We start from the raw sequence: 177,544 nt of genomic DNA on the forward strand, positions 1-177,544 counted from the left end.
GGAATTGGTAGACGCGCTAGCTTCAGGTGCTAGTATCCTCACGGGTGTGGAAGTTCGAGTCTTCTCCTGGGCACCACTGATAAATCAATCAGTTAAGTTTTCACATTATTCTGAATAAGAAGTCAGGATAATAGTCCACAGAGAGGTGGATGAGTGGTTTAAGTCGCACGCCTGGAAAGCGTGTATACGTGAATAGCGTATCGAGGGTTCGAATCCCTTCCTCTCTGCCAGATACTAAAGACACCAACTAACGGTGTTTTTTTTCATATCCGCCCTTCTTAAAAATATTACACCATACTTTTATTTCTATTACCCTCTAATCATAAACCTGCCACTCATTCTTATCTTATACTAAATTGTAATGATTAAAGGCCGTCTGAAAATTTTCAGACGGCCTCTTTCTTAAAACTTACCAAATCCCAAACCATTGTTTATCAGATTGCTTTTTATTGCCGTTCTGCTGCTCGTGGTTTTGATGGCGAAATTGCCAAGGTACTTGCGGATTGTCTTTTTTCCATAAACCTTTACGTTTTTCCTTGGCTTGTTTTTGTGCGGCCGAATAGTCGGTGTAAGCGGTTTTACTTTGTTGTTTTTTGGCATAACTTTCATAATACCATGCGGCGCCATCCCGTATTTGCATCAAATTCAAGTCAATCGTGCCGACTGATACTTGTGCAACTTCGCGCTGGTAACGGTCGGCTTCAAACACGCGAACTTTGGCTTTTTTATTCAATGCAGCATCAATCAGATTGTCTCGTGATTGCGTACCATAAGCCTGATTGATTTCCGGCGCATCGATATAGGCCATACGGATTTTGTGTTTCCTGCCGTCGCTATCGATAATGTGCATGGTATCGCCATCATGGATTTTGATGATTTTTCCGTTGTATGTGTAGGATTGTCGCGATGACTTCTGTTTTTGTTCCGGTTTGGGTTTATCTTCGGCTTTGGTGTCAGATGTCGCTTTGACGACATTTTCCCCCAGCCATTCATTGACCTTTTCCAAACCGATATTATCACCTTGTGCCAATGTTGCGGCAACGCTTACCCCTGTACGAATCAACTCGGTATCGCGTGAGCTGTAACCAAGCGCGCCCAACACGGATAAAACAACGGGCAACCATTTTATAATTTTACTGATTTGCATATTTTGCCAAATTGAAGGCCGTCTGAAAGACCTGATGCACTTTCAGACGGCCTTTAAGATTGATTAATCTCCATTAATCCTGACAAGGCAGGATGACTTTTGCACCTTCTGCCGTACCCAAAACCAACACATCGGCGGCATCGCGGGCAAAAATACCGTTTTCGAGTACGCCGGTGATTTTATTGATTTCGTCTTCCATTTTCAGGGCTTGGTCGATATTGAGGCCGTGAACATCAACAATTTGATTGCCATAGAAAGTAGTATAACCGACACGCAACTCAGGCTGTCCGCCCATCGCAAGCAGTTTGCGCGACACCAGCGAACGGGCATTTTCAACCACTTCTACCGGCAATGGGAATTTACCCAAACGGGAAACGTATTTGCTTTCATCGGCGATACAGACAAATTTATCGGATGCGCTGGCCACGATTTTTTCGTTCAAATGCGCACCGCCGCCGCCTTTAATCATTTGCAGCGCGTGGTTGACTTCGTCTGCGCCGTCAACATAAACCGCCAAACCCATCACTTCATTCAGTGAAACTTCAGGAATCTCGTATTTTGCCAAAAGCTCGCTGGATTTTTTAGAAGTAGACACGGCACCCTTGATTTTCTTACCGCTTTTACCCAAAGCTTCGATAAAAAAGTTGATGGTAGAGCCGGTACCGATACCGATGTATTCGTTTTCAGGAACAAATTCCACCGCTTTTTCGGCGGCAATACGTTTAAGTTCGTCTTGAGTTGCCATGTTGTCAGTCTTTCAGTTTGAATAATAAAGTAATTTTAAGCTCTTAGGCTTTAATCAGCAATACTGCCGCTTGCGCTTCAATGGCTTCCATACGCCCCAGATAGCCAAGTTTTTCGTTGGTTTTACCCTTGATGTTCACGCAGTTTGCAGGCAAACCCAAATCTGCGGCAATATTGGCGCGCATTGCCGGAATATGTGGCGCAAGTTTTGGCTTTTGCACAATCACGGTCGTATCGACATTAACCACCTTCCAACCCAATGCCTGCACGCTTTGATAAGCCTCACGCAACAGCACACGGCTATCAGCATCTTTGAATTCGGCGGCAGTATCAGGAAAATGACTGCCGATATCGCCCAAACCGGCCGCACCCAATAGGGCATCGGTAATCGCATGCAAGAGCGCATCGGCATCTGAATGACCCAACAAGCCTTTTTCAAACGGAATGTTGACGCCGCCGAGTATCAAATCTCGCCCTTCGACCAACTGATGGACATCGTAGCCCTGTCCGATACGGATATTCATGTTTGCTTCCTTAAATAATGGGTTTTGATTGTTCAGACGGCCTTGAGCAACAATCTGACAATGTATTCGTCTTGCGGCAGCGTCAATTTTAAATTACGCGTATCGCCCTGCACCAAGCGCGGCCGGATACCCAGTTTTTCAACTGCTGACGCTTCATCCGTAATCTCACTCAAATCATCAACCGATAAGGCGCGATTTAATAAGGCCGTCTGAAAAAGCTGCGGCGTTTGCGCCTGCCATAATCCTGCGCGCGCAACGGTTTCATCAATATGATGATTGCCATCTGCCCGCTTGAGCGTATCGGCTACCGGTATGGCCAAAATACCGCCTTCATCATTCTCACCCGCCTCATCAAGCAAACGCGTTAACGCTTCAGCCGGCAGGCAACAGCGCGCGGCATCATGAACCAAAATATTATCTTTCGCCTCGGCCAAACCTTGCTTTAATAAAGTGGACACACCATTGCGTACCGTTTCAGCACGACTTGCGCCGCCTACTCGAAAGACGCGTACTTTCTCAGACAGGGCCGTCTGAAAAACCGAATCTTCCGGAGAAAGAATAACGGCAATTAAATCTATGCGGGGGTGTTTCTCAAAGATTTCTATGGTATGTTGCAATACAGTTTTACCATTGATTTCAAGATATTGTTTAGGTTTTCCTGCGCCAAATCGCGCTCCCACACCGGCAGCAGGAATCAAAGCGATATTGCGGCGCATCATGCTGACGCTCCGGCATTGGCCTCATCAGGCGTTTCGTCCTTTCGCCATACACACGCTTCGCCTAAATCGTCCAAATATTTCTCATGCGCGCCCAGCTCGTCCGCATTGGCTTTGATAACTTTCAACTGCGATGTACGTTTGGTTTCCGCAATAACGGTTTGTTTGACCTCGCCCTCTTCTTCCGCCTCGCCGCCCATCAGGTCGAACTGCTGACGCGTCATGGCAAGATAGACTTCACCCAAAAGCTCGCAGTCGATTAACGCGCCGTGCAAGACCCGTTTGCTGCGGTCAACGGAAAAGCGGTTACACAACGCATCCAAGCTTGCCTTTTGCCCCGGAAACATTTCACGCGCCATGGCCAGCGTATCGGTCACTTTGCAACCAAGTTCTTCAATAGAAGGCAAACCCATGCGGCGGAATTCCATATTCAGAAAGCCGACGTCAAACTTGGCATTATGGATAATCAGCTCTGCGCCACGTATAAAGTCGGCAATCTGTTTACCCACTTGAGCAAACGGCGGCGCATTCTTCGCTTCCAATACTTCAATCGTCAAACCATGCACCTTCGCCGCTTCCTCCGGCATATCGCGCTCAGGGTGGACATATAAATGAAGGTTGGAGTCGGTCATTTGGCGGTTGATCATTTCCAAGCCGGCAAATTCGACCAGACGGTCGCCGTTTTCAGGATAAAGACCCGTGGTCTCCGTATCGAGGATAATCTGACGTTGGCTCATGGTTAGTGGTTTCTGCAATTATCAAAACGTCCTGAATCATACTGAAGGCCGTCTGAAATGTATAGTCAGCAAAACTTTAGCTGCTTTTGCAATACCCTTTTATTGCTGGATTTTTTCAGACGGCCTTTATTCTTTTTTCATCTAATGACCATCTATTACGACATTTTTGAGTAGAAAACCCAATTTCTAAAAAATTTTTTAAATTTAATTTCTTTAATAATTAATATCTTACGTATAAATTAAATAATAGGAACAATTATCATTTGCAAATTTAAAAAATCGCCGTATAATACAACCCATCGAAACAAAACAACCGCACAACAGAATGAAAGGAGAAGAAAATGCCCGAAAGTATTTTTAAGCAAGTCTCCCTTGATATTCTGAGACTGCACCAACAAGCCATCCGCTCTTTGATCGCCACCAAGTGTTGCGATGAATGCGAAGTACATGACGCAGTATTCATTACTTTAGATGGCCGATATTATGTTTGGCTCCCTTGTATGGGCAAATCGCCCCAATCAGAAACCGGTATCCTGCTGATTGAAGATGAAGACGGCAATACACGCTTGAGCTGGGTTGCCGATACACGCGAAGTCAAGCAAAAAGACAGTCTGTACAACCGCGTTGTTTCCGCCCTGCAAAGAAAAATGCAGCGCACGAAAAACAAATTTATCCAGTCGGCAAACGCCCGATTGCTTGAGCTGACGCCTCAGCAAGGCCGTCTGACGACAAACAGCAAAGATTTCTCGCTTTCACCACATGACTTGATGAAAGCACTTTATCCGGCAACACATCAAATAGGAGAATTTGCCCTGTAACAGTTTTTGGTAGTGGTTTGTGTTCCTTTTGCGCCCCTTAACATTTTAAAGGGGCGATTTTTTTACCCCTACTTTTCAGACGGCCTAAACACCGGTTTTCCAGTACAATAAAGGCCGTCTGAACATTTCCTACTTTTCAACCATGCAACTGCTCAAATACATCCAATCGCAAGGCCTCGGCAGCCGCAAGCAATGCCAATGGCTGATAGACAATGACTGCATTGCCATCAACGGCGAAATCCATAATCGTGCCAAAGACGATATTGATCCGTCTCAAGTGCACACCCTGTCTGTTGACGGCGAAGAAATTGCCGCCGTCCCCATGCCCTATTTTTATATCCTGCTTCATAAGCCTGCAGATTACGAGACTTCGCACAAACCTCAGCAATATCCAAGCATCTTCAGCCTTTTTCCCGACCACATGCGCAATATCGATATGCAGGCAGTCGGCCGCTTGGATGCAGACACAACCGGAATTATTCTGATTACCAACGACGGCCAATTTAACCACCGCGTTACCTCGCCCAAACACAAAGTTCCGAAGCTCTACCGCGTCACTTTGAAACATCCTGCCGACGATACCCTTTGCACTGCGCTGAAAAACGGCGTCCTCCTGCATGACGATAATGAAACCGTCGCCGCGGCCGAAGCAGTATTGACCGACCCAACCACATTGATGATGACCATTACCGAGGGTAAATACCATCAGGTCAAACGCATGGTTGCAGCCGCAGGCAACCGTGTCGAGCAGCTCCACCGTGAGAAATTCGGCAACTGGAATGTCGATGATTTAGCCGCCGGAGAATGGAAATTTATCCAAATCTAAAAAAATTCCAAATTTTTTCGATAAATTTTTAAACAATATGGATTTTTTATTTATTTAAAATCAAACATCTAAACCTTATTATTTTTATTTAACAGAATTTAACACTGTGAAGGCTGAACTATTGTATAATTCGCCTGTCTGAGTAACACTTGCTTCGAAAGAAGTGAGTAAGTGAGTAAGACGTTTTCCCCGTAATGTGTTTGGCCATCTATACTTTCCCCTTAGTATAGATGGTTTTTTTTATCTAAAATTTGGCAACCAAACGAATGTACTTTCAGACGGCCTTTCTCATCTAAAGAAGCCATCATTGCTAGACCTCATCTCCCACTCATTAACTTGCCATTACTCCTTTTCTCTTTCTCGTCTCTTCCGCATCAATCTGTGCCATTCCCATTTCAGGCAAATCGTTTTATAGAAAGAAAACCTATCGGCGACTATCCAAGCTAAGGTTACAGGATGTTATTAGACAGCCTTAGATAAATACCATCTTTGTTGCCGACATACTCTTGAAAGCACACTTTGGTGCTATCCAATATCCTCACAACAACCCTTTCCCATATCCCACTTTTCAGACGGCCTTTATCGTTACGGCTCTTTCAATCATTCATATCGCTTCAGCCAAATTCTCTGTTTTCAGGTTTCAATACCAATCAAACCAGATAAATCCACTAAAAATTCTTCATTACATGGTTTTTTTAACCAATTTTCTTTTCAGACTTTAGTCAAGATTCGTTAAATCTTTGCGGTAAAATGTTGTCTTTGTTTTTATGCATCTGAGTATTTATGTCTTCCAATCAACCCCGTCAAACCTGGTCCAACCGTTTGACTTACATCCTTACCGTTGCCGGCGCGACTGTCGGCTTTGGCGCAACATGGCGTTTCCCGTATTTGGTTGGTGAAAACGGCGGCGGCGCGTATGTGTTTTTGTTCTGTATCGCCATGCTGGTCATCGGTATTCCAATGATTTTGGTGGAAAATGTCATCGGTCGCCGCAAAGGCGTGAACGCGCTGGATGCGTTTGGCGGCACAATGAATGGCAAACCCGTTGCCAAAGTTTGGAAATTGGTCGGTTGGATGGGCCTGCTCGGCGCATTCGGCATCATGGCCTATTACATGGTGCTCGGCGGCTGGGTTATCAGCTACATCGTCAATATCATCGGCGGTAATTTGGACATTTCCAGCCCTGTTTCCGGCGAAGTCACCAAAAGCTTCTTTACCGAACACATCGAAAACAGCCCTTGGGAAATTGCTTTCTACACCTTCCTATTTGTGGTTGTGAACCAATGGATCTTGGTCAAAGGCGTGATCGGCGGTATTGAAAAAGCGGCAAAATACCTGATGCCTTTGCTGTTTTTATTCCTGATTGCCATGGTTGTGCGCAACGTTACCCTACCGGGCGCAATGGAAGGCATTACCTTCTATCTGAAACCTGACTTCAGCAAAATTACTGCCGAACTGTTCGTCTTCGTTTTAGGACAAGTGTTCTTCGCCTTGAGCTTGGGTTTCGGCGTGATGATTACATTATCCAGCTATCTGGATAAAAATGAAGATCTGGTTCAGACGGCCGTAATTACCGCGATTACCAACACTTTGATTGCCGTGTTGGCCGGCTTTATGATTTTCCCTTCCCTCTTCAGCTTTGGCGTTGCCCCTAACTCCGGCCCGACGTTGGTGTTCCAAAGCCTGCCGATCGTGTTCTCCAATATGTGGGCAGGCCCCGTGTTTGCAGTAATTTTCTTCTCACTGCTTCTGATTGCCGCGCTGACCACTTCTCTGACCATTTATGAAGTGTTGATTACAACTATTCAGGAGAAAACCAAAATCCGCCGCGCAGCCGCGATTACCATCGTACTGGCAGGGATTTTTATCTTCGGCAATATCCCGTCCATCTTGAGCTACGGCCCATGGAAAGATATTTCCGTGTTTGGTAAAAACATTTTTGACGCCTTTGACTATATCAGCGGCAACATCCTGTTTATGCTGACCGCACTTGGCTCTGCCTTATTTGTTGGCTTCGTGATGAAAGATGAAGCGAAGGACGAATTGCTCTACAAAGGCAACCATACCACCGTCAATATCTGGTTTGCCTATGTGAAATACCTCGTGCCGTTGGTGATTCTGCTGATTTTCATCAGCAACCTGTTCTGATAAACAAACATATAAAAAGGCCGTCTGAAATGTTCAGACGGCCTTTGTTTTGACTATGCTTTATTCAGCCCAGTTTTTCTTCTTACTGGTTTTACCGATACCAGGGTTGAAGCTGTTGGTCGGATCAAGTTTTTTATAGAACTGTTTCAGCGCAGGCTTGGCTTCATACAGATGACCGACGTTGTGCTCGGCAGGATATTGCGCACCACGTTGGTCAAGCAGATGGAGCATTTCATGTTCCAAGGCCATGCAGTCGTTGCCTTTTTTAATGATGTAGTCCTGATGGAACACATGACACATAAAATGTCCGTAATACAATTTATGGATGATTTTATTGTCGATTTCCGGCGGCAGTGTTTCAAACCAATCACGGTCATCACGGCGCAAGGCAATATCGAGCGCAACTAAATCTTCTACCTCATCATCATGCACGGCACGATAGCGGATCGCGGCAGAAGCCACGGCGAAACGATGCAACATGGCCGCCTGCGTTTCTTCGGCATTACATTCAAAGAATGCGCCACCATGAGTTGCAAAATATTCTTTCAAGAACGTGCGCGCTTCTGCTACGCCTTCGCCACCCATTTTCAAGATCAAATGGTGTTCGTATTTGTCGCGATAATTTCGCATAGATTTAGGCAAATGATCCGGCAGAATTTTGCTGACCAGCTGCATGAATTTATCGGAAAAATGCTTAGGCAGGAAGCTGACTTTTTTACCGAATCTATCGACGCGCGCTTTAAAATCAAACAATTTCGGCAATTGATGCGTACCGAATTTCTTAATCACATAGAATGTGTCTTTGCCATATACATCGGCAATATCGAAAGCCTCACGGTGGATATACTCGCCGGAAACAGGCAGGCTTTTAAATTCACCCAAAGCGGCGCGACGGATATCGGTCAATTCATTGATGTCATTGGTGCCGATATAGAACACGGCAGTTTGTTTTTCTTGCGGGAAAGTATCCAGACGCACGGCAAATACCATCAGCTTGCCCGCGCAGCCTGAAGCCTCGTAATGGCGTGCTGGGTCGGCATTAAAGCGTGCGGCCGTCGGCTCATCCACTTTGCGTACATGGTCGCAATAAGCATGGTCATGGCCCTTGCCGGCATCTTGCGTAATGTCTTTTCGCTGATAATGAAAACCTTGCAAGTTGGTCAAAATCTCTTCAGGGGTTTCGCCCAAATCAATGCCCAAATGGTTGACCAGCTCCAGTTTGCCCTCTTCGTTGATTTGTGCAAACAGAGCCATTTCCGTATAAGCCGGGCCACGCTGTACCAATGCACCGCCTGAGTTATTACATACGCCACCCAATACAGATGCGCCGATACAGGACGAACCGATTACAGAGTGCGGCTCACGGCCTAAAGGTTTCAGCAGCAGCTCCAATTGATTCAGGGTAGAACCGGGCAGGCAGACAACTTGTTCGTTATTGTTAATCGGCTGAATGATGTTCAGACGCATGGTATTCACAATCACGATATCGCGGTCGTAATCATTGCCGTCAGGAGTCGAGCCGCCGGTCAGACCGGTATTGGCAGCCTGCGTAATCACGATAACATCAGCCTCAACACACGCCTGCAAAATTTGCCACATTTCCAACACCGTACCCGGACGGACAACTGCCAGCGCCTTACCTTCGCCAAAACGGTAGCCTTGACGGTATTGTTCAGTTTTTGCCGGGTCTGTGATGATGTATTTTTCGCCGACGGTTTGCGTCAGCCGACTGATTAATTGTGTAGCATTCATTGCATACTCCTTGAGAGATTAATATATTTATTAGATTGCAAGCATTGTAGTAATCCGTTCAATCAAAGTAAAGGCAAAACCCGTTTTTTAAACTCATCTTTTAAATAAACAAAAGGCCGTCTGAAATTTTCAGACGGCCTTTTGTTTCAAGCTTGAACAATCAAATTATTCAGCTGCTTTCTCTTCGCGAGCAGGAGCTTCAAGCAAAGCTTTGATAGACAGGCGTACGCGGCCTCGATCGTCTACTTCCAATGCTTTCACGTTCACAACCTGACCTACTTGCAGGTAGTCGCTGACATTGCGTACGCGCTCGTGGGCGATTTGACTGATGTGTACCAAACCGTCTTTACCCGGCATCACACTGACAATCGCACCAACGTTGTTGTCGAGGATTTTAACCACAGTACCTTCGTACACTTTGCCCACTTCCACTTCGGCAGTGATTTCTTCGATACGTTTTTTCGCTGCATCGCCTGCTTCTTGAGTAGTCGCAGCGATAGTGATGGTACCGTCTTCAGCGATATTGATTTCAGTACCGGTTTCAGCAGTAATCGAACGAATGGTTTCGCCGCCTTTACCAATTACATCACGAATTTTATCTTGGTTGATTTTCATGGTGAACAAGCGTGGCGCGTGTGCAGACAACTCTTGTGGGCCTGCAACGGCGGCTTTCATCTGATCCAAGATGTGCAAACGCGCTTCTTTGGCTTGAGCCAAAGCGATTTGCATGATTTCTTTGGTAATACCTTGGATTTTGATGTCCATTTGCAGCGCGGTTACACCTTCTGTTGTACCGGCTACTTTAAAGTCCATATCGCCCAAATGGTCTTCATCGCCCAAGATGTCGGTCAGAACGGCAAATTTGTTGTTGTCCAAAATCAGACCCATGGCGATACCGGCAACGTGTGCTTTCAAAGGCACACCGGCAGACAACAGGCTCAAGCAGCCGCCGCAGACGGAAGCCATAGAGGAAGAGCCGTTGGATTCGGTAATTTCAGAAACCACGCGCATGGTGTAGCTGAAATCTTCAGGTTCTGGCAATACGGCCAACAATGCACGTTTAGCCAAACGGCCGTGACCGATTTCACGACGTTTTGGCGCACCTACGCGACCCACTTCGCCGGTAGAGTATGGAGGGAAGTTGTAGTGCAGCATGAAGCGGTCGGTGTATTCGCCGGACAGCGCATCAATGATCTGCTCGTCGCGTGAAGTGCCCAAAGTTGCAACAGCCAAAGCTTGGGTTTCGCCACGGGTAAACAGTGCAGAACCGTGAGTGCGCGGCAATACGCCGGTTTGAATGTTCAGCGGACGAACAGTGCGGGTATCGCGACCGTCGATACGCGGTTGGCCGTCCAAAATTTGGCTGCGGACAACATCGGCTTCCAAGTGTTTGAAAATGCCTTTGATTTCGTTGGCTGCCAAAGTGTCGGTTTCTTCGGTAATCAACGCTTCTTTTACAGCACTCCAAGCTTCGTCCAATTTGGCAGAACGTGCTTGTTTTTGACGGATTTTGAACGCTTCTTTAATGGTTTCACCGGCAATTTCGCGTACTTTTGCAACCAATTCTTCATTGGTTTCAGGTGCTTTCCAATCCCAAACTTCCGGGTTGACTTCATCGGCAAACTCATTGATGGCATTAATGGCCACTTGCATTTGATCGTGACCGTAAACAACCGCACCCAGCATCACTTCTTCAGACAAGATGTCGGCTTCGGACTCCACCATCAACACGGCTTTAGAAGTACCGGCAACAACCAAGTCCAATTGTGATTTGGCCAATTCGGCTTTAGTCGGGTTCAAAACGTACACGCCGTTTACATAACCAACGCGTGCCGCACCAATCGGACCAGCAAACGGTACGCCGCTCAACACCAGCGCGGCAGATGCACCCAACATTGCAGGAATGTCAGAATCAATTTCAGGGTCAACAGACACCACCATCGCTACGATTTGGATGTCGTGGTAGAAACCTTCAGGGAACAGAGGACGAATCGGACGGTCGATCAGACGGCTGGTCAGGATTTCTTTTTCGCTTTGTTTGCCTTCGCGTTTGAAGAAACCGCCGGGGATTTTACCTGCGGCATAAGTACGCTCGAGGTAATCGACAGTCAGAGGGAAGAAGTCTTGGCCTTCTTTCACTTCTTTATTGGTAGTAACGGCAACCAAAACAACAGTGTCGCCCATGGATACTTTAACGGCAGCAGCGGCTTGGCGAGCGATTTCGCCGGTTTCCAAAGTAACGGTTTGATTACCGTATTGGAAGGTCTTAACGTGTTTATTGAACATTATTGTTCCTTTCAAAATACCGCACTGCTAAAACACTAATAATGCACACTAAAATCCGAATGTGCATAGTTAGGGTTTCAGACCGTGCGGCAGGTTATAAACAAGCTTTCAGACGGCCTTTAAGGCGCTGAAAACAACTCTCGATTATAAAGGCAACCATCCTTAAAATCCAGTATTTATACAATAAAAAGGCCGTCTGAAATATATCCTTTTCAGACGGCCTTCAAACTTAAAAATCAATCCTGAGTCAGCAAAGTCAATGCTTCTTGATATTTTTCGACTGTTTTTTGAATTACATCGGCAGGCACTTTAGGCGCAGGCGCTTTTTTATTCCAACCGCTTTGCTCCAGCCAGTCGCGGACAAATTGTTTGTCAAAAGACGGCGGATTGGTGCCGACTTTGTATTGGTCTGCAGGCCAAAAACGACTGGAGTCAGGCGTTAATACTTCGTCCATCAAAGTCAGCGTACCTTCTTCATCCAAACCAAATTCAAACTTGGTATCGCAAATGATAATACCGCGAGATTTCGCATATTCGGCCGCTTCTGTATAAAGCTGAATCGCTTTGGCGCGCACCTCCGCCGCCAATTCTTTTCCGATGATGCGTTCGCATTCTTCAAAGCTGATGTTTTCATCATGATCGCCAACTGCGGCTTTGGTCGATGGCGTAAAAATCACTTCGGGCAACTGTTGCGCTTCCTGCATACCTTCAGGCAGTTGAATACCGCAAACAGAGCCTGTCTTTTGATAATCTTTCCAACCGCTGCCTGCCAGATAACCGCGCACAATAGCCTCCACTTTCACCGGAGTGAGTTTTTTAGCTACAACAGCGCGTTTTTCTAAAACTTTGGCTTCGTTTTCTGGCAAAACATCGTAAACCGTATGGCCGGTAAAATGGTTAGGCATGATATGAGCCAGTTTTTTAAACCAAAAATTGGAAATCTGCGTCAGAATCTCCCCTTTACCCGGAATCGGATCATCCAAAATCACATCGAATGCAGACAGACGGTCGGAAGCAACCATCAGCATACGTTTATCGTCAATTTCGTACAAATCGCGGACTTTGCCGGAGTAGATTTTTTTCAAGCTGATTTCAGACATTTCGGGTATCTCTTAGGTAGACAGAAGAATACGGTATTTTAGCCCAATTTGGAATTTTTCGTCAGATTGTTTACAAAATAAAGGCCGTCTGAAACCTTATATTTTGGTTTCAGACGGCCTTATCCGTTGATTTTAGAGAAGAACCCTGAAAATCACCATCCTATCAGATTACAGAAGCTTGAGTCTGATCTTGGATATGGTTCACAGCAGACAGAGAGTAGTAGTCGCCGTGGCCGGTTACTTGGTAAGTGCTACCATCAGCAAACTTGAAGTTTTCAACTTTGTGATTGTTACCGGTAAACCAGTCGTCGATGGTAATGCTGTCGTTAGTACCGACAGAAACAGTCAGGTTAGCACCTGATTTGCTCAGCAATACGTCAGAAGCTGCAACGCCTTTACCGAACAACAGGGTGTCATTACCGCTTTCCTCACGGATAGTGTCGTGACCGTAACCTTTGTCGAAGAAGTAAGTATCGTTACCGGTACCGCCGATCAGGATGTCGTTGCCGACACCACCGTCGAGGTAGTCGTTACCGTCTTTACCAACCAGGCAGTCGTCGCCGGACAAACCGTACAGATGGTTGTTGCCGCCGTTACCTTCGATGTTGTTGTTCAAAGAGTTACCGGTACCGTTCAGGTTTTGCATACCTTGCAAGAACAGGTTTTCAACGTGATCGGTCAAGGTGTAGTCAATAACGGTACGAACAGTATCGATACCGGCTTGTGCATTGCCGTACTCGATAACTTGGTCGTTGGCATTGTCAACGAAATAAACATCGTTACCGTCGCCACCGCGCATGATGTCAGCACCTGAACCACCGTTCAGGTAGTCGTTACCGGCACCACCTTGCAGGTAGTCTTTACCTTCTTCACCGTACAGAGAGTCACCGTCGGCATCACCGTAAATGGTGTCGTTACCAGCACCGGCATAAATTACGTCTGTGCCGTTGCCACCGTAGATGATGTCTTCGCAAGCAGTACCATAAATGGTATCTTTAGCATCAGTACCGCGGATAACGTTGCCGTCTTTGCAGTCTTCAGCTCGAATGACATTACCTGGGTTTTTGTCTTCCTGACCGTATGAGTTGTTTTGGTTATGGTCGTCAACACAGTCTTTGCAGTCTGGCTCAGGTTTCGGTTCTGGTTTAGGCTGAGGTTTTGGCTCTGGCTTAGGTTCTGGTTTAGGCTCAGGTTTTGGTTCTGGCTTAGGCTCAGGTTTTGGTTGAGGTTTTGGTTCTGGTTGCGGTTCTGGTTGTGGCTCAGGTTTAGGCTCAGGTTTTGGTTGAGGCTTAGGCTGAGGTTTAGGTTGTGGTTTTGGACATGGGATCGGTTTGATTGGATCGCAGTTGTAAGGTGGGCAAACCGGAACACATTTGTAGTTAGGCGTTTTTGCCGGTGGGCAGAAAGCCGCAATAGCAGAAACCAAACCGGTTACCGCGTTAACTACTGACACGCCGATGCTGGCAATGCTAGCAATGCTGCCGATAGAAACAGAAGATTTTGCTGCAGGAGCGCAGTAGTAAGAAGAGTAGGAAGCCTTAGGCGCAGGAGCGCAGTAAGAACTAACCAGGGGTCTAGTATAATACCCCCCGTAACAGTATGCCATAATAATTACTCCCAAAATAGTTAATAAAGATATTGAGCTGACGGAACGAGCAAATTCCGCCCTTGCTCAATTATTATTTTAGTAATATTTTTCAAAATATTTACTCAAAAATATCAAACGGTAGAATTTGCCGATAAAAGGATGGAGTTTCGCCTGTTTTTAAATTCCATTATCCTAGAAACAATAAAAACATTAACATTGATTCACAATCTATCAAACAGCATAGATCCTTTATCTATCTTGTTAAGAGCTGAACTTTAACTCTAGTTATAGTAAACAAACATAATACCAATAAGTGGTTATTATTATGGATAGATAATATCGACAATTTGCCCAAATACAGCCGCCTCTGCATTTTGTTCTACGCCAATAATGTGAATTTGTCTTATTTACATTATAATGACACGAATACCTATTCAACAGCTATCAGAGGAGATACTCAACCATGCGTACTTTATTGACCGGAGCCAAAGGCCAGCTTGCACGTTGTCTGCGCGACCGCCTGCCCGAAGATTGGGAACTGATTGCTACCGACTCTACTTCGCTGGACATTACCGATACCGAAGCCGTGCATCATATGATCAAAAACTTCCAACCAGATGCCATCGTTAATGCCGCGGCTTACACTGCCGTCGATAAAGCGGAAGAAAACGCAGAGGCCGCTTTTGCCGTCAACGCAACCGCTGTTCACAACCTGGCCGCAGCCGCCCGCGCCGCACACGCCCGCTTTATCCATATTTCCACTGATTATGTATTCGACGGCGAAGGCAAACGCCCTTACCGCGAAACCGACTACACCAATCCGCGCAGCACTTACGGTCAATCCAAAGTAGCGGGCGAGCTTTTGGCTTTAGCCGCGCATCCGGAAAGTACAATCGTCCGTACCTCATGGCTGTTTAGCGAATACGGCAGCAATTTCGTCAAAACCATGTTGCGCCTTGCCAAAGAACGTGATTCTCTCTCCATCGTTCATGACCAAACCGGTTGCCCTACTTATGCAGGCGACTTGGCTCATGCCATCATCAGTTTATTGCAACAGCCTACTTCCCCACGCGGCATCTTCCATTACTGTGGCAACAAATCGGCAACATGGTACGAATTTACCAAAGCCATCTTTCAGACGGCCCATCAATTAGACGACAGCTTCCGCATTCCGGAACTGAACGCAATCACCACCGAACAATACCCCCTGCCCGCTCCGCGTCCGGCATACAGCATTATGGATTGCTCACGCCTCGAAACCGAGTTTGGTATCAAACCGTCCGACTGGCAAAAAGCCCTGCGCGAAATTCTCCGCACAATCGACTGATAAGCTGATCCATCTATATCAAGGCCGTCTGAAAACATATTTTCAGACGGCCTCTTTGTTTCTTTTATATCAAATGCTTTATCTATCCAGTCTGTCATTTGAAAAGTGCTACAATAGCCGTTTATTTTATTTTTCAGACGGCCTGACACCATGTGCAACCATCATCCCAAACATTCACACGATAATGACACCATCCGCATCCGCGGCGCGCGTACACATAATTTGAAAAATGTCGATTTGGACATTCCGCGCCACAAGCTCGTAGTGGTAACAGGATTGTCAGGCAGCGGCAAATCGTCTCTGGCGTTTGATACTTTATATGCCGAAGGCCAACGCCGTTATGTCGAGAGCCTTTCAGCCTATGCCCGTCAATTTTTGCAGATGATGGACAAACCAGATGTCGATTTGATCGAAGGCCTGTCGCCTGCAATTTCCATCGAGCAGAAATCCACCAGCCACAACCCGCGTTCCACCGTCGGTACAGTAACAGAAATCCACGATTACCTGCGCCTTTTGTACGCACGCGTCGGTATGCCGTATTGCCCCGAACACAATCTGCCATTATCGAGCCAAACCGTGTCGCAGATGGTCGATGCTGTGTTGAAGCTGCCGGAAGACACACGCGTGATGATTCTTGCGCCGGCTGTGCGCGAACGTAAGGGTGAGTTTGTCGATTTCTTTGCCGACTTACAGGCTCAGGGCTTTGCGCGTGTACGCGTGGACGGCGAGGTCTATCAGTTGGATGAAGTGCCGAAGCTGGAAAAAAACATCAAGCACAATATCGACGTCGTCATCGACCGCGTGAAAGTGAAGGCGGACATCAAGCAGCGGCTGGCAGAAAGTTTTGAAACCGCGCTGCGCCACGGCAACGAGCGTGCGCTGGCAATGGAAATGGACAGCGGCGAAGAACATTGGTTTTCCGCGCGTTTCGCCTGCCCTGTATGTTCATACAGCCTGCCCGAATTAGAGCCGCGCCTCTTTTCGTTCAACAACCCGATGGGCTCCTGCCCGACTTGCGACGGCTTGGGCAACACCAACTTTTTCGACCCCGAAAAAGTGGTCGCCCATCCCGAATTATCCTTAGCAGCAGGCGCGATTGACGGCTGGGATAAGCGCAACCAATTCTATTTCCAAATGATTCAATCACTGGCGCATCATTACAAATTTGATGTCAATGCCGCTTGGGAAAGCCTACCGGAAAAAGTGAAAAAAGTCGTGTTGCACGGCTCGGGCAAAGAAGTCATCAACTTCACCTACCTGTCCGAACGTGGTACCACCTTCAACCGCAGCCACGCCTTCGAAGGCATCATCCCTAATCTCGAACGCCGCTACCGCGAAACCGACAGCGAAACCGTGCGCGAAAAACTGCGCGAATACCAAAACCACCGCGCCTGCCCGAGCTGCGGCGGCGCACGTTTGCGCAAAGAAGCCCGCTACGTTTACGTCAGCGGCGAACCTTTACACGAAGTCTCCGCCTGGCCGCTGACCAAAACCCACCAATTCTTCGAAACGCTGGATTTGGACGGCAACAAAAAACAAATCGCCGAAAAAATCCTCAAAGAAATCACCGAGCGGCTCGGCTTCCTGATTAACGTCGGGCTGGATTACCTGAATCTTTCCCGCTCCGCCGAAACCCTCTCCGGCGGCGAAGCCCAGCGCATCCGCCTCGCCAGCCAAATCGGCAGCGGCCTGACCGGCGTGATGTACGTGTTGGACGAACCCTCCATCGGCCTGCACCAGCGCGACAACGACCGCCTACTCGCCACCCTCAAACGCCTGCGCGACTTGGGCAACAGCGTAATTGTGGTCGAACATGACGAAGACGCCATCCGCGAAGCCGATTTCGTCGTCGATATGGGCCCCGGCGCGGGCGAACACGGCGGCAACGTACTGATTGCCGACACCCCCGAAAACGTCGCCCAATGCGAAAACTCCGTTACCGGACAATACCTCAGCGGCAAAAAATCCATTGCCGTGCCGTCTGAACGCACGCCCGTCAATCCCGACCGAATGCTCGTCCTCAAAGGCGCGCGTGGCAACAACCTCAAAAACGTAACCCTCGAACTGCCGCTCGGTTTGATTACCTGCATCACCGGCGTATCCGGCAGCGGCAAATCCACACTGATTAACGACACCCTCGCCAAAATCACCGCCCGCGAACTCAACCGCGCCCAAGAAGAACCCGCCCCATACGACGACATCCACGGCCTCGAACACCTCGACAAAGTCATCAACGTCGACCAATCCCCTATCGGCCGCACCCCGCGCTCCAACCCCGCCACCTACACCGGCCTATTCACCCCCATCCGCGAACTCTTCGCCGGTGTGCCCCTCTCGCGCGAACGCGGCTACAACGTCGGCAGATTCTCCTTCAACGTCAAAGGCGGCCGCTGTGAAGCCTGCCAAGGCGACGGCGTCATCAAAGTCGAAATGCACTTCCTGCCCGACGTGTACGTCCCCTGCGAAGTCTGCCACGGCAAACGCTACAACCGTGAAACGCTCGAAATCCAATACAAAGGCAAAAACATCAGCCAAGTCCTCGACATGACCGTCGAAGAAGCCCGCGAATTTTTCGACGCAGTCCCCACCGTATCGCGCAAACTGCAAACCCTGATGGACGTAGGCCTGGGCTACATCCGCCTCGGCCAGTCCGCCACCACCCTCTCCGGCGGCGAAGCCCAGCGCGTCAAACTCGCCCTCGAACTCTCCAAACGCGACACCGGCAGAACGCTCTATATCCTCGACGAACCCACCACCGGCCTGCACTTCGCCGACATCGCCCTGCTGCTGGAAGTCATAGGTCGTCTGAAAGGCAAAGGCAACTCGATAGTGATTATCGAGCATAATCTGGACGTGATTAAAACCGCGGATTGGATTGTGGATTTAGGGCCGGAAGGGGGAGACGGAGGTGGTAAGATTATTGCTTCAGGTAGCCCCGAGCAGGTGGCGAAGGTTAAGGGGAGTTATACTGGGAAGTATTTGAAGATGGTTTTAAGATAAACCTTAATATTATTAATTGAACGAGGTAAATATGTTTGGTATTGAAATTAAGGAAAGCATTAATAAGCTAAGAGTATGTTCGTCTGAGTTTATTAAATTTTATAAAAATAATTCACGGGATGACGCTACGAGAGTTAGCGAGGAGGCAGTCAAGTGCTTTGATTTTATAGTTAATGAAATTCTACGTATCAGAGATGTCCATAGAAAAAATGGAAATTTTAGAAATTCAGATTTTCAAAGAAGTCTAGGTGAGGATTGTGGGAAAGTGTATCAACCAGCAAATGCAACTGAAAGACAATCAATTATCACGACACCAATTTTACCTAATCCAAATAGTGATATTTGTTTTGAGGAACTAATAACAAAATTTAAACATCGTGAAAACGCGAAATTTCGTATTGAAGCAGATAATTCGCATATTATTATTTTTTCAGTTAGTGATTTTCATCGTATACCTGCAAGTATAGTTGAATTCGATGTGCAAGACTTTTGTCAAAAAGCTGAAAATGTAGCTAATTATATCTAGTTAATGCTAATCACATTACAACTAAATAATATCTATTTTATTAAAAAGGCTCTAACAATGACATATCGTCCGTATTGGAAATCTGAGTTTCAAAAATGTTTAAGTGATATTGCAAATACAGGTAATTTACTTTATTGGGAGGAGGTTTCTGAAGAATTAAGTAACTCTCCAAACATAATCTGGGAGTATGTATATAAATTTAATTTAAGAAATAAAGCAGCCTGGATTTTAATCTATTCTTCTGTTTACAAAGGAACTGATCGTTCCAGAGAGATAAGTAGCGATGCAGTAAGAATTGTTATTGTATGGAATACAAAATCGGGGTTGAAATACTATCCTGCTGCCACTAAATATAGGGTAGAAAACTTATTTAATAATGTTCAGTATGAAATTCAACAAATTGCAAAAAATTGTTTTAATCTTAATACATATGCCAGGTGGGTGGAACATATGCCTTAGCAAGCCGTAGCCCGCATACCCAACCAACCGCGTGCGTGGCTGCGCCACACACCCTACCTTTGAATCACTTGGAACTTAAAAACCAATGCGTAGGGTGTGTGCGGTACGCACGCACGCGGTTAGTTTGATTAACTGTTTGCTGCTGTAAATTTTAACTTAATCGAAATTAACGCCTTCAGACGGCATGAGAAATGGCCGTCTGAAAACTGAAAAAGCAAGCCGTAGCCTGCACACCCAACCGACCGCGTGCGTGGCTGCGCCACACACGCTACCTGTGAATCACTCGGAACTTAAAACCAACGCGTAGGGTGTGTGCGGTACGCACGCGGTTGCTTGATTAACGGGTTGCCGTTTCAACTTTTAACTTCGTTGAAGCGAACGCTTTCAGACGGCCTCCAATGTCGTCTGAAAACCTCAACTTCAACAAAGCAAGCCGTAGCCTGCATACCCAACTGACCGCGTGCGTGGCTACGCCACACACCCTACCTATGAATTACTCGGAACTTAAAAACCAACGCGTAGGGTGTGTGCGGTACGCACGCACGCGGTTGCTTGATTGACGGTTTGCCGTTTCAACTTTTAACTTCGTTGAAGCTAGCGCTTTCAGACGGCCTCAAAGGTCGTCTGAAAGTGTCAAATTGAACGAAGTTAAAACCTCAAAAAACAAATCATTCCTTCTCCAACACCCAAACCACAAGCAAAAATCCTATGGCGCGTTATCGCAGAAACTTCATTGCCGGCGGCACATTCTTTTTCACCGTCAAACTCGCCGACCCAAAATCGCGCCTGCTTGTCGAACATATCGGCTTCGCGTGCGGCCTATATGGATGTGCAAAAACAATATCCCTTTGAAACCGTCGCCGTATGCGTACTGCCGAACCATATCCACGCCATTTGGACGCTGCCGCCCGACGATACGGATTATTCCCTGCGCTGGCGGCTGATTAAAACCAAATTCTCCGCCCATTTCCCTCATGCTGAAAACCTGTCTGCCAGCAAACAGCGGCGGAACGAACGCGGTATTTGGCAACGGCGTTTTTATGAACACACCGTGCGCGACGAAACGGATTTGCAACGTTGCGCGGACTACATCCATTTCAATCCCGTCAAACATGGATTGTGCGGCAATGTTCGCGATTGGGCGTTTTCGTCATTCCACCGTTATGTTCGGGATGGATGGTTGCCGTTGGATTGGGGCGGAACAAAAGAAACAGCGGTAATGAGTTTTGGAGAGTGAATACTATAAAAAATTACCGATCGCGTGCGTGGCTGCGCCACACCCCCTACCTGCGAGTCACACGGAACTTCAAAATATTAAAGTATCAAGCATTGTTGTTTAATTTAATTAAAATCATACAGCTGAAAGAGTCAGTCTATCTAAATATCCTAAAGGCCGTCTGAAATTTTAGACGGCCTTTGCTTTTGTAAGTAACCTTTTTTCAACGATTACGCCGCTTTACGGTGATAATGTCTGAGCGCGTGTTCTTTACGCCGTCCGCTTGAGAAGGCGGATACGCGTTTCAGGTAGCCGATGACACGGGTGCCGTAGTCGATGTCGTGCGAACCGCAGGCGGAACAGGCAGGCAGGGTGCGTTTGTCGATGTGACCGCATTCGTTGCAGATGGTGATACGTACGTTCACGCAGAAGTAGTTGCAGCCGGTTTGCGCGGCGATGTCCAGCAGCGAGCGGTAGCCGGATTCGGGCAGGGCTTCGTCAAGGTTCAGGTGCAGCGCGGAGCCGCCGTCAAGCCAGTCCACCAGTTCTTTACCGTGCAGCAGGAATTTGTCGAGCGCGTTGATTTCTTCGTCTTCGACGACGTAGAAATAGGAGTTATAGCAGTCGCGGCTGACTTTGTAGCCGTCGGCTTTGTCCCATTTGGCGTTTTTCACGCCGAGGTTTTCGGCAGGGACAAACTCGGTGTTGAACTTCACGCCGTAGTGTTTGCTGGCGGCTTGGTTGGCTTCGAATATGGTTTTCAGACGGCCTTGGACAAAGTTGATGTAATCGTCGTTGTAGCCAACCTTGATGCCTTGCGATTCGGCGGCTTCCGCCATGCCGTTGATGCCGATGGTGAGGAACTGTTTGTCCAACGTAATAAAGCCTGCATCGTAAACGGGCAGCATCCCGGCGGCTTGGTATTCTTCCATCAGTTTGCGGTAGGCGTATTGGTATTTGTGGATTTTGGCGACTTCAGCGGCAAGGTCGCGCCCGTCTTGCTCCAACCGGTTCATGTTGATGGTGATGACGTTGATGGAACCGGTCGCCACGCCGCCCGCGCCGAGGGTGTAGCTGAAAGTGCGGTCTTCAATGGCATTGCGCAGGCGGCAGCAGGAAGCCAACGAGTCAGGGTTGTCGGAAAGATAGACGAAGAAGGAATTGCCTTCCGCCAACTCTTTCGCCATTTCGTCTGCAAACACGGTGTCTTTGCATTTGCCGCCGTTGGTCAGCATCGCAGCGGTTACAACAGGGAAGGTCAAAATGGCTTTGGTGCGCTCTTGGTTAAACCATTTGAGGAAGAAGTTTTGCAACTTCGCCACGCTTGGCCACACTGGTTTGCTGAAATCGGGGAAGACGAAATCGCCGAACATCGCGTCGAAATAGTATTGATCGTAAACGGAAATATTCCAAAACACGCTCTGATAGCCGCGCGCGGCGGCAGGCTGGTTGATGCTATACACCACCTGCTGCATATGGTTGGCGATTTCTTTGGCATGGGTTTCCAAATAATTATCACCGTAGTCTTTGCGGGCGAAGTAGTCGAAATAGGTCAGAAATTCCACCGTCGCCACCGCACCGGCAAACTGCGCACTGATGGCAAACACAAGATTGATAAATGAGCCGCAAAACGATGCCAGATGCTGCGGCGCCTTAGATTCTCCGCCAAGTTTGCTTAAGCCGTCGAGCAGGAAGGGATACAGCGTAACCGACACACAATAAGGCTTGAGGCTGGTTTCGTCGTGCACATAAATCTCATGCGCCTCAATCTGGCGGATGTATTCGTCGGCGACGGATTGGTCGAAAATTTCAGCGATTTTGCGCGACACTTGGGCGCGGTTAATCTGCACGAAAAAGTCTTTCATGATCTCCGCTTCCATCGTAGCGATGTTTTTCTGGGTAACGTTGGCGTTGGCGTCCATTTTCGAGCCGTCCGCCGCGTTTTGCGCGCTGATGTAGTCACGCATGAATTGTAGTTTTCCGTTTAACTGTTCGGGATGCAGCCGAATCATGTTAATTCTCCTGTATGGTTTGGTTGATTTATTAAACAATGACGGTTGGGCCGTCTGAAACATCGCTGTCAGCGAATACAATAAATTCAATTTAAATCAGTGCAATACAGCACCGGGCTAAATTGAAGCCACTGGAAAAACTTTAGGCGCAGGTTTGTCTTTGATAAACAAGCGGTTCAACACTTCGCCCGTGCGCAGATCGATAAACTTCTGATTGGTGGTCGGGCTGTCCAAGCCGCCCAGCTCCATCTGCCAGCGGCCGGTTTTCAGATACGTCAGATAAGTCAGGATGCCATCTGAAACCGCCTCCAACTCCTCACGCTCCAGGCCTGTGTACAAACAGGCTTTCAAACCTTCCTGCGTAACAATAGCCAGCATTTTCTGTAAGGCTTTCGGTTGCCACTCCCCGCCCATAAACAACACGCAGCTAATTAGCCCGCGATAGCGTTTCAGACGGCCTTTTAAATACTCCTCGGTCAATTCCGTGCCGATACCCTCTTTCCATGTATCGGCACTGTGGCAACCTTTGCAACGCAGCGGACAACCTGAAAACAGAAATGCCAGCGACACTTCGCCGGGCACTTCCTGCCAAACAATTTGCTCAACTGTAAATTTCAAGCTACTCATTGCAATACCATAAACACAAGATATGGTGCGAATTAAAACACAAGACTACTAGATATGGTATTTTTATTTAACAATGTATTTTACTCATATAATAGATTTTTATTATTTATCTAATTGTCTATTACTATAAAATAGCAGTTTTAAACAAATAAAAAGGCCGTCTGAACACGATTCAGACAGCCTGTAATTAAAAAAAGAAAAGCAAACTCCGTTATAACAAAGACAGTTTTAACAAATCAAAAAAGGCCGTCTGAAATCATCTTTCAGACGACCTCAATTTCAGGTTTTAGCCCCGATTCGAGCCTTTAACCATATCCATCAAAAACAATCGGCAATCCAAGTTACCATTAAACAGCGGAATTTTACGCTTCGGAGAAAGGCGCATAAATTTCGGCATATCGCGATCGCCGGTAAACATCCCAGCCAGCCAGCCTGCGTAGTGCTGTTTCAACCATGTGCCCAGTTGCGGATAAAGCGCCTGTAAAGCCTGAATTTCGGCAAGGCGCACGCCATAAGGCGGATTGGAAATCATAATGCCGTGTTCGCCGTTCGGTCGCGCGGCCTGCGCATCTTGCACGTCAAAGCGGATGAAATTATACACTTCGGCGGCTTGGGCATTCGCCAATGCGGCACGAATCATATAACGGTCGTTGTCGCTGCCGGAAATGGGCGCGGCTGCCGGTTTGATTTGTTTTTCAGCTTCACGGCGCAGGGCTTGCCATTTTTCTTTGTCGAAGTTTTGCAGTTTTTCAAAACCGAAACGGCGCATCAAACCCGGCGCACGGTGTGTTGCAATCCATGCAGCCTCAATGGCAATCGTGCCGCTGCCGCAAAACGGGTCTTGGAAAGGCTGCGTACCATCGTAACCTGCCAAAAGCAGCAAACCTGCCGCCAAATTTTCCCTCAATGGCGCTTCGCCGGTATCCTGACGATAGCCGCGTTTGAAGAGTGCTTCGCCGGAAGTATCGATAAAGATTTCCACGTTGCGCTCATCGATAAAGGCATGAATGCGGATATCGGGGTTGATTTTGCCCACGCTCGGACGCGCATCATAAATATCGCGGAAGGCATCGCAGACGGCATCTTTGATTTTCAAACCGACAAAATCCAAGCTTTTCACATTGGCGCGCTTGCCTTCAACTTTGACCTTGAAGGTCTGCTCCAGCTTAAACCAACCTGTCCAATGCAGATTTCGTGCCAATTTGTAGATATCGTGTTCATTACGATAACCGCCTTTGGTCAAGCGCAGCAAAACGCGGCTGGCAACGCGCGAATACAGGTTGATACGATACACCTGCTCCATCGTGCCTTTACATGCCACACCGCCGTCAACAGCGCGGATATCCTGACATGCCATGCTTTCAAGTTCCTGCGTCAAAGGCGCTTCCAAACCGCGAGGACAAGTGATAAAAAGTGAATAAACCGTCATATAAAACCTTTCCGGGTAGGGCTATCCGAACCACTCGGATAACAAATAAAAACAATATTATAGCCGAAAAACCAAAAGGCCGTCTGAAACTTCAGACGGCCTTTGAATAAAGCTTGCTTAGTGATCCAAACTATCGGTTTCCACTTTAACCGCTTTATCGGTTTTATCTTCCGGCAAAACCAAGTTCAACAATACCGCCATAATACCGCCTGCGGAAATTGAGTTTTGGAACAATACCGGCAGGTTTTTGAACACTTCCGGCTCAAATGCCACGCCCAAACCCAAACCGACAGAAGTAGCCGCGATAACTGCTTCACGACGGCGAATACCGTGGCTGACCAGAATCCGCACGCCGGCAATCGCAATCAGGCCAAACATCAATACCATCGCGCCACCCAAAACCGGACTCGGAATCGTGGTAAACGCACGGCCGATAACAGGGAACAAACCCAACAATACCAAAATAGCCGCGATATATTTGCCCACATGGCGCGAAGCCACGCCGGTCATTTGAATCACGCCGTTATTTTGCGCAAAAGTAGTCAAAGGCAAAGAGCCCAACGCAGTCGCAATCACAGACACCAAACCATCTGCCAATACGCCGCCGCGTAGACGTTTGGTGTATTCCTCACCCTCAATCGGCTGCTCGGAGACCATTGCTGTCGCCGTCAAATCGCCCACTGCCTCAAATACGCTCAACAAGAAAATCGCACCGGCGACAATAAACGCGTGCCAATCAAATGCGAAACCATATTTAAACGGAACAGGCAGGGTAATCAGCGGCAGGTTTTGCAGGGCGGAAAAATCTACTTTACCCAAAAACAGCGCAACAATATAACCAACAATCAAACCCACCGCGATGCCGCTCATACGCAGCAATGGATTTTTCAAGCAGTTGAAAACCAATACAATCAGCAACACCAGCGATGCCAAACCCAAGTTTTCCATCGAGCCGAACGTACCGTCTGCTTTCGCACCGAAGCCGCCGCCGAAATCGGTAATGCCGACATGTACCAAGCTCAGGCCAATCAGCATGACGACCACACCGCTTACAGTCGGCGTAATCACTTTTTTCAGATAAGGCAAAAGCCAAGCGGAGAAGCACACCAAAAACGCGCCGACAAAGGACACGCCCAAAAGCGTTGAAATCATCGCATCTTCAGTCAAGCCTCCCTCTTTCATGCCGGTACCAAGTGCAATCATCACGGTAACAAAAGAGAAGTTGACCGACTGAATCGACAACATGCCCGAACCGACCGGCCCGAAACGGTTGACCTGCAAATAAGTGCCGACACCGGAAGCCACCATTGCCATCGACACCAAATAAGCCGTCATTTCAACCGGCAGCTCCAACGCCCCGCCGACAATCAGTGCCGGAGTAATCATCGGGACAAAAATCGCCAGAAGGTGCGTAACCGCACTCAACAACGCATTCCCAAACGGCGGCTTATCTTCCAAACCATAAACCAAATCAAGCGGTTCCGCTTGTTTTTCAGTCATTCCGGCCATGTTGAACCTTCTCTCAAGAATCGTTAAAAAATATTAAGATGCGTATTTTAACCAATTTGAAATGTATCAGCAAATTCAAAACCATCAGGCCGTCTGAAAGTTCCGCCCAACCGTTTTCAGACGGCCTTAAACCGCCTTAACACATTTTAATTCTTGACATCATTTTTCCATCTCAAAACAAACAAACCAATGATTTAAAAATGTATTATTCATTAAGATAATGACAAGTCACCATTAAACGGCAAAGCCGCTTAGCGGATATGTTTCACACAAACAACAAAGTAAGCTACAATCCGATGAATAATTCACCCACACCATAAAATTAAAGGTTTCCGTATGTTAAAAGGCAGTCTGGTTGCCCTGATTACTCCGATGAATCAAGACGGCAGCATCAACTACGAACAACTTCATGACTTAATCGACTGGCACATTGAAAACGGCACTGACGGCATCGTCGCAGTCGGCACCACCGGCGAGTCTGCCACCCTGCCTGTCGAAGAACATTTGGCCGTTATTGAAGCCACTGTCAAACACGTCAACAAGCGCGTTCCCGTTATCGCCGGTACAGGCGCCAACAATACTGTAGAAGCCATCGCCCTTTCCAAAGCAGCCGAGCAAGCCGGTGCGGACTACACCTTATCTGTTGTTCCCTACTACAACAAACCTTCGCAAGAAGGCATTTACCAACATTTTAAAGCCATCGCCGAAGCCACTTCGATTCCGATGATTATCTATAATGTTCCCGGCCGTACCGTCGTGAGCATGAGCAACGACACTATTTTGCGTTTGGCCGAGATTCCGAATATCGTCGGCGTGAAAGAAGCCAGCGGCAATATCGGCAACAACATCGAATTGATCAACAGCGTTCCTGAAGGTTTTGCCGTGTTCTCCGGTGACGATCCTACCGGCCTGCCTTTCATGCTGTGTGGCGGTCATGGCGTGGTAACCGTCGCAGCCAACGTTGCACCGAAACTCTTTGCCGATATGTGCCGAGCCGCCCTTGAGGGCGATATTGCGACCGCCCGTCGTCTAAACGAGCAACTTATCCCAATTTATAACACCATGTTCTGCGAGCCCAGCCCGGCCGCGCCCAAATGGGGCCTGAGCTTATTGGGCAAATGCGAACCCCATGTTCGTCTGCCTTTGGTAGCACTGACCGAAGCCGGTCAAGCCAAAGTCCGAGCCGCTCTGGAAAAATCAGGACAAATCTGATCCGGAAATAAGGCCGTCTGAATCCCAAACACCCTTTTCAGACGACCTCCCTGTTAAGAACTCCATCCACAGGAAAACAAGATGACCTATATCAAACCCATCGTAGTAGCCCTCGCCCTGATTAGCATGACTGCCTGTTCCGGCAGCAAAAAAGAACAACCCAAACTCGACTATCAAAGTCAATCACACCGCTTGGTCAAACTGGAAGTACCACCTGATTTGAACAACCCAGACCAAGGCAACCTCTATCAATTACCGGCAGGCAGCGGTGCCGTCCGCGCCAGCGACTTCAACAAACGCCGCACTCAAGCTGTACAACAACCTGCCAATGCAGAAGTCTTGAAATCCGTTAAAGGCGTACGCCTTGAGCGTGACGGCAACCAACGCTGGTTGGTTGTCGATGGCAAATCGCCTCGCGAAATTTGGCCTTTGCTGAAAGTGTTCTGGCAAGAAAACGGTTTCGACATCAAATCTGAAGAACCTGCCATCGGCCAAATGGAAACCGAGTGGGCAGAAAACCGAGCCAAAATCCCTCAAGACAGCCTGCGCCGTCTGTTGGACAAAGTCGGCTTGGGCGGTATCTACTCTACCAGCGAACGCGACAAGTTCATCATCCGCATCGAACAAGGTAAAAACGGTTCGACCGACATCTTCTTCGCCCACAAAGGCATGAAAGAAGTTTATGCCGACCGTAAAAAAGACACTACGATGTGGCAACCGGGTGAAAACGACCCTAACCTCGAAGCCGCATTCCTCGCCCGCTTTATGCAATATTTGGGCGTTGACGGTCAGCAAGCCGAACAGGCTCTGACCCAAAGCGTTGCCGCCCGCAGCAATGCTTCTGAATTGGCGCGTGTGGACAACGGCACTTTGTTGCTGGCAGGTGATTACGGCCGCAACTGGCGCCGTACCGCCCTTGCGCTTGACCGCATCGGCCTGACTGTTATCGGTCAAAATGCCGAACGCCGTGCTTTCTTGGTTCAACAAGCACCAACCGAAGGCGAAGCAGTTGCCAATAAAAAACCGGGCCTGTTCAAACGCGTATTTGGCAAAGGCAAAGCAGAAGCGCCAAAGACTTATCCTGAAATCATTGTTTATGTTGAGCCTATCAACAATGGCGCACGCCTCCATCTGTTGAACAAAGACGGCAGCCCATACAAAGGCAGCGATGCCTCCACATTGCTGAGCCGCCTGCACACAGAATTGCGTTAATCCGTTATTCGACTTAAGGCCGTCTGAAATATTCAGACGGCCTTTTTAACGAATCCAGCATGGTTTCAAATTCCCAATCTGACGTTATAATCAGAACATTTCCCCCCTCCCCCAAGCTGCCATGACCCGACAAAAAGCCTATCTGCTCCTGACCGCCCTGTTTACCCTGATGTTTATCGTACTGATTCTGTTGGGCGCTTATCTTCTGAGCATTCACAGCAAACAATTTGCCGTTGCCGCCTTTCTGTTTGCCTTTGCCGCCGTTTTTGCCCAAATCGGCAGCCTTGCCCTTTACATCCGCCACAAAGCACGCGCACAAATGGCTCGTATGCAGCAAACCGAAAACCATTAAGGAAAAACCATGTTTGAAAAAATCGTCCTTGCCAGTGGCAACGCAGGCAAACTCAAAGAATTTTCCCGCCTCTTCGCCGACTTAAACATCGAAGTCCTGCCACAATCACAGTTCAATACGCCCGAATGTCCCGAGCCGTACCATACCTTTGTTGAAAATGCCCTGGCTAAAGCACGCCATGCCGCCAAATACAGCGGCTTACCGGCACTTGCCGACGATTCCGGCATCTGCACCAACGCCTTAAACGGCGCACCCGGCATTTTCTCCGCCCGTTATGCAGGCGAAAACCCCAAATCCGATGCCGCAAACAACGCCAAACTGTCTGCAGATCTTGCCGATAAAGACGACAAAAGCTGCTACTACGTCTGCGTACTCGTACTCGTCCGCCACGAAAACGACCCGCAGCCCATCATCGCCGAAGGCATCTGGCGCGGCCAATGGCAGGCAGAAGCAGCCGGCAAGAACGGCTTCGGCTACGACCCGCATTTCTATCTGGCCGAACACAGTTGCACCGCCGCCGAGCTTGATCCCGAAATCAAAAACGCCGAAAGCCACCGCGCCCAAGCATTGCGTGAATTGTTAAGAAAAATCGAATCCTTATAGACCAAAGGCCGTCTGAAACCTTCAGACGGCCTACCTCACATTCATTCCCATGCCCAAGCCCACACCTGAAGAATTGGCAGCCTTTGCAAAACACGTTGCTGCCTTCATCCCAACCACACCTGACGAACTTCTTCAACTCATTGACAGTCAAAAAACTGCTACCGTCTTTTTAGGCAAACCAAGCTGTTCATACTGTCGCCGTTTTGTTGCAAAACTGCTTACCGTTTCCTTAAACAAGCAGCTTACCATCCGCTTTACAGACAGCAGCAACAAAGCGGCTTTGAAAGATTTTCGTGAACAACACGGCATCAAAACTGTTCCCGCATTACTCAACATCTCACAAGGCAAAATAAAATTTGTCTGCAATTCCAAATTATCAGAAGAAGAAATTGAAGCTTTTTTGAGCGCTTAGACTGCGCAAATTTCCTACTGATTACTTTCCCGGCCGACATTTCAGTTAAAATAAAGCCCTAAAAATTTCAGACGGCCTCGAGCCTCAACACATATCATGACCCAAATCACCTTCCAACGCCCCGGCCAGCTAACCGCCCTGCCCCCTTTATCACTCTATATCCACATTCCGTGGTGCATCAAAAAATGTCCGTATTGCGACTTCAATTCCCACAGCCTGAAAAACGGCCTGCCGGAAGAAGCCTATATCGATGCCCTATTAACCGACCTGCAGCTTGAGTTGCCGAATATTTGGGGCAGACCGGTGGAAACCATATTCTTCGGCGGCGGTACGCCCAGCCTGTTTCAAGCAGAATCGATTGACCGTTTGTTAAGCGGCGTGCGCTCACTGTTGCGCTTGCAACCCGAAGCGGAAATTACTTTGGAAGCGAACCCCGGCACATTTGAAATTGAGAAGTTTCAAGGATTTAAAGACGCAGGTATTACGCGCCTGTCTATCGGCGTACAAAGTTTTAACGACGATATGCTTGCTCGATTGGGACGCGTTCACAACGGCAAAGAAGCCCTGACAGCCATTGACACTGCCTTGAAATTATTTGAAAAAGTCAATATCGACTTGATGTATGCCCTGCCAAACCAGACGGTTCAGACGGCCTTAAACGATGTGCAAACCGCTATCGCAACAGGCGTATCGCATATCAGCGCATATCATCTGACCATGGAGCCGAACACGCCTTTTGGTCATACGCCGCCAAAAGGTTTGCCGCAAGATGAAGCAGCATTGGATATTGAAGATGCCGTACACGGCGCATTGGAAAACGCAGGCTTTATCCACTACGAAACATCGGCTTTTGCAAAACCTAGTATGCAGTGTCGCCATAATTTGAACTACTGGCAGTTTGGCGATTACTTGGGCATAGGCGCGGGCGCGCACGGCAAAATTTCCTATCCCGACCGCATTGAGCGCACCGTCCGCCGCCGCCATCCCAACGACTATCTTGCCGCCATGCAGAGCAATCCGCATGAAGCAGTTGAACGCAAAACCGTTGCTGCCGAAGACCTTCCATTTGAATTCATGATGAACGCCCTGCGCCTGACCGACGGCGTACCTGCTGCAACGCTGCAAGAACGTACCGGTGTCCCCACTGCAAAAATTATGGCTCAAATCGAAACCGCCAGACAAAAAGGCCTGCTTGAATCAGACCCGACCGTGTTCCGCCCGACCGAGCAAGGCCGTTTGTTCTTAAACGACTTGTTACAGTGTTTTTTATAAATGCGGTTTTACAACAGCTAAAACATTTTTAGATTTGCTTAATTTACAACAAGAAAATACAATCAGAATAATTGTTGGGGTAGGTGCTCGTGTGGCTGTGAATCATGCTTCAACAAAAGTTGAGACAGCTAATTCATATCATGAACGTAAAGAAACTAAAACCGGCGTAGGTGCAATGGCTGGTATAAGTTACGATGTAACTGTAGCATTGGATGCAGGCTATCGCTATAACCATTGGAGCAAGATCAATAACGTTAAGCTCCATACTCACGAAGTATCTGCCGGTGTACGCGTAAAATTCTAATTTTTAAATACTTGGCATGAAGTAATCATTGCTTCATACATCAAGTAACAAAAGGCCGTCTGAAACCTGTTTCTCAGGATTTCAGACGGCCTTTTAACTTCTTTAAATATATCTAACTTTTTGCTGCTTTTACTTTTGCTGCAAACCATAGCGCGGCAGCCGTACCTGCCATATCGGCAATGCCGTCCGCGATCGAACCTTGGCGCGTAGCAGTCAGAAATGCCTGAGCCAGCTCGCTTCCTACTGCAAACAATAAAGCGGCAAACAGAATGCCTTTATAGGGAATATTCCTATTGTCTTGAATAAATATTTTTGCGCACAGCCATGCCTGACCAAAAAACAGTCCGAAATGGCCGACTTTATCAAAATGGGGGAATGGCGGCGGGCTATTGCCGCCCTCTTTGAAAAGTAAGGCATAAATGGCGGCCACAAACCAGATTAAGGCAGCGACAGTAAATTTGTTTAATGGTACGGCTTTCATTTGTCAGCCTCTTCATCCAGCCATGTTTGGCAAATACCTGCCAAGCGGACAAATTTCCCACCCCGCGCCTCCAAAATATTACGCCATTGTGCCACTTCTTCTGCATCCGGGGCATCTTCAATACTGCATTCGTAAAGGCAAAAGTCTAATGTTTCGCCAACAACGCCGGGGGCTTCGGTCTGCATCAGGCTGGTCAGTTCGTTCATATTTACTGTTTCTTTAATTGGTTTATCGCTAGCCAGACTGCGCCGTCTGTTTTCAGGCCGTCTGAACATGATGTACAAGGTTGCCCGTTTGATTCGGGTACGCTTACTTACTGTGTAAAAAACGCGTTACCTCTTCCCATTCGCCATTTAACACGGCCGGCAATCCTTGCAGGGATTTGGCGATGGAATCATCAATTTGCTGTCTATGTTCCGCCGACGGTTTATTCAACACATAACCAACAACCAGATTACGGTCGCCCGGATGATCAATACCCAAGCGCAGGCGGTAGAAATTAGGCGTACCCAAACGAGCCTGAATGTCTTTGAGACCGTTGTGTCCGCCGTTGCCGCCACCAAGTTTGAATTTGATACGGCCGCATGGAATATCCAGCTCGTCATGAACCACCAAGATTTCCTCCGGCTTGATTTTGTAAAACTGAGCCAAAGCGGCAACTGCCTGACCGGAGCGGTTCATAAAAGTCATGGGTTTGAGCAGCCAAACATCGCCATCAGGCGTAGCAGCGCGCGCTACTTCGCCGTAAAATTTCTTTTCGTCTTTAAAATTGACTTTCCATTTCCACGCCAGTTCGTCCAACAGCCAAAAGCCGACATTGTGGCGCGTTTGTTCGTATTCTTGGCCTGGATTGCCCAAACCGACGATTAATTTAATTTTCAAGCTCATTACTGTTCTTTCAGTTTGACAGGCCGTCTGAAAAGTTTCAGACGGCCTTGGATTTATTCTTGCCCGGCGCGTTTACGTCGCGCTTCTTTCGGATCGATCAACAATGGACGATAAACCTCAATCCGATCGCCATCGCGCAACACCGTCTCGTCTTTCACGGCCTTGCCGAAAATACCCAAAGGCGCTTGTTGCAAATCCAACTCTGGAAACTCTACCTCCAAACCGCTTTTCAATGCGGCTTCGCGTACGGTTGTCCCTTCGGCAACGGTCATACCCTTCAACACTTGCCTATCAGCCAGTCCGTAAACAATTTCAATCTCAAGCATAGCGGCGGTCAGCCTCTTTAATAAAAGCATCCACCAGCGTGCCGGCGAGGTGGCCGAATACGGGGGAAATCATGGCAGAGAGTACGGCATTGGAGAAATCGTATTCTAATCTGAATTCGACTTTACACATATCATCGCCCAAGTCGATAAATTTCCAAGTGCCGCGCAGGGTTTTAAACGGCCCTTCGAGCAAATCCATGCGGATTTCCTGCCCCGGGATATTGTGGTTGTGCGTTGCAAACGACTGCTTGACACGCATATAGTCCATAAACAGGCGCGCTTTGAGCTCGTTGCCTTTGCGTTCGATGACTTCGGTCTTGCTGTACCACGGCAAAAATTTTGGATAGTCCTCGACCTTGTCCACCAGCTCAAACATTTCCTCAGCGCTATGCAGTACCAATACGTTTTTCTCGACTTTTTTCATGTGGTTGTAGACCTTGTTTTTGAATATTCGGGGTTCAGACGGCATGATTTAGAAAAATATCCGCCCTACTTTGGGACAAAATTCCCAATTTAAACCGCTTCTCCATTTTGTTTCGCTTCCAGCCATTCCCAGCGTTCCAGCTTTTCCAAAAGCGACATCTCGATTTCTTCAGCCCTGCTTTGCAATGCACCTGCTTTCTCATAATCTTTGAAGATTTCAGGATCGGAAAGCTGGGTATTGATTTCAGCCTGCTCGGTTTCCAAAGCGGCGATTTCGTCAGGCAGGGCGTCGAGTTCACGCTGTTCTTTATAGGAAAGTTTGACTGTGCGGTTGTCTTTGGGTTTGACTTTCTCAGGCTCGGCAACCGCTTTGGGCGCGGAGGCCGTCTGAATTTTCTCTTCGCGTGATTTTGCGTCGATATAGTCCTGATAGCCGCCGATGTATTCTTTCAGACGGCCTTGTCCTTCGAAAACAATGCTTTGGGTAATCACATTATCCAAGAACATACGGTCATGCGAGACGAGGAATACCGTGCCTTGGTAATCGCGCAGCAAATCTTCAAGCAGCTCTTGGGTATCGATGTCCAAGTCATTGGTCGGTTCGTCCAAAACCAAAATATTAGCAGGACGGGTAAAGAGTTTCGCCAGCAGGAGGCGGTTGCGTTCGCCGCCGGAGAGCGATGAAACAGGGCTTTGCGCGCGGGCGGGGTGGAACAAGAAATCTTCCAGATAGCTCATCACATGTTTTTTCTTGCCGCCGACTTCAACGTAATCGTTGCCTTGACCGAGCGTGTAAAACACGGTGTCGTTTTCGTTCAACGCGCTGCGGAATTGATCGAAATAGGCAACTTCCTGCTTACTGCCGATGCGGATTCTGCCGTAAGTCGGCTGCAATTCACCCAAAATCAGCTTGAGGAAGGTGGTTTTGCCGATACCGTTTGGACCGATTAAGCCGATTTTGTCGCCGCGCTGCAAGATGGCGGAGAATTTGTCCATGATGACTTTGTCGCCATAGGCAAACGAGGCATGTTCCAGTTCGGCAATGATTTTGCCGCTTTTCTCGCCGCTGTCGAGCTTGAAGTTGACCTGCCCTTGTACATTGCGGCGTTCGGCGCGTTGGCGGCGCAGTTCTTCCAAACGACGCACGCGGCCTTCGTTACGGGTACGGCGCGCTTCGATGCCTTTGCGTATCCATGCCTCTTCCTGAGCATGGAATTTGTCGAAGAGGCGGTTGTGTTCCGCTTCAACCGCCAATTCCTGCGCTTTTTTCTCGCTGTATTTGGAGAACGAGCCGGGATAGGATCGTAGAATGCCGCGGTCAAGTTCGACAATGCGCGTGGCGATGTTGTCCAGAAAACGGCGGTCGTGGGTAATCACGACCAGGCTGCCTTCAAATGCTTTGAGCAGGTTTTCCAGCCAGATAATCGCGTCGATGTCCAAATGGTTGGTCGGTTCGTCCAGCAGCAATACGTCGGGCTTCTGCACCCAAGCCTGCGCCAAGGCGACGCGCTTTTTCTGCCCGCCGGAGAGGTTGCCGATTTTTTCGTTTTCCGGCAAACCGAGTTCGCCCAAAGTCTGCTTTACTGCCGCATCCAGCTTCCAACCGTCCTTTGCTTCGATTTCAAGCTGCAATTCGTTGAGTTCTTTCAATAAGGTTTCACTTGAACCATTTTCCAACTCATGGCTGACGCGGTGGTAACGGCCCAGCAAATCGCGGATTTCGCCCAAGCCTTCGGCAACGGTGTCGAATACGGTTGCTTCCTTATCAAAAAAGGATTCCTGCGGTACATAAACGATTTTGAGGTTATTTTGAACAATAATCTGCCCGTCATCGAGCTTTTGTACGCCTGCAAGGATTTTTAAAAACGAAGACTTACCCGCGCCGTTGCGGCCGATTAAACCGATTTTCTCGCCGCTGTCGAGTTGAAAAGAAGTTTTGTCGAGCAAGGCGACATGGCCGACGGCAAAAGAAGCATTTTCTACGGATAAGATATTCATGGGGAAACTTCAAAAAAGAAAAGGGGGACATTTTAACCGATTATCGGCAGATATTTACCGATAATCATATGAAATTGAAAGTATCAGACCGTCTGAAAGCAGTTTTCAGACGGCCTTCATTATTATTCTTGAACCTTCAAACCAAAATGCAGATAGGCTCGTTCGGTTGCCACGCGTCCGCGCGGTGTACGCTGTAAAAAGCCCTGCTGAATCAGATAAGGTTCAATCACATCTTCGATGGTATCGGTCGATTCGCCAATCGCAGCAGCCACGTTTTCCAAACCGACAGGGCCGCCGCTGAATTTGTGCAGAATCGCCTCAAGGAATTTCCTGTCCATCACATCCAAACCCTGCCCATCCACATCCAGCATACTCAAGGCAGCATCGGCAATTTCCGCATCAATGACGCCGTTGTTTTTCACATCGGCATAATCACGAACTCGTCGCAAAAGGCGGTTGGCAATACGCGGCGTACCGCGGCTGCGCTTGGCTACTTCCATCGCACCCTCCTCACCCATTTCCAACTGCAATAGTTGAGCAGAACGGGCAACAATAGTCGCTAAATCTTTATTCTGATAAAACTCCAATCGGGATACGATACCGAAACGGTCACGCAACGGATTGGTTAGCATGCCGGCGCGGGTAGTCGCCCCCACCAATGTAAACGGCGGCAAATCGATTTTGACCGAGCGCGCGGCCGGTCCCTCGCCTATCATGATGTCCAACTGATAATCCTCAAGCGCAGGATAAAGGATTTCTTCAACCACAGGGCTTAAGCGGTGGATTTCATCAATAAACAGCACATCATGCGGCTCGAGGTTGGTCAATAAAGCAGCAAGGTCGCCGGCGCGCTCTAAAACCGGGCCGCTGGTTTGGCGCAAATTAACGCCTAATTCTTTGGCAATAATGTGCGCCAAAGTAGTTTTTCCCAAACCCGGTGGGCCAAACAACAAAGTATGGTCAAGCGCTTCGCCACGTTTTTTCGCCGCTTGAATAAAAATAGCCAGCTGCTCTTTGGCCTTATCCTGCCCGATATAGTCGTCTAAAGTTTTCGGACGTAAAGCGCGTTCAAGCAATTCTTCCTGAGCTGAAATATTTTGAGCAGTGATAATGCGCTGAGGTTGTGCAGAAGTAAGATTATCGGTTTGTAACATAATGTTTCTAAATTTGAAGATCATTCCCGGCCCGTTATTTCAGACGGCCCGAACAATCAGATAAAGCGGTTAAATTATGATTTTGGCCATTATACCCGATAAGGCCGAGCCGCTTTTCCCTCAAATCTAAATCACACAAAAATTTTCGTTTTCAGACGGCAAAAGCAACGTATAATAAACGGTTAATTCAAATACCTATCGCATTCAGGAGAACACATGAGCCTCAAGCAAAAAGTCATCGCCATCGACGGCCCCAGCGCATCCGGCAAAGGGACGGTTGCCTCACGCGTAGCCGAAGCCTTGGGTTTTCTTTACCTCGATTCCGGTGCGCTTTACCGCCTGACCGCGCTTTACGCACAAAAACAAAATGTCGCCTGGACAGATGAAGATGCCGTCAGCACACTGGCAGAAACTTTGCCCGCACAATTTGAAGGCGGCGTCGTATTATTAAACAGCGAAGATGTATCCGAGCAAATCCGTACCGAAGCGATCGGCATGGGCGCATCTGCCGTCGCGCAGTTGCCTAAAGTGCGCACAGCCCTTTTGCAGCGCCAACGCGATTTCCTGACCGAGAAAGGTTTGGTCGCCGACGGCCGCGATATCGGCTCGGTTATTTTCCCTGATGCCGCATTAAAAATTTTCCTGACCGCAAGTGCCAATGTCCGCGCTCAACGTCGTGCCAAACAACTCGGTATCCCATACGAAGGGGTTGCATTCGAGCGTATCTTGTCAGACATTGAAGCGCGCGACGAAGCAGACCGCCGCCGCCCTGTTGCCCCATTGAAACAGCTGCCCGACGCCCTGCTTTTAGATACCGACAACCTTTCTATCGAAGAAGCTGTAAAAAAAGTGCTTGATTGGTATCATAAAGTTTAAAATTTGGAGTATAATCGCGAAGTTTTCATTTCAGACGGCCTGTTAACCCTAATAACAAGGCCGTCTGAAAACATTTCCCAACCTGCCGCGCCAAGGGCGGCAGGTCATTTCAAACCTAACCCGCACCCCTTGGCGGTGTACCGAAAAGAGTATATATGACTATGGAAAATTTTGCCCAGCTGCTGGAAGAAAGCTTTACCCTGCAAGAGATGAACCCAGGTGAAGTGATTACTGCCGAAGTAGTCGGCATCGATCAAAACTTCGTTACCGTTAACGCAGGTCTGAAATCAGAATCTCTGATTGATGTTGCTGAATTCAAAAACGCTCAGGGCGAGATTGAAGTTAAAGTTGGCGATTTCGTTACCGTTACCATCGAATCTGTTGAAAACGGCTTCGGCGAAACCAAACTGTCCCGCGAAAAAGCCAAACGCGCTGCCGACTGGATCGCTTTGGAAGAAGCTATGGAAAACGGCGACATCCTGTCCGGCGTTATCAATGGCAAAGTCAAAGGCGGCCTGACTGTTATGATCAACAGCATCCGCGCATTCCTGCCGGGTTCTTTGGTTGACGTACGTCCTGTAAAAGACACTTCTCACTTCGAAGGCAAAGAAATTGAATTCAAAGTGATCAAACTGGACAAAAAACGCAACAACGTCGTTGTGTCTCGCCGCGCTGTTCTGGAAGCTACTTTGGGCGAAGAACGCAAAGCCTTGCTGGAAAACCTGCAAGAAGGTTCAGTTATCAAAGGTATCGTTAAAAACATCACCGATTACGGTGCATTCGTTGACTTGGGCGGCATCGACGGTCTGTTGCACATCACCGACTTGGCATGGCGCCGTGTGAAACACCCAAGCGAAGTTTTGGAAGTTGGTCAAGAAGTAGAAGCCAAAGTTCTGAAATTCGACCAAGACAAACAACGCGTTTCCCTGGGTATGAAACAACTGGGTGAAGATCCTTGGAGCGGCCTGACCCGTCGTTACCCACAAGGTACCCGCCTGTTCGGTAAAGTATCCAACCTGACCGACTACGGTGCGTTCGTTGAAATCGAACAAGGCATCGAAGGTTTGGTACACGTTTCCGAAATGGATTGGACCAACAAAAACGTACACCCAAGCAAAGTTGTTCAACTGGGTGACGAAGTTGAAGTCATGATCCTGGAAATCGACGAAGACCGCCGCCGTATCTCTTTGGGCATGAAACAATGTCAAGCTAACCCTTGGGAAGAGTTTGCCGCCAACCACAACAAAGGCGACAAAATCTCCGGCGCAGTTAAATCTATCACCGACTTCGGCGTATTCGTAGGTCTGCCTGGCGGCATCGACGGCCTGGTTCACTTGTCCGACCTGTCTTGGACTGAAGCCGGCGAAGAAGCTGTACGCAAATACAAAAAAGGCGAAGAAGTTGAAGCCGTTGTATTGGCCATCGACGTTGAAAAAGAACGCATCTCTTTGGGTATCAAACAACTGGAAGGTGATCCGTTCGGCAACTTCATCAGCGTAAACGACAAAGGTTCTTTGGTTAAAGGTTCTGTGAAATCTGTTGACGCCAAAGGTGCCGTAGTTGCTCTGTCTGAAGAAGTTGAAGGCTACCTGCCTGCTTCTGAATTCGCCGCTGACCGCGTTGAAGACCTGACTACCAAACTGAAAGAAGGCGACGAAGTTGAAGCCGTTATCGTTACCGTTGACCGCAAAAACCGCAGCATCCGTCTGTCTGTTAAAGCGAAAGACGCTAAAGAAAACCGCGAAGCGCTGAATTCAGTTAACGCCGCTGCAACTGCCAATGCCGGTACTACCAGCCTGGGCGACTTGCTGAAAGCCAAACTGTCCGGCGACCAAGAATAAGGTTGCAGACATGACGAAGTCTGAATTGATGGTTCGCCTCGCAGAAGTGTTTGCCGAGAAAAATGGCAACCAACTGCTGGCTAAAGATGTCGAATACAGTGTAAAAGTCTTGGTTGATACCATGACCCGCTCACTGGCTCGTGGACAACGTATCGAAATCCGCGGCTTCGGCAGCTTCGACTTGAACCACCGCCCTGCCCGTATCGGGCGCAACCCGAAAACCGGCGAACGCGTGGAAGTGCCTGAAAAGCATGTTCCTCACTTCAAACCGGGTAAAGAGTTGCGTGAGCGTGTAGACTTGGCATTGCAAGAAAGTGCTCATTAATACTTAGTAGCAAAACGCCGCAGAAATGCGGCGTTTTTTTTTGTTTTCACAAGAAATACCAAAGCCGGCTCTTTTCACGCATACCTTAATCGCACACTATTTCAACTATATTTACTACAATGCTTGTGCAAAAAACGCAGGCCGTCTGAAATCATTTATAATAGACCGACTATTCTGTAATGAAAACATCATTCCAACTACTGTCCAAACTATTGCGGATGATGTTTCAACTATCGCCAGTAAAGCATAATAAAGGTTACACATGAGCAATAGAGACCAACTATTCACACCACCTCCATTTGAAAACCACAGCCCATTGACTTGGTATCAAGCTGCAGCCGAGCAGCCCAACTTTATCCGCGACGAAGCCCAAGCGCGAGCCATTGAATATTTGGATCGTTTATGGACCGAGCTGATGATGTTCAAACGCAAACGCAACCGTTTTCTTGGCCGTAGCTTGCGTTCCCCCCAAGTTCCTAAAGGGCTCTATTTTTATGGCGGCGTAGGACGCGGTAAAAGCTTTTTGATGGATGCTTTTTTCGGCTGCCTCCCTTATCGTCGTAAACGTCGCGTGCATTTCCATGCCTTCATGGCCGAAATCCATCAACGCCTTAAAGTATTGAAAAGCGAAGCCAATCCCTTAAAAGCCGTTGCAACAGAAATTGCCAAAGAAACACGCGTATTATGCTTTGACGAGTTTCACGTCAGTGATATTGCCGATGCCATGATTTTGGGCCGTTTGCTGGAAAACCTGTTGAGTGAAGGTGTAGTCTTGGTAGCCACTTCCAACTACGCCCCATCCGAACTCTATCCTCAAGGCCAAAACCGCAGCAGCTTTCTGCCAACCATCGCCCTTATCGAGTCCAACCTGACCGTTTTAAATGTGGATGGCGGCGAAGATTACCGCTTGCGTACGCTGCGTCCTGCCGAAATTTTCTTTGTCCCCAATAATGAAGAAAACGAGCAAAAACTCGCTGCTTTATTTAAGGAAATGAGCGGAATCTCTGAATTAAACCCAGGCATCAGCATTATTCATGGACGGGAAATTCCCCATAAAGCCCAGTCAGAGCGCGCCATCTGGTTTGATTTCCGCGCATTATGTTTTGGCCCGCGCTCACAAGCTGACTATCTGTACTTGGCCGAACATTACGAGATGGTTTTCCTTTCAGGATTAGAGCGCCTAACCCCTCAAGAAAAAGCAGAAGCACGCCGTCTGACATGGCTAATTGACGTTTTATACGATTTCCGCGTGAAATTGTGCGCCACCAGTGCAGTTGGCGTAAACGATATTTATGTCGAAGGCGATTTCGCCGAAGAATTTACCCGCACAGCCAGCCGTATGATCGAAATGCAATCCGAAGTCTATTTGGAACAACCACACCTGACTTTAAGCAAATAATGCCTTTCCCCAAAAGGGGCGAAATTTGGTAGAATACACTTCCCTTGCCTCTTGGCTGCGACAACTTACCTATCAATAAAAACAAGGACATAACATGGCCATCGAACGTACGATTTCCATCATCAAACCCGATGCAGTAGAAAAAAACGTCATCGGCAAGATTTACAGCCGCTTTGAAGAAAACGGCTTGCGCATTATTGCGGCGAAAATGAAACATCTCTCTGAGCGTGAAGCAAAAGAGTTTTATGCCGTACATAAAGATCGCCCTTTTTATGAAGACTTGGTTAAATTCATGACTCGCAATCCTGTCATGATTCAAGTATTGGAAGGTGAAAATGCCGTTGCCAAAAATCGCGAATTGATGGGCGCAACCAACCCAGCCGATGCAGCTCCTGGCACAATCCGTGCCGACTTTGCAGAATCTGTCAGTGTTAATGCCGTACATGGTTCTGACAGCGTTGAAAATGCTGCGATTGAAATTGCTTACTTCTTCAGCCAAAGCGAAATCTGCCCGCGCTAAGAGTAAAAGCCTGTAGCCGCTTTACGGCCGTCCGATTTATATCGGACGGCAAAACTGCTTTGTATGTCCTACAAATTAAAGGCCGTCTGAAAACCCAAAGGCTTTTAAAGCAAAGCTGCCCAATAAGCCTCTTTGCTTTAAAAGCTTTACTGAGAAACATAAAAATACATGAAAACCAATCTACTGAACTACGATTTAAACGGACTGACACAACACTTTGCCGAAATGGGTGAAAAGCCTTTTCGTGCCAAGCAGGTAATGCGTTGGATGCATCAAGCGGGTGCACAAAACTTTGAAGAAATGACTGACTTGGCCAAATCATTGCGCGCCAAGTTAAATGAACAAGCCACAATCGAAGTGCCTAAATTAATGATGGCACAAGAATCTACTGATGGCACACGCAAATGGTTGCTGGATGTAGGCACGGGCAACGGTGTAGAAACCGTCTTTATTCCCGAAGCCGAACGCGGTACTTTGTGCATCTCTTCCCAAGTAGGTTGCGCATTGGAATGCACTTTCTGCTCTACCGGACGACAAGGTTTCAACCGCAACCTGACTGCCGCTGAAATTATCGGTCAGCTTTGGTGGGCCAATAAAGCCATGGGCGTTACCCCTAAAAATGAACGCGTTATCTCCAATGTTGTGATGATGGGCATGGGCGAACCCATGGCAAACTTTGACAATGTTATTACCGCTTTGAGCATTATGCTGGATGATCACGGCTACGGCTTGAGCCGCCGCCGCGTGACTGTTTCCACTTCGGGCATGGTTCCACAAATGGACAGACTGCGTGATGCAATGCCTGTTGCTTTGGCTGTATCTTTACACGCATCCAACGATGAAGTGCGCGATCAAATTGTTCCCCTCAACAAAAAATACCCGCTCAAAGAATTGATGGCGGCCTGTCAACGTTATCTGGTCAAAGCCCCCCGTGACTTTATTACCTTTGAATACGTTATGCTCGACGGTATCAACGATAAAGCGCAACATGCGCGCGAATTGATTGAATTGGTTAAAGACGTACCGTGCAAATTCAATCTGATTCCGTTCAATCCTTTCCCAAATTCCGGCTACGAACGTTCTACCAATGAAAATATCCGTGTCTTCCGCGATATTCTGCAACAAGCCGGCTTTGTCGTTACTGTCCGTAAAACCCGAGGTGACGATATCGATGCCGCTTGCGGACAACTGGCCGGACAAGTACAAGATAAAACACGCCGCCAACAAAAATGGCAACAGATTTTGGTCGAACAATAAGGTTAATTATGAAAATCAAGTTCGGATTCGCATTACTTACCGCACTGACTCTTTCTGCCTGCGCTTCCTCTTCCGGCCCAAGCCCTAAAGAACGTGCCATTCAAGTTTCTAATATCAAAACCCAACTGGCTGTGGAATATATGCGTGGCCAAAACTACCGCCAAGCTACTGAAAGTATCGAAGAGGCGCTTAAGTCCAATTCAAAAAATGACCTTGCTTGGTTGGTACGCGCCGAGATTTATCAGTATTTGAAAGTCAAAGACAAAGCTCAAGAAAGCTTTCTTAAAGCATTGTCTTTAAAACCGGATAGTGCTGAAGTTAACAACAATTACGGTTGGTTCTTATGCAATCAAATGAATGCACCTGCCGAATCTATGGCTTATTTTGATAAAGCACTGGCCGACCCAACCTATCCAAGCCCCTTTATTGCCAATATGAATAAAGGCATTTGCAGTGCAAGGTTAGGCCAATACTCTTTGGCCCAAGCCTATTTGGAAAGGTCTTTAGCAGCGAATCCGCAATTCTTCCCTGCTTTCAAAGAACTTGCCCGAACCAAAATGATGGCAGGCAATCTGAACGATGCCGACTATTATTTCCGCCAATACCAAAGCAAAGTTGATGTCCTGCAGGCTGATGATTTGCTTTTAGGCTGGCGTTTGGCTACCGCCTTGGGCAATAAACACGCCGCATACGAATACGAAGCCCAACTTAGGGCAAACTTCCCTTATTCAGACGAACTACAAACCGTCACAACAGGCCACTAAATGGAAAATAACGATAAAATCAACTACGACACACAAGCCGCCAAAACATTGGGGGATGAATTACGCAAACACAGAACTGATGCCAAAATCGATATTCAAGATGTTGCCTCACGTTTGAAACTGTCTGCCGAACAAATTGATGCTTTGGAAAAAGGAGAATATTCAGGCTTTCCCGGTTTAGTCTTTGTTTCAGGCTATTTGCGTTCATATGCACGATTTCTGAAAATCGACGAACAAACCATCGCCAAACATTTGCTCTCCATTACTCCGCAACTTGAAGACCATGTATACGCGGTAACACGCAGTGCCAACACCGGCTTAAGCTACACAGACACTGAAAAACAAGGCTTCCCAAAATGGATATTGGGGATAGCCGCACTGGCTTTGGCTGTAGGCGGCGTTTACTTTTGGCAAAGCAAATCCAGTTTTGAAAACGAACAGGCAAATATTCAAAACAGCAAAGATGTTGCTGATACGATGAAAACGCCTGCCTTAAAAACGGATAATGTTGCCGTTAGCGAAATGACGGAAGACGGCAAAAAAGAAATTACCAATAAGCCTGAAGTGGCTAATGATCAAGCAGCTTCTGAAGCTTCTGCCATAGCACAAGAAGAGAAGCCTGCCGTCAAAGTTGAGAAAGACGAACTTTGGATTAAAGTCCAATACCGAAGCAATCTGATTATTACAGACAAAGATGGAAAAGTTGTATTCAGCCGTATCGTTCCAGCCGGAAGCGAACAACGTCTGAGAGGCGGCGCACCTTACAATGTTTGGATCGGTATTGCAGCCGGCTCGGAAGCCAATTACGGCGGCACACCTATCGAACCTTTGAAATACCGTGTTGCCGGTGAAAAATCCGCCTCTTTTGTTGCAGGAAAAAACTAAAATGACCACACCTAAACGCCGTCTGACACATCAAGTACAAATCGATCATCTCATCGTCGGTTCGGATGCGCCCGTTGTTGTGCAATCTATGACCAATACCGACACCGCAGATGCAGAAGCAACCGCCCGACAGGTCAAAGAGTTGAGCGATGCCGGCTCAGAAATGGTCCGTATCACGGTCAATACTCCGGAAGCGGCTTCCAAAGTCGCTGAAATCCGCAGCCGCTTAGACGATATGGGTTATACCACGCCCCTGATCGGCGACTTCCATTTCAATGGCGAACGCTTATTGGCTGAATTTCCCGAGTGCGGCAAAGCCCTGTCTAAATACCGCATCAACCCAGGCAATGTTGGCAAAGGCGCAAAAGGCGATGAGAAATTTGCCTTTATGATTCGTACAGCGGCAGAAAACAATAAAGCCGTACGCATCGGTGTGAACTGGGGTTCGCTTGATCAAAGCCTTGCCAAGCGCATGATGGATGCCAACTTGGCCTCCGCTGCACCAAAGCCGCCTGAAGAAATCATGAAAGAGGCTTTGATTGTTTCGGCGCTGGAATCGGCAGAAAAAGCCGTGGCTTTGGGCTTGCCTGAAGACAAAATCATTTTGTCGTGCAAGGTCAGCGCCGTACAAGACTTGATTCAGGTTTACCGCGAATTAGGCAGCCGTTGCCGTTACCCGCTCCATCTCGGTCTGACCGAGGCTGGCATGGGCAGCAAAGGTATTGTAGCATCTACCGCGGCCTTGGCCGTATTGCTGCAAGAAGGTATCGGCGACACCATTCGAATCTCCCTAACCCCCGAGCCCGGCAGTTCTCGCACTCAAGAAGTCATTGTCGGTCAAGAAATCCTGCAGACTATGGGCTTGCGCTCCTTTACGCCGATGGTCACAGCCTGCCCGGGTTGCGGCCGCACCACCAGTACCGTATTCCAAGAGTTGGCTCAAGACGTACAAAACTATTTACGCCAAAAAATGGCTGTTTGGCGCACTGAATATCCAGGCGTTGAATCATTGAACGTCGCCGTAATGGGTTGCGTGGTAAATGGTCCGGGCGAAAGCAAGCTTGCCGATATCGGTATCAGCCTGCCCGGTACAGGCGAAACTCCGGTTGCGCCGGTTTATGTAGACGGAGAACGGAAAGTCACCCTTAAAGGCGACAATATCGCTGCCGAGTTTTTACAAATCGTTGAAGATTATGTCAAAACCAACTACTGCGAAGGTGGCGCAAAACGTAAGCAAAACCGCGTTATTCCCATTCAATCTGCCTAAAACATTTTCAAGATAAAGAGGCCGTCTGAAAATATGTTGGGCAAACTGGATACTTGGCTGACTGAACATCCCAAACGCAAGGATTTGCATGGTTGGCGACGCTTTATCGTTGAATTTTGGTTTTTCGGTTTAAAAGAAGCACGAGCCTGCTTATTTGCAGGCTTGTTTTTCATTGCCATGTTCCTCGTTCCGAAAACAGGCTGGTTGGGTATTTCACGCTACGACCTACTGCTGATTTTTGCCATCTCCGTACAAGCAGCCATGCTGTATTTCAAGTTGGAAACTTGGGATGAAGTGAAATCGATTACGCTGTTTTACTTGGTGGGCTTTGCTTTAGAGTGGTTTAAAACATCAGGCGATATCCAGTCTTGGAGCTATCCTGATGAGGCATACACCAAAATCGGCGGCGTACCGCTGTTTGCAGGCTTTATGTATGCTGCGGTCGGCAGCTATATCATTCAAGCATGGCGGCTGTTTGACTTAAAAATCAAAAGTCATCCGCCGTATTGGTTGGGCACTTTGTGCGCACTGGCGATTTATATCAATTTCTTTACCCATCACTATATTGGCGACTATCGCTGGTATCTTGCCGCTTTCGCTCTCGGCCTATATGCCCGGACAACGGTCTTATACACGCCCTATGACACCACTCGCAAAATGCCGCTCCTGCTCGCTTTCGTCCTGATCGGATTTTTTATTTGGCTGGCGGAAAATTTGGGAACCCTATTCGGCGTTTGGCGCTATCCCAACCAAATCGGCGCGTGGGCATCGGTACACATCAGTAAATGGAGTTCATGGGCGTTACTGGTGATGATGACTTTTACCATCGTTGCGAATTTAAAACACATCAAACATACCATCAGCGTATCGAAAGATTAGTTGCTTAATATTTTAAAAGGCCGTCTGAAACTTTCAGACGGCCTTTCATTTTCAACAATCAATTAAACAAACTTAATGCTTTAACAAACACCATAATGACACCATAGCCTAAAGGAACGCAGACCAAAGCCCAGCGCCACCATACTCCGATACCGCCCGCTGATACTTTTTTGCTGATCAGATAGGCATCGGATACAGCGGTTTCATCATCGGGGTTACCACTATGTGCCGCGACCTTAATGTCTTTTTCGTGATGCTTTTCATGAACCGAACGGACACTCAAATTACACAGTAAACCGACAATCAACAAACCTGCCATGATGTACATGGTGATGCTATAAGCCTCGGCAGCCGGAACGCCGCTTTCAATTTGGCTTTGGCGGATATAGTTGACCAACACCGGACCAATAACGGCCGCAGTTGACCATGCCAGCAAAATCCTACCGTGGATTGCACCGACTTGATAAGTACCGAACAAATCCTTCAGATACGCCGGAATCGCTGCAAAACCACCGCCATACATGGAAATGATGACGCAGAACCCAATAACAAACAAAGCCTTGTTACCGCTCCCGCCAATAGACGGAATGGCAAAATACAACAGCGAGCCGAGCACGAAGAAAATAGTATAAGTATTTTTACGCCCGATTTTATCGGACACGCTGGACCACAAAAAGCGGCCGCCCATATTAAACAGGCTCAACAGGCTCACAAAACCTGCCGCCGCACCTGCGCCAATGGCAGCCTGTTTACCGACAGAAGTTTCAGAAAACAGCTCCTGAATCATGACAGAAGCCTGACCTAAAACGCCGATACCCGCTGTCACGTTCAGACACAATACCCAAAACAAGAGCCAGAATTGCGGCGTTTTCATGGCTTGTGAGACATTGACATGATTGCTGCTGACCAATTTGTTTTTGATTTTCGGTGCAACATAACCTTTAGGTTTCCAGCCATCGGCAGGTATGCGGATGGTAAACGCGCCGAACATCATCAACACCAGATAAAACAATCCTAAAACAACAAAAGCCTGCGCTACGCCAACCGAAGTTTCACTGGAGAAAAAACTCATCAGCGACACGGATAAAGGCGAGGCCAACATTGCGCCACCACCAAAGCCCATAATCGCCAAACCTGTCGCCATACCCGGTTTATCAGGAAACCATTTCATCAGTGTCGATACAGGCCCAATATAGCCCAAGCCCAAGCCAACACCGCCAATCACACCGTTACCCAAATAAAGCAAAAACAGATTGTGCGTATGGACGCCGATCGCCGACACAAAAAAGCCCAAGCTAAAGCAGCAGGCAGCAACAAACATTGCTTTACGCGGCCCAACGCGCTCCATCCATGTACCGAACATGGCTGCTGACGCGCCCAACATCGCCAAGGCAATACTGAAAATCCAGCCAACCGTGGTCAGCTTCCAATCTCCTGCAGCCGACTCAGTAATACCGATAAGCTTGGTCAGCGGCGCATTGAACACGGAATAAGCGTATATCTGCCCAATGGCAAGATGCACGGCCAAAGCGGCAGGCGGTACCAGCCAACGATTAAAGCCGGGTTTGGCAATGGTCGCCTCACGGTCTAGAAATTTCATAAAATCCTCTTGTGTGATATGTGTCAAACGCTGATTCCATATCATGTGGAATCGAAAAATTGTTGACAATATTTTAGCATAATCTCCCGTTTATCCTTTTTTCTGCTCCATGATAATTTTGCGCATCAAACAGAAAAAACATTCATCTAAACTATTTCATCACGCCCATATCGACAAAAAGGCCATCTGAAAATTCTTCAGACGGCCTTTTCATTCATATCGTTTTATGCGGCAAAGCGTTTGGCAACTTCATCCCAGTTAACGATTTCCCAGAAACCTTTCAGGTAGTTAGGACGGCTGTTGCGGTAGTCGATATAGTAGGCGTGTTCCCATACGTCGCAAGTCAACAGCGGAGTGTTTTCAGTAGTTAGCGGAGTACCTGCATTGGAAGTAGAAACCAGATCCAATTCACCGGCAGGCGTTTTCACCAACCATGCCCAACCTGAGCCGAAAGTACCGGCCGCGCAAGCATCGAACGCTTCTTGGAATTTCTCGAAGCTGCCCCATTTGGCATCGATGGCTGCAGCCAATTCGCCGGCAGGTTTGCCTTGGCCTTTAGGGGTAAAGCCCAGCCAGTAGAAAGTATGGTTCCACGTTTGAGCAGCGTTGTTGAACATACCGCCGGAAGATTTTTTCAGGATTTCTTCCAAAGGCATTTCTTCAAACTCAGTGCCTTTGATTTGATTGTTCAAATTGGTGATGTAAGTTTGATGGTGTTTGCCGTAGTGAAACTCCAAAGTTTCTTTGGTCAGATGTGGGGACAATGCATCCAGCTCATAAGGCAATTGTGGCAGCTTGTGTTCCATTTTTATGCTCCTGATTATTGATATTTATATTTTGGTAGTGTACGTCGTCATATTGACAACATAGCTATTTTACCTGCTTTAGCCTAAACAAACCAATTGAACTTACACTGCGTTATAATAGCGGATTACAATTTTCCAGCCAGAGATGCCCGTCATGAGCAATTATCCCGATATGCCGTCTGAAGACCGTGAAATCAGCGCATTATCACTGCCGCCGCATTCCACAGAAGCGGAGCAATCCGTTTTGGGCGGCCTGATGCTGGAAAATTCTGCTTGGGACCGTATTGCCGATGTCGTTTCCGGCGAGGATTTTTACCGCCACGAACACCGCCTGATTTTTCGTGCGATTGCCAACCTGATTAATGAAAGCCGTCCTGCCGACGTCATTACCGTCCAAGAAAATTTGGAACGCAATGAAGAATTGGAAGCGGCAGGCGGATTCAACTATCTGATTACACTGGCGCAAAACACGCCGTCTGCTGCCAATATCCGCCGCTACGCCGAAATCGTGCGCGAGCGCTCCATCATGCGCCAGCTTGCCGAAGTCGGCACGGAAATTGCACGCAGCGCATACAATCCGCAAGGGCGCGATGCAGGCCAGCTTTTGGACGAGGCAGAAAACAAAGTATTCCAAATCGCCGAAAGTACCGCCAAATCCAAACAAGGCTTCCTTGAGATGCCCGACCTTTTGAAAGAAGTGGTCGAGCGCATCGATATGCTTTATTCGCGCGACAATCCTGATGAGGTAACCGGCATATCGACAGGTTTTATCGACCTCGACAAAAAAACATCAGGCCTTCAACCGGGCGATTTGATCATCGTCGCAGGCCGTCCGTCTATGGGTAAAACTGCCTTTTCGATCAATATTGCGGAACACGTTGCCGTAGAGGGCAAGCTGCCTGTCGCCGTATTTTCGATGGAGATGGGCGGTGCGCAGCTGGTTATGCGTATGCTGAGTTCAGTCGGACGTTTAGACCAAAGCGTTTTAAAAACCGGCAGATTGCAAGACGAACACTGGGGCCGTCTGAACGAAGCAGTTGTTAAACTCTCCGATGCACCAATGTATATCGATGAAACTCCAGGCTTGACCGCGCTCGAACTCCGCGCCCGCGCCCGTCGTCTTGCTCGCCAGTTCAACGGTAAATTGGGCTTGATCGTCATCGACTACCTGCAATTAATGTCAGGCTCCGGCCGTTCTGACAACCGTGCTTCTGAGCTTGGCGAAATTTCGCGCTCCCTCAAAGCATTGGCTAAAGAGTTGCAAGTTCCCATCATTGCCCTGTCGCAGTTGAGCCGTACCGTTGAACAGCGTACCGACAAACGCCCAATGATGTCCGATTTACGTGAATCCGGCGCAATCGAACAAGATGCCGACTTGATTATGTTCATGTATCGTGATGAATACTACAACTCAGAATCACCCGCAAAAGGCTTGGCGGAATGTATTATCGGCAAACACCGTAACGGTCCAGTCGGGAAAGTATTCCTCACTTGGATGGGTCAATTTACCAAATTTGATAATGCCGCCTATGTTCCAGAATCCATGTTGATGGAAGATTGAGACAGATTGTCTGAAAAACTAACCGAATTTCATATTTCATTAGTCACGCATTACAAAATCGTTTAAAATAAATCTAATAAAAGCAAAAACATTGCCACAGGCAAGTACAAAAGAGAAAACGTCAGTTACCCAACACATTACCACCAAAAAATCACTCATGTATCAGACACAAAAAGGCTTCACCCTAATTGAGTTGCTGATCGTCATTACTATTGCAGCAGTAATGGCCGTCATCGCACTTCCCAATATGAATCAATGGATTGCCTCCAGACGTACGGCATCGCAAGCAGAGCAAATTGCCAATCTGCTGCGCTTCGCGCGTAATGAGGCCGTCCGTCTCAATCTTCCCGTTTACATCTGCCCGGTCAAAATTAAATCCGATGGCTCGCCCAATAATGGTTGCGATTCCAAATATGCCGGTAATGGTATGTTGGCCTACGCTGATAAAAACGAAGATTCAAACTATAAAAATGATGGTGTCGATTTATCCATCCGCTCCATTATTCTCAATGGCGACACTGAAAAAGTGAAATACAGCTTCAACTATATCCCTAGCAGCAATGACCGTTCTGCCCTCTCCTCTTCGGCTCCAAAAGAAGTCTGGTGGAAATTCCTGCCCAATGGTACATTTGAACATTCAACCGATGGCAAGAATTATCAATTTTCAGACGGCCACATCAAAATCAGCCTGACAGATAAATCAGCTGACGATGCTGAAACCAAAAAAGCCCGTGCTACCGTACTTTTAATCAATGGCAATGGGCATGTCGAAATCTGTGCTAAAAACGATGATCGCAAAATGTGCGAATACACTTCCAAATAATAACAACGGTATCTTATGAACATTACTAATCCTACTCATCTCAGATCATTTAAAGGCCGTCTGAAAACGAGCTCAACAAGCTTTACTCCAAAACTTCAATCAGGCATGACCCTGATTGAAGTTTTGATTGCCATGTTTGTCCTTGCTATCGGTGTGCTGGCCCTTCTGGCTGTCCAACTACGTACCGTATCCAATGTGCGCGAGTCTGAAAATCAAACCGCCGTCGCCCAAATTACGCAAAATCTGATTGAAGGTATGCTCATTAATCCAACGCTCTCTGAAAAAAAAGAAGTCGATAAAATAACAGGTGAAGAAACCTCCCGTTATAAAAAATCCTATGATGATGCTTATTACATCACATCAAGCTCTGAACAGCTGAAAGACTCAAAGCAAACTGCAAAATTTGAAGCCAAAATGAACAAAACCCAACTTGCACAGGCTCAAATTGCCCAGTTTAAAGCCGACTTAGCCAAAGCCCTTCCCGAAGCCCAATTCTTCTTCACTATCTGTAAAGATTCTTCCGGTGCAGAGCCGACTTACGAAAATGGCTTCCAAGCAAACTGCGATGGCAAAGGCGACACAACCATCGTTAAAGTTTTATGGTTGCAAGATGTCGAAGAAGAAAATACCGCAAAAAATCTCAACACATCGGGGCATCACGTTGTCTATACCTACCAATCACGCGTAAGAGACTAACAATGAACAATAAACGCTTACTCAACCATATTCCCAATAAAACCGCCATTCGCGGTTTTAGCATCCTTGAATTTTTGGTTGCCAGCCTGCTTAGCATGATTGTCTTAATGGCTGTCAGCTCCACTTACTTTACTGCACGCGGATTAAACAAATCTGCCAACGCCCGCATCGGTATCCAACAAGATTTGCGCAACACCGCCAACATGATCGTCCGCGATGCGCGTATGGCAGGCAATTTCGGCTGCTTCAATATGGCGAATTTTCCTGCCTCTGCAGTAATAGAAGACAAAAGCTCAGATGAATACACATTGAAAACAGCTGGTGTGAATAATCTGTTGCCGGTTAAAGAAATCAATAAATTAAGCTATAGCAGCTTTGCTCAAACCGGTAAAGACCCAATCCTGCTGTTTCAATACGGTATCGACAAAGCAGACTCAACTGAAAAAACTGCCATTGCCAGCAGCTGCTCCGGCATTGCCAAACCTCACACAGAAATTAAAGATTTGGCTGCGGCAAAATTGGCTTTAAAAATTACCGACTCTGATCAAGACGGCAGTATCGCCATCATGAAACATGAAATAATTGCCTACGCTGTCGGTAAACTTGGCGAAGAGAGCGGTTTGTTCCGTTTCCAATTATCAAATGATGGCTCATGGAGCAACCCGCAGCTGTTGATTAAAGGCATCACTGCTATGGATATCCATTATATCTATGCAGAATGTTCTGATTCTGAAAATGCATCAGCAAGTGGAGCAAATGCGGAAACCTTTAAGTATGCAGATCAATTGGATACCTCAATTGAGGCCAAGTCTCCGGCTTCTATCCAAATCGTACTGAATAACGGCAGTATTGACCTATCAAAAGAACAAGACAATAAAGTCGATATCTATAATATTAATGCCACCATCCGCGGAGGAAACGTATGCGCCGACCGATCACTCTAATCAAGCCCGACCAGCAACAAGGCTATGCTTTGTTTATCGTCTTAATGATGATGGTCGTCATCGCCCTGCTCGTGGTTACAGCCACCCAGTCCTACAATACCGAACAGCGTATCAGTACAAACGATGCTGACCATAAATTTGCAACTACACTCGCCGAAGCAGCATTGCGTGAAGGGGAGAATCGCATTTACGAAATTGAGGATGGGGACTTTCCTTTCACTGATGATTGTATTTCGACCTCGAAAACCAAACCTAAAGATAAAGATAAAGATAATAAACAGAAAGGTTTATGCAAAGCAGCACACGTTAATGCCGGCTCTTATCTTACTGCAGAAGGTACGATTACTGTGACTGGTACTTCAAAAGATGAGGCCTGGGTGCGTAAATGTGGCACGGATAAATGTATTGAAAAAAACGGTAAAGAATACAAAATCAGTGGTATTAAGGTAAAACCTCCTCTCCACATCATCGAATATTTAGGCACTAACTCTGCCGACAACCGTACTATTTACCGCGTTACCGCCAAGGCATGGGGTAAGAATGTCAATACCCAAGTTGTTCTTCAATCTTACGTTGCCAGCGAATAATAAAATGAATACCACCTCTACCCAACAACTAGGCTTTACGCTGGTTGAGATGATGATTGCCGTCGCCATCTTAGCCATCCTGAGCGTGATTGCCATTCCCTCTTACAATCGCTACATTGAACGCGGCTACCAATCACAAGCGCATGCCGAGTTAGTCGCCATCAATTCTGCTTTTAAAAACCAGATGGTTAAAAATCCAAAGTGGAAAACTAATGAGATTAAAATCGAGTTGGATGACTTTATTTCCAAATACAAAGGCCATAAAGATTTGGCAGACAAATACAAATACTCTGCCGAAATGAAATACTCTGCCGAAGATATCAATAAAAGCCGGGCCTATCGTTTGAAAGCCATTCCCACAAAAACAGGCTATACCCTTTCCGTTTGGATGGATAGTTTGGGCAATGCTTACAAATGTACTGATATTGATTCTGCCGATAAGTCCAAAACTACAATGACCAATGGCAAAGGTTGCGAATCGGTTTCCAAAAAGAAATCTTCTTAGTCTGATAAACATAAAAAAGCAGTGTCATTTTATCGACACTGCTTTTTATATTTTACTGTTTCCAATCATCGTCTCGGCGTTGACGCTTCAACAAAATCCTGACTGCGCCATCATTGCCTTGTCGGGGCTCGACATAAGCCAATACATCAGGATGCTGCATCAACCAGCGGCGCGTCATATTTTTCAAAACCGGTTTATAGCCTGAGGAACCTAAGCCGCTACCGTGGACAATCTCACCGCAAACGCCGCGTTTTTTCGTAAACTCAATAAATTCGTTCAATACCTGCTGCGCTTCCTCCTGCGTATAGCCGTGCAAATCTACATCCGCTACAACAGGATAATGACCGTTTCGCAAACGCATCAAATCATTTTTACCCTGCCCGTTTTTACTGAACGAAGCCGGCGGTTCTTCCCAGCCGCCGCTGCCTACATAAAAATAATCTTCCTGCTCCAAAGTCGCCATTTCTTTAGGTCGCGGCTTGATAGGCGATTTATCACGAGGCTGTTCATAATAGTTACCAGGATTTTTTAACGGCGTAACCTTGCCAACCGCCTTACTGAAATCCACATCCTCTACCTGCTTTTTAGCCTTCGCTTCGGCTTCCCGCTCCGCGGCTTCCTTTTTCGCCTGTTTACCCAAAGCCTTCAGCGTTTCTTGAAAGTTTGCCTTCATGGTTTGTCCTTTCCAAAAAATTGATTGCGCCCATTATAGCAAACCCGACTACAAGGCCGTCTGAAAGACTCTTATCATCGCTTCTTGTTTAGGGTATAGTATTAACGCATTGCCAGTATTACAAAAGAGAGAAATCATGTTTAAACGCCCGGAAGAAATCATCGTCTTGATACTTGCCCTATTATGGGTCGTACTCAGCTACTACATTGCCGCCATCCTGATTTCAGATGCCTACACCATTCTCCTGATTACCGTACTGACTTTCGTTTGGGCGGCCATCTGTTTCCTTTTATGGCAACGCAACTTAAGCCGTCATATTTGGCCGCTGTTCCTCGGCAGCCTGGTTGCCTGCTGGTGGCCGTACTTCACTTGGCTTGCAAGCGACGTTCCCGAAGGCACATGGTATTCAGGCTGGACATTCAAATCCATTATCGCCCTGATTCCCGTTGTTGCCGCTTATCTCTTCAAGTGGAAACGAAGCCGGAAAAACAAAATCTCCAATACCCTTGCCTGATACCTCCCGCCGTCTTTTTCAGACGGCGTTTTCCATATCTGACATAACGCTCAGACTGTCAACAATCCCAATTAAATGCTATACTCTTCACACGATTTAACACCCTAAAACAGGCCGTCTGAAAGACTTATCAAGATGATCAGCAAACAAGAATACCAAGCCCAAGCCTCACAAGGTTACAACCGCATTCCACTCGTTCAAGAGCTGCTTGCCGACTTGGACACACCGCTCTCAATCTACCTCAAACTTGCCAACAAGCCTTTCACCTACCTGCTCGAATCCGTTGTCGGTGGAGAACGCTTCGGCCGCTATTCCTTTATCGGCCTGCCTTGCAGCCACTATCTCAAAACCAGCGGCAAACATGTCAATGTGTATCAAAACGGCGAAATCGTCGAACAACACGACGGCAATCCCCTGCCCTTTATCGAAGCCTTCCACAACCGCTTCAAAACGCCTGAAATCCCAAGCCTGCCACGCTTTACCGGCGGCCTGGTCGGCTACTTCGGTTATGAAACCATCTACAATTTCGAACATTTTGCCCACCGCCTGAAACATACGGCCAAAGCTGATCCGCTCGGTACGCCCGACATCCTCCTGATGCTCTCGCAAGAGCTTGCCGTAGTGGATAACCTAAGCGGCAAAATCTACCTGATTGTTTATGCCGATCCGTCTCAAGCCAACGGCTACGAACGCGCGCGCGAACGACTTGAAGACATCCGTACCCAGCTACGCCAAAGTTGCGCCATCCCGCTTTCCCTCGGCAGCAAGCAGACGCAAGCAGTCAGCGAATTTGGAGAAGAACCTTTCAAAGCCTGCGTCAACAAAATCAAAGACTACATCTTTGCAGGCGACTGCATGCAGGTTGTCCCCAGCCAACGCATGAGCATGGAATTTACCGACAATCCACTTGCCCTCTACCGCGCCCTGCGTACGCTAAACCCATCGCCGTATATGTTCTACTACGATTTCGGCGATTTTCATATTGTCGGCTCTTCGCCCGAAATCCTCGTCCGCCGCGAACGCGATGATGTCATCGTCCGCCCTATCGCCGGCACACGCCTGCGCGGCAAAACACCAGCCGAAGACCTCGCCAACGAGCAAGACCTGCTGAGCGATGCCAAAGAAATTGCCGAGCACGTCATGTTGATTGACTTAGGACGCAACGATGTCGGCCGCATCAGTAAAACCGGCGAAGTCAAAGTCACCGACAAAATGGTGATTGAAAAATACTCCCACGTGATGCACATCGTCTCCAACGTCGAAGGCCGTCTGAAAGACGGCATGACCAACATGGATATCCTCGCCGCCACCTTCCCTGCAGGCACACTTTCCGGCGCCCCAAAAGTCCGCGCCATGGAAATCATCGAAGAAGTCGAACCGAGCAAACGTGGCATCTACGGCGGCGCAGTCGGCGTATGGAGTTTCAACAACGACATGGACTTGGCCATTGCCATCCGCACTGCCGTGATTAAAAACAATACCCTCTTCGTCCAAAGCGGCGCAGGCGTAGTTGCCGACTCCGACCCAACCTCCGAATGGCAGGAAACGCAGAACAAAGCCCGCGCAGTAATCCGCGCAGCGCAAATGGTGCAAGAAGGGTTGGATAAATAATTTTCAGACGGCCTGCACTCTGAAATAAATAAACAACAAGATTATGATACTCAACGAAAAACAATTAAAATCCGTCAGCAAATTCCTCAGCTTTATCTTACGCCACCATCCTGAGCAAATCGGCATTACTTTGGATAAAGACGGCTGGGTGGATATTGATACCCTACTGACGCAGGTAAACCATCCCGAGCGCGGCTTTACGGGCAGTCCGCTGACCTACGAAGTATTGCTGGAAGTGGTCGAAAACAACGATAAAAAACGATTTACGATTTCCGAAGACGGCAAACGTATTCGCGCGGCGCAAGGTCATTCGACGGCACAAGTTCAGGTCGAACACAAAGTGGCAATGCCTCCTCAGATTTTGTATCACGGTACGGCTGAGCGCTCTGTTCCGTCTATTTTGGAACAAGGCCTGCATTCTGCCTCGCGCCATTTTGTCCATCTGTCTGCCGATGCCGCAACAGCCGTCAACGTCGGCTCCCGACACGGCAAGCCGCTTGTATTAACCATCGACACTGTCGCCATGCTTGCGGCAGGACATCAATTTTATCTGGCGGACAACGGCGTATGGTTAACTGAAAACGTTCCGCCGCAATTTATCGGCAAACTTTAAAACATCAGGCCGTCTGAAGCCGTAACATCATGTTCAGACGGCCTACAAACACCCTACCCAATTTCTTCATAAAGCGATTATCCATGAACACATCCCCCATCCTCCCTCCTGCTATGCTCGGCATTCTTGGCGGCGGACAATTAGGCAGAATGTTTACTGTTGCTGCCAAAACCATGGGCTACAAAGTAACCGTACTCGATCCCGACCCGAATGCGCCGGCGGCGGAATTTGCCGACCACCATTTGTGCGCGCCGTTTGATGATGAAGCAGCTTTGGAAGAATTAGCAAAATGTGCGGCGGTTACGACCGAGTTTGAAAACGTCAATGCCGACGCGATGCGTTTTCTCGCCAAACATACCAACGTTTCCCCCAGCGGAGACTGCGTTGCCATCGCGCAAAACCGCATTCAGGAAAAGGCATGGATACGCAAAGCAGGCCTGCAAACCGCGCCGTATCAAGCAGTTTGCAAAGCCGAAGACATCACTGAAGAAAGCGTACAATTTCTGCCCGGCATCCTGAAAACTGCCACTTTGGGCTACGACGGCAAAGGCCAAATCCGCGTCAAAACAGTGGACGAACTCAAAGCTGCGTTTGCCGAACACGGCAGCGTGGATTGCGTTTTGGAAAAAATGGTGGACTTGCGCGGCGAAATTTCCGTTATCGTATGCCGTCTGAACAATGACAACGTGCAAACTTTCGACCCTGCCGAAAATATTCACGAAAACGGTATCCTCGCCTACTCCATCGTCCCGGCCCGACTGAGTGCCGACATTCAGCAACAGGCGCGACAAATGGCGCAGCGATTGGCCGATGAATTGAACTACGTCGGCGTATTGGCGGTAGAAATGTTTGTTGTCGGCGACACACATGAATTGGTCGTCAACGAAATCGCGCCGCGTCCGCACAATTCCGGCCACCATACCATCGACGCCTGCGCGGCAGACCAATTCCAGCAACAGGTCCGCCTGATGTGCAACCTGCCTCCGGCTGACACCAAATTACTGACTTCTTGCTGTATGGCGAATATTTTGGGCGACGTTTGGAAGGAAGACGGCGGCGAACCCGAATGGCTGCCGCTGCAAAGCAACCCGAATGCACATCTGCATCTTTACGGCAAAAAAGCCGCGCGCAAAGGCCGAAAAATGGGCCACTTTACCGTCTTGGCCAACGATGCGGACAACGCGTTCCAAACCGCACAAACCTTACATCAAAGCCTGTAACCTTACCCACTTTTTCAGACCATCCGCCATGAGCCTTCTGACCATCCTCCGTCCGGCAACCGAAAAAGACTGCCAAGCCATACACAACGCCCATCTGCACGCCGTTCAATACGCCTGCATCCGCAGTTACGATGAAACCATTATGCACACATGGGAAAGTCTGCTCGACATCAACAGCTATTTGGAAACCATCTCCGATAAAAACAAAGCCTTGTGGGTGGTCGAATACAAAGGGCTGATTCAAGGCTTCTTCCAAGTCGATTTCAAAGAAGCGCAACTGGACGCCTTATACGTCCATCCACTCTTCCACAATCTCGGCTTAGGCACGGCCCTCCTCAGCCGCGCCGAAGAAATGGCACGAAATGCAGGCCTCAGCTTTCTCAAACTGTATGCCTCGCTCAATTCCGTGCCTTTTTATCGCCTCAATCGTTATGAATCGCTCGGTACTGCCGTGTTGCAGCTGAACAAAACCGTCCGCGTCGAATGCGAATTGATGCGCAAATACCTGTAATTTCCCCTTCCTCCGTTGCTTTTTTGAAAGAAACCGATGTCCCGAATTGCCGCCCTGCCCGACCATCTTGTCAACCAAATCGCTGCCGGCGAAGTGGTCGAACGCCCTGCCAACGCCTTAAAAGAAATCGTTGAAAACAGTATCGATGCAGGCGCAACAGCGATTGATGTCGAGCTGGCCGGCGGCGGCATCCGTCTCATCCGCGTCAGCGACAACGGCAACGGTATCCACCCAGACGATATCGAGCTTGCGCTCCACCGCCACGCCACCAGTAAAATCAAAACCCTAAACGATTTGGAACACGTTGCCAGCATGGGCTTTCGCGGCGAAGGTTTGGCCAGCATCGCCTCCGTCAGCCGCCTGACCCTGACCAGCCGTCAAGAAGACAGTTCGCACGCGACACAAGTCAAAGCCGAAGACGGCAAACTCAGCAACCCTACGGCAGCCGCCCACCCCGTCGGCACCACCATCGAAGCCGCCGAACTCTTCTTCAATACCCCTGCGCGGCGCAAGTTCCTCAAATCCGAAAACACCGAATACGCCCACTGCGCCACCATGCTCGAACGCCTCGCGCTGGCGCATCCGCACATTGCCTTCTCACTCAAACGCGACGGCAAACAAGTGTTCAAGCTTCCTGCACAAAGCCTGCATGAACGTATTGCCGCCATTGTCGGCGATGATTTTCAGACGGCCTCATTGGAAATTGACAGCGGCAATGGCGCATTACGACTCTATGGCTCGATTGCCAAGCCAACCTTTGCCAAAGGTAAAACCGACAAACAATACTGCTTCGTCAACCATCGTTTTGTCCGCGACAAAGTCATGCTCCATGCCGTCAAGCAAGCATACCGCGACGTATTGCACAACGCGCTGACGCCTGCTTTCGTCCTCTTTCTCGACCTGCCGCCCGAAGCCGTGGATGTCAACGTCCACCCAACCAAAACCGAAATCCGCTTCCGCGACAGCCAACAAGTACACCAACTCGTGTTCCACACGCTCAACAAAGCCCTTGCCGACACGCGCGCCGACCTGACCGAAAGCGTCAGCAACGCAGGCGAAGTGTTGCATGACATTACCGGCGTTACTCCTGCCCCAATGCCGTCTGAAAACGACAGCGAAAATCTGTTTGATAGCGCATCCAACTACCCAACAGACAACAAACCCGATACACGCAATGCCTTTGGTTCATCAGGCAAAACTGCACCCATGCCTTACCAAGCAGCGCGCGTGCCGCAACAACGCAGCCTGTCTCTGCGCGAAAGCCGCGTGGCCATGAATACTTATGCCGAGCTCTACAAAAAAACCGACGACATCGACCTTGAGCTGAGCCAATTCGAGCAGGCACGTTTCGGCAATATGCCGTCTGAAACGCCTAATCCCAAAACAGATACGCCGCTTTCAGACGGCCTTCCCTCTCAATCTGAACTGCCGCCGCTCGGCTTTGCCATTGCCCAATTACTAGGCATCTACATCCTTGCCCAAGCCGAAGACAGCCTGTTGCTCATCGATATGCACGCTGCCGCCGAACGCGTCAACTACGAGAAAATGAAACGCCAACGTCAGGAAAACGGCAACCTGCAAAGCCAGCGACTGCTTATTCCCGTAACCTTTGCCGCGTCCCACGAAGAATGCGCCGCCCTTGCCGATCATGCCGAAACGCTGGCAGGCTTCGGGCTGGAACTGTCCGATATGGGCGGCAATACCCTTGCCGTCCGTGCAGTTCCCGCCATGCTCGGTAAAGCCGACGTTGTTTCACTGGCCAAAGACGTATTGGGCGAACTCGCCCAAGTCGGCAGCAGCCAAACCATCGAAGAACACGAAAACCACATCCTCGCCACCATGTCCTGCCACGGCTCTGTCCGCGCCGGCCGCCAGCTTACTCTGCCGGAAATGAATGCGCTCCTGCGCGATATGGAAAACACGCCGCGCAGCAACCAGTGCAACCACGGCCGTCCGACTTGGGTCAAACTGACTTTAAAAGAATTGGATGCGTTGTTTTTACGCGGACAGTAATGCCAATAAAAAGGCCGTCTGAAAATGCTTTCAGACGGCCTTTTAACTTATTTTCCCTTAACGAATATCCATAGGCGCAAACGATTTCACGGTTTCATCGATTGCTTTAACACGGGTCAGGAAGTCTTCTAATTGCACAAGTGGCAATGCGCTTGGGCCATCGCATTTGGCTTGGTCGGGATTGGCATGGGATTCGAGGAACAAACCAGCCAATCGGGTTGCCATACCGGCAAGCGCCAAGTCCAATACTTGGGCGCGACGTCCGCCTGACGCAGCGGCACCGGATTCGCGCGTTTGCAGGGAATGGGTTACGTCAAAAATAACGGGCAGGTTGTTACACGTTTTTTTCATCACGCCAAAGCCGAGCATATCGACCACCAAGTTGTCGTAGCCGAAGTTTGCGCCGCGTTCGCACAAAATAATTTGTTCGTTGCCTGCTTCTTGGAATTTCTCAACAATATTCTTCATTTGAGACGGGCTGAGGAATTGCGGCTTTTTGATGTTGATGACATTGCCGGTTTTCGCCATTGCCACCACCAAATCGGTTTGGCGCGCCAAGAAGGCAGGCAGCTGGATGACATCGCAGACTTCTGCAACCGGCTGGCATTGGTAAGGCTCGTGAACGTCGGTAATCACGGGAACGTTAAACTCACGTTTTACCGCTTGAAAAATCTTCATGCCTTCGTCCAAACCCACACCGCGGAAAGAGTGGATGGAAGAGCGGTTTGCCTTGTCGAAAGAGGCTTTGAACACGTAAGGGATGCCGAGTTTATCGGTTACTTTAACGTATTTCTCACAGGCTTTCAGCGTAGAATCGAGGTCTTCAAGGACATTGATGCCGCCGAAAAGGGTAAAGGGCGCATCGTTGCTGACGGTGATGTTGTTGATTTGGATATTCACGGCAAAGCCTTTCAGATAAGTTGAATTTGGGAAACAGGCCGTCTGAAACGTTTCAGACGGCCTTTGTTTGAATATTACAACACGGTGTGCGGCGGCTCATAAGAAATCACGTCGCGGATTTTATTGTTCTCATCGACGAGGACGACTTTCGGCTCATGCGCTGCAATTTCGGGTTCGGACAACATGACGTAAGACATGATAATCACGATGTCTCCTTTTTGAACCAAACGCGCGGCCGCGCCATTGAGACAAACGACACCGCTGCCGCGTTCGCCGGGGATGGTGTAGGTTTCAAGGCGTTCGCCGTTATTATTGTTGACGATGGCGACTTTTTCGTTAACGCAAATACCTGCCGCATCCAGCAGGTCTTGGTCAACAGTAATGCTACCGACGTAGTTGAGGTCGGCTTCGGTAACGGTGGCACGGTGGATTTTGCCGCCGAGCATGGTACGGAACATGGGTTTCCTTTTTGATTGTGGGTTGATCTGCGGTTTTAACTTCAGTGAAGCTAAAACCGCTGTTTGTGTGATTGAGGATTAGTTATTGGGAAAGTCTGATTCGTCGAACTCGGGTTCCGGGTCGCTTTGAAGGACTTTTCCGTTTAATTTCAACTCGCTGTTTTGCAGAGTCAGATGGGTTTTGACATTATCGTCTTCTAAGGTCAAATATTTTTCTCTTGCCATACTTTTGATGGTGCTGTCTACCATCAGGCGCAAGGTCTCGTTGATATCGTCGATGCTGGCACGGCCTGTGGCTTCATCTTCGGCATTGACGCTAAACAGGCTGCTTGCTTGGTTGACGGCGAGTTGTTCCAACAATTTTTGCGGTACGCTCATGTTGAAGTCAGCTTCGGTTTTTTTCAGCATATCGCCCAAGCTGTTGAGATCTTTGGCCGTCAAACCTTTAAAGGCAAGCTTGCCGCTGACATCGACATCACCATTAGGCATGGTAAATTTGAAAGTTTTGACGTTTAAAACCGGATTGTTGGTAAACAGGCCCGAAGCCTCGTTTTTGGCCGTCTGAATCAAGGAAGCCTGAATTTCTTCTTCGCTCATTTTCTTCACGGACACTTCGGCAATTTTGTTTTTCAATGCTAGAAGTGATGCGGCATCCAAATGTTCGGCAGCGACATTGATATCCAGAGGGCCGTATTTGTCTTCGCCATAGGTCAGGCTTTCAAATTGGAAGCGGCCTTCACTGTTGATGAATTTATCGACTTCGCTGGTCTGGGTATCGAAACGCAGTTTGTTGACTTCGATTTTAGACGGAGCAATCGTGCCGGTCGGATTGATAAACGCACCGATTTGCAGGTTGGTCACAAGGTTGACCAATTCGTTCAACTTAACGTTGTAATCGATATTTTCTTTCCATTGCAGCAGGAATTTATCCAACGTAATGCTGCTCTTACCCAAAGCAAGTTTGGTCAGGCCGTCTTCCGTTTCGGATTGGAAGCGCAGGTTTTCCAAAGACACATCACCTTTGTCGGCCAATTTGACTTGCAAAGACGGCGCAAGATAATCGTGACGATAGCTTTTGAAGCCTTGGCTGTAATCGGTATTGCCGCTAAAGCCTTTCCAGTTGAGCTTGATACCGGAAAGCTCTTCATAATCGAAGGCGGGAATATTGAGGCTGAGTTTGCCGTCGCCGGAAAGGTAAACCGTATTGGTCATGGTCAACGGCGTTTGCTGGCCGAAGAAGCGGTCTAAAACTTTTTTGGTTTCCGGATGGTATTGGAACTCGGTTTCCACGTGGGCGCGCGTGCCGAAGCCGCCGGCAAACGGGCCGTGTGTTACGTGGTTGATGACCGTAATCGGCTCTTGCAGGACGGTTTTCAAATTGTCCGGCAGGTATTTTTGCGTATTTTGAAGTAGGGTCGGCTTGAGGCGGATGACGGTCGTCTCGGTTGAACTAAACCAGCCGCGATCGTATTGGTGGGACTCAACGGTCAGGAAACCGGATTCCTGCAACAGCTTTTGTTGCTCGGTCAGGCTTTCTTCCGCTTTGACACCAAGATAATAAGGCGTGCCGAGCGCAGCGGCGACAACAACGGCGGCAGTCGGGATAAGATACTTTTTCATCACTTCAAACAGATTAGGTTCAAAGCGTAAAGCATAGCATTTTTTAGCTGTTTTGTCTTATCCGCCGTTTCAGACGGCCTTTAGGTAAAGATTGTGATATTATGCAAACATAAACGATTTTTACACTTTTGGCAGGCCTTACCCTGTCTGCCAAGATGTCATTAAAGGTTTGCAAATGCTTTTATTTATCGACAATTACGACAGCTTCACCTACAACATCGTTCAATACTTTGCCGAATTGGGGCAGGAAGTTTTGGTACGCTGCAACGATGAAATTACCATCGAAGAAATCGAAGCCCTAAAACCGCAATATCTGGTCATCGGCCCCGGCCCTTGCTCACCGAAAGAAGCAGGCATTTCTGTTGCGGCCATGCAGCACTTTGCCGGCAGGCTGCCCGTCATGGGCGTGTGTCTCGGCCATCAAACCATGGGCGAAGCGTTCGGCGGCAATGTCGTGCGCGCGCAAACAATGATGCACGGCAAAGTCTCCCCCGTTTTCCATCACGGCACAGGCATGTTTAAAGACCTGCCCAATCCGGTCAACTGCACGCGCTACCACAGCCTGGCCATCGACCGCGCCACCCTGCCCGACTGCCTCGAAATTACCGCTTGGACGGAAGATGGCGAAATCATGGGCGTACGCCACAAAGAATATGCCGTCGAAGGCGTACAGTTCCACCCCGAAGCCCTGCTGACCGAACACGGCCACGATATGCTGAAAAACTTCTTGGAAGAATTCAAAGACTATCGTCCGCAAAAATCTTAATGAAAGGCCGTCTGAAAGGTGTTTGACAATGTTCAAACCGCATTTTCAGACGGCCTGAATCACATCGGACACGAACAAAGGAAAAATCATGATTACCCCTCAACAAGCGATTGAACGCCTCATCAGCAACAACGAACTTTTCTACGATGAAATGACCGACCTCATGCGCCAAATCATGAGCGGCCAAGTTCCGCCCGAGCAAATCGCCGCCATCCTGACCGGCCTGCGGATTAAAGTTGAAACCGTTTCCGAGATTACCGCCGCAGCCAGCGTGATGCGTGAATTTGCCACCAAAGTGCCGCTGGAAAACGCCGATGACTTGGTCGATATTGTCGGCACGGGCGGCGATGGTGCCAAAACCTTCAATATTTCCACGACTTCCATGTTTGTCGCGGCTGCGGCAGGCGCAAAAGTCGCCAAACACGGCGGACGCTCTGTTTCTTCATCCAGCGGCGCTGCTGATGCCATGGAACAAATGGGCGCCAACCTCAACCTCAACCCCGAACAGGTTGCCCAAAGCATCCAGCAAACCGGCATCGGCTTTATGTTCGCGCCCAACCATCACAGCGCCATGCGCTATGTTGCCCCTGTCCGCCGTTCGCTCGGTTTCCGTAGCATCTTCAATATTTTGGGGCCGCTGACCAATCCTGCCGGCGCAGCAAACCAACTCTTGGGTGTGTTCCACATCGACTTGTGCGGCATTCTTTCCCGCGTATTGCAACAGCTTGGTTCCAAACATGTTTTGGTCGTGTGCGGCGAAGGCGGTTTGGATGAAATCACGCTGACCGGCAAAACCCGCGTTGCCGAACTGAAAGACGGAAAAATTACCGAATACGACATCAGCCCGGCCGATTTCGGCATGGAAGTCCGCCGCAATTTAGACGAAATCAAAGTCGAAAATGCGCAAGAATCCCTGCAAAAAATGAACGAAGTGCTGGACGGCAAAGCCGGTGCCGCACGCGATATCGTCGTCCTCAATGCCGCCGCCGCGCTCTACGCAGGAAATGTGGTCGCTTCGCTGGCAGACGGTGTCAAAGCTGCTCAAGAAGCCATCGACTCCGGCAAGGCCAAAGCCAAAAAAGACGAATTTATCGAATTTGGCAAACAGTTTGCCTAAACTGTAAAACCATAAACAAAGGCCGTCTGAAAAATCTTTCAGACGGCCTTTTATTCTTTAAATATTAAAATTTGCTTTTAATATCATTAATCAAGCCTTCAGCTTTTTCTTTGGCTTCATCAACCAAATGCTCAGCTTCTTCTTTGCCTTTTTGCAAAACATCGCCTGCTTTTTCTTCAATGTCGCCGACCACTTCTTTTACTTTGCCAACGCCTTGTTGAACCAAGCCCTCAGCTTCAAGTTTAGCATTGCCGGATACATCGCCAGCCACTTCTTTTACTTTACCGCTGATTTTATCTAATTCGCCGCTCATGGTCATACTCCTGGATTAAATGTTGATAGGATGAGTGCTGCATTACCTTATATCGGGGGCTTCGTTTCAACTTTAAAGGCCGTCTGAAAGCCAAAACATGACAAAACGAGTTAAATTAGGTCAATCCATCTGTTTCAATATCGCTTCGGCTACTGCCTTGCCTATCATCTTACTGCCAAACTCATTGAAATGAAGCCCGTCGCACAGCATCACATCGGTCAAATCCTGCTCAAACATCAAACCGTATAAATCATTGACGGCAAAGCCATATTGCCTTGCCAAATCCTCTGCCACACGGTTATAGGCCTTCAAATCAGCCAGATAACGGCGCGAGGGTTTGACGATATTGTGTACGCTTTCCAAAAACGGCGTACTGCTCGCCCAAATAATTTTTGCACCTGTCTGTTTCAGATAATCGAAAATTTGGGTCAGGTTATTGCGGTAGGTTTCTATATCGGCCACCGGCTCATTACAGCCTTGATTGTGGCGGATATCGTGCAAACCGCAGTTGATGTGAATAATGTCTCCCACAATCGCGTCCTCTGTCCATTGCCTGATATGCTCTAACACATCATGCGACGAACGGCAGTTTTCCGATGGAGAAACAATATCCGCCTCAGGCAAAGCGGTGCGCATGTAAGGCTCCGATGCAAGCCGAACGGAATCGCCGATTAAGTAAACGGTCATTTTTGTTCTCCTCCCTTTATTTAAACAAACAGCAAGGCCGTCTGAAATATCACTTATATTATTATAAGAGTGCTATTTCAGACGGCCTTAACTTCAGTCAAGTTTTATTGTTAAATCATAAATTAACGCTGACTGTTTTTATAAAAATCAATTAATTGCTTGGCCTGCAACATGGGCAGGCCAAAATGGTCGCTTACGGCTTTCAAATCCTTCCATTCCTGACCGGTCAGATTTTGCCCAACCCACTTGAGGTTTTCCGGATTGCTCTTGATTTTCTCAAAATACGCCTGCTTGCGTTTCCAGTTGCGCGACCACACCAACAACATGGTAAAAATACATAAAACAATCAATACAATATTGGTAAACAACATCATGTCCATACAACATACTCCCGCTTGGGTCTCGAAATCAGAAAATATGGATTAAAGGCCGCCTGAAAAAACAGTCTTCAGACGGCCTTTATATTATCACTCAATATTCACCCGTTTCAGGCGCAAGGCATTACCCAATACCGAAACCGAGCTTGCCGCCATTGCCGCGCCTGCGATGACGGGATTTAAAAAGCCAAGCGCAGCGAGCGGAATGCCCAAGATATTGTAGAAGAAGGCGAAAAACAGGTTTTGCTTGATGTTTTTCAAAGTCGCCTGCGATACCAACAGGGCATCGGCGAGTTGGTTGACCGAATGCTGCATCAGCGTGGCGGATGCGGTATGTTCGGCAACGTCCGCTCCGCCTTTCATGGCGAAGCTGACGTTGGCGGCGGCGAGCGCGGGTGCGTCGTTGATACCGTCGCCGACCATCGCCACGGTTTTGCCGGCGGCTTTGAGTTTCTGTACTTCGGCGGCTTTGTCGCGCGGACTCATATTGCCGAAGGCGTGTGCGATGCCCAGTTGTTTGGCGACGTATTCGACCGTGCCTTGGTTGTCGCCGCTCATGATGTAAACATCGATATTGTGTTTTTTCAGACGGCCTATGGCTTCGGCGGTATCGGCTTTCAATGCGTCGGCGAGTGCGAATGCGCCGATAGGTTTGTTGTCAACTGAGACTGCAACAATGCTTGCAATATCCCAAACGCCGTCTGAAAACTTCGGCAAGGTCAGTTCGGCAAATTCGGCTTTTCCTGCTTTCACCAAACCCACGCCTTCCACTTCGGCGGTAATGCCTGCGCCGACAACGGTTTGGGCGCTTTGTGCGGCAGGAATGTCCAAACCGCGCGCTTGGGCAGCGGAGACGATGGCGCGGGCGAGCGGGTGGGCGGTGTTTTGTTCGACGGCGGCGGCGATGCGGTACAAAGCGTCTTCGTCAAAGCCGCTGTCGGGTACGCAATAAACGGCGGCAACCTGCGGTCTGCCTTCGGTCAGCGTGCCGGTTTTGTCCAACACGACGGCATCGACGTGGGCGGCTTCTTCCATTGCCGCCGCATCTTTAAACCAAATACCGTGTTTCACTGCTTTGCCCATGCCGACCATAATCGCGGCGGGCGTCGCCAGACCGAGCGCGCACGGACAAGCAATTACCAAAACGGCAACGGCGTGCATCAGCGCAACCGTCCAATCGCCTTTTACCAGCCAAGTGGCGATAAAAGTCAGAAGCGCGATGCCCACAACAGTTGGCACAAACACCGCCGCCGCCTTATCGGCTACGCGCGCAATCGGCGCCTTGCTGCCCTGCGCTTCGGAGAGCGCGTTCATCATGTCGCCGAGCAGGGTTTGGCTGCCGAGCTGCGTGGCACGGTACACCACGCTGCCTTCGGTCATCAGCGCGCCCGCCAACACTTTGCCGCCCGCCTTTTTCTCTTCGGGGTTGGATTCGCCGGTAAGATGGCTCTCGTCCGCCCAACCGCTGCCGCTTTCAATGATGCCGTCGGCGGCAATGCGTTCGCCATGGTTGGCGCGGATAAGGTCGCCGATTTGCACTTGGTCGATGGGAAGCTGTTTCCATTCGCCATTGCGTTGCACGTTGACTTGAGTAGGCGTGAGTTTGAGCAGCAAGCCCAAGCTGTTGAGGCTGGATTTTTTGGTGCGGTGTTCCAAAAATTTGCCCAGCGACACAAAACCGATCACCATCACGCCTGCTTCAAAATACACATGCGCCATGCCGTGCGCCGCATGCGGACTGAAAAACAGCATATAAACGGAATACAGGTAAATCGACACCGTGCCGATGGTAACGAGCACGTCCATATTCGCCAGTCCGCCTTTAATGCTTGCCCACGCGCTTTTGTAAAACGGGATGGCCAGCCAAAGCTGCACCACGCTTGCCAGCACAAACTGCCATACAGGCGGAATCATCCAATCGTGCCGCCCGATCATCATGCCTGCCATGCCGATTAAAAACGGAATATTAATGGCCAGCAAAAGCCACAGCCTCCAGCCGATATGGTGTTCTGCTTCAGGTTGCGGCAATGTATCTTCCGTTTTTTCCTTTGCGCCGTAACCGGTTTTCTCAATGATTTTGGCGATGTCGGCAGCGGAAGTTTTGCTGTCGTCAAACGTAACCTGCGCCTCCTCGCTGGCAAAGTTTACCCCTGCCGATTCGACAAAATCTTTTTTGTTCAACACTTTTTCAATGCGCGAAGCGCAGGCCTGACAGGTCATGCCTTCGATTTGGAAACGGACTTTTTGTTGCATGGTTTCTTCCTTCTGAATGTGGTTGGGCTACCTGAAAAAAGCGGAGCAGGGTTTTCAGGTAGCCTTTGGGGTGTTGCAGTCGATTTGTTGCGATTCGATTTACAAAGCCGCATCAAAGCCGCCGTCTTCCACCGCTTCTATCAGCGCGGCGGGGTTGGTTTGGGCGGGGTCGAATTCCACGACGGCGTTCTTGTTTTCCAGGCTCACTTCGGCCTTGTCCACGCCGTTTACGCCTTCGAGGATGCTGGTAACGCTTTTCACGCAGCCGCCGCAGGTCATGCCTTCGATGTTTAATGTGATGGTTTGCATAGGGTTTCCTTTCTGTTGGAATGAGGCTGAGGTTTTAAAGCCCGTTGCAGCCAAAGCTTTCAGGTAGCCTGAAATGATGGGTCTGCTCTTGCTTTCCTGCTAAGTGCCGCCACTATAAAGCTTCACCCGAAGTAAAGGTCAAGCATCATGATGAACATCAGCCAGGCCGCGGCCGAGAGCGGCCTTTCCGCCAAACAAATCCGCGACTACGAAAAGCACGGCCTAATCGCCCCGGCCGCGCGCAGCGAAGCGGGCTACCGCCGCTACGGACAGGCCGACCTTGTCCGGCTGCGCTTTATCCGCCATGCGCGGGAAGTGGGCTTTTCGCTGCCGCAGATCGGGCAGCTTTTGAGCCTGCAACACAACCCGCAGCGTACCAGCCGCGAAGTGAAAACGCTCACTGCGCGGCACATCGCCGAGCTGGAAGCCAAAATCGAACGCTTGCAGGGCATGGTGGCCGAGCTGCAACGTTGGCACGATGCCTGCACGGGAGACGACTTCCCGGATTGTGCGATTTTGGCCGGGCTGGAGGAGCGTTAGGCGGCTTTGGCAGAATAGAAACAGGCTACCTGAAAAGTTTCAGGTAGCCTTAGTCGGCCGCTAACGGTTTGGTACAGGCCTCGTCGTAATACGGCAGCCACTTGCCGCCGCTTTGCTTCAGATATGCGCGAAAACTTTTGTTTACCCGTGTGGCGGTGTAATCCAAATAATGGCAAAAAGTAAGTTATCAAGAGACAGAGGCCGTCTGAAGCGTTTCAGACGGCCTTTTCAAAATACGCTTATCGGTTACAAAGCCACATCGTAGCCGCCGTCTTCTACGGCATCAATCAGCGCATCGGTATCTGTCTTGCTTTCATCAAAAGTAATCACTGCATTTTTGTTTTCCAAGCTGACTTCTGCTTTTTCCACGCCTTCTACGCCTTCCAAAAGATGGGTTACGCTTTTCACGCAGCCGCCGCAGGTCATGCCGTCGATATTGAGGGTAACAGTTTGCATTTGTATTTCCTTTCATTCAAACAAATATAGTTGCCAAATACTTTACTCCTTACACAAACAGCTTGCAAATTCTTCATTAAGGCCGTCTGAAAAATGCAGATAGGCGTACAATAACGACCTTTGCTTCATCAAACGGACATAATAATGACTTCAACATTCAAACAATGGGTTAGCGTATGCGCGCTGGCGGTGGGTGCATTTATTTTCAATACCACCGAATACATTCCGATTGCGCTTTTGAGCGACATCGGTCAGAGCTTTGGCAAACCGGCAACGGAAGTGGGCATGATGATTACGGTGTATGCATGGATTGTTGCGCTCCTATCGCTGCCGCTGATGCTGATGACGAAAAACATCGAACGGCGCAAATTATTGCTGATGCTGTTTGCACTGTTTGCGCTGTTTCACGCGCTGTCGTTCTTTTCTTGGAACTTCAACATCCTTTTGGTCAGCCGTATCGGAATTGCGCTGACACACGCGGTCTTTTGGTCAATTACGGCTTCTTTGGCGGTACGGCTTGCCCCCGCCGGCAAAACCAATCAGGCTTTGGGCTTGCTCAGTACGGGTACGGTTTTAGCGATGGTTTTGGGCATTCCGCTGGGGCGCGTGGTCGGGCAATACTTCGGCTGGCAGCTCAGCTTCCTGCTGATCGGGGGCTGTGCTGCCGGCGTAATGCTGGTGTTGGCCAAAAACCTGCCTGCTTTACCCAGCCAAAATACCGGCTCTTTAAGCAGCCTGCCGAGTTTGTTCAAACGCCGCAACCTGATGTTGCTTTATGCCATGACGGTGTTGATTATTACGGCACACTTCACGGCATACAGCTATATCGAGCCTTTTGTGTTGCAAGTTGGCGGATTTAAGGCAGAACAAGTTACCATCGTTTTGAGCCTGTACGGTTTGGCAGGCTTTGCCGCTTCTTATTTGTTTGGCAAATGGTTTGCCAAATCGCAACGCCTGTTTATGCTTGGCGCGGTGGCGGTCATCCTGCTCTCTGCCCTGCTTCTTCTGCCGTTTGCCTCTTTCCCTTATGCGGTGTACGCGCTGGTGTTTATTTGGGGAGTGGCCATCGTCATTGTCAGCTTGGGCATGGTGTCGAAAGTCTTGGCATTTGCCTCAGATGCAACAGATGTGGCCAACTCGATTTATTCAGGTTTGTACAACGTCGGTATCGGCGGCGGTGCGCTTTTGGGACATTATGTGACCGTCTGGTTCGGCCTTTCCAATATCGGCATTGCCGGAGCCTTGCTGGCAGCGGCAGGTCTGGCCGTTTGCGGCTTGTTGTTTAAGGAACAAGACAATCTGACGCAAAACGTTTAAATCCATATAAATCAGGATGGTATTACTGACCTGGCCGTAATTTTGGTAGTTTTACCGGTTTGTCCCGATTCTTATTAACCCACGATGGGTCTTCATTCGCCGGATAAGCAGTTTTCTTGCTGCTTATCCGGTTTTCATTTCATTTTTAAAAAACAATTTACAATTTGTTTACACTACATCAAATTACAAATATACTGTCGCCTATTAGGCCGTCTGAACGTACGGCTGAAAAGAAAAACCAATCATGTTTCAGAGGAATACATCATGGACTTAAACGCCAAGGATAAGACTCAGCATCCTGAGAACGTCGAGCTTCTCAGTGCGCAGAAGCCGATTACCGACTTTAAAGGACTGCTGACGACCATTATCTCTGCTGTTGTCTGCTTCGGCATTTATTACATCCTTCCCTACAGCCCCGATGCCAATAAAGGTATCGCGCTGTTGCTTTTTGTTGCGGCACTTTGGTTTACCGAAGCCGTACACATTACCGTTACCGCGCTGATGATCCCTATCCTTGCCGTTGTACTCGGCTTCCCAGATATGGACATCAAAAAAGCGATGGCTGGTTTCTCCGACCCGACGATTTATATCTTCTTCGGCGGCTTCGCGCTTGCAACCGCCCTGCACATGCAACGTCTCGACCGTAAAATCGCCGTCAGCCTGTTGCGCTTGTCCCGCGGCAATATGAAAGTTGCCGTGTTGATGCTGTTTGCCGTTACCGCTTTCCTGTCTATGTGGATCAGTAACACTGCGACTGCCGCGATGATGTTGCCTTTGGCAATGGGCATGATGAGCCACCTCGACCAAGAAAAAGAACGCAAAACCTACGTCTTCGTCCTGCTTGGCATCGCCTACTGCGCCAGTATCGGCGGCTTGGGCACCGTGGTTGGCTCTCCGCCGAACATGATTGCCGCCAAAGCGCTGAACTTGGACTTCGTCGGCTGGATGAAGCTCGGCCTGCCGATGATGCTGTTGATTCTGCCGCTGATGCTGTTCTCCATGTACGTCATCCTCAAACCTAATTTGAACGAGCGCGTGGAAGTTAAAGCCGAATCTATCCCTTGGACTTTGCACCGCGTTATCGCGTTGTTGATTTTCTTGGCCGCAGCCATCGCTTGGGTATTCAGCTCCAAAATCAAAGCTGCATTCGGCATTTCCAACCCCGATACCGTTATCGCGCTGATTGCCGCCGTTGCCGTCGTCGTATTCGGCGTGGCGCAATGGAAAGAAGTTGCCCGCAATACCGACTGGGGTGTATTGATGCTCTTCGGTGGCGGTATCAGCTTGAGCGCATTGCTGCAATCTTCCGGCGCATCTGAAGCTCTGGGTCAGCAAGTTGCTTCCACGTTCTCCCATTCTCCTGCATTGCTGGTGATTTTCGTGGTTGCCGCCTTCATCATCTTCCTGACCGAGTTCACCAGTAACACGGCTTCCGCCGCCTTGCTTGTACCTATTTTCGCCAGCATCGCCGCACAAATGGGTCTGCCCGAACAAGTCTTGGTATTCGTCATCGGCATTGGCGCATCTTGTGCCTTCATGCTGCCGGTTGCCACGCCGCCTAACGCGATTGTGTTCGGTACAGGCTTGATTAAGCAACGCGAAATGATGAACGTTGGCTTATTGCTGAACGTCCTCTGTATCGTATTGGTTGCGCTGTGGGCTTATTTCGTCCTGATGCCGTAAACCCGTAAAACCATATCCCAGGCCGTCTGAAAGAATATTTTTCAGACGGCCTTGAAGTTTGTCGTTCAGACACAATTTAACGAATGATTCAAAACCGGATTCTAACGAAAGGAAACCCATGATTATCCTGCACACCAACAAAGGCGATATCAAAATCGAACTCGATTTCGACAAAGCCCCCGTTACAGCTAAAAACTTCGAGCAATACGTTAAAGACGGCTTCTACGACGGCGTAATCTTCCACCGCGTCATCAAAGGCTTCATGATTCAAGGCGGCGGCATGGATGAAAACATGAACGAAAAAGAAACCCGCGATCCGATTCAAAACGAAGCGTCCAACGGTTTGCCTAACGAAAAATACACCATCGCCATGGCGCGTACTTCCGATCCTCATTCTGCCAGCGCGCAATTCTTCATCAACACTGCCGACAACGCTTTCCTGAACTTCCGTTCTAAAGAGCTGTACGGCAAAACCGTAGTCCAAGACTGGGGCTATGCCGTATTCGGTAAAGTCGTTGACGGTTTTGACGTTGTCGATGCCATCGAAGGCGTTTCTACCAAACGTCACGGCTACCACGACGACGTACCGAGCGAACCAGTCATCATCACTAAAGCCGAAGTGGTTTAATTGATTTGATTTCCCATAAAAACAGCCTGTCCGAATTAAAACCGGATAGGCTGTTTTTCAATAATGACGCATACCGTCACACATCATAAGTACCGACCACGCATGCCGAATCCAAGACATGACCCTGCATGGCAAAATGCAGCTCATTAAAGCGGAAACCGCGCGGTAAATCCAAAACAGTATCCAGCGCGTACACAATCAGTTCATAACGATGGCGGTTGTTCGGTGGTGCCATACCGCCGTAAAAAGAAGCCTCTTCAATTTCAAATTTACCCAACGCACTCGCCCAAGTGTTCGCGCCCTGTGTGAAATCTGTTGCAGAAATACTTTCATTTTCTGCCACGGAAGTGCGTTTCAAATCCGAAATCAACCAATGCGTCCATACGAAGCCGGATGCTGAAATGGCATCTTTGTCTTCCAGCACCACGGCAAACGATTTTGTTCCTTCAGGCGCATCTTCAATCTCAAAAGGAATCGAATAAGAAGGCATACCGCTCGGGCTGAACTGGCTGCCGCGCTTGCCGTATTTGTCTTCAAATTCGCCGTTGACAATAGCTTTACTGCTGACTTTCATCTTATATCTCCCAATAGTAGGTTTGTTCATTCTAACAAACACCAAGGCCGTCTGAAAGATACTGCCGTTTTCACTTTCCCGATGCCGCATTTTCAGACGGCCTCAAGCAATATTCACAATTCGATCAAACACATTTGACATTCCATAGTATAATCCGCCGCATGAAAATTACACAGGATACGCATTATGGATTGGAAAGGTCGTGAACAAAGCCAAAACGTCGAAGATCGCCGCGGAAGCCGTGGCGGCGGCAGCGGTAAAACGCCGGGCATACTCGGCATTATCGTGGTTTTGATCGGCGCATATTACGGCGTGGATTTGAGCGGTTTGGTTGGCGGCTCATCTTCGATGGGCATTCCTACCCAGCAAGCTTCCCGACTCGACAGCCAACAAGAAGCCGAGTTGAAAGAACTGTCCCGTGTCGTCCTTGCTAATACCGAAAAAACATGGAGTAAATATTTCCAGCAACACGGCCAACACTACACACCGACAACCATGGTGTTGTATGAAGGCAGTACGTCCACCGCCTGCGGTACGGGCCAATCTGCCATGGGCCCGTTTTACTGTCCGGGCGACCAAAGAGTTTATTTGGATTTGAGTTTCTACGAAGACATGCGCACCAAGCTCGAATCCGCCAGCGATGCCGCGTTTGCCTACGTTATTGCCCATGAAGTCGGCCATCACGTTCAAAACCTGCTCGGCATTCTGCCTAAAATCCACAAAATGCAACAGCAAGTCGGCAAAAAAGAGGCCAATGCCCTTTCCGTCAAACTCGAATTGCAGGCCGACTGCTTCGCCGGTATTTGGGGACACTACGCCATCAACAACAATATCTTCAAAACAGAAGACATTCAAAAAGCGATGCTTGCCGCCGAATCCGTCGGCGACGACCGCTTGCAGAAACAGGCGCAGGGCTATGTCGTTCCCGACAGCTTTACCCATGGCTCGTCCGAAGAACGCATGACTTGGCTCAAGCGCGGTTTGGAAAGCGGCGACATCAACCAGTGCAACACTTTCAACAATTGATTCGTCCAAACAACACTGTTCTTTGATGTAACGACAAAAGGCCGTCTGATTTTTTCAGACGGCCTTTTAGCCGTGTTAGAATAAACCCCATTATTTCCACTTAAATTTAAAGGAAATCCACATGGCAAATATCGCCCGCGACATTTTCAAAGCCTACGATATCCGAGGCATCGTCGGCAAAACCCTGACCGACGAAGCTGCCTACTTAATCGGTAAAGCTATTGCTACCAAAGCCTCCGAAAAAGGCATTACCCGCATCGCACTCGGTCGCGACGGCCGTTTGAGCGGTCCCGGCCTGATGGCGCAGATTCAACGCGGTTTTACAGACAGCGGCATCGACGTCCTCAATGTCGGCATGGTTGCCACCCCTATGCTCTACTTCGCAGCCATCAACGAATGCGGCGGCAGCGGCGTAATGATTACCGGCAGCCACAATCCGCCCGATTACAACGGTTTCAAAATGATGCTCGGCGGCGACACGCTCGCAGGCGAAGCCATTCAAGAACTTTTAGCCATTATTGAGAAAGACGGTTTTGTTGCCGCCGATAAACAAGGCAGCGTAACCGAAAAAGACATCTCCGGCGAATACCACAACAACATCGTCGGCCACATCAAGCTCAAACGCCCGATGAAAATCGTGATTGACGCGGGCAACGGTGTCGGTGGCGCATTTGCAGGCAAGCTCTACAAAGGCTTGGGCAACGAAGTGACCGAACTTTTCTGCGAAGTGGATGGCAATTTCCCTAATCACCACCCTGATCCTTCCAAACCGAAAAACCTGCAAGACCTCACCGTCGAGCTTAAAAACAGCGATGCCGAAATCGGCTTGGCATTTGACGGCGATGCCGACCGCTTGGGCGTAGTCACCAAAGACGGCAACATCATCTATCCAGACCGCCAACTGATGCTTTTCGCTCAAGACGTGTTGAGCCGCAATCCTAAAGCCAAAGTGATTTTCGACGTCAAATCCACCCGTCTGCTTGCGCCTTGGATTAAAGAACACGGCGGTGATCCTGTCATGGAGAAAACCGGCCACAGCTTCATCAAATCCACCATGAAAAAAACCGGTGCACTGGTTGCCGGAGAAATGAGCGGCCACGTTTTCTTTAAAGAACGCTGGTACGGCTTCGACGACGGTATGTATGCCGGCGCACGCCTCTTGGAAATCCTGTCTGCCTTCGACAATCCGTCCGAAGTGTTGAACAAGCTGCCGCAAAGCATTTCCACTCCGGAACTCAACATCGACCTGCCCGAAGGCAGCAACGGCCACAAAGTGATTGAAGAGCTGGCTGCCAATGCCAAGTTTGAAGGTGTGACCGAAATCATCACCATCGACGGCTTGCGCGTTGAATTCCCTGACGGCTTCGGCCTGATGCGTGCTTCCAATACCACGCCGATTTTGGTATTGCGTTTTGAAGCGGATACGCAAGAAGCGATTGAGCGTATTCAAAACCAATTCAAAGCAGTCATTGAAAGCAATCCTGCATTGAAATGGCCGCTATAAGGGTTTAGGCTAAAACAAAAGGCCGTCTGAAAATCATTTCAGACGGCCTTTAATATTAAACATTGATTATTTAAAGTTTGGAAACCAAGAATATCCCGGCTTAGTTATCCGACTTGCGCCAACTGTTGACGCATTTCATCAATAACGGCTTTGTAATCCGGTTTGCCAAAAATCGCCGAGCCGGCAACAAACGTATCCGCACCTGCCGCCGCAATTTCAGCAATATTGTCTGTCTTCACGCCGCCATCGACTTCCAATGCGATATGGCGGCCGCTTTGCCGTTCATACTCATCCAACATCTCGCGCACTTTGCGGATTTTCCCCAGCGTATTCGGAATAAAACTTTGTCCGCCAAAGCCCGGGTTGACCGACATCAGCAACACCATATCCAGTTTATCCAAAACGTTTTCCAGAATATTGACCGGCGTAGCAGGATTCAATACCAAACCAGCCTGACAGCCGTATTCTTTAATCAAACCCAAGCTGCGGTCGACATGGCGGCTGGCTTCGGGATGGAAAGTAATGATATTGGCACCGGCTTTGGCAAACGCATGAATCAAATCGTCCACCGGCTCAACCATCAAATGCACATCGACCGGCATGGTTGCATACGGTTTCAAAGCCGCGCAAACCATAGGGCCGAAAGTCAGATTCGGTACATAATGGTTGTCCATCACGTCAAAATGAATCAAATCCGCACCGGCGCGGATAACTTCGCCAACCTCTTCGCCCAAGCGGGCAAAATCGGCAGACAAAATACTGGGGGCAATACGGTAGTCGGTCATGTTTATTCTCCTAAAGTGTGTTCCTTTGTCATTATCGCATTTTTAACCCTATGTTGTATGCTGCCGACAACATCTCTGCCGTCATTTTTATGAATTTACATTTCATATACATTAATGAAACTTATAATCACATAGTAAGGCTTTGAAAATAAATTATTAGATTACATACATGTGCAAAAAAATCTAACATCATTAACAAAAGTTAACTGCATTGATACTGCCTTTCACACGCTTATCGGTTATATTTCCAAACCTGATGAAACATTAGGAAAACACCGTGTCTGTTGCACTTTCCCGCTATCCGACTTTTATTTTCTTAGCACTTGCCCTACTCTGTTCCAGTCTGCCTGCACACGCCAGTCCGTTTCTGGCCACTTTGGACGACTTCCACCCGAATTGCGACATCCGACAGCTTAATTTATCCGCCGATCAACACGCCGCCCTGCGCCGCCTGCGTACCGACTTCAAACAAATCAACGATAAAGCCTACCGCAAAACCGTACGCTCCGACCGCAACCGCCGTCAAACCATTATCAAAATCCTCTCCGGCGACTCATTCGACTCAAACGCCGCCCGCGACTATGTTGAAAGCCGCTACCTCTCCAGCATGGACTATGCAGTGGATGAAATGGAAATCCAATACCGCCTCTATCATCTGCTCAATCCGCGCCAACGCCAGCAGTGGTTGTCTTCATGTTTACGCTGATGGATAAATAAAAATACAAAAAGGCCGTCTGAAACCATATTCAGACGGCCTTTACTTTTTCAGCCTTAATCCAGCACTCTTTCTTCCGGCAAGCGTCCTGCCCAGTCGCAGGCAAACTGCCATGCCGAGCGGCCCGAACGGCTGCCGCGCATTTGCGCCCATTGCAACGCGGCTTGGCGCGCCGTATCGTCAAAAGGCACATTGAAATCTTCCAACCAGTTGGCTACGGCGGTCAAATAATCGTTTTGGTCGAAAGGATAAAAACTCAGCCATAAGCCAAAGCGGTCGGAAAGAGAGATTTTCTCCTCGACGGCCTCTTTCTGATGGATTTCACCGCGAGTGCCCGTAGTACCGCCGTTTTCATCCATGTATTCAGGAATTAAATGACGACGGTTGGAAGTGGCATAAACCAAAACATTGGTGCAACGTTGCGACAGTCCGCCGTCTAAAGCAGTTTTCAAGGCTTTATAGGTTTCATCGCCGGTTTCAAACGACAAATCATCGCAGAAAACGATAAATTTCTCAGGACGATCGGACAACAGCGTCAATAAAGCCGGCAAGCTAATCAAATCGCTCTTATCCACTTCAATCAAACGCAAACCGCGCTCGGCGTATTCGTGCAACAACGCTTTAACTAAGGAGGATTTGCCTGTACCGCGTGCGCCGGTCATCAAGACATTATTTGCCGGACGGCCTGCCAAAAATTGATCGGTATTGCGTTTCAGCCTGTCGGTTTGCGAACCGACTGCCGCCAATCTGCTCAAAGGAAACGTATGCGGACGCGGCAGGCTTTCCAAAATGCCTTTTTTGCCCACGCTGTGCCAACGGTAGGCCAAAGCGCGCCAGTCGGTTTTACCGGCTTCGTCAGGCAGGATTAAATCCAGACGGTTTAAAACGGAATTCGCTTTTTTCAAAAAATTGGATAATTTCATTTCGGCTTTCTTTTTTTCAGACGGCCTTTTGTGCCAATACACGCATCACGGTATCGACAACGGCTTGGGTTTGCGGATCGATTTCAATATTGATGAGATCGCCTTCTTTGCGGCTGCCAAACAGGGTACGCTCCAAAGTCTCCGGAATCAGGTGTACGCAAAATTCGCTGTCGCTGACTTCGCCTATGGTCAGGCTGCAACCGTCCAAACCGACAAAGCCTTTGGTCAGGATGTAGGGCTTGAGGTTTTCCGGCAGCTCAAACCAAACTGTGCGGTTGAACTCGCTTGATTCAATTCGGGAAATTCGGGTAACCGCCATCACATGGCCGCTCATCACATGACCGCCGATTTCATCGCCAAATCGTGCCGCGCGTTCCAAATTGACACTGTCGCCGACTTTCAAGCTGCCGAGATTGGTTTTGCGTAAGGTTTCGTCCATCAAATCAAAGCTGACTTTGTTGCCGTCGATTCGGGTAATGGTCAGGCAGCAGCCATTGTTGGCGACAGAGGCGCCGGTTTGCAGATTGTCGGCGATTTCGGGGGGCAGCTCGACTGTGTGGGTACGAAAGTCGGGAGAAGGTTGGGCGATGTCTGTAATTTTGCCCATGCCTTGTACGATGCCTGTAAACATGATGTCTTCTTTCCGATGGTACGATAAGGCGGATATTGTAGCATTTTCCAGGCACAAAGGCCGTCTGAAAGCGGTGATGGCGATGGTTTGGGGTATAATCGGATTTTTATTTCCGCAGCCCGATCATGCTCAGCTACCGCCACGCCTTCCATGCCGGCAACCATGCCGATATGCTCAAGCACTTTACCCTCTTCCTCATCCTCGAATATTTCAACCGCAAAGACAAGCCTTATTGGTATATCGATACGCACAGCGGTGCCGGTTTGTATGATTTGAGCGGCGATGAAGCGCAAAAAGTCGGTGAATACAAACAAGGCATTGCGCTCTTGGAACAAGCTGACAAGCTGCCTTCCGAATTGGCTGAATTTGTAGGCCGTCTGAAACAAATACTGCCGCAAGACAACCTTTACTGCGGCTCGCCTTGGCTGGCACAGGCGCTCACGCGCGACAGCGACAAAATGCGCCTCTTTGAGCTGCATCCTGCCGATTTTGTCCATTTGCAAAACAATATGCGCGAAGTCCGTCCTGCGCGTAAAGTGCAGGTCAGCCAAGCGGACGGTTATCAAGGCCTGATTTCACTCTTGCCTCCTCCGCCCCGCCGTGCCGCCGTCTTGATTGATCCGCCCTACGAAGAAAAACAAGACTACCGCCGTGTCGTCCAAGTCTTGAAAGATGCCTTGAAACGCTTTGAAACCGGCTGCTACATGGTTTGGTATCCTTGCTTGAGCCGCGAAGAAAGCCGCAAACTGCCGGACGAACTCAAAAAAATCGCTCCCGACAATTATCTGCACGCCGAGCTTCATGTCCATACGCCGCGCAGCGACGGCTTCGGTATGCACGGCAGCGGCATGTTCGTCATCAATCCGCCCTACATGCTTGCCGAACAGTTGCAAAACAATCTGCCCGAACTTTCCAAAATTTTGGCGCAAGATGCAGGCGCGCATTATGTATTGGAAAGTAAAACGAAATAAACGCCGTCGTCTGAACGCATACCCAAGCGCTTCGATTTTGCCACCATACCTGTTCAGACGGCCTTAACCCTTTATACTTAAGCCTTTTTCCACTACAATTCACAACATAACAATTAACGGCCGTCCACTCATGAATATACGCACACCCCTAGCCTGCACGCTCCTGCTTTGCGCGTGCAGCGAATCCGCAAAAAACGAATTTAAAGAAGAATTTACCCAAAGTTTCCGCACCGAATTTGTCCGCTCGGCAACCGAAGCCTGCGTAGAAAAAGCTTCCGGAAAAAGCCCGTTTGATTCCGCGACCACTGAAAAAATCTGCCGCTGTATCGGTGAAAAAACAGTTGATAAAATCAGCCCCGAAGAAGCAACCTCACTTTTGGGCGGCAGCAACACCATGAGCGACGAGCTAAAAAAACGCATCAAAGACACCAGCATCGCCTGCACTAAAGAAGTTTTAGGCATGGCCGACAGCAAAACCAAATGAACACGCCGTTTTCAGACGGTCTGAAATTGAAAAATACCCGATTCAAACTTAGGAAAAGAGTGAAACCATGAAGACACTGAACCAATTCTTAGCCCAACACCTGCCCGAACACAAACTGCCGCAAGAGCTGGCCAGCATACTGGAATCCGTAGCCGCCGCCTGTTTGGACATCAACGCCAAAGTCCGCCTCGGCGCGCTTTCCGGCGTTTTGGGTATGGCAGGTACTGGCAACATCCAAGGCGAAGACCAAAAGAAACTTGACGTTATCGCCAACAACATCATGATTGATGTTTTAAAAGCCAATGCCAACATCGCAGGCCTTGCCAGCGAAGAAGAAGACACCTACGTCGCCACACAAGAAAACGGCGGCTATTTGGTATTGTTTGACCCGTTAGACGGCTCTTCCAATATCGACGTCAACATCTCCGTCGGCACCATCTTCTCCATTTTGGCGAAACCTGAAGGCGCATTGACTACCGAATCCTTCCTACAAAAAGGCCGCGACCAAGTAGCCGCTGGTTATGTTTTATACGGTCCGCAAACCCAACTGGTACTGACTGTCGGTCACGGCGTATTCGTCTTCACTCTGGACGATGCCAACCAATTCCTGCTGACCAAAGAAAATCCGCGTGTTCCAGAATCCACTAAAGAATTCGCCATCAATATGTCTAACCAAAGACATTGGTTCACCCCTGTTCAACAATACATTGACGAATTGCTGGCAGGCGAAACCGGCGTACGCGGCAAAAACTACAATATGCGCTGGGTTGCCAGCATGGTTGCCGAAATTCACCGCATCCTGATGCGCGGCGGCGTATTTATGTATCCGCAAGACAAACGCGACCCATCCAAACCGGGCAAACTGCGCCTGATGTACGAAGCCAACCCGATGAGCCTGCTTATGGAACAAGCCGGCGGCGCATCAAACGACGCCATCGAAGCCATGCTCGACATCCAACCTACCGGCCTGCACCAACGTGTTGCCGTATTCATGGGCAGCCGAGAAGAAGTAGAATACGTTTATAATCTGCATCAAAAATAATCAGATGTATTGATTTCAAACTAAAAAAGGCCGTCTGTAATATGATTTTCAGACGGCCTTTTGTTAAAAAATAAAAGAAACGAAAAATCAAAAGGGCAGATTCAAATCCGCCCTTTGTTGTTTTCCATCTAATTTTTATTGGATTACGCCGAACGAGCCAGCTCTTCCGCCGCTTGTTGCACCCTATCCGGTGTCAGCTTGTTCAAACAATCCGTATGCCCTAATGGACATTCGCGTTTGAAACAAGGCGAGCAATCCAAATTCAAACTGACGATTTTTGCCTTTTGGCTTAGAGGCGGCGTATGGTCAGGGCTGGATGAGCCGTAAACCGCAACCAATTTTCGATCAAGCGCGGCCGCAAGGTGCATCAGACCGCTGTCGTTGCACACAACCGTATCGGCGCAAGACAACAAATCAATCGCCTCCGAAAGATTGGTTTTGCCGCAAAGATTGGTACACAGGCCGTCTGAAAGCCGGTTGATTTCATCTGCAATATCAAAATCTTTTTGCGAACCAAACAGCCAAACCTGCCAACCTTCAGCCAAATATCGGTGGCCGAGTTCGGCAAAATGACGCGCAGGCCAACGCTTGGCCGGGCCATATTCCGCACCGGGACAAAATGCCAAAATCGGTTTATCCGTCGCTAAACCATGTTTTGCCAAAGCGGCTTGACGGTTTTCGGAATCAATCTTAAAACACGGATTATCGGAATGCCCGTTAAAATCCGCTTGGGTCGGATGCGCCAGCGCAGTATAGCGGTCGACCATCAGAGGCAACGCAGCCTTATCCAACTTGCGGATATCGTTCAACAAAAAATAGCGCGACTCACCGACGTAGCCCGTACGCTGCTTAATGCCCGTAGCCAAGGCAATGATGGCGGATTTGAGCGAACCGGGCAAAACAATTACTTGATCATAGCCTTCTTTTCCCAATTCACGCCCGATACGCCAGCGTTTTTTCAATTCCAACGCACCATGTCCAAACGGATTTTCCATCACACGGTTGATTTCAGGCATACGCTCAAATACGGCCATCGACCATTTGGGTGCAAAAGCATCAATGGTGCAGCCGGGATGCAGCTCATGCAAACGACGATAAAGCGGTTGGGTCATGACACAGTCGCCAATCCAGCTTGGGGTAATAATCAGGATTTTTTTGGACATAATGGAATGTGTTTTTAATTTTAGCTTATTGTAATACGATTTTTAAAAGGCCATCTGAAACTCGGTTTAATCGCTCAGTTCAAAACGTACTAGTTGATACATGTCATTTCAACAGATGCACTCTGGTTTGAGCGCGTGAAACGTTTGTCTCCCCAATTATTCTGCAAATACCACGCCCCAAATACTAAGCATAACGGCGGCAAGCAATATTTGCTTCATTTTTAAAACCTTATAAAAACAGAAAGGCCGTCTGAAATATTTTCAGACGACCTTTTTATACTCGTTTAACGATGGTAGTTAGGCGCTTCTTTAGTGATTTGTACGTCGTGAACGTGGGATTCGCTCATACCGGCAGAAGTGATTTCCACAAATTCTGCTTTCTCGTGCATTTCAGCAATATTGGCGCAACCCAAATAACCCATGCTGGAGCGCAGGCCGCCGGTCAGCTGGTGGATGATGTTCACAATCGGGCCTTTATAAGGAACGCGGCCTTCGATGCCTTCAGGAACATATTTGTCTGTGCTGTCGGTTTTGTCTTGGAAGTAGCGGTCGGCAGAACCTTGGCTCATCGCACCCAACGAACCCATGCCGCGGTAAGACTTGTAAGAGCGGCCTTGGTAGAGTTCGATTTCGCCCGGTGCTTCTTCCGTACCGGCAAACATACCGCCGAGCATGACGCTATATGCACCTGCTGCCAGAGCTTTGGCAATATCGCCGGAGAAGCGGATACCGCCGTCGGCAATCAGGGGAACGCCTGTACCTTTCAGGGCTTCGGAAACATTGTGAATCGCAGTCAGTTGAGGCACGCCCACGCCTGCCACGATACGGGTCGTACAAATCGAACCCGGGCCGATACCGACTTTAACAGCATCCGCACCGGCAGCCACCAAATCCAAAGCGGCTTTAGCAGTAGCAATGTTACCGCCGATGACTTGGATGTGCGGATAGGTTTCTTTTACCCAGCGCACGCGATCGATAACGCCTTGACTATGACCGTGGGCAGTATCGACCACAATTACGTCCACGCCTGCTTCCACCAATGCTTTAACGCGCTCCTCGGTATCTCCGCCGGTACCCACCGCGGCACCGACGCGCAGACGGCCTTCGGCATCTTTGTTGGCATTAGGGAATTCGGTTGTTTTCAGAATATCTTTAACTGTAATCAGACCTTTGAGTTCGTCTTGGTCGTTCAACACCAAAACGCGCTCAACTTTGTGCGCATGCATGATTTCGCGGGCTTCATCAATGCTGGTACCTTCAGGTACGGTAACCAAACGGTCGCGGGGAGTCATGATGGCAGAAACCGGCAGATCGACACGGTTTTCAAAACGCAGGTCGCGGTTGGTCACGATACCGACCACTTTGCCGTTTTCAACAACAGGCAGACCGGACATTTTGCGTTTGCGTTGTGCGCGCATTTCCAAAACTTCGCGGATCAATGCGGTCGGTGCAACGGTAACGGGATCTTTCACCACGCCGCTCTCATGGCGCTTCACTTTGGAAACGGCACGCGCTTGCAACTCCGGCGTCATGTTTTTATGGATAATGCCGATGCCGCCTTCTTGAGCCATAGAGATGGCTAGACGCGCTTCAGTAACGGTATCCATTGCAGCAGAAAGTAGAGGGAGGTTGAGCGTGATATCGCGGGTGAGTTTGGTTTGAAGTTTGACATCTCGAGGCAGCACGTTTGAGTGCGCTGGAACCAACAAAACGTCGTCGAAAGTATAGGCTTTTTCTACAATACGCATGATGCTCGGTCTTTCAGTTTGTGCAAGATGCACGGCATTATATCACACCGGCTTGATGCTAACATTGGCAATACACGTTTTAACGTTATTTTTTTACATGATTTGATCTGCAGTACAAAAATATGCCAACGCATTGCAGTTTCAAGTAAAATAGGTTGGATGAGAACATCATTTACATAAGGGAAACCCATGAAATCTTCCGTACTCAAAACCTGTCTGACAGCAGCCCTTCTCTCTTCCGCCGCCCTGACCGGCGCGGCCGAGGTTTACACTTGGAAAGGCGCATCGGGCAACAGCTACTCCGATACGCCAAACCGTCTGCAACCGAAGCGTTCCGGCGTGGTCAACATCCGCACGCACAACGTCAAACCTGCCGTTGCGCCTGCTGTTGCGGCATCTGAGCCGGTTGCCGAGCAGCCCAACGAACAGGTTGCGGAACAAAACAAACAAATCGAAGAACGCAATAAAAAAATCGAAGAGCAAAACCGCCAAAACAAGCTGGAAAACTGCAAAATCGCCAAAATCAACCGCCAAGTCGCCGAAAGCGCACGCTTGGCCAATCGCGACAGCCTGATTAAGCAATACCAAAACGACGTCAATAAATACTGCAATTAAGCTCACGAATAACAATATCAAAAAGGCCGTCTGAAATTTAATTTCAGACGGCCTTATTTTTTTAGCCTATCAATAATACACCTGAACCAACAACAAACCGATGGCTAAACTGAATGCCATGCTCAACAGGCCCGGAATCATGAAGCTGTGGTTGAAGATAAATTTGCCGATTTTGGTCGAGCCGGTTGTATCGAAGTCGATAGCGGCAATAATCGGGCCGTAGTTCGGAATGAAGAAATAGCCGTTTACCGCAACGAATGTGCCGATAATGATGGGCGCAGGAATACCCAGTTTGATGGCGATTGGAAATAGCGTTGCCACTGTCGCGCCTTGGCTGTTGACCAATACCGACAAGACAAACAGGGCAAAGGCAAAGGTCCATGGTGCAGACTCAACCAAATGACTGACGGTCGATTCTACTTCTGTTAAGTGGCCGTTCATCAAGGTATCGCCCAACCAAGCCACGCCAAATACCGCAATCACGGCACGCATACCGGCATGGAATACCGAACCTCGGGTAATCGCATCGCCATTGGGTTTACACGTCAAAATAATCAGCGCAGAAGCAGACAACATCACGATTTCAATCGTATGCGCCATGCCCATAGGCTTGATCGCGCCATCGTGTTCAAAAGCCGGACGCAGCTCAGGCAGCGCACCCATTACCACCACCAGCAATGCCGCAGTCAAGAAAATACCGACCGACAATTTGGCTTTCGGCGAAATGGCAACATCGGTTTTTTGCTCTTCCACATCGATGTATTCTTTCACATAGTTCGGGTCTTTCAGCAAAGCCTGATAATGCGGATCGTCTTTCAACTCTTTGCCCAGTTTGTTTACGAGCACGCAAGCCAAACCGATACCCAAAATTGTGGACGGAACGGTCACTTTCAACACATCCGCCATTGTAATGTGTTGCGGCTCAAGCATAGTAACGCAGGCAACAACCGCGGCGGCAATCGGGCTGGCGACAATCGCAAATTGGGAAGCGATAACAGCCATCGTCAGCGGACGGGAAGGACGGATGCCATTGCGACGGCTGACTTCGGCAATCACGGGTAAAACCGAGTAAGCCACATGGCCCGTACCTGCCAACACGGTAAAGGTATAAGTCACCGCCGGCGCGATAAAGGTGATGTATTTCGGATTGCGGTGCAACACGCGCGTGGCAATCTTAATCATATAGTCCAAACCGCCACTGGCCTGCATGGCCGCCGCGGCAGAAACTACTGCCATAATCATCAGCATCACATCAATCGGCGGGCTGGTCGGTTGAAGATGGAAACCAAAAGACAATACGGCCAAGCCGATACCGCCAAGCACGCCCAAACCAATACCACCAACCTGCGCACCAATCAGGATACACAGCAGCACAACGGCAAACTGGATAAAAAACATAGTTGACATAACAACTCCCAAAATCCGGCTTTGACCGAAATAAAATTACAAACGGTTGGATTATAGAGTAAACCCTCTTCCATAACCATACTTTACCTAATTATACATACTGATCTATATTAAATAAATAATATTCTCATTTAACCGCTAGGTTTTTAAAAACACAAAAAAGGCCGTCTGAAGATTTTCAGACGGCCTCTATGATTTAAAAAGATGATAAGGCTATTTTCCGGCTACTTCTTCATCTTTTACAAAATCCGATACGCCATGAACACAGCGGATTTTACGTTCTGACAAAGTCGCCTCCAACAAGGCATCGTTTTGCGGCAATGAATCGCGTTCTGCCTCATTGTGCCAGAGGTGGTACGCAATGCCGGCAAATTTCAAATTATGGCGCTTCATTCCGTTATGATAGCAACGGGCGACAAATTCGCTGTCCTCCCTGCCCCAGCCGACAAAGCTATTGTCAAACCCGTTGACGGCAAGCGCATCGCTGCGGAAAAATCCCATATTACAGGTTTTGATGCCTTTGTGTTTGCGGTTGCCTTTTCGGCCTGCCAATTTGGCCAAACAACGGCAGCGCAGGGCGGAAAGCCGTTTTTCTATCCCCGAGCTGAACATGGACAAGGCAGGCAAATCGCCTTCGTTCAAAATATCCTGCGTTTTATCCTCAGTCAAAATCACGCGGGAACCCTGTATCAGACGTCCTTTGCGGGCAATCTTCAAATGATCGGCGATAAAAGACGGATCCAAGACCATATCGCCGTCAATCAACACAATATAATCGCTTTTCGCCTGCGCCAGCGCACGGTTGCGCGATTCGGCAGCACGAAAGCCTCTATCCGGCTGCCATGAATGCTTAACGGGAATACTTGTCCTGCAGCGGATAAAATCAACCACTTCGGCGGTTTCCTGCCTTGAGCCGTCATCCGCGACAATAATCTCATCCGGCAGACGGGTTTGCGATAAAGCCGATTTCAACACCAGCTCCAAAGCATCGGGGCGATTGTAAGTGGTGATGATGAGGGAGACGGTTATCGTGCGGTTGCGCTCGTAGAGTTTGACATATTTGTAATACGAACCTTGTGCATTGGAAACTGAAATCGTCAGGCCGTCTGCACCATAGGCAAAACCGCGCTTGAGCAGGTAATTCTTCACAAACGATACGCCGCCATGCAGCAAAGCCTTAAACGGCGAACTGTCTTTCTTAAAACGATTTTCTTCCGCATACAGCGAGCTGTACTGCTGCATTTTCTGAATCAGCCCTTCGGCGTTTTCAAAAGAATAATGTTTCAGACGGCCATCAAGTTGTTTAACCTTAGCTTCCTGCGGCAACACCAAAGACTCATGCACCTGACGGTCGGAAAAACGGGTAAATCTGCGATGATAAAGGCGTGGAATAATATCCGGATACCAGCCGCAGCCTTTAATCAGTCTGCCGTGGTAATGGTTCAGACGGGAAAGCGAAAAAATATGTTCCTTCTCATTTTCCAAAACGGCCGCACGAATGGATTCGATTAAAGCCTCATCCGCCACTTCATCGCTGTCTATGCTGAAAATCCAATCGTTTTGCGCCAGTCTGGCCGCCAGATTTTTCATCGGGCCAAACCCGATAAAGTCATGCTTGTAATAGCTGACATTGGGAAAGCCCTTGGCAATTTCAAAAGTACGGTCGGTCGAGCCGTTGTCCAACAGCAGGACTTCGTCAAAGTCTTTCAGCGCACTCAAAACTTCTGAAAGATAACGTTCTGAATTTTTTACCAACATGGCGGCGGTTGCCGGAATTGTGTGCATCATAAAAAGGCCGTCTGAAAAAGGAAGCTGTATTTTAACCGATATACCGCTACAATATGTCCTCCTTTTTTCAGACGGCCTGACTCATGCAGCTTATTCTTGCCCCCATGCAGGGGCTGGTGGACGATGTGATGCGTGACCTGTTGACGCGTATTGGCGGATTTGACGAATGCGTCAGCGAATTTGTCCGCATTACGCACACGGTCCACTCACGCGCCACTTGGCTTAAATATGTTCCCGAAATCGCCCATGCCAACCGCACGCCGGCCGGCACACCCTGTACTGTCCAACTTTTGGGCAGCGATGCGGAAAACATGGCCGTCAATGCTTTGGAAGCCGTGCGTTTCGGCGCGGACAAAATCGACCTCAACTTCGGCTGCCCCGCGCCGACGGTCAACAAACACAAAGGCGGCGCGGTCTTACTCAAAGAGCCCGACTTGATTTACCACATCGTCCACACCCTGCGCCAACGCCTGCCGCAACACATTCCGCTGACTGCCAAGATGCGGCTCGGTTATGAAGACAAAAGTCTGGCATTGGAATGCGCTTCCGCGATTGAAAACGGCGGCGCATGCGCGTTGACCGTCCACGCGCGCACCAAAGTCGAAGGCTACGAGCCGCCGGCACATTGGGAATGGGTGCGCAAAATCCGCGATGCAGTCAGTATTCCCGTTACCGCCAACGGCGATGTGTTCAGCCTTCAAGACTATCTCGACATTAAAACCGTCAGCGGCTGCGACAGCGTGATGCTCGGGCGCGGCGCGGTTATCCGTCCAGACTTGGCGCGGCAAATCAAGCAATATGAAAACGGCGAAACAGTGAAAGACACCGACTTTGCCGAAGTCTCCTCATGGATAGTCCAATTCTTCGACTTATGCCTTGCCAAAGAGGCCAACAACAAATATCCGGTTGCCCGTTTGAAACAGTGGCTGGGCATGATGAAAAAAGAGTTTGAACAGGCACAGATATTGTTCGACCGTATCCGTGCCGTCAAAGAAGCGGATGAAGTAAAACAGATTCTGCTGTCGTTTGAACAAGAGATGCATTCATGATTCAAAAAGGCCGTCTGAATTTCAGACGGCCTTTAATATGATTACTGACAGATATAATCAGCCAACAGTCTGCCTTTTTCCGCACTGGCTGCATTGGCCATATTCACATGCCTGGTCTCAGGGCCATTCTTGGATTTCAGGGCTTCGCCATATTTTTTGGCAAACTCTTTATTGGCACTGGTCACTCTTGACTCAGTGGCATCCAATATAAACCCGTCTTGCTCATATTTGCCTTGCGCAGTGATAATCAAGATATTTTCAGGCGAAGGATAATCCGGAAAATTAACATAGTTGGTAACCAGCTTGTAGGAAACGCCTTTGCCGTGTTTCATATCCTGACAGATACCGTTAGGCGCGGTAAAGACTGCATGGCCGATACGGCCGTGACCGAAATCGTAAAAATCGATTCTCTTCGCAGAAGCCAATTGTTTTTTATCGTTGCCGTCATTTACATTTAATGACTTGCCGTTTACCAGAAACAGGGTTGGCAACAAGGAGCTGCCATGAGAGGCTTCCAAATTATATGCTTCGCCCAACAGCTTGCCCTGGCGATACACCGTCAAGACAGGCTTTTTCAGACCATTTTCCGGATTACCGGTTTTCTTAAAAGAAATCTTCTGAACCACATTGCCAAATTCATAATAAGGTCGCGACTGCACACCTGTTTTCGTATCCTGCAGGGCACTCCAGCTACCGTCCGTCGCTTGGGCGCATGCAGTCACAGCAGCAAACAGAATACCCGATAGTAAAACTTTAGAATGTTTCATTCATAAACTCCTTCTCAAGTAAACAAAAAAACGGATGTGTGCCTTTACTGCTTATTTTTGTTTCTTTATTAAAATTTTAGAACTATTGTACTAACTTAGCAAGGGATTAAAGAACAGGCCGTCTGAACATTCAGACGGCCTTGATTAACATCAATTCTTAAGAAGCTAAAACGCGGGGGAACAAAATCTCATTTTCCAAGTGGATGTGGTCTTTCAAATCGTCCACCATCTCTTTGGCCAATGCGTACAAACGGGTCCAGCTGCCGCAAGCACCTTCGGGAAGCTCAAAATTATTGGTCAATTCTTCCAAACGCGCGATGGCTTGGTCGTGTTCTTCATGCTCGTGCATCATCACGCTGATGGGCATGGCCGCACCACGGCCCACGCCCTGATTAATCATCGGGAACAACATGCGCTCCTCTTTCATCATGTGCATCAACAGCTCGTTTTGCATATAGGCCAACAAATCGGCCACTTCGGCAGGGAAAGTATCGGCATGAACCTGCGCTACTTTTTGCGCCAGCGGAACCAACTCTTCAAACTGGGCGCGGTGAACGTTGTGATACCGTTGCAGGATATGGTCAATCGTAGAATTGAAAGGCGCGGTTTCCCAAAGGGTAAAGTCGGTCATGGCTGTGTTCCTTTAAAGATTGATATTGGATGAATGTTAGACATAAGGATACACGCTGCAAACGGCTTTGTATAGTTTTTTAATTGCGTAATTAATTGATAATAAAAGTTATTTTCAAAATTAAAATACCAAACAGGCCATCTGAAACATAAAGTCAAAGTTTCAGACGGCCTGCCCTTTTCTTAAATAATCCAACGATATAACGCAATCATTACCGGCATGGTTACCACACAAAGCAAGGTCGTCAGCCCATAAATCGCGCTGGCTTTTTGGGCATTTTTGCCGTAAACAACCGCCATTTGGGTAACTGTCGAAGCGGCAGGCGAAGTCGTTGCCAAAAAGCTGATTAACACAACCGTATCCGCATGCGCATCATGATGGGCAAAACCGCAGGCTTTAACGGCGAAAAGCAATAATACCGGAATCAAAATCAGCCTTAAAAAAGCAACGAGATAAAGCCTCGGCGTCCACACAATCGAACGCAGCGGCAAAGAAGCCAAAAGCATGCCTGCCACCAACATGGCAACCGGCCCAATCATGCCGCCCACCGTCGCCAAAGTATTATCGACAATATGCGGCAGCTTGATTTGAAAGGCAAACATCAGTAGCCCGACCAACATGGATAAAATGTTGATATTGGTGAAAATGGTTTTCCAAGCCACATTGCCGCGGCCGCAAATCAACAGGCGCAGATGCGTCCAAAATAAAAACGTCTGCACCATGATAAAACCGCTGGTGTAAATCACCCATTCCGCACCAAAGACCGACATTACCAAAGGGATAATCAAGTTGCCCGAATTGCTGTACACCGTCGCCGCGTGTTCGAGCGCATCGAGTTTGAACAAGTGTTTAAACAACCTGCCCAAAACAATCAAAACCACATGAAAAAACACCGCCAGCATGACGGAAAGCTTCAACCCTTCGATAATCTGCGGCGTATTGTCCATCTGAAAGGCATGAATCATGACGGACGGGCTAATCAAATAAAGCGCAATGACGGAGAGCGTGTAGCTGTTTTCCGATTTCAACAGCCCTGCCTTCACCAAGACCACGCCCATCAAAACAATCAACGTCAGCTCGGTAATTTTTCCGGCAAGCAGGAAAGAGGTTTCCATAATAAAAAAAGCGGCAAAAACGTTGATTTTACGCTTCTACCGCTTCGCATGCCAAATTCAGACGGCCTCAACATTCAAGGCCATCTGAAATTTTCTACCACAGATAGGTTACGCTGGCTCCACCGCCTGCACCACCCTTAGATGCGCCGACAGCCGAACCTTTCACCAGCCATTTGCCGCTGGCGGATACTTTCGAGACTCCGACAGCAAAACCGGCCTTTCCGCGCCAAACGCCGCTGCCAATGGATACCGCACCCTGTCCCGGCTGATAAGCTTGTCCCAGATTACCCACCGCAATCGCAGCGGCAGAGCCGGCATCCGCACGGTCTTCCAGTTTTTTCATTTCTACTCGTGTTTCAACTCGTATCTGATTGATTTGAGCGGCCACTGCCGACTCTTTTTGCTGACTGTCGGCCTGCCATCTTTCCGCAAGCCTTTTGACCTGAGCCACATTTACTGCATCCGTATCCTGAGTACCGGCAGCCACATGGGTAATTTGACGGCTGTCCTTTTCATTGCCAACTGAAACCGCGCCCAATGTCGATTTCCATGTCTTGTCTTCAGATTGACTTTCCGACTGTGTCGCAAAATCATAGCCTGCCTGACCTGCAGCCAAATCTGCGATGCTTTGCGCACCCAGAGCCACCGCTTTCTCGGCTTTACCTTTGGCTTGGAAACCGAGTGCCAAAGATTTCTCTTCCAAAGCCGATGCACCGCCGCCGACTGCCGTACCACCTTCTTTACGCACGCTGGAGCTGGTGCCGACAGCCAGACCGTTCAAGGCTGTAGCGGAAGACTCGACACCCAAAGCTACACTGTTTACGGCATTCGATACCGCACGCGTACCGACCGCCACTGCTTGATAACCTTCTGCTTCAGCAGCCGATGCCAGCGCAAGTGATTGAGTTCCACGTGCTTTAGCTCGATCACCTAAGGCCGTCGCGCTGAGCGCATCCGCCTCACTATCTCTGCCGATAGCTACTGCATCAATATTACTTGCCTGAGCGCCATTACCTACTGCAACGGCACGCAAAGCCGAAGCCTTGGACAGCAGACCGACTGCAACGGATTGACCGCCAGAAGCAGCCGCTGCGCCACCGACTGCTACATCATTTGTTCCCTTGGCATGGGCCCGAAAGCCAACCGCCACCGACCGCAATGCCTCAGCTTTGGATTCGCCACCCAAAGCAGTTGCGCTCAAACCGGAAGCGGCAGAATCATAACCCAAAGCAGCCGCCTTATAGCCACCTGCTTTAGCCTTGTCGCCAACTGCAGCGGCATTTTCGCCCGATACGGATTCTTTACCGACAGCCAAAGAACCCGTCTTGTGCATGGTTCCGGCAACAATAACTCCATCCGCATACGCAGTACCGGAAAAAAGCGCTAAAGCCAAACACAAAGGACTGAGCGATACATTCAGTTTCATCTTTATATTCTCCATTTTTGAATATTAAAAATATCTCGTTCAATCGTATTAATACTTTTGAACTAGTTATATTGTATATATTTTTATTCTCATATTAAATAGTTTGGATAGATATTTTGATTTGTGTCATAAATTTCAAACATCCTGGCAAATGTTCCTGGCCATCTTTCTAAACAACCATCAGTTTCAGACGGCCTGAAGCCTTTTTCCAACAACCCGACATAATTTGCCCTACCGCAAAGCAAATCAATATAAATCTGTCCGTATATCCGCTATAATCAGCCATTTTCTTCAAACAGGAAACATCATGTCCCCCAGCCGTTTCAATCAAACGGGCCCCAAAATCGGCCTGAGCGTACGCCTTGCAGAAACCCAAGCTGAAATCGAAGCCGCCCAAAGATTGCGCTATCAGGTTTTTGCCCAAGAACTGGGGGCGGAAATCGAAAGCGATGACGGCCGCGATGTCGATCCTTATGATGAACATTGCCACCATCTGCTCGCGTTTGACGATGCAACCGGCGAAGTTATCGGTTGCTACCGCCTGATTACCGAAGAAACCGCAAAAAAAGTCGGCGGCTGGTACAGCGAGCATGAATTCGACCTTGAGCCTTTGAAACACATTCTGCCGCAAACCGTAGAACTCGGCCGCGCCTGTACCCACCCGGACTACCGCAACGGCGGCTTGGTCATGCTGTTGTGGACCGGTTTGGTCAAATTCATGAAAGACGAAAACCTGCGCTTTATGATTGGTTGCGGCAGTATCGAAATGCGTGACGGCGGCAACGATGCGGCCGGCCTGTATCATGCTTTGAAAGACAAATACCTTGCCCCGGCACAATGGTGTGTCAAACCGCTCAACCCGCTCAAATGGGACAGCATCACGCCGTCTGAAAATCCGCCTGTACCCGCCCTGATCAAAGGCTATCTCAAAGCAGGCGCGTGGTTCTGCGGCGAGCCTTGCGTCGATGAAGCATTCAACTGCGCGGATGTGCTGATCATGATGGACATCAACCACCTTTCCGACCGCTACTTGCAGCGTTTTGCCCCTAAAACCGATTCATAATAAAAGGCCGTCTGAAACTTCAGACGGCCTACCTAATCTTTATAAAAACACACACAATGACCGCCAAAATCCGTTTTATCTTCCGTCTTTTCTGTATTGCCGGCTGCCTTTTGTACGGCATGGCCGAAATGTTTTTTCTGTTTCCCTTTTACAGCAGCAAACGCAAACTGCGCGCGATCCAATTATGGTCGCTGCGCGTGCTCGCTTCCTGCGGCATGAAACTGCAAACTTTCGGCACGCCGCCGCAAGAAGGCCGCGGCCAGATGCTTATCAGCAACCATATTTCATGGTTGGACATTATGGCGGTCAACGGTGCTTTCCCCGGCCGTTTTGTGGCTAAAGACGATGTGGCCAAATGGCCTGTGGTCGGTTATCTCGCCACACAGGCGCAAACGGTTTACGTTTCGCGCAACCGCGGCATCAAAGGCAATTCCGCCAAAATCGCCGGCGTAACCGAAGCACTGAAAAACGGCGATACCGTCACTATTTTTCCCGAAGGTACCAGTACCGAAGGCCGTGAAATCCTGCCGTTCAAACCCAGCTTTTTTCAGACGGCCTATGATGCAGGCGTACCGATTATTCCGGCACTCTGCCGCTATCCGAATCCGGACGGCAGCAGCCCCAATCCGCACACTGCCTACTACGGCGACATCAGCCTCTGGCAATCCATCTGCATGGTCATCAGCCAACCTTCCAGCATGGTCGAGCTGCATTTCCTCGATCCGATTGAAGCGGGAGAAGACCGCTATGCTACCGCGCTTCACGTACACGCCCTGTTGAGCGAAAAGCAAAAACAGTTGGGCTGATCAAAAAAAGGCCGTCTGAATGTTCAGACGGCCTTTTCCATTATCTTATGTCTTAAGATGAATATTGTACCGAATCGCTACCACTTTTCTTTTGAATAAATTCAATTTTGTAGCCGTCCGGATCTTCGACAAACGCAATCACAGTCGTGCCGTGTTTCATCGGACCGGCTTCGCGTACCACTTTGCCACCCATTTCTTTGACACGTTCGCACGCGGCGTAAGCATCATCGACTTCAATCGCGATGTGGCCGTAAGCATCGCCCAAGTTGTAAGACTCGGTATCCCAGTTGTGGGTCAGTTCCAAAACAGTATGATCCGCTTCATCGCCATAACCGACAAAAGCCAAAGTAAAACGGCCTTCAGGATAATCGCGGCGGCGCAGCAGTTGCATATTCAATACGTTTTGATAGAAATCCAAAGAGCGTTCGAGATTGCCGACACGCAGCATAGTATGAAGCAAGCGCATGATTTTGTTCCTTTCTGAATTATGTTTGGTCATGGATTATAACACATCGGGCACCATCCTCTTCAGCCTCAAAATACCGACACTGAAACTGCATAAAAATGAAGCACACACCCTGCCGTCATTTGAATTTCATGTATTAACAAGCACACCGACTGACTAAATTGCTATAATCGCCACACTTACAACACAACACTTCAAACCGTCATGAAAACCTTTGTTCTTCCAGATACCCGCCCTTATCCGCAGAGCCCTATCAAAAACTACCTTCTGCTCAATGCCTATCAGCTGGCGCACAACTCCTCCTCCGCATCACGCAAGCTTTCGGCCGGCCAACTTCAAACCGAAATCCGCACCATGCTCAGCCAAAACCATTACATCAACCTTTCATTGGCGATGACCATGGCGCCCGATGTCGGCACTTACACCAGCCTGATTCAAAGCGTGGGCGAAGTCCTGAAGGCAGAAAACGATAACGAAGCCCAATGGTTTGCCCTGCCTGTCGTTTTGGTCGCCGGTTGCAAAAAAGAACAAACCCTGCCGCTTACGCTGCCTACCGAAGCCCTCTTCGCCTGCCTGCAAAACTACCCCAACCTGCGTGCCCTCACGCAAAACACGCAATGGCTGCCTTACCTCGTCCAATCGACCGATTTGAGCAGCGTTACCCCGGGCGAATGGTTCCAAGCCAAGCAAAACGATGAAGTGGCAGGCGCATTCCTGCAAAAATTCGAATACAAACCATTGACGCTGCCCGAAGGTCAATCCGTCCATGTTGTTTACGCGCTGGGCTACGGCAATAAAGACATTCAGACGGCCTTGGGTCTAAACCTGCAACAGGCAGGCCTGCCATTGATGCAGGTTTGGCAAGAGCATCTCGCCCTCGACGGCGTTACCCTCTTTACTAACCCGCTCTCGCCCAATACGCCGCTTGACGCGCTGACCGATGGCAACCACACCCGCCAACGCATGGCCATGGACGTTTTTGCCACCAACGCCATCCGCGCCATCCGTATGCAAAGCCCGCGTGTCGGCGTTGTTGCCGCAGCCAAGGCGGACGGCAAGCTCCAGTTCAGCTTCAACGCGACAGACAGCGCGTTTGAAATCGTTCCACAGACCTTCACTTGGGAGCTGGCTTCAACCGACAATATCGCCATCGTTCAGCAAAACTTCCTCGACCTGATGGCCGAATGCCGAATCGAGCACCTCTACCTGCTGCACAACCCATTGGGCGAAAACGAGAACATCCCGACTTATGCCCAAGCGTTGAAACTGGAAGGCCATAATCCTTTCTTCAGCAATGTAAACTAAATTGAAAATGCAACACGCCAAGGCCGTCTGAAAACGGTTTAACGTGTTGCATTGATTTTCAAACCTTACCGCTCATTTTCACGCATATGAAAACCCACAAAATCCTTTTCGTCTGCCTCGGCAACATCTGCCGCTCCCCCATGGCCGAATACGTCCTGCGCCATCGCGCCCGCGAAGCAGGCATGGGCAATGCTGTCATTACTGCCAGCGTAGGCACATCAGGTTGGCACGACGGAGAAGACATGCACGAAGGCACGCGCCGCGCACTCAAGCAACACGGCATCGACCCGTCAGGCTTTACCAGCAGCAAAATCAAACCCAGCGATGCCGAGCATTTCGACTACATCATCGTGATGGACGACAACAACCTCAGAGAAACTGAAAAGCAGCTCGGTTTCCACCCTGGCAAAATCTTCAAACTGACCGACCTTATCCCCGATTCAGGGTACAACCACGTTCCCGATCCGTGGTACACGGGCGACTTTGACGAAACCTACCGTCTGGTCGATGCCGGCAGTTTGGCCTTGTTGGAAAAATTGAAACAGGCTTAAACCGACTTTAACAATAAAAGGCCGTCTGAACAGCTATCCGCAAAAGCCATGCTTTCGTGATTACCTGTTCAGACGGCCTTTATTGATAACCGCAATCAACCTACGCGATAAAACGCCAGGCTGCCCAATAAATTCGGCAGATGTTTGACCTGTCGGTTGCCCGTCATGACCGCACGCTCAAGCACGCGGATTTTGTTTTTTGCGCACAATAAATCGAAGTCTTTGAGGGTACACCAATGGATATTGGGCGTATCGTACCAATGATACGGCATCCGCTCGGAAACCGGCATATGGCCGCCAACGGCGATTTGAAAACGGTTGCGCCAGTAGCCGAAATTAGGGAAGCTGACAATAGCCTGCTTGGCCACGCGCATTAGGCAGCGCAGGATTTTTTCCGTGTTCTGCATCGCCTGAATGGTTTGGCTCAAGACAATCACATCAAAACTTTGATCACCAAAAGCCACCAAACCTTCTTCTAAATCGGCTTGAATGACGTTCACACCGCGGGATATAGCAGCAATCACGCTGTCGGTATCGATTTCAACGCCGTAGCCGGTGCAATTTTTATGTTCCACCAACGCGGCCAACAGTTCGCCGTCGCCGCAGCCTAAATCGAGTACGCGGCTGCCTTCGGGTATCCAATCGTAAATGAGTTGCAAATCGTCGCGCAGATTCATTTTTGGCAGTCCTTGTAAACGTTGTTCATATAAGCGGCAACAGCGCGGATATAGGCTTCGTCCTCCATCAAGAAGGCATCGTGTCCATGATTGGATTTGACTTCAATGTACTGCACAGATTTTTGTGCGGCGATTAATGCCTTGACCAATTCATGCGAACGTTGCGGCGAGAAGCGCCAGTCAGTGCTAAAGCTGGCAACAAAAAATTTGGCCTGCACATTCTCCACGGCGCGCGTGAGGTTGTGGCCGTAATCGGCGGCCGGGTCGAAGTAGTCGAGTGCCTTGGTCATCAGCAGATAAGTATTGGCATCAAAACGGCCGACAAACTTGTCGCCTTGATAGCGCAGATAAGATTCCACTTCAAATTCAACGCCGTAACCATACTGATAGCCGTCTGATTTTAAATCGCGGCCAAATTTTTGACCCAAGCCGTCTTCGGCAAGATAGGTGATGTGCCCCATCATGCGCGCAATACGCAAACCGCGTGAAGGAACGGTATGATGGCTGCGGTAATTGCCTTCATGGAAATCGGGATCGGTCAAAATGGCCTGACGGGCAACATCGTTAAACGCGATGTTTTGAGTGGAAAGTTTAGGTGCAGAAGCGATAACGAGCGCATGAGCAACGCGTTCAGGCAAAGAAATCGTCCATTGCAATGCCTGCATACCGCCCAAGCTGCCGCCAACAATGGCCGCCCATTTTTGAATGCCGAGATAATCGGCAAGCATGGATTGCGACTTCACCCAGTCTTTGACGGTTACAACCGGAAAATCCGCGCCATATTCGCGGCCGGTTTCAGGATTTTCGGATAAAGGGCCGGTACTGCCGTCGCAGCCGCCCAAGTTGTTCAAACCGATAACGAAAAAGCGGTCGGTATCAATAGGTTTGCCGGGGCCGACCATATTGTCCCACCAACCGGCGTATTTATCCTCCGCACTGTGCTTGCCGGCAACGTGATGATTGCCTGACAGGGCGTGGCAGATAAGAACGGCGTTGCTTTTGTCGGCATTGAGTGTGCCATAGGTTTCAATCATTAGGTCGAAACGGGGTAAGGTTTTGCCGTTTTCCAGAGCAAGCGGTGTGTCAAACGGGATTTTCTGGGGCGTTACAATGCCCACTGAGGCATTTGTTGTCATTTGTAATTTCCAAGTGAAGCGGCAAAAGGGGTATTATAACGTTTCGTTTTTGTTTTGTGCATGAGGCTTCAGACGGCCTGCCCTGATTAAAGGCAATATTTTTAGGAGAATGTGGAATGATAGGCAGGCTTTTACGATTTTTTTTCTTTTGCGCCATAGCGGCATTGATTGTGAACCGTTTGTTCAGCCGCAAACAAAAGCGCACCATTCGGGAAATCGCCAAAATCAGCGCGTGGGTATTGCTGGGCGCGGCGGCCGCTACGCTGTTTTGGTATCTGATGATGCTGTTTTTCAAGCATATTCCTAATTCTTATTGAAATAAAATATAAAAGGCCGTCTGAAAACCTTAATCCAGCGTTTTCAGACGGCCTTTTGATGTTCAAATTTAAAACAGCTCTTCCGGAATCTTGCAAACCGGAATCGGATTGACTTTGTGCTGCATGGCTTTGTGCAATCGGGTATAGATTGCCAAAACTTCGCGCTGTCTGCCTTCAAAATCTTCAGGCTTGTGGCTGTCGTACACACTCATCGCCCATTCGAGTTCGGGATAAGATGCGCCCATTTGTTCTTCATCGGTACGCTCGGTATCCCAAAGTCCGTCCGTCGGTACGGCTTTTTGAATATCCTCCGATACATCCAACTCGGCTGCCAACGCGTACACCTGAGTTTTGGTCAAATCGGCAATCGGGCTGATGTCCACGCCGCCGTCGCCGTATTTGGTGAAGAAACCGACGCCGAAATCTTCAATTTTGTTGCCCGTCCCCGCCACCAACAAACCATGCAACTGGCCGTAATAATACAGCGTCGTCATGCGAAGGCGGCTGCGTGCATTGGCCAGTGCCAGCTGTTTATTGGAAAATTCGGTTTCGCTGACGTCAACGGTATCGGCAAACGTATCGAACGCCGGAGTCAAATCAACGCTTTGCGCTTTTACATTCGGATAACGCTGTTTCAGACGGCCCATGTGTTCTTGCGCGCGGTTTACTTGGTCGGATTTCTGACGAATCGGCATTTCCAACAACAAAACCGACAAACCGGTTTGCGCGGCAAGTGTGGAAACCACGGCAGAATCGATGCCGCCGGATACGCCGACGACAAAACCTTTAGCACGCGCCTGCTCGGCGTAATCTTTGAGCCATTGAACGATATGGCGGATGATGGCTTGGGTTTGCATAGGGATAAATGTTCGCTTCAAATAAAACGAATGATAGCCTGATTTGCACTTGTCTGAAAGACGACAGGGTATAATGCCCTTTTTATTTCTTGCACGCACACCATGTCCAAACCCATCCTTCTGCGCTGGCTCGTCGTCTGCCTGATTCCGCTCGCCACCCTTTTGTGGTTTGCCCTCAACCCGCCCGAAGACAAAACGCAACACCTCATCAACGGCATCATCCTTGCCTGCGAAGCCACGTTCCTATTTAAATTCGTCCTCTTTGACGTCATCAAACACCACCTCAAACAAGAGCCCGAATTGAAACGGCAAAGCATTTGGATGTTTATCCCGATTGTTTTGCTGATTGTTTATTTATTCCACTATTTCGGCGCATTCTGATGTTTTCAGACGGCCTTGGGCATATTTTTCCATGAACACCACCTCACCTTATACCTGCTGGATTTTCTGCAATGTCATCGACAACTTCGGCGACATCGGCGTTTCATGGCGGCTAGCGCGTGTTTTGCAACGGGAACTCGGCTGGCAAGTGCATTTATGGACAGACGATTTCCCGTCCCTTCAGGCAATCTGCCCTGATTTGGCCTCGATTCCCAATATCCATCAAGGCATCGGCATTCACGCCTGGCAAGCCGACCATGCCGAAGATACCGATACAGCCCCTACCCCAGACATCGTCATCGAAACCTTCGCCTGCGAACTGCCCGACAACGTTCAAACCATCATTCGCCAACATCAACCGCTTTGGCTCAACTGGGAATACCTCAGCGCAGAAGACAGCAACGAGAGGCTGCACTTAATGCCCTCGCTCCAAGCCGGCGGCATACAGAAATACTTTTGGTTTATGGGTTTCAGCGAAAAAAGCGGCGGCCTGCTGCGCGAACGTGATTACGCCGAATTTGCCCGCTTTGATACGGAAACCTTACGCCGACAACTCAAACTTCCCGCAAAAAACGCGCCCGAATGGCTGCTTTTCGGCTATCAAAGCGATATTTGGGCAAAATGGCTGACCATGTGGCAACAGGCCGGCCAACCCATTACCTTGCTGCTTGCAGGTACACAAATCATCGCCAGCCTGAAAAACAGCGGCCTAGTACCGCAAAACGCCCTGCTTGAAGACGGCGATGTGTATCAGAGCGAACACATTACCCTGATCAAAATCCCTTTCGTTGCCCAACAGGATTTTGACAAACTGCTCAACCTTGCCGACGGCGCCGTCATACGCGGCGAAGACAGCTTTGTTCGCGCCCAGCTCGCCGGAAAACCTTTCTTTTGGCACATCTATCTGCAAGAAGAAAATATCCATCTCGACAAGCTGCACGCTTTTTGGGACAAAGCGCATCAAGTTTATCCGGATGTTGTCGCCACGGCACACCGCCTCCTTTCCGACGAACTCAACAACGGTAAAGCACTCAGCGACAACCAACGCCTGCAGGCATGGCAAACCCTGACGGCACATCAAAACGAATGGCGCCAAAGCGCGGCAAAATGGCGGGACGGACTTTTTGCCCAAAAAAGTGCCGTCGAAAAACTTGCCGCCTTTATTTCAAAGCACAAAAAAATACGCTAAAATAGCGCGTTTTATTACAACCGATTTGATTGGAAAACCACAATGAAAACAGCACAAGAACTGCGCGCCGGCAACGTATTCATGGTCGGCAACGATCCTATGGTCGTTCAAAAAACCGAATACATCAAAGGCGGCCGCTCTTCCGCCAAAGTCAGCATGAAACTGAAAAACCTGCTGACCGGTGCCGCTACTGAAACCATTTACAAAGCCGACGACAAATTCGACGTCGTAATCCTGTCCCGCAAAAACTGTACTTACAGCTACTTTGCCGACCCAATGTACGTCTTCATGGACGAAGAGTTCAACCAATACGAAATCGAAGCCGACAACATCGGCGACGCGTTGAAATTCATCGTTGACGGCATGGAAGACCAATGCGAAGTCACTTTCTACGAAGGCAACCCAATCTCCGTAGAATTGCCTACCATCATCGTTCGCGAAGTTGAATACACCGAGCCTGCCGTTAAAGGCGATACTTCCGGCAAAGTGATGAAAACCGCACGTCTGGTCGGCGGCACTGAAATCCAAGTGATGTCTTACATCGAAAACGGCGACAAAATCGAAATCGATACCCGTACCGGCGAATTCCGCAAACGCGCCTAATCAGCCCGTAATACAAAAAGGCCGTCTGAAACAAGTTTCAGACGGCCTTTTATCAATCTGCCTTATTGTTTCTTCAAGCCCTTGGCTTCGACAGTGGCAATCGTACCGTCAATGCCTTTGCTCTTAATCAGCTCGCCAAATTGGTTGCGGTATACCGTTACCAAGCTGGTACCGTCCACGCGGATGTTGTAAATCTTATACACACCGCCGCTTTGGTAAAGTTGGTAAGCCACCTCATACTTCGTGCCTTTTTTGGTTTGAATTTCTGAGAAAACGTCAAACTTATTGCCGTTTGCCGTCATCTTCGGCAACAGGCGCACATTTGCATCCGCCGCGCCAATTAACGCGGAATGCGAGTACATCGCAATGACCATGTCTTTGAATGCACGGATAAAATCGGTTTTCTGTTTGGCAGAAAATTCACGCCATGGCGCGCCGACCGCTAAAGCCGAAATACGCTCATAATCCAGATAACGGTTGGCATACTGCTCAACCTGTTTCACGCGTTGCGCCTCTGTCAAAGACGTATTGCGTGCGATTTTCAACACAGAATCAATGTTCTGCTGCATCTGCTTTTGCGCCGGATGCGTTTCCGCCGCCACATAAGGTGCGGCAATCACCATCGGAGCGGCCACAATCAAAGTTTGGAGAAAACGGTTCATGATGATATCCATCCAAAATAAAACCGCATTGTAAAAACAATCCATTCCAAAAAACTTAATTCTTTGTAAAAGCAGGCATGGGCAATGAAAAATCCTGCAATTAAATTTCAGACGGCCTGATAAAAATAAGATAACATATAAACATTATTTTCAAAGGAGGAAACCATGCCCTACGTCAACATTAAAGTAACCGGCGGCAGCGAAGCCCCGAGCGCGGAGCAAAAAGCCGAATTGATCCGCGGCGTTACCGAATTACTCTCACGCGTTCTCAATAAAAACCCTGAGACGACCGTTGTCGTCATCGACGAAATCGATATGGACAACTGGGGCATAGGCGGTAAAAGCGTGACGGTTCGCCGTGCCGAAGCGCGCAATAAGTAAGCCTTGGCCGTCTGAAGCCCTTTTAATTTACCCGCAAAAAGAGTACATTTATCCCATTGTTAACAATTTTACGGAACACACATCATGGAGAAATTCCCCAAATCATCCAAACTGGATCACGTTTGCTACGACATCCGCGGCCCGGTTCACAAAAAAGCCCTGCAACTGGAAGAAGAAGGCAACAAAATTCTCAAGCTCAATATCGGCAATCCGGCTCCGTTCGGCTTTGAAGCGCCTGACGAAATCTTGGTTGACGTCATCCGTAACCTGCCCACTTCTCAAGGCTATTGCGACTCCAAAGGCCTTTACTCCGCACGCAAAGCCATCGTCCACTACTACCAAACCAAAGGGCTGCTCGATGTTACCGTCAACGACGTTTACATTGGCAACGGCGTCTCCGAATTGATTACCATGTCCATGCAGGCGCTGCTCAACGACGGCGACGAAATCCTGATTCCCGCACCGGACTATCCTTTGTGGACCGCCGCCGCAACACTGGCAGGCGGCACCGTCCGCCATTATCTATGCGACGAAGAAAACAACTGGTTTCCCAACCTGGCCGACATGGAAGCCAAAATTACGCCTAAAACCAAAGCCATCGTCGTCATCAACCCCAACAACCCGACAGGCGCGGTGTACAGCAAAGAAATCCTGCTCGAAATCGCCGAATTGGCACGCAAACACGGCCTGATTATTTTTGCCGACGAAATTTACGACAAAATCCTCTACGACGACGCAGTACACTACCATATCGCCGCGCTCGCCCCCGACCTCCTGACCGTGACATTTAACGGCCTCTCAAAAGCCTACCGCGTTGCCGGGTTCCGTCAAGGCTGGATGATACTCAACGGCCCGAAACATCATGCAAAAGGCTATATCGAAGGCTTGGACATGCTCTCGTCTATGCGCCTTTGTGCCACCACGCCCATGCAACATGCCATTCAGACGGCCTTGGGCGGATACCAAAGCATCAACGAATTCCTCCTCCCCGGCGGCCGCCTGCTCGAGCAACGCAACAAAGCATGGGAACTGGTCAACCAGATTCCCGGCGTATCCTGCGTCAAACCCATGGGCGCATTGTATATGTTCCCCAAAATCGATACCGAAATGTACAGCATCCACGACGACATGAAATTCATCTACGATTTGCTCGTACGTGAAAAAGTCCTGTTCGTCCAAGGCACAGGCTTCAACTGGATACGCCCCGACCACTTCCGTATCGTTACCCTGCCGCCCGTTCATCAAATTGAAGAGGCCATGGGCAAACTCGAACGCTTCTTGCAAAACTACCGTCAATAAACCTAAACAAAGAGGCCATCTGAAAAAGCAAACCGCTGTTCAGACGGCCTTTTTAATCAAACAGCAACTTGGCAAAGCCCGCCGACATGCGTATAATCAACCCTTCCTATCTGGGGGCGATCTTGGTTTCGACGGGGGTTGCAAAGCAGATGCGGGCATACCGGGGTCTCAGATTTCCCGTTAAACACTGAATCAAAATAGTCGCAAACGACGAAACTTACGCACTGGCCGCTTAAGGCCTGCCGTTGCAGCAGTTGGTCAATGGGCTGTGTAGCGCAAGCTACCGCAACGTCATTCTACATTGACTGGTTTTCTGTCGGGTTACTTGGCAGGAAACGAGATTTAAGGTAACTGGTTCTCTGAAGGCCTGTTGGTCGGCATGATGGGGACGAGATTCTAAATAGACACAACTAAGTATGTAGAACGCTCTGTAGAGGACTTTCGGACGGGGGTTCGATTCCCCCCGCCTCCACCAGATTTGAAGCACAAACTTTTGATATAAAAAGGTTTGCGCTTTTTTATAAACTTAAACAGGCCGTCTGAAACTTTTCAGACGGCCTGTTTTTGTCTCAAATATCTGAGTGAAAAAACTTTTTCTTTCAATCTATTGCCAATAGTGCTTTAAAAAAGATTGCAGCCTTACATTTTTCTATCTGATTTCATATTCATTTTACGATGAGGTCTAACCGTTACACTCAAGGGCAGATGATCTGACAAATGCTGCCAGTCTTTACTGTTGTGGATTTCAGAATCGATGACATCAAGATTACGCGTGTAAATGCGGTCAAGGCTGAGGATTGGCAGGCGCGAAGGGAAGGTTTTGGGGCGTTTGCCTGTATTATCGACAAATACTTCGTTCAAATCTAATGCACTGCCCAGCTCACGCGCTGATTTCTGCCGCCAGTCATTGAAATCGCCGGCGATAATCAAAGGGCTTTCCGGACGAATGTACCGGCCAACGTAGTCGCTGATGGCTCGGTATTGTTTGAGGCGGTCCGGCTCGCGCAAGTTGAGGTGGACGCACAAACACACCAGCGGATCTTCCCAACCTTCGGGTACGACCTCACAATGCAACAGGCCGCGTTGTTCGAGTTTATTGACGCTGATGTTGAGGTTGTTTTCCGTTTTCAGCGGCAGGCGGCTGAGAATGGCGTTGCCGTGGTGTCGTTTGGGATAGACGGCATTTTTGCCGTAGCTGCGATGATAATCGAGGCTGTCGCCGATGATGTCGTAATGCGGTGCATCGGGAAAGTCGGTACGGCGGCTTCTGTTGAGATGTTGTCCTTGGACTTCTTGTAAAAACAAAACATCCGAACCCAATGCACCCAGCGCGTCAGCCATGCGGTTGACTTGCACTTTGCGGTTGAGTGCGGACATGCCTTTGTGCATATTGTAGGAAGTAATGGTAACTGGACGGGGAGACATGATGTATGATTAAGCGGTTTATTTGTTTCAGTATAGCACCGGAGCGTGTGGTTTTACGGCAATTTTGGTTATACTTGTTTAAAGAATAAAACAGCGTTTTGACAGGGAATTTCCCAATCAAAACGCCTTCTGTTTTTCAGACGGCCTTGCGTCCGAATCAGTTATTGATTACTTCAACATTGGTTTCAAAAGTAACAGTGTGCTGATATTTAGATGCGGTTTTGCGTTTTGGATAAGGATATTTGGAAACGCTTTTCACTGCACGTTCGTCCATTTCAGGATTGCCGCTGGATTGAATGATATTCACGCGGTCAACGTTGCCGGCAGGAGTTGTGAAGACATCCATCAAAACGGTTTTAACGCTGCCGTTTTGCGCTTTCATGGCTTCCAGAGTTTCGGTATCGGCTGCTTGTGCAGTACCGAATACAGCGGCAAACAACAGGGCTGAGGCGAGGAGTTTAGTCGTTTTCATGTTTTATCCTTATTAGGGTTGTGGTTAGGTTAAATATTTCAGACGGCCTGATTGATCGTTATTTGAAATTCAAAATCGGCCAACCTTTTGCTTTGGCTTCTTTTTCCAGCTCGGCATCCGGATTGACGGCAACAGGTTCGTCCACAATACGCAACAAAGGCAAATCGTTTTTGGAGTCGCTGTAAAAATAAACTTTACCGTAGCTTTCAAATGTCTCGCCACGCTCGGCAAGCCATTGGTTCAATCGGGTAATTTTGCCTTCTTTCAGGCTGGGCGTACCGATATAGTTGCCGGTATATCGGCCGTCTTCGCCGGTTTCAAGCTGTGTGCCGATAACATTGTGAATACCGAAAAGCTGGCAGATAGGGGTAATGATAAATTCGTTGGTCGAAGAAATAACCAACATTTCGTCGCCCGCCATTTGATGGCTTTGCACCAACATACGCTGCATCGGAGAAATGTGCGGAACAATATATTCGGCCATAAACTCGCGATGAAACTCAGCCAATTCCTTCTTGCTGAAACGGGCTAAAGGCGCGAGATGAAATTTGAGGAAAGCATCAATATCAAGACAACCGTTTTGATAGTCTTGGTAGAACTTTTCATTTTGCGCCTCGGTTTCAGCCGCATCGACTATGCCTTTTTTAATCAGGTATTGCGGCCAGGAGTGATCCGAATCGGTATTGATCAAGGTATTGTCGAGGTCGAAAATGGCAAGGTTTTTCATTGGGTTTCCTGTTGTTTTAAAAGCTGACGCAAAAGCGGCAAAGTAATGCGCTTGCCCATCATAACGGCGTAGTTGTCGAGGGTATCGAGCATTTGCATCAGGCTGTCCATATCGCGCCGCCAATGGTTCATCAGGTATTCAAAGATTTCCGGATCGATGGTTACCTGACGGGCGGCCGCCATGCTGACGAGCGCATCGATTTTTTCCCGGTCGGTCAGCGGTTTGACTTCGTAAACCAAGCAATACGCCATGCGTGTACGCAGGTCTTCACGGATAACGAGCTGCTGCGGCGTATATTCGGAACTCAAAAGCAAAAAGCCTTTGCCGCTGTTGCGGAAGCGGTTGAAGATGGCAAACAGTAAAGCCTGTTCTTCATTATTAAGCTTTTCGATTTGGTCAATGGCAAGATATTCCGCATCCAGCGCGGCTTCTGTCAGCGGCGTGGCGGCGGCATCAATATAGAGGGCATTTCGTCCGGCATCGAGCGCCTGTGCGACCCATGCCTGCAAAAGATGGCTTTTGCCTGCACCCTCTTCGCCCCAAACATAGATAAATTGCCCATGTTTGTGCTGCAACACATACACCAGCTCGGCATTTTCTGTTCCCAGAAATTTGTCGAAGCCGGGATAATCATGGCTGGCAAAATCGAAGATGAGCTGGTTCACAAAGGCGCACCGGTTAGGTTGAAATCGGTTTTATTTTACGTTGTTTTGCGGTTCACCATCAAGGATAAAGGCCGTCTGAAGCCTATACCTGCAACATATCTGCACTTCTAAACATATCTTGACGCGCTTACGGCATTGGTTTTATTCCGCTTTGGTTTTACAATGTCGAACTTCTGGCCGAAACATTTGTCTGTTCTTTTTCAGACGACCTTTTTATTTGGGAACCCTAGTGATTTCTACCCTTATTGATTTCATCCTCCATATCGACCAACACCTTGTCCACCTCTCCGCCCAATACGGCCCGTGGATTTACGCGATTTTGTTTGTTGTGATTTTCTGCGAAACCGGTTTGGTCGTGACTCCATTTTTACCCGGCGACTCGCTGCTGTTTGCTGCCGGCGGTATTGCGGCCATCGGCGGCATGAACATCCATGTCATGGTATTGCTGCTCTTAGCGGCCGCCATTTTAGGCGATGCGGCCAACTTTATGATTGGCAAGTATTTTGGACAAAAACTGTTTGCCAATCCTGATTCCAAAATTTTCCGCCGTTCGTATTTGGAAAAAACCCATGCGTTTTATGAAAAACACGGCGGGAAAACCATCATCATTGCCCGCTTTGTGCCGATTGTGCGGACGTTTGCGCCATTTGTCGCCGGTATGGGCGATATGCACTACGCGACGTTTATCCGTTACAACATTATCGGCGCAGTGTTGTGGGTATTGTCGTTTTCCTATGCAGGCTACTTCTTCGCCAATATCCCCATCGTCAAAAACAATCTGGGCTTAGTCATGGCGGCAATCATCGTAATTTCGATTTTACCTGCAGTAGTTGAAGTCATTCGTGCCAAACTTAACGCCCAAAAATAACAATCAATCGAAAAGTTTGAAAGTTTAAACACATCAAGGAATTGTCATGCCGTTGTTGTCTATTGAGTTTGCGGTATTCTTTATCGTATTTTTGCCGCTGTACTGGGCATTTGCACGTTTGCCGAAAGTTCAAAACGTTTTACTTTTGGTTGCCGGACTGGGCTGGCTTTACCGTATCGACCCCATCTTTGCCGCGCTGATTTTGGTTTACTCGTCTGTGGTTTACCTGGTCAGCGTGCTGATGTTTTCTGAAAACGAGCATATCCGCAAATTTTGGCTGGGTTGCGGTATTTTGGCGGCATTGACTGTTTTGTGTTTCTTCAAATACTTCGACTTTTTCCGCCCGATTATTCAGCAATATACAGGACAAAGCGCCATCATCGACATCCTTTTGCCTCTGGGCTTGTCTTATTACACTTTCCAATCGCTGGCTTACTTGGTGTATTGCTACCGTGAGCCTAAGGGAGAGCGTTTTGAATGGCACGAGCTCCTACTGCATCTGAGCTTCTTCCCCACCATCACATCCGGCCCGATTATCCGTGCAGCCGCTTTTAAAAGCATAGATGGCGAACAAGCAGGCGCATTGGTGCAAATCCGCACCAAACAGGCACGCCAGCTGATTTATCCGGCTTTGGCGGTTGGCCTGATTATGTTGGGCATTGCCAAAAAGTGGTGGCTTGCCGGCGTATTGGCGGAAGGCTGGGTATCGCCTGTTTTTGAAAATCCGGCCCAGTTCGACGGCTGGGGCGTGTTGTCTGCGATTTATGGCTACACCTTCCAACTCTTTTTCGACTTTTCCGGCTACTCAGATTTGGTCATCGGCTTGGCCATGCTGCTCGGCTTCCAGCTGCCGAAAAACTTTGCCGCGCCGCTTCGCGCCATCAACATCCGTGACTTCTGGGACAGATGGCACATCAGCCTGTCCACTTGGATTCGCGACTATATCTATATCCCTTTGGGCGGCAGCAAAAAAGGCTTCGGCCGCACCCAGCTCAACCTAATGATTGCCATGTTGCTTTCTGGCATTTGGCATGGCTACGGCTGGAGCTTTTTGATTTGGGGCGCGTTGCACGGTGCGGCTTTAGTATTTCTTAATTGTGGCGATAAAATCGTTGGCCGCAATGCCTTAGGCCGTCTGAAAATCGGCAAACCGCTCGCCTGGCTGTTTACCTTCCATTTCGTTTGTTTCGCTTTTGTCGTATTCAACAGCGCAACGCTTGCCGATACGGAAATGCTGTTCAGCGCCTTATTTGCCAATGATAAAGGTTGGAACGCACCTCTGCCGACCGACCTTATGTTGCTGGGTGCATTTGCGATGATGCTTTTGCTGTACCCGTATTTGCTTCGCTTATTTGAAGCATCGGTAAAAGGCTTGGACAAACTGCCTGCATGGCTGTGGTTTATCCCCATCACGCTTATCCTCGCCCTGATTATCGTCTTCGCCCCATCCGGCATTCCCGGCTTTATTTATGCCAACTTCTAAGGAGCAGAACATGAAACGCTTTATCTCCCTGTTTGTTTCTATTCTGCTCAGTGCGGTTGCGCTGACGTGGTTTGCCCAAAACTCCATCAATGCCTATTGGCAGCAGACCTATCATGAAAACAGTCCGCTTGAGCCTTTATCCGAATATGCTTGGTGGCGTATCGGTGCGGATTGGCAACAAAAAGCCTACGAATTTTCAGACGGCCTGAAAGCTTCACTGGAAACAGAAGACGCTTTGGCTTCGGAAGACTCTGGCATTGAAACAGCAAGGCCGTCTGAAAATACGGAAAACATTGAAGTATCGGACAATCAAAAAGACCCTGCTGCTTCCGATGCGGCTAACAATACAGATACCGCAGCCAGCGAGCCAAGCAATCAGGCTGATCAGTCGGCAACGCAGGTTGTATTGAAAAAAGGCAACAAAGTTTTCTTTGCCGGCGACTCGCTGATGCAGGGCGTTGCACCTTTCGTACAAAAGCACCTCAAGCAAGAATATGGCGTACAATCGGTCAACCTCAGCAAACAAAGCACCGGTTTATCCTACCCCAATTTCTTCGACTGGCCGAAAACCATCGAACAAACTTTGCAAAAAGAACCCGACATCCGCGTTTTGGTTGTATTCTTAGGCCCTAACGACCCTTGGGATTTCCCGATGGGTAAAAAATACCTGAAGTTCGCCTCCCCCGAATGGGAGGCAGAATACCTCAACCGCGTCCGCCGTATTCTTGATGCAGCCTCTACACATGATGTCCAAGTCATTTGGCTGGGCATTCCTTACATGAAAAAAGCCAAGCTCAACGAACAGATGCGCTACCTCGACAAAATCCTGTCAGGTACGGTGTCGCCTCAAGCCATTTGGCTGCCGACCGACAAACTGTTGAGCAATGGCGCAGAAGAATATGCCGACTCTGTCAAAGTAGATGGAAAAATCATCCGTTACCGCAGTAAGGACGGCATTCACTTTTCCGCAGAAGGCCAAAAGCTATTGGCCGGAAAAATTATGGAAAAAATTAATTTTACACACGATACACAACCATGAAATTTAATAAAACCTTACTCCTCACGCTTCTCGCACTCCCTATTACCGCCTGCGCCTCCAATGACGGCCTGTTAAGCAACTACGACTCCAACCGCCCTGCCTGGCTGAACAAACTCCAACAGCTCAACAATGCTTCAGACGGCAAGTTTCGTATTATCCAAGTCGGCGACTCCCACACCGCCGGCGACTATTTCACCGACCGCCTTCGTCGCCGTTTGCAACAACAATGGGGCAACGGCGGCATCGGTTGGGTTTATCCCAACACCGTCAAGGGCCAACGTATGGCAACCGTCCGCTACAACGGCAGCGGTTGGAACACCATCAGCAGCCGCAAATCACACAGCGATTTTTCTTTCGGCGGTATTGAAGCACGCGCCGATGGCGGCAGCGTTACCTTAAGCGCAGCCGACGGCAACATGGATATGCAACAAATCTCCATTTTCGGCAAACCGGTTTGGTCCGAGCAAACCCTGACCGTCAACGGCCACGAAATCCCTGCCACACAAAACGGTTGGCAACTGATGCATACCAATGCCTCCCTACCGATGACCCTCAGCAGCAGCATGCCTTGGCAAATCGGTTTCATTAATATCGAACGCCCCGGACGCGGCGTAACTGTTTCCGCCATGGGCATCAACGGCGCGCAGTTATCCCAATGGTCAAAATGGCGGCCGGGCATGTGGGAAGATTTGGCACAAACCAAAGCCGATTTAATCATCCTTGCCTACGGTACCAATGAAGCCTTTTCCGGCAATCTCGATATTTCCTCTACCGAACGGACATGGCGCAATTACATCCGCCAAATCAAAAATACCCTGCCCAACGCAGGTATCCTGATCCTCGGCGCTCCGGAATCTTTGAAAACCGCCTACGGCAGCTGCGGCAACCGTCCGGTCTTGCTCAGCGAAGTACAACAAATGCAGCAACGCGTTGCCCGTGACGAAAAAATCATGTTCTGGTCTTGGCAAGATGCAATGGGGGGCGCATGCAGCATGAAAAGCTGGATGGCTCAAGGCTTGGCAACCAAAGACGGCGTTCACTTCTCTGCACAAGGTTACGAAACTGCAGCCGATAAGCTTGCCGACAGCCTGATCCGCTTTGCTCAATAAATTAGCCAAAGCCTAAGTACTTTTCATTAACAGTACACAAAAGGCCGTCTGAAATTAATATTTCAGACGGCCTTTTATTTATCGCTTATTCAGCAAACTGCTTAATTTTTAAGCCAACATATTGCTGCTCATGCGTTGCGTTTGATTTTCCGTAAAACGAACCAATCCTGCCTGCTTGTCAAAGCCTAATGGCTTGGCGACAAGACGGTTGGGCAGCTTGTTTAAATGATGGTTGTAACTTCCGGCTCTGCGGTTGTAAGTGCGGCGTGCCGATGCGACTTCCGCTTCTGCTGCATTCAGCATTTCCATCAAACCGGCCAATTTCTTATCAGGATACTGTTTCAAAAGACCGTTGACGGCAGTTTGCAATTTTTTCAGGGCATAATTCAATGCTGTTTCGGCTTCACACAGATGTTTGATTTTGGATTCGGAAAATGTTTTGACAGTTTGCGCCAATGCGGTTTCGACTTCGGCACACATCTGCTGAACGTTTTGATCCGATGCAATGCCCTGCTCTTGCAGGTGTTTGCTGTATGCATCCAATACATGACGGACAGCCTGATGGCGGCAGTCGAGCGCAATGCGCAAAGAGACAAAAGATTCGCGACAGTCTTTTTTGCGGTCTTTCAACTGTTGTTTGAAATACAATAAGACGGCGGTGATTGATACGAAGATAAGTGCAAGACTAATAATACCCATAGTAAGTTCCCTAGTTATGATGCCACTCATATCGGTGGCTGATTTTTTACATTGATTATAATCCAATTTCAATATTTTTCCCAATTTTCATAAAAAAGGCCGTCTGAAATTCAGACGGCCTGAAGTTTATATTTCTATTTCAATGCTTTGACTTGATGTCGATAATCCACACTTCTGATTGCGAACCCAAACGAAGGGGAATGCCCCAGAAGCCATAGCCCGAAGTGGTGAAGAAATGGCCGTTGCCGATTGCTTCATAACCATAAGCGAGACGATAAAGCGTATGGACGATAAGGTTGGCAGGTGCAACTTGGCCGTTGTGGACATGGCCGGAGACCTGCACATCAATCGGCAGCCGGGCATGGGTTTCGATTGAAGTAGGACGGTGATCCATCAATAAAACCGGTAATTGGGTATTTTGACCTTCCAAAAGCTGCTCCGCACTGGGACGCTTGCGATCCAAATCATCGCTCCGCCCTACCAGCAACACACCATTCACTTCCAGAACCTGATTGGCCAAAACCGTCAAACCTGCCGCTTCCAATTCATGTTTGATACGCTTCTGATCGCGGAACCAGTCATGATTGCCCAAAGTGGCATAAACGCCCATCGGCGCAGTCAGCTTCTGCAAATGCGGTTTCATGTTTTCTTTAAGGTAGGCATCAACGGTATCGTCCATCAAATCCCCCGGCAGCAACACCATGTCGACTTTTTCCCGCTTCATGATGTCCGTTAGCTTGTCCAATTGACGCGCGCCAAACAAAATCCCCAAGTGCAAATCGCTGGCCACGCCGATACGCAGCGGCTTATCCATTTTCTTATTGATGAATACAGTCTGATGGCGAACAACAGGCGTATAGGCGTTATACATCCCAAAACCGAGCAAACCGGCCACAAACAAAGGCGCAAACAGCCGCAGGCTTCGTGACAGCAGTTGGCGTGCCATAAAACGGCGCAGCAAAAGATACAGGATAAATGTCGCCAGCGCGGCATACATCACAAACAGCAAGATCACCATCCAAAACGCCATCGCGCGGAATATTATATGTCCCAACTCCAGCAGCAAACCGACCAACAAGCCGTTTGTAATGAAATAGGAAATACCCATCAGCCAACGTCTGCCGACTTTGCCAATCCAAGGCGCAAACAACCATTGCAGCGAACGCCCGAGCCCGAATGTAAACACTTGCAACAGAATGACGCTCACAAAAAACATCTTGCCAAACATGCCTTTCCGCCCTAAAAAATCAAAAGGCAGATTTTAGGCCGTCTGAAACTTTCAGTGTATAATCCCCCGCGTAAAAACCCATAATATTTTGAAAGGAATCATCATGAGCCATCCCCAATCAGCCATTATTCCTGATCACGCACAAGCCGGTATTTTTATCGAAGCAGACATTTCAGACGGCCGCAATGAAGACATCAAATCTGCCTGCCGTCTTTCTTTGGAGGCTCTGGCTAAACTGAAAACCCGTTTTCCGAATGATATTTTGGGTTTGACCATTGCCTTTGGCAGCCGCGCATGGCAATCGTTCGGCCATACTGACGAAGGCAGCGAAATCAAACCTTTCCCAGAATTGGGCAACGGCCTCGCACCCTCCACCCAACACGACCTCTATATCCACATTCAAGCCACCGAGCAAAAAGCCGCCTACGCCTTGGCCCAATCTGTTTTCAGCGCATTCGGTGATAGCATCCGAGTAGCCACTGAAGAACACGGCCTGCGCCTGTATGAAGACCGCGGCTTGGACGGTTTTGTCGATGGTACGGAAAATCCGCAGGGCGATGACAATGTGCGCAATGTTGCCATCATTCCCGAAGGCAAGCCGGATGCCGGCGGCAGCTATGTTTTGCTTCAAAAATATCTGCACGATTTGAAAAAATGGGATGCTGTTTCTACTGCCGAACAAGAAGCCAGCGTTGGCCGCAGCAAAGAAACCAATGACGAATTCGGCAAAGACGTGCGCCTGCCCGACTCTCATCTCGGTCGCGTCAATGTCAAAGAAAACGGCGTTGGCCTGAAAATCGTTCGCCGCAGCCTGCCCTTCGGCAAACTCAGTGGCGAACATGGTCTGATGTTCACTTCCTATTGCAACACGCTGCACAATATTGAAGTTCAACTGCTCAATATGTTCGGCGAATCTGACGGCAAAACCGACTTGCTGTTGAAACATTTGTCTAAAGCCGTATCAGGTGCTTACTACTACGCACCTTCTGTCGAGCGTTTGCAAAATCTTTAACGGCTCAAAGGCCGTCTGAAAAAAACCTGCCTTTGAAAAGGCAGGTTTTTGTTATTTAAATTCCCTTAATACTTTTATGGTATTATCATAGAAATTTATCCACTTGTTGCTTAATAAACCCTGATTACAGACAACGATAAAAACTGATACGCCCAAGCAGCTATTTTCGATAAAATAAACCCAATCATTATCCCTATAAAATTACGACACCATGTATAAATCCCGCCTTCTTCCCTTGCCTGTATTGATTCTCTCCGCGCTAAACGCCTATGCGGCCAATACGCCGAATCCGCTTGATCAAATCGATAAAAACGTACCCAACCAATTCGACAAAGACTTCCGCGACAATCTCGACCAAATTCATTCCGTCGAAATCCAAAAACGCGAGCAGTCGGCATGGGATTTGCAGAAAAAGCAAGATAATGACGCGGTTGCACAAGAAATGCCGTCTGAAAACAATACCGAATGCTTGGATTACACCGGTATCGAGCTTTCCGGTATTACCCTCATCGATTCCAAAAAGATTGAAGCCAAGTTACCCAAATGCATCAATCAAAACAGTATCAACCAACTGAACCGGGATATCGTTGCCGAATATATCGCTCAAGGCTATCCGCATACGCAAATCAAATTTGAAACCACGCCTGAACGCGTCCTGAAATTGGCAGTCATCGAAGGCAAAATCCGTGAAATTACCGGCGGCTCCCGTACGGTCAATGTCAATACCCTCTTCCCCGATCATCAAGGCAAACCGCTGAACATCCAATACCTCGACCAAGGTATTGAACAGGCAAACCATGTTGCCGGCAACAACGTCAGCATCGATGTTTATCCGCATGATGACGGCACCGCCTCCATCCAACTCAACAACGATGCCCAAAAACATTGGGGCGGTAGCGTGACTATCGACAATAAAGGCAGCAAACCCAATACCACGACACTTCGCGGCAGCCTGAATGTCGGCAGCCCGTTGGGATTGAGCGACTCCCTTTATCTAAACGGCTATACCAATCTAAACAATCACGACAGCCATTACAGTCGCGGCGGCAGTATGTTCTACCAAGTACCTTATGGCGCATGGACATTCAGCACTTACGCCGCCGCGTCGCAATCGCAAAGCATCTTAACGCCCAGCGTAACGCGCTATGCCTACCGCTCCAAATCCAAAGCGGCAGGAATCAAAGCGGACCGCGTATTTTCACGCAGTCAAAAACACATTACCTCCGCCTATGCCGGCATCGATTATGTGAAACAGACTGCAAAATTTGCCGACAGCAAACTGGAACTGCAAAGCCCGGAAATCTATTCGGCACAAGTCGGCCTGTCGCATACAACCATCCTGCCAAACGGTATTTGGCTCAACAATATCGGTGTGGAACAAGGGTTTGCGAAAAATACCGAACATACGCCGTTCGACAAGCGCTATACCTCTGTATCCTTGCAAAGCAATTTGATTCAAAACCGCCCATTGGGTAAATGGATCGTGCGCAACCATCACCAAATCGATGCCCAATATAGCCCTCATGATTTGTTTGCCACCAAAGAAATGGACGTCGTCGGTCATCAAAATGTACGCGGTTTCCGTTCAACTTCTTTGAGCGCAAACAGCGCAGTCCTGTTAAGCAATACCGTTTATTTCCGCCGCAATACGCCTCACGGCATCTATATCGAGCCTTATCTGGGTGCAGACATCGGCGTTGCCAAAAACAATAACGAAGGTTCGCAACGCGCCATGGGTGTGGTTGCAGGTTTGAATTTGGGCAAGGCGGATAAATGGCAACTTTCTGCCGACTATGGCAAAGGTTTTGCGCGCATGCCCAACCAATCAAACAGTGAAATACAGGATCATGTGACCGTTTCTTTGCGCATTCCATTTTAAAGTTATGTAAATATATATCCTTTTATCCAATATATAAACCGCCCATCTTAACATTATTAATTTTTCATTAATATCAATAAGATGGGCGGTTTATATTTGCATTTGAAATAGTGCACACAAGGCCGTACTGGTGGTATTATTGTAAAAAATTTTATAACAATGTTAATACATTCAAAATTTCCTCAACAGAAATCTCATACCCGATATGGGATTTCTGATTCAATCTCCATCACGATAAATAAGGATTAAAATCCATGAAAATCGACACTTTATATCAGCCTAAGCTCTCAGCTTCTGGCAAAGTAACTGTCGCCGTGTGCTTTGCATTCCTGGGAAATGCAGCGGTAGCGGCCAATATCGAAGCCATCGGCCAAACTTCGGTACAGCAGCAACACAATGTTGACATCGTCAACATTGCCGCACCGACGGCCCAAGGTCTTTCTCACAACCAATATAACAAGTACAACGTTTCCCAACACGGTGCCGTTTTGAATAACGCCCTGTCTGCCGGTAAATCCCAACTGGCCGGAAACCTGTCTGCCAACAAAAACTTCCAAGGTCAGGCCGCATCTGTGATCTTGAACGAAGTGGTCAGCAAAAACCCTTCTCTGATCTTGGGTCAGCAAGAGATCTTCGGTATTGCCGCAGACTATGTTTTGGCAAACCCTAACGGCATTACCCACAACGGCGGCAGCATCCTGAATGCCAACCGCACATCCTTGGTTGTCGGTACGCCAACCGTTTCAGACGGCACGTTGAAATCTTTTAATATCAGCGACAATGGCAAACAACTGCAAGTAAACGGCAATTTGAGCGGCAACCGCGTAGTTGACCTGCTCGCGCCGCAAGTTGTTGTCGGTAAATCAGCCAATGTTAATGCCGCCGACGCCATCAACGTTTCTTCAGGCAAAAGCAACTTCGACTACAAAACCGCGCAAATCGAAGCATTGGACGCTGCTTCAAATGCGCCGGTGCTTGACGGTCATATCTTCGGCAGTATGCGTGCCGGTACCATCCGCATCCACGCGACCGACAAACGCGCCAAACAAAACATTCAAAATGCGGCGATTACCGGCACCCGCTACCTGAATATCGACAGCAAAGGCAACCTGAGCATCCAGTCTGCCAATCTGACCGGCGCACAAATGGAATTGTTTGCCCGCGATACCGACATCAAAGGCACGGTTAACAGCCATTCTGCTAACAAGTCTTCCAGCGGCAAAGAGGCGAAAAATGTTCAGCACTTCCGTTCAGACCGCAACAAAACGGAAACCTTTACCGCCAGCAATATCAATGCATCCGAGTCATTGACTTTGAACAATAGCGGCAGCCTCAACCTGAGCGCAGCCAACATCAATGCCGGCGCGCTGACCGCATCTGCCACAGGCAACTTCAATTCTAACGCGGTAAAAACCACCAACCGCATAGAATCCGACCATACTCAAAGCAAAGGCCTTTGGTACAACAACAACCTGAGCTCTTCTGCTGACGAAAGCCTGCATCAAACCAAAATCAATGCCGGCTCTGTCAATATTGCCACCACAGGCAAAGTTCAATTGGATGCGACCGAACTAAACTCGGCTGCTGATGCTCGCATTGCCGCCCAACAAGGAATCGTATTGAGCAGCAACAGCGAAACCGACAGCAGCTCGACTTATGTCAGCTTCAAAAATGAAACTGCCGCCCTGAAAACCGGTATCGCTACAAAATCTTCCAAAAACTCTACCGCCCATCAAACCAAAATCTCCGCAGCCGGTGATATCGGTTTGATTTCCGAAGGCGATTTGAGCACTTACGGCGCAAGCATCGCGGCAAACGGCAATGTCGTTACCGATGTCAACAAGATCAACTTGGGCACTCAAACCACCACTAATACCAACAGCCTCGATGACCAGAAAAAATACTGGGGCGGCCTGTTCGGCGGTGAAAGCCAAGTTCAAAACAACCGTACAGAAAACCTGCACGGCAGCAGCATTACTGCCAACTCAAACGTAGTCTTGGGTGCAAAAAACGGCGTCAACGTTTACGGCAGTACCGTTGAAGGCCAAGCCGGTACATTCGTCAGCTCCAAAGCAGGCAATGTTGATATTAAAAACGCCACCAGCACCGATACTTCCGCACAAAGCGCGCGTAAAGGTACGATTTTCAATATCACTACCTCTAAAACCAGCAGCAACAGCAGCATTGAAAAAGTAACCGGTTCTACCCTGGTTTCCAATGCCGACCTGACCGTTGTTTCCAACAAAGACATCAATGTGATCGGTTCTGCATTGTTTGCGGCACAAAAACTGCAACTGTCTTCCGCAGGCGATTTGACCATTGATGCAGCCAAAGCAGTAGAAAACAAGCAGGTCAACGAGTATTCCATCAAAGGCTACTCTGGTATCGAAACCAATAAAGAAAACGGCAGCGTGACTGCCAAAGCCGGTATCAAATTTACCGATACCCACACCGACACCCATTCTGTCGGCCTGAACGGCAGCATTTTGACCGGTAAAAACACCCAGTTGTCTTCCAACTCAAACGTTACCGTCAGCGGCAGCCAAGTCAACGGCGAAGAATCTGTCAACATTTCCGCAGCCAATGACGTCAATGTTGTTGCATCCAAAGGCAGCAGCACTGTGACCGAATCCGGCCGCGTAACCGATTTGGGCGTATCTGCTACTGCATACGAAAAAAATAACGTTGCAGGCGTCGGCGTATCTGTCGGCATTACCAGCACCAAAACAGATGCAACTACCGTAACGAATACATCCCATGTATCCAACATCAACACCGGCGGCAACGCTACCATCACTGCAAACGGCAATATTAATCAAGAAGGTACCGTGATTAACGCGACCGGCAATGTGGTTGAATCTGCCAAAAACGTTACCCATGCAGCGGCACACAGCGGTGCAAAATCCGATGTGAAACAAAACGGCGGCGGTTTGGTCGTTTCTGTTGGCATCAGCACCAACAAAGGCATCGGCGGTGAAATCACTGCACAAGGTCAAGGCAACTCTTCGACCCACAATGAATCCACTGCAACCGTAACCACCATCAACGCAGGCAATGCCATCGTTTTGGCAAATGACAAAGTGTCTGATGAAGGTACAAAATATGATGTTACCGGTGCGATCAACATTGATGCAGGTTCATACCACAACACTGCCGCCCACAACACCAGCAACAGCAGCAGTAAACAAGGAGGCGCTTCTTTGACTGTCGGCGCATACACCAAAGACGGTTCAAACGTTGATGTGAATGCCAACCTGAACGTCAACTACGCTGATGAAAACAAAAAAGAATCTACCGCCGTCAAAGGCGATATGAATGCGACCAATGTTGTCATCAACGCCAAAGACTCTGCTGAAATCGCATCCAACATTACTGCCAACAACAACGTCAACATTACCGCAGGCAACGGCGTAACCTTCACCGAGTCAGCCAATACTGCCTCCAACCAAGGTACAGCCGTTAATGTCGGTATCGGCGCTGGCGCGACAATCAATGTTGAAACCGGTGTTGCCGTTCCTCACGTCAACGGCTCTGTCGGCGTCAACAAAACCGATAACGCGTCTTCTACCGCCGCAGGCGCAAATGTAGTGGCCGGCAACGATATTAAAATCAATGCCAACAACGGCGACGTCAACCTGCACGGTACCAACCTGGTATCCAATAACTCCGTTGAAGTAGAAGGCAACAAAGTCAATACTTCCGGCGCGATCAGCAGCGTTAACGAAAAAAATCTGACCGTCAATGTCAACGGCAGCTACGCTTCAGGCAAACCAAACGGCGGCATCAACGCCAAAGGTAAAAACGACGCCACCGTAACCAATACGGCAAACACCATCCAAAGCGACAATGTTGTTATCACTACCGGCTCTCCAACCGGTTTGAGCGTCAACAATACGACCATCAACGGTAATAATGTTGCGTACTACTATGACGACAGTAAAGCTCCTGCGGCGAACCGTTATACCTACCATCCTCGCCAACCAAGCTACGCCAGACGCCGTTTGCGCTACTAAAATGCACTATTGAAGTCATTTAATAGCCATTAAGACATGCCGTCTGAAAACAGAAAGTTTTCAGACGGCATTTTTATCATCAATGCAAAACAACACACTATCTCTGTTATGATAATGCCTCGCTAATATTATTCCGTTCCAACCATGTCTTCCGCCCTTCCTTTTGACGCGCTCACACTTTCCATCGACGGTACCAACCTCATCGAAGCTTCTGCCGGTACGGGTAAAACCTACGGCATTGCCGCGCTTTTTACCCGACTGATTGTTTTAGAAAAAAAAGACATCGAGAAAATTCTGGTCGTTACCTTTACCAAAGCGGCGACGGCAGAACTGAAAACCCGTTTGCGCGCGCGTTTGGACGAAGTGTTGCAGGTTTTGAACGAAATCCAAACCTTGGGCGGCGAGCCGGAACATATTTCAGACGGCCTGAACAAATATTACGAAAAAGAGAAAAAATCCCCCGATGACTTTCTCAATCGCTTGATTCCTTTGGCTTTAGGCGAGCAAGACGGACAGGAAAGCTGCCATCGCCTGACTCTCCGCCTCAAAGCCGCGCTGAGCCAGTTTGACAACGCATCGATTTACACCATCCACGGCTTCTGTCAGCGCGTCTTGCGCGATTACGCGTTTTTGTGCGGCGCACCTTTGGATGTCGAGCTGTCGGACGACTCGCGCGAGAGGCTGCTGATTCCTGCGCAAGACTTTTGGCGGCAAAAAGTGGCAACCGATGCCACATTGGCACAATTGGTTTTTGATCGGAAATGCACGCCTGAAGAAATGCTTGCCGAAATCAAAAGCTATACCGGCCGCCCCTATCTGAAATTCAGACGGCCCGAAGGCGATTTGAAAGAAGCCCAAGCTAACCTTCAAGAAACATGGCAAAAAGTTTGCAGCCAGTTGGAAGACTTGGAAAAAGCGTTTTGGGTAATCTTGCCCAAACTTAACGGCCAGATCTACAGAAGAAATACCTTTGAAAATGTTTTTACCGATTTAAAAACAAACTCCGAATCCAACCGTCTGCCCCGCCTAAGCAAACAAACACTAGGAAAACTAAACCATTTCAGTGTCGATACACTCAACAGCAAACTGAAAAAAGAATATAAAGCCGATGCCGATGCGCCGGAAATTATTCAGCTGCAAGCCTTGGCCAATCTCGGTCGTGATTTGCAGGCAATGGAAAGCGCAGAAGAAGCAGTCTTCATCTGCCTGCAACTCGACCTACTTTCCTACATCAACCAATCCATTGCCGAACAAAAAAAATCACGCCGCGAGCGTGTGTTTGACGATTTGCTACTGGATGTCCATCAGGCATTGACCACCAATGAACACGGCAACGCATTGGCAAAAGCGGCGGCAGCAAACTGGGAAATCGCGCTGATTGACGAATTCCAAGATACCGACCCGCTGCAATACGAAATTTTCCGCCAAATTTTTATCGAACAAGGCTGCCCGCTGTTTCTCGTTGGCGACCCCAAACAGGCGATTTACAGCTTTCGCGGTGCGGACATTTACGCCTATCTGCAAGCCGCGCAAGATGCGGACAGGCATTACACCCTCGCTGTCAACTATCGCAGCCATGCCAAACTGATTAACGGCATCAGCGCCTTGTTCAAACAAAAAAAACACCCCTTCGTATTGGAAAACATCGATTACAGCGATGTCTCCGCTAGCCGCGCCGAAAGCCGGCTGTCGCCACACCGCCCCGCCATCCAAGTGCGCTGGCTCAATACGGACGACCAAACCGACAAAGAGATTTTGCGCGGCTGTGCCGCCGAATATTGCGCCGATGAAATTGCCTTTGCGCTCAATGAAGCAGCCGAAGGCCGTCTGAACTTCAAAGGCCGCGCGTTGGAATCCGGCGATATTGCCGTCTTGGTGCGCACCAACAACGAAGCGGCGATGATTGCAGGGAAACTGAAACAGCGCCGTATCCAAAGCGTGTTGCTGTCGCGCCAGTCCGTTTTCGATTCCGCCGAGGCAGACTCTCTGTCCGCGCTGATCGGCTTTTGGCTCAACCCAAGGCAAACCGACTGGCTGCGCTTTGTCTTGACCGGCGTTTTGTTCGGCTATACCGCCAAAGAGATTTACGAACTCAACCACAACGAACACCAGCTGCTGAAATGGCTGGAGTCGTCTGCCCAAGCCATGGAAAAATGGCGGAAAGGCGGCATTTTTGCCGCCGTGCAGCAGTTTGCCGCCCTACATGACATCGAAACACGCCTGCTCAAAGGCGGCAACGAGCGTAGCCTGACCAACTACTATCAAATTCTGGAGCTTTTGGCCGAAGAAGACAGCCAAAGCCGCAACCCTGCCGCCCTGCATAAATGGCTGAACGAACAAATCAGCCGTGCGCGCAGCGGCCATTTCCCATCAGACGCGCAAACCATCCGTCTTGAAAGCGACGAAAAACTGGTCAAAATCGTTACCATGCACGCGTCGAAAGGTTTGCAATATCCTTTGGTTTACTGCCCCTTCGCATGGGATACCAAAGACAATTCCAAAGAAAACTGGAAAATCCTGCATACTGACAACCACGAAACCGAGCTGCTGGCCAAATCGCAAACCTCAGAAGCAGAACTAAGCCACCTTGCCGACGAAAAGACGGCCGAAGATTTACGCCTACTTTATGTCGCCCTTACCCGCGCCGAAGAACAGCTCAATATCTACGCCGCCGCCAACAAAAACTGTACGCCAAACAATCCTTTTGCCTATCTGCTCGAAGGTTTGCCGGATGCCGGCCGCGAAAGCGTCAGCCAAAGCTATAAAAGCGCGACAGACGTTGTGGAAATGCTCAAAACCAACTGGCAACGCTTTATCACAAACACGCCTGAAAATACGGAGTTTGCATTCACGGAAGAAGCCCCGCCGGAAACCGTCTACCAATACAGCCGCCAGCAAGACCAAGCTTTTAGCGCACATAGCATCAAACGCCGCGATTTTGACTTTATCCGCCACACCAGCTTTACCGGTTTGAGCCGGCATACCAAGTCAACCGACGAACAACACGAGCCTTTGCAACCTGCCATCGATCCGGCAGAAAGCGCAGACCGTGCCATGCCGTCTGAAAACCTGCCGCCCCCACTTTCAGACGGCCTCGATATCCACCATTTCCCCCACGGCACCAATGCCGGCGTATGTTTGCATGAAATGCTGGAAAAACTCGACTTCGCCGCCTCTGCCGAGAGCCAATCCGAAATGATTGCCGAAGTTTTGCAACGCCACAGCTTTGAAGACAAATGGCTGCCGACGGTAATCACCATGCTCGATACCTGCCGCCTTACGCCTTTAATCAACGAGAGCCTGTCGCAGATTCCGCCGACCCGACGCCTGCCCGAAATGGGGTTTACCCTGTACATGGACGATTTCAAACTGGACGACTTGCGCCGTTGGTTTGCCTCAAGCGAAGCAAACCTGCCGCCCGAATGCGTTCAAGCCGCGCAACTGCTTGACTTCCATGATTTACAAGGCTATTTGAACGGCTTTATTGATATGGTTTGCCAAGATTCAGACGGCAATGTCGTTTTAATCGACTACAAATCCAACCATTTGGGCAACGATGCAAGCGCCTACACGCAACAGGCGATGAACGAAGCCGTGGCACATCATCACTACTATCTGCAAGCCCTGATCTACGCCGTTGCCACCGCACGCTACTATGCCCTGCGCGGCAAGCCGTTGCCCAAAATCGCCATCCGCTACCTCTTCCTGCGCGGCATGGACGGCTCGGATCGCGGCATTTGGAAATGGGACATCGATACCGCCCTGCTTTCCACTTTCGTTGAACGAAAAACAAATTCTTGATAAATCATTTTGTTAAGCCGTCAAAAAGGCCGTCTGAAACGTTTTCAGACGGCCTTTGATTATTTGTGCAAACCGCATTCCTTACTGTCTTTGCTTTCCCACCACCATCGCCCGGCGCGGATATTTTCGCCTAGCTTGACCGGACGCGTGCAGGGTTCGCACCCAATACTGGGATAGCCTTGATGATAAAGCGCATTGAGCGGAACTTGGTGTTCGTGTGCATATGCCCAAACATCCTGCTCTTCCCAATCAAAAATAGGATTGAATTTGGCGATGTTGCGGCCGGTATCCAGCTCTTCAAAATTCAATTCGCTGCGCGTTTCGGACTGGCTGCGGCGTTGTCCGGTCAGCCATGCGGGGGCGTTGTGCAAAGCGCGGTTGAGCGGTTCGATTTTGCGGATATGGCAGCAACGGCGGCGCAACTCGACGCTGTCGTACATCGCGGTCGTGCCAAATTCCGCTTCAAATTCATCGGCGGTTTGTCGGTTGGGATAAAACACTTCCAATTCGGTTTGATAACGCGCATTGGTTTCGGAAATCAGCGCGGCGGTCTCGGGATTGAGTTTGCCCGTATTGAGCGTGATGATGCGGATGGGTAGTTTCAGACGGCTCACGGCATCGGTAATGACCATATCTTCAACTGCAAGGCTGGATGCGAACACGGCTTGCGGATAGCGTACGGCAATGTCTTGCAAACGGCGCTCCAAAGCGGCTGCCAACTCAGGCAGGCGGCGGCGTTCGGCATCGCTGATTTCGGGGATTTTCCAGAGTTGTGGACGGAATAAAGACATGGCTGGTTGTTCCTAATAATTTTCAGACGGCCTGTTGAAACGGCTGCCGATATGGTTATGGAACAATATTGTCCTGCGCCCTATCTTCAAACGGAAAGAATGCTTTTCTATTTCTTTATAACCAAAGCGTCTGCTGCTGGTTTTTCGGCAGCAAATGACTCACACCGATACCGATCAGGCGGAAGGCGTCTTCGCGTTGCGGCGGTATGCGTTGCAACAAAGTATGCGCCGCCTGAAGCAGCGAGGCGCTGTCGGGAAGGACGGAAGAATACGTCAGCGAACGCGTAATAATGCGGAAATCATGGGTTTTGAGTTTGAGGGTAACGCCTTTGGCTTCGACGTTTTTGCGTTCGATTTGCCGCCAGAGGTCTTCGGCAAGGTGCGGCAAATGACTTGAAGCCTGCGCCAAAGACAAATCTTCGGGCAAGGTAATTTCGGTTGAGATTTGCAGGCGTTCACGTTCGGCTTTGACAGGCCGCTCGTCAATACCGCGTGCCAAATCATAAAGGCGGTAGCCGTAGCGGCCGAAATGGTTTAAAAGTTCGCCGCGCTCAAAACGGCGCAAATCGCCGGCAGTTTGCATACCGAGGGCATTCATCTTTTTCAGCGTGACTTTGCCGACACCGGGAATCTTACCCAACGGCAGGCTCTCCAAAAACGCCATGATTTTTTGCGGCGGCAACACAAACTGCCCGTTTGGCTTCCGCCAATCTGAAGCAATTTTTGCCAAAAACTTATTGGGTGCAATACCTGCGGAGGCGGTCAAACCGGTTTCTTCAAAAATTTCGGCACGAATGCGTTTAGCCACCTCGCTGGCGTACGGGATATTTTCAAAATTTCGGGTAACATCCAAATAGGCTTCGTCCAAAGACAAAGGCTCGATCAAATCGGTATAACGCCGAAACACGGCATGAATCTGCGCCGATACTTGGCGGTACAAATCAAAATGCGGCGACACAAACACCGCCTGCGGACACAGCCTTTTCGCCGTCGCCACCGACATGGCCGAGTGCAAACCGAATTTGCGCGCCTCATAAGAAGCGGCACAAATGACCGACCGCGTACCGTCCCACGCCACAACGACCGGCAACCCTTTCAGGTGCGGCTGCTCGCGCAGTTCTACCGAAGCGTAGAATGCGTCCATATCGATATGGATGATTTTGCGTTGAGACATGGGAAAAGATGGATAAGAAAAAGGCTTATTGTAACAAAAGGCCGTCTGAAGTTTCAGACGGCCTCTATGTTTAAGCCCTATTTTTTACTGGAAAGCTGGTCAAATAATCCGCCGTCGGCAAAGAATTTTTTCATGATTTCTTCCCACGGGCCAAATTTCTCATTCGGATTAAACGTCTCAATCTCAGGGAAATCGGCTTTGTGTTTTGCCAATACTTCAACATTGCGCGGACGCAGGTAAAGATTGGCGGCCAACTCTTGGGCAGGTTCGCTCCAGAGGTTTTGCAGATAGGCTTCGGCAGTGGCGCGTGTGCCTTTTTTGTCGACTACGCTGTCCACGACGGCAACCGGCGCTTCGGAAAGAATAGTGTAGCTTGGATAAACAATTTCAAATTGGTCTTGGGTCAGCTTTTTGCTGACGTAGTTGGCCTCATTTTCAAAGGTAACCAAGACATCGCCGATATGGCGTTGGCTGAAAGTCGTCGTCGCCGCACGGCCGCCGTTTTCAAATACAGGCGTGTTTTTCAGCAATGCGGCCACAAAATCTTTGGTTTTGCCTTCATCGCCGTTATTCACTTTCAAACCATAACCGTACGCACCCAAAAAGGCGTAGCGGCCGTTGCCGGTGGTTTTCGGGTTGGCCAAAACAATTTGCACGCCGTCTTTGGCCAAATCGCCCCAGTCTTGGATGTGTTTCGGATTACCTTTGCGCACCAAGAAAACGACGTTGCTGGTATAAGGCACGGCATTGTCCGGCAGGCGCGTGTTCCAATCGGCTTTGACCAAACCTTTTTTCACCAAAAGCTCAATATCGGAAGTCTGGTTCATGGTCACCACATCGGCAGCCAAACCGTTGGCGACAGCCAAAGCCTGCTTGCTGGAGCCGCCGTGTGACTGTTGGACTTCAACCGATTGTCCGCCGTTTTTTGCGGTAAACTCTTTGACAAACAAAGGATTGTATTCTTTATAAAAATCTCGTGCGACATCATAAGAGACATTCAACAGCTTCACATTACCGCCCTTGCCTGCGGAAGCTGCATTGTCGGCAGATTGTTCGTTTTTGGGAGAGCAGGCACTCAACGCCAGCGCGGCGGTCAATGCGGCAAAAGAAAGGGTACGGATATTCATGGTCGGCTCCTATTAAAAGTATGGCGATACTTTATCGGGATCGGAGGCAAACGGGAAATAATGTTTGCTTTTGGGTTTATCAGTTTTGGTTATATAAACCGAGGCCGTCTGAAATCAAAAAATAATTATTTATAACTATAAAATCTAAACCATATTATTTACAAAGTTAATAAAAAAGAGTACCGTTCGTATTTGCCGAATCATTAGGCGTTTTGTTCAATAATCGAAAAATGGAGTGTAGAAACGATGAAACAATGGATGCTTTTAGGATTGCTGGGATTAGGCGCAGCGGCACAGGCGCACGATGTTTGGGTGGCCGCACCGACACATCAGCCTGCCGGCCAAATCCTGCATGCGGATTTGGGTTACAGCCATGACTTCCCCAATGTCGAAAAAATCGCCGACGACCGCGTGCATATTTTCAAACCGCTGCAATTGACCGGCAACTCAAAGAAAACCGTTGATTTGGTAAATAAAGGCGAAAACTATCAATACGTTTCCAGAGCTGCTTTGCCTGAAGGTTCCTACTGGGTCAGCGCAACCTACAAGCCTACTTTCTGGTCGAAAAACAAAGATGGCTGGAAACAGCAAACCTTAAAACAACTGGCCGGTGCCACCTATTGCGAACAGGCACAAATGTTCGGCAAAAGCTTTGTCCAAGTGGGCAACGGCGCAGTCGATGAAGCGGTATTGACCCGCCCTATCGGCCAAGAGCTGGAACTGGTTCCGCTGCAAAATCCGAACGAAGTCAAAGCCGGCGGCATTTTGCCGGTCAAAGTCCTGTACAAAGGCGAGCCTTTGGTTAAAGCCACCGTTACCGCCAGCTCGGACACTTTGGCCGAAATGGACTTGGAATCAACCCATGACCACCGCGAGCCTCAAGGCTTCTCCGGCAAAACCGATAAAAACGGCGTGGTCAATGTGATTACGTTGATTGACGGCTTGTGGAAAATCAAAGTCGTGAACGAGACCGATTACGGCGATAAAAGCGTATGTCAGAAAGACAATACTTACGCAACGCTGATTGTGCCTGTCGGTACCAAACGCGCGGCTGCACGCCATGCCCACCATCATCAACATTAACAGCCATTAAAAAAGGCCGTCTGAACTTTCAGACGGCCTTCATTTATTCTAATTCATAACCCAAATTTCTAAAAAAACGGGAGAATGTTTCCAATTTATCCTCATTCAATTGGGCAAACCGGACACGGTTGCAGCCGGTCAAGACCACATTGCCCATCCAATGCGCCCCAAAGACACGCTCTAAAGGGACATTCCTCATTTGATTGATAAACGGTACTTCTGAAGAAAATTGTGTAGCAATATTCGGAGGCGCGAATTTCAAACCCAAGTCCTGCAATCTATAACGATGTTGCGCCGTCAAAAACATATCTTCGTGGTGCAGCCGTATCAGCCATTCCATATCGGCAATTTTTTCGTCTTTCGGCGGCAAAGGCGGTCGGATTTCTACATTTAAGCCCAGTTGTCGTGGCATAGCTAAAAGCCGTCTGCTGCGCAGGCTGAAACCGCCATTCTGCGGCTCGTCCAAATTTGGAGAAGTCTGAATCAGATGTTGTTTGGCCAAATATTGGTCGGTTCCCTTCAGGAAAAACTGCCCGTCGGCTTCGGTTTCCAACAAAATCGGCAAAGGTGCGCCGATATAGTCATATTCCCGATAGGCATCCTGCCAGTTTTGACCGTTCAACACCCAGCCGTCATTTTGAACGATCAAACAATAATCAGTATCGATGTAATACATCAGTTGGTACAAAACAAACAGATTATATTCGAGATAACCGAATGGCCGGCAAGGCTGATGTCGGATATTTTCCGGCAAACCTTGCGGACAGCTCGGGCTGATCAGCAATCCACGGCTTCCAGGCAATTCGGCACAGCTGCGGATAATTGCATACATCGTGCCCTCGGTATAAGAATCTGCACCGGTAATACCAACCACGGTAATGTCAGCAAAACTCATTATATGTTTCTCCTGTTTCAGACGGCCTTTGAGTTATTTACGACACCTTGTTGCAAATTTCTTTCAAGCGATACAAGGCATCCAAGGCTTCGCGCGGCGTGAGGTTGTCGGGCTGAATTTGCGCCAAAGCTTCAGCCAATTCATTGGCCTGCAAATTATCAACAGGTTCAATTTCTTGTGTTTTCCCTTCCTCATCTGCCCTATTTTCAGACGGCATTGCGCTGAAAATGTCCAACTGCGGGCGGTTGGCGGCGGCTTGGTTTTCCAAATCGTTTAAATGCTTTTGAGCCGCTTTCAAAGCGCGGTTGGGCAGACCTGCGAGTTTGGCAACGGCGATACCGTAGCTTTTGCTGGCAGGACCGGGTTCGATGTGGTGGAGGAAGACGATGTCTTGGCCTTGCTCAAGTGCGGAGAGGTGCATATTGACTGCCGTTGCGTGGGCTTCGGGCAGTTTGGTTAACTCAAAATAGTGGGTGGCAAAGAGGCTGAAGGATTTGTTTTTTTGCAGCAGGTGTTCGGCAATGGCTTGCGCAAGGGCGAGACCGTCAAAAGTCGAAGTGCCGCGACCGACTTCGTCCATAAGGACGAGGGATTGCTCGGTGGCGTGGTGGAGGATGTAGGCAGTTTCGCTCATTTCGACCATGAAGGTGGAGCGGTTGGAAGCTAAGTCGTCCGATGCGCCGATACGGGTAAAGATTTGGTCGATGGGCCCGATTTGTGCGGCATCGGCGGGGACGAAGCTGCCGGTGTGCGCCATGAGGACGATGTGGGCGACTTGGCGCATGTAGGTGGATTTACCGCCCATATTGGGGCCGGTCAGGAGCATGAGGCGGTGTTTGTGGTCGAGGCGGGTGTGGTTGGCGGTGAAGTGGCGCACTTGTTGCTCGACGACGGGATGGCGGCCGTTTTCGATATGGAGGACCGGATAGTCGGCAAACTCGGGGCAAACGAAGCCGCGTTCGGCTGCAATCGCGGCAAACGTAGAAAGTACGTCGAGGGCAGCCGCGGCTTTGGCGGCTTTTTGAAGCTGGGGAAGGGTCGTCTGAATGTCTTTGAGGAGGGCTTCAAACAGGCGTTTTTCCAATGCCAATGCCTGCTCTTGCGCGGTCAGGACTTTGTCTTCGAAGGTTTTGAGTTCGGGGGTAATGAAGCGTTCGGCGTTTTTCAGGGTCTGGCGGCGCTGGTAGTCGGCGGGGGCTTGTTCGGCTTGGACTTTGGATAGCTCGATGTAGAAGCCGTGGACGCGGTTGAACTCGACTTTGAGGGTGGAGAGGCCGGTGCGTTCTCGTTCGCGCGCTTCAAGCTCAAGCAGAAATTCGTCGCCGTGGTTTTGGATATGGCGCAGTTCGTCCAGTTCTGCCGAATAGCCTTGGTTGATAACACCGCCGTCTTTGAGCCAGACGGCGGGCTCGGGCATCACGGCGGCTTTGAGAGTTTCGGCAACAGGCAGGGTTTCGGGGAAAACGGCTTTGAGGGTTTCCAAAAGGCTGCTGCCCTCGGCGGACAATTCAATTTCATTCAGGGCAAACAGGCTGTCGCGCAGGGCGGCGAGGTCGCGCGGGCGGGCGTTGCCGACGGCGATTCGGGCGGCGATGCGTTCGATGTCTGCGATGTTTTTCAGACGACCTTGCAGGGTTTCGTATTGCGAACCCAGCGCGGCAACGGCTTCTTGGCGGGCACGGATGTGGGCGCGGCTGCGTAAGGGGTGGTGTAGCCAGAGTGCCAAGAGGCGGCTGCCCATGTGGGTGGCACAGCCGTCGAGTATGGAAAACAGGGTCGGCGATTTTTTGCCGGAGAGGGTTTGCGTGATTTCGAGATTGCGGCGCGTGGCGGCGTCCATGCCGATATATTGGCTGTCGGTTTCGAGCGAAATGCCGTCGAGGTGTTGCGGCATCAGGTTTTGCGTCAGGCGGATGTAGTTCAACAGCGCGCCCGCCGCACCGACGGCGGCTTCGTATTCTTTGCCGTCCAAACCGAAACCGTGCAGGTCTTGGCAGCCGAAGTATTCGGTCAACAACTTCGCGCCCGCGTCGGCGGCAAACTGCCATGAGTTCAGGCGCGTAATGTTGGCAGAGGTTGCCTGAAAACCATCAGGCAGGCTTTTGCCTTCGGGCAACAGAATTTCCGCCGCCTGCAAACGCGCCAGCTCATCGGCGAGTTTGTCCGCCGTCGTCAGCTTGGTTTTGAATTCGCCGCTTTGCAAAGAAGCCCATGCGATGGCAACGTTTTTCCTGTCTGCGTTCACCGCCACAATGCGGTTGGTTTCCTTGTCTTCCAAAAACGCCGCGTCGGTCAGCGTGCCGGGCGTAACGATGCGCACGACTTTGCGCTCCACCGGCCCTTTGCCCGCGCCGACTTCGCCCACTTGCTCACACACTGCCACGCTTTTTCCCATCTTCACCAGCCGCGCCAGATACTGCTCCGCCGCGTGAAACGGCACGCCCGCCATCTTAATCGGCACGCCGTCCATCTGCCCGCGCGTGGTCAAGGTGATGTCCAACAGCTTCGCCGCTTCCACCGCGTCATCCAAAAACAACTCGTAAAAGTCGCCCATGCGGTAAAACACCAGCTTGTCGGCGTGTTGCGATTTGATGTCGAGATACTGCTGCATCATCGGGGAAACAGTGGGTTTGGACATGGAAAAACCTTAGAAACGCAAAAGCGTTATTGTAACAAAAGGCCGTCTGAAAAACAGGTTTCAGACGGCCTTTAACAGTAGCTTGGTTTTAAGCCAAAGTCACTTCCAAATTATCAATCAGGCGCGTGGTACCCAAACGAGCGGCGGCAAGCACCACCAATTCTTTATCGCCGACATGAGCCACTGCCAAGCTGTGTGCATGGCGGATTTCAACGTAATCAACTACCCAGCCGGCATCGCTCAAACGGCGGATACATTCGGCCTCGAGCTGGGCGTAATCCAGATTGCCGTTTTTCAGGGCTGCGGCAATGTTTTGCAACTCTTGATAGAGGCGGGGCGCTTCTGCACGCTCTGCTTCGCTCAAATATTGGTTGCGGCTGGAAAGTGCCAGGCCGTCTGAAGCGCGGCCGGTATCGACCGGGACGATTTCGATATTGAAATTCAAGTCTTCGACAAAGCCTTTAATAATCGCCAGCTGCTGATAGTCTTTTTTGCCGAAACAGGCGGTATCGGGTTGAACAATGTTGAACAATTTGGTTACAACGGTGGCAACGCCGCGGAAATGTCCCGGGCGGAATTTGCCGCACAATTCGTTTTGCAGGTGCGGAGGCTCGACATTGAAACGCTGTTCCACATTCGGATACAGCTCTTTTTCATCAGGCGCAAACACGACGGCAACGCCCTCGCCTGCCAATTTGTCGGCATCTTGCTGCAAAGTGCGCGGATATTTGTCGAAATCTTCGCCTTGTCCGAATTGCAGACGGTTGACAAAAATACTGACTACAACGTTATCGGCACGTTTTTTCGCTTCGCGCACCAGCGCAAGATGGCCTTCGTGCAGATTGCCCATGGTCGGTACAAATGCCACTTTTCCGGCAGTTTTGCGCCACTCGCGCAATTCTTTAATCGTATGAATGATTTGCATGGTTTGAAAAATCCTTTATCTTTTCCGCCGTTTCATCAACGGAAATCACGCGCCGATTATACGCTTTTATTTATCAAAAAGGCCGTCTGAAATAAGTTTCAGACGGCCTGGTTTTTATTTTATCCGGCAAACGTATGTTCGACAGATGGGAACGTTTTTGCTTTGACTTCGTCCACATAGGCTTTGACCGCAGCTTGAACGCTGTCTTTGCCCTGCATAAAGTTCTTCACGAATTTGGCGGTTTTACCGGGGAAAATGCCGAGCATATCGTGCATCACCAAAACCTGACCGTCGCAATCCACGCCTGCGCCAATACCGATGGTCGGGCAAGAAACGGTCTCAGTCACTTTTTTCGCCAACTCTGCAGGAACACATTCCATCAATACGATTGCCGCACCTGCAGCATCATGCGCTTTGGCATCGTTGAGCAACGCTTCCGCCTTGTCGCCTCGGCCTTGAACTTTATAGCCGCCGAATGCAAACACGGATTGCGGGGTCAGGCCGATGTGGGCGCAAACAGGGATACCGCGCATTTGCAGAAATTCAGTGGTCTCCGCCATCCAGACGCCGCCTTCAAGTTTGACCATATGCGCGCCGGCCGCCATCAATTCGGCCGCCGCCGCAAATGCCTGCTCTTTGCTCTGCTGATACGCGCCAAACGGCAAGTCGCTGACAATCATGGCATTTTGAGTGCCGCGAGCCACGCATTCAGTGTGGTAGCACATATCCTGCAAGCTCACCGGCAAAGTGGAATGACGACCTTGCACCGCCATGCCCAAAGAATCGCCGACCAGCAGTACATCTACGCCGGCATTGTCCATCAGCGCGGCAAAGCTGGATTCATAAGCGGTCAGCATGGCGATTTTCTCGCCCTCTGCTTTCATTTTTTGCAAAGTGTTTACGGTAATCATGGTGTTGTGTGTTCCGCCCGACGGGCAGCCCTTTGTTATAAATGGAAACGCGGTATTATAAGGTCTGCTTTTAAAATATCAAAGCATAAGCAAAAAGCCCGACTGCTTTCACAATCGGGCTTTTAATTGGTGCCGGCACCAAGAGTCGAACTCGGGACCCCCTGATTACAAGTCAGGTGCTCTACCAACTGAGCTATACCGGCTTACTGAAATGCCTTACAGCACCATCAGTCTTTAACTGGTGCCGGCACCAAGAGTCGAACTCGGGACCCCCTGATTACAAGTCAGGTGCTCTACCAACTGAGCTATACCGGCAAGGAAGTCGGCATTATGCCGATAAGTTCCCATCTTGGCAAGCATTTTAAAACAAAGTTACTCACGAAATTATAAAAACCAATGATTTTAAAGAAAATTAAATACATGCATTATCTTTCTATCCAACACACTCAAAGGCCGTCTGAAAACCGCCCCAGCGCAAAACATCATGGTTTCTGTTAAAATAACGCCTTTTACATCTTTCCGTCTTTGCCCATGCCACCCCGCCATCCTTACCGCCGCCTGCGCCCAGCCAAATCCCATCTGCCCGAAGTCGGCATTTCCGAAGAAGGCAATATCCGTTCCCTGCACTTGGGCAGCGACACCATTCAAAGCTCCATGAATGTCGATCATCCGTCCGAGCTGGTGTTGTCGTACAGCCGCGCCATGATGGGTTGGCTGCTGTTTGCAGAAAACCCGCCCAAACACATCACCCAAATCGGCTTAGGCGGCGGCTCGTTTGCCCGTTGGATAGACAGCTACCTGCCCGATACCAAGCAAACCGCCGTGGACATCAATCCGCAAGTCATCGCCGTGGCGCGCAGCCTGTTTGAATTGCCGCACGAAGGCGAAAATTTTGAAATTATCGAGGCGGATGGCGCGGAATATATTAAAGTGTTCCGCCACAATACCGATGTAATTTTAGTAGATGGTTTTGACGGCGAACAGATTATCGATGCTTTGGTGGAAGAACCCTTCTTCCAAGACTGCCGCAACGCTCTCTCTCCCAACGGCGTATTTGTGACCAACTGGTGGAGCGGCGACCAGCGTTATCAACGCTTTGTCGAACGCCTGCTCAACGTCTTTGACGGCCGCGTGCTCGAACTGCCTGCCGAGAGCCACGGCAACGTAGCGGTCATGGCCTTCCAAAGCAGCTCTAAAGAACAAAATCTCGACAACCTGAAAAAACGCGCCGAAAAATTAAGCGAAAAATACGGCTTGGACTTCAAACGGATGCTTGCTGATTTGAAAGCCAACAATCAAAACAACGGCAAGAATTTTTATCTGTAAACCGCTTCAGGCCGTCTGAAAAAACAAACAAGGACACACTCATGCTCAAACCCGACATCATTCAAATCCCCGGCCCGGCCGGTTTGCTGGAAACCATCTACCTGCCAAGCACACAAGAGTCCGCCCGCGGCGTCGCCGTCATCAACCACCCCAATCCCCTGCAAGGCGGCACCAACACCAACAAAGTCATCCAAACCGCCGCCAAAGCCTTATCGCAACTCGGTTTTCACTGCTATCTGCCAAACCTGCGTGGCGTAGGCAACAGCGAAGGTGAACACGACTACGGCCGCGGCGAAACACAAGACTGCATTGCCGTTATCGACTACGCCCGCGCGCAACATCCAGACGCACCGCAATTCGCCCTGGCCGGCTTCTCATTCGGCGGCTACGTTTCCACCTTTGCCGCCCAAGAACGCACGCCTGATTTGCTGTTGCTGATGGGTGCAGCCGTCCATCACTACAAAGACCGCCTGGAACCATCCGACGTTCCCGATGTCGCCAAAACATTGATGATCCATGGTGCGGAAGACGAAGTCGTCGAAATCAACAAAGCCCTGACATGGGCAGAACCCCAAGGCCTGCCGGTTGTGACTATTGCCGGCTCGTCCCATTTCTTCCACGGCAAACTTATCGTTTTACGCGACACGATTACACGGTTTGCACCAGCCTTATTAGGTTAAAATCCGGCTACAAAATAAAACAAGGCCGTCTGAAAGCTTTTTCAGACGGCCTTGTTCGTATCTTAACATATCAATTCTGAGTCAACCAATACTGCAAACCAATCAAAGTCTTACCATCTTTGATTTCATCGTTTGCCAATGCAGTGCGCACCTCTTCCTTGCTCATCAAGACAGTTTCAGTAATTTCATCTTCATCATTGCTCAACTCGCTGCCCAAACGCACGCCTTGCGCTTGGTAGAGATACATTTTCTCATCACAAAAACCGACTGCCGTGTAAAAGCTGTACAACAATTTAACACTGTCGGCAACGTATGGCGTTTCTTCCGCCAACTCACGCAAAGCGCATTCGGCAGGATCTTCGCCTGCAATATCCAATTTACCCGCCGGCAATTCCAACGTCGCCTGATCCGCAGCATAACGCCATTGGCGAACCAAAACAACTTTGCCGTCTTCCGTTTCCGCCAACACACACGCAGCACCCGGATGTCGGATCACAACCCTTTGGCTTTCATTGCCGTTGGGCAGGCGCACCCGATCGCGACTAATGGTAACAAAAGAACCTTCGTAGATTGGCTCGCTGCTTAATTTAGTTTCTTTCAAATCCATTTTTTTACCTCATTTCCAAATTATTGAATATTAAAGGCCGTCTGAAATCCTTTTTCAGACGGCATAGACAAGCCTCATTCCCGAGCACGTTCAATTTCAATACCAACCTGCGCCACATCAGGCAAGATGCCCGGTTTCACAATACGGACGCGCACTTTGGCCGCACCAAAATCATTTAAAATCAATTGGGCGATATGTTCCGCCAACGTTTCCAGCAGTAAAAAATCCTGTTCGGCAAGGTTACGGCGTACGACTTCACATACTTCGCCATAATGGATGGTGTCGCCGATATCGTCGCTTGTGCCCGTACGCTCGGGAACACTGATTTCCAAATCCAAAATCAAAGTCTGTTTACGCTCGCGTTCCCAATCATATACGCCGATTAAAGTATCGGCTTTCATGCCGTACAAAAAGATTTTATCCATTTGCCTGTCCGTTTTTTTGATAGAATAACCGTTCCCATTTTAAGTAAAGCACCCAAAATGTTCAATGTACTCGCCATTATTGCCGCCTATCTTATCGGCTCCCTGTCTTTTGCCGTCATCGTATCAAAATATTACGGCATGGACGATCCGCGCACTTACGGCTCCGGCAACCCCGGTGCCACCAACGTCTTGCGCAGCGGTAAGAAAAAAGCAGCCGCATTAACTTTGCTCGGCGATGCAGTAAAAGGCTTGGTTGCTGTCATCTTGGCGCGCTGTCTGCAAAATGCTTTAGATTTGTCGGATGCAACAATAGCCCTGGTCGCCATTGCAGCATTGGTCGGCCATATGTGGCCAATATTTTTCAATTTTAAAGGCGGCAAAGGCGTAGCCACCGCATTGGGCGTCTTGCTCGCCCTCTCCCCTGCAACCGCCCTGCTCTGCGCCTTGATTTGGCTGGTTATGGCGTTCGGTTTCAAAGTTTCCTCCCTCGCCGCACTGGTCGCCACCGTCTGCGCACCCATCTTCGCCTTCTTCATGATGCCGCACGCCTCTTGGGCATGGGCAACCGTATTCATTGCAGCATTGGTGTTGTACCGCCATAAAAGCAATATTCAAAACCTGCTTCAAGGCAAAGAAAGCAAAATCGGGGATAAAGCCGGAAAATCTTAAAAGTGTAGATACAATCAATAAAAGGCCGTCTGAAGTCTATTTTTCAGACAGCCTTAATAGCTTTTATTCATATATAATCATTCAATCTTAATATACTCTACCGACAAAATCTCTATAACCTCCTGCCCTTCCGGCGTATTCAAGACAACTTCGTCGCCTTCGCGCGCTTTAATCAGGCTGCGTGCCAAAGGGGAAATCCATGAGATTTTGTTTTTAGCGGTATCGATTTCATCTACGCCGACGATTTTGACGGTTTGTTCTCGACCGTCTCCGCGCAGTAAGCCAACGGTTGCGCCGAAGAAAACCTGGTCCGTGGCTTCGCGCGCTTCAGGGTCGACGACAACGGCTGCTTCCAAGCGTTTGGTTAAGAAGCGGATACGGCGGTCGATTTCGCGCATACGGCGTTTACCGTAAAGATAGTCGCCATTTTCGCTGCGGTCGCCATTGCTTGCCGCCCAGTTAACGATTTGGACGATTTCCGGGCGTTCTTTGTTGACCAGATGATACAGTTCGTCTTTCAATGCCTGCCAACCGGTAGGTGTGATGTAATTTTTGGTTTCGGTACTCATGATGTGTCTAAAACATAATTAAAGGCCGTCTGAACGTTAATTTTCAGACGGCCTTTATTGTAAGTCAATTTACTTTATTCTTCATCATCGCTATCGCTGATACTGATGCTGTGTTCCATTTTGCTTGGATGAACTTTCAAGCCGCCACAACCTGATTTTTCGGTAGAGAGACGGTTCAGATATGCTTCATCGATATCGCCGGTTTGATAAACACCGTTAAAGCATGAAGAATCAAAGGATTCGATTTTTGGATTGAGTGCTTTGACTACTGCTTCCAAATCTTCTAAGTTTTGGAAGACGATGCCGTCTGCGCCAATCTCGGTTGCGATTTCTGCTGCGCTGCGGCCGTTTGCAATCAGTTCTTCACGGGTCGGCATATCGATACCGTACACATTCGGATAGCGTACTTCAGGAGCGGCAGAAGCAATGTAGACTTTGCGTGCACCTGCCGCGCGTACCATTTCGACGATTTCACGGCTGGTCGTACCGCGTACAATGGAATCATCCACCAATAAAACGCTTTTGCCGTTAAACTCGGTTTCCATCGGGCTGAGTTTTTGGCGTACTGATTTTTTGCGTGTTGCTTGGCCAGGCATAATAAAGGTGCGGCCAATGTAGCGGTTTTTAATCAGACCTTCGCGGTAAGGTTTTTCGAGATGAACGGCAAGCTCCATCGCGCTGGGTCGGCTGGTATCGGGAATCGGCATCACGACATCGATATCATCGACAGGCAGCTCGCGTTTGATTTTTTCTGCCAAAGATACACCCATATCCATACGGGACTGATAAACGGAAACGCCATCGATGACGGAGTCCGGTCGGGCAAAATAAACATATTCAAAAAGACAAGGGCTTAATTTGGCTTTATCGCTGCATTGACGGGAAATAATCGTGCCGTCAAAACCAATAAATACAGCTTCGCCCGGCTGGATATCGCGTTCCAAATCATAGGCAAGCGCATTGAAAGCAACGGATTCGGAGGCAACAGCATAAGATTTTTTGCCGGATTCGTCAATTTGCGAACCCAAAACCAACGGACGGATACCGAAAGGATCCCGGAAAGCCAGCATGCCGTATCCTGCAATCATGGCTACTACGCCGTATGCGCCGCGCACCAAGCGGTGTACTTCGGAAACGGCGTTGAAAATATTGTCGATGGTAAGTTGATAAGGGGCTGTATTTTTAGAGACTTCGCGGCGTAATTCGTGTGCGAATACATTGAGTAGGACTTCAGAATCGGAGCTGGTATTAACGTGGCGCAGGTGTTTGTTGCATACGTTTTCATAGAGCTCTTCGGTATTAGTCAGATTACCATTGTGTGCCAAAACAATGCCGAATGGGGAGCTGACATAAAACGGCTGAGCCTCTGCGCTGCTGCCCGCATTGCCTGCAGTCGGATAGCGGACATGTGCAATGCCTGCATTACCGACCAAGTCGCGCATATTGCGGGTACGGAACACTTCGCGCACCATGCCTTTGCCCTTGTGCATATGAAATATATTGCCTTCGGCAGTAACAATACCTGCTGCGTCCTGACCACGGTGTTGCAACATCTGCAAACCATCATACAACATCTGATTGACCGGCTCATGACTGACCAAACCTAATACACCACACATATCGTGCTTCTCCGAGTTTGAAGATTAAATGGGTAAGCTGTCATTATAAAATAATTTAGATGAGTTTGCTCGAATTGTTGACAATATGATGTCAAATTTACGCAAATAAAAACGGATTCAGACGACCCATAGGCCGTCTGAATCCGTCAAATTCAATCATCCAATTCTTCAACTTCAGCTGCTTTACCCGAAAGATGCGGCATTGCGGTATCTTTCCCTGGCAGATAAGGCATCGCAGCATCAGCAAGTGATTCAAAATACGGAATTGTGTGCGAACTTTGCCACTCTTCCGTTTTCGGCAAATCAGTGTGTGAAAAAACCATCACTGCCAGTGTCACCAAAATCACACCTTTCACTGCACCGAATACGCCGCCAAGCAAACGGTTGATGCTTCCCAAACCAACGGCAGACATCAAACTGCTCAACAGCGATCGTGCCAGTTTCTGCAACAGCCATGCCAGAAAAAACACAGCGGCAAAACCCATGGCAACCGCCAAAGAATGCGACTCAACCGATTTAAAGACCACATCGGCAAACGGAACGGCAAGCGTTCTGGCTGCAATAAACGATACCACCCACGCCACCATCGCCCCTGCTTCAGCAATAATACCCCGTGTCAACGAGATAATGATGCAGATGACGATGACGGTGGTCGCCAACAAATCGGCAACAGGCAAATTACTCACTGGTCACCTGACCTGCAATGCCATGTACACGCAATTTGTTCAAATCGCGCTCTGCATCGCGTGCATTTTTATAACTGGCTGATTTCACGCGATACACCTTACCTTTATCGGTCATCACTTCAGTAATGGTCGAGTCGATACCTGCGGCTTTCATTTTACGTTGCAGGCTTTGCGCACGTTCTTTTTCAGCATAACCAGCCTGAATGGCAGCTTTTTTCGCAGGCTTGGCTTCTGCTGTTTCTTTTTCAGCTTTAGGCTTGGCTTTTTCAGACGGCTTCTCGGCAGTTTTTACCTTATCGGCTTTTTCTGCTTTGGCCGTTTCCGGTTTAGCCTTTTCATTTTTTGGTTTTTCAACTTTGGCTTCTGCTTTCTTAGCAGGCTCGGCCTTGTCTTTTACGCTGTCTTTGCTGTTTTTGGCAGATTTACGCTCAGCAATGGCTTTCTCTGCTTTTTCCAATTGTGCCAATTTATTGCGTTCGGCAGCCGCTTCACGCTCTGCTTTTTCAGCACGCGCTTGAAGTGCACGTTTTTTAGCAGCCAATGCGTTTTCTTTTTCATCCGCTTCCTGTTGGGCTTGTGCCTTGCGTGCCGCAGCACGTTGTTCTGCCTGGCGTTGGCGGCGTTCTTCGGCTCGGCGCTCCGCAGCTTCGCGTTTGGCGGCCTCAGCTCGTTGAATACGCTCAGACTCTTCCAAACCTTTAATATTGCCGTCATCCAAAGTATCATTAATCAAAACCAACGGCTCGCCGACATCTTCGGGAGCAGACTCACGGTTTGGCTTCAATACTTCAACCGGCGCATTGTCTTCTTCGTCGCCGGCATTTTGAGGTTTACTTTGCGCTTCGGCATCCGCATGGCGGGCTGCTTCTTCAGCCATCGCAACATCCTCTTTATTCGGCTCTAAAACAACAGCCTTGCTCGGCTCGTCAGCCGTTTTGACTTGGCTCTGACCGACAGGCGCTTCTTTAAACGGTGAATTTTTATCGTCGCCGGAAGTCAGCGCCAGACCGAACAGCATACCCGATGCCACCACCAAGCCGGAGGCCAAGACCAAGCGACGGCGGTTGCGACGTTTCAGTCGTTCGTAACCGTCTAAATCGTATCCGTTTGGAGTTTCTTTTTGTTTATTGTCGGACATGATAATTTCCTCGTTAGTGTTCTTTCAAAACAGCCATTACATCGGCAACAGTATGGAATGAGCCGAAAACGACGATTCTATCATTTTCGGTTGCTTTAGCCAAAGCAGCGCGGTAGGCTGCAGCGACAGTTTCAAAAACATTTACATTGTCGATACCGTGTTCAGCTAGTTTAGCCTGCAAAGCCTCCACCGTCATGCTGCGCGGCACATCTAAAGGCGCAATATTCCATTCGTCAAACTGATCTTTAACGATTTCCAGCACGCCATCAATATCTTTGTCGGACAACATACTGAATACGGCGGTACGTTTTTGTGCAAAGGCAAGGTTAATCAGGCTGCGGCGCAAAGCACGTGCTGCGTGCGGATTGTGGCCGACATCCAAAACCACCAGCGGACGGCCGGGCAAAACTTGGAAACGTCCAGGATTCTCAACCAACAGCAAACCGCGTTTAATCGCGCCGATGTCAACGGGCAGCTGATTATTCAAACACTCCAACACCGTCAATGCACACGCGGCATTGGACAACTGATAGGCACCGCGCAAAGCAGGAAACGGCAAGGAATTGCGGTTACGGCTTTGGCCGTCTGAAGATTGCGGATGGAAGCGGTAGTTCCACTGTACGCTTTCCATTGACGTAAAATCAAAATCTCGCTGAACCATCAACAGTTTTGCGCCAATTTCTTCTGCGTGTTTGACCAATGATTCAGGTGCAGGATTCTGACCACACACGGCAGGTTTGCCGCTACGGAACACTCCGGCTTTTTCAAAACCGACCTGCTCAACGGTATCGCCCAAAAATGCCTGATGATCCAAATCCACGCTGGTAACGACCGAACAGTCGCCATCGAATACATTCACGGCATCCAATCGTCCGCCCAAACCAACTTCCAAAATCATTACGTCCACATTTTCACGCATGAAAATATCGACGGCAGCCAAAGCATTAAACTCAAAATACGTCAGCGAAATTTCGCCTCGCGCCGCTTCGATGCGCTCAAATGAGGAAACAATCAGTTCATCTGAAACCGGCTGAGTGTTGATGGCGATTCGTTCGTTGTAACGCAGAAGGTGCGGACTGGTCAGCGTACCGACTTTAAAACCGGCTTCTTTATAAATATGCGACAAATAGGCGCATACGGAACCCTTGCCATTGGTACCCGCCACCACGACGACAGGACATTGTGGCACCAAATTCATGCGTTTTTTCACTTCTCCCACGCGTTCCAAACCCATATCGATAAGGCCGGAACTATGGGCAGTCTCCAAATGAGAAAGCCAGTCTTGTAATGTTTTCATTGTATTTATCGCTTCAAAAGGCCGTCTGAAACAGCCGTTTAATCCATATCTGCCGCAAGTTCTGCTTTGTCTTCTTTTTCCCGGCACCAGCGCGCCCATACTTTCAGACGACGGTAGGCATCACGGTCGGCCATATCGGGCAAGATGCAGTGTTTAACCATTTTTCCGTCAACATTCCATTGCAAAAACAAAGCATAAACCGTCAACATACTGCTGTCTTGCAAAACCGCGCTTCTTCCCTCTTCCTCGTCATTCAAGTAAACCGTCGCACGGTATTGGCGGTCGATGATGATTTTTCTGACCGCATTTTGAGTCTGAAAATTAACGCTGCGCCAAGCATAGGCAAAACTGCCGGCCAATGCCGCCAAACCCAGCCACATCATCCAACCGTAAAACTCGGCAAGGCATAAGGCAACCGCCGAAAGGTGTAAGAAGACAATCAGAATTTTCAAAGAACGCGAGGGCTTTAAGGCCGTCTGAAAACTGCGCACGGCTTTACATCATATTGTCGAAAACAGGCGTAATGTTCAATTCCGCCTCTTCCATATCCAAAACCATATCGTGGATTTCGGTATCGAAAAATTCCCAAAAAGCCTTCAAACTCATGTCTTGCGGCCATTTGCTTTTATCGATGTCCCAGCCGGCCAACTCGGCTTCAAAAATCTGCTGGTAGCGTTCGTCAAAATAAGAAATGACGGATTCGGGTTCGTCAAATTGCGGTACAAGGAATACAGAGCAGTTGGTGCGCAGTTGCTCGACGGTCAGGTCAGGCATATTTTCATCGGCGGATTTCAGCCATTCCAAAAAACGGGCGGTCGGCTTCAGCACAACAGCAGTACGGTCAACAAAATACATTATTTTCAACTTTCAAAATCATTCAAACCGATCATGCCGTCTGAAATTTCAGACGGCCTGAGTTTAATGTGTCATCACCTGTTGCAGGAATTGTTTGGCACGCTCGTGTTTCGGATTGGTAAAAAATTCTTCCGGCGTTTCGTCTTCCAGAATCTGGCCTTTATCGACAAAAATCACACGGTTGGCAACTTCGCGCGCAAAACCCATTTCATGGGTCACACACATCATGGTCATGCCACTTTCCGCCAAGTCTTTCATCACTTTCAATACTTCACCGACCATTTCAGGGTCAAGCGCGGAAGTCGGCTCGTCAAACAACATCACGCGCGGCTCCATCGCCAAACCGCGTGCAATCGCCACACGCTGCTGCTGACCGCCGGAAAGCTGACCGGGCAGCGCGTCTTTTTTATACGCCAAGCCGACACGTTCCAAAAGCTCCATCGCTTTCTTTTCCGCCTCTTCACGGCTTTGGTTTTTCACTTTCATCGGAGAAAGAATAATATTTTCCAAGACAGTCAAATGCGGATACAGATTGAACCCTTGGAACACAAAGCCCACTTCTTCACGCACTTTGTTCAAATCAGTTTTCGGATCGGCAACATTGATGCCGTCCACCCAAATCTCGCCGCTTTCAATGCGCTCGAGTTGGTTTACCGTACGAATCAACGTCGATTTGCCACTGCCTGAAGGACCGCATACAACGACCACTTCGCCTTGCTTGACTTCCAGATTCACGCCGTTGATAACGTGCAAATCTTTAAAATGTTTGTGTACATTTTTGAATTTAATCATTATTTCTTTCCAAACTGCCAAAATTTTCGGGGCTTAAGTTGCGCTTGCCGCTGCCAAAGCAAAGGAATGGCAGTTTCCAGCCAAAAGCGGCAGCTGACTATGCCGTCGGAGGTTCCACCTTGATTGTACCGATTGACTTTAAATTGCTCTTCCCTATCGAGACGATGCCCGGTCAATACCCAAACTGCGCCGATAATTGCCGCTTCAAAACGGTGCCGCTCAGGCGGCATATCCTTACCGGAAAAATACTGCGCCAACTTGCGCCACAAATATGAATCACCCAGTCCCCCCTTTGAATAAGAGGTTGCTTAAAAATTGCCATCACTGTTTCAGACGGCCTTTTGAACCAGATAATTGCTCAATGCCACATATTTTTCAGCGGCAATGTGTTCTGCCCTGTCCTGCGGATTGATACCGACTGCCTGCAAATCATCATCGCCTGCAAGTTCCTTCAAATTATTGCGTATGGTTTTGCGGCGTTGATGGAAAGCCAGTTTCACCAGTTTGGCAAAATGTTCAAAATCTTCCGCTTTACCGATGCGGTGTTTCACCGGAATCATGCGAACGACGGCCGAATCTACTTTTGGCGCAGGATCAAAGGATTCAGGCGGTACTTCAATCAACATTTCCATATCGAAGAAATATTGCAGCATCACGCCCAGACGGCCATAGTCGTTGGTTTTCGGCTGCGCCACCATGCGTTCGACCACTTCTTTTTGCAGCATAAAGTGCATATCGATCACATCGTCTGCCACTTCGCTCAATCGGAACAAAAGCGGCGTGGAAATATTGTACGGCAGGTTGCCGACAATTTTTTTCTTGCCTTCAATGCTGTTGAAATCAAACTGCAATACATCGCCTTCGTGTATCACCAATTTGTCTGCAAACGGTAGGGTTTTCAGACGACGTACGATGTCGCGGTCGATTTCGCAAACATGCAGGCAGTTGAGTTTTTTCGCCAAAGGCTCGGTAATGGCGGCCAAGCCCGGGCCGATTTCAATCACGATATCATCGGGCTGCGGTCTGACCGCGTTGACAATATCGCTAATAATCCGCGTATCCTGCAAAAAATTCTGCCCGAAGCGTTTCCGGGCCTTATGTTCTTTCATATCTTTCTTCAAGCAAGCTGTTTAAGGCAGTATTGTAACTGAAACAGGCGTTTTTGTCGGCACGCTTTCAGACGGCATTTGCCTAATTTTAAGCAAACGGTGGCGCTTCCAAACCCAAAGATTTCAGTAGTTGCGCGGTCTCATAAACCGGCAAACCCATCACGCCGGTAAAACTGCCCTGCAAATGCTCGACAAATACGCCGCCCAAGCCCTGAATCCCATACGCACCGGCTTTGTCCATCGGCTCGCCGCTGGCAACATAGGCTGCAATCTCCTCAGCCGTCAACGTTTTAAAGCGCACTTCGCTCGTCTGCACCACATCATGGCGCACGCCTTGCCAGTAAACGCATACAGCCGTCAATACTTGATGCGTCCGTCCGGACAAGCGTTCCAGCATATCGACCGCATCCGCTTCGGATTCCGGTTTACCCAAAATAGCCGCACCATCCGCCACCGTCGTATCCGCCGTCAATACAGCAAACTCAGGCTCTTGATCATGAGCAATAAACCATTGCGCTACTGCTACCTGATTTTTCTCGCAGGCCATACGGCGCACATACTCTACTGCGGCTTCGCTTTCTTTGGGGGTTTCATCAATATCCGCAGGAAGGCGACGTACCGTGAAACCCAAATTCTCCAAAATCTCACGACGACGCGGACTGCCCGAAGCCAGATAAATTGCGTTCATTGTATTGGTTTTCCTTATTTTGACATTTTATGCTGACCGGACAGTCGGACATAATGCGCGGACGAATACGTCAAAAATTCCTTTTCCTCATCAGTCAGCGGACGCACTTGTTTCACAGGCGAGCCGACGTATAAAAAACCGCTTTCCAAACGTTTGCGCGGCGGCACCAAACTGCCCGCGCCTATCATCACATCATCTTCGACAACCGTATCATCCAAAATAATCGAACCCATGCCCACCAACACACGATTCCCAATTCGGCAGCCATGCAGCATGACCTTATGCCCAATCGTCACATCATCGCCGATAATCAAAGGCGAACCGTCAGGCTTCGCCGCATTCTTATGCGATACATGCAAAACACTGCCGTCCTGCACATTGCTGCGTTTGCCGATAGAAATACTGTTCACATCGCCGCGCAATACGGCATAAGGCCAAATCGATACATCTTCCGCCAGCGACACTTCGCCAATCACTACCGAAGTCTCATCTACAAAACAAGACTCATCAACCGACGGCACATAATCCAAAAACGCACGAATAGGGTTTGCCATTTCCAATAATCCTTTTCTCAAAACCAAAACTGATCGGGCCGTCTGAAAACACGGCGTAAAACGATTTTATACTACAACAATACGAAATCAAGCCAGAAAATCATCAAAAGGCCGTCTGAAATAGTTTTCAGACGGCCTTTCATCATAAACCCTTTATCTTGGCTTACGACTATTTATCATTAGCGCCCCAGCTATATTTTATGGAATAATCGCCTTCATTTGATTCTTGGAGAAGCCGATGAACACACGTTCAGGAAATTATGCAGCGCCCCTGCTCGTCGTCGGCTGCGTCGTCTTCGGCTTGGGCAGTTTGATCGTCAAATTTGTCGATGTCGGCTCTTACGCCATCGCATTCTGGCGCTTGCTGATCGCCGCCCCTATATTCTCCCTGCTCGGGCGTTTTTTCAGACAAAAAATGCCCACAAAAAGAAAAACAGTTGGCTACGCAATCTTATCCGGCGTTTTCCTCGCATTCGACCTTGCCCTTTGGCACGAAAGCATTCACGCCGTAGGCCCCGGCATTTCAACCTTGCTCAACAGCCTGCAGATTTTCTTTTTAGCCGCCATCGGCTTCTTCTTTTATTCAGAACGTTTAAGCACCCTGCAAATTTTAAGTTTGATATTGGCCACCATAGGCGTAGCCTTAATCGGCAGCCCAGAGTTCGGTCATAACGACAATGCCGCATGGGGATTTGTCAGCGGCGTAGTATCCGGTGCCATGCTGGCCCTGTCTATGGTTTTCGTACGCAAAACCCATGAGCAGGAAAAAGTCGGTTTGTTTCCGCTGATGATGATTTTAAGCTTCGGCGGCGCAATGGCGCTGGTCATCCCATCGCTGCTATTCGATGCCGCCCATCTTTACCCCAAAACTTTAAACGATGTGATTCTAGTCTCCATCTACGGCATCGTCATGCAATGCTTTGCTTGGGCATTGATTGCTTACGCCATCCCGCTTTTATCCTTATCACTGACCGGCCTACTACTGCTCTCCGAACCAGTCGCCGCCATGTTGATCGATTATTTCTGGCTGGATAAACCGATTAACATCATCCAATGGAGCGGCGCCACTTTGACTTTATTGGCGATTTATTTAGGTTCGTTAAAAGACAAAAAATAGATACAAAAAAGGCCGTCTGAAAAATTTCAGACGGCCTTTTAATCTGTTTATTGCTTATTTGATACTGGTACCGATACGACTGAGTTCGCCAAAGTTCATCCAAACGAAGAAGGCTTTACCGACGATCAGTTTGTCATCGACAAATCCCCAATAACGGGAGTCGGCGCTGTTGTCGCGGTTATCGCCCATCGCGAAATAACGGCTTTCAGGAACTTTACAGATAAAGCCATTGCCGTCTTCTGCGTATTCGCAATTTTCCAAACCGCTTGTTTCAAGCGAGTAATTGCTTTCAGGCATCACTTCGGAAGTATATTTGTTCAATACGGCAATAGATACGGAAGGCTGACCGGCCTCTTTGATAACATCAAAGTTTTTGCCGTTCAAGGCCGTCTGAAAACGCTCAAGCGTATGAATCATAGACGGATCGGTATCATCTGCGTATTGATAATTGCCGTTTGGTTTTTCGGGAATAATTTCACCGTTAACAGTCAAAACCTTATCACGATATTCCACAACATCACCCGGAATACCGACGATACGTTTGATGTAATTCATCTCAGGCTGAAGTGGGTAATTGAACACCACGACATCGCCTCGGGCAATATTGCCGACAGGGATAATGACCTTATTCAAAATCGGCAGGCGGATACCGTAAGAAAATTTGTTTACCAAGATAAAATCGCCTTTGACCAAGCCCGGACGCATGGAACTGGACGGAATTTGGAACGGCTCAGCAATAAAGCTGCGCAATACAAAGATAACCAAGATGATAGGAAAAAAGCCGCCCATGTAGTCGGTAAAATGTGCATTGTCTTCGCCGGTTTCGCTTTTTTTCAGACGGCCTTTATGGATTGCCCAAACAATACCGGTGAACACGACAAACACCAGCAATACGGCGGTAAAGCTCATAAATTCGGACAAAATGCCGAATACGCCGACCATGCACAAGAGATAACTCCATTGCAAGCCGGAGCTCCATTCGCCGTTTTCCTGACGCTCTTTGCTGCTTTTGAAGTTGAGGACCAAGCCGGCCAGCAGTACAACGATTGCGCCTAAAGTCAGATTTATACTCATTATTTATCACTCACTTGCAGAATCGCCAAGAATGCGCTTTGCGGGATTTCCACATTGCCCACTTGTTTCATGCGGCGCTTACCTGCTTTTTGTTTTTCAAGAAGTTTTTTCTTACGCGTAATATCGCCGCCGTAACATTTCGCCAAAACGTTTTTACGCAGGGCTTTGACGTTTTCGCGGGCGATAATCTGGCTGCCGATGGCGGCTTGGACGGCGATGTCGAACATTTGGCGCGGAATCAGTTCGCGCATTTTTGATGCCAGCTCTCGACCGCGGTGAACGGCGCTTTGACGGTGCACAATCAGGCTCAAGGCATCGACTTTTTCGCCGTTGACCATAATGTCGAGCTTAATCAAATCAGACGGTTGGAACTCTTTGAAATGGTAGTCCAACGAAGCATAACCGCGCGAAGTCGATTTAAGCTTGTCAAAGAAATCCATTACGACTTCGTTCATCGGCAAATCATAAGTCAGCATGACTTGACGGCCCATGTATTGCATATTGACCTGAACACCACGCTTTTGGTTACACAAAGTCATGACGTTGCCGACATACTCCTGCGGCACAAGAATGGTCGCAGTGATAATCGGCTCAAGAATAGTTTCGATGGTGCTGATTTCAGGCAGTTTGGACGGGTTTTCAACTTCGATTTTCTCGCCGTTTTTCAACACGACTTCATAAACCACCGTTGGCGCAGTGGTAATCAAGTCCATGTCGAACTCGCGCTCCAAACGTTCCTGCACGATTTCCAAATGCAACAGACCCAAGAAGCCGCAACGGAAACCGAAGCCCAATGCTTGGGAAACCTCAGGCTCAAATTTCAACGAAGCATCGTTCAGCTGCAATTTTTCCAAAGCGTCACGCAAGGCTTCGTAGTCGTGGCTTTCCACAGGATAGAGGCCCGCAAATACTTGGCTTTGTACTTCTTGGAAGCCGGGCAGCGGCTCAGAGGCAGGGTTGGCAACCAAAGTCACCGTATCGCCGACTTTCGCCTGACCCAATTCTTTTACGCCGGTAATCAAAAAGCCTACTTCGCCGGCTTTGAGTTCTTGTTTTTGAACCGATTTCGGCGTGAATACACCCAGCTGCTCAACCTGAGTTTCCGCCTTAGTGCTCATAAAGCGCACTTTGTCTTTCAGCTTGATGGTGCCATTTTTCACACGAATCAACATAACTACGCCGACGTAATTGTCAAACCACGAATCGACAATAACCGCTTGCAACGGCGCATTTTCATCACCAGTCGGCGCAGGGATTTTGGCAACGATCTCTTCCAAAACATCTTCCACACCAATGCCGCTTTTTGCAGAACATTGCACCGCACCAACGGCATCAATGCCGATGATGTCTTCAATTTCCTGCTCCACGCGATCGGGTTCTGCTGCAGGTAAGTCGATTTTGTTCAAAACAGGCACAACTTCCACGCCCAAATCAATCGCGGTATAGCAGTTCGCCACGGTTTGCGCTTCTACACCTTGAGACGCATCGACCACCAAAAGCGCACCTTCGCAAGCCGACAGCGAACGGGATACTTCGTAAGAGAAGTCGACGTGTCCCGGAGTATCAATCAGGTTGAGCTGATACACCTGCCCATCGCGTGCTTTATAGTTGAGCGCGGCGGTTTGCGCTTTAATGGTAATGCCGCGCTCTTTTTCGATGTCCATGGAATCGAGCACCTGCGTACTCATTTCGCGCAAATCCAAACCGCCACAGTATTGGATAAAACGGTCAGCAAGCGTAGATTTGCCGTGGTCGATGTGGGCAATAATGGAGAAATTCCGTATGTTTTTCATATTGTTATTAAGATAAATGCAATTAAAGGCTGAAAGGCCGTCTGAAAAAACAGGGATTCGGTTTTCAGACGGCCTTAGAATAAGGTTGAATCGTTCCGTATTCTAACGGAAATTCAACGCTTTTGCATGATTTTATAGCGATTTGACAATCTCGGTCACCATCTTCGCCGAGCTGACGGCAGCCGTTTTCAAAAACTCTTCAAAGCTAATGTCCGCTTTCTCATCTGCCGAATCGGATACGGCACGAATAATCACAAACGGCACTTCCAACTGGTGACAGGTTTGCGCAATCGCCGCAGCTTCCATTTCAACTGCTTTTACGTCAGGAAAATGACTGCGAATTTCCGCAACACCTTCGCTGCTGTGTACAAAACGGTCGCCACTGACAATCAGGCCTTGCGTTACGGCCGCACCTTCAAACACTTGCGCTGCCTTTTCTGCTTGACGAATCAGGTTTGAATCCGATACAAACACAGCAGGAAGTTGCGGTACTTGTCCCCAAACATAACCAAAAGCCGTTACGTCAACATCATGATGCGCCACAGTTTCGCCGATAACCACATCGCCAACCTTCAGACCTTTACCCAAACCGCCTGCACTGCCGGTATTGATGACGCAATCCGGTGCAAACTGATGAATGACCCAAGAAGTAGAAACCGCTGCATTGACCTTACCGATACCACTCAAAACCAATACCATGCGTTTTCCAGTCAATTCGCCTTCATATGCCGAGAATTTACCGAAGGACACATGCTTGACATTGGCCATACTTTCACGCAAAAGCTCGATTTCCTGTTCCATTGCGCCGACCACGGCAATTGTTTGTACTGACATCTCGTTACCTTTCCATTCACTAATCGAGCAACATTATAACAGCAGAATTTAAAATCACAGGGATACTGAAAAATCTGCTATATTCCCAACACGACACTCAATTTAAAACAGATTGCCGCTCTAGCGGGCAAAACAGCAAATAATGATTGCTTCTGTTATAATTATTCTCAATAAAATAACTCTATTTTAAATATCTAAATTCTTATGTTTGACGAAAATACTCCGGGCGCAAAAGAAGAATTGTTCGCTTGGCTACGCCATATGAACAAATACAAAGGCTCCGACCTTTTCATTACCACCAATTTCCCGCCTGCCATGAAAGTGGATGGCAAAATCACACGACTGAGCGATGAGCCGCTGAGTGCTGAAAAATGTATGGAAATCGCTTTTTCGATTATGTCTTCCAAACAAATCGAAGAATTTTCTTCCACCAACGAATGCAACTTCGCCATCAGCCTGCCCGATACCAGCCGCTTCCGTGTCAATGCAATGGTTCAACGCGGCGCAACTGCATTAGTGTTCCGCTCCATTACCAGCAATATCCCTAAATTTGAAACGCTCAATCTGCCACCGATTCTGAAAGACATCGCCCTCAGAAAACGCGGTTTGGTTATTTTTGTCGGCGGTACAGGTTCGGGCAAGTCCACTTCCCTCGCCTCCCTTATCGACTATCGAAACGAAAACAGCTTCGACCACATTATTACCATCGAAGACCCGATTGAGTTTATCCACCAACACAAAAACTGCATCATCACCCAACGTGAAATCGGTGTAGATACAGAAAATTGGCCGATTGCATTGAAAAATACCCTGCGCCAAGCGCCGGATGTTATCCTGATTGGTGAAATCCGAGACCGCGAGACCATGGACTACGCCATTTCCTTCGCGGAAACCGGCCATTTGTGTATGGCGACACTGCACGCCAACAGTACCAACCAAGCGCTGGACCGCATCATCAACTTCTTCCCCGAAGAGCGCCGTAACCAGTTGCTAACCGATTTATCGCTCAACCTGCAAGCCTTTATTTCGCAACGCCTGATTCCCCGTGAAGGCGGACGGGGACGCGTAGCGGCTGTCGAGGTTTTGCTCAATTCGCCCATTATTGCCGACTTGATTCGAAAAGGCGAAGTCCACAACATCAAAGAAATGATGAAAAAATCAACTGGCATGGGCATGATCACTTTTGACCAAGCCTTATATGATTTGTATGAAAACGGCGATATCAGCTATCAAGACGCCATTAAAAATGCCGACTCCGCCCACGATTTGCGCCTAGACATTCAATTACGAAGCCGTCGTGCGCAAAATGCCGGTCCAGATTTAGAATTGATTTAAAAGTAAAAGCTTCAAAGCATAGAAAAGGCCGTCTGAAACCTTACTATGAGTTTCAGACGGCCTTTATTCCATCAAATAATCAAGCCTGTTTCAATTTTGCATCGGCATCACGCAATGCAGTGCGCAAACCTTCCTCGATAACCGGATGGTAGAACGGCATATCCAGCATTTGCGGAATCGTCATCTTCATTTGATGCGCCCAAGCCATCAAGTGTGCCAAATGTTCGGCAGCAGGGCCGACAACTTCCGCACCAATGAAACGGCCGGTTGCTTTCTCAGCATACAAACGCATATGGCCTTTGTTTACCAACATAACGCGGCTTCGGCCTTGGTTTCGGAAGGAAACTTCTCCGATGACAAACTCATCAGGTTGATATTTTGCCGCAACTTGCGCATATTTCAAACCGATAGTGGCAATTTGCGGACTGGTGAATACCACGCCGATTACGCTACGGCGCAAACCGCCCTCAACATTCGGGAAAATAGCGGCATTGTGACCGGCAATTTTGCCTTGGTCGGAAGCTTCATGCAACAGAGGCAATTGATTGGACGCATCGCCTGCGATGAAGATGTGCGGAATGCTGGTTTGCATGGTCAACGGATCGGCAACAGGCACACCACGCGCATCTTTTTCGATATTCAGGTTTTCCAAACCGATATTGTCTACGTTCGGACGGCGACCGGCGGCAGCCAAAGCATATTCGGCATGGAACACACCTTTTTCGCCATCTTGTTCCCAATGAACTTCAACATTACCTTCAGCATCCAGTTTGACTTCGGTTTTGGCATCCAAATGCAAAGTCAACTCTTCACCAAAAACGGTTTTGGCTTCTTCAGCGACAACAGGATCGGAAATACCGCCAATGGCACCAGCCACGCCAAAAATTTCAACTTTTACGCCCAAACGGTGCAAAGCCTGACCCAACTCTAAGCCGATTACGCCAGGACCGAATACGGCCACACTCTTAGGCAGGGTATCCCAAGAGAAAACATCATCGTTCACAATCAAGCGATCGCCCAAAACTTCCCACTGAGGGAAAATCACAGGGCGCGAACCTGTGGCAATCACAAAACTTTTTGCAGTAATTTGAGTGTGGTCATCGATTTGGACGGTGTGTTCGTCAACAAATTTTGCCGTACCCATAATACGCTTGTCGGCAGGCCACTCTTCTACATCGCTGACTACAAAACCGACAAAACGGTCGCGTTCGGACTTCACTCGATGCATGACTTCTTCGCCGTTTACCGTTACGCTGTCTTTATCCAAATGCACGCCAAACGGATCAGTATGCAGAGCATGATGGCGCGCTTCCGCAGCCGCAATCAGCAATTTGGACGGCATACAGCCGACACGCGCACAAGTTGTTCCGAATACATTGTTTTCAATCAGGTAAACATTGTCTGTTTGAAGTCGGGCATTGCGAAATGCGCCCATACCGGCTGTACCGCCACCCAGCACTACCACATCTGCTTGAATCTTTTTCATATTTTATCCTTACTGTCTATATCCAAACCGATATTGCCATCAGGTTATCCGTTTTCAGACGGCCTAAACTTCATAAACTATCAAAATTTAAAAATTAATAGTCAATACCTAAATATCGATTTAAAACAATAATCTCAAATTCTATTTGTAAATATAGAGTTATTCAGAACGCCGATTTGCAAACGTCGTCTGAATAACTCTATATTTGGGTCTTTCAGACGGCTTTTTCAAGCCGTCTTAAGCATACAGGCAATTAGTTTTTAGCCAAGTAAGCTTCCAAGTCTTCGCTGCCGCCGATGTATTTACCGCCGATGAATACTTGAGGAGCAGTCATCTTGCCGGTAATAGCGCGTACGGAAGTAACAGTTGCATCTTTGCCCAATACGATTTCTTCGTAAGACAAGCCTTTGTCTTGCAGCGCTTTTTTAGCTTTAGCGCAGAATTGGCAGCCAGGTTTGGTGAAGATGGCAACAGACTCTTGAGCTTTCCAGTCAGGAGCAATGTATTTCAACATAGTGTCAGCGTCAGACACTTTGAAAGGATCGCCTGGTTCTTCAGGTTCGATAAACATTTTTTCAACCACGCCGTCGTTAACCAGCATGGAGTAACGCCAAGAGCGTTTGCCGAAGCCCAAGTCTTCTTTGCCAACCAACATGCCCATGCCTTCAGTGAATTCACCGTTGCCATCAGGGATCATGTAAATGTTGTCGGCTTCTTCTTCAGCAGCCCAAGCGTTCATTACGAAAGTGTCGTTTACAGATACGCAGTAGATTGCGTCAACACCGTTTTCTTTGAACGCACCAAACAATTCGTTGTAGCGTGGCAGGTGAGAAGAAGAGCAAGTTGGAGTAAATGCGCCAGGCAGAGAAAACACGACTACTTTTTTGCCTTTGAACAAATCATCAGTAGAAACATCTTTCCAAGTGTCGCCAACGCGAGTGCGGAATACTACGGAAGGTACTTTTTGACCGGTACGATCTTGCAAAGCCATTTTTAAGCTCCTTAAAAATTCGGGTTTGAGAAATGAATCAATGCTTGCATTCTAATGCAGGCCCATCGATTTGTATAATTTATAGTTCAAATAATATTAATTACATCAAACTATCAATTCAATTAAACCGAAAACAGCTATTCCTCTAAATGAAGGCTATCTGAAATAAAACAAGTGCCTGACTGAAATTATTTTTTAGGTAAGGGCTGAACGGGAGAATCCGAAGCCACAATTTCACCGATGGCTGTTTCCGCAATATCCTTCAAAGCATAGCGGTCTTTATCAGGCATATCTGTCGATTTGTACTGAGGCGAGAAATCCAAGCGGATACAGATTTTCTTCATAGAAACAATGCGCCATAAAGATTGAAGCAGGTTTACCTCCGCATAGGATGGCAGAACCGTCCGTTGTCCTTCGTCATCATAATATCGCAAAGTTACCGCCTGAATCGGCGCTTTCGCATCAATAGCCGATTGGAACAGGGCAGCTTTAAACGGCAAAATACCCAAGCCGGAAGAAGTACGCGCCTCAGGGAAGAAGCTGACATTCTGCCCTGCTTTCAATGCTGCACAAATCGCCTGATTAATCGGCTCGATATCTCGGCGGGAATTGCGGTTGATAAACACCGTGCCGGCATTTTTACCCATTTTTCCCAAAACCGGCCAACCGCTGATTTCCTGCTTGGCAATAAAACTGCTCGGATAAACGGCGCTCATGGCAAAAATATCCAACCAAGACACATGATTGGCTACCACCAAAGTACCACTCACATTTCCTTGAGGCGGTACGCCGATTTCCAATTCGATATCCAAAGCATCCAATGCGCCTTTTCCCAAAACAACCACCGCATGATTGCGTTCCTCTGCATTATTGCCATCGATGGCACGCAAATTCCGACCGGTTCGGAACAACCAAGCCGCCAAACGGCAAAGTCGGCTCAGACGTTTAAAAAAAGGAGCTTTTTGTTTAGACATAAAATTTCTTCTGTATTGTGTTCATTATGTTCAGACAGCCTCTGACATTTAAGGCCGTCTGAAACTATTTCTGGCAATTTGGACAATAAAATGTTCCACGCTGCCCCAAAGTTTCTTTAAAAATCAACCCGCCACATTGGACACAAGGCTCATTGTGGCGGCCATAGACCGTATATTCCTGCTGAAAGTAGCCGCTTTTGCCATCGCTATTGACAAAGTCCCGCAGCGTACTGCCGCCCGTTGCAATCGCCCTTTGCAGAACCGCTTTAACGGTTTCCACCAATAATACGCATTCTTTCTTGGTCAGCTTATTCGCCGGACGCAATGGCGAAATACCTGCCTTAAACAGACTTTCATTCGCATAAATATTACCGACACCAACCACCACTGCATTATCCATCAGCGCTAATTTGACTGCACGCTTTTGGTTTTTCAATTTCTGATACAGGTAATTTGCATTAAAATCATCCGAGAGCGGCTCCGGCCCCAGTTTTTCCAACAGCGGATGATGCTCGGCAATACCCTCATACCACAACACCGCACCAAATTTACGCGGATCGTGATAACGCAATACGGTACCGTCATCAAATGCAAAATCTAAATGATCATGTTTATCCGGCGTGGCGATGCGCTCATCATCGGCGGTAAAAATCCGCAAACTGCCGGACATACCCAAATGCATAAGTAAAATACCCGTTTCAAAAGTAACAATCAAATACTTCGCACGCCGGTTGCATGCCAAAACTTTGCGCCCGGCCAAAATTTGCGCCAAGTTCGGATGGATAGGCCATCTCAATTTAAACTGGCGAATAATGACTTTTTCTATCTTTTTGCCATCAATATGCGGCGCGATTCCGCGTAAAGTCGTTTCCACCTCAGGTAATTCAGGCATCATTATTCTCCAAATTCATCATTATCCATCATTATATATAGGTCGTCTGAAAACTATTCGGCCAAACGTGCCGTACTTAAAGCAACCGTATTGCCATCAAATGCAGATTCCAATTCAGGCAAAGGATGGACACCAATCAAATGTTTTGTTAAAACCACACCATACACCGCCGCACACTGCGGCCACCACCTATCCCCTGCCTTTTCCATAAACTGCCAAAATTTCAAAGCAGATGATGAATTCACAGCAGGCAGATAATCCATAAACTGCCCATATTCCATTTCAAAACCAATAGCGGCAGTTTTTCGTTTCAACTCAGCCAGAGCCAAGCATTGAGATTTCATAGGCAGTCTTTTGCCATCAAACCACGAGCTCAACCCCCACAAAGATTTAGGGTTAAACCCCGTCAAAATCAACCTACCCTCGGGTTTTAATATCCTAAATGCTTCTTGCAACACCAAATCGGCAGTTGAAATTTCCAAAAGATGGGGCATCAATAACACATCCACGGAATGCGTTTCAAATGCCAACATTTCAGCATCCATCCGCACATCGCGCGGCACCACAATCATATTTTCAGACGGCCTCTGCCATATGCCGCCCAATTGAACCACCACTTGGCCATTCAAATATTGCAAATGCCGTCTGAAAAAATCCTCCTCTTTTTGAGCAAGATATTGCCCCATTGGCGTTTGCATAAAAAAAGTTTCCATTAAATGCTCCCCTATGCATCCCGACTTGTGTGACAGAATTTTAACACCACGACCACATCATACACGCAAATTCCCTGCCCGACTTGACGTTTGAATGCTGAAACGATACCATCGAAGGGACAAAATTTTATTATATATTTGATAACTCTATTTACTATGGCAAAACTAAAAACCATCGTTCTGACCGTTTCAAGCCTGTCGGCAGTTTCCGCCACAGCCTACGCGCAAAACGCTACGCCCAACCAAGTCGGCATGGCAATGATGCGCCTCAACTCTTCCCTGCTCGACCAAGCCAAAGCACAAACCTTCGGCTCTGGTAGCTTGTGGGCATCATTACGTAAAGACTTCCGCATTAACGAAGTCAACACAGAACTGGTTCGCCGCCATGAAAACAAATTTGCTGCAAACAGCGCATATTTCGACCGCACCATCTCCCGCAGCAAACCTTATATGTACCATATTGCCAATGAAGTTAAAAAACGCAATATGCCTGCTGAAATCGCTTTGCTGCCTTTCATTGAAAGCGCATTTGTAACCAAAGCCAAATCACACGTCGGCGCATCCGGCCTGTGGCAATTTATGCCGGCTACCGGCCGCCACTTCGGCTTGGAAAAAACGCCTTTGTATGACGGCCGCCACGACGTTTACGCTGCTACCGATGCCGCATTAAACTACCTGCAATACCTGCACAGTATGTTCGGCGACTGGTCTTTGGCCCTTGCCGCTTACAACTGGGGCGAAGGTAACGTCGGCCGTGCCGTAAACCGTGCCCGTGCGCAAGGTTTGGAACCAACATACGAAAACCTGCGTATGCCGAACGAAACACGCAACTACGTTCCCAAACTTTTGGCCGTCCGCAATATCGTCGCCAATCCGCAAACTTTCGGCATGAATATCAGCGAAATCAGCAATCAGCCGTATTTCAAATCTGTCAGCATCGACAAACCTATCGATAACAGCACAATCGCTCGCTTTGCAAACATCAGCGAAAGCGAACTGTTGGCACTCAACCCAGGTTTCAATGCCCCGGTATTTATCCCTAAAAATAATCGTCGTCTGTTATTACCGGTTTCTGCGGTTTCCGCATTTGAGAAGAACTACCGCAATGCCAATCCAGATACCCTGATGTCTTGGGATATTTATACTTCTTTGGGCAACAAAAAACTTAATGCCATCGCCAACGATACCGGCATGAGCGTAGCCGAACTCAAGCGCCTCAATGGCCTGAGCGGTAGCGCCATTTCTGAAGGCCGCAGCATTTTAGTGGCTAAAAACTCAGCTATCCAAAGCCAAGACATTATTAACTTTATTGACAAAGACAATACGCCGGATACTTACCAATCCAATATGCCGGCCATGTCTCCGATTATTGCTTCCAACGTAGCAGAACCGGTTAAAGTCGCTCAAACTACCGTGACCAATATTGTTGCACCTGTTGTTCCTCAGTCCACTAAACCGGTTGACTTTATTGCACACAGCAAAACTGAAAACGTTACTTCCGTAGCGATAACAGAAACCAAAGAGCAGCCTCAAGTTGCAAGTATAGAAATGACCGCCCCAGTTGTAGCCATGGTCCATACTGCTATTGAGCCTGCTACCACAAATGTTGCAGAAGCACCCAAAGCGGCTATCCCTGCCGACTTGACTGCACCGACTGTTGCCGCAAACGATGTAGCCCCTTCTCCAGCAGTTGAATCTGTTGCTGCTGCGCCGGTTCAAGAAGAGCATGATGACCTGATGGCTTTGGTACAAAGCCGACCTGCGGAGGAACCTGCAGCGACTGTTGCTGAAGCGACTCCTGAAACCAAACAAGTTCAAACTGTTGTCACTGCTGAAAACGCTCGTACAGAACGTATCGCAGCCAATACCGTTAAACAACAAAGCCGAATCAATGCACGTCTTGCCCGTGTAAGTGGTCAACAAAACACACAAACTGCAGCACTTGCAGCAGGCACACACCGCGTGGAAGATGGCGATACATTGTTTAACATCTCCAAACGTTACAACTTGAGCGTAGCCGATTTGATTATTGCCAACAACATCAAAGGCAACAATATCAAAAAAGGCCAAATCCTCCGTGTTACAGCTGCTCCGGTAAAAGTCCGCAGCAACCCGATTCAAAACGTTTCCTACACTGTACGCAAAGGCGATACTTTGAACACCATTGCCAGCCGTTTCAATGTTGATGTTAATGATATTCGTCGTTGGAACCGCAATACCCGTACTGTGACCCCTGGTCAACGTTTGAAACTGATTGGTAGCTAATACTTGCTTCAAAACAAAGGCCGTCTGAAATATTCAGACGGCCTTTTTCTTTATGATAAATAATCAATTCAATTTTTAAAAACAAAATAGCTATATAAGCATCTGTTCAATAACTACCACATAGAAAAAAGAGTGTGCAAAAACACACTCTTTTTCAAACAGATTGCCATCAAATTTTACTCTTAAAACCTGCATTCAAACATATAAATTCCGTATAAACATCACTATGCCGGTGAAAAAGCATCACAGAAAAAGGTATTTTCCGGTAAAGCACATTTTTGAGTCAGCAAAATTTGCGCACTCTCCGTCATGGCTGGTGACCCGCAAGCATAAACTTCATATTGGCTCAAATCAGGATAATTTTGTGCGGCAACATTTTGCACGTATCCATTCTCCCCTTTCCAATCGGAATCAGGCTTAGAAAGAACAGGCGAGAATTTCGCATTTTTCAGACGGCCTATTAATGCTTCTGCTTCTTCCAATGCATACAAATCCTCCTGTTGACGTGCTCCCCAGTAGAAATGAACTGGACGTTCGCTATTCTGATGAATCAAATCAAGCAAAATACTGCGGATAGGTACGTAACCTGTACCTGTTGCCAACAAAATAATCGGTTTATCGCCGTCCTTTTGCAAAGTAAACGTACCCAATGGGCCTTTAACGCGGACAATACCTTTTTCTTTGATCTTAGGCTCTACACCAAAAATCATTTCCGAACATACGCCGTTTTCACGTTTACGGATATGCAGCTCCAACACGCCTTCTTGGTCAGGCGAATTGGCGATTGAATAGCTGCGGCTGATATTGCCAGGAAGCAGCAAATCAATATATTGTCCGGCATAAAATGCAAATGACGGCGCTTTAGGTAAAGCCAATCTTAACAAAGCAACATCATGTTTGATTTCAATCGTTTCGATGCGTACAGGCAAAGTACGCACCGGTAAAGCATTCGGATTAAACCCAGGCACATTGATTTTCAGGTCACTCTTCGCAGTAGTGCAGCACAATAACACTTTACCCTGCGCTTTTTCTTCTGCGCTGATGGCTTTATCGATATGCTCGCCCATTTCAAATTCGCCACTCATCAACTCGGCCTTACATTGTCCACAGGCGCCACTTTTACAAGAATGGGGCAGATTTAAATTCTGACGGGTCGCAGCAGCAAGAACGGTTTCATCATCGTTTGCCGTAAATGTTATTTGATCTGATAAGGTAATAGTATGTGTCATGGTATTTTTAGAATAATTTTAGAATCAAAAATAAAGGCCATCTGAAAAATAAGACCTATTTTTCAGACGGCCTGTCCTATCCATCAAGCTAATTTAGCTTTAATCAACTCTTGAACTTGAGCCGGATTAGCCTTGCCTTTACTTGCTTTCATCACTTGACCAACAATCGCATTCAAGGCTTTCTCATTACCGGAACGGAATTGCTCAATGGCTTTCGCATTGTTTGCCAACACTTCATCCACCATCGCTTCAATTGCACCAGTGTCAGTAATCTGTTGCAAACCATGTTTTTCGATAATTTCGGCAATACCTGCTTCAGGCTCGGTCCACATTGCTTCAAAAGCTTTTTTCGCCAATTTGCTGCTTAATGTTCCGTCTGCAACTTTAGCAACCAACTCGGCAAGGCGTGAAGCCGTAATCGGGCTTTCAGCTAATTCCAAACCTTCTTTGTTCAAAGTAGCAGCAAGCTCGCCGTTCATCCAGTTCGCCGTCAATTTACCTTGGCCGCAGGCTTTGGCCGCTTCTTCAAAATAGGCAGCTTGGGCGCGGCTGGCAGTCAACAGGCGCGCATCATAGTCAGACACACCGTAATCGGCAACAAAACGCGCCGCCATTTCATGCGGCAATTCAGGCATTTGCTCTTTGGCTTTCTGCAATTGGCCGTCTGAAATAATGACAGGCAGCAAATCCGGATCTGGAAAATAGCGGTAATCGTGCGCATCTTCTTTCAAACGCATCACACGGGTTTCACCTTTTTCAGGGTCAAACAACATGGTTGCCTGCTGTACTTTACCGCCGTCTTCCAAAATTTCGATTTGCGCTTCCACTTCATAATTGATGGCTTGTTCCAAGAAGCGGAAAGAGTTGAGATTTTTGATTTCACGGCGTGTACCGAACTCCGCCTGACCTTTTGGACGTACAGAAACGTTGGCATCAACACGGAACGAGCCTTCCGCCATATTACCGTCACAAATATCCAGCCAAGTCACCAAACCGTGCAGCGCTTTAGCATATGCCACAGCTTCGGCTGCAGAGCGCATTTCAGGCTCGGAGACAACTTCCAATAAAGGCGTACCGGCACGGTTCAAGTCGATACCGGTCGCACCGTTCAAACCCTCGTGCACGGATTTACCCGCATCTTCTTCCATGTGCGCACGGGTAACATTGATGGTTTTAACCTCATCGCCCACTACGATTTCCAGTTTACCGTGTTCAACAATCGGCAAATCCAACTGGCTGATTTGATAGCCTTTTGGCAAATCAGGATAAAAATAGTTTTTACGGTCGAACACGTTTTTCTGATTGATTTTCGCATCCAAAGCCAAACCGAGTTTGATGGCTTTTTCGACGACTTCGCGGTTCATTACCGGCAATACGCCCGGCAACGCACACTCAACCACGCTGGCGTGGGCATTAGGCTCGGCACCGAATGCAGTGGATGCGCCGCTGAAGATTTTGGATTGGGTGTTGAGTTGGACGTGGATTTCCAGTCCGATTACGGTTTCCCAAGTCATAAGGGTCTTTCTGTCGAAAAAAAGTTAATCGGTTAAATGAGTGATTCGTTTTTCAGACGGCCTGAATAAAAAAACAATAACAGGCCGTCTGTAAGATAAGTTTATTTCCTGCGGCGTTGGAAACCGGGCAGTTGCCAATGGAAACGGTATGCAGTCAGGCGAAACAACAATCCACCAGCAAAGAGCAGGTTTAACGTAAAAATATTAATCCAGCCCAAATGTCCGAACAGATAAATCAGCCCGCCAATCAAAATAGCCACGCTGCCGTAAAGGTCGGTGCGCAAAATCATCGGCACATCATTGACCAAAATATCGCGCGCAATACCGCCACCAACAGCAGTCACAAAAGCCAAAGAAATAACGCCGAACAGATTGAGCTGCAAGGCCATACCGATTTGTGCACCGGTAATGCTGAACGCAGCCAAACCAATGGCATCGGCAATAATAAAAGCAGCGGCCAAATAGGTGCTGCGATAACGTTGCACCCTTATCAACCATGCAATGGAAAGCGTAGCAAACACAACAATCAGCGCATCGGTTTGCAAAAACACTTGCGGAATCCGGCCGACCAAGCCATCGCGTATCATGCCGCCGCCGACAGCCGTCAGTAACGCAGTAATGACGACACCGAGTACATCCAATCGCTTGTTGTAGCCGACCAAATAGCCTGAAATGGCAAACGCAGCTGTCCCAATGATTTGAATGAAGTCGGTGGCTGTCATAATTTTTTAAATATCTACAATATGCAGCACCTCAATACATTCAGGCGCTTTTATATGGTTTATTTTCAGACGGCCTTGAATCATCAAGGCCCTAAAACATTATTCCGGCGCTTTGGTGTGCCAATCGCTGCTCAGCTGAACTTGATGTGCGGCACCCAAAATTTTGGCTTCGGAGAAATAGTTGCCGATAAATTGCACACCAATCGGCAGACCGTTTGCGCTGAAACCGGCAGGCAGAGTCAGTGCAGGCAAACCGGCAAGGTTCACGGCGATGGTGTAAATATCGGATAAGTACATTTGCACAGGGTCGTGAATGTCGCTGCCGAGTTTTGGCGCGGCAGTCGGTGCAGTCGGCGCCAAAATGAAATCACATTGACCAAAGGCCGTCTGAAAATCATTGGCAACCAGACGACGCAGTTTTTGCGCTTTCAGATAATAAGCATCGTAGTAACCATGACTCAATACATAAGTACCAATCATGATACGGCGTTTGACCTCGCTACCGAAACCTTCGGCACGAGTATTGCTGTACATTTCTTCCAAATCGCCGAATTGCGCTGCACGATGGCCATAACGTACGCCGTCAAAACGGGACAAGTTGGTACTTGCTTCCGCAGAGGCGAGAACGTAATAAGCGGGAATCGACAATGATGTTTGCGGCAGGGAAACTTCAACAGTCTCCGCGCCTTGTGCTTTGAGCAAATCAATAACGCTTTGCAAGGCCGTCTGAACATCGGCATCCGCGCCTTCGCCGAAATATTCTTTAGGCAAACCGATTTTCAAACCTTTGAGTGGCTTGTCCAAATCACGGGTGTAGTCTTCTTTGTCGCGTTCCAAGCTGGTGGAATCACGCTCGTCAAAGCTGGCCATGGCGTTCAACAAAATCGCGCAGTCTTCGGCCGTTTGCGCCATAGGGCCGGCTTGGTCGAAGCTGGAAGCATAAGCAACCATACCGAAACGTGAAACCGTACCGTAAGTCGGCTTGATGCCGGTAATACCGCAATGCGACGCAGGCTGACGAATAGAACCGCCGGTATCCGAACCCAACGCAGCCGGTGCCAAACGTGCCGCAATCACAGCAGCCGAACCGCCTGACGAACCGCCGGGAACATGTTCAAGATTCCACGGGTTTTTGGTTGCGCCGTAGAACGAAGTCTCATTGGTCGAACCCATGGCAAACTCGTCCATATTGGTACGGCCAAGGGTCACCATGCCGGCATCCAACAGGTTTTGCACCACAGTGGCAGTATAAGGAGAAACAAAGTTATCCAACATTTTGGAACTGCATGCACTGCGCCAACCTGTTTGGCAGAAAATATCTTTGTAAGCAACCGGCACACCGGTCAAAGCCGTTGCATTGCCGGCTGCGATACGCGTATCGGCTGCTTTGGCCTCAGCAAGGGTCTTATCTTGATCGATGGTAACGTAGCCGTTGATGGCAGGGTTTTTCGCAGCAATAGCGGCCAAATATTCGGTCGCCAATTCGACTGCGGAAATTTGTTTGGATTGCAGCAGGCTGCTGGCTTGTTTGAGCGTGTAAGCGGTCATTGTGCCGTACTTTCTATAAAACAGTTTTTGCTTTCAAAACAGATATTGAAAACATCCGTTTAAATCAATAAATCGGGCCGTCTGAACAAAGTATCCTTTCAGACGGCCTTGCAATAGGGGTTTGCCGATAAGCAAAGTCCGTCTGAAACCTTATTCTTCAATTACTTGAGGAACGATATACAGACGGTTGCGCACTTCTGGGGCAACAGCCTGATATTCTGCAGCGTGATCGGTTTCAGTCACTTTATCTTCGCGTAGGCGCAAAGCGGCTTCGTGCGGATGCGCCATGGGTTCGATGCCGTCGGTATTGACGCTTTGCATGTTTTCAACCATGGCGAAAATGTCGTTCAACTCGGCAAGCGTTTTGTTTTTTTCTTCGTCCGTTAAAGTGAGGCGCGAGAGTTTTGCGATTTTTTCCACATCATTTAAGCTTAAAGCCATAAAAAATCCTTGTCTGATAGCAATGCCTCTTAGGTTTGGGGTATCATTGCATTTCGTCTTCTATGAAGCGAAGAATTATAACCGAAAACCAAACAGGTTGGCATGGTGTTTTGATTCAGACGGCCTTTTAAGGGCGCATTTATCCGTCTAAAACCGTGTACCTGTTTTTCTTATTTTAAATACTGCTTAAAGCATCCGGACTGGGCCGGAATTTCAGGAATCCTAATGTTTCGTCTTTTATCTCGTTTCCTCTCCAATGATATTGCCATCGATTTGGGCACGGCCAACACGCTGATTTTTGTACGCGGCAAAGGGATTGTTTTGGATGAGCCGTCCATGGTTGCGATTCAATCCGGTGCAGGCAATAAAAGTAAAATTATGGCGGTGGGCACGGAAGCCAAAAAAATGCAGGGCCGTGCGCCACGCAATATTGAAATCGTCCGCCCGATGAGGGACGGCGTGATTGCCGATTTTGTGATTACCGAGCGTATGCTGGGTATGTTGATTAAAAAAGCCACCGAAGGATGGTCTTTGGTTCCACCTCGTGTGGTTATCTGTGTTCCGGGCGGCTCTACCCAAGTGGAACGTAAAGCGATTTTGGATTCGGCGTTTGCCGCCGGCGCGGCAAGCGTGCATTTGATTGAAGAACCGATGGCCGCCGCTTTGGGCGCAGGCTTGCCGATTGAAGATGCGGCAGGTTCGATGATTGTCGATATTGGTGGCGGTACGACTGAAATCGGCATTCTTTCACTGGGCGGTATGGCCTATTCTGCTTCTGTCCGCGCAGCCGGCGATGAATTCGATAAAAGCATCATCCATTACCTGCGTCGCCATCGCGGTGTCTTGATTGGCGAAGCTACAGCCGAAGAATTGAAGAAACAAATCGGCTCTGCCTCGGGCTTTGAAACCGAAACAGCCATGCGCATTAAAGGCCGTGATCTGGCTGAAGGCACGCCTAAATCCTTGGCAGTTACTTCAGATGAAATCCGTGAAGCATTGAGTGAAACGGTAAATCAAATCATCCGTGCCGTCCGTCTGGCTTTGGAACAGGCTCCGCCCGAATTGGCTGGCGACATCGCCGACCGCGGTATTATGCTGACAGGCGGCGGCGCGCTTCTGCACGGTATCGATACCGTCTTGGCCGATGCAACCGGCCTGCCCGTCGGTATTGCCGACCAACCTCTGAACTGCGTTGCCTATGGTGCCGGTAAGGCTTTGGACTATATCGGCAAATGGGATACCGTGTTTACGGAAAACCCATAAGGTAGATGGTTATGGAACGCTCTTCTTTGCGCTTTGACGAGGCAAAAGGCTCTAAGCTGTTGCCTCGTTTTGTCGTTTATATCGCTCTAGCTGCCGGCCTGATGGTGGCAGATTACCGCTTTTCATTGATGCAGCCTGTACGTGCGGCAGTCATGCCCATGCTCTACCCTGTTCAATGGCTGGCCAATCAACCTGTTCAACTTTATCAATATTTTGCCGAACTCTCCCAGTCCAAATCCGAGCTCTTGGAACAAAACCGCCAGCTTATGGAAGAAAATGGCCGTCTGAAAATCGATTTGCAGCGGGATAAAGTCAATACCGATGAATTGCGAGAATTAAAAAAACTGTACGGTTTGCAACAAAAAGGTATTCACAACGTTATCGGTGCGGAAGTCATTTCCAATGGCAAAGATCCGCTTTCCGAAAGACTGATTATCGGCAAGGGCAGTCAAGACGGCTTGAAAGTTGGCGATGCAGTCATCGATCAAAGCGGTTTGATCGGCCTGTTGACACAAGTTCACACACAAAGTGCAGAAATTGGGCTGATTTCAGGCGGACAAAGCATTGTCCCCATAGCCGTCAGCCGCACCGGCGAACGCAACTTGGCATACGGCAATGGCAACGGTTTGGATTTGCGCTATTTTCCAACCGGCTCAGACTTGAAACCCGGCGATATTCTGCTGACTTCCGGCCTGGATGGTACTTATCCGGCGGGGATTCCCGTTGCAACCGTCAGCAAGGTTGTCCGCGCATCGGGAACACCTTATTACGATACGCAACTGACGCCTTTGGCCGCTTTACGCAGCAGCCGTTTTGTCTTGGTACTTTCTTCCGGCCCTTCTTCCCCACGCTGATTTCATGAACGATTTTGACGATTCTTACCGTGCAGTACCGCTGCACATCATGGCGGCCAGTCTCATTGTGATGATGATACTGGACTTTATGCCGTTTTCCTTTGACGGATTCTTCTGGCTGCCTGAAATGACGGCACTGATGTTGCTGTATTGGGCATTGCACCAACCGCAACGCGCAGGCATGGGACTGGCTTTTGCCATCGGTCTGATTGTCGATGCAGCAACCGCCGCGACTTTGGGATTACATGCCCTGTCTTACGTCGTGATGACTTATTTCATCTTAAACCGCCGCCGCCAAATCATGCTTTACGGCCATATTATGCAATTGGCCGCTGTCTTGGCTGCGCTGCTTCTCAATCAGGCCGTCTTAACTGTTGCCCGTCTGTTCCTCAATCATCAGGTCATTACTTTGCAAGGCTTTGTTGCCCCATTTGTCGGCGCATTGCTTTGGCCGATACTCAGCCAGCTGATGCTGATCGTGACCCGTATTTACCGCTCCCACTGAAAAGATGAAACCGATTCTTCCACGCCGTCTTTCCGGTGGTCAACATACCAAAAAACCTTCCGCTCAGGCAGCACAAACCGATGCTTTGTTGCGCCTGCTCGTTGCCTTTATCCTGATTGTCATCTTCTTTTCCATCTTGCTGGCGCGGTTCTTCTACCTGCAAGTGACTCAACACAACGAGTTTTCCGGTCAGGCATCGAGCAACCGCATTACCCTGATTCCAACGCCACCCGTACGTGGCGAAATCGTCGACATCAACGGCGTTCCTTTGGCCAAAAACTATCCAGTCTTTTCGCTCGAAGTTATTCCCAGCCGCATCGAAGGCAAGATGGAAGATGTCATTGAAGCATTGAAAAAATACGTCGATATCACGCCGACAGATTTAAAACGCTTCAAAAAATACCGAGAAAGCTATCGAAAATTTGAAAATATCCCGCTCAAACTTAGGCTGACCGATGAAGAGGCCGCCCGTTTGTCCGTACATCTGCGCGAATTCAAAGGCGTAGAGGTCAATTCACGCACATTCCGCGAATATCCTTACGGCAAGCTGACTTCCCATTTTTTAGGCTACATCGGCCGTATTAGCGATAAAGACAAAGAAATGCTGGAAGAAGAAGGCCTGACTGCCCTCTACCGCGGCAGTACGCATATCGGCAAATCCGGCTTGGAAAAATATTACGAACACCAGCTTCATGGCGTTCCAGGCTATCAAGAAGTCGAAAAAGACGCTTATGGCAACATCGTCCGCGTATTGAAAAATGTTCCGTCCAAAATGGGGCAAACCTTACGCCTAGGGATGGATATCCGTATGCAGCAGGAAGCCGACCGAATCTTGGGCGACCGCCGTGGCGCATTGGTGGCTATCAATCCGCAAGACGGTACCGTATTGGCTTTTGTTTCCAAACCTTCCTTCGATCCCAACCTCTTTATTGACGGCATCGACAGCGATACTTGGAAAATGCTGAATGACGATTGGAAAAAGCCTTTGATCAACCGCGTTACCCAAGGCCTCTATCCGCCTGGCTCTACATTCAAACCCTTTATGGGCATGGCTTTGTTGGAAAGCGGCAAAATCACTCAAAACACTATCGTCCCCGCCCCCGGCGCATGGAGTATACCCGGCAGCCGCCATATTTTCCGCGACTCTGTCCGAAGCGGTCACGGCTCTGCCAACTTGAGCAAAGCCATTCAAGTATCCTCAGATACCTTCTTCTACCGCTTGGGTTACGAAATGGGTATCGACAAAGCCTCTCCGTATCTGGCGCAATTCGGTTTCGGCCAAAAAACCGGTATTGACCTGCCTAGTGAATATGTAGGCGTTTTGCCCAGCCGCGAATGGAAGGCTAAACGCTTTGCCAAATCTTCCGACCCGACTGCCAAAGAATGGCGTGCCGGCGAGATGGTTTCCGTCAGTATCGGCCAAGGCTACAACGCCTACACGCCTTTGCAAATGGCACATGCGACAGCCTCTCTGGCCAACAACGGTGTTGTTCATCAGCCGCATTTGGTCAAAGAAATATTGGATTTCGGCGCGCGCAAAATTACCCGCATCAATCCTAATCCCGAACGTCAAATTCCGTTCAAAGCCGACAACTTCGAATACGTCAAACGCGCAATGGAGAAGGTATTGAAACCGGGCGGTACGGCACACCGTATCGGTGGCGGACTTGCTTACACAATGGGCGGTAAAACCGGTACGGCCCAGGTCGTACAAATCAAACAGGGCGGCCGCTACAATGCCGCAGCCCTGCGCGAACAACACCGCGACCACGCATGGTTTATCTCGTTTGCGCCATTGGAAAAACCTGAAATTGCCATTGCCGTTATTTTGGAAAACGGCGGCTGGGGTGCGTATGCCGCGCCATTAGCCCGTGAAATGACTGATTTTTATATGCTTCACGTCAAGCCGCAACAGTTTTCAGACGGCCTCGAAACAGATTCGGCCAAAACTGAAAAAACTGATAAACATCAGCCTATTCCTAGCATTTTCCAATCCGCCTACGGACTGACGCCGACAAGCCCTGCCTCACAGCCGGAGGTTCATCATGAATAACACATCAGCGTGGAAAAACTTCAAATCCACCATTGCAGCCCCGATTGACCCTTGGCTGTTTTTTGCCATGCTCGCCATCTACATCATGAGCCTGTTTTTGCTCTATTCTGCAGACGGGCAAGAGTTCGGCCAATTGGAAAACAAAACCATCCATACCGTTTTGGGCTTTACCCTTTTATGGATTATTGCTGTATTTAAGCCGCAAACGGCTGCCAAAGTTGCCTTGCCTGTTTATATTGTCGGCGTATTACTGCTGATTGGCGTCGAAGTTGCCGGCGTTACCGTCAACGGCTCGACCCGTTGGCTGAGTCTCGGCTTTACCCGTATCCAACCTTCCGAAATCATGAAAATCGGTATTCCCATGACTGTCGCGTGGTATTTCCAACGCTATGAAGGCCGTCTGAAATGGATACATTATATTGTCGCCCTCGTGCTGATTCTTGTTCCTGTCGCCCTGATTTTGAAGCAGCCCGACCTCGGTACGGCCGCGCTGATTATGGCTTCGGGTATTTTTGTCATCTTTTTTGCCGGATTGCCCTGGAAAGCCATTTTTGTCGCTATTATTGCCTTTGTGGCCGCCCTGCCGCTCTTGTGGAACTACGGCATGCATGACTACCAGAAAACCCGCGTCCTTACCTTGCTCGACCCAACCAAAGACCCGTTAGGTGCAGGCTACCACATCATCCAATCCATGATTGCCATCGGCTCGGGTGGTGTATGGGGTAAAGGCTGGCTCAACGGTACGCAAACCCATTTGGACTATATTCCCGAATCAACGACTGACTTTATTTTCGCGGTATTCGGTGAAGAGTTCGGCCTGATTGGCAATATCCTTTTACTGCTGGTTTACCTTATCATTCTGGCACGCGGATTGTGGATTGCCGCGCAAGCGCAATCCCTTTACAGTCGTACTTTGGCAGGCGCGTTGACCATGACCTTTTTCTGCTATGCCTTTGTAAACATGGGCATGGTCAGCGGTATTTTGCCCGTTGTCGGCGTCCCCCTCCCCTTGGTCAGCTACGGCGGTACGGCTACGCTTTCCATCATGGTTGTACTCGCCCTGTTGATGGGTATTGCCAACGAACACAAAAACCGTCGCCGCCGTAATGCGGATAACGATAACCTAACTGAAAGCGAGGAATAATATGGAACTGGGTGTAGAAATCGGCAAGCTGCTTGTGGCATTTCTCGTGCTGATTAATCCTTTCAGCGCGCTCTCAATTTATCTTGATCTGACACAAAACCACAGCACCAAAGAAAAGCGCAGAATCGCGCGTACTGCCGCATTGGCCGTTTTCATCGTAATCATCGTCTTTGCACTGAGCGGCGGTATCTTATTGAAAGTACTCGGCATCAGCGTCGGCTCTTTCCAAGTCGGCGGCGGTATTCTGGTTTTACTGATTGCCATCTCCTTAATGAACGGCAACGATAATCCTGCCAAACCCAAAATTGATCCCCATTCAGAAGAACATCAAAGTGCGCAACAAGTCCGCCGCAATGAAAAAGCGATTGCCGTCGTACCCATTGCCATTCCGATTACCATCGGTCCTGGCGGTATCTCCACTGTCATCATTTATTCCTCTGCCGCCAAAAATTACAGCGATATTGCCCTGATTATCATCTCCGGCTTTTTGGTCAGCCTGATTTGCTATTTCATTCTGGTCGTGGCCGGACGCATCAGCAAACGCTTGGGCACTACCGGCCTGACCATCCTCAACCGCATCATGGGCATGATGCTTGCCGCCATTTCCGTAGAGATTATTGTTGCCGGCTTAAAATCTATTTTTCCCCAATTGGTCGCTTGAAGTACAATCATCACAATAAAAGGCCGTCTGAAACATTTTCAGACGGCCTCATAAAAACATAAAAACAAAGGAGCCAACCATGTTTCACAGCACCCATGTCTTCACCGGAGAAACCATTTACAGCAGACCGGCGCAAAGCTATACCGAGTTCACCGACGAATTAAACCGCCTCCAAACCCTTCAGCAAACCTTCACCCAATCAAGCATTACCGAGCGCACCGCCCTCTTACAGCAATTTGCCGACAGCCTTACCCAAAACCAAGAACGCCTTGCCGAAATGGTTTGCGAAGAAGTCGGACGCTGCCTGCACGAATGTCGTGCCGAAATCAGCAAATCCATCGAGCTTATCCGCTACTACGTCCGCCTTGCCCCCGAACTGCTTGCCCATAAAACCATCGCCACCCAAGCCAGCCTCAGCCAAGTCCGCTTCGAGCCTTTGGGCGTTGTTTTGGCGGTCATGCCGTGGAACTATCCTGTTTGGCAGATTTTACGATTTGCCATCCCTGCCCTGTGCGCCGGCAATGCCTGCGCGGTCAAACCTGCGCCCAGTGTCGCCCGCGTCAGCGAAACCCTCTTCAGTCTTGTCCCCAAAGGTTTGCCGCTTATCGGCGCATGGTTAAGCCATGAAGACACGCTTCAAGCCATTGAAGATACCGATGCCATGGCATTTACCGGTTCGACCCATACGGGCCGCCTGCTGGCCGCCCATGCAGGCAAACATCTGAAAAAAACCGTCCTTGAACTGGGCGGCAGCAATCCGTTTATCATCCTGCCCGATGCCGATCTGCAACGCGCAGCCATCGATGCCTGCTATTCGCGCTTTCGCGATGCCGGGCAATCCTGCAACGCCGCCAAACGCATCATTGTTACCCAAGATATTGCCGAACAGTTTATCCCGCTCTTTCTTGCCGAGTGTGCCAAACTGCAAACCGGCAATCCCAAAGACCCGAACACCACCCTTGCCCCGCTTCACCGCCAAGACCTGCGTCAAACCGTACACGAGCAGGTTCAAGATGCAGTTGCACATGGCGCGCAATGCTTGAGCGGCGGCTATATCCCTGAGGGAGAAAGTTGGTTTTACCCTGCTACCGTATTGGATCAGGTCAACCCAAACTGCCGCGTGTGGCACGAAGAAGTCTTCGGCCCGGTTGCCATGATCTTACGCGCCGACAATCCGGATCATGCCGTCGCACTTGCCAATGACACACCTTTCGGCCTCGGCGCCTGTATCTACACAGCGGACACAACAAACGCATGGCAATACGCCGAAAAAATCCAGGCGGGCTCTGTCTTTATCAACCGCCACACCAGCAGCGACCTGCGCCTTCCCTTTGGCGGTGTCAAAGCTTCAGGCTATGGACGCGAGCTATCAGAATTTGGACTGTACGAGTTCGTCAACGTCAAAACCTATTGGCAAAAATAAACCGTTTCATCAACTCAGGCCGTCTGAAAACCCGATTTCAGACGGCCTGATGTTGTTTTTAAAAAAATATTGTATTTAATCCCGTACAAACCCTGCAAAGTCAAAGCCGCTCAAAAATAAGAAACCTGAGACCTTTGCAAAAAAGCCCTTCCCCCGACAGCCGAAACCTAAACAAAGATTTTCGGCTGTTTTTGTTTCAAAGATCCACTGATTCTACTCAAATACCCCCTTAACTCCCCTTGGATACCTGATTAATCAGGCATCCGGCCGCCTTTTAGGCGCCAACAGGCGCACTTAGCCTGTTAGCGGCCTTCAACAGGTTTAAACACATCGCCTTCAGATGGCTTTGCGCACTCACTTTGAGCAGACTAAAATAGGCTGCCCGCGCATAGCGGAATTTAGGGTGCAGCGTACCGAAGCTTTGTTCGACCACATA

The 177,544-nt window shown here is 48.9% G+C and carries 174 protein-coding genes, 4 tRNA genes, 1 other RNA gene and 1 pseudogene (1 of these 180 cut by a window edge); 87 read left to right on the forward strand and 93 right to left on the reverse strand.

The features are described from left to right. Both HMPREF2606_RS11135 and HMPREF2606_RS06525 read left to right on the forward strand, forming a co-directional pair. A tRNA-Leu gene (locus HMPREF2606_RS11135) sits at positions 1-76 on the forward strand; it begins 134 nt to the left of the window's first position. A 63-nt stretch (positions 77-139) separates the two neighbouring features. Further along, positions 140-230 (forward strand) — tRNA-Ser (locus HMPREF2606_RS06525). A 179-nt stretch (positions 231-409) separates the two neighbouring features. On the opposite strand, the gene HMPREF2606_RS06530 is transcribed toward HMPREF2606_RS06525, so the two are convergent. From HMPREF2606_RS06530 to dnaQ, 5 genes are all read right to left on the reverse strand, one after another. After that, entirely contained in the window at positions 410-1,147 is a 738-nt protein-coding gene (locus HMPREF2606_RS06530; protein ID WP_070585431.1) for a thermonuclease family protein, read from the reverse strand. 73 nt (positions 1,148-1,220) lie between these two features. Further along, on the reverse strand, positions 1,221-1,892 hold the full coding sequence (gene rpiA / locus HMPREF2606_RS06535) for a ribose-5-phosphate isomerase RpiA (protein ID WP_003679072.1): 672 nt from the start codon (positions 1,890-1,892) through the stop codon (positions 1,221-1,223). A gap of 43 nt (positions 1,893-1,935) precedes the next feature. After that, a complete protein-coding gene (gene ispF, locus HMPREF2606_RS06540; RefSeq protein WP_070712723.1) occupies positions 1,936-2,415 on the reverse strand; it encodes a 2-C-methyl-D-erythritol 2,4-cyclodiphosphate synthase in 480 nt (159 codons plus the stop codon). Positions 2,416-2,447: 32 nt separating this feature from the next. Next, on the reverse strand, positions 2,448-3,134 hold the full coding sequence (ispD, locus tag HMPREF2606_RS06545) for a 2-C-methyl-D-erythritol 4-phosphate cytidylyltransferase (RefSeq protein ID WP_070712720.1): 687 nt from the start codon (positions 3,132-3,134) through the stop codon (positions 2,448-2,450). Further along, positions 3,131-3,868, reverse strand: coding sequence for a DNA polymerase III subunit epsilon (gene dnaQ, locus HMPREF2606_RS06550; protein ID WP_070712717.1), 738 nt, complete (start codon positions 3,866-3,868; stop codon positions 3,131-3,133). Before dnaQ ends, ispD begins: the two co-directional genes overlap by 4 nt. Before the next feature lie 341 nt (positions 3,869-4,209). On the opposite strand from dnaQ, the gene HMPREF2606_RS06555 reads away from it, so the two are divergent. From HMPREF2606_RS06555 to HMPREF2606_RS06565, 3 genes are all read left to right on the forward strand, one after another. After that, on the forward strand, positions 4,210-4,686 hold the full coding sequence (locus HMPREF2606_RS06555) for an NGO0322 family iron-responsive protein (protein WP_049348077.1): 477 nt from the start codon (positions 4,210-4,212) through the stop codon (positions 4,684-4,686). A 142-nt stretch (positions 4,687-4,828) separates the two neighbouring features. Next, the gene (locus HMPREF2606_RS06560; protein WP_070843460.1) at positions 4,829-5,512 is read left to right on the forward strand and encodes a 16S rRNA pseudouridine(516) synthase; all 684 of its coding nucleotides are present in this window, start codon (positions 4,829-4,831) and stop codon (positions 5,510-5,512) included. A 783-nt stretch (positions 5,513-6,295) separates the two neighbouring features. Next, positions 6,296-7,660 carry a sodium-dependent transporter gene (locus tag HMPREF2606_RS06565; protein WP_070712712.1) on the forward strand — a complete coding sequence of 455 codons (1,365 nt, stop codon included), beginning with the start codon at positions 6,296-6,298 and terminating at the stop codon, positions 7,658-7,660. A gap of 60 nt (positions 7,661-7,720) precedes the next feature. On the opposite strand, the gene dld is transcribed toward HMPREF2606_RS06565, so the two are convergent. The 4 genes from dld to HMPREF2606_RS06585 all read right to left on the reverse strand — a co-directional run bounded on the left by dld (position 7,721) and on the right by HMPREF2606_RS06585 (position 14,404). Continuing rightward, positions 7,721-9,412: a D-lactate dehydrogenase gene (gene dld, locus HMPREF2606_RS06570; RefSeq protein ID WP_070712711.1), complete on the reverse strand. Its 1,692-nt coding sequence runs from the start codon at positions 9,410-9,412 to the stop codon at positions 7,721-7,723. Between the two features lie 165 nt (positions 9,413-9,577). Then, positions 9,578-11,698, reverse strand: coding sequence for a polyribonucleotide nucleotidyltransferase (pnp, locus tag HMPREF2606_RS06575; RefSeq protein ID WP_070712709.1), 2,121 nt, complete (start codon positions 11,696-11,698; stop codon positions 9,578-9,580). Positions 11,699-11,934: 236 nt separating this feature from the next. After that, a complete protein-coding gene (locus HMPREF2606_RS06580; RefSeq protein ID WP_070460812.1) occupies positions 11,935-12,798 on the reverse strand; it encodes a phosphoribosylaminoimidazolesuccinocarboxamide synthase in 864 nt (287 codons plus the stop codon). A gap of 163 nt (positions 12,799-12,961) precedes the next feature. Further along, positions 12,962-14,404, reverse strand: coding sequence for a calcium-binding protein (locus tag HMPREF2606_RS06585; protein WP_283122353.1), 1,443 nt, complete (start codon positions 14,402-14,404; stop codon positions 12,962-12,964). A 445-nt stretch (positions 14,405-14,849) separates the two neighbouring features. Here HMPREF2606_RS06585 and rfbD point away from each other — a divergent pair, with 445 nt between their 5' ends. From rfbD to HMPREF2606_RS11070, 5 genes are all read left to right on the forward strand, one after another. After that, positions 14,850-15,713 (forward strand): dTDP-4-dehydrorhamnose reductase, encoded by an 864-nt coding sequence (gene rfbD, locus HMPREF2606_RS06590; RefSeq protein WP_070712707.1) that lies wholly within the window; start codon positions 14,850-14,852, stop codon positions 15,711-15,713. Between the two features lie 150 nt (positions 15,714-15,863). Further along, a complete protein-coding gene (gene uvrA, locus HMPREF2606_RS06595; RefSeq protein ID WP_070712705.1) occupies positions 15,864-18,713 on the forward strand; it encodes an excinuclease ABC subunit UvrA in 2,850 nt (949 codons plus the stop codon). A gap of 31 nt (positions 18,714-18,744) precedes the next feature. Then, on the forward strand, positions 18,745-19,239 hold the full coding sequence (locus HMPREF2606_RS06600; RefSeq protein ID WP_070712703.1) for a hypothetical protein: 495 nt from the start codon (positions 18,745-18,747) through the stop codon (positions 19,237-19,239). Between the two features lie 57 nt (positions 19,240-19,296). After that, complete coding sequence (locus tag HMPREF2606_RS06605; RefSeq protein WP_070712700.1) at positions 19,297-19,698, forward strand: hypothetical protein; 402 nt, start codon at positions 19,297-19,299, stop codon at positions 19,696-19,698. Positions 19,699-20,096: 398 nt separating this feature from the next. Continuing rightward, positions 20,097-20,258 carry a hypothetical protein gene (locus HMPREF2606_RS11070; RefSeq protein ID WP_168167221.1) on the forward strand — a complete coding sequence of 54 codons (162 nt, stop codon included), beginning with the start codon at positions 20,097-20,099 and terminating at the stop codon, positions 20,256-20,258. A gap of 88 nt (positions 20,259-20,346) precedes the next feature. Here HMPREF2606_RS11070 and HMPREF2606_RS11075 read toward each other — a convergent pair whose 3' ends face one another. After that, the gene (locus HMPREF2606_RS11075; protein WP_168165902.1) at positions 20,347-20,499 is read right to left on the reverse strand and encodes a hypothetical protein; all 153 of its coding nucleotides are present in this window, start codon (positions 20,497-20,499) and stop codon (positions 20,347-20,349) included. Here HMPREF2606_RS11075 and HMPREF2606_RS06610 point away from each other — a divergent pair. Beyond that, complete coding sequence (locus HMPREF2606_RS06610) at positions 20,489-20,935, forward strand: REP-associated tyrosine transposase (protein ID WP_283122354.1); 447 nt, start codon at positions 20,489-20,491, stop codon at positions 20,933-20,935. The genes HMPREF2606_RS11075 and HMPREF2606_RS06610 overlap by 11 nt on opposite strands. Positions 20,936-21,144: 209 nt before the next feature. Here the strand turns inward: HMPREF2606_RS06610 and nrdD are convergent, their stop codons facing one another. The 4 genes from nrdD to HMPREF2606_RS06630 all read right to left on the reverse strand — a co-directional run bounded on the left by nrdD (position 21,145) and on the right by HMPREF2606_RS06630 (position 26,491). Next, complete coding sequence (gene nrdD / locus HMPREF2606_RS06615) at positions 21,145-22,989, reverse strand: anaerobic ribonucleoside-triphosphate reductase (protein WP_083315952.1); 1,845 nt, start codon at positions 22,987-22,989, stop codon at positions 21,145-21,147. A 54-nt stretch (positions 22,990-23,043) separates the two neighbouring features. Next, positions 23,044-23,553, reverse strand: coding sequence for an anaerobic ribonucleoside-triphosphate reductase activating protein (nrdG, locus tag HMPREF2606_RS06620; protein WP_070585463.1), 510 nt, complete (start codon positions 23,551-23,553; stop codon positions 23,044-23,046). A gap of 286 nt (positions 23,554-23,839) precedes the next feature. Continuing rightward, positions 23,840-24,982: a THUMP domain-containing class I SAM-dependent RNA methyltransferase gene (locus HMPREF2606_RS06625; protein ID WP_070712694.1), complete on the reverse strand. Its 1,143-nt coding sequence runs from the start codon at positions 24,980-24,982 to the stop codon at positions 23,840-23,842. 117 nt (positions 24,983-25,099) lie between these two features. After that, complete coding sequence (locus HMPREF2606_RS06630) at positions 25,100-26,491, reverse strand: nucleobase:cation symporter-2 family protein (RefSeq protein WP_070712691.1); 1,392 nt, start codon at positions 26,489-26,491, stop codon at positions 25,100-25,102. Positions 26,492-26,827: 336 nt separating this feature from the next. Between HMPREF2606_RS06630 and dapA the strand changes: the two genes are divergently transcribed. The 7 genes from dapA (at position 26,828) to HMPREF2606_RS10750 (ending at position 31,858) form a co-directional block, all read left to right on the forward strand. Continuing rightward, positions 26,828-27,703, forward strand: coding sequence for a 4-hydroxy-tetrahydrodipicolinate synthase (gene dapA / locus HMPREF2606_RS06635; protein ID WP_070460828.1), 876 nt, complete (start codon positions 26,828-26,830; stop codon positions 27,701-27,703). An 81-nt stretch (positions 27,704-27,784) separates the two neighbouring features. Further along, positions 27,785-28,915: an outer membrane protein assembly factor BamC gene (gene bamC, locus HMPREF2606_RS06640; RefSeq protein ID WP_049351545.1), complete on the forward strand. Its 1,131-nt coding sequence runs from the start codon at positions 27,785-27,787 to the stop codon at positions 28,913-28,915. A gap of 121 nt (positions 28,916-29,036) precedes the next feature. Next, complete coding sequence (locus HMPREF2606_RS06645) at positions 29,037-29,267, forward strand: NGO_0222 family membrane protein (RefSeq protein WP_003679018.1); 231 nt, start codon at positions 29,037-29,039, stop codon at positions 29,265-29,267. A 9-nt stretch (positions 29,268-29,276) separates the two neighbouring features. Beyond that, positions 29,277-29,870: an RdgB/HAM1 family non-canonical purine NTP pyrophosphatase gene (gene rdgB / locus HMPREF2606_RS06650; protein ID WP_070712689.1), complete on the forward strand. Its 594-nt coding sequence runs from the start codon at positions 29,277-29,279 to the stop codon at positions 29,868-29,870. Positions 29,871-29,919: 49 nt separating this feature from the next. Beyond that, on the forward strand, positions 29,920-30,282 hold the full coding sequence (locus HMPREF2606_RS06655) for a thioredoxin family protein (RefSeq protein ID WP_070712687.1): 363 nt from the start codon (positions 29,920-29,922) through the stop codon (positions 30,280-30,282). A 96-nt stretch (positions 30,283-30,378) separates the two neighbouring features. Further along, on the forward strand, positions 30,379-31,554 hold the full coding sequence (gene hemW / locus HMPREF2606_RS06660; RefSeq protein WP_070712684.1) for a radical SAM family heme chaperone HemW: 1,176 nt from the start codon (positions 30,379-30,381) through the stop codon (positions 31,552-31,554). A gap of 34 nt (positions 31,555-31,588) precedes the next feature. After that, positions 31,589-31,858, forward strand: coding sequence for an opacity family porin (locus tag HMPREF2606_RS10750; RefSeq protein WP_083315951.1), 270 nt, complete (start codon positions 31,589-31,591; stop codon positions 31,856-31,858). Between the two features lie 112 nt (positions 31,859-31,970). On the opposite strand, the gene HMPREF2606_RS06665 is transcribed toward HMPREF2606_RS10750, so the two are convergent. From HMPREF2606_RS06665 to ruvB, 7 genes are all read right to left on the reverse strand, one after another. Further along, complete coding sequence (locus HMPREF2606_RS06665; protein WP_070712681.1) at positions 31,971-32,339, reverse strand: VanZ family protein; 369 nt, start codon at positions 32,337-32,339, stop codon at positions 31,971-31,973. Further along, complete coding sequence (locus tag HMPREF2606_RS06670; RefSeq protein ID WP_070712679.1) at positions 32,336-32,545, reverse strand: dioxygenase; 210 nt, start codon at positions 32,543-32,545, stop codon at positions 32,336-32,338. Before HMPREF2606_RS06670 ends, HMPREF2606_RS06665 begins: the two co-directional genes overlap by 4 nt. 103 nt (positions 32,546-32,648) lie before the next feature. Then, entirely contained in the window at positions 32,649-33,227 is a 579-nt protein-coding gene (gene pth, locus HMPREF2606_RS06675; protein ID WP_070712676.1) for an aminoacyl-tRNA hydrolase, read from the reverse strand. 53 nt (positions 33,228-33,280) lie between these two features. Further along, entirely contained in the window at positions 33,281-33,553 is a 273-nt protein-coding gene (locus HMPREF2606_RS06680) for an RnfH family protein (RefSeq protein WP_070712674.1), read from the reverse strand. Then, entirely contained in the window at positions 33,546-33,977 is a 432-nt protein-coding gene (locus HMPREF2606_RS06685; RefSeq protein WP_003747011.1) for a type II toxin-antitoxin system RatA family toxin, read from the reverse strand. Before HMPREF2606_RS06685 ends, HMPREF2606_RS06680 begins: the two co-directional genes overlap by 8 nt. 89 nt (positions 33,978-34,066) lie before the next feature. Next, positions 34,067-35,974, reverse strand: coding sequence for an ATP-binding cassette domain-containing protein (locus tag HMPREF2606_RS06690; protein ID WP_070712671.1), 1,908 nt, complete (start codon positions 35,972-35,974; stop codon positions 34,067-34,069). Positions 35,975-36,096: 122 nt separating this feature from the next. Further along, entirely contained in the window at positions 36,097-37,128 is a 1,032-nt protein-coding gene (gene ruvB, locus HMPREF2606_RS06695; RefSeq protein WP_070712754.1) for a Holliday junction branch migration DNA helicase RuvB, read from the reverse strand. 216 nt (positions 37,129-37,344) lie between these two features. On the opposite strand from ruvB, the gene cmk reads away from it, so the two are divergent. The 10 genes from cmk to HMPREF2606_RS06745 all read left to right on the forward strand — a co-directional run bounded on the left by cmk (position 37,345) and on the right by HMPREF2606_RS06745 (position 47,141). Further along, positions 37,345-38,004 (forward strand): (d)CMP kinase, encoded by a 660-nt coding sequence (gene cmk / locus HMPREF2606_RS06700; protein WP_070712669.1) that lies wholly within the window; start codon positions 37,345-37,347, stop codon positions 38,002-38,004. Positions 38,005-38,159: 155 nt separating this feature from the next. Further along, positions 38,160-39,845, forward strand: a complete 1,686-nt coding sequence (rpsA, locus tag HMPREF2606_RS06705; RefSeq protein ID WP_003678994.1) for a 30S ribosomal protein S1 — start codon at positions 38,160-38,162, stop codon at positions 39,843-39,845. 10 nt (positions 39,846-39,855) lie between these two features. Continuing rightward, the gene (locus HMPREF2606_RS06710; protein ID WP_003678992.1) at positions 39,856-40,170 is read left to right on the forward strand and encodes an integration host factor subunit beta; all 315 of its coding nucleotides are present in this window, start codon (positions 39,856-39,858) and stop codon (positions 40,168-40,170) included. Between the two features lie 262 nt (positions 40,171-40,432). Next, positions 40,433-41,569 (forward strand): cell division protein ZapE, encoded by a 1,137-nt coding sequence (gene zapE, locus HMPREF2606_RS06715; protein ID WP_049333700.1) that lies wholly within the window; start codon positions 40,433-40,435, stop codon positions 41,567-41,569. A 94-nt stretch (positions 41,570-41,663) separates the two neighbouring features. Further along, positions 41,664-42,089 carry a nucleoside-diphosphate kinase gene (gene ndk / locus HMPREF2606_RS06720; RefSeq protein WP_004519785.1) on the forward strand — a complete coding sequence of 142 codons (426 nt, stop codon included), beginning with the start codon at positions 41,664-41,666 and terminating at the stop codon, positions 42,087-42,089. Between the two features lie 168 nt (positions 42,090-42,257). After that, positions 42,258-43,346 (forward strand): dual-specificity RNA methyltransferase RlmN, encoded by a 1,089-nt coding sequence (gene rlmN, locus HMPREF2606_RS06725; protein ID WP_070585495.1) that lies wholly within the window; start codon positions 42,258-42,260, stop codon positions 43,344-43,346. 8 nt (positions 43,347-43,354) lie between these two features. Beyond that, entirely contained in the window at positions 43,355-44,110 is a 756-nt protein-coding gene (gene pilW / locus HMPREF2606_RS06730) for a type IV pilus biogenesis/stability protein PilW (RefSeq protein WP_070585498.1), read from the forward strand. Next, complete coding sequence (locus HMPREF2606_RS06735) at positions 44,111-44,995, forward strand: helix-turn-helix domain-containing protein (protein WP_070585500.1); 885 nt, start codon at positions 44,111-44,113, stop codon at positions 44,993-44,995. 1 nt (position 44,996) lies between these two features. Further along, positions 44,997-46,262, forward strand: a complete 1,266-nt coding sequence (gene ispG / locus HMPREF2606_RS06740) for a flavodoxin-dependent (E)-4-hydroxy-3-methylbut-2-enyl-diphosphate synthase (protein WP_070585502.1) — start codon at positions 44,997-44,999, stop codon at positions 46,260-46,262. A gap of 33 nt (positions 46,263-46,295) precedes the next feature. Then, the gene (locus HMPREF2606_RS06745; protein ID WP_070585503.1) at positions 46,296-47,141 is read left to right on the forward strand and encodes a DUF817 domain-containing protein; all 846 of its coding nucleotides are present in this window, start codon (positions 46,296-46,298) and stop codon (positions 47,139-47,141) included. A gap of 58 nt (positions 47,142-47,199) precedes the next feature. Here HMPREF2606_RS06745 and HMPREF2606_RS06750 read toward each other — a convergent pair whose 3' ends face one another. Then, positions 47,200-48,741 carry an L-lactate MFS transporter gene (locus HMPREF2606_RS06750; RefSeq protein WP_070584854.1) on the reverse strand — a complete coding sequence of 514 codons (1,542 nt, stop codon included), beginning with the start codon at positions 48,739-48,741 and terminating at the stop codon, positions 47,200-47,202. Positions 48,742-48,965: 224 nt separating this feature from the next. After that, a complete protein-coding gene (locus HMPREF2606_RS06755) occupies positions 48,966-49,547 on the reverse strand; it encodes a superoxide dismutase (RefSeq protein ID WP_070460856.1) in 582 nt (193 codons plus the stop codon). Between the two features lie 154 nt (positions 49,548-49,701). On the opposite strand from HMPREF2606_RS06755, the gene dnaB reads away from it, so the two are divergent. The 6 genes from dnaB (at position 49,702) to HMPREF2606_RS06785 (ending at position 54,663) form a co-directional block, all read left to right on the forward strand. Further along, positions 49,702-51,108 (forward strand): replicative DNA helicase, encoded by a 1,407-nt coding sequence (gene dnaB / locus HMPREF2606_RS06760; RefSeq protein ID WP_070712666.1) that lies wholly within the window; start codon positions 49,702-49,704, stop codon positions 51,106-51,108. Between the two features lie 157 nt (positions 51,109-51,265). Beyond that, positions 51,266-51,931 carry a pilus assembly FimT family protein gene (locus HMPREF2606_RS06765; protein WP_070712664.1) on the forward strand — a complete coding sequence of 222 codons (666 nt, stop codon included), beginning with the start codon at positions 51,266-51,268 and terminating at the stop codon, positions 51,929-51,931. 15 nt (positions 51,932-51,946) lie between these two features. Next, positions 51,947-52,627, forward strand: a complete 681-nt coding sequence (pilV, locus tag HMPREF2606_RS06770; RefSeq protein WP_210399757.1) for a type IV pilus modification protein PilV — start codon at positions 51,947-51,949, stop codon at positions 52,625-52,627. Between the two features lie 2 nt (positions 52,628-52,629). Continuing rightward, the gene (locus HMPREF2606_RS06775; RefSeq protein ID WP_070712658.1) at positions 52,630-53,571 is read left to right on the forward strand and encodes a PilW family protein; all 942 of its coding nucleotides are present in this window, start codon (positions 52,630-52,632) and stop codon (positions 53,569-53,571) included. Beyond that, positions 53,550-54,158 carry a pilus assembly PilX family protein gene (locus HMPREF2606_RS06780; protein WP_070712656.1) on the forward strand — a complete coding sequence of 203 codons (609 nt, stop codon included), beginning with the start codon at positions 53,550-53,552 and terminating at the stop codon, positions 54,156-54,158. The genes HMPREF2606_RS06775 and HMPREF2606_RS06780 overlap by 22 nt, the downstream gene beginning before the upstream one ends. A gap of 4 nt (positions 54,159-54,162) precedes the next feature. Beyond that, complete coding sequence (locus HMPREF2606_RS06785; protein ID WP_070712654.1) at positions 54,163-54,663, forward strand: PilX family type IV pilin; 501 nt, start codon at positions 54,163-54,165, stop codon at positions 54,661-54,663. 52 nt (positions 54,664-54,715) lie between these two features. On the opposite strand, the gene HMPREF2606_RS06790 is transcribed toward HMPREF2606_RS06785, so the two are convergent. Next, a complete protein-coding gene (locus HMPREF2606_RS06790; protein WP_070712652.1) occupies positions 54,716-55,336 on the reverse strand; it encodes a Smr/MutS family protein in 621 nt (206 codons plus the stop codon). 136 nt (positions 55,337-55,472) lie between these two features. On the opposite strand from HMPREF2606_RS06790, the gene HMPREF2606_RS06795 reads away from it, so the two are divergent. The 6 genes from HMPREF2606_RS06795 (at position 55,473) to mutL (ending at position 61,818) form a co-directional block, all read left to right on the forward strand. After that, positions 55,473-55,850: a hypothetical protein gene (locus HMPREF2606_RS06795; protein ID WP_070712650.1), complete on the forward strand. Its 378-nt coding sequence runs from the start codon at positions 55,473-55,475 to the stop codon at positions 55,848-55,850. A gap of 135 nt (positions 55,851-55,985) precedes the next feature. Beyond that, entirely contained in the window at positions 55,986-57,461 is a 1,476-nt protein-coding gene (gene trpE, locus HMPREF2606_RS06800; RefSeq protein ID WP_070712648.1) for an anthranilate synthase component I, read from the forward strand. 43 nt (positions 57,462-57,504) lie between these two features. Beyond that, positions 57,505-58,074, forward strand: a complete 570-nt coding sequence (locus tag HMPREF2606_RS06805; protein WP_070712646.1) for an RNA 2'-phosphotransferase — start codon at positions 57,505-57,507, stop codon at positions 58,072-58,074. Between the two features lie 83 nt (positions 58,075-58,157). Then, the gene (locus tag HMPREF2606_RS06810) at positions 58,158-59,294 is read left to right on the forward strand and encodes a 5-(carboxyamino)imidazole ribonucleotide synthase (RefSeq protein ID WP_070712644.1); all 1,137 of its coding nucleotides are present in this window, start codon (positions 58,158-58,160) and stop codon (positions 59,292-59,294) included. Between the two features lie 28 nt (positions 59,295-59,322). Then, entirely contained in the window at positions 59,323-59,805 is a 483-nt protein-coding gene (locus tag HMPREF2606_RS06815; RefSeq protein WP_003678948.1) for a GNAT family N-acetyltransferase, read from the forward strand. Positions 59,806-59,841: 36 nt separating this feature from the next. Further along, a complete protein-coding gene (mutL, locus tag HMPREF2606_RS06820; RefSeq protein WP_070712643.1) occupies positions 59,842-61,818 on the forward strand; it encodes a DNA mismatch repair endonuclease MutL in 1,977 nt (658 codons plus the stop codon). A 57-nt stretch (positions 61,819-61,875) separates the two neighbouring features. Here the strand turns inward: mutL and kdsA are convergent, their stop codons facing one another. The 3 genes from kdsA to HMPREF2606_RS06835 form a co-directional block, all read right to left on the reverse strand. Beyond that, the gene (kdsA, locus tag HMPREF2606_RS06825) at positions 61,876-62,718 is read right to left on the reverse strand and encodes a 3-deoxy-8-phosphooctulonate synthase (protein ID WP_070712641.1); all 843 of its coding nucleotides are present in this window, start codon (positions 62,716-62,718) and stop codon (positions 61,876-61,878) included. A 74-nt stretch (positions 62,719-62,792) separates the two neighbouring features. Next, the gene (gene panD, locus HMPREF2606_RS06830) at positions 62,793-63,176 is read right to left on the reverse strand and encodes an aspartate 1-decarboxylase (RefSeq protein WP_003678944.1); all 384 of its coding nucleotides are present in this window, start codon (positions 63,174-63,176) and stop codon (positions 62,793-62,795) included. A 78-nt stretch (positions 63,177-63,254) separates the two neighbouring features. Beyond that, positions 63,255-64,796, reverse strand: coding sequence for a YdgA family protein (locus tag HMPREF2606_RS06835; protein WP_070712640.1), 1,542 nt, complete (start codon positions 64,794-64,796; stop codon positions 63,255-63,257). A gap of 175 nt (positions 64,797-64,971) precedes the next feature. Here HMPREF2606_RS06835 and HMPREF2606_RS06840 point away from each other — a divergent pair, with 175 nt between their 5' ends. Continuing rightward, positions 64,972-65,562 carry an aminodeoxychorismate/anthranilate synthase component II gene (locus HMPREF2606_RS06840; RefSeq protein WP_003683598.1) on the forward strand — a complete coding sequence of 197 codons (591 nt, stop codon included), beginning with the start codon at positions 64,972-64,974 and terminating at the stop codon, positions 65,560-65,562. 88 nt (positions 65,563-65,650) lie between these two features. Further along, positions 65,651-66,679 (forward strand): anthranilate phosphoribosyltransferase, encoded by a 1,029-nt coding sequence (gene trpD / locus HMPREF2606_RS06845; RefSeq protein WP_070712638.1) that lies wholly within the window; start codon positions 65,651-65,653, stop codon positions 66,677-66,679. Between the two features lie 64 nt (positions 66,680-66,743). Here trpD and HMPREF2606_RS06850 read toward each other — a convergent pair whose 3' ends face one another. The 5 genes from HMPREF2606_RS06850 to HMPREF2606_RS06870 all read right to left on the reverse strand — a co-directional run bounded on the left by HMPREF2606_RS06850 (position 66,744) and on the right by HMPREF2606_RS06870 (position 70,618). Next, positions 66,744-66,992 carry a CsbD family protein gene (locus HMPREF2606_RS06850; RefSeq protein ID WP_070646866.1) on the reverse strand — a complete coding sequence of 83 codons (249 nt, stop codon included), beginning with the start codon at positions 66,990-66,992 and terminating at the stop codon, positions 66,744-66,746. 120 nt (positions 66,993-67,112) lie between these two features. Further along, a complete protein-coding gene (locus HMPREF2606_RS06855) occupies positions 67,113-67,679 on the reverse strand; it encodes an SGNH/GDSL hydrolase family protein (RefSeq protein ID WP_070712636.1) in 567 nt (188 codons plus the stop codon). A gap of 122 nt (positions 67,680-67,801) precedes the next feature. Then, the gene (locus HMPREF2606_RS06860; protein ID WP_070712634.1) at positions 67,802-68,059 is read right to left on the reverse strand and encodes a hypothetical protein; all 258 of its coding nucleotides are present in this window, start codon (positions 68,057-68,059) and stop codon (positions 67,802-67,804) included. An 87-nt stretch (positions 68,060-68,146) separates the two neighbouring features. Further along, positions 68,147-70,309, reverse strand: coding sequence for a heavy metal translocating P-type ATPase (locus tag HMPREF2606_RS06865; RefSeq protein ID WP_070712631.1), 2,163 nt, complete (start codon positions 70,307-70,309; stop codon positions 68,147-68,149). Between the two features lie 99 nt (positions 70,310-70,408). Beyond that, positions 70,409-70,618, reverse strand: coding sequence for a heavy-metal-associated domain-containing protein (locus tag HMPREF2606_RS06870; RefSeq protein WP_003674677.1), 210 nt, complete (start codon positions 70,616-70,618; stop codon positions 70,409-70,411). Positions 70,619-70,765: 147 nt separating this feature from the next. On the opposite strand from HMPREF2606_RS06870, the gene cueR reads away from it, so the two are divergent. Next, positions 70,766-71,158, forward strand: a complete 393-nt coding sequence (gene cueR, locus HMPREF2606_RS06875; protein WP_070646861.1) for a Cu(I)-responsive transcriptional regulator — start codon at positions 70,766-70,768, stop codon at positions 71,156-71,158. A 246-nt stretch (positions 71,159-71,404) separates the two neighbouring features. Here cueR and HMPREF2606_RS06880 read toward each other — a convergent pair whose 3' ends face one another. Next, positions 71,405-71,614 (reverse strand): heavy-metal-associated domain-containing protein, encoded by a 210-nt coding sequence (locus HMPREF2606_RS06880; RefSeq protein ID WP_070843461.1) that lies wholly within the window; start codon positions 71,612-71,614, stop codon positions 71,405-71,407. 144 nt (positions 71,615-71,758) lie between these two features. On the opposite strand from HMPREF2606_RS06880, the gene HMPREF2606_RS06885 reads away from it, so the two are divergent. The 3 genes from HMPREF2606_RS06885 (at position 71,759) to HMPREF2606_RS06895 (ending at position 75,242) form a co-directional block, all read left to right on the forward strand. Further along, positions 71,759-72,931, forward strand: a complete 1,173-nt coding sequence (locus tag HMPREF2606_RS06885; protein ID WP_070712627.1) for a sugar transporter — start codon at positions 71,759-71,761, stop codon at positions 72,929-72,931. Positions 72,932-73,195: 264 nt separating this feature from the next. Further along, positions 73,196-74,614, forward strand: a complete 1,419-nt coding sequence (locus tag HMPREF2606_RS06890; protein WP_070712625.1) for an SLC13 family permease — start codon at positions 73,196-73,198, stop codon at positions 74,612-74,614. 118 nt (positions 74,615-74,732) lie between these two features. Then, positions 74,733-75,242, forward strand: a complete 510-nt coding sequence (locus HMPREF2606_RS06895) for a peptidylprolyl isomerase (RefSeq protein WP_004519830.1) — start codon at positions 74,733-74,735, stop codon at positions 75,240-75,242. A gap of 76 nt (positions 75,243-75,318) precedes the next feature. On the opposite strand, the gene HMPREF2606_RS06900 is transcribed toward HMPREF2606_RS06895, so the two are convergent. Then, a complete protein-coding gene (locus HMPREF2606_RS06900) occupies positions 75,319-75,816 on the reverse strand; it encodes a YbhB/YbcL family Raf kinase inhibitor-like protein (RefSeq protein WP_002232090.1) in 498 nt (165 codons plus the stop codon). A gap of 186 nt (positions 75,817-76,002) precedes the next feature. Between HMPREF2606_RS06900 and HMPREF2606_RS06905 the strand changes: the two genes are divergently transcribed. Both HMPREF2606_RS06905 and HMPREF2606_RS06910 read left to right on the forward strand, forming a co-directional pair. After that, a complete protein-coding gene (locus tag HMPREF2606_RS06905; protein WP_070583383.1) occupies positions 76,003-76,842 on the forward strand; it encodes a KPN_02809 family neutral zinc metallopeptidase in 840 nt (279 codons plus the stop codon). 121 nt (positions 76,843-76,963) lie between these two features. Then, positions 76,964-78,346, forward strand: coding sequence for a phosphomannomutase/phosphoglucomutase (locus HMPREF2606_RS06910; protein ID WP_070843462.1), 1,383 nt, complete (start codon positions 76,964-76,966; stop codon positions 78,344-78,346). Between the two features lie 104 nt (positions 78,347-78,450). On the opposite strand, the gene rpe is transcribed toward HMPREF2606_RS06910, so the two are convergent. Next, entirely contained in the window at positions 78,451-79,131 is a 681-nt protein-coding gene (rpe, locus tag HMPREF2606_RS06915) for a ribulose-phosphate 3-epimerase (protein ID WP_070583379.1), read from the reverse strand. Between the two features lie 277 nt (positions 79,132-79,408). Between rpe and HMPREF2606_RS06920 the strand changes: the two genes are divergently transcribed. Continuing rightward, a complete protein-coding gene (locus tag HMPREF2606_RS06920) occupies positions 79,409-79,837 on the forward strand; it encodes a Spy/CpxP family protein refolding chaperone (RefSeq protein ID WP_070712623.1) in 429 nt (142 codons plus the stop codon). Between the two features lie 65 nt (positions 79,838-79,902). Here the strand turns inward: HMPREF2606_RS06920 and HMPREF2606_RS06925 are convergent, their stop codons facing one another. Then, positions 79,903-80,769, reverse strand: a complete 867-nt coding sequence (locus HMPREF2606_RS06925) for an ATP-binding protein (protein ID WP_070712621.1) — start codon at positions 80,767-80,769, stop codon at positions 79,903-79,905. 16 nt (positions 80,770-80,785) lie between these two features. Then, positions 80,786-81,400, reverse strand: a complete 615-nt coding sequence (locus HMPREF2606_RS06930) for a riboflavin synthase (protein WP_003683409.1) — start codon at positions 81,398-81,400, stop codon at positions 80,786-80,788. A 125-nt stretch (positions 81,401-81,525) separates the two neighbouring features. Between HMPREF2606_RS06930 and rlmJ the strand changes: the two genes are divergently transcribed. The 3 genes from rlmJ (at position 81,526) to HMPREF2606_RS06945 (ending at position 83,897) form a co-directional block, all read left to right on the forward strand. Beyond that, positions 81,526-82,371: a 23S rRNA (adenine(2030)-N(6))-methyltransferase RlmJ gene (gene rlmJ, locus HMPREF2606_RS06935; RefSeq protein WP_070712619.1), complete on the forward strand. Its 846-nt coding sequence runs from the start codon at positions 81,526-81,528 to the stop codon at positions 82,369-82,371. 130 nt (positions 82,372-82,501) lie between these two features. Next, positions 82,502-82,855, forward strand: a complete 354-nt coding sequence (locus HMPREF2606_RS06940) for a CSN8/SAC3 domain-containing protein (RefSeq protein ID WP_070712616.1) — start codon at positions 82,502-82,504, stop codon at positions 82,853-82,855. Between the two features lie 67 nt (positions 82,856-82,922). Beyond that, positions 82,923-83,897, forward strand: coding sequence for a class 1 fructose-bisphosphatase (locus HMPREF2606_RS06945; protein WP_070712614.1), 975 nt, complete (start codon positions 82,923-82,925; stop codon positions 83,895-83,897). 143 nt (positions 83,898-84,040) lie between these two features. On the opposite strand, the gene waaF is transcribed toward HMPREF2606_RS06945, so the two are convergent. Both waaF and guaB read right to left on the reverse strand, forming a co-directional pair. Then, on the reverse strand, positions 84,041-85,060 hold the full coding sequence (waaF, locus tag HMPREF2606_RS06950) for a lipopolysaccharide heptosyltransferase II (protein ID WP_070712612.1): 1,020 nt from the start codon (positions 85,058-85,060) through the stop codon (positions 84,041-84,043). Between the two features lie 284 nt (positions 85,061-85,344). Continuing rightward, positions 85,345-86,808 carry an IMP dehydrogenase gene (guaB, locus tag HMPREF2606_RS06955; protein ID WP_003678893.1) on the reverse strand — a complete coding sequence of 488 codons (1,464 nt, stop codon included), beginning with the start codon at positions 86,806-86,808 and terminating at the stop codon, positions 85,345-85,347. Positions 86,809-86,997: 189 nt separating this feature from the next. Here guaB and HMPREF2606_RS06960 point away from each other — a divergent pair, with 189 nt between their 5' ends. After that, positions 86,998-87,423, forward strand: coding sequence for a DUF4124 domain-containing protein (locus HMPREF2606_RS06960; protein WP_070712610.1), 426 nt, complete (start codon positions 86,998-87,000; stop codon positions 87,421-87,423). Positions 87,424-87,492: 69 nt separating this feature from the next. On the opposite strand, the gene HMPREF2606_RS06965 is transcribed toward HMPREF2606_RS06960, so the two are convergent. Then, the gene (locus HMPREF2606_RS06965) at positions 87,493-88,821 is read right to left on the reverse strand and encodes an anaerobic C4-dicarboxylate transporter family protein (RefSeq protein WP_070712608.1); all 1,329 of its coding nucleotides are present in this window, start codon (positions 88,819-88,821) and stop codon (positions 87,493-87,495) included. Positions 88,822-89,043: 222 nt separating this feature from the next. Next, a complete protein-coding gene (locus HMPREF2606_RS06970; protein ID WP_070843463.1) occupies positions 89,044-90,618 on the reverse strand; it encodes a glycosyltransferase family 2 protein in 1,575 nt (524 codons plus the stop codon). An 83-nt stretch (positions 90,619-90,701) separates the two neighbouring features. Between HMPREF2606_RS06970 and HMPREF2606_RS06975 the strand changes: the two genes are divergently transcribed. Beyond that, positions 90,702-91,667: a tRNA dihydrouridine synthase gene (locus HMPREF2606_RS06975; protein WP_049344699.1), complete on the forward strand. Its 966-nt coding sequence runs from the start codon at positions 90,702-90,704 to the stop codon at positions 91,665-91,667. 41 nt (positions 91,668-91,708) lie between these two features. Here HMPREF2606_RS06975 and HMPREF2606_RS06980 read toward each other — a convergent pair whose 3' ends face one another. From HMPREF2606_RS06980 to HMPREF2606_RS06995, 4 genes are all read right to left on the reverse strand, one after another. Next, positions 91,709-92,434, reverse strand: a complete 726-nt coding sequence (locus HMPREF2606_RS06980) for a DUF8095 domain-containing protein (RefSeq protein ID WP_049344700.1) — start codon at positions 92,432-92,434, stop codon at positions 91,709-91,711. Positions 92,435-92,591: 157 nt separating this feature from the next. Then, positions 92,592-93,065, reverse strand: coding sequence for an iron-sulfur cluster repair protein DnrN (dnrN, locus tag HMPREF2606_RS06985; protein ID WP_070843464.1), 474 nt, complete (start codon positions 93,063-93,065; stop codon positions 92,592-92,594). Between the two features lie 182 nt (positions 93,066-93,247). Next, positions 93,248-94,180: an AEC family transporter gene (locus HMPREF2606_RS06990; protein WP_070843465.1), complete on the reverse strand. Its 933-nt coding sequence runs from the start codon at positions 94,178-94,180 to the stop codon at positions 93,248-93,250. 94 nt (positions 94,181-94,274) lie between these two features. Continuing rightward, positions 94,275-95,606 (reverse strand): YadA-like family protein, encoded by a 1,332-nt coding sequence (locus tag HMPREF2606_RS06995; protein ID WP_070843466.1) that lies wholly within the window; start codon positions 95,604-95,606, stop codon positions 94,275-94,277. 307 nt (positions 95,607-95,913) lie between these two features. Here HMPREF2606_RS06995 and HMPREF2606_RS07000 point away from each other — a divergent pair, with 307 nt between their 5' ends. Together HMPREF2606_RS07000 and HMPREF2606_RS07005 are read left to right on the forward strand one after the other, a co-directional pair. Continuing rightward, on the forward strand, positions 95,914-96,669 hold the full coding sequence (locus HMPREF2606_RS07000; RefSeq protein WP_070843467.1) for a GNAT family N-acetyltransferase: 756 nt from the start codon (positions 95,914-95,916) through the stop codon (positions 96,667-96,669). Positions 96,670-96,725: 56 nt separating this feature from the next. Next, on the forward strand, positions 96,726-97,475 hold the full coding sequence (locus tag HMPREF2606_RS07005) for a lysophospholipid acyltransferase family protein (RefSeq protein ID WP_070843468.1): 750 nt from the start codon (positions 96,726-96,728) through the stop codon (positions 97,473-97,475). 52 nt (positions 97,476-97,527) lie between these two features. Here the strand turns inward: HMPREF2606_RS07005 and gloA are convergent, their stop codons facing one another. Then, complete coding sequence (gene gloA, locus HMPREF2606_RS07010; RefSeq protein ID WP_039864394.1) at positions 97,528-97,941, reverse strand: lactoylglutathione lyase; 414 nt, start codon at positions 97,939-97,941, stop codon at positions 97,528-97,530. Positions 97,942-98,145: 204 nt separating this feature from the next. Between gloA and HMPREF2606_RS07015 the strand changes: the two genes are divergently transcribed. Both HMPREF2606_RS07015 and HMPREF2606_RS07020 read left to right on the forward strand, forming a co-directional pair. Beyond that, positions 98,146-99,246 carry a conjugal transfer protein gene (locus HMPREF2606_RS07015; RefSeq protein ID WP_070584203.1) on the forward strand — a complete coding sequence of 367 codons (1,101 nt, stop codon included), beginning with the start codon at positions 98,146-98,148 and terminating at the stop codon, positions 99,244-99,246. Between the two features lie 86 nt (positions 99,247-99,332). After that, positions 99,333-99,797, forward strand: a complete 465-nt coding sequence (locus HMPREF2606_RS07020; protein WP_070460025.1) for a low molecular weight protein-tyrosine-phosphatase — start codon at positions 99,333-99,335, stop codon at positions 99,795-99,797. A 95-nt stretch (positions 99,798-99,892) separates the two neighbouring features. On the opposite strand, the gene metW is transcribed toward HMPREF2606_RS07020, so the two are convergent. Continuing rightward, positions 99,893-100,474: a methionine biosynthesis protein MetW gene (metW, locus tag HMPREF2606_RS07025; RefSeq protein WP_004519858.1), complete on the reverse strand. Its 582-nt coding sequence runs from the start codon at positions 100,472-100,474 to the stop codon at positions 99,893-99,895. Beyond that, complete coding sequence (locus HMPREF2606_RS07030) at positions 100,471-101,610, reverse strand: homoserine O-succinyltransferase MetX (RefSeq protein ID WP_070843469.1); 1,140 nt, start codon at positions 101,608-101,610, stop codon at positions 100,471-100,473. Before HMPREF2606_RS07030 ends, metW begins: the two co-directional genes overlap by 4 nt. A gap of 116 nt (positions 101,611-101,726) precedes the next feature. Here HMPREF2606_RS07030 and HMPREF2606_RS07035 point away from each other — a divergent pair, with 116 nt between their 5' ends. Next, positions 101,727-101,927 (forward strand): protein MIGRI, encoded by a 201-nt coding sequence (locus tag HMPREF2606_RS07035; protein WP_003682450.1) that lies wholly within the window; start codon positions 101,727-101,729, stop codon positions 101,925-101,927. 68 nt (positions 101,928-101,995) lie between these two features. Here HMPREF2606_RS07035 and nadE read toward each other — a convergent pair whose 3' ends face one another. After that, positions 101,996-102,784, reverse strand: coding sequence for an NAD(+) synthase (nadE, locus tag HMPREF2606_RS07040; protein WP_070584199.1), 789 nt, complete (start codon positions 102,782-102,784; stop codon positions 101,996-101,998). A 102-nt stretch (positions 102,785-102,886) separates the two neighbouring features. Between nadE and HMPREF2606_RS07045 the strand changes: the two genes are divergently transcribed. From HMPREF2606_RS07045 to efp, 3 genes are read left to right on the forward strand one after another with little or no spacing between them, the layout of a single operon-like run. Next, positions 102,887-103,165 carry a hypothetical protein gene (locus HMPREF2606_RS07045; RefSeq protein WP_003682447.1) on the forward strand — a complete coding sequence of 93 codons (279 nt, stop codon included), beginning with the start codon at positions 102,887-102,889 and terminating at the stop codon, positions 103,163-103,165. A 31-nt stretch (positions 103,166-103,196) separates the two neighbouring features. After that, positions 103,197-104,354 carry an elongation factor P maturation arginine rhamnosyltransferase EarP gene (gene earP, locus HMPREF2606_RS07050; RefSeq protein ID WP_070712585.1) on the forward strand — a complete coding sequence of 386 codons (1,158 nt, stop codon included), beginning with the start codon at positions 103,197-103,199 and terminating at the stop codon, positions 104,352-104,354. Positions 104,355-104,396: 42 nt separating this feature from the next. Continuing rightward, a complete protein-coding gene (gene efp / locus HMPREF2606_RS07055) occupies positions 104,397-104,957 on the forward strand; it encodes an elongation factor P (protein WP_036490530.1) in 561 nt (186 codons plus the stop codon). Between the two features lie 62 nt (positions 104,958-105,019). On the opposite strand, the gene HMPREF2606_RS07060 is transcribed toward efp, so the two are convergent. Then, positions 105,020-105,619: an MlaC/ttg2D family ABC transporter substrate-binding protein gene (locus tag HMPREF2606_RS07060; protein WP_036491216.1), complete on the reverse strand. Its 600-nt coding sequence runs from the start codon at positions 105,617-105,619 to the stop codon at positions 105,020-105,022. 165 nt (positions 105,620-105,784) lie between these two features. Between HMPREF2606_RS07060 and HMPREF2606_RS07065 the strand changes: the two genes are divergently transcribed. The 3 genes from HMPREF2606_RS07065 (at position 105,785) to ssrA (ending at position 107,774) form a co-directional block, all read left to right on the forward strand. Next, positions 105,785-106,000 carry a tautomerase family protein gene (locus tag HMPREF2606_RS07065; RefSeq protein ID WP_003682441.1) on the forward strand — a complete coding sequence of 72 codons (216 nt, stop codon included), beginning with the start codon at positions 105,785-105,787 and terminating at the stop codon, positions 105,998-106,000. 84 nt (positions 106,001-106,084) lie between these two features. After that, complete coding sequence (locus tag HMPREF2606_RS07070; RefSeq protein WP_036490528.1) at positions 106,085-107,299, forward strand: pyridoxal phosphate-dependent aminotransferase; 1,215 nt, start codon at positions 106,085-106,087, stop codon at positions 107,297-107,299. 112 nt (positions 107,300-107,411) lie between these two features. Beyond that, positions 107,412-107,774, forward strand: a transfer-messenger RNA (tmRNA) gene (gene ssrA / locus HMPREF2606_RS07075). A 164-nt stretch (positions 107,775-107,938) separates the two neighbouring features. Here the strand turns inward: ssrA and HMPREF2606_RS07080 are convergent. From HMPREF2606_RS07080 to hda, 4 genes are all read right to left on the reverse strand, one after another. Continuing rightward, a complete protein-coding gene (locus tag HMPREF2606_RS07080) occupies positions 107,939-108,724 on the reverse strand; it encodes an endonuclease/exonuclease/phosphatase family protein (RefSeq protein WP_039862165.1) in 786 nt (261 codons plus the stop codon). Between the two features lie 157 nt (positions 108,725-108,881). Beyond that, complete coding sequence (locus HMPREF2606_RS07085; RefSeq protein ID WP_003747161.1) at positions 108,882-109,196, reverse strand: TonB family protein; 315 nt, start codon at positions 109,194-109,196, stop codon at positions 108,882-108,884. 58 nt (positions 109,197-109,254) lie between these two features. Further along, on the reverse strand, positions 109,255-109,923 hold the full coding sequence (locus tag HMPREF2606_RS07090) for a histidinol-phosphatase (protein ID WP_070584186.1): 669 nt from the start codon (positions 109,921-109,923) through the stop codon (positions 109,255-109,257). Continuing rightward, positions 109,920-110,588: a DnaA regulatory inactivator Hda gene (hda, locus tag HMPREF2606_RS07095; protein ID WP_036490522.1), complete on the reverse strand. Its 669-nt coding sequence runs from the start codon at positions 110,586-110,588 to the stop codon at positions 109,920-109,922. Before hda ends, HMPREF2606_RS07090 begins: the two co-directional genes overlap by 4 nt. 229 nt (positions 110,589-110,817) lie before the next feature. On the opposite strand from hda, the gene HMPREF2606_RS07100 reads away from it, so the two are divergent. The 4 genes from HMPREF2606_RS07100 to HMPREF2606_RS07115 are packed head-to-tail and all read left to right on the forward strand — an operon-like array spanning position 110,818 to position 115,087. Then, the gene (locus HMPREF2606_RS07100; protein WP_070584185.1) at positions 110,818-111,456 is read left to right on the forward strand and encodes a DedA family protein; all 639 of its coding nucleotides are present in this window, start codon (positions 110,818-110,820) and stop codon (positions 111,454-111,456) included. Positions 111,457-111,502: 46 nt separating this feature from the next. Then, positions 111,503-112,939: an MBOAT family O-acyltransferase gene (locus tag HMPREF2606_RS07105; RefSeq protein ID WP_070712583.1), complete on the forward strand. Its 1,437-nt coding sequence runs from the start codon at positions 111,503-111,505 to the stop codon at positions 112,937-112,939. Between the two features lie 10 nt (positions 112,940-112,949). Then, positions 112,950-113,978 carry a peptidoglycan O-acetyltransferase PatB gene (patB, locus tag HMPREF2606_RS07110; RefSeq protein WP_070712581.1) on the forward strand — a complete coding sequence of 343 codons (1,029 nt, stop codon included), beginning with the start codon at positions 112,950-112,952 and terminating at the stop codon, positions 113,976-113,978. Then, on the forward strand, positions 113,975-115,087 hold the full coding sequence (locus HMPREF2606_RS07115) for an SGNH/GDSL hydrolase family protein (RefSeq protein ID WP_070712579.1): 1,113 nt from the start codon (positions 113,975-113,977) through the stop codon (positions 115,085-115,087). Before patB ends, HMPREF2606_RS07115 begins: the two co-directional genes overlap by 4 nt. A 108-nt stretch (positions 115,088-115,195) precedes the next feature. On the opposite strand, the gene HMPREF2606_RS07120 is transcribed toward HMPREF2606_RS07115, so the two are convergent. Both HMPREF2606_RS07120 and HMPREF2606_RS07125 read right to left on the reverse strand, forming a co-directional pair. Then, positions 115,196-115,786: a LemA family protein gene (locus HMPREF2606_RS07120; protein WP_070712578.1), complete on the reverse strand. Its 591-nt coding sequence runs from the start codon at positions 115,784-115,786 to the stop codon at positions 115,196-115,198. A gap of 139 nt (positions 115,787-115,925) precedes the next feature. After that, positions 115,926-117,014 carry a metallophosphoesterase gene (locus HMPREF2606_RS07125; RefSeq protein ID WP_070584175.1) on the reverse strand — a complete coding sequence of 363 codons (1,089 nt, stop codon included), beginning with the start codon at positions 117,012-117,014 and terminating at the stop codon, positions 115,926-115,928. Between the two features lie 103 nt (positions 117,015-117,117). Here HMPREF2606_RS07125 and HMPREF2606_RS07130 point away from each other — a divergent pair, with 103 nt between their 5' ends. The 4 genes from HMPREF2606_RS07130 to recB all read left to right on the forward strand — a co-directional run bounded on the left by HMPREF2606_RS07130 (position 117,118) and on the right by recB (position 127,719). After that, positions 117,118-118,026 carry a Dyp-type peroxidase gene (locus HMPREF2606_RS07130; protein ID WP_070584173.1) on the forward strand — a complete coding sequence of 303 codons (909 nt, stop codon included), beginning with the start codon at positions 117,118-117,120 and terminating at the stop codon, positions 118,024-118,026. 211 nt (positions 118,027-118,237) lie between these two features. After that, the gene (locus tag HMPREF2606_RS07135) at positions 118,238-119,905 is read left to right on the forward strand and encodes a ShlB/FhaC/HecB family hemolysin secretion/activation protein (protein ID WP_070584172.1); all 1,668 of its coding nucleotides are present in this window, start codon (positions 118,238-118,240) and stop codon (positions 119,903-119,905) included. A 254-nt stretch (positions 119,906-120,159) separates the two neighbouring features. Beyond that, entirely contained in the window at positions 120,160-123,918 is a 3,759-nt protein-coding gene (locus tag HMPREF2606_RS07140) for a hemagglutinin repeat-containing protein (RefSeq protein WP_070459940.1), read from the forward strand. Between the two features lie 144 nt (positions 123,919-124,062). Further along, positions 124,063-127,719 (forward strand): exodeoxyribonuclease V subunit beta, encoded by a 3,657-nt coding sequence (gene recB / locus HMPREF2606_RS07145; RefSeq protein WP_070843470.1) that lies wholly within the window; start codon positions 124,063-124,065, stop codon positions 127,717-127,719. Between the two features lie 59 nt (positions 127,720-127,778). Here the strand turns inward: recB and HMPREF2606_RS07150 are convergent, their stop codons facing one another. The 3 genes from HMPREF2606_RS07150 to HMPREF2606_RS07160 form a co-directional block, all read right to left on the reverse strand. Continuing rightward, positions 127,779-128,510, reverse strand: coding sequence for a phosphoadenylyl-sulfate reductase (locus tag HMPREF2606_RS07150; RefSeq protein WP_070712574.1), 732 nt, complete (start codon positions 128,508-128,510; stop codon positions 127,779-127,781). Positions 128,511-128,625: 115 nt separating this feature from the next. Further along, positions 128,626-129,684, reverse strand: a complete 1,059-nt coding sequence (dinB, locus tag HMPREF2606_RS07155; protein ID WP_070712571.1) for a DNA polymerase IV — start codon at positions 129,682-129,684, stop codon at positions 128,626-128,628. A 77-nt stretch (positions 129,685-129,761) separates the two neighbouring features. Then, a complete protein-coding gene (locus HMPREF2606_RS07160; protein ID WP_199900787.1) occupies positions 129,762-130,805 on the reverse strand; it encodes a sulfate ABC transporter substrate-binding protein in 1,044 nt (347 codons plus the stop codon). Between the two features lie 252 nt (positions 130,806-131,057). Between HMPREF2606_RS07160 and HMPREF2606_RS07165 the strand changes: the two genes are divergently transcribed. Beyond that, a complete protein-coding gene (locus HMPREF2606_RS07165; protein ID WP_070712566.1) occupies positions 131,058-131,894 on the forward strand; it encodes a DUF4198 domain-containing protein in 837 nt (278 codons plus the stop codon). 43 nt (positions 131,895-131,937) lie between these two features. On the opposite strand, the gene HMPREF2606_RS07170 is transcribed toward HMPREF2606_RS07165, so the two are convergent. The 6 genes from HMPREF2606_RS07170 to HMPREF2606_RS07195 all read right to left on the reverse strand — a co-directional run bounded on the left by HMPREF2606_RS07170 (position 131,938) and on the right by HMPREF2606_RS07195 (position 137,578). Beyond that, positions 131,938-132,789: a DUF5672 family protein gene (locus tag HMPREF2606_RS07170; protein ID WP_070712563.1), complete on the reverse strand. Its 852-nt coding sequence runs from the start codon at positions 132,787-132,789 to the stop codon at positions 131,938-131,940. 37 nt (positions 132,790-132,826) lie between these two features. After that, the gene (mutS, locus tag HMPREF2606_RS07175; RefSeq protein ID WP_070843471.1) at positions 132,827-135,427 is read right to left on the reverse strand and encodes a DNA mismatch repair protein MutS; all 2,601 of its coding nucleotides are present in this window, start codon (positions 135,425-135,427) and stop codon (positions 132,827-132,829) included. An 88-nt stretch (positions 135,428-135,515) separates the two neighbouring features. Then, the gene (panC, locus tag HMPREF2606_RS07180) at positions 135,516-136,352 is read right to left on the reverse strand and encodes a pantoate--beta-alanine ligase (protein ID WP_070712560.1); all 837 of its coding nucleotides are present in this window, start codon (positions 136,350-136,352) and stop codon (positions 135,516-135,518) included. Between the two features lie 119 nt (positions 136,353-136,471). Next, complete coding sequence (panB, locus tag HMPREF2606_RS07185) at positions 136,472-137,263, reverse strand: 3-methyl-2-oxobutanoate hydroxymethyltransferase (RefSeq protein WP_070712558.1); 792 nt, start codon at positions 137,261-137,263, stop codon at positions 136,472-136,474. A 127-nt stretch (positions 137,264-137,390) separates the two neighbouring features. Further along, positions 137,391-137,466 (reverse strand) — tRNA-Thr (locus HMPREF2606_RS07190). A gap of 36 nt (positions 137,467-137,502) precedes the next feature. Next, a tRNA-Thr gene (locus HMPREF2606_RS07195) sits at positions 137,503-137,578 on the reverse strand. Positions 137,579-137,794: 216 nt separating this feature from the next. Between HMPREF2606_RS07195 and HMPREF2606_RS07200 the strand changes: the two genes are divergently transcribed. Beyond that, the gene (locus tag HMPREF2606_RS07200) at positions 137,795-138,589 is read left to right on the forward strand and encodes a polyamine aminopropyltransferase (RefSeq protein WP_070712556.1); all 795 of its coding nucleotides are present in this window, start codon (positions 137,795-137,797) and stop codon (positions 138,587-138,589) included. A 41-nt stretch (positions 138,590-138,630) separates the two neighbouring features. Continuing rightward, positions 138,631-139,269, forward strand: coding sequence for an alpha/beta hydrolase (locus tag HMPREF2606_RS07205; protein WP_070712554.1), 639 nt, complete (start codon positions 138,631-138,633; stop codon positions 139,267-139,269). 70 nt (positions 139,270-139,339) lie between these two features. Here HMPREF2606_RS07205 and HMPREF2606_RS07210 read toward each other — a convergent pair whose 3' ends face one another. Both HMPREF2606_RS07210 and folB read right to left on the reverse strand, forming a co-directional pair. Then, positions 139,340-139,876, reverse strand: a complete 537-nt coding sequence (locus HMPREF2606_RS07210) for an NUDIX hydrolase (RefSeq protein WP_070712552.1) — start codon at positions 139,874-139,876, stop codon at positions 139,340-139,342. Positions 139,877-139,950: 74 nt separating this feature from the next. Beyond that, on the reverse strand, positions 139,951-140,301 hold the full coding sequence (gene folB, locus HMPREF2606_RS07215) for a dihydroneopterin aldolase (protein ID WP_070712550.1): 351 nt from the start codon (positions 140,299-140,301) through the stop codon (positions 139,951-139,953). Between the two features lie 57 nt (positions 140,302-140,358). Here folB and plsY point away from each other — a divergent pair, with 57 nt between their 5' ends. Continuing rightward, on the forward strand, positions 140,359-140,970 hold the full coding sequence (plsY, locus tag HMPREF2606_RS07220) for a glycerol-3-phosphate 1-O-acyltransferase PlsY (RefSeq protein WP_070712548.1): 612 nt from the start codon (positions 140,359-140,361) through the stop codon (positions 140,968-140,970). A gap of 77 nt (positions 140,971-141,047) precedes the next feature. Here the strand turns inward: plsY and greB are convergent, their stop codons facing one another. From greB to HMPREF2606_RS07280, 12 genes are all read right to left on the reverse strand, one after another. Further along, on the reverse strand, positions 141,048-141,539 hold the full coding sequence (greB, locus tag HMPREF2606_RS07225) for a transcription elongation factor GreB (RefSeq protein ID WP_070712546.1): 492 nt from the start codon (positions 141,537-141,539) through the stop codon (positions 141,048-141,050). Between the two features lie 74 nt (positions 141,540-141,613). Continuing rightward, complete coding sequence (gene purF / locus HMPREF2606_RS07230) at positions 141,614-143,158, reverse strand: amidophosphoribosyltransferase (protein ID WP_070584150.1); 1,545 nt, start codon at positions 143,156-143,158, stop codon at positions 141,614-141,616. Between the two features lie 152 nt (positions 143,159-143,310). Next, positions 143,311-143,844 carry a CvpA family protein gene (locus tag HMPREF2606_RS07235; RefSeq protein ID WP_070459894.1) on the reverse strand — a complete coding sequence of 178 codons (534 nt, stop codon included), beginning with the start codon at positions 143,842-143,844 and terminating at the stop codon, positions 143,311-143,313. Beyond that, positions 143,837-144,982: a cell division protein FtsN gene (gene ftsN / locus HMPREF2606_RS07240; RefSeq protein WP_070712544.1), complete on the reverse strand. Its 1,146-nt coding sequence runs from the start codon at positions 144,980-144,982 to the stop codon at positions 143,837-143,839. Before ftsN ends, HMPREF2606_RS07235 begins: the two co-directional genes overlap by 8 nt. Positions 144,983-144,995: 13 nt before the next feature. Beyond that, positions 144,996-146,279: a bifunctional tetrahydrofolate synthase/dihydrofolate synthase gene (folC, locus tag HMPREF2606_RS07245; protein ID WP_070712542.1), complete on the reverse strand. Its 1,284-nt coding sequence runs from the start codon at positions 146,277-146,279 to the stop codon at positions 144,996-144,998. Between the two features lie 38 nt (positions 146,280-146,317). After that, the gene (locus HMPREF2606_RS07250) at positions 146,318-146,770 is read right to left on the reverse strand and encodes a protein YgfX (protein WP_070712540.1); all 453 of its coding nucleotides are present in this window, start codon (positions 146,768-146,770) and stop codon (positions 146,318-146,320) included. A 4-nt stretch (positions 146,771-146,774) separates the two neighbouring features. Next, the gene (locus tag HMPREF2606_RS07255; protein WP_003747228.1) at positions 146,775-147,134 is read right to left on the reverse strand and encodes a hypothetical protein; all 360 of its coding nucleotides are present in this window, start codon (positions 147,132-147,134) and stop codon (positions 146,775-146,777) included. Between the two features lie 63 nt (positions 147,135-147,197). Next, a complete protein-coding gene (locus HMPREF2606_RS07260) occupies positions 147,198-147,926 on the reverse strand; it encodes an amino acid ABC transporter ATP-binding protein (protein WP_070712538.1) in 729 nt (242 codons plus the stop codon). Next, entirely contained in the window at positions 147,926-148,195 is a 270-nt protein-coding gene (locus tag HMPREF2606_RS07265) for a hypothetical protein (protein WP_070843472.1), read from the reverse strand. The genes HMPREF2606_RS07260 and HMPREF2606_RS07265 overlap by 1 nt, the downstream gene beginning before the upstream one ends. Positions 148,196-148,255: 60 nt before the next feature. After that, positions 148,256-149,035, reverse strand: a complete 780-nt coding sequence (gene rsmA, locus HMPREF2606_RS07270; RefSeq protein ID WP_070712535.1) for a 16S rRNA (adenine(1518)-N(6)/adenine(1519)-N(6))-dimethyltransferase RsmA — start codon at positions 149,033-149,035, stop codon at positions 148,256-148,258. A gap of 88 nt (positions 149,036-149,123) precedes the next feature. Then, on the reverse strand, positions 149,124-149,723 hold the full coding sequence (locus HMPREF2606_RS07275) for a Maf family protein (RefSeq protein WP_070712532.1): 600 nt from the start codon (positions 149,721-149,723) through the stop codon (positions 149,124-149,126). A gap of 14 nt (positions 149,724-149,737) precedes the next feature. Then, on the reverse strand, positions 149,738-150,277 hold the full coding sequence (locus HMPREF2606_RS07280) for a gamma carbonic anhydrase family protein (RefSeq protein WP_070712530.1): 540 nt from the start codon (positions 150,275-150,277) through the stop codon (positions 149,738-149,740). Positions 150,278-150,515: 238 nt separating this feature from the next. Here HMPREF2606_RS07280 and HMPREF2606_RS07285 point away from each other — a divergent pair, with 238 nt between their 5' ends. Continuing rightward, positions 150,516-151,394 (forward strand): DMT family transporter, encoded by an 879-nt coding sequence (locus tag HMPREF2606_RS07285; protein ID WP_070712527.1) that lies wholly within the window; start codon positions 150,516-150,518, stop codon positions 151,392-151,394. Between the two features lie 54 nt (positions 151,395-151,448). Here HMPREF2606_RS07285 and lepB read toward each other — a convergent pair whose 3' ends face one another. The 3 genes from lepB to HMPREF2606_RS07300 all read right to left on the reverse strand — a co-directional run bounded on the left by lepB (position 151,449) and on the right by HMPREF2606_RS07300 (position 155,095). Next, the gene (gene lepB / locus HMPREF2606_RS07290; RefSeq protein ID WP_070843473.1) at positions 151,449-152,468 is read right to left on the reverse strand and encodes a signal peptidase I; all 1,020 of its coding nucleotides are present in this window, start codon (positions 152,466-152,468) and stop codon (positions 151,449-151,451) included. Then, positions 152,468-154,261 carry a translation elongation factor 4 gene (gene lepA, locus HMPREF2606_RS07295; RefSeq protein ID WP_049336500.1) on the reverse strand — a complete coding sequence of 598 codons (1,794 nt, stop codon included), beginning with the start codon at positions 154,259-154,261 and terminating at the stop codon, positions 152,468-152,470. Before lepA ends, lepB begins: the two co-directional genes overlap by 1 nt. 132 nt (positions 154,262-154,393) lie before the next feature. Beyond that, positions 154,394-155,095: a 5'-methylthioadenosine/adenosylhomocysteine nucleosidase gene (locus tag HMPREF2606_RS07300; protein ID WP_049336499.1), complete on the reverse strand. Its 702-nt coding sequence runs from the start codon at positions 155,093-155,095 to the stop codon at positions 154,394-154,396. A 204-nt stretch (positions 155,096-155,299) separates the two neighbouring features. Between HMPREF2606_RS07300 and HMPREF2606_RS07305 the strand changes: the two genes are divergently transcribed. After that, the gene (locus HMPREF2606_RS07305; protein WP_004520139.1) at positions 155,300-156,430 is read left to right on the forward strand and encodes a PilT/PilU family type 4a pilus ATPase; all 1,131 of its coding nucleotides are present in this window, start codon (positions 155,300-155,302) and stop codon (positions 156,428-156,430) included. A gap of 79 nt (positions 156,431-156,509) precedes the next feature. Here HMPREF2606_RS07305 and HMPREF2606_RS07310 read toward each other — a convergent pair whose 3' ends face one another. From HMPREF2606_RS07310 to HMPREF2606_RS07330, 5 genes are all read right to left on the reverse strand, one after another. Further along, on the reverse strand, positions 156,510-157,916 hold the full coding sequence (locus HMPREF2606_RS07310; RefSeq protein ID WP_070584122.1) for a dihydrolipoyl dehydrogenase: 1,407 nt from the start codon (positions 157,914-157,916) through the stop codon (positions 156,510-156,512). 253 nt (positions 157,917-158,169) lie between these two features. After that, complete coding sequence (locus tag HMPREF2606_RS07315; protein WP_003747251.1) at positions 158,170-158,907, reverse strand: redoxin family protein; 738 nt, start codon at positions 158,905-158,907, stop codon at positions 158,170-158,172. A 188-nt stretch (positions 158,908-159,095) separates the two neighbouring features. Beyond that, positions 159,096-159,881, reverse strand: a complete 786-nt coding sequence (locus HMPREF2606_RS07320; protein WP_070712523.1) for a 1-acylglycerol-3-phosphate O-acyltransferase — start codon at positions 159,879-159,881, stop codon at positions 159,096-159,098. Positions 159,882-159,945: 64 nt separating this feature from the next. Continuing rightward, the gene (gene mutM / locus HMPREF2606_RS07325; RefSeq protein WP_070712751.1) at positions 159,946-160,773 is read right to left on the reverse strand and encodes a bifunctional DNA-formamidopyrimidine glycosylase/DNA-(apurinic or apyrimidinic site) lyase; all 828 of its coding nucleotides are present in this window, start codon (positions 160,771-160,773) and stop codon (positions 159,946-159,948) included. 53 nt (positions 160,774-160,826) lie between these two features. Continuing rightward, complete coding sequence (locus HMPREF2606_RS07330) at positions 160,827-161,486, reverse strand: class I SAM-dependent methyltransferase (protein ID WP_070712522.1); 660 nt, start codon at positions 161,484-161,486, stop codon at positions 160,827-160,829. 156 nt (positions 161,487-161,642) lie between these two features. Here HMPREF2606_RS07330 and HMPREF2606_RS07335 point away from each other — a divergent pair, with 156 nt between their 5' ends. Next, positions 161,643-163,751 (forward strand): LysM peptidoglycan-binding domain-containing protein, encoded by a 2,109-nt coding sequence (locus HMPREF2606_RS07335; protein ID WP_070712520.1) that lies wholly within the window; start codon positions 161,643-161,645, stop codon positions 163,749-163,751. Positions 163,752-163,975: 224 nt separating this feature from the next. Here HMPREF2606_RS07335 and HMPREF2606_RS07340 read toward each other — a convergent pair whose 3' ends face one another. The 5 genes from HMPREF2606_RS07340 to gatC form a co-directional block, all read right to left on the reverse strand. Continuing rightward, positions 163,976-164,980 carry an FAD-binding oxidoreductase gene (locus HMPREF2606_RS07340; protein WP_070712518.1) on the reverse strand — a complete coding sequence of 335 codons (1,005 nt, stop codon included), beginning with the start codon at positions 164,978-164,980 and terminating at the stop codon, positions 163,976-163,978. An 83-nt stretch (positions 164,981-165,063) separates the two neighbouring features. Then, positions 165,064-166,494 carry an Asp-tRNA(Asn)/Glu-tRNA(Gln) amidotransferase subunit GatB gene (gene gatB, locus HMPREF2606_RS07345; RefSeq protein WP_070712516.1) on the reverse strand — a complete coding sequence of 477 codons (1,431 nt, stop codon included), beginning with the start codon at positions 166,492-166,494 and terminating at the stop codon, positions 165,064-165,066. Between the two features lie 101 nt (positions 166,495-166,595). Beyond that, complete coding sequence (locus tag HMPREF2606_RS07350) at positions 166,596-167,216, reverse strand: trimeric intracellular cation channel family protein (protein WP_070712514.1); 621 nt, start codon at positions 167,214-167,216, stop codon at positions 166,596-166,598. A 99-nt stretch (positions 167,217-167,315) separates the two neighbouring features. Then, complete coding sequence (gatA, locus tag HMPREF2606_RS07355) at positions 167,316-168,764, reverse strand: Asp-tRNA(Asn)/Glu-tRNA(Gln) amidotransferase subunit GatA (protein ID WP_070712512.1); 1,449 nt, start codon at positions 168,762-168,764, stop codon at positions 167,316-167,318. 150 nt (positions 168,765-168,914) lie between these two features. Beyond that, positions 168,915-169,205, reverse strand: coding sequence for an Asp-tRNA(Asn)/Glu-tRNA(Gln) amidotransferase subunit GatC (gene gatC, locus HMPREF2606_RS07360; protein ID WP_003685110.1), 291 nt, complete (start codon positions 169,203-169,205; stop codon positions 168,915-168,917). Positions 169,206-169,430: 225 nt separating this feature from the next. On the opposite strand from gatC, the gene HMPREF2606_RS07365 reads away from it, so the two are divergent. From HMPREF2606_RS07365 to HMPREF2606_RS07395, 7 genes are all read left to right on the forward strand, one after another. Then, positions 169,431-170,468: a rod shape-determining protein gene (locus HMPREF2606_RS07365; protein ID WP_070712510.1), complete on the forward strand. Its 1,038-nt coding sequence runs from the start codon at positions 169,431-169,433 to the stop codon at positions 170,466-170,468. Positions 170,469-170,479: 11 nt separating this feature from the next. Next, positions 170,480-171,322, forward strand: coding sequence for a rod shape-determining protein MreC (gene mreC / locus HMPREF2606_RS07370; RefSeq protein ID WP_070712508.1), 843 nt, complete (start codon positions 170,480-170,482; stop codon positions 171,320-171,322). 4 nt (positions 171,323-171,326) lie between these two features. Continuing rightward, entirely contained in the window at positions 171,327-171,827 is a 501-nt protein-coding gene (mreD, locus tag HMPREF2606_RS07375; protein ID WP_049336486.1) for a rod shape-determining protein MreD, read from the forward strand. Between the two features lie 4 nt (positions 171,828-171,831). Beyond that, a complete protein-coding gene (mrdA, locus tag HMPREF2606_RS07380; protein ID WP_070712506.1) occupies positions 171,832-173,880 on the forward strand; it encodes a penicillin-binding protein 2 in 2,049 nt (682 codons plus the stop codon). Beyond that, positions 173,873-175,024 (forward strand): rod shape-determining protein RodA, encoded by a 1,152-nt coding sequence (rodA, locus tag HMPREF2606_RS07385; RefSeq protein ID WP_070712504.1) that lies wholly within the window; start codon positions 173,873-173,875, stop codon positions 175,022-175,024. Before mrdA ends, rodA begins: the two co-directional genes overlap by 8 nt. 1 nt (position 175,025) lies before the next feature. After that, entirely contained in the window at positions 175,026-175,685 is a 660-nt protein-coding gene (locus HMPREF2606_RS07390) for a MarC family protein (RefSeq protein WP_049328611.1), read from the forward strand. 79 nt (positions 175,686-175,764) lie between these two features. Next, entirely contained in the window at positions 175,765-177,108 is a 1,344-nt protein-coding gene (locus HMPREF2606_RS07395) for an aldehyde dehydrogenase family protein (RefSeq protein ID WP_070712501.1), read from the forward strand. Between the two features lie 274 nt (positions 177,109-177,382). Here the strand turns inward: HMPREF2606_RS07395 and HMPREF2606_RS10765 are convergent. Further along, positions 177,383-177,544, reverse strand: a pseudogene (locus HMPREF2606_RS10765) (IS5/IS1182 family transposase); the annotation flags it as partial.

Source organism: Neisseria sp. HMSC070H10 (genome assembly GCF_001837635.1).
GTDB lineage: Bacteria > Pseudomonadota > Gammaproteobacteria > Burkholderiales > Neisseriaceae > Neisseria > Neisseria subflava_A.

What these genes read in the sequence shown, in the direction of transcription:
- HMPREF2606_RS06530 (WP_070585431.1), bottom strand. Translation starts at nt 1,147, where the DNA reads ATGCAAATCAGTAAAATTATAAAATGGTTGCCCGTTGTTTTATCCGTG.
- rpiA (WP_003679072.1), bottom strand. Translation starts at nt 1,892, where the DNA reads ATGGCAACTCAAGACGAACTTAAACGTATTGCCGCCGAAAAAGCGGTG.
- ispF (WP_070712723.1), bottom strand. Translation starts at nt 2,415, where the DNA reads ATGAATATCCGTATCGGACAGGGCTACGATGTCCATCAGTTGGTCGAA.
- ispD (WP_070712720.1), bottom strand. Translation starts at nt 3,134, where the DNA reads ATGATGCGCCGCAATATCGCTTTGATTCCTGCTGCCGGTGTGGGAGCG.
- dnaQ (WP_070712717.1), bottom strand. Translation starts at nt 3,868, where the DNA reads ATGAGCCAACGTCAGATTATCCTCGATACGGAGACCACGGGTCTTTAT.
- HMPREF2606_RS06555 (WP_049348077.1), top strand. Translation starts at nt 4,210, where the DNA reads ATGCCCGAAAGTATTTTTAAGCAAGTCTCCCTTGATATTCTGAGACTG.
- HMPREF2606_RS06560 (WP_070843460.1), top strand. Translation starts at nt 4,829, where the DNA reads ATGCAACTGCTCAAATACATCCAATCGCAAGGCCTCGGCAGCCGCAAG.
- HMPREF2606_RS06565 (WP_070712712.1), top strand. Translation starts at nt 6,296, where the DNA reads ATGTCTTCCAATCAACCCCGTCAAACCTGGTCCAACCGTTTGACTTAC.
- dld (WP_070712711.1), bottom strand. Translation starts at nt 9,412, where the DNA reads ATGAATGCTACACAATTAATCAGTCGGCTGACGCAAACCGTCGGCGAA.
- pnp (WP_070712709.1), bottom strand. Translation starts at nt 11,698, where the DNA reads ATGTTCAATAAACACGTTAAGACCTTCCAATACGGTAATCAAACCGTT.
- HMPREF2606_RS06580 (WP_070460812.1), bottom strand. Translation starts at nt 12,798, where the DNA reads ATGTCTGAAATCAGCTTGAAAAAAATCTACTCCGGCAAAGTCCGCGAT.
- HMPREF2606_RS06585 (WP_283122353.1), bottom strand. Translation starts at nt 14,404, where the DNA reads ATGGCATACTGTTACGGGGGGTATTATACTAGACCCCTGGTTAGTTCT.
- rfbD (WP_070712707.1), top strand. Translation starts at nt 14,850, where the DNA reads ATGCGTACTTTATTGACCGGAGCCAAAGGCCAGCTTGCACGTTGTCTG.
- uvrA (WP_070712705.1), top strand. Translation starts at nt 15,864, where the DNA reads ATGTGCAACCATCATCCCAAACATTCACACGATAATGACACCATCCGC.
- HMPREF2606_RS06600 (WP_070712703.1), top strand. Translation starts at nt 18,745, where the DNA reads ATGTTTGGTATTGAAATTAAGGAAAGCATTAATAAGCTAAGAGTATGT.
- HMPREF2606_RS06605 (WP_070712700.1), top strand. Translation starts at nt 19,297, where the DNA reads ATGACATATCGTCCGTATTGGAAATCTGAGTTTCAAAAATGTTTAAGT.
- HMPREF2606_RS11070 (WP_168167221.1), top strand. Translation starts at nt 20,097, where the DNA reads ATGTCGTCTGAAAACCTCAACTTCAACAAAGCAAGCCGTAGCCTGCAT.
- HMPREF2606_RS11075 (WP_168165902.1), bottom strand. Translation starts at nt 20,499, where the DNA reads ATGTTCGACAAGCAGGCGCGATTTTGGGTCGGCGAGTTTGACGGTGAA.
- nrdD (WP_083315952.1), bottom strand. Translation starts at nt 22,989, where the DNA reads ATGTTTCAGACGGCCCAACCGTCATTGTTTAATAAATCAACCAAACCA.
- nrdG (WP_070585463.1), bottom strand. Translation starts at nt 23,553, where the DNA reads ATGAGTAGCTTGAAATTTACAGTTGAGCAAATTGTTTGGCAGGAAGTG.
- HMPREF2606_RS06625 (WP_070712694.1), bottom strand. Translation starts at nt 24,982, where the DNA reads ATGACGGTTTATTCACTTTTTATCACTTGTCCTCGCGGTTTGGAAGCG.
- HMPREF2606_RS06630 (WP_070712691.1), bottom strand. Translation starts at nt 26,491, where the DNA reads ATGGCCGGAATGACTGAAAAACAAGCGGAACCGCTTGATTTGGTTTAT.
- dapA (WP_070460828.1), top strand. Translation starts at nt 26,828, where the DNA reads ATGTTAAAAGGCAGTCTGGTTGCCCTGATTACTCCGATGAATCAAGAC.
- bamC (WP_049351545.1), top strand. Translation starts at nt 27,785, where the DNA reads ATGACCTATATCAAACCCATCGTAGTAGCCCTCGCCCTGATTAGCATG.
- HMPREF2606_RS06645 (WP_003679018.1), top strand. Translation starts at nt 29,037, where the DNA reads ATGACCCGACAAAAAGCCTATCTGCTCCTGACCGCCCTGTTTACCCTG.
- rdgB (WP_070712689.1), top strand. Translation starts at nt 29,277, where the DNA reads ATGTTTGAAAAAATCGTCCTTGCCAGTGGCAACGCAGGCAAACTCAAA.
- HMPREF2606_RS06655 (WP_070712687.1), top strand. Translation starts at nt 29,920, where the DNA reads ATGCCCAAGCCCACACCTGAAGAATTGGCAGCCTTTGCAAAACACGTT.
- hemW (WP_070712684.1), top strand. Translation starts at nt 30,379, where the DNA reads ATGACCCAAATCACCTTCCAACGCCCCGGCCAGCTAACCGCCCTGCCC.
- HMPREF2606_RS06665 (WP_070712681.1), bottom strand. Translation starts at nt 32,339, where the DNA reads ATGAAAGCCGTACCATTAAACAAATTTACTGTCGCTGCCTTAATCTGG.
- HMPREF2606_RS06670 (WP_070712679.1), bottom strand. Translation starts at nt 32,545, where the DNA reads ATGAACGAACTGACCAGCCTGATGCAGACCGAAGCCCCCGGCGTTGTT.
- pth (WP_070712676.1), bottom strand. Translation starts at nt 33,227, where the DNA reads ATGAGCTTGAAAATTAAATTAATCGTCGGTTTGGGCAATCCAGGCCAA.
- HMPREF2606_RS06680 (WP_070712674.1), bottom strand. Translation starts at nt 33,553, where the DNA reads ATGCTTGAGATTGAAATTGTTTACGGACTGGCTGATAGGCAAGTGTTG.
- HMPREF2606_RS06685 (WP_003747011.1), bottom strand. Translation starts at nt 33,977, where the DNA reads ATGAAAAAAGTCGAGAAAAACGTATTGGTACTGCATAGCGCTGAGGAA.
- HMPREF2606_RS06690 (WP_070712671.1), bottom strand. Translation starts at nt 35,974, where the DNA reads ATGAATATCTTATCCGTAGAAAATGCTTCTTTTGCCGTCGGCCATGTC.
- ruvB (WP_070712754.1), bottom strand. Translation starts at nt 37,128, where the DNA reads ATGTTACAAACCGATAATCTTACTTCTGCACAACCTCAGCGCATTATC.
- cmk (WP_070712669.1), top strand. Translation starts at nt 37,345, where the DNA reads ATGAGCCTCAAGCAAAAAGTCATCGCCATCGACGGCCCCAGCGCATCC.
- rpsA (WP_003678994.1), top strand. Translation starts at nt 38,160, where the DNA reads ATGACTATGGAAAATTTTGCCCAGCTGCTGGAAGAAAGCTTTACCCTG.
- HMPREF2606_RS06710 (WP_003678992.1), top strand. Translation starts at nt 39,856, where the DNA reads ATGACGAAGTCTGAATTGATGGTTCGCCTCGCAGAAGTGTTTGCCGAG.
- zapE (WP_049333700.1), top strand. Translation starts at nt 40,433, where the DNA reads ATGAGCAATAGAGACCAACTATTCACACCACCTCCATTTGAAAACCAC.
- ndk (WP_004519785.1), top strand. Translation starts at nt 41,664, where the DNA reads ATGGCCATCGAACGTACGATTTCCATCATCAAACCCGATGCAGTAGAA.
- rlmN (WP_070585495.1), top strand. Translation starts at nt 42,258, where the DNA reads ATGAAAACCAATCTACTGAACTACGATTTAAACGGACTGACACAACAC.
- pilW (WP_070585498.1), top strand. Translation starts at nt 43,355, where the DNA reads ATGAAAATCAAGTTCGGATTCGCATTACTTACCGCACTGACTCTTTCT.
- HMPREF2606_RS06735 (WP_070585500.1), top strand. Translation starts at nt 44,111, where the DNA reads ATGGAAAATAACGATAAAATCAACTACGACACACAAGCCGCCAAAACA.
- ispG (WP_070585502.1), top strand. Translation starts at nt 44,997, where the DNA reads ATGACCACACCTAAACGCCGTCTGACACATCAAGTACAAATCGATCAT.
- HMPREF2606_RS06745 (WP_070585503.1), top strand. Translation starts at nt 46,296, where the DNA reads ATGTTGGGCAAACTGGATACTTGGCTGACTGAACATCCCAAACGCAAG.
- HMPREF2606_RS06750 (WP_070584854.1), bottom strand. Translation starts at nt 48,741, where the DNA reads ATGAAATTTCTAGACCGTGAGGCGACCATTGCCAAACCCGGCTTTAAT.
- HMPREF2606_RS06755 (WP_070460856.1), bottom strand. Translation starts at nt 49,547, where the DNA reads ATGGAACACAAGCTGCCACAATTGCCTTATGAGCTGGATGCATTGTCC.
- dnaB (WP_070712666.1), top strand. Translation starts at nt 49,702, where the DNA reads ATGAGCAATTATCCCGATATGCCGTCTGAAGACCGTGAAATCAGCGCA.
- HMPREF2606_RS06765 (WP_070712664.1), top strand. Translation starts at nt 51,266, where the DNA reads ATGTATCAGACACAAAAAGGCTTCACCCTAATTGAGTTGCTGATCGTC.
- pilV (WP_210399757.1), top strand. Translation starts at nt 51,947, where the DNA reads ATGAACATTACTAATCCTACTCATCTCAGATCATTTAAAGGCCGTCTG.
- HMPREF2606_RS06775 (WP_070712658.1), top strand. Translation starts at nt 52,630, where the DNA reads ATGAACAATAAACGCTTACTCAACCATATTCCCAATAAAACCGCCATT.
- HMPREF2606_RS06780 (WP_070712656.1), top strand. Translation starts at nt 53,550, where the DNA reads ATGCGCCGACCGATCACTCTAATCAAGCCCGACCAGCAACAAGGCTAT.
- HMPREF2606_RS06785 (WP_070712654.1), top strand. Translation starts at nt 54,163, where the DNA reads ATGAATACCACCTCTACCCAACAACTAGGCTTTACGCTGGTTGAGATG.
- HMPREF2606_RS06790 (WP_070712652.1), bottom strand. Translation starts at nt 55,336, where the DNA reads ATGAAGGCAAACTTTCAAGAAACGCTGAAGGCTTTGGGTAAACAGGCG.
- HMPREF2606_RS06795 (WP_070712650.1), top strand. Translation starts at nt 55,473, where the DNA reads ATGTTTAAACGCCCGGAAGAAATCATCGTCTTGATACTTGCCCTATTA.
- trpE (WP_070712648.1), top strand. Translation starts at nt 55,986, where the DNA reads ATGATCAGCAAACAAGAATACCAAGCCCAAGCCTCACAAGGTTACAAC.
- HMPREF2606_RS06805 (WP_070712646.1), top strand. Translation starts at nt 57,505, where the DNA reads ATGATACTCAACGAAAAACAATTAAAATCCGTCAGCAAATTCCTCAGC.
- HMPREF2606_RS06810 (WP_070712644.1), top strand. Translation starts at nt 58,158, where the DNA reads ATGAACACATCCCCCATCCTCCCTCCTGCTATGCTCGGCATTCTTGGC.
- HMPREF2606_RS06815 (WP_003678948.1), top strand. Translation starts at nt 59,323, where the DNA reads ATGAGCCTTCTGACCATCCTCCGTCCGGCAACCGAAAAAGACTGCCAA.
- mutL (WP_070712643.1), top strand. Translation starts at nt 59,842, where the DNA reads ATGTCCCGAATTGCCGCCCTGCCCGACCATCTTGTCAACCAAATCGCT.
- panD (WP_003678944.1), bottom strand. Translation starts at nt 63,176, where the DNA reads ATGTTCCGTACCATGCTCGGCGGCAAAATCCACCGTGCCACCGTTACC.
- HMPREF2606_RS06835 (WP_070712640.1), bottom strand. Translation starts at nt 64,796, where the DNA reads ATGAAAAAGTATCTTATCCCGACTGCCGCCGTTGTTGTCGCCGCTGCG.
- HMPREF2606_RS06840 (WP_003683598.1), top strand. Translation starts at nt 64,972, where the DNA reads ATGCTTTTATTTATCGACAATTACGACAGCTTCACCTACAACATCGTT.
- trpD (WP_070712638.1), top strand. Translation starts at nt 65,651, where the DNA reads ATGATTACCCCTCAACAAGCGATTGAACGCCTCATCAGCAACAACGAA.
- HMPREF2606_RS06850 (WP_070646866.1), bottom strand. Translation starts at nt 66,992, where the DNA reads ATGAGCGGCGAATTAGATAAAATCAGCGGTAAAGTAAAAGAAGTGGCT.
- HMPREF2606_RS06855 (WP_070712636.1), bottom strand. Translation starts at nt 67,679, where the DNA reads ATGACCGTTTACTTAATCGGCGATTCCGTTCGGCTTGCATCGGAGCCT.
- HMPREF2606_RS06860 (WP_070712634.1), bottom strand. Translation starts at nt 68,059, where the DNA reads ATGGACATGATGTTGTTTACCAATATTGTATTGATTGTTTTATGTATT.
- HMPREF2606_RS06865 (WP_070712631.1), bottom strand. Translation starts at nt 70,309, where the DNA reads ATGCAACAAAAAGTCCGTTTCCAAATCGAAGGCATGACCTGTCAGGCC.
- HMPREF2606_RS06870 (WP_003674677.1), bottom strand. Translation starts at nt 70,618, where the DNA reads ATGCAAACCATCACATTAAACATCGAAGGCATGACCTGCGGCGGCTGC.
- cueR (WP_070646861.1), top strand. Translation starts at nt 70,766, where the DNA reads ATGATGAACATCAGCCAGGCCGCGGCCGAGAGCGGCCTTTCCGCCAAA.
- HMPREF2606_RS06880 (WP_070843461.1), bottom strand. Translation starts at nt 71,614, where the DNA reads ATGCAAACTGTTACCCTCAATATCGACGGCATGACCTGCGGCGGCTGC.
- HMPREF2606_RS06885 (WP_070712627.1), top strand. Translation starts at nt 71,759, where the DNA reads ATGACTTCAACATTCAAACAATGGGTTAGCGTATGCGCGCTGGCGGTG.
- HMPREF2606_RS06890 (WP_070712625.1), top strand. Translation starts at nt 73,196, where the DNA reads ATGGACTTAAACGCCAAGGATAAGACTCAGCATCCTGAGAACGTCGAG.
- HMPREF2606_RS06895 (WP_004519830.1), top strand. Translation starts at nt 74,733, where the DNA reads ATGATTATCCTGCACACCAACAAAGGCGATATCAAAATCGAACTCGAT.
- HMPREF2606_RS06900 (WP_002232090.1), bottom strand. Translation starts at nt 75,816, where the DNA reads ATGAAAGTCAGCAGTAAAGCTATTGTCAACGGCGAATTTGAAGACAAA.
- HMPREF2606_RS06905 (WP_070583383.1), top strand. Translation starts at nt 76,003, where the DNA reads ATGGATTGGAAAGGTCGTGAACAAAGCCAAAACGTCGAAGATCGCCGC.
- HMPREF2606_RS06910 (WP_070843462.1), top strand. Translation starts at nt 76,964, where the DNA reads ATGGCAAATATCGCCCGCGACATTTTCAAAGCCTACGATATCCGAGGC.
- rpe (WP_070583379.1), bottom strand. Translation starts at nt 79,131, where the DNA reads ATGACCGACTACCGTATTGCCCCCAGTATTTTGTCTGCCGATTTTGCC.
- HMPREF2606_RS06925 (WP_070712621.1), bottom strand. Translation starts at nt 80,769, where the DNA reads ATGAAATTATCCAATTTTTTGAAAAAAGCGAATTCCGTTTTAAACCGT.
- HMPREF2606_RS06930 (WP_003683409.1), bottom strand. Translation starts at nt 81,400, where the DNA reads ATGTTTACAGGCATCGTACAAGGCATGGGCAAAATTACAGACATCGCC.
- rlmJ (WP_070712619.1), top strand. Translation starts at nt 81,526, where the DNA reads ATGCTCAGCTACCGCCACGCCTTCCATGCCGGCAACCATGCCGATATG.
- HMPREF2606_RS06940 (WP_070712616.1), top strand. Translation starts at nt 82,502, where the DNA reads ATGAATATACGCACACCCCTAGCCTGCACGCTCCTGCTTTGCGCGTGC.
- HMPREF2606_RS06945 (WP_070712614.1), top strand. Translation starts at nt 82,923, where the DNA reads ATGAAGACACTGAACCAATTCTTAGCCCAACACCTGCCCGAACACAAA.
- waaF (WP_070712612.1), bottom strand. Translation starts at nt 85,060, where the DNA reads ATGTCCAAAAAAATCCTGATTATTACCCCAAGCTGGATTGGCGACTGT.
- guaB (WP_003678893.1), bottom strand. Translation starts at nt 86,808, where the DNA reads ATGCGTATTGTAGAAAAAGCCTATACTTTCGACGACGTTTTGTTGGTT.
- HMPREF2606_RS06960 (WP_070712610.1), top strand. Translation starts at nt 86,998, where the DNA reads ATGAAATCTTCCGTACTCAAAACCTGTCTGACAGCAGCCCTTCTCTCT.
- HMPREF2606_RS06965 (WP_070712608.1), bottom strand. Translation starts at nt 88,821, where the DNA reads ATGTTTTTTATCCAGTTTGCCGTTGTGCTGCTGTGTATCCTGATTGGT.
- HMPREF2606_RS06970 (WP_070843463.1), bottom strand. Translation starts at nt 90,618, where the DNA reads ATGATGCACACAATTCCGGCAACCGCCGCCATGTTGGTAAAAAATTCA.
- HMPREF2606_RS06975 (WP_049344699.1), top strand. Translation starts at nt 90,702, where the DNA reads ATGCAGCTTATTCTTGCCCCCATGCAGGGGCTGGTGGACGATGTGATG.
- HMPREF2606_RS06980 (WP_049344700.1), bottom strand. Translation starts at nt 92,434, where the DNA reads ATGAAACATTCTAAAGTTTTACTATCGGGTATTCTGTTTGCTGCTGTG.
- dnrN (WP_070843464.1), bottom strand. Translation starts at nt 93,065, where the DNA reads ATGACCGACTTTACCCTTTGGGAAACCGCGCCTTTCAATTCTACGATT.
- HMPREF2606_RS06990 (WP_070843465.1), bottom strand. Translation starts at nt 94,180, where the DNA reads ATGGAAACCTCTTTCCTGCTTGCCGGAAAAATTACCGAGCTGACGTTG.
- HMPREF2606_RS06995 (WP_070843466.1), bottom strand. Translation starts at nt 95,606, where the DNA reads ATGAAACTGAATGTATCGCTCAGTCCTTTGTGTTTGGCTTTAGCGCTT.
- HMPREF2606_RS07000 (WP_070843467.1), top strand. Translation starts at nt 95,914, where the DNA reads ATGTCCCCCAGCCGTTTCAATCAAACGGGCCCCAAAATCGGCCTGAGC.
- HMPREF2606_RS07005 (WP_070843468.1), top strand. Translation starts at nt 96,726, where the DNA reads ATGACCGCCAAAATCCGTTTTATCTTCCGTCTTTTCTGTATTGCCGGC.
- gloA (WP_039864394.1), bottom strand. Translation starts at nt 97,941, where the DNA reads ATGCGCTTGCTTCATACTATGCTGCGTGTCGGCAATCTCGAACGCTCT.
- HMPREF2606_RS07015 (WP_070584203.1), top strand. Translation starts at nt 98,146, where the DNA reads ATGAAAACCTTTGTTCTTCCAGATACCCGCCCTTATCCGCAGAGCCCT.
- HMPREF2606_RS07020 (WP_070460025.1), top strand. Translation starts at nt 99,333, where the DNA reads ATGAAAACCCACAAAATCCTTTTCGTCTGCCTCGGCAACATCTGCCGC.
- metW (WP_004519858.1), bottom strand. Translation starts at nt 100,474, where the DNA reads ATGAATCTGCGCGACGATTTGCAACTCATTTACGATTGGATACCCGAA.
- HMPREF2606_RS07030 (WP_070843469.1), bottom strand. Translation starts at nt 101,610, where the DNA reads ATGACAACAAATGCCTCAGTGGGCATTGTAACGCCCCAGAAAATCCCG.
- HMPREF2606_RS07035 (WP_003682450.1), top strand. Translation starts at nt 101,727, where the DNA reads ATGATAGGCAGGCTTTTACGATTTTTTTTCTTTTGCGCCATAGCGGCA.
- nadE (WP_070584199.1), bottom strand. Translation starts at nt 102,784, where the DNA reads ATGCAAACCCAAGCCATCATCCGCCATATCGTTCAATGGCTCAAAGAT.
- HMPREF2606_RS07045 (WP_003682447.1), top strand. Translation starts at nt 102,887, where the DNA reads ATGTCCAAACCCATCCTTCTGCGCTGGCTCGTCGTCTGCCTGATTCCG.
- earP (WP_070712585.1), top strand. Translation starts at nt 103,197, where the DNA reads ATGAACACCACCTCACCTTATACCTGCTGGATTTTCTGCAATGTCATC.
- efp (WP_036490530.1), top strand. Translation starts at nt 104,397, where the DNA reads ATGAAAACAGCACAAGAACTGCGCGCCGGCAACGTATTCATGGTCGGC.
- HMPREF2606_RS07060 (WP_036491216.1), bottom strand. Translation starts at nt 105,619, where the DNA reads ATGAACCGTTTTCTCCAAACTTTGATTGTGGCCGCTCCGATGGTGATT.
- HMPREF2606_RS07065 (WP_003682441.1), top strand. Translation starts at nt 105,785, where the DNA reads ATGCCCTACGTCAACATTAAAGTAACCGGCGGCAGCGAAGCCCCGAGC.
- HMPREF2606_RS07070 (WP_036490528.1), top strand. Translation starts at nt 106,085, where the DNA reads ATGGAGAAATTCCCCAAATCATCCAAACTGGATCACGTTTGCTACGAC.
- HMPREF2606_RS07080 (WP_039862165.1), bottom strand. Translation starts at nt 108,724, where the DNA reads ATGTCTCCCCGTCCAGTTACCATTACTTCCTACAATATGCACAAAGGC.
- HMPREF2606_RS07085 (WP_003747161.1), bottom strand. Translation starts at nt 109,196, where the DNA reads ATGAAAACGACTAAACTCCTCGCCTCAGCCCTGTTGTTTGCCGCTGTA.
- HMPREF2606_RS07090 (WP_070584186.1), bottom strand. Translation starts at nt 109,923, where the DNA reads ATGAAAAACCTTGCCATTTTCGACCTCGACAATACCTTGATCAATACC.
- HMPREF2606_RS07105 (WP_070712583.1), top strand. Translation starts at nt 111,503, where the DNA reads ATGCCGTTGTTGTCTATTGAGTTTGCGGTATTCTTTATCGTATTTTTG.
- patB (WP_070712581.1), top strand. Translation starts at nt 112,950, where the DNA reads ATGAAACGCTTTATCTCCCTGTTTGTTTCTATTCTGCTCAGTGCGGTT.
- HMPREF2606_RS07115 (WP_070712579.1), top strand. Translation starts at nt 113,975, where the DNA reads ATGAAATTTAATAAAACCTTACTCCTCACGCTTCTCGCACTCCCTATT.
- HMPREF2606_RS07120 (WP_070712578.1), bottom strand. Translation starts at nt 115,786, where the DNA reads ATGGGTATTATTAGTCTTGCACTTATCTTCGTATCAATCACCGCCGTC.
- HMPREF2606_RS07125 (WP_070584175.1), bottom strand. Translation starts at nt 117,014, where the DNA reads ATGTTTGGCAAGATGTTTTTTGTGAGCGTCATTCTGTTGCAAGTGTTT.
- HMPREF2606_RS07130 (WP_070584173.1), top strand. Translation starts at nt 117,118, where the DNA reads ATGAGCCATCCCCAATCAGCCATTATTCCTGATCACGCACAAGCCGGT.
- HMPREF2606_RS07135 (WP_070584172.1), top strand. Translation starts at nt 118,238, where the DNA reads ATGTATAAATCCCGCCTTCTTCCCTTGCCTGTATTGATTCTCTCCGCG.
- HMPREF2606_RS07140 (WP_070459940.1), top strand. Translation starts at nt 120,160, where the DNA reads ATGAAAATCGACACTTTATATCAGCCTAAGCTCTCAGCTTCTGGCAAA.
- recB (WP_070843470.1), top strand. Translation starts at nt 124,063, where the DNA reads ATGTCTTCCGCCCTTCCTTTTGACGCGCTCACACTTTCCATCGACGGT.
- HMPREF2606_RS07150 (WP_070712574.1), bottom strand. Translation starts at nt 128,510, where the DNA reads ATGTCTTTATTCCGTCCACAACTCTGGAAAATCCCCGAAATCAGCGAT.
- dinB (WP_070712571.1), bottom strand. Translation starts at nt 129,684, where the DNA reads ATGTCTCAACGCAAAATCATCCATATCGATATGGACGCATTCTACGCT.
- HMPREF2606_RS07165 (WP_070712566.1), top strand. Translation starts at nt 131,058, where the DNA reads ATGAAACAATGGATGCTTTTAGGATTGCTGGGATTAGGCGCAGCGGCA.
- HMPREF2606_RS07170 (WP_070712563.1), bottom strand. Translation starts at nt 132,789, where the DNA reads ATGAGTTTTGCTGACATTACCGTGGTTGGTATTACCGGTGCAGATTCT.
- mutS (WP_070843471.1), bottom strand. Translation starts at nt 135,427, where the DNA reads ATGTCCAAACCCACTGTTTCCCCGATGATGCAGCAGTATCTCGACATC.
- panC (WP_070712560.1), bottom strand. Translation starts at nt 136,352, where the DNA reads ATGCAAATCATTCATACGATTAAAGAATTGCGCGAGTGGCGCAAAACT.
- panB (WP_070712558.1), bottom strand. Translation starts at nt 137,263, where the DNA reads ATGATTACCGTAAACACTTTGCAAAAAATGAAAGCAGAGGGCGAGAAA.
- HMPREF2606_RS07200 (WP_070712556.1), top strand. Translation starts at nt 137,795, where the DNA reads ATGCCACCCCGCCATCCTTACCGCCGCCTGCGCCCAGCCAAATCCCAT.
- HMPREF2606_RS07205 (WP_070712554.1), top strand. Translation starts at nt 138,631, where the DNA reads ATGCTCAAACCCGACATCATTCAAATCCCCGGCCCGGCCGGTTTGCTG.
- HMPREF2606_RS07210 (WP_070712552.1), bottom strand. Translation starts at nt 139,876, where the DNA reads ATGGATTTGAAAGAAACTAAATTAAGCAGCGAGCCAATCTACGAAGGT.
- folB (WP_070712550.1), bottom strand. Translation starts at nt 140,301, where the DNA reads ATGGATAAAATCTTTTTGTACGGCATGAAAGCCGATACTTTAATCGGC.
- plsY (WP_070712548.1), top strand. Translation starts at nt 140,359, where the DNA reads ATGTTCAATGTACTCGCCATTATTGCCGCCTATCTTATCGGCTCCCTG.
- greB (WP_070712546.1), bottom strand. Translation starts at nt 141,539, where the DNA reads ATGAGTACCGAAACCAAAAATTACATCACACCTACCGGTTGGCAGGCA.
- purF (WP_070584150.1), bottom strand. Translation starts at nt 143,158, where the DNA reads ATGTGTGGTGTATTAGGTTTGGTCAGTCATGAGCCGGTCAATCAGATG.
- ftsN (WP_070712544.1), bottom strand. Translation starts at nt 144,982, where the DNA reads ATGTCCGACAATAAACAAAAAGAAACTCCAAACGGATACGATTTAGAC.
- folC (WP_070712542.1), bottom strand. Translation starts at nt 146,279, where the DNA reads ATGAAAACATTACAAGACTGGCTTTCTCATTTGGAGACTGCCCATAGT.
- HMPREF2606_RS07255 (WP_003747228.1), bottom strand. Translation starts at nt 147,134, where the DNA reads ATGTATTTTGTTGACCGTACTGCTGTTGTGCTGAAGCCGACCGCCCGT.
- HMPREF2606_RS07260 (WP_070712538.1), bottom strand. Translation starts at nt 147,926, where the DNA reads ATGATTAAATTCAAAAATGTACACAAACATTTTAAAGATTTGCACGTT.
- rsmA (WP_070712535.1), bottom strand. Translation starts at nt 149,035, where the DNA reads ATGAAAGAACATAAGGCCCGGAAACGCTTCGGGCAGAATTTTTTGCAG.
- HMPREF2606_RS07275 (WP_070712532.1), bottom strand. Translation starts at nt 149,723, where the DNA reads ATGAACGCAATTTATCTGGCTTCGGGCAGTCCGCGTCGTCGTGAGATT.
- HMPREF2606_RS07280 (WP_070712530.1), bottom strand. Translation starts at nt 150,277, where the DNA reads ATGGCAAACCCTATTCGTGCGTTTTTGGATTATGTGCCGTCGGTTGAT.
- HMPREF2606_RS07285 (WP_070712527.1), top strand. Translation starts at nt 150,516, where the DNA reads ATGAACACACGTTCAGGAAATTATGCAGCGCCCCTGCTCGTCGTCGGC.
- lepB (WP_070843473.1), bottom strand. Translation starts at nt 152,468, where the DNA reads ATGAGTATAAATCTGACTTTAGGCGCAATCGTTGTACTGCTGGCCGGC.
- lepA (WP_049336500.1), bottom strand. Translation starts at nt 154,261, where the DNA reads ATGAAAAACATACGGAATTTCTCCATTATTGCCCACATCGACCACGGC.
- HMPREF2606_RS07300 (WP_049336499.1), bottom strand. Translation starts at nt 155,095, where the DNA reads ATGTCAGTACAAACAATTGCCGTGGTCGGCGCAATGGAACAGGAAATC.
- HMPREF2606_RS07305 (WP_004520139.1), top strand. Translation starts at nt 155,300, where the DNA reads ATGTTTGACGAAAATACTCCGGGCGCAAAAGAAGAATTGTTCGCTTGG.
- HMPREF2606_RS07310 (WP_070584122.1), bottom strand. Translation starts at nt 157,916, where the DNA reads ATGAAAAAGATTCAAGCAGATGTGGTAGTGCTGGGTGGCGGTACAGCC.
- HMPREF2606_RS07315 (WP_003747251.1), bottom strand. Translation starts at nt 158,907, where the DNA reads ATGGCTTTGCAAGATCGTACCGGTCAAAAAGTACCTTCCGTAGTATTC.
- HMPREF2606_RS07320 (WP_070712523.1), bottom strand. Translation starts at nt 159,881, where the DNA reads ATGTCTAAACAAAAAGCTCCTTTTTTTAAACGTCTGAGCCGACTTTGC.
- mutM (WP_070712751.1), bottom strand. Translation starts at nt 160,773, where the DNA reads ATGCCTGAATTACCTGAGGTGGAAACGACTTTACGCGGAATCGCGCCG.
- HMPREF2606_RS07330 (WP_070712522.1), bottom strand. Translation starts at nt 161,486, where the DNA reads ATGGAAACTTTTTTTATGCAAACGCCAATGGGGCAATATCTTGCTCAA.
- HMPREF2606_RS07335 (WP_070712520.1), top strand. Translation starts at nt 161,643, where the DNA reads ATGGCAAAACTAAAAACCATCGTTCTGACCGTTTCAAGCCTGTCGGCA.
- HMPREF2606_RS07340 (WP_070712518.1), bottom strand. Translation starts at nt 164,980, where the DNA reads ATGACACATACTATTACCTTATCAGATCAAATAACATTTACGGCAAAC.
- gatB (WP_070712516.1), bottom strand. Translation starts at nt 166,494, where the DNA reads ATGACTTGGGAAACCGTAATCGGACTGGAAATCCACGTCCAACTCAAC.
- HMPREF2606_RS07350 (WP_070712514.1), bottom strand. Translation starts at nt 167,216, where the DNA reads ATGACAGCCACCGACTTCATTCAAATCATTGGGACAGCTGCGTTTGCC.
- gatA (WP_070712512.1), bottom strand. Translation starts at nt 168,764, where the DNA reads ATGACCGCTTACACGCTCAAACAAGCCAGCAGCCTGCTGCAATCCAAA.
- gatC (WP_003685110.1), bottom strand. Translation starts at nt 169,205, where the DNA reads ATGGCTTTAAGCTTAAATGATGTGGAAAAAATCGCAAAACTCTCGCGC.
- HMPREF2606_RS07365 (WP_070712510.1), top strand. Translation starts at nt 169,431, where the DNA reads ATGTTTCGTCTTTTATCTCGTTTCCTCTCCAATGATATTGCCATCGAT.
- mreC (WP_070712508.1), top strand. Translation starts at nt 170,480, where the DNA reads ATGGAACGCTCTTCTTTGCGCTTTGACGAGGCAAAAGGCTCTAAGCTG.
- mreD (WP_049336486.1), top strand. Translation starts at nt 171,327, where the DNA reads ATGAACGATTTTGACGATTCTTACCGTGCAGTACCGCTGCACATCATG.
- mrdA (WP_070712506.1), top strand. Translation starts at nt 171,832, where the DNA reads ATGAAACCGATTCTTCCACGCCGTCTTTCCGGTGGTCAACATACCAAA.
- rodA (WP_070712504.1), top strand. Translation starts at nt 173,873, where the DNA reads ATGAATAACACATCAGCGTGGAAAAACTTCAAATCCACCATTGCAGCC.
- HMPREF2606_RS07390 (WP_049328611.1), top strand. Translation starts at nt 175,026, where the DNA reads ATGGAACTGGGTGTAGAAATCGGCAAGCTGCTTGTGGCATTTCTCGTG.
- HMPREF2606_RS07395 (WP_070712501.1), top strand. Translation starts at nt 175,765, where the DNA reads ATGTTTCACAGCACCCATGTCTTCACCGGAGAAACCATTTACAGCAGA.